We start from the raw sequence: 228768 nt of genomic DNA on the forward strand, positions 1-228768 counted from the left end.
GCTGATGAGAAAACCGAACTGCAAACTCGCCTCGACGCCGAGCAGGTGGGCATCAAGCCGGTGAAAAACTATGCCGAAGCGTTCCGTTCGCCTCGGGTTCTGTTGCTGGCCGCGCAGTACTTCTGCTGGAGCATCGGCGTTTACGGCTTCGTGCTGTGGCTGCCGACCATCATCAAGAAAGGCATGCAGATGGACATGGTCGAGGCCGGCTGGCTGTCGGCGCTGCCCTACCTGGCGGCCGTCATCGGCATGGTCATCGTGTCCTGGGCCTCGGACAAACTGCAGAAACGCAAACTGTTCGTCTGGCCGCCGCTGCTGCTGGCCGCCGTGGCGTTCTACGCCTCGTATGCGCTGGGCACCGAGCATTTCTGGTGGTCCTACTCGCTGCTGGTGATCGCCGGCGCCTGCATGTACGCGCCTTACGGGCCGTTCTTCGCCATCGTGCCGGAGATCCTGCCCGCCAACGTGGCCGGTGGTGCCATGGCCTTGATCAACAGCCTGGGCGCGCTGGGGTCTTTCGCAGGTTCGTACCTGGTCGGCTACCTCAACGGCGCGACCGGCACATTGAGCGCTTCTTATCTGTTCATGAGCGGCTCGCTGCTGGTGTCGGTGCTGTTGACCCTGATGCTCAAGCCAGACAACACAGCAAAGCCGCTGCGCGATGAGCCCGAGGTTCGTCGCACACCCGCCCACCCTTGATTCGGGAAAGAGTTGAATGAGCAAGCACGTGGTTCTCTACAAGAAACTGTCGCCGGCGCTGATGCAGCGCTTGCAGGCCCACGCCGACGTCACGCTGATCGAAGACGTGAAGTCGGACGAGGGCATGGCGCGACTGCGCGACGCCCTGCCCCACGCCGACGGCCTGCTGGGCGCCAGCCTGAAACTGGACGCCGAACTGCTGGATCGCGCCGTGAAGCTGAAAGCCGTGTCCAGCGTCTCGGTGGGCGTCGATAACTACGACATCGACGATCTGACCCGTCGCGGCATCCTGCTGACGAACACGCCGGATGTGCTGACGCAGACCACTGCCGACACCGGTTTCGCGTTGATCATGGCCACCGCGCGGCGAGTTGTCGAGCTGGCGAGCATGGTCCGTGACGGTCACTGGACGCAGAACATCGGGCCTGAACATTTCGGCACCGATGTCCACGGCAAGACGCTGGGCATCGTTGGCATGGGTCGGATCGGTGAAGCCGTGGCGCAACGCGGCCATTTCGGTTTTGGCATGCCGGTGCTGTATCACAGCCACTCGCCCAAGCCAGACGTTGAAGCCCGGTTCGATGCGCAGTACCGCAGCCTGGAAGACCTGTTGCGCGAGTCGGACTTCGTCTGCCTGACCGTGCCATTGACGGCGCAGACCGAACGCCTGATCGGGGCCGAGCAATTGGCGCTGATGCGTCCGCAAGCGATCCTGATCAACATCGCCCGGGGCAAAGTCGTCGATGAGCAGGCGCTGATCACGGCGCTGCAGAACAGGCAGATCCGCGCGGCGGGCCTGGACGTCTTCGAACGCGAACCGATCCAGACCGATTCGCCGCTGCTGCAACTGGATAACGTCGTGGCGACCCCGCACATGGGCTCGGCCACCGACGAAACCCGTGAAGCGATGGCCCGCTGTGCCGTGGACAACATGATCAGCGCGCTGTCCGGGAACAAACCAAAGGATCTGGTCAACCCCTCGGCCTGGCATCCTCACTGACCGACTGACCCGACACGTGCCCGCGATGACTAGGGGTCAGATGCCTCGCTGCATCAGCCCCCTTTGGCATTTGCGGGCACGCGTGGGTTCAGCGAGCAGTGCTGCTGGCTGAACCACTCAAATCACGAACCGCGACACCATGGCCTTCAAGTCCACCGCCAGACGCGACAGTTCATGGCTGGCTGCGCTGGTCTGGTTGGCACCGGCGGCCGTCTGGGCAGCCAGGTCGCGAATGTTCACCAGATTGCGATCCACTTCCCGCGACACTTGCGCCTGCTCTTCCGAGGCGCTGGCGATCACCAGGTTGCGTTCGTTGATCTGCGAAATGGCCTCGGTGATCAACTCCAGCGCGTCGCCCGCCGAATTGGCCAGGTTCAGCGTGCTGCGAGTGCTGTCGGTGTTGCGCGACATCGACTGAACGGCATCGCCGGTGCGAGTCTGGATGCCCGCCACCATCTGTTCGATTTCAGTGGTCGATTGCGCGGTACGGTGCGCCAGCGCACGCACTTCGTCAGCCACCACCGCGAAGCCGCGCCCGGCCTCACCTGCCCGGGCCGCTTCGATCGCGGCGTTAAGGGCCAGCAAGTTGGTCTGCTCGGCGATGGAGCGGATCACGTCGAGCACCTTGCCGATGTCACGCCCCTGCTCCGCCAAACCTTCCACCAGACCGGTCGTGGCCTGGATCTGCTGGGTCATCTCCTGGATCGACCGGACCGTTTCCACCACCCGATCCCGGCCCTGACGCGCAGTCTGGTTGGATTGTTGCGACGCCTCGGAGGTCGACACCGCGTTACGCGCCACTTCCTCCACTGCGGCGGTCATCTCGTTGACCGCCGTGGCCGCCTGTTCGATTTCGTTGTTCTGCTGCTGCAATCCGCGGGACGACTCTTCAGTGACCGCGCTGAGTTCTTCGGCAGCCGAGGCCAGCTGCGTCGAGGAGCCGGAGATCAGCTCGATGGTCTTGCGCAGGTTCTGCTGCATGGTCGCCAGCGATTTCAACAGGTGCGCAGCTTCATCCTTGCCATCCACTTCGATAGGCCGGGTCAGGTCACCACCGGCAATTTCTTCGGCTGCACGAACCGCTCTGGCCAGCGGGTTAACGATACTTCGGGTCAACAACCAGGCAAGAATGACTGTGAGTAAAACGGCAATGACCGACACGCCAATGATGCCGACATTGGCACTGTCATATTGCTGTTTGGAAACAACCGCCGCCTCACTGGCGCCTTGTTTATTGATGGCGATCAACTGGTTGATCTGAACACCCATGAGGTCGGTGGCATCTTTCATCCGGGTGTTGATCAAGTTGCGCATTTCTTCGGTTTTTTCCTGGCGCGAGAGTTCCAGTACTTGCGCCTGCACCTCGAGGAACGTCGAAAGTGTGGCGTCAAATTGTCGATACACCGAAAGTTCTTCGCCCTCTGCCGGCAGCGCTGCATAGTTCTTTTTTGCGTCTTGTAACTTGCCGATCAATTCAGCGATGCGCCCCTCTGTTTCGCGCAACGAGGCCGGCTCACGGTTGACCAGCGTGCGGAACGACGTGATGCGCAAGCGCAGGCTGTTTTCCAGCATGGTGCCCAGGTAACCCACGCTGGGAAGCTGATTGGTCTCCATGTCGGTAGTGGCCTGGCGAATCAGCGCCATCCGGTTGATCGAAAAAAAGCCCAGGCCGATCACCAGTACCGCAATGAAGGCGAACCCCAGAAATGCGCGAGGCGCAATGTTCATGTTTCTTATCGACATGGAATATCTCTCTAAAAGATCCGGCTGAGTGCATCCATGCGTAAATCAAACACCAGAAACTTTATTCGTCTCTTTGGTAGATGACGGCTGCAATCTGACGCGATCAAGCGTTTCGACTGCACCTGAATATTCTATCGGCCAGACCTTTAGTTTTATTCAGCGTCTTGACTGTTATTTTTTAAAACACGTGTTTACTGGATCCAAAGTAATCACGTAAAACGTTTGCGTGTTAACGCCGCGTTACAGCCAAGCGCGTTAATATTTATGCCGAAATGCAGTAATGGCTCTAACTCGCACTTCTTGAAACGGTTTACCCAGATAATCTTTCGTAATGGCGCAGTGCCTTAGAACAGAATATCGATTCAGCAACGCGAATTTTCGTACAGAGGTAATAACGAAGTGAATCCAGATCAAGGAAATGTAAAATTTTTGAATCCGTAGGATTTTTTTCCCATTTCTGTCAGAAGTCAGTGCTACCTTTACCTGACTTGTGATCGTGCACCGGATACGAAGAACGGGACAGCCAAGCGGCACGCCGCTCAGGCCCCGCAAGAGGACGTTCTTCTACACAGCCGCGCCGACTCAGCGTCTTTCCTACCCTGCGGAGCTTCGGAAGTGCTCGATTGAACGAGGTGGGCCCCATGAATAAAGTCACGTTCCCAAACGCCTGCCAGCTGATGCGCTGGCATTTTCATCCTGTCGGCTTTGAAGCCAATATGGATGCGCCCAGCAGTATGGTTGCGCGCCTGTTCGACCGTGAAAGCGGCGAAACGGTGATCGCCATCGCTGGCATCCCCTGCGCGACGGTCATGAACGCGATGGACGTGGAGCGCATCATCGAAGCCATCGAGCTGGAACTGGAAACGTTCATCCCGTCACAGATCGAGTACCTGAACAGGGCCTGAGCCTGGCCCTGTCTTCAACGTCCTGCCCCGGCAGCCTGACACCGTGACGCATGCATTACGCTTCGCTCACTGAAACACCTCGCCGGTCCTCGAAGAATGCCTTGTCTGCGGCAATCCGCGCCGAGGCCTTGGCAATGCCTGCTTCTTCGTTGCCCACGGCATCGATGAACCAATAGCAATGGCGCACGGCGCGGGTGATCGCCACGTACGCCAGGCGCAGGACTTCATCTTTCTGAGCGTTGTCGAACGCCTCCAGATCGCCTTCCTTGCCCAGGCCGGCCAAGCCATACACCTGATTCTTCCAAGGCGACTGGGTCAGGTGCTGACAATCACCGAGCAGGAACACGGCGTCGGCCTGCAAGCCCTTGGCGCTGTGATAAGTCAATTGTTTGAGGCGACGTTCCTGCGGCGGCCGTGCGTAATCCGCGTCGGCCAGCGCCTGCAGGGCTTCAGGCAGTCGCGCCCGTTCACTGCCCTTGCGGTACAGCAGCAGCACCGAATCGCCCGCGTGATAATGCTCGCTCAGGCGATTCATCAACGCTTCATCGTCGCGATCGAGCACGGTCACCGGCAGCAACTCCTGCACTGCGCCGCTGGCCCTGGCTTTTTTGCCGCTGATGGCAGGCGCCGCGCGCACGATGTGCTCGGCGGCGTCGATGATGTGCTGATGGCTACGGAAGTTGTCACTGAGCATCACCCGCGTCGTTGCAGGTGAGGAAAACTCCTTGGCGAACTCCATGAAGAATTTGGGCGAGCTGCCGCGCCAGCCGTAGATCGACTGCCAGTCATCACCCACGCAGAGCAGTGAGGAACGCTGCGCGCCCCTGCCCGCCTGCAACGCCGTGCCGCGACTGCGCACCTCGCGCAGGCTCGCCCGGATCCAGGAGACAATCTGCGGCGAGACGTCCTGGAATTCGTCGATCATCAGGTGCGACAGAGGTCGCAAGCCGTCGTCGCTGACCAGCTTGAGGTTTTCCGGTGAGTTTTCCCCGAACAGCGAAAACATCCGGTTGTAGGTCATCATCGGCGGCGTCTGGTCCAGCAGATGGTCTTCGAACGCCTTCCAGAACAGACTCAGGCCTTCGAAGAAAAACCGGTCGGGATCCTGCTCCGAGAAGCTCATGCGTGAGACTGCATCAGGCACATCCAGGCCCAGGTTTTCGATGAAACTCGCCGCGGCCACGAAGCAGTCGAGCAAGGGCGCGGCGCTCAATTCGCCTTTTACCTTGTAATCGAAGCCGGGACCGGCCACGGCGGCGCCCGACAGCGACTGCATCATCCCGCGCGACGCTTCATAGTTCTCCAGCCAGATCACCGGCTTGCGGCAGAACGCCTGAAACAGCGTGCGCTTGATCACCCACTCGGCCCAGACCGGCAGCTTGGCGTCGGGACGCCGCAGGTGCTGATCCTCGCTCGGGTCGAAGCCGAGCACGATCCACGCATCGAGCTCGGCTGCGTAACCATGAACGTGGAACTTCAGCCCGCTGACTTCGACGGTCTGGCGCATGGGCTCGACGCCTTGAATCGGCCAGGCGCCCGCGCGGATCCACAGGTCTTCGATGACGTCGCAGAGTTCCTCATCGCGCCGGGAAGACAACCCCATGACCGTGATGCGCTTCTGCACATCCGGGTGATCGCGGTCCAGCGCCTTGAGCTGCAGCGAATGCCGGTACAGCGGCGCCATCACTTCACGAAAGCGCGAATTGGCCGCGTACAGGTCGCGGTAACACAGATTGAGCTGCTGGCGCTGGGCGTCGTTGATGCGCAAATCGAAGGGGTTGCTGTCGGCCAGGTCTTCCCCCGACGGATTGCCGAATAACGTGCCGCTCTGGCTGCTGAGGTTCTCGAACGCCTGCAACTGCTCGAAGCCCGGCAGGCTGCGCACCAGCGGCAGGATGCGCGAATGGAACGTGCGCACCACCTCGCGGGCCTGGCGCAGCGTCAGCTCATGCCCCCACAGTGCGAAGATATCAATGAGTTTGTTGATGAAATCCTTGCGCGACTCGCGGGTGAACGTCACCACCGTCATCGAATCCAGCTCGAAACCCAGATAGTGATGGAGCAACAACACCCGCAGCACCAGCGATGTCGATTTACCCGCACCGGCACCGGCGATGACGTACGTCGACGGCGTGTCGCTGAAGATCATCTTCCATTGCGCGGTGGTGGGCTGTGAATGCTCGGGCAGGCGTTGCGCCACGTCGGCCTTGATGCGCTTCTTCAGCTCGTTGCTCAGCGGCAGGCGCCAGTCATCGAACAGGTGATCGTCCACTTTCGGACCGCGATGCTCGGCCGGGCGCGTGTCCCGGATCACCAGCACCTGCCGACCTTCCTGCACGCCATCCAGATGCCCTTCGGCGTAACCCTCGTTCATGCCTTCGACATGGCCATTGAGGTAACCGTCGGCGTGGCCCTGTTTCCATGAAGGCACGTGCTGGGCCTGCAGGCGGTTCAAGCTGCGCCCCATGGCACGGGCGAGCAGACGTTTGAAGAACGGCAGGCGTTCGGGGGTGATCAGATCAGGGGGCAGATCGGCGGGCAGCGAATGGGGTGGCTCGGCAGGAAAATCGTGCGACACGCAGGCTCCGGGTTTCAGCATTTTGACGAAGGCGCCTATGGTCGCTGCATTTGCCGACAAGCTCCAGCGAAATGCTTTGCGGTCATGGGCTTAGCCGATCAAGGGCAGGTAAAGGCTCTAATCTGCAAGTGATAATCTATCTAGTATTTCGATCATAATCACGCAAAACTTACGCTTTTTATCGATGTTAAATTGATTGATCATGGCTCCATCGACTAACCAGCGGTGCCCAGCGAAACGGCCCGGCCCTGCTAATGGAGGAACTGATCATGCTGCAACTTCGACCTTTCACATCCCTGGGCGGCGCAGACCACGGCTGGCTGAACGCTCACCACCATTTCTCGTTCGCCAACTACTACGACCCAAGCCGCATGAGCTGGGGCCAGCTGCGGGTATGGAACGATGACGTGATCGAAGCCGGCACTGGCTTCCCCCGCCATCCGCACCGCGACATGGAAATCATCACTTACGTTCGTGAAGGTGCGATCACCCATGAAGACAGCCTGGGCAACCGCGGCCGGACTGAAGCCGGCGATGTGCAAGTGATGAGTGCCGGCACCGGCGTGGCCCACAGCGAGTACAACCTGGAGTCGAAGGAAACCCGCATTTTCCAGATCTGGATCATGCCGGACGAGGTCGGTGCTCCGCCTTCCTGGGGCGCCAAGCCGTTCCCCAAAGGCAACCGCGAAGGGTTCGTGACGCTGGCAAGCGGCAAGGCGGACGATGACATCGAACTGCGCATCCGTGCCAATGCCCGTCTGGTGGCGGCCAATCTGAAAGCCGGTGAGACGGCCGAGTACGCCATGGACGAGGGTCGTCGTGCGTATCTGGTGCCGGCTACCGGGATCATCGAAGTCAACGGCCTGCGCGCCGGAGCCCGCGATGGTGTGGCGGTGGAACAGGAACGCGTGTTGCGCGTCACCGCCATCGAGGACAGCGAAATCGTTCTGGTGGACGTGGCCTGATCCGACCACGACAGTGAGATAAGCAAAAGCCCCGACTTGCCAGGCAATCGGGGCTTTTTTGCGTTTCCGGCATTAGGCGACGGGTTCACTCCCAGACGCTACAACCCTGCAGCGGCGCGCTTGCTCGGGAAAGCGCGAGGGTATTTACCCTTGCAGGCGTTCAGCGGCCGGTTGGCGCCCGCTCGGATCACTTGGGCGCAATCGCCGCATCCACCAACACTTGCGCCTCGGCCACCAGACGCTTGAGGTGATCCTCGCCCTTGAAGCTCTCGGCGTAGATCTTGTAGATGTCCTCAGTCCCCGAAGGCCGCGCCGCGAACCAGCCGTTCTCGGTCATGACTTTCAAACCGCCGATCGCCTGATCATTGCCCGGCGCCTTGCTCAGGATGCTGGTGATTTTCTCGCCCGCCAGCTCCGTCGAAGTCACCTGCTCAGGCGACAGCTTGCTCAACAAAGCCTTCTGCTCGAAATTGGCCTTGGCTTCGACCCGGGTCGAGACAGGTTCGCCGAGTTCGTCGGTCAGCGCCTTGTACATCTCGCTTGGATCGCGGCCCTTGCGCGCCCGGATTTCAGCCGCCAGCAATGCCGGAATCAGACCGTCCTTGTCGGTGGTCCAGACGCTGCCGTCGCGACGCAGGAACGACGCGCCGGCGCTCTCTTCGCCGCCGAAGCCCAAGGTGCCTTCATACAAACCTTCGGCGAAGAACTTGAAGCCCACCGGCACTTCATACAAGCGGCGGCCCAGACGCTGGGTCACGCGGTCGATCATGCCGCTGCTGACCACGGTCTTGCCCACGGCTGCATCGGCTCGCCAGTCAGGACGGTTCTGGAACAGGTAGTCGATGGACACCGCCAGATAATTGTTCGGGGCCAGCAAGCCACCGGTCGGCGTGACGATGCCGTGGCGATCGTGATCCGGGTCGCAGGCGAAGGCGACCTGATAGCGATCCTTGAGTCCGATCAGGCTCTGCATCGCAAAGCTCGACGACGGGTCCATGCGGATCTTGCCGTCCCAGTCCACGCTCATGAAGCGGAAAGTCGGATCGACGAACGTGTTGACCACGTCCAGATTCAGGCCGTAATGCTCACCGATCGCCGACCAGTAACGCACGCCCGCGCCACCCAGTGGATCGACGCCCAGGCGCAGATTCGCGCCACGGATGGCGTCCATGTCGATGACGTTTTTCAGGTCCGCGACATAGGTGTTGAGGTAGTCATGGCGATGGGTCGTGTCGGCGCGCAGCGCCTTTTCGTGGCTCATGCGCGTCACGCCGACGATCTTCTCGGCGAGCAGTTCGTTGGCCTTGTTCTCGATCCACTTGGTGATGTGCGAGTCGGCCGGGCCGCCGTTGGTGGGGTTGTATTTGAAACCGCCGCTCTCTGGCGGGTTGTGCGACGGGGTGATGACGATGCCGTCAGCCAGGCCGGAATTGGGCGCAGTGCTGCGGCCTTTGTTGTAGCAGATGATCGCGTGTGAAACCGCAGGTGTCGGCGTGTACTCGTCATCCTGGGAGATCATCACGTTGACGCCATTGGCGGCCAGCACTTCCAGCGCGGTCGCCGCGGCGGGGGTCGACAACGCGTGAGTATCGGCGCCGAGAAACAGCGGGCCGTCGATGCCGTTGGCCTGGCGGTACAGGCAGATGGCCTGACTGATGGCCAGTACGTGCCATTCGTTGAAGCTCAGGTCGAAGGAGCTGCCACGGTGCCCGGAAGTGCCGAAGGAAACCCGCTGGGTCGCGACCGACGCATCCGGCTGACCGGTGTAATACGCCGTCACCAGGCGAGGAAGATCGACCAGCAATTCTGCAGGCGCCAGTTTGCCCGCGAATGGACTGATACTCATGCGAAACCTCCGTGGATGAAATAAAAGATGAATTGACAGAAAAAACAGACATCGGAAAACCGGCAAACACCGACCGCGCGGCAGTTTACTGGCAGTTGGACCGCCGTGCTCGGCTATCGATCCGTAACCGTTTGAGACAATTGAGCGGATGCCAGCTTACAGCGCCCACCAGGCGGGCAACAGCTGCCGGACCTTGCTTTCGGCGAAACGATCGTCGATCAGCACCACCACCCCGCTGTCCTCCTGACCGCGGATGACCCGGCCTGCGGCCTGCACCACTTTCTGCATGCCCGGGTACAGATAGGTGTAGTCGTATCCGGCGCCGAACAACAGGCTCATGCGCTGTTTCAGTTGCTCATTGACCGGGTTGATCTGCGCCAGCCCCAAGGTGGCGATGAACGCGCCGATCAACCGCGCGCCCGGCAGATCGATGCCTTCACCGAACGCTCCGCCCAGCACCGCGAAACCGATCCCCTGACTGTCCGGGGTAAAGCGCTCGAGAAAGGCGTGACGCTCGGCTTCGGCCATGCCGCGCGACTGCAGCCACACCGGCACCTGCGGATGGCTACTTTGCATCAGTTCGGCGACCTGTTGCAGGTAGTCGAAGCTGCTGAAGAACGCCAGGTAATTACCGGGCCGACGCTGAAACTGCTCGGCCATGAGCGCCACGATCGGCGCCAGCGACGCCTGCCGATGGGTGTAGCGCGTGGAGATGCGGCTGACAATCTGCACCTCCAGCTGCGCGCGCTGGAACGGCGATTCCACATCGATCCAGGCCGTGGTTTCAGGCAGTCCCAACAGATCGCGGTAAAAGTGCCGAGGGTTGAGGGTGGCGGAAAACAGCACCGTGCTGACGGCGGCGCTCAGCCGCGGGCGGACGAAACCGGCAGGCACCACGTTGCGCAGGCTCAGGCGCGACAGCGCGCGTTTGCTGCCGACGTCGCGCTTGCTGATATCAAACAGAAAATGCGCGTCGAACAGCTCGGCGATACGCCCGAACTGAATCGCGTCGAAGTAGAAACGCTGCAGCTCACCGCTGGCTGCGTGGGGATGATCGTTGAAATAGTCACCAAAGGCGGTCACGCACAGGCTCAGCGCATTGAGAAACCGGGTCGGCGCTTCGGGGTACGCCTGATACGGCGCGACCTGCTCTTTGTGCAGCGCATTCCACTCGCGATTGAGCCGTTGCAGCGCTTTTTTCAGGGGCTCCGGCGCCACCTGTCGCACTTGGTTCATGGCGTGCTGATCCAGGCTTGCGCTGTACATCTGCCGCGTGCGCTCGACCATGTTGTGCGCCTCGTCCACCAAAACCGCCACGCGCCATTGATTGAACTGACACAGCCCGAACAGTAAAGCGCTGAGGTCGAAGTAGTAGTTGTAATCGGCAATCACCACATCCGCCCAGCGTGCCAGCTCCTGACTCAAATAGTACGGGCACACCTCATGGCGCAAGGCGACCTGGCGCAGCCCTGCCTGATCCAGCCAGGGCTGAATCAGCGCATCGCTGCGCGCGGCAGGCAACCGATCGTAAAACCCCTTGGCCAGCGGGCAGGAATCACCGTTGCAGGCCTTGTCCGGGTACTCACACGCCTTGTCCCGCGCCACCAGTTCCAGCACTCGCAAGCCCAACTGCGGCGCGCTGCGTCCGATGACGTCCAGCGCATCCAGCGCCAGTTTGCGCCCCGGCGTCTTTGCCGTGAGGAAGAACACCTTGTCCAGTTTGCGTCTCGGCGCCGCCTTGAGCATCGGAAACACCGTGCCGATGGTCTTGCCGATGCCGGTCGGCGCCTGAGCCATCAGGCAACGCCCGGTACTCACGGCTTTATAGACCGACTCGGCGAGATGGCGCTGGCCATGACGGAAGCCTTGGTGGGGAAACGCCAGCGCGTTAAGCCCCTGGTCGCGTGCTTCACGGTGAGCCAGTTCCTGGCGCGCCCACGTCAGGAACAGGCTCGCCTGCTGCTCGAAAAAAGTCTGCAATTGCGGCGCGGTGAAGCGCTCGCGAATCAGGGTTTCCTGTTCGCTGATGATGTTGAAATAGACCAGCGCGACGTTGATCTCGGCCAGTTCAAGCTGCTGGCACAACAGCCACCCGTAGACTTTGGCCTGCGCCCAGTGCAATTGCCGATGGTTGGCAGGCAGGGCGTCGAGGTCGCCGCGGTAGGTCTTGATCTCTTCCAACTGGGTGAGCGTGGCGTCGTAGCCATCCGCCCTGCCCCGAACGGTCAACTCATGGAAGCAGCCGGACAACGCCACTTCGGCCTGATACGCCGGATTGCGCCGTGCCGCGACCGTACGATGCCCGGCAATGCCCTCCTGCGCCGTCGGCGAAGGGGTGAAGCGCAGGTCCAGATCGCCGGTCTTGGCGGTGAACTCGCAGAGCTCGCGCACCGCGATCCGGTAACCGGATGGCGGATCGAGGGCAACGGGCGACTGCGCGGGCGGCGCGGCATTGTCGGCGTCAGGTCGGATAGAGGTATCGGGAATCACGAAAGCGGCTGGCCGGAGCATGGCGGTACTGGACGGACGTACAGATAACAGCTGACACCGTGGCTGGCAAATGGAAATGGATCGATGGCGGCGCCAGGGTGGAAAAACACGCCGACCGCGACGCTGCCCGGATGTCGACACCACCCGACATCGCGCTAGGCCAGGCGCTCCTGAACCAGAGCGCCTTTGATCACGACCAGCATCGATTCGATGTCCTGACTCCAGTCCGCCGACCCGCTGATCCGCAGGCTCTGCTGATGCAGGCCGCGCACACTGAACAGCTCGCCCGGCGCGATGACAATACGCTGTTCGAGCAGGCGCTCGAAGACGCGACCCATGTCGACCCGGTGAAGGCTGTTCAGCCAGATCGTTGCGCCGCCTTGCGGTGCCTGAAAGCCGACGTCGTCGCCCAGGTAGTGCTCCACCATCGCCGACAACTCGCCAACGCGGGACTGCAGGCTCGAACGCAAGACCTCCAGGTGCCGATCCAGCTGACCCGTACTGTACAGTCGGGCGATCGCCTTCTGACGAATCGGCGGCAGGCGAAACGAACGCAGCAGCAATTGCTGATGCCACAGGGCTCGGGAATGTCGGCTGAGCAGGTAGCCGAACGGCGCCTCGAGGCCAATCACCTTGTCGAAGGCGCCAACGATCAGCAGGCGCTCAGGATCGATCAGGTCCCGCAGCGGCGGGTTCTGCCGGTCGAAACACAGCGCGCCGTGGGTGTCGTCCTCCAGCACCCAGACGCCATGAAGATTCAACACCTCGGCGAGCCGTGCACGCTGTTCGGCCGGCATCATGCGGCCGCGAACCGGGTCCATCTGCGAAGGCAGAATCACCATTCTGACCTGCTCGTGCTGCAACAACCCGCCGAGCTCCTCGGGATCAATGCCGCCGTGTGCGTCGCTGCAGACCTCGATCACACGGATGCCGAACGATTGCAGCGTGCGCAGGATATTCCAGCCGCACGGCGATTCGACCAGCACCGCGCTGTCCTGCAGCTGCAGCGCCTGGACGACAGTCTTGAGCACTGCGGTCTTGTCCGGCGCGACGAACACGTTATCCGGGTGCCAGCAATGCTCCGTGGAAGAGGTGTAGTGCGCGGCCAGCGCCGAGCGCAACTCGACGTCGCCGAACGGTTGAAAACGCGGGTCTGGCTGACAGGGATAGTGGCGCATCAGGTCGCGCTCCAGCCCCAGCAACGCGCCGTCCAGCGACTGCAACAGCGTCGGCTCGTCGGCGCCGAAAACAAACATGTCCGCACGCCGGGCGCTGGCGTGATAGCGCTGCAGCGCATCGTCGCCCTCGCAGGGAATGTCGTTGCACGGGTGAGGCAAGGCGAAATAACCGGACTTGGGGACCGAGCAGATACGCCCTTCTTTCTCCAGCAGCGAGTAGGCGTTCTGCACCGTCGAGATCGACACCCGCAGACGTCTGGCCAGCAGGCGCAGGGACGGCAGGCGCACCGCAGGTCCCGGCGGCGTTTCGTTGGTCAGCCTGAGCAGATAGCGGTACACCAGCTGATAGGCAAAATCGGTCTTGTTGTTATTCATCGCACACACCCCATCCTTGCGCCCGAGCGCAGGGTCATTGGAAAAATCACGGTTGCAGCACAGCGCCGAGGCAGAACCGGGACGCCGCAGGCATCAGCGGCCGGAGATCAGCTCCGAGACCGGATTGCCGGTCTGCGGGTCCACCGTCATCACGCGGTGTTTGTCAGGATCGCTGGCGCGCACCCGGGCGATGATCGAGCTGTCATCGGTGAAGTCCACGCGCCGTTTGCCGTACAGATTCTGCAGGCCCTTGAGGCTCAGTCCGCTGACCTCGACCAGCCACTGAACGACCTGATCCGGCGCCACCTGACCCGACAGCGCCTTGTGCAGTTCGCCGCGCGCCACCAGCATGCCCGGGTGACAACGGCGCAGGAATGGCTCCAACTGCGCGCCGGCATCGACGAACGGGGCGAACAGCAGGCACACCAACTGCGATTCGCTCAGGGCGAAGGCTTCCTGCGCGTACCCAGCGGCCAGTGCCCGGCGTTCTTCCAGCCTGGCCGGCGTATCGTAAGCGGCCAGGGCCTGCTCGATCAGGCGTCCGGGCATCTGCTTGCGGCGCATCATGGCGGCTGCCAGCTCCAGGTATTCGGCAATGCCTTCGCCATACTCACGGCCCTGCACGAACTCGGCCTTGAGCCCGCGCATGTGCGCCATGAGCAACGGGTTGGCACAATCGGACTCACTGAAGCTGAACGCCAGATCATCGAACCGGAAGCCCAGGAAATCCGTCAGCAGCGACCAGTGTTCGTCGACCTTGAAGCCCATCAGGTCGGCAACGGTCAGGAAGGCCGGCGTCACGGGCTTGTTCGGGTAACCCAGCGGGCGAACATAGCCACCCGAGCGGGACTGCTCGCCGTACAACTCGCGGTAGTACGCCCGCCCGACGTTGTCGATGGCGTTGAGGGCGGCACTGAAACCCAGCGTGTGCCAGTTCGCGACGGTCTGCCCGCTGCGCCTCGCCAGACGCATGATCCAGGTCGCGTATTGCTTCTGCTCTTTGAGCGAGTCACCGCTGAGCACGGCGTCCACGCCTTGACCCCAGGAGGCGGCCCGCCCCAGAAAATCGGCCATGCCCAAATAACAGCTGTTACAGAACGTGGTCCTCGCATCCCCGGCCGTCATGTGTCCGCCCAGCAGCATGTCCGAACGGTTCTGCTCGCGCCCGGCGCTGGAAAACGGCAGGTCCGGCTCGAAGGTCTGGACGTACTGTTGATCGACGACCAGCAGTTCCACCCGTGGATCATCATGAAGAAACAGCGCTGAGTAACAGCGATGAATGTTGTCCATGACCGCTGAGGTGATCCCCGCATGGCGCATGGTCGCAATGCGCAGTTTGAAGGTGGTGGGTGCCCTGCCCGCGATGCTCAGCTGCGCCGCACGCAGGAATGCAACGGTGTAGGCGCTGTCCTTGCCGCCGCTGAAGGCCACCAGCACGGTATAACTGCCGATGCGCTCCATGCCACCCGCCGCGACGATCAAACGTTGAATCAATAATTGCAGTCCGGTTCGCTCGGCCCGGTTGAAGTAATTCATCAGGCGTTGCAGAACTTGTTGATAGACATAGTTCATGGCCTGCTCATGCATGGAGCTCATAACGTCACTACCTGAATACAGCGTCAGCAAGATCATCACACTTAAGCGACCGATGGCCGCATTTAAAGGTGATCACATATCAGCGCCGGGATAACGGCGCGAAACATACCGTGTGGACATCAACAATTGATGGCGTATCGGTTCATCGAGCTGACGTCGGGCGAGACAGTGCCATGGGCCGCGCTGCACGGCCCGCGCCGGGACGTGAGCTTGCAATCGCCGACCCTGAAGGCGTTTGCACTGACGACACTTCGGCAAGCAGGCATGACCAAAAGCAATGAAGAAGCAATCATGAACTCGTTCCTTGAGCAATAATGATTGAACTATTATCGGTGTCTGAAAAACAATTACAAGGTACAGATCCGACAATGAATACCTGTCAGAAACATCACCGAACGTTTAATGATTAAACATCGCTGTTTATAATCGACAGGTCATTAACGGCCCGCACGGCACCGGCACTCGCGTTCACGTTTTAAACCTGAGTTTCGTGATCCACTGACCTTATAAACAAAAAGCCTTCCTGATTGCTCGGGAAGGCTTCGTCGAATACAGCGTGGCCCTGACAGACGGGGCGGGCACCAGACGCGGCGACCGACTCCTCAACGTCGACGCCTGGCCTGGGGCGTCGAACACTCTACACGCGCGGTGACTTGCGCTCAGGAAGGCTCTACTTCAACCACTACACGGCCACCGACCGGGCAACCATCCATCAAACGGTGTGCTTCCACCAACTGATCGAAGGGAAACACTTTGGTGATCTGCGGCACCAGTACACGGTCCGCGGTCAGCTGATTGATGTCGCGCAGCGCACGTTTGACTGCGTCCTCGTCCTGCTGAATCCCAAGCTCGGGCTTGCCGGTGAAGTTACCCACGCAATGCACGAAGAACTGAATGTTCTTCTGGAACGCCGCACACGCCGGGAATGGCGTCTGATTGCCGCCTTGCAGGCCATAGAGAATCAGGCTGCCGCGGGGCGCCAATACATCACCCAGCATCGACATCTGTGGACCGCCCAGACCATCGAGCACGATGTCGACGCCACGATTGTCGGTGTATTTGTTGATCGCCATGAGCAGGTCCTGCTCTTCGGTAACCACCACTTTGTCCGCGCCCATCTTCAACAGATATTCGCGGCACGACTCGGTCTTGGTCGCAGCAATGACCTTGATCCCGAGCGCCTTGCCCAGTTGCAGAAACGCAGGGCCGGCGCAATGGCTGGCGTCAGTGACCAGAGCAGTCTGCCCAGGCTTGGCGCGGGCCAGTTCGACGAACGCAAAGTACGCCACCAGTAACGGCGTGTAGTGAACGGCCGCTTCGTTAGGCGTCAGCACGTCCGGATAACGGGTGACGGAGGTGCGTGGCAGGACGATCAGCTCGCCATACACCGGGTGTACGTTAGGGTCGGCCGAAGGGAAGCTTGCGACCTTGTCGCCGACTTTCAGATCGGCAACACCTTCACCGACGGCAGTCACCACGCCGGCCATTTCGGCGCCCAGACCTGCAGGCAGCCGCGCTTGGGAAGAAGCCAGATTTTGTCGCCACAGCACGTCGTACCAGGTAACGCCGATCGCCTGGACGCGTACTTGCACCTCACCGGGTGCCGGCAACGCGACGGGCAGCTCTTCTACCTTGAGCACCTCGGCCGGGCCAAACTGATGAAAACGGATCGTGCGGGACATTTCGAACCTCGCCTTATGAACCTTGATGCCATGAACTCTATCCGGGCTCTGCCGGTAACACTATCAGTGGCTATTAATAGTCGACATGCCTGTCATCGATTCTGTTGCTGAAAGGCGGTCATTAGATAACCATCGAATGCTCACGTCTTCAAGGCGGACATTCTTGTTCGCTCGCCCGGACATTGCAACCCGAAGGGCCATTTCCGGATGAACGCTCATGCCTGTGGCGCGAAAAATGCCCGTGGCTACAGGCCTCTATCGCCTATCAGGCACTTATGAATTGGGCACAGGGCGTAGCGGAAGGTTTCATCGGTCATCATCGACGGGCGTGATGGCTAACACGTTTGTATGCTTGCAGATGAATTTAACGATGCGGACAATCGGTGTTTACCCTTAATATCCGAACCTGAGCCGAACACCTGGCTGGCCCCTGTTGGCCGCCCACGTATTGACCCATGTCCCCGAGACCCCCGTCATGAACCGCAACGACCTGCGTCGCGTCGACCTCAACCTGCTCATCGTGTTCGAAACCCTCATGCATGAACGCAGTGTCACGCGTGCCGCTGAGAAGCTGTTCCTCGGCCAGCCGGCCATCAGTGCTGCACTGTCTCGTCTGCGCGGACTGTTCGACGATCCTTTGTTCGTGCGCACCGGGCGCAGCATGGAGCCCACCGCGCGGGCCGTCGAAATTTTCGGCCTGCTTTCCCCCGCGCTGGATTCCATTTCCACGGCCGTGAGCCGCGCTGCTGATTTCGACCCGGCCACCAGCACCGCGGTGTTCCGTATCGGGCTGTCCGACGAGGTCGAATTCGCACTGCTGCCATCGCTCCTCAAGCGCCTGCGTTCCGAGGCGCCGGGCATCGTGCTGGTGGTGCGCCGGACCAATTACATCCTGATGCCGGCGCTGCTGTCCTCCGGCGAAATCTCCATCGGTGTCAGCTACACCGACGACCTGCCCGCCAACGCCAAGCGCAAAGTGCTGCGTCGCAGCAAACCGAAACTGCTGCGTGCCGACTCCATGCCCGGCGCCATCACGCTGGATGATTTCTGCGCGCGTCCCCACGCACTGGTGTCGTTTGCCGGTGACCTGGGCGGATTCATCGACGAGTACCTGGAGAAAATCGGCCGCAAGCGCCACGTCGTGCTTGCCGTGCCGCAATTCAACGGCCTGGCGACACTGATCGCCGGCACCGACATCGTCGCCACCGTCCCGGACTACGCCGCCGCGGTGCTCACCGCCGCAGGCGGCGTACGGGCCGAAGAACTGCCCATCGAGTCGCGCACGTTCGAGCTGCACATGGCCTGGCGCGGTTCCCAGGACAACGATCCAGGGGAACGATGGCTGCGTTCGCGAATCCAGATGTTCTTTGGTGACCCGGACAGCCTCGTCTAGAGCCTTTGCGCAGGTCAATATCATTCAGACTGATATTTACCTTCGTCGTATTCGATTCGTGCAATAAACCCCTCGAGAACAGAATCCGCCCATCTCAATAACATCGGCGGATTTTCCCATGGTTCAGTCACTTACTCCTTTGCGCTATCCCCTTGCCGCGCTGGCACTGGTGGTGATCAGTGCGTGCGGAAAAGGCCCGGAATCGGCCGCGCAGGCACCGGCTGCGGCCAAGGTCAACGTGGCCAAGGTTCTGGAGCAACCGGTCAACGAATGGGATGAGGTCACCGCGCGCCTGGAAGCGCCGGAAACCGTACAGGTGCGTCCACGTGTCTCCGGTCAGATCGATTCGGTCGCGTTCACCGACGGCGAGCTGGTGAAGAAGGGCGACCTGTTGTTCCAGATTGACCCGCGCCCGTTCGAAGCCGAAGTGCATCGCCTCGAAGCCCAACTGCAACAGGCCAAGGCAGCGTCGGTTCGCAGCAATAACGAAGCCCAGCGTGGCGAGCGCCTGCGCACCAACAACGCGATCTCCGCCGAACTCGCCGATTCGCGTACCACCACCGCGCAGGAATCCAAGGCTGCGGTCGCCGCGATCCAGGCACAACTGGATCTGGCCCGCCTGAACCTGAGCTTTACCCGCGTCGCGGCGCCGATCACCGGCCGTGTCAGCCGCGCCGAAATCACCGCCGGCAACATCGTCACCGCCGACCAGTCGATCCTCACAAGCGTGGTGTCCACCGACAAGGTCTACGCCTACTTCGACGCCGACGAGCGCGTGTTCCTCAAGTACAACCAACTGGCCCGCGACGGCAAACGCGGCGCGACCACGCCGGTGTACATGGGCCTGTCCAACGAGGCCGAGAACCCGCACCTGGGTCAGATGAACTTCGTCGACAACCAGGTCAACCCGCGCACCGGTACCATTCGTGGCCGCGCCGTATTCGACAACAGCAAGGGCGATTACACCCCGGGCCTTTATGCACGTCTGAAACTGGTCGGCAGCGGCACCTATTCCGCCACGCTGATCAAGGACGAAGCCGTCGGCACCGACCTGGGCAAGAAATTCGTGCTGGTGGTCGACAAGGACAACAAGGCGGTTTACCGCAGCGTTGACCTGGGGCCGAAGCTTGAAGGCCTGCGCATCGTGCGCAGCGGTCTGGCCAAGGACGACCGCATTGTCGTCAGCGGCCTGCAACGTGTTCGTCCGGGATCGCCGATCGACCCGCAGGACACCCCGATGGCCAGCCCTGAAACGCTCGCCGCGCTGCAACAACAACGCCAAGCACTTGAAGCCAGCAACCAACCTCAGGCCCAGAAGAAACTGGACGCCAAGGTTGCCGCTGCCGCTTCGCCACGCGGTTAAGGGACTCACTCGATGAATTTTTCCAAATTCTTTATCACGCGACCGATCTTCGCGGCAGTGCTGTCGCTGCTGATCCTGATCGCGGGCGCCATCTCGCTGTTTCAGTTACCGATCAGCGAATACCCGGAAGTCGTGCCGCCGACCGTGGTCGTGCGCGCCAACTTCCCCGGCGCCAACCCGAAAGTGATCGGCGAAACCGTGGCCGCGCCACTGGAACAGGCCATCACCGGTGTCGAGAACATGCTCTACATGTCCTCGCAAGCGACGGCTGACGGCAAGCTCACCCTGACCATCACCTTCGCGCTAGGCACCAACCTGGACACCGCGCAAGTGCAGGTGCAGAACCGCGTGACGCGGACCGAACCGAAGCTGCCGGAAGAAGTGACGCGCATCGGTATCACGGTCGACAAGGCGTCTCCGGACCTGACGATGGTGGTCCACCTGACCTCGCCGGATCAGCGATACGACATGCTCTACCTGTCCAACTACGCGGTGCTGAACATCAAGGACGAGCTGGCTCGCCTGAACGGTGTCGGCGACGTGCAGCTGTTTGGTATGGGTGACTACTCGCTGCGCGTCTGGCTGGACCCGAACAAGACCGCCTCGCGCAATATCACCGCGACCGATGTGGTCAACGCGATTCGTGAGCAGAACCGTCAGGTTGCGGCCGGACAACTGGGCGCACCGCCCTCCCCGAGCGCGACCAGCTTCCAGATGTCGATCAACACCCAGGGCCGTCTGGTTTCCGAGGAAGAGTTCGAGAACATCATCGTCCGCGCTGGCGAGAACGGCGAGATCACTCGCGTACGAGACATCGCCCGCGTCGAACTGGGTTCGAGCCAGTACGCATTGCGCTCGCTGCTCAATAATCAGCCGGCCGTCGCGATCCCGATCTTCCAGCGTCCTGGCTCCAACGCGATCGACATTTCCAACGAAGTGCGCAGCGAAATGGAGCTGCTGAAGAAAGACTTCCCGCAAGGCATGGACTACAGCATCGTCTATGACCCGACCATCTTCGTGCGCGGCTCGATCGAGGCGGTGGTTCACACCCTGTTCGAAGCGCTGATCCTGGTGGTGCTGGTGGTGATCCTGTTCCTGCAGACCTGGCGTGCGTCGATTATCCCGCTGGCCGCCGTGCCGGTGTCGCTGATCGGTACCTTCGCGGTCATGCACCTGTTCGGCTTCTCACTCAACGCGCTCTCGCTGTTCGGTCTGGTACTGGCGATCGGTATCGTCGTGGACGATGCGATCGTGGTGGTGGAGAACGTGGAGCGCAACATCGAACTGGGCCATCAGCCGATGGAAGCCACGCAGATCGCCATGCGCGAGGTGACCGGCCCGATCATCGCGACAGCGCTGGTGCTGTGTGCGGTGTTCGTGCCGGCGGCGTTCATTTCCGGCCTGACGGGGCAATTCTATAAACAGTTCGCCCTGACCATCGCGATCTCTACGGTGATCTCTGCGTTCAACTCGCTGACCCTGTCGCCTGCACTGGCAGCGGTGCTGCTGCGCGCTCACGATGCGCCGAAGGATGGCTTCTCGCGATTCCTCGACAAATTGCTCGGCGGCTGGCTGTTCCGTCCGTTCAACCGCTTCTTCGTCAAGGCCAGTAACGGCTACGTTGGCGCGGTCGGCCGGGTGATTCGTGTCAGTGGCGTCGCGCTGGTGGTCTACGCGGGCCTTATCGTCATGACCTGGCTGGGCTTCTCGACCACGCCGACCGGCTTCGTGCCGCAGCAGGACAAACAGTACCTGGTGGCCTTCGCGCAACTGCCGGATGCGGCGAGTCTTGATCGCACCGAAGACGTCATCAAGCGCATGTCCGACATCGCGCTCAAGCAACCGGGTGTCGAGAGCGCGGTGGCGTTCCCGGGCCTGTCGATCAACGGCTTCACCAACAGCCCGAACTCCGGCATCGTCTTCGTGACCCTCAAGCCGTTCGAGGACCGTAAACTGGCTAGTGAATCGGCGGGTGCCATCGCCGGTGAGCTGAACGGCAAATACGCCGGGATTCAGGAAGCCTACATGGCGATCTTCCCGCCGCCGCCGGTTCAGGGGCTGGGCACCATCGGTGGTTTCCGCCTGCAGATCGAAGACCGCGGCAACCTGGGTTATGACGAGCTGTACAAAGAAACGATGAACGTCATCGGCAAGAGCCGCAGCGTGCCGGAACTGGCTGCACTGTTCACCAGTTACACCGTGAACGTGCCGCAGGTCGATGCCGCCATCGACCGCGAGAAGGCCAAGACTCACGGCGTGGCCATCAGCGACATCTTCGACACCCTGCAGGTCTATCTGGGTTCGCTGTACGCCAACGACTTCAACCGCTTCGGCCGGACCTATCAGGTCAACGTTCAGGCTGAACAGCAGTTCCGTCAGGACGCCGAGCAGATCGGTCAGTTGAAGGTGCGCAACAATCTGGGCGAGATGATTCCGCTGGCGACGCTGCTCAAGGTCACCAACACCTCCGGCCCAGACCGCGTCATGCACTACAACGGCTTTATCACTGCCGAGATCAACGGCGCAGCAGGTCCGGGCTTCAGTTCGGGTCAGGCGCAGGCGGCGATGGAAAAACTGCTCAAGCAGGAACTGCCCAACGGCATGACCTACGAGTGGACTGACCTGACCTATCAACAGATCCTCTCGGGCAACACGGCATTGCTGGTCTTCCCGCTCTGCGTATTGCTGGCGTTCCTGGTACTGGCGGCGCTGTATGAAAGCTGGAGCCTGCCACTGGCGGTGATCCTGATCGTGCCCATGACGCTGTTGTCCGCTATCGCCGGTGTGATCATCGCGGGCAGCGACAACAACATCTTTACCCAGATCGGCCTGATCGTACTGGTGGGCCTGGCGTGCAAGAACGCGATCCTCATCGTCGAGTTCGCCAAGGATGAGCAGGAAAAAGGCAAGACCCCGCTGGAGGCTGTTCTGGAAGCCTGCCGCCTGCGTCTGCGGCCGATCCTGATGACCTCCTTCGCGTTCATCATGGGTGTGGTGCCCCTGGTGATCTCCAGCGGCGCCGGTGCCGAGATGCGTCACGCCATGGGTGTGGCGGTGTTCTCCGGGATGCTCGGCGTGACCTTCTTCGGTCTGCTGCTGACCCCCGTGTTCTATGTGCTGATTCGTAATTACGTTGGACGCAAAGAGGCGCGCAAGGCAGCCAAGGCTCAACGCGTTCAGACTATCGCTCCGGAGGCTCATTGATGAAGGCTGCAAAACTCTTCCTGCCGAGCCTGCTGGTCCTGGCGCTGGCGGCGTGCGCCGTCGGCCCTGACTACAAAAAGCCCGACACTGCGGCGGCCAACATTCAGGCCGCCACGCAGAGCACCTATGACCGCAGTCGCGTTGAAACCATCTGGTGGCAGCAGTTCGACGACCCGACGCTGAACGCGCTGGTCGCCCAGTCGCTGCAAGGCAACCGCGAATTGCGCGTGGCCTTCGCCCGCCTGAAAGCGGCCCGTGCCATCCGTGACGACATCAGCAACGACGCGATGCCGGTCGTCACCAGCCGCGCCAGCAGCGAGATCGGTCGCAGCCAGGTGCCCGGTCAGACCGAACACCGGATCAATCAGGAACGCTACGACCTGGGCCTGGACATGGCCTGGGAGATCGACCTGTTCGGCCGCATCCAGCGCGAACTGGAAGCCAGCGAAGCCGATCAGCAGGTGGCCGAGGCCAACCTCTATCAGCTGCAGGTCACGATGATCGCCGAGCTGGTGGACGCCTACGGTCAACTGCGCGGTGCGCAATTGCGCGAGCACATCGCCCGCGACAACCTGAAGAACCAGCAGGATTCGCGCAGCGTCACGGTGCAGTTGCGTGACGAAGGCGTGGGCAACGAAATCGACGTGGTGCGCGCCGACGCGCGTCTGGCGGCGGTCGAGGCCAGCATTCCACAACTGCAGGCCGAGCAGGTGCGCGAGCGCAATCGCATCGCCACGCTGCTGGGCGAGCGTGCGGACGCCATGAGCGTCAGCCTGGCTCCGGCCAAGCTGCCGGCGATCTCCAAGGCGCTGCCGATCGGCGACCCGACGAAGCTGCTGGAAAACCGTCCCGATGTGCTCAGCGCCGAACGGCAACTGGCGGCGCAGACCGCGCGGATTGGCGTGCAGACCGCTGACCTGTTCCCCCGTGTCAGCCTGAGCGGCTTCCTGGGCTTCACCGCCAGCCGGGGTTCGCAAATCGGTTCGAGCGCAGCGCAAGCCTGGGGCCTTGGCCCGAGCATCACTTGGGCGGCGTTTGACCTGGGCAGCGTGAAGGCGCGCATCCGAGGCGCCAACGCCGACGCTGAAGGCGCGCTGGCCAACTACGAACAGCAAGTGCTGCTGGCGCTGGAAGAAACCGAAAACGCGTTCAGCGACTATGACAAGCGTCAGCAGCGTCTGGTGTCGCTGGTGCGCCAAAGCGAATCGAGTCGCGCGGCGGCCAATCTGGCGAGCATCCAGTACAAGGAAGGCACGGCTGACTTCCTCGTGCTGCTGGACGCCGAGCGTGAACGGCTGGCGGCCGAGGACAGTCAGGCGCTGGCCGAGATCGATCTGTACCGTGGCATCGTTGCCATCTACAAAGCGCTCGGTGGCGGCTGGCAGCCTAACGCCTGATTCATCGACAGCACGCGGGGCGACTTACCGGTCGCCCCACAGGCCTCGGGCTCACAAGGTCCGGGGCTTTTTTTTGGTCGGCAACGGGGGCAAGGCCGGATACGGGCCCGCGTGCGAGTCAAGATTTCGCCCTGCGGCGTTTGACACTCGGCCATCACTCCCCGAAGCTGCTGACCACGCAAAAACGGAAATCGGTATGTCAAAAGCGTCTTCGCAGCGCACGCCCGCTCAACTGAGAACTCGCCGCCGCGTGCAGGCCGCCATCGCGCTCGCGGTGCTGCTGTTGCTGATCGGCGCGGCGTTGCTGGTTCGCAGCTGGCACGCGCCGCCCGCAGCGCCGGTGGTCAATCACAGTTATGCCGAAGCCCTCGAACTGGCCCATGCAGGAAAGGCCGGTGCTGCCCGCGTGCTGTATCAGCAATTCAGTCGCACGGATCTGTCGGACATTCGTCGCGCCGGTCTGCTCGTCGAACTGGTCAATTACCCCAGCACTCAGGCGCTGAAAATCCTGCGCGCCGACCTCAAGAGCCCTGCTCCACTGATCCGCCAGACGGCGATCGAAACGGTGGTGAGCATGCTGCCCGAGACGCAGCGCAGTCTGCTGATCGGCCCACTGCTCGACGATGCCGATCAAGGCGTGCGCTTCACTGCAGTCCGTGCCCTGCTGGGGCTGACGCCGGACGATCTGGGTCTGTATTACGGGGCGGTTCAGGAAGCGGCTCAGGAATATGAAAGTGCATTGGTCTCACAACCGCCCAGCGGACAGAGCCAACTTCAACTGTCGCGCCTGTATGTCAACAATGGGCAACCCGATAAGGCATTCGCCGCACTGGAACTGGGGCAGAAACTTGAGCCGAACACGATTCAGATAGGCCTTGCGCAAGTGCAGTTGCTCGATCAGCAAGGCCAGGCCGACCATTCTCGCCAATTGCTGGCGCGACTGCTCGACAGACACCCGCAATCTTCTTTATTGCAACATGCGCTGGGGCAATGGTTGTTGCATCACCAACAAAGCGAATACGCGCTGCTGGCATTGACCAAAGCCGTGGAACTTGAACCGGAGAATGCGGGATATCGCTACGATCTGGCGGTGGCACTGCATGACCTGCAGCAGCTGGAGCCCGCCCAGCGCCAGCTGGAGGACATTCTGCAACGCCAGCCGGCGAACCGACGCGCCCGGATCCTGTTGATTCATTACTGGAAGGAGAACGGTCAACTGCAGAAGGTTCAGGTGCTGCTGGCCGAACTGGAGCAGCAGAACCCCGACGATCCCGTGTTACAACAAGGGCTGTAATGTGCGCAACTCGCCGTGCAGAAACGCGGCACGATAGTTTCCAATATCAGCATAGTTTCAGAAATTACTTACAACACCTTTCTCCTGATACGCAGTTTTTTTGTCAGACCTGCATATCTCGCCGATGAAGTTTCATATAACAATTACCCTCCGGCTATTTTACAAGTGGAAAAAAACGTGCATTATTTACCCGTACCACTTAACTACCCCACCGTTGATGCGACGCCGACCCTGCGCTGTCACTCTTCACCGGTCGAGATGTCACATCCGGGGCAGTCACACAATGAGCGTTGGGCCGATACTTGCGTTTATGTTGCTTGCATTGGGCTGACAACAGCCAATTACCGCCGGAGTACTATATTTGTCCAGACTTGCCGAGTTTCGCGCAGCAGAAAAAGCCCTTCAGGAACAGCTTGCTCAGCTGGAAAGCCTGAAGAACGACGCCGGACTGAAAAAGGAGATCGAATTCGAGCAGAAGCTTCAGGCTCTGATGAGTTCCTACGACAAGAATCTGCGTGACATCATCGCCATCCTCGACCCCAATCCGACCGCGACTGCCGCCGCCCCGGCAGGCCCGAAACGTCGCCGCGCTCGCGTGGTCAAGGTCTATCAGAACCCGCACACGGGTGAGCTGATCGAGACCAAAGGTGGAAACCACCGTGGCCTGAAGGCTTGGAAGGAACAGTATGGCATCGAGGCCGTGGATTCCTGGTTGCGCCGTTGATTGATTGCCGGTGGCCCCTGCGGCAGTGCATGACAGCCCCTGCCAACGGGGCTGTTTGTTTATGAGCCATTATTCAGACAGTTCATTCGCCGTCGGTTGACGGGAAGTTTTCGCACAACACCCGCTTGCGGGAATGCTCAGCCGTTCAACTTCGTATAACCCTGCGATAAGTCCGCGATGCATTAACCCGCGAATTGTTATATCGCGTTGGAATAGCACAACGTGCATCTCCGACACACAAAATGAAGGCGGTGTTATCAATCAAAGATGCGGCCCGGGAGGTCGCAAATTTGACGATCCGCTGAAGGGTGCGATTCTTCACATATTTTTCACACCCTCTTCTACAGGATAAAGGCTGCTAAAGGATTAGCGCCCCATGCTCGCTTCGGCGGGCTTCTTTTTGCCTGTTGCTTTTGCCCCTACAATTGACGCATATCGTTCAGTCGCGACGGACTCAGGGCGTGATGCCCAGACGCAGGCTGTCGCGGATCTGCAGCACTTCATCCTTGTTGGCGGAATAACCCTCTGCCGAGCCCGCGTAAGACAGCGACCAGGCCATGTCCTTGCTGGCGGCAGCGACCAGCGTCTGGGACATCACGTGCACGCCGTTCTGGGTGATGGTGCAGGTGGTTTCCATGGCCGGCACCGCGCTGAGTGTGCTGTCCTTCATCTTCGTGCACACGCTTTGAAAACCACCCTGGGCGAAGTTGACCTGAACCGCCTTGCGCATCGCCAGCAACACGCCCTGAACATTGACCTCATGGCCAGGCTGCAAGCGGGTCTGGGTCAGCTCCACTACCATCGCCGGATCACCGTTGCTGTCGTTTTTCACGGCGCGCTGACGCATCTGCACTGAGGGATGATCAGGGTTCTGCTCCGGCGATGGCAGCGATTCGACTTCCCAGTCGCTTGGCCAGACGATCATTGCATCCGTGGCCCAGGCGCCGCCGGGCAATGCCCAGAGCAGACAAAAGACAGGAAGTAGAAACAAGCGAAACGCGGCAATCATGACCAGCACCTGAACGTCGAATGACAAAGTGTGAGCCACCCGGCAGGTGCCGACAAGGCCGGGACGCCGATGCGTGCGCATTCGGGTTTGGCTCATGGGCCGAGTACCCGTATCATTCGGCAACATTTACAGGACCTACCGGAGACATTCATGAGTCTGCACGAGCTGAACACCTTCCCCGGCGTCACCGCTGAGCCGGACGCCGCCACTGCACAATTCGTGTTCAACCACACCATGTTGCGGGTCAAGGACATCACCGCCTCGCTGGACTTCTACACCCGCGTACTGGGCTTCAGCCTGGTGGAAAAGCGTGACTTCCCGGAAGCCGAATTCAGCCTTTACTTCCTCGCGCTGGTCGACAAGGCGCAGATTCCGGCCGATGACGCCGCGCGCACGGTCTGGATGAAAGGCATTCCGGGCATTCTTGAACTCACTCATAACCACGGCACCGAAAAGGACGCGGCGTTCGCCTACCACAACGGCAACACCGACCCACGGGGCTTCGGCCACATCTGCATTTCGGTGCCGGACGTGCACGTCGCCTGCGCGCGCTTCGAAGCACTGGGCGTGGACTTTCAGAAACGCCTGACCGACGGCCGCATGAAAAGCCTGGCCTTCATCAAGGACCCGGACGGCTATTGGGTGGAGATCATTCAACCAACGCCGGTTGGCGGGGCGTAAGGGTCGAATCCCTGCCCGGTCCGGTTACTTCAAAGACCCGGACCGGCATCGGACTTGTGGGAGGCAGTCTTTCGTGAACAACCCGTTCACGAATCAATACCACCCAACCGGGGCTCAGGCCCTGAAAACAAAAAAACCTCATGATCGCTCATGAGGTTTTTTCGTTTACAGGCTGACTCAGGTGTACATCACGCCGGGGCGCTGGTACGGATCAGGTGATCGAAAGCGCTCAGCGACGCCTTGGCGCCCTCGCCCACAGCGATCACGATTTGCTTGTAAGGCACGGTCGTCACGTCACCGGCCGCGAAGATGCCGGGGATCGACGTCTCGCCGCGTTGATCGATGACGATTTCGCCGCGTGGCGTCAGCTCGATAGTGCCTTTGAGCCATTCGGTGTTCGGCAGCAGACCAATCTGCACGAAGATACCTTCCAGCTCGACGTTGATTTCTTCACCGGTGATGCGGTTCTTGTAACGCAGGCCGTTGACTTTCTGACCGTCGCCGGTCACTTCGCTGGTCAGGGCACTGGTCAGCACTGTCACGTTCGGCAGGCTGTGCAGTTTGCGCTGCAAGACCGCGTCGGCGCGCAACGAACTGTCGAACTCTAGCAAGGTCACGTGGGAAACGATACCGGCCAGGTCGATAGCAGCCTCGACACCCGAGTTACCGCCGCCGATGACCGCAACACGCTTGCCTTTGAACAGCGGGCCGTCGCAGTGAGGGCAATAGGCAACGCCTTTGTTGCGGTATTGCTGCTCGCCGGGAACGTTCATTTCACGCCAGCGCGCGCCGGTCGCCAGAATCACGGTCTTGCTCTTGAGCACGCCGCCGCTGGCGAATTTGACCTGGTGCAGCTCGCCGTCCTTGCCCGGGATCAACTGATCGCCGCGCTGCAGATTCATGATGTCGACGTCGTATTCCTTGACGTGTTCTTCAAGGGCGACAGCCAGTTTCGGGCCTTCGGTGTGCTGAACCGAGATGAAGTTCTCGATCGCCATGGTGTCCAGCACCTGACCGCCGAAACGCTCGGCTGCGACACCGGTGCGAATGCCTTTACGCGCCGCGTAGATAGCTGCGGCCGAACCGGCCGGGCCACCGCCGACGACGAGCACATCGAAGGCTTCTTTGGCGTTGAGTTTCTCTGCCTGACGATCGCCCGCATTGGTGTCGATCTTGGCGAGAATTTCCTCAAGGCCCATGCGGCCCTGACCGAACAGCTCGCCGTTCAGGTAAATGCTCGGCACCGACATGATCTGACGGTCAGTCACTTCCTGCTGGAACAGGCCGCCTTCGATCGCCACGTGTTGCACGTTCGGGTTGAGCACCGCCAGCAGGTTCAACGCCTGAACCACGTCAGGGCAGTTCTGGCAGGTCAGCGAGAAGTACGTCTCGAACTTGAACTCGCCGGTCAGCGCACGGGCCTGTTCAATCGTGTCCTCGCTGGCTTTGGAGGGATAGCCGCCCACTTGCAGCAGCGCCAGCACCAGCGAAGTGAATTCGTGACCCATTGGCAAACCGGCGAAACGCAGCTTGATGTCCTGGCCCGGGCTGTTCAGGGCGAAGGACGGCGTGCGAGCGTCGGCTCCATTGGTGTCCAGGGTGATCTTGTTGGAGCTGCTGACGATGTCATTGAGCAGCGACAGCATTTCCTGGGATTTCGCGCCGTCATCGAGGGACGCGACGATCTCGATCGGGCGAGTGATCCGCTCCAGGTACGATTTCAATTGAGCTTTAAGATTGGCGTCCAACATGATTCGGCTTCCTTTTCATCTTTGAATTCTGGAAAAAACAACGCCCGGGCGATGACCGCCCGGGCGTTTTTTGGGGGCGATGCGGTTTACGTGCTCAAGAGCTCATCGCTCCCGGTCCAGCCATGAGAGTCATGGGGACTTAGATCTTGCCGACCAGATCCAGGGATGGAGCCAGGGTCGCTTCGCCTTCTTGCCATTTGGCAGGGCAAACTTCGCCTGGGTGAGCAGCGACGTACTGAGCAGCCTTGATTTTGCGCAGCAGCTCGGAAGCGTCACGGCCAACGCCGCCGTCGTTCAGTTCAACGATTTTGATCTGACCTTCTGGGTTGATCACGAAAGTACCGCGGTCAGCCAGGCCAGCTTCTTCGATCAGCACGTCAAAGTTGCGGGAGATCGTCAGCGTCGGGTCGCCGATCATGGTGTACTGGATTTTGCCGATGGCTGGCGAAGTGTTGTGCCAGGCAGCGTGGGCAAAGTGGGTGTCGGTGGAAACGCTGTAGATTTCAACGCCCAGCTTCTGGAAAGCGTCGTAGTTGTCAGCCAGGTCTTCCAGCTCGGTTGGGCAAACGAAGGTGAAGTCAGCCGGGTAGAAGAACACCACAGACCATTTGCCTTTCAGGTCGGCGTCCGACACTTCTACGAAGTTGCCGTTCTTGTACGCAGTAGCTTTGAACGGTTTTACTTGGCTGTTGATAATAGGCATCGGGTGGAACTCCTTAGGGTTGTGGAATTTTGCGTTGCGAAATCGATGTGAAGGATATTACGCACAATCGGCAACGAGGGCTCATTGGCAAAGCTCATGCTGACGATTGGTTTTCACTATAAAAGCGCTCTATTAATAGAAGAAATCAGTGACGCTTCAACGTCATAGATTTCCGCTGCCCTGCACGGGCGCTCGATGACCTGCCAATGCAGGATCTGCAGCAATCGGCAGGCCAACGAACTCACCCTTGCGCGGCCGGTTCGATCAGGCTTCTGACGCGTTGCGCCAGCGCATCGATGGAAAAGGGTTTGGTGAGCATGTCCATGCCTTCATCGAGAAAATCCCCGCGAATTTCGGCGTTTGGCGCGTATCCGGTAATGAACAGGACGCGCAGACCAGGCCGATGCTGACGCGCGATCTCAGCCAGTTGCCGGCCGTTCAGCCCGGGCAGGCCGACGTCCGTCACCAACAGATCGATGCGCTGCGGCGACTGAATGAAGGGCAGCGCCGTGTGACTGTCGGACGCCACCTCGACCGTGTAGCCCAGATCCCTCAGCACATCGACCACGAGCATGCGGACGTCGGGCTCGTCTTCGACCACCAGCACGCGCTCGCCCTGGACCGCACGGGGCGGATCGACGCTGTCGTCGGCCACCGCCTGGCGCTCGACAGGCTGGAAGTGACACGGCAGGTACAGGTCGACCCGAGTGCCGCGGCCCTCGCTGCTGTCGATCAGCACCTGTCCCCCGGTCTGGTTGATGAAGCCGTAGACCATCGACAGGCCAAGTCCTGTGCCCTGCCCGATCGGTTTGGTGGTGAAGAACGGGTCGAAGGCCCGCGCGATGACTTCCCCGGACATACCGCAGCCGGTGTCCTGCACGCCCAGCCGCACATAATCGCCGGGGGCCAGAGAATCATGCAGCACAGCCACGTGGGCCAGCTCGGTCTGAATCAGCAGGCGTCCGCCGTCGGGCATCGCATCGCGGGCGTTGATCACCAGGTTCAGCAGCGCGTTCTCCAGCTGATGCTCATCGGTATTGGTCAGACGCAGGGCGCTGTTGAGGTCGACCTCCAGCTCGATGCTTTCACCAATGGTGCGCCGCAACAGCTCTTCCATGGACACGACCATGCGATTGACGTCCACCGGGCGCGGATTGAGCGACTGGCGCCGGGCGAATGCGAGCAGCCGGTGGGTCAAAGAGGCAGCGCGGTTGGCTGAACTCATGGCCGCATCGATGTAGCGATCGATCTCCGACACCCGCCCCGCCGCAACGCGCCGCTGGATCAGATCCAGCGCGCCCAGCACGCCGGTGAGCATGTTGTTGAAGTCGTGGGCGATGCCGCCGGTGAGCTGACCGATCGCGTCCATTTTCTGCGCGTGGCGCAGCGCCTCTTCGGCCTGGGCGCGCTCGCTGATCTCGATCTGCAGCCGCTGGTTGATGTCCGCCAGTTCGCGGGTGCGCTCGGCCACGCGCAGTTCAAGGCTTTCGTTCAGCTCGCGCAGTGCGTCCTCCGCCTTGACCTGGGCGGTGATGTCGGTGCTTGTCCCGAGCCAATAGGTGATGTTGCCGCTTTCGTCGCGAATGGGCAGCGCGCGGGAGAGAAACCAGCGGTACAGACCGTCCTTGCCACGCAACGGAAAGGTGTCTTCCCAGATCGAGCCCGTGGCGAAGCAGCGGCGCAGTCGGGACTCCACGCGTTGCAGATGATCCGGGTGATACAACGAGCGCCAGCCCAGCGCCATCATCGCCTCGTGAGAGGTGCCGGTGTAGCTGTACCAGCGCTGGTTGTACCAATAGATCCTGCCGCCCGGATCGGCGATCCAGGCCAACTGGCTCATGTTATCGGCCAGGCTGCGAAACTGCCGCTCACTCTCGTGCAGAGCTTCTGCTCTGGAGAACGCCTGGTCGTCAGGTCCAACGGGATTCAAAGGCATGGCTGCCGCAAAGCTCTTGCTGGTACTGGTCAAAAAGTGGGTCCGTCCCTGATTACGTTAGCTCGCCCGCCCCAATCCATGGGGCCGGACGCTTTTACATGAATGCCGCCCGGTGTCAGCGCGTGGCGGTACGCATGGTGACAAATTCCTCTGCCGCTGTCGGATGCACGCCGATGGTGTCGTCGAAAATCTGCTTGGTGGCGCCAGCCTTGAGGGCAATCGCCAGACTCTGGACGATCTCTCCTGCATCCGGGCCGACCATGTGGCAACCCAACACGCGATCGGACTGGGCGTCGACCACCAGCTTCATCAGCGTGCGCTCCTGATTGTCCGTCAGGGACAGCTTCATCGGGCGGAAGCGGCTCTCGAAAATCTGCACATCATGCCCGGCTTTTATCGCCTCGGCTTCGGTGAGACCCACCGTGCCGATATTCGGCAGGCTGAACACCGCCGTCGGAATGTGCCGATAGTCCACGGCGCGGTACTGCTCAGGCTTGAACAGCCGTCGCGCGACCGCCATGCCTTCGGCGAGCGCCACGGGCGTCAGTTGCACGCGGCCGATGATATCGCCCACCGCGATGATCGACGGTTCGCTGGTCTGATAGTGCTCGTTGACCTTGATGAAGCCTTTGTCGTCGAGCGCGACGTTGACCGTGTCCATGCCCAGATTGTCGAGCATCGGACGGCGCCCGGTCGCATAGAAGACGCAGTCGGTATTGAACGAGCTGCCATCGTTGAGCGTCAGCTCGAGGGTACCGTCGGCCAGCTTCTCGATGCGCTCGATCTGCGTGTTGAAGCGGATGTCCATGTGGTGCTTGGTCAGCTCCTGATGCAGGTGCGTGCGCACGCTGTCATCGAAGCCGCGCAGGAACAGCTCGCCACGGTACATCAGCGACACCTCGGCGCCGAGGCCATTGAAAATCGAGGCGAACTCCACGGCAATGTAACCGCCACCGACCACCACGACGCGCTTGGGCATCTGCTTGAGGAAGAACACTTCATTGGACGTGATGGCGTGCTCGCGGCCGGGGATCTCCGGTATCTGCGGCCAGCCGCCGGTGGCGATCATGATGTGCTCGGCGGTATGCACCTGGCCGTTGACCTCGACCGCGTGCGGCCCGCGCAGACGCGCATGCCCTTCCATCAAAGTCACGCCGCTGTTTTTGAGCAGGTCACGGTAAACACCGTTGAGACGGCTGATTTCCTGATTCTTGTTGGCAATCAGCGTCGGCCAGTCGAATTCGGCTTCGCCGCTGCTCCAGCCAAAACTTTTGGCCTGTTCGAATTCTTCGGAAAAATGCGCGCCGTAGACCATCAACTTCTTCGGCACACAGCCTACGTTGACGCAGGTGCCTCCCAGATAGCGGCTTTCGGCGACCGCCACGCGTGCACCAAAACCGGCGGAAAACCGTGCGGCGCGAACGCCTGCGGAACCGGCGCCGATCACGAAAAGGTCGAAGTCGTAGGTCATTTCTGTCTCCTTGGCAGGCCGCTAGCATAACCGCTCCAGCGCTCTCGGCAAGTTCTGTAGGACAGAAACGACAAAGCCACCCGAAGGTGGCTTTGTCTGACATACAGCTGCCGGAGACTTCCCGGCACAGTCGTGTTACTGGGTGGATTTACCCGTCTTGTAGAAGTGCTCGAAGCAGAAGTTGGTCGCTTCCACGTAGCCTTCAGCGCCACCGCAGTCGAAACGCTTGCCTTTGAATTTGTAGGCCAGCACATTGCCTTCGGCGGCCTGCTTCATGAGGGCGTCAGTGATCTGGATCTCGCCGCCTTTGCCTGGCTCGGTCTGTTCGATCTTCTCGAAGATGTCCGGGGTCAGGATGTAGCGACCGATGATCGCCAGGTTCGACGGTGCATCTTCAGGCTTTGGCTTCTCGACCATGTCGGTGACGCGGAACAGGCCGGGCTTGATTTCTTCACCGGCAATGACGCCGTACTTGTTGGTTTCGTTCGGGTCGACTTCCTGAATCGCCACGATCGAGCACTTGTACTGCTTGTGCAGCGCGACCATCTGGGCCAGCACGCCGTCACCGTCCAGGTTCACGCACAGGTCGTCCGCCAACACCACGGCGAAGGCCTCGTTACCAATCAACGGACGACCGCTAAGGATCGCGTGGCCCAGGCCTTTCATTTCGGTCTGACGGGTGTAGGAGAAGCTGCATTCGTCGATCAGGCGACGGATACCGACCAGGTATTTCTCTTTGTCGGTGCCTTTGATCTGGTGTTCGAGCTCGTAGCTGATGTCGAAGTGGTCTTCCAAGGCGCGTTTACCGCGACCGGTCACGATGGAGATTTCATTCAAACCCGCAGCAAGTGCTTCTTCCACGCCGTACTGGATCAGTGGCTTGTTGACAACTGCCAGCATCTCTTTGGGCATGGCTTTGGTCGCTGGCAAGAAGCGAGTGCCGTAACCGGCTGCAGGGAACAAGCATTTCTTGATCATATGAGTCCTTGATGAGGCTGGGGGTGTTGCGGCGCAGTCTAATGAGGCGGCGATGACCTTACAATGGCCGCCACTGGCCGTTCGCTGCCATGGTAGAGGAATAGTTGCGCAGATAGTTCCACACAATTGCCGAGAATACGATGGCAAGCCTGGGCGAACGGATCCCGTAGACCGGCGCGGCGCATGACCCGCTGATTATTCTTAGTCCCTCCGGTCACTCGTGCGTGGTGATCCTTCTCAGCGCAACGGCCATTCAGTGACCCACGAGAGCGTAGCCGCGTTAACGCCTGCGTGCAGGAAAACTGCGATTGCCCTTTACCCGCCGCGCTTTATCATAAGCGGCTGAATCACTTGTCGAGACGGATCGATGTCGGAAGTCAAAAGCGTAAACGGTTACCAGATCAAAAAACTGCAGGACGGCCAGTGGTGGCTGGTGGGGCACGATGAAGAGGCGGTCGCCGGGCCGTTCGCCAGCGAGAGCAGTGCCATCGAGGTCGCGGCGGTGTTCCAGGACACGCCAGCGCCGCGTCGCCGGGCGGACAAAAAAAACTGAGACCGCTGCCGGCCGCCTCGCAACGAGGCGGCCCCGGCACACCCCCAGAAAGCCTTTCGGTTAAAAATTCTTCGATGATGCCGGAACGATGGCACCGCGCCCAAGTCTGACAATTGCTGCCGCTATTCGGCCCCTCATTGTGAAGCACCTGAACATGACCAAGATTTTGTCCATCATTGCAGTACTGGGCCTGACAGGCTGTGCCACCGCACAAAACACTTACCTCAAGAACGGCCAGCAAGGCCTGAACATCGACTGCTCCGGCGAGGCGATGTCATGGGCCGCGTGCTACGAGAAGGCCGACGCATCCTGCGCCGGTACCGGCTACAACATCGTCAGCACGAACGGCACACCGCAGCCCAAAGATGACGACAAAACGCTGGGCGTCGACGTCGGCAACTACAAGACGCGCAGCGTGCTGGTGGTCTGCAAGTAACGCCATCGGCCAGCCCCGGCAGGCAGACGCCGACGGACTGGCCTCCTCAGAAGCCCCCAATCCCTCATTCGCCCGAGATACAGGCGGTGACCGCGTGCTGCACGTCTTTGGGGCGCAACGGATTATTGCCCATGCGCTCGAACAGCTTGATCGAACTGCCACTGGAGCGCGGTTCGATGTCGACGATCGCAGCCGGATCGCTGCTCATGAGCTTCTGCGGAACGATCACTCGCAACCCGGCGTGGCGGGGCTCGATCTGCGGAGGTTTGCGGCTGTCGGCGATGCGTCCGACGAAGCAGGATGCATAGTCCTTGGGACTCTTGCCCGACATGACGCTCATTGTCGCGGGAGTGTGCTCGATGTCGTTGACGGTCGCACAACCTGTCATCGCCAGAGCCAGAATAACAACCGCCAGTTTCATACAATCCCTCCAGTAAAGGTGCTTACGACAAGCCATGCTTGAATTAAATCCCGGCGCCTGTGACCTTTCCCCTGCGGCGCGGCAATAAAAACCGCAACGACGAGCAACGACCAGGCTTGCCGTGCTATCTTTTCGCGTTTTCGAGAATGCCCTGTCTCCGGAGACACCCATGAAATTCGTACACCAGCGCGAGCACCTCAACGAAGACGACATGGTCGTCATCGAGTGCTCCCAGCTCTGCAACATACGCCTGATGAGCGACGCGAATTTCCGCAGCTTCAAGAACGGCGGACGCCACACTTACCACGGCGGCGCATTCGATCGCTTCCCGGCCAAGATTGCCGTGCCGAGCACCGGCTTCTGGAACATCACCATCGATACCGCCGGGCGCAAGATGGACACTCACGGTGGTCGCAAAACCACTTTCACCCATTCGATCAAGATCGTCCGTCGCTCGTCTTCGCGCCTGAGCTGATGCGCCCATTGAACACCGGCCCACGTGAAAACCTTGTGTTCTCGCGCACGCCGTCAAGCTGTCGCCAAGGAGTCAACCGTGAATAGCCCTGCCCCCGTGATCAAATACGCCATCAGCTACAAGCTCAACGGTGAGCGCCGTTTCGAATTTGCCCTGTTGCAATCCCCTTCCGCCGACGAAGCCCTGGCCGCGCTGCAGAAAATGCACAGCGGCAGCGACGATGTGATCAGCGACGTCAAGGTCAGCAAAGCACTGTAATTCCGGTAGCGCCGCGATGATACAACGCAAAGGGATGACGCCCGCCACTTTCGACCTGTTTGCCGATGAGGCTGCGCAGCCGCCGGCAACGGAGCAGATCGGTCCGCAGTCGTGGGTGTTGCGTGGTTTTGCCCTGCCGCTGATGGTGCGACTGCTGCCAGCGCTGGAAGCCGTTCTGAACCAGGCGCCCTTTCGCCACATGGTCACGCCCGGTGGTTACACCATGTCGGTGGCACTGACCAGTTGCGGGCAATATGGCTGGACCACCGACCGCAGCGGCTATAAATACAGCCCCGTCGATCCAGCCACCGGCCAGCCGTGGCCGGACATCCCGGAGGTCTTCAGGGAGCTGGCGCGAGCGGCTGCCGAGGCCGGCGGTTTTCCCGGATTCGAGCCGGATGCCTGCCTGATCAACCGCTACATACCCGGCGCGAAGATGTCACTGCATCAGGACAAGGACGAGCGCGATCATGGCTGGCCGGTGGTGTCAGTGTCGCTCGGCATTCCCGCGATGTTCCTGTTCGGCGGCCATGCCCGCAGTGACGGCACGCAGCGCGTGCCGTTGTTTCATGGCGATGTGGTGGTCTGGGGCGGCGAAGATCGCCTGCGCTATCACGGGGTCATGCCCATCCGACAGGCCGAGCACCCGCAACTGGGCGAGCAACGCATCAACTTCACCTTCCGCAAGGCCCGCTGAAGGCGCACGCCGAAGTCGGCGGCGTCGACTCAACTGGCCAGCAGCTTCGCAGTCGCCCGGGTCTTGACCGGGCAGACCACGCGATGCAGGTTCAGCGCCGTATTGATGATGCCGATGTGGCTGAACGCCTGCGGGAAGTTGCCCAGCATGCGCCCGGCACGCGGGTCGTATTGTTCGGCAAGCAGGCCCACGTCGTTGCACAACCCGCACAAGCGGTCGAACAGCGCGCTCGCCTCCTCCTCGCGTCCCTGCAGCACGTACACGTCGGCCAGCCAGAACGAGCACACCAGAAATGTTCCTTCGCTGCCGGACACGCCGTCCGTGCTGCGCTCACTGTCATAACGCAGCAGCAAACCGTCCTGCATCAACGATTGCTCGATCTGCGCGACCGTGCCCGTCACCCGCGGATCGTCCACCGGCAAGAAACCGGTCAGTGCGATCTGCAGCAGGCTGGCGTCCAGTTCCTTGCCGCCGTAGGTCTGCACGAAGCTGCCCAGCGCCTCGTCATAGCCGTGGGCGCAGACGTCGGCATGAATCTGGTCGGCGATCTGCCGATAATGTCGTCCGCGCTCGCGCTCTTCCTGACTGTCGCTTTGCGCCAGGACGCCGGCGTTACGATCGAACGATACCCAGGCCATGACTTTCGAGTGCGTGAAGTGCCGAGGCTCGGAGCGAATTTCCCAGATACCGGCGTCGGGCCGGTGCCAGACCTTTTCCAGAAACGGCATGATCACTTTCTGGATCTGCGTGCTGCGCGGCAGACGCGGCAAACCGCTCTTCAGCGCCTGGGTCATTGCATCCGCCACTTCCCCATAGACATCCAGCTGCATCTGGGTGGCAGCGGCATTGCCAACGCGCACCGGCCGTGAGTGCTCGTACCCTGCCAGCCACGGCAACTGATATTCCGGCAGACGCCGCTCACCGCCCAGCCCGTACATGATCTGCACTTGCTCGGGGTTGCCGGCCACCGAACGCAACAGCCAGTTACGCCACGCGGTGGCCTCTTCGTAATAACCCAGATTCATGAACGCCAGCAGCGTCATGGTGGCATCGCGTAGCCAGCAGAAACGGTAATCCCAATTGCGCTCGCCGCCCAACTGTTCCGGCAGCGAGGTGGTCACCGCCGCGACGATCCCGCCAGTGGGCGCATAGGTCATCGCTTTGAGCGTGATCAACGAGCGCTTGACCTGTTCGGTCCAGGGACCAACGTCCGGGCAGCGATCGGAAAACGCCCGCCAGAAGGACTCGGTCTGCTGCAACGCGCGCTCGACGTCGAACGCTTCGCGCACCGGTTCGTGGGAGGCCTGCCAGGACAATGCAAAACCAAGGCGCTGGCCGGCCTGAACGGTAAACAGGCTTTCGGTGTGATGATCCAGCGGATGCAGTTCGGCGGGCGTGCGCAGCACCAACATGTCCGGTCCGGCGACGGCGGTCATGGTATGTGGATCGCGCTTCTCGACCCACGGCACGGTGCTGCCGTAGTCGAAACGGATGGCGAGGTCCATGGCGAAATCGACCCGGCCCTGCAGCCCGACGACGATGCGCACCACGCTGCTATCGACCTCCATCGGCATGAAATCGATGAGCAACGCCTTGCCGGTGTCGGTGGTGAACAGGGTTTCGAGGATCAGCGTGCCGTCACGGTAGCGCCGCCGCGACTGGCTTTTTGCATCGGTGGGCGCCAGTTTCCAGCGACCATTGTCGCTGTCGCCCAATAACGCGGCAAAACAGGCTGGGGCGTCGAAACGCGGGAAACACAACCAGTCCAGCGACCCGTCGCGGGCGACCAACGCGGCAGTCCGGCAGTTGCCGAGCAGCGCGTAATCTTCGATCAATACAGCCATGGGAACAGAATTCCTCCTGGTGTCTGAGAAGCCTGCAGGCGCACGGCACGCTGACGATCACTCGTGAAGACGCGAGGATCGGCTGGCCGGACGGCTGCAGGAAGGTGCCGCGCCAGTCAGCGCGGCAGAATGTAACGCTCGATGGCAGCCGCCAGGCCGTCCTCCGTGTTGCTGTCGGTGACGTAGTTGGCCTGCGTCTTGACGCCGACTTCTGCCTGACCCATCGCGATCGACAGCCCGGCACGCAGAAACATCGCGACGTCGTTGCCGGCGTCACCGATGGCCGCCGTGTGCGCCAGATCGACGCCCAGCGTCTGCGCCAGTGTTTCCAGCGCCGACCCCTTATTGGCGTCCAGCGCGGTCACGTCCAGGTAGTACGACTGCGAGCGCGCCGCCCTTGCAGCCTCGGCAATCAGCGGATTGAGCTGGACCTCAAGACGCTTGAGCAGCTCGAAGTCCTTGCTGGCGGCGACGATTTTGTCGATGCGATCAAGGTAGTCCTCGAAATGCTCGACCTGCACGAAGTCATAACCCAGCGTGTTGCGCTCATGCTCGACGTAATCCCCTTGCGGGTCGAGCAGCAGCCATTGGTCGTCGGCGAACACCCACACCGACACGTTCTCGCCGGCAAACAGCTCAAGGCTGGTTCGCGCCGCTTTCGGGTCGATGCGATGAGCCTTGAGCAAACTGCCGTCGGGCTTGATGATGTTGGCGCCGTTGAAGGCCACGGTCGGCACTTCGATGCCCAATGCCTCGATCTGCTGACGCATGGCCCGGGGCGGCCGGCTGCTGGCCACCGAGAAATGAATCCCGGCTGCCTGCAGCTTGCGCACCGCGTCGATGTTGGCCTGACTCAGGCTGTGATCGGGTCGCAGCAACGTGCCATCGATGTCGGACAGCATGAAACGGATGAGGGGTTGCGTGGCGTCACTCATCCCAGGCGTTGCCAGCTGTGGCCATCGCGGGCCAGCAGTTCATCCGCCGCCGCCGGGCCATCGTCACCGGCCTTGTAGAACTCCACTTGCGGATCCTTGGCCCAGGCATCGATGAAGGGCTGCACGGCACGCCAACCGTTCTCGATATTGTCGGCCCGCTGGAACAGGGTCTGATCGCCGGTCAGGCAGTCATAGATCAGGGTTTCGTACCCGGTCGATGGCTGCATCTCGAAGAAGTCCTTGTACGCGAAGCCCAGCTCGATGGTCTGCATGTCCAGGGTCGGCCCTGGCTTTTTCGCCTGCAGGTCGAACCACATGCCTTCATCGGGCTGGATCTGGATCTTCAGGAAGTTAGGCGCTACGCGGTCCACGTCGGTGTCCCGGAACTGCGCATAAGGCGCAGGCTTGAAGCAGATCGCAATTTCGGTGTCGCGCACGCTCATGCGCTTGCCGGTGCGCAGATAAAACGGCACACCGACCCATCGCCAGTTGTCGACCATGACTTTGAGCGCGACATAGGTTTCCGTGTTGCTGTCCGCCGCGACGCGGTCCTCTTCACGGTAACCCGGCACGCTCTTGTCGCCGATCGTGCTTTCGGTGTACTGCCCACGCACCGAGTTGGCCAGTGCTTCCATTTCCGACCACGGCCTGATCGCGCCGATGACCTTGGCCTTTTCACCGCGCACGGCGTCGGCTCCGAATGCCGCCGGCGGTTCCATGGCGACCATCGCCAGCAACTGGAACAGGTGATTGGGCACCATGTCCCGCAGCGCGCCGGTGGTTTCATAGAAACTGCCGCGCGTCTCGACGCCGACGGTTTCAGCGGCGGTGATCTGCACATGGTCGATGTAATGGTTGTTCCAGAACGATTCGAACAGGCCGTTGGAGAAACGGCTGACCAGAATGTTCTGCACCGTTTCCTTGCCCAGATAGTGATCGATCCGGTAGATCTGCTTCTCGCTCATGACCTTCAGCAAGCAGTTGTTCAGCGCCACGGCGCTGGGCAGGTCATGGCCAAACGGTTTCTCGATCACCACGCGACGGAAATGATCGTCGCCCTCGACCATCAGCCCCGAGGAGCCGAGACGCTTGGTCACTTCACTGAAAAAGCGCGGCGCGGTCGCCAGGTAGAACACGGCATTGCGCGTGCCGGTGCTTTTGATCTTGTCGTCGATGGCGCTGTAGGTCGCATCGTCGAGAAAATCACCTGTGATGTAGGTGATGCGCTTGGCCAGACTGCCCCACAGCGCCGGATCCAGTGGCTCTTCGCCGCCCTGGGCGACCTTGTTGGCCGCCTCCTGGCGAATGAAGTCTTCCAGCTTCCTGGCGAAGTCGGCATCGCTGACGGTGTTGTGGTCAACGCCGACGATGTGCAGGTCCTCGCCAACCAGTCCGTCACGGAACAGGTTGTAGAGGGCCGGCATCAGCAGTCGCTTGACCAGATCACCGTGCGCGCCGAACAGGAACAGCGTGGTCGCCGGAGCGACCGGGGCTTTCTGCTTGCTTCGGGATAAACCCATTATTTTGGTTCCTTATGACCACCAAATCCGAAACGCATGGCGGAGAGCATCTTGTCGCCGTACGTGCTTTGTTGACGGGAACGGAAGCGAGCGAACAACGAAGTGGACAGCACCGGAACCGGCACGGCCTGCTCCATCGCCGCTTCGATGGTCCAGCGGCCTTCACCACTATCGGCCACGGAACCGGAATAGGCATTGAGCTGAGGATCGGTCGCCAGTGCATCGGCGGTCAGGTCCAGCAGCCAGGACGACACCACGCTGCCGCGACGCCAGACTTCGGCGATATCGCCCAGGTTCAGGTCGAAACGCTGTTCGGCGGGCAGGTTGTCCGAGTTCTTGGTCTTGAGGATGTCGAAGCCCTCGGCGAAGGCCTGCATCATCCCGTACTCGATACCGTTATGGATCATCTTGACGAAGTGACCGGCGCCCGGCGGGCCGGCGTGGATGTAGCCCTGCTCGGCGCGAGGGTCGGCATCCTTGGCGCGGTCTTTGGTGCGCGGGATGTTGCCGATGCCCGGTGCCAGGGTCTTGAACAGCGGATCGAGGCGATCGACGACCTCGGTTTCGCCGCCGATCATCATGCAGTAGCCACGCTCCAGGCCCCAGACGCCGCCCGACGTGCCGACATCGACGTAATGCAGGCCTTTTTCCTTGAGCGCGATGGAGCGACGGACGTCGTCCTTATAGAACGTGTTGCCGCCGTCGATGATGACATCGTCCTCATCCAGCAGGTCGGCCAGCACATTGATGGTGTCTTCGGTTGGAGCGCCAGCAGGCAACATCACCCAGACGGCTCGAGGTTTTTCCAGTGCGGCGACCAGTGACTTGAGGTCATTGGCTGGCGTCGAACCTTCGTTGGCGAGCACGGTGCGAGACTGCTCATCGCGATCATAAACCACAGTGGTGTGGCCATTGAGCATCAGTCGACGTGCGATGTTGCCGCCCATGCGGCCTAGTCCAACAATCCCGAGTTGCATGTAGAGGTGCTCCTTAATCAAATACAGGGGTGCCTCATTTTATAGCCCAGTGCCGCATATAGGGTTAGTCCGGGGAGGCAAACGAAGGTTTCCCGGTGAAAATAGTTTCATGTACCGCCAGGCAGAGGTCTGCAAGACTGCCTTAAGACGCCGGTTTTCGCGATCAAGAAACGTTCGCGACAATTAAAAATAAAAAAGTTCCTTTTTTGCGCAAAAGAAATCAGAATTCCCGCCGATAGAGGTAGGAAGCAAGGACACAGTCGGGTAGGCAACGTCTCTGCTTGAACCTTACGAAGTTGAATCCCGCCATTTGCGAGGTGAGCAATGGGCACAGTACTACCGGCAAACGCACCACAAACTCTGTACGTCACTGTCCGTCGTGACGAGCTGCGCCAGCTCAAGGAAGAACGCGATCAGCTGCAGAAGAAAGTCACCCAATTGACCATGATGCTGCAACACGCTCAGTTGGTCAGCAGCGGCACTGCCCTGCAAGCCTGACTCTCCCTGCCACGTTCGTCCTGAGGCAAGCCCGATCCGCTGGCTTGCCGATGCATACCAAGTCCAGCATTTCCCCGCCAACGCAGCCCAGACCTCTGGACATTCGTCCGACCAGACACACTCTGTAACGTTCCCGCGCCTTGCACAATCCCTTCCCTGAGCTACTCGACACCCCTCTGACACACAGCTGACATAATTTTCACGTCCGCCGCACCATAATCGCGCCACTGTAAAACAGCTGATGGCACTTAGCCGCCATCAGACGATGCGACGCGGCGCCTTGCCGCTCGAGATTCACAGCTGGAGCGTCACATGACAACGATGCACCGGAGCGCCGCTGCTCCGAAAGGTTTTGACTGGACTGGCCTGATCTGGCTGTTCGTATTCTTCTGGTATTTTTCCGGAATCACGCAACTTCTCATTCAGCTGACCGGCATCACCGGTTTCGCGGGCTTTCGCCAGGCATTCGTGCTGAGCGCAATCTGGCTGGCGCCGATGCTGGTGTTCCCGAGACAGACCCGCGTAATGGCGGCCGTCATCGGCGTGATCCTCTGGGCCTGCTCGATGGCCAGCCTGGGTTACTTCTTCATCTATCAGCAAGAATTCTCCCAGAGCGTCATCTTCATCATGTTCGAATCGAACATCTCTGAAGCGGGCGAGTACATGACGCAATACTTCGCGTGGTGGATCGTCATGGCGTTCATCGCCCATACCGCGTTCGCGATCTTCCTGTGGACCCGCCTGCGCCCGGTGTACATGCCTCGCGGTCGCGCATGGGTCGTGGCGACCGCGTTGCTGGTCGCAATCGTCGGCTACCCGCTGGCCAAACAGATGTCGCGCCATGAGACCACGGCCGAAGGCCTCGAGGCGTTCGAATCACGCGTCGAGCCCGCCGTGCCGTGGCAGATGATCGTCGCCTATCACCGCTACACCCAACAACTGGACAGCATGCAAGACATGCTCACCAGCAGCAGCAACATCGCGCCGCTGAAGAACCTGAAAGATCAACAGGCCGGGCTGCCGACCACGCTGGTACTGGTCATCGGCGAGTCGACCAACCGTGGGCGCATGCATCTGTATGACTATCCGCGCCAGACCACGCCCAACCTGGACGCCATGAAAGATCAGTTGCAGGTGTTCGACAACGTGATCACGCCGCGGCCTTACACCATTGAAGCCTTGCAACAGGTGCTGACGTTCGCTGACGAAGAAAATCCCGACCTGTACCTGAAGACGCCTTCGATCGTCAGTGTGATGAAGCAGGCGGGTTACAAGACCTTCTGGATCACCAACCAGCAGACGATGACCAAACGCAACACCATGCTCACGACCTTCTCCGAGCAGGCCGACGAGCAGGTCTACCTGAACAACAACCGCAACCAGAATGCTCGCCAGTATGACGGCGACGTGCTTGAACCCTTCGCCAAGGCGCTGGGCGATGCCGCGCCGCGCAAGCTGATCGTCGTTCATCTGCTGGGCACGCACATGGCCTATCAGTACCGTTATCCGCAGTCGTTCGAGAAATTCACCGGCCGTGACGGCGTGCCTGCGGCCATCGATGACAGCAAGCTTGAGCTGTACAACAGTTACGACAACGCGGTGCTGTACAACGACTTCGTGGTTTCGAGCCTGATCAAGGAATACGGCAAGGCTGACCCCAATGGCTTCTTGCTGTACCTGTCCGATCATGGCGAGGATGTGTTCGATTCGGCGGGGCACGCCACATTGGGGCGCAACGAGAAGAAGCCGACGATTCCCATGTACACCGTGCCGTTCATTGCCTACGCCTCACCGAAGTGGCGTGAAACCCACGACTGGAATTTCGACAGCATTCACAGCCGTCCTTACTCCAGCTCCAACCTGATCCACACCTGGGCGCAACTGGCCGGCCTGAGCTTTGACGAGCTGGACACCACCAAGAGCCTGGTCAGCCTGGACTTCAAGGCGCGTCCGAGGCTGATCGGCGACCCGTATGCGCAAAAAGGGTTGAGCGACTTCGCAATCATGGAGAAAGTGGCGCGCCAACCCCAGACTCCGCCGCAAGTCGCGGCGCAGTAAACGCGTCTGAGTTGAACGAAAAAAAGGCCTGCATCGCGCAGGCCTTTTTTGTTTGTCCGTTTCGCCGCGGCTTACTGCTGGCGCAGCAACACCTTGGTAACGCGACGCTCCTGGACTTGCACCACCTCGATGTTCCAGCCCGCCCACTGCAGCTGATCGCCCGTTACCGGCAGGCGATCAAGCAGACTCATGACCAGACCGGCGAGGGTTTGATAGTCCTCTGTCGGGCGCGCCTTGAAGCCGATCCGCTCGCGCAGGTGATCCAGGTTCATCGCCGCATTGACCACCACGCCCCCGCCCTCTTCGGTCAGGTCCGGGCCCTCGACCTCGGAGGCGTCCGGCAATTCGCCGGCAATCGACTCGAGAATATCGGTCATGGTCAGGATCCCGGCAAAATCGCCAAACTCGTTGATCACGAAGGCGATGTGCGTCGACTGCGCGCGCATCTGCTCCAGCGCATTGAGGATCGAAAAGCTTTCCAGCAGGTTCAGGCTCGGCCGTGCCAGGTGCTCCAGATTCGGCTCGGTCCCGGACAGCAGCGCGTTGAGCATTTCCTTTTTATGCACGAAACCCAGAGGCTCCTCCACCCGCCCGCCACGGATCAGCGGCAGCCGCGAGTAAGAGGAACTCAGCAGTCGTTGCCGGATGGCCTGCGGATCATCATCCAGGTCGAGCATGTCGACATCGTTGCGCACGGTCATGGCGCTGCGAATCGGCCGCTGCGCCAACTGCAGCACGCCACTGATCATCACGCGCTCACGACGATCGAAGACCACTTCCCCGCTGTCGCCATCGAGCATGTCGGCAATCTCCTCGCCCACGTCTTCGGCATTCGGCTTGCGCCCGCCCAGCAGGCGAAGCACTGCGTGGGCCATGCGTTCACGACGCGGCAGATCGCCCTTGAGGCTGCGTTTGCGGCGCGATCGGGCAACCTGATTGAAGACCTCGATGAGGATCGAAAATCCGATGGCGGCGTACAGATAACCTTTAGGGATATGAAAGCCCAGGCCATCGGCGGTCAGGCTGAAGCCGATCATCATCAGGAAACCCAGGCAGAGCATGATGACGGTCGGGTGCGCGTTGACGAACGCCGTCAGCGGTTTGCTGGCGATGATCATGATGCCGATCGAGAAAATCACCGCGATCATCATCACGGCCAGTTCGTCGACCATCCCCACCGCCGTGATCACGGCGTCCAGCGAGAACACCGCATCGAGCACCACGATCTGCGCCACGATCGGCCAGAACAGCGCGTAGGTCGTGCTGCCGGAGTGCTGCGCCACATGCCCTTCCAGGCGCTCGTGCAGCTCCATCGTCGCCTTGAACAGCAGGAAGACGCCGCCGAACAGCATGATCAGATCGCGCCCCGAGAACGACTTGCCGAATATCTCGAACAACGGCTCGGTGAGGGTCACCATCCACGAGATACTCGCCAGCAGCCCCAGACGCATGATCAGCGCCAGGGACAGGCCAAGCACCCGCGCACGGTCACGCTGCTCGGGCGGCAACTTGTCGGCGAGAATTGCAATGAAGACGAGGTTGTCGATGCCCAGCACCAGCTCGAGCACGATCAAGGTCAGAAGGCCGAGCCAGGCGGTGGGATCCGCAAGCCATTCCATGGTCAGTTGCTCCTTCGCGGCAGGACAGAATCGAACGACGACGCAATCCCCGACACGCGCGGGTGCGAGTCGAGGCCGCGTTCGGACGGCACAGGCAAGATTAGATCAGGGGCGAGATGATCGGGGCAATGCGGGCGGGATTGGCAACCGGGAGGTTCCAGTGAAAGCGGCATGTGAATCCTGAAATGAATACGGGAGCCGATCCTACCTTGCGCGCCGAAATGCCTTACAGGACAGAACTGTTACAAATGTTTTGAACGACTGTTGCCCCAGCAACACCTGAACGAGGGGCGCGCCGCAGCGGGACGAGCGCGCAGGCCGCCCGGCACACATATGTCCGGGCAGCGCGGCAACTCAGAGGGCTTTCTGCCAGAACAGCGCCCGCCCCATCTGCGGGTCGAGCTGGTAATCGGAGAAACCCAGCTTGCGGTAAGCGCTCTTGGCGGCCTCGTTGCCCTCCAGCACTTCCAGCGTGATCTTGCAGCAACCGCGCTGGCGGGCGATCTCCTCCACTTTGGCGAGCATCTTCTGACTGATGCCCTGCCCTCGCACGGCGGCGATGACCACCACGTCGTGAACGTTGACCAGAGGCCGGCAGGCGAAGGTGGAAAAGCCTTCGAAACAGTTGACCAGGCCCACCGGCTCACCGGCAATGAACGCCAGCACGCTGAACGCGTGAGGCCGCTTGGCCAGTTCGATGGCCAGTTGCTCTCGGGTATCCAGAGACAGCGACTCGCCGCCACCCATGGCGTCTTCGGCATATTGGTTGAGCAGGAAACCGATCGCTTCGGCGTGGACCGGATTGCTATAGCTGGCTTGCAGTACCAGAACCTCGGGGGCTTGCATTGACTTCCTCTACCGCTGAAAGGTGACCAGGCGACCGGTACTTCGACCGGGACCGCCACGTGGCAGCGATTCTAACGCGGCGCGCACCAAAATATCCCGATACAGAAGTAGGAAATATCTCTATGCGCACGCGAAAAGATCGATCACGCACCGAGAAAAGGCGACGCCTGCACTTTCCCTCTCGCGGATGATCCAAAAAGTCCCGAAGCACCGAGGCTGTGACGCGCACCGTTTTGATTGTCGAACAATCCGACCAGCGGTCGTCCGCATCGGGAACCGCCGTTTCATGCGTCACGACAGCGCAATGCATGGCGAGCAGGATGATGTAGCGCAGTGGAAACTTTCCTACAAAAAGCCTCCCACCCCGCATGCCAGACATTTCCCTGAAAAAAAGTCGAAACTTCTACAACAGCCCTGGGTCATGTGATTAGAGCGCCTATGCTATTGCTTCAAGCCCGAGCAGAGGCCGCTTTCACCCTGTCCTTCATTATGCAGTCGGTAAATGGGTATCGATTTTGCGTAGGTCTTGTGTGCCTGGCCATAGGACATGGCCGATTACAACTCAAGTGCTGTACCAACACTGCGTATCGAATGGGAGAAAACGATGATTAGTGCCGCTGTCAAAACCCAGAAGGGAGAGAGTTTTAATCAGCCGGCCAGCGAGCTGACCCATCTGCCGGTCTTCGCAACGACGAGCGCACCTGTGCTGCAACTGCCCCCGGTTCAACCGGGCATGTCGATGATGAACAGGAAGAAGATCCTGTTCGTGACCTCGGAAATGGCCGACCTGGTGAAAACCGGCGGTCTGGGCGATGTTTCTGCCGCACTGCCGCGCGCCATGCGCCACCTGCACGATGTACGCGTGCTGATTCCCGGCTATCCACAGGTCATCAATAGCGGTAACCCGATTCACATCATCAGCGAACTCAGCGGCCATGCCGCCCTGCCGCCGTGCAAGATCGGCCGCATGGACATGAAAGACGGGCTGGTGATTTATGTGCTGATCTGCCCTGAACTGTATGAACGCGAAGGTACGCCTTACGGCGACAACCAAGGTCGCGATTGGTCCGACAACCACATCCGCTTTGCCCGACTGGGTCTGGCGGCAGCGGACTTCGCCGCAGGCGCGGTGAAAACCCAGTGGTGCCCGGAGCTGGTTCACGCCCACGACTGGCCAGCAGGCCTGGCGCCGGCGTACATGAAATGGCGCGGGCAGACCACGCCGTCGATTTTCACCATTCACAACCTCGCCTATCAGGGTTTCGTCAGCACGGCGTCGAGCCGCGAGCTGGGGATTCCCGATGAGGCGCTCGGCCCGGATGGCATGGAGTTTTACGGTCGCCTGTCGTTCATCAAGGCCGGCATGGCGTATGCCAGCCACATCACCACCGTGAGCGCCACCTACGCCAAGGAAATCACCACGCCAGACTTCGGTTGCGGTCTTGAGGGCTTCCTGCAAAGCAAGGCTGAAAAAGGCCAGTTGAGCGGGATCCCGAACGGCATCGACGAAAGCTGGGACGCCGCGACCGACGACCATCTGGTCTGCCGTTTCGCGCCTAACGAGTGGACGCGCAAAGAAATCAACGCCGATCACGTTCGCGAGCTGTTCGAACTGGAACCGTCGAGCGGACCGCTGTTCGCGGTGGTGTCCCGTCTGGTCTATCAAAAAGGCCTGGACCTGACCATCGGCGTTGCCGAGTACATCGTCAACAACGGCGGGCAGATCGCGATCATCGGTCGCGGCGAGCCTGAAGAAGAGGACGCGATGCGTGCGCTGGCAGCCCGTTTCCCCGGCCAGATCAGCGTGCGTGTGGGCTTCAACGAAACCGATGCGCGCCGTATGTTCGCCGGCAGCGACTTCCTGCTGATGCCTTCGCGCTATGAGCCGTGCGGCCTGAGCCAGATGTACGCCCAGCGTTTCGGCTCACTGCCGATCGCACGCCGCACCGGCGGTCTGGCCGACACCATCGAAGATGGCTGCACAGGCTTTCTGTTCGATGAGTCCACCGTTGAAAGCTACACCGAAGCCTTGACCCGCGCGTTCAGGGTTTTTGCCAACCCGCTGCTGCTGAACGCCATGCGTTGCCGCGCAATGGCCGCCCCGTTTGACTGGCATAAAGCCGTCGAACCTTACGCCGAGCTGTATCAGGATCTTCTGAAGAAAAACGTGGGTGCTGCGCTGCATTACTGATTGATGAACTGAAAAGGGGTAACGGATGCCTTCGCGCACGGATGAGAACTGGCGCCACGGCGCCGTCTTGCTGGATTCCGACCGCACCCGGTTCGCCCTGTGGGCACCGGATGCAAATGATGTCAGTGTCGAGAAAGAGGATGGGTCTGTACAGGCCCTCCTTGCGCAGGAAAACGGCTGGTTCGTCCTGGAAACACACGCCCCGGCCGGCACGCAATACCGCTACATCATCGACAACGACTTGCACGTACCTGACCCGGCCTCCCGGGCTCAAGTCAGCGACGTGCATGGCTTTAGCGTGGTCGTCGATCCCGCGGCTTTCAAGTGGCAGCACGCCGACTGGTGCGGACGCCCCTGGCATGAAGCAGTCATTTATGAACTGCACACCGGTGCGCTGGGCGGTTTTGCCGCCGTCGAACGGCATTTGCAACATCTGGTCGACACTGGCATCACCGCGATCGAATTGATGCCTATCGGCCAGTTTCCCGGCGATCGCAACTGGGGTTACGACGGCGTGTTGCCGTATGCGCCGCAGTCCTCCTACGGTACGCCGGAAGAGCTCAAGCACCTGATCGACACCGCCCATGGGCTTGGCCTGATGGTCATCCTCGATGTGGTCTACAACCACTTCGGGCCGGACGGTAACTACCTGGGCAGCTACGCCAAACACTTCTTCCGCAGCGACAAGAAGACGCCATGGGGCGACGCCATCGACTTCCGCCAGCGCGAAGTGCGTGACTTCTTCATCGACAACAGCCTGATGTGGTTGATGGAATATCGCTTCGACGGCTTGCGCTTCGACGCGGTCCACGCCATCGAAGACCCCAACTTTCTCGAAGAGCTTGCCGAGCGCGTGCACCAGCAGGTGCCCTCGCAGCGGCAGATCTGGCTGATGCTGGAGAACGAGTTCAACGAAGCCCGGCGCATGAAACAGGGCTACGACGCGCAGTGGAACGACGACGGCCACAATACGCTGCACGTATTGCTGACAGGCGAAACCGACGCGTACTACACCGATTTTGCCCAGCAGCCGACGCACAAATTGGCGCGTCTGCTCAGTGAAGGCTTTGTCTACCAGGGCGAGTCCACGCGCCATGGTCATGCCCGTGGCGAGCCCAGCGCGGACCTGCCGCCCAGTGCGTTCGTGCTGTTCCTGCAGAATCACGACCAGATCGGCAACCGTGCGCTGGGCGAACGTCTGGTGCAACTGGCACCGGCGCCCGCTCTGCGTGCCGCCACTGCCCTCTTGCTGCTGTCGCCGATGATTCCCCTGATGTTCATGGGTGATGAGTGGGCCGCCAGCGAACCGTTTCTGTTTTTCACCGATTTCCATGACGAACTGGCTGACGCGGTGCGCGAAGGACGTCGCGGTGAATTTGCCGATTTCGCCGCGTTTGCCGATCCGCAGCAACGCGAGCGCATTCCGGATCCGAACGCACTGGCAACCTTTGAAGCCTCCAAACCCGGCTTCGATGCGCTTTATCTGGAAACCGACACAGGTCAGGACCATCGCAACTGGCTTGCGCTTTATAAGGAATTGCTCAAGACCCGTCGGGAGGAAATCTTCCCGCGCCTGGAAGGTGCCGAGGCGCTGGGTGCTGACGTACTGGCCGACAAAGCGGTCAGCGCACGCTGGCGGATGGGCGATGACACCGAGCTGCGCATCGACCTGAACCTCAGCGAGCACCCGGTGGAGATCGAGCCCTACCACGCACAGCGCGTGCTGCACGAGTCCCATCCAAAATCGGCAGAACTTTCCCAACGCGGCAGCCTCAATCCATACACGGCCGTTGTCAGCCTGATATCGCGTGACGTTGTGGAGGAACAGGATGAGCAATGAGCAACTGGAGATGCTGGCGGCCGAGGCAGGATTGTCGGTCGACTGGAAGGATGCCAACGCACGACCGCAAAGGGTCAGCTCCGAAGTGTTACGCAAGGTCCTCGACGGACTGGGTTACCCCGCTGAAGACGATGCGCAGATCGCCTCGAGCCTCAAGCGACTGCAAGATCAGAGCCTGTCCGCCACACCGCCGCCTCTGCTGACGGTTGACCACGGCCGCAATCTGGACCTGTCGGCCTGGTTCAAACCGGAAACGCCTTTCGTTCTGAAGCTGGAAGACGGTTCGCGTCTCGACGCCAGACTCACTGCCAAAGCCGAGCTTCCGGGGCTGGCGACCGTCGGCTATCAGCAACTGGCCATCGATGGCCAGCACTTGACCATCGCGGTGGCACCCAAGACCTGTTACAGCACGGCAATGGCCGAAGACGTCAGCATCGCCCGCGACTGGGGGCTGACCGTTCAGCTGTACTACCTTCGCCGCGAAGGCGATGGCGGGTTTGGCGACACTCAGGCACTGGAGGCTTTCGCTCGCTCGGCAGGCGAACGTGGCGCCGCCGCGATCGCCATCAGCCCGGTGCACGCGATGTTCGCCAGCGACCCGAGTCGTTACAGCCCCTACTCGCCTTCGAGCCGGCTGTTCCTCAATGCGCTGTACGCGGCGCCCGGCGCGATCCTCGGTGAGCGCGCCGTGCGCACGGCAATCGAGGAAACCGGCCTTGCCGACGAGCTCAGGCGCCTTGAATCGCTGACACTGGTCGACTGGCCGGCTGCCGCAGCAGCCAAGTGGATTCTTTATCGCTCCCTCTACAGCGCGTTCATTGGCAGCGAGCACCCGCTGCACGAAGATTTCAACAGTTTCCGCCATGCCGGCGGCGAAGCGCTGGAGAATCATTGTCGCTTCGAGGCGCTGCGTGACGAGTCCAAAAAACTGGGCATCAGCGACAACTGGCATGAATGGCCGGACGCGTTCAAAAACCCGCGTAGCGCTGCAATCGACCAATTTGCCGCCGAACATGGCGAGCAGATCGGCTTTCACGCCTTCGCTCAATGGCTGGTCGCCCGAGGCCTTGAACGGGCGCAGACCGCCGCGCGCTCGAGCGGCATGAAAATCGGGCTGATCGGCGATCTGGCAGTCGGTGCCGATGGCGCAGGCAGCCAGGCCTGGAGCCGTCAGGATGAACTGCTGTCCGCCCTTACCGTTGGCGCGCCACCGGACATCCTCAATCGCTCCGGGCAAAGCTGGGGCATCTCGGCGTTCTCGCCCACGGGCCTGAAACGTAACGGCTTTCGTGCATTCATCGAAATGCTGCGGGCCAATTTCGCCCATGCCGGCGGGCTGCGCATCGACCACGTGATGGGCCTGCAGCGGTTGTGGGTGGTGCCGCTGGGCTCGCCGCCAAGCGAAGGCGCTTACCTCAACTATCCGCTGGACGACATGCTGCGCCTGCTGTGCCTGGAATCCTGGCGCCACAAGGCTGTGGTCCTCGGCGAAGACCTCGGCACGGTGCCCGAAGGCCTGCACGACAAATTGTCGGAACGGGAGATTCTGGGCATGCGCGTGCTGTTGTTCGAACAGGACAACGCTCAATTCAAACCGATCATCAAATGGTCGGACGACGCGCTGGCAACCACCAGTACGCATGATTTGCCGACGCTGACCGGCTGGCTCAGCGAGCTGGACATTGAATGGAATAAAACCTTGGGCCACATCGACGCAAACACCGAACAAGACTGGCGTGCAGCCCGCGAGCGCGAACGCCAGGGTTTACGTACCGCCCTGCGGCAGAACTACGGCATGCACGACAGCAGCGACAGCGACCTCATCGACGGCAGCATCCGCTACCTGGGCCACACACGCGCGCCGCTGGTGTTGCTGCCGATTGAAGATGCGCTGGGGATCGAGGAACAAGCCAACCTGCCGGGGACCATCGACAGCCACCCCAACTGGCGGCGACGCTTGCCGGGGGACAGCGCGGCGTTGCTCGACCATCCCGACGCCGCACGACGCCTGGAAATACTTGCGGCGGCACGTCAGCAGGCCCGGGAGCGTGACCAATGAGCGTTCTCAAGCCTCTGCGCGCGACCCAGCGCCTGCAATTCCACAAGGATTTCACTCTCGACGATGCCACCCGACTGGTGCCGTATTTCGCCCGGCTGGGGATCAGCCATATCTACGCTTCGCCACTGCTGAAAGCACGGGCGGGCTCCATGCACGGTTACGACGTCGTCGATCCGCGGGTGATCAATCCCGAACTGGGCGGCGAGCCGGCACTGCGTCGACTGGTGGCGGCCCTGCGCGAACATGGCATGGGCCTGATTCTGGATATCGTTTCCAACCACATGGCTGTCGGCGGCGCTGACAACCCGTGGTGGCTGGATTTGCTGGAATGGGGCCGTCGCAGTCCCTACGCGAAGTTTTTCGACATCCAGTGGAATTCCCCTGATCCGTTGCTCAAAGGGCAACTGCTGTTGCCGTTCCTGAGCACCGACTATGGCACCGTGTTGCAGAACGGTGATGTCGCCCTGCGACTCGACGCCGAGCATGGCAGCTTCCACGCCGAGCACTATCAGCATCATTTCCCGATCAATCCGGGCTCTTACGGGCCGCTGCTGAAGGCCGCCAAACGCCCTGAGCTGGAGCCACTGGCCGAGCGTTTCACGCAGCTCGATTCCCAGGCCGACGCCTACGAGCAGGCGCTGAACCTGAAAGCCGAACTGGCGGGACTGATCAAGGCCAATCCTGTCCTGACGCCTGCCATCGAGGCCGGATTCTCCCAGTTCGACGGACGCCAGCCAGAAGGCTTCGAGCGGCTTCACCGCCTGCTCGAACAGCAGGATTATCGCCTGGCGAGCTGGCGCACGGCAGGCGACGACATCAACTGGCGCCGGTTCTTCGACATCAACGAACTGGGCGGCCTCAAGGTCGAGCGCTCGCAGGTCTTCGAAGCCACCCACGGCAAGATTTTCGAGCTGATTTCCGAAGGGCTGGTGGACGGTCTGCGCATCGACCATATCGATGGCCTGGCCGACCCGCGTGGCTATTGCCGCAAGCTGCGGCGTCGGGTCGACAGCCTGCTGAAGCTGCGCCCGACCGGAACCGAGCTGAACCACCTGCCGATCTTCGTCGAAAAGATCCTCGGCCCCGACGAGCCGCTGCGTCAGGACTGGAACGTGGACGGCACCACCGGTTACGAGTTCATGAACCAGGTGTCGTTGCTGCAACACGATCCTCGTGGCGAAGCGGTGCTGGGTGAGCTGTGGAGCCGGGTCAGCGGTCGAACCGCCGACTTCAATGCCGAAGTGCTCGAGGCCCGGGATCTGGTGCTGCACGGCACGCTTGCCGGGGACTTCGAAAACCTTGCTCAGGCGCTGCTGCAAGTGGCGCGCAGCGACGTCATGAGCCGCGACCTGACGCTGGGGGCGATCCGTCGTGCGTTGCTGGCGCTGGTGAGTAACTTCCCGGTCTATCGCACCTACATCACGGCCTGCGGACGCTCCGACGAAGACGAGCGCTTCTTCCAGCAAGCCATGAGCGGTGCCCGCGAGTTACTCGGCGAAGGCGACTGGCCGGTGCTCGATTATCTGCAGCGCTGGCTCGGCGGAGAACGCCTGCGCGACTACCCGAGCGGCCCCCTGCGCGAGATGCGTCGCAAGGCCTGCAATCGCTTTCAGCAGTTGACTTCACCGGTCGCCGCCAAGTCGGTGGAAGACACCTCGTTCTATCGCTCGTCCGTGTTGCTGTCGCGTAACGATGTGGGCTTCCATCCGCAACATTTCAGTGCACCGGTCGAGGCTTTCCATCAGGTCTGCGTCGATCGCAGTGCAACCTTTCCAGACAACCTGCTGACCACGGCAACCCACGATCACAAGCGCGGCGAAGATACGCGCGCACGCCTGGCGGTGATCAGCGAGCATGCGCCGTGGTACGCCGAACAGGTCGAGCGCTGGCAGCAACTGTCCGCACCGCTCAAAGGGGGCGAGAGTCACATCAGCCCCGGCGACGAGCTGATGCTTTACCAGGCGATCCTGGGCAGTTGGCCGCTGGGGCTTGAGGGCGACAGTGCGTTCGAAGATTACGCAAAACGGCTCACGCAATGGCAGGAAAAAGCCCTGCGCGAAGCCAAGTTGCAGAGCAGCTGGAGCGCCCCGAACGAGGCGTATGAAACCGCGTGTCGCGAGTTCTTGCAGCAGCTGTTGCTGAGCCCGGAAGGGTTGGCGCTGCGTCAGTCGATCGGTGCCACGGCCAATCGAATTGCTCCGGCAGGTGCATTGAATAGTCTGGCGCAAACTTTGCTGCGAATGACTGCGCCCGGTGTGCCTGATCTGTATCAGGGTACCGAATTCTGGGACTTCAGCCTGGTGGATCCGGACAACCGTCGTCCGGTGGATTACCCCGCTCGCGAACGCGCGCTGAGCCAATCCACATCCCTCACCGAGTTGCTTGCCCAGTGGCAGGACGGCCGGATCAAACAGGCGTTGATTGCCCAGGTGCTCATGCTGCGCAATCAACATTCCTCACTGTTCAGCGAAGGCCGATATCAACCGCTTGAAGTGGTCGGCGAAAAGGCCGCCCACGTCGTCGCATTTGCCCGGGAAACGCAGGGCGTGCGGGCTATTGTTGTGGTTCCACGTTTGCCGGCTGAACTAATGGGCACCGCGCAAACTCCATTCATCAACGCAGCAAATTGGGGCGATACACGAATACTCCTGCCGTTCACTGATTCACATCCGGATTGGAAGGGACTTTTCTCACAAGCTACAGTCACATCCAGCAAGGAAATGTTGCTCAGTGCAGCGCTCAAGGAAATTTCTGTAAACCTGCTTATTCAAACCTTGTAATACCGGGAGTGTCGAGATGAGTGCCGACGAGAAAAGAATCAAAGAGCTTGCCCACCAGATCTGGGAAACGGAAGGCAAGCCGCATGGGCATGATGCCCGTCACTGGGAAATGGCCCGCAAACTGGCCGAAGCCGAAGCCAAGTCGCCGAAGAAGCCTGCGGCTGAAAAAGCGACCAAGGGCAAAGCCGCCAGCAAGCCTGCAGCAGCAAAACCGGCCGCCGCCAAAGCCGCCGCCAAGCCTGCTGAGAAACCGGCTGAAAAACCGGCGACCAAAGCGGCTGAAAAACCTGCCGCCAAGCCAGCAGCCAAGTCCGCTGCCAAGCCTGCGGCAAAACCGGCGGCCAAGGCACCTGCCAAACCGGCAGAAGGCAAGTCCGCTGCAAACGGTGCGGCACCCGCGGCCAAGCCAGCAAAACCTGCAGCCAAGAAGGCGCCGGCAGCCAAACCTCCGACGCCTTGAACCTTGCCTTCGGCAAGGCTTCCAACAGATGACACCTACCGCAGGGATCGCCTGAAAACGATCGTCTGAAACCTGCGGTAAACCACCCCCTGTATTGCGTAATGGCGCAGTCCCAGCCTGCGACAAAGGCTTTGTTCGCCCTCAGGAAATCATTCGAAACGTCAGGAATTCACATGAGCAAGCTAGAAAAGAACAGCACCAACCAGAATGAATCCAGCACGGCCGGCAGCCCTGAAGTCACTGCATCGCGCATTCGTGAGGGCCTGCCCTTCCCGCTCGGTGCCAACTGGGACGGCCTTGGGGTCAACTTTGCAATCTTCTCGGCCAATGCCACCAAAGTCGAACTGTGCCTGTTCGACTCCACCGGCGAGCACGAACTGGAGCGCATCGAGCTGCCCGAATACACCGATGAGATTTTCCACGGTTACCTGCCGGACGCTCATCCGGGCCTGATCTACGGCTACCGGGTCTATGGCCCGTATGATCCGAAAAACGGCCATCGCTTCAACCACAACAAGCTGTTGATCGACCCCTACGCCAAACAACTCGTAGGCGAACTGAAGTGGTCCGAAGCCCTGTTCGGCTACACCATCGGTCATCCCGATGACGACCTCAGCTTCGACGAGCGCGACAGCGCGCCCTTCGTGCCCAAGTGCAAAGTCATCGACCCGGCGTACACCTGGGGCCGTGACCAGCGCGTCAATGTGCCGTGGGAGAAAACCGTTTTCTACGAGACCCACACCCGCGGTTTCACCATGCGCCACCCTTCGGTGCCGGATGAGCTCAAAGGCACCTTCTCTGGCTTGATGGTCGACGACGTGATCCAGCACATCAAAGGCCTGGGCGTGTCCTCAGTCGAGCTGCTGCCGATCCATGCGTTCGTCAACGACCAGCACCTGCTGCAAAAAGGCATGACCAACTACTGGGGTTACAACACCATCGCCTTCTTCGCGCCGGACCCGCGTTTCCTGGCCCACGGCAAGATCGCCGAGTTCAAGGAAATGGTCGCGCACATGCACCATGCGGGCCTGGAGGTGATTCTCGACGTGGTCTACAACCACACCGCTGAAGGCAACGAGCGCGGCCCGACCCTGTCCATGCGCGGCATCGACAACGCCTCGTACTACCGCCTGATGCCGGACGACAAGCGCTACTACATTAACGACTCCGGCACCGGCAACACCCTGGACCTGAGCCACCCGTGCGTGCTGCAGATGGTCACCGACTCCCTGCGCTACTGGGCGAGCGAGATGCATGTCGACGGTTTCCGCTTTGACCTGGCGACGATCCTTGGTCGATACCACGATGGCTTTGACGAGCGGCACAGCTTCCTCGTGGCCTGCCGTCAGGACCCGGTGCTGCGTCAGGTCAAGCTCATTGCCGAGCCTTGGGACTGCGGCCCCGGTGGCTATCAGGTCGGGCATTTCGCGCCAGGCTGGGCCGAGTGGAACGACAAGTTCCGCGACACCGTGCGTGCGTTCTGGAAAGGCGACGAAGGCCAGCTGGCCGATCTTGCGAGCCGCTTGACCGCTTCCGGCAACATGTTCAACCAGCGCGGCCGCAGGCCTTATGCGTCGGTCAACTTCGTCACCGCCCACGATGGTTTTACCCTGCACGACCTGGTGTCGTACAACGACAAGCACAACGAAGCCAACGACGAGAACAATCAGGACGGCAGCAACGATAACCGCTCCTGGAACCATGGCGTCGAAGGCCCGACCGACGACCCGGAAATCAACGCGCTGCGCCTGCGCCAGATGCGCAACTTCTTCGCTACGCTGCTGTTTTCTCAAGGCACGCCGATGATCGTTGCCGGTGATGAGTTTGCCCGCACCCAAAACGGCAACAACAATGCCTATTGCCAGGACAGCGAAATCGGCTGGGTCAACTGGGACTGGGATGAGGACGGCAAAGCGCTGCATGACTTCGTGCAGAAGCTGATCAAGGTGCGGATGAAATACCCGATCCTGCGTCGCGGGCGTTTCCTGGTGGGCGAATACAACGAAGAGTTGGGGGTCAAGGACGTCACCTGGCTGTCGCCGAGCGGCGAGGAAATGACTATCGAGCAATGGGAAGACCCTAACGGCCGCTGCCTGGGCATGCTCATCGATGGCCGTGCGCAGGAAACCGGGATCCGTCGTCGCGGGGCTGATGCGACCATGCTGATGATGGTCAACTCACACCACGAAGGGGTGAATTTCAAGCTCCCTGAAGTGCCGGAAGGCGTTAACTGGACCTGCCTGATCGACACCAACCAGCCTGACGCAAGAGGCAAGGAGAAATTCGAGTTCGGCTCGGAATACACCGTCACTCCGCGCTCGCTGCTGCTGTTCGAGCTGCAGAAAGAAGACCAGGCGTAATCCCCTGAGAAGGCCCGCAGACGTTCCCGCGTCTGCGGGCTTTTTTATGTGCGCTTACCCGTGCGCACAGCGCGGCGGCCCCTCGCCGGTCGCAATCCAGCCTTCAACTAGATCACATCCTTCCCGGCGCGATCTTGCGCTTACAGCAACGCCGACAGTCTCACGTCCGCCGCCAGCACCCGATGCAGTTGGCCATTGCCGGCGAATATCGGCACCGACACCGTGATGCAGAAAGCGTCGGTCGCCGAAGAGCGGTACACCGGCGTGATGTAGCTGCCCAATTGCTCGGCCACCTCGCGGAACCATGGCCGCTGAGCCCAGTTGCGACCCTTGCAACTGGCGGCTTTCGGATCAATGTCCAGTCCGACGTTTTCGCTGATCTGTACGCCGTTTCTGTCAACCATGTAGAACAGCTCGAAACGCTGATCTCGCTGCAGAATCTCGCCCATGAATCGCTCGGCCGCGCCCGGATCCCCCTGCATCGCCGCCTCGCTGGCGAGCTTTTCGACGCTCGCCTGAATCGCCTTGTGCATCTGCAGCCGGAAGCCGCCCAGCCCGTTCAGCAGATGGTCGCCGCTGCTGCGCACCGCGTCGCTGTGGGTCAGCACCTGACCGGCATTGCCGAGCAGTTCAGCGGCCACGCCGGCGATGTTCTGCACGTCGCGGTTGATGGCGTGCACGGCGATGCCGATGTGTTCGGTGCCGGAAGCGATGTGGCCGACGCGCTGATCCAGCTGGTCCATCGCCGCCTGGGTGCTGCGCAGGTCTTCACCCATGCGCGTCATGCCTTCGCGACCATCGGCGACCGCCGCGTGCATGATGCGTCCGGCACTGCCGAGCTGGTCCATGTCGGCGCGAAAGCGTTCGATGATCTGGCTGACGCGGGTCGTGGATTCGGTGGTATGCCCCGCCAGACGCCGGACCTCGTCAGCGACGACGGCGAACCCGCGGCCGTGTTCGCCCGCCCTTGCCGCCTCGATTGCGGCGTTCAGGGCCAGCAGGTTGGTCTGCTGGGAGATGCTGGCGATCACGCCGAGCACCTGGCTGACCTCTTCGAGCTGCCCGAACAGCTGACCGATGACTTCTTCGAGCTTCTGCTCGCTGGTACCAATGGCGTCCACCTGCCCCAAGACCTGCTCGCCCGTCTGCTGACACTGACGCAAGGTCAGCGTGACCTCGCTGGACAATTTGGCCACCTGCGCAGCGCCGGGCACCAGTTCGGTGTCCAGCGAAGTACTCACCTGCTCGCTGGCGCTGGCGATCAACTCGGACGCCTGAGCGAGGGTCTGCCCACTCTGCTCGGTCGCCCGGGCGATGCGCGCAAGCTCCGGCGCGTGCGCGGCAATATCGACCGACGCGGCCAGGCTTTCTGCCAGACGCTGATGCAAAGTGGCAGTGAAGCCGTTCAGGCGCGTGCTCAGGGGTGTGTGCCCGGACAGCTGCACGGTCAGGTCAAGGTCATCGAACAGCAGGTTCAGGGCATCATCGTCATGAGCCCGGCGTTTGTTGGCGCGCAGTGAAAACATTCAGCATCCCTCCGTATGTGCCGATGCCACTGCAAGCACAATGCCATCAGTAAACGCATCACCAAGAACGCTGAGCAGTGCTGATTCCCCGGAGGCACCCTGAGGAAAGCCGCGAGACAGCGCCGCGCGGCGAGGAACGGGCCGTCAGAAAAATGCCCGTTTTCAAGCGAGGAATTGCTCGCAGGAGGTCGTTTTGGTGCGTACTGGAACCTCCAGGTGGCTGGGCGGTTTATTCCGCCAGCAACTGCGCGTAGCGGTGCAGATCGATGTTGCCGCCACTGATGATCACGCCCACTCGTTGTCCTTTCAATTGCGACGCCATCGCCCGCGCAGCGGCAAACCCCAGGCAGCCGGTGGGTTCGACCACCATCTTCATGCGCTCGGCGAAAAACCGCATGGCTTCGATCAGTTGCCCGTCACTGGTGGTGAGGATGTCATCGACGTCGCGCTTGATGATGGCGAAGGTGTAATTGCCCAGGTATTGCGTCTGGGCGCCGTCGGCGATGGTTTTCGGCGTGTCGATCTTGACGATGGTGCCAGCGCGTAAGGACTGCTGACCGTCATTGCCGGCTTCGGGTTCGACCCCATACAGCCTGCATGCGGGCGCCAGCGCGCGCGTCGCCAGCGCCGACCCGCTGAGCAGTCCACCGCCGCCCAGACAAACGAACAGGGCGTCGAGTGCGCCGACCTCTTCGAATAACTCCTTGGCCGCAGTGCCCTGGCCAGCGAGGATGTCAGGGTGATCGTAGGGTGGAATCAGCGTCAGCCCTTGCCGCTCGGCCAGCTCGCGGCCAATGGCTTCGCGGTCTTCGGTATAGCGGTCGTAGCTGATGATGGTTGCGCCGTACTCTCTGGTCGCGGCCACTTTCGCCGCCGGCGCGTCGTGGGGCATGACGATGGTCGCCGGTATGCCCAGCAGCCGGGCCGACAACGCGATGCCTTGCGCGTGATTGCCGGAGGAGAACGCAACGACGCCATGTTTGCGCTGCGTGGCGTCGAATGCCGAAAGCGCGTTGAACGCCCCGCGGAACTTGAACGCCCCCATGCGCTGAAAGTTTTCGCATTTGAAGAAGACTTCGGCGCCCAATTCGCGATTCACCGTGCGAGACGTCAGGACCGGCGTTTTGTGCGCGTGTCCCTGGATACGTCGAGCGGCGGTAAGCACATCTTCATAGGTTGGCAGCACCAGCGTTTGCATATTCACCCTCCAGGTTGAGTCCGTGCCTGATTCTGGCATATCGGGGACGCCAGTGGATGGGTCGCGATCCGACCTGGAACCCCGCGGCGATGACGTCGCTGCGACGTTCAATGACAGGTTTGAGGGTGCCCGCAGGTTCATTTGCGGACCAGTCGGTCAGCAAAGAGATCTAGCCGTTTGTCCTGCCTGATTTTTTTCCGGATTACAGCGGCACATGCCGCCAAGCCCCCGTAATCATTGACCTTGTAGTCACGATCGGACTTTCGTGTTCAAAAACTACATATTTTGTAGTGCGATGAAAATTTCACTACAAAACGGTTGACGAAGTGATTTTGCAACTGCATAGTTCAAGCGTCTCCCCGATCGGGAGAGCTGGCAAAAGTATTCCGGGCTCGTTCGACACAGCCGTCGAGCATCCCCTGGATGTGTGCTGCCCACAAGGCAGATTGATGAAGCGGAACCCGCAGGATCGACCCACCAGGGCCGGGTGCTGGCGAAACATCCTCATGACACTTGTGGTCGACCACGTCGCCCGTGTCCTCATGATGTCCGCCATTCCTCTTCCTGGTCTCGACCTCTGCGTTTCAGCCCCCATCGACAGCACATCCAAACGGCCCGGCACCGGCTCTGTGTACCGACGGACCTTGTTTGTCAGCGTGAGCAAAAGGACTGCGAATCGACCGAGGATTCGCCATTACGTTTGAACTAACCAGATAGATTGACGAGTGGTCAAAAAGGGGTATCCAACAATGAATCTGAACAATCAACCTACCATTGATCAATTGGCTCGACTGTTCGCGGCGCGTAAGGACTCCCTTGATAGCCATATTCTCTGGGTTTGTGAGAAAGGTGATGTCCATATGGACGGCCTGGGTGCCTGTACCGAAGAGCAAGAGTTCGCCGAGCAGCATCCGCACATGCGTGCACGGCTGAAGATGTACCGCAAGGGCCATGGTTATGTCGGCAAGAAGGCAGCGGCCGACAAGCAGTTCCTGGGGCAAGTGCTGGAGACGCTGAGCGCCGAATGGGGCGCAGCGCAGAAACAGCCGGACGTGCGCGTCATCGACAAGCTCTGCTGACCGACCGTGCCGCGGGGTCCGTTTCGCGGACGCCCGCGGCGCTCTTGCGCAGGGCCGCATCAACGCCTGCGGCCCCCCTTACCGGCGCCCTCCCATCCTGCCGCCTTCAATCGCCTTGAACTCGGCGTCCTCCCGCCCCTTCCAATGCATGCAGGCCACCTATGGGGCCTTTGCATCAATCCACGGAACATAAAACGCGCAATGCGTAAGAAGGTGCCGCAATGGATCTGGATCAGTTGGGTAAGCACATCAAGGCCGGCGAGGTTGAAGAACTGGACCTCATTTCCGTTGAAGGGGGGTCATACGTCATCCACGCCCGCATGAAGGGCACGTCTCATGCCATCAGCAGCCCCAAGGGCGGCGTCCTGCATGTGGCGTCGGTCGAGGAAGCGCGCAAGTGCCTGACGGCCGTTCCGGAGGTGCCGCTGTTCATCGTGCATCCGGTGGTCTACGACGAGATGGTGGGCCATGCCGCGACCGACCGCTACGTTTCCCGCGAGCCGATACCGTTTCGCTCCAGCCTCTGAGGCCGGTGGTGGACAGGCGCGATGCGGCATGATCGCGCCCGGTCTTCAGAACGCGAGCTTGTAACCGATCGCGATCAACATCGCCGCCAGGCACGGACGCAGCACGGCGTCGGGCACACGCCCGGCGAGGTGGCTGCCCATGTAGATGCCCGGCAGTGACCCCATCAGCAGGAAACCCAGCATCGACCAGTTCATGTTGCCCATGCTCGCGTGGCCCAGTCCCGCGATCAGGGTGAGTGGTACTGCGTGGGCGATTTCGGTGCCGACCAGGCGTCGGGTGTCGAGAAACGGGTACAAGATGAACAACGCCACCGTGCCCAGCGCGCCGGCACCAATGGACGTCAGCGCCACCATCACACCAAGGATTACCCCGGTCAGCACGGTCAAGCCGTTCAGGCTGCGGGCACTCAGGCGGTAGTGGTCACCCGCATGCCGCTGAGCGAAGGCCAGCAGACGCTTTTTGAAGAAGATCGCCAGCGCCGTCAGCAGCAGCACCACGCCGAGCGCTTGCTTGATCACCGTGTTCATTGAATCGGGAGCGGTGTGCAGCGTACTGAGAAACCAGAGCGTCAGCCCCGCCGCAGGCACACTGCCCAAGGTGAGCCAGCCCGTGATGCCCCAGTCGATGTTGTCATTCTTCTTGTGGACCAGGACCCCGCCGCTTTTGGTGATTGCCGCGTACAGCAAGTCCGTACCGACAGCGGTCGCCGGATTGATGCCGAACCACAACAGGATCGGCGTCATCAGCGAGCCGCCGCCGACACCCGTCATCCCTACGATGAAGCCGACCACCAGGCCTGCGACGACGAAACCTACATTGCCAAAATCCATTGTTCTGCCTGACCAACGTACATCCGAAAAACCGGCGGGCAGGATAGCTATTTTTCGTCTAACGACCTTGCGTTTTCTTCTAAAAACCTAGATCGAAACGATCTATGGTTATAACTGAAGGTCAACCAAGCGCGGGGTGCTAGCGCTTGGACGCCTCGCTGACCTCAACACGTGGCGAGCACGAACAGACGAGGAAACGGCAGCAGTACCGTCCCGTCAGCCAGCGCCGGATAGGCTTGACTGACCGCCTGCAGGTACGTCTCGAGGAATGCGCTCTGCTCGTCTTCGTCCAGCTGTTGAAGGTAAGGTCGCAGCGCCGACCCCTTGAACCACTCCACCACCGCCTCATGTCCGCCGGCAAGCGGGTGATGATAAGTCGTGCGCCAGACGTCGACCTCTGCGCAGTGAGGCTGCAACCATTCGAAGTAAGCGCGTGCCGGGTGACGGTCGGGATGCCTGACGCTGCCGATCTTGTCCGCCCACGGGCCGCTGCTGGCAATTTCGCGCGCCACGCGATGGGCCGGTTCTTCCAGATTGTCGGGGGTTTGCACCGCCAGCGTACCGCCCGGATTCAGCAGATTGACCAGCCGCGGATAAAGCTCGGCATGATCCGGCACCCACTGCAGCGAAGCATTGGCCAGGATCACATCAAAACGCTGATTGGGTCTCCACGTGGCGATGTCGGCCAGTTCGAAGCTCAATTCCGGCAGGCGCTGGCGTGCCTCCGTGAGCATGTCATCGGAGCTGTCGATGCCACGGATGGTCGCGCTTGCAAAGCGTTCGGCCAGCACTTGCGTGGAGTTACCCGGTCCACAGCCCAGGTCGACGGCGACGTTGACCTCGGTGGTGGGAATCGCAGCGACCAGATCACGGACCGGACGCGTGCGCTGCTGTTCGAACATTGAATACTGCCTGGCGGACCAGCTCATCGGGCATTCCTTCTCTGACTGGGAGGGGAGCGATAACGACAGGCATTGTGCAATGCAGCATGGATTCTGCCTACCATCTCCCCTGCCCTTTACTCACGCCGATCAGCGCATGACCCGACGCGTCATGTGTCCGCCTGCAAAGGGATAGGACACGTACAGGCCCGCCTCGACCTGCGCACGGTTGACCTGTGCATGACCTCGTACCTTTTCTGCCGCCGCCAACAAGCGCTGCGCATCAAGACGGCCGGCCGCCACGGCGTCGACGATCGCCTGGGCGAGGTCATCGAGTCCCGCCTCGCTGGACACCAGCAGCAGATGCGCACCGGCACGCAACGCTGCAACGGCCGTGTCGGCAAGGCTGTTGCCGCGCAGAATCGACACGGCGTCGAGGTCGTCGGAAATGATCAGGCCTTCGAAATTCAGTTGATCGCGCAACAGGCCGATCACCGCTTCCGAGGTGCTGGCGGACTGCAGCGGATCCAGCGCCGGAAATACCGCTGGCCCCGGCATGATGGCTTGCACGCCGGCGGCAATGACCTTGCGGAAGACCTCCAGTCCATCGGTGAGCGCTTCGAACGATCCGGGCACTGTCGCGCGAGCCACTGCAGGATCGTGCTCGGTTTGAGAGTGACCGGGAAAATGTTTCGCCGTGGCAATCACCCCGGCGCGCTGCACGCCGCGAATAAAGGCGCAGGCGATACGCGCCACCTGAGCAGCATCGGCGCCTAGATTGCGGTTGTGCAGCCAGGGATTGACCCCGGTGACGACATCAACCACAGGCGCCAGGAACAGATTGATCCCCATGACACGTGCCGAACTGGCCATCTCATAAGACCGCGCCTCGATCTCTTCGCAACTCAGATCCTTGAGCTGCTCGGCGGACGGCATGCCCGGCACCAGATGATGCAAACGCTGGATCCCGCCCAGTTCCTGGTCGACAGCGATCAGCACGGGACCGCCAGCACATGCGGCAGCGTCCTCGGCGATGCGCATGAAATGAGCCTGTGTTTCTGCGCGTCGTCGCTCGAAGCTCATGCGCCGCGCCAGGTATTCGTCGCGGGTTTCACCGAGCAAGATCGACACGCCGCCGCGCTGCAGATAACGGCGCACTGCATCGTCCAGTTCAAGTTCGGCAAACGCAGGCAACAGCACGGCATACGCGGCTTCTTGCAGTGGGTCAGACATTTATTCCTCCAAAGCGAACATGAGCGTGCTCGATGATGACCATGACAATCAACATAACGCTCGTTTATGCTCACTCTAAAGCGAATCAATCTTGGGTCAAGTCATAAATAACGATGACCGAGCAACACTGTGCACTTTCAGTGGAGGAATCGGTCAAGTGCGCTCGCCGCCTCTCGCTCAAGAGAACATCGCAAGCTCAGGCAGGTCGCGCTTGCAGCACGACGCGCAGACCGGGCTGTGCGTCTTCCATGCAGAGATCGAAGTCATGGGCACGAGCGACTGCCGCAACAATCGCCAGACCAAGTCCGGCACCGCTCACCAGTGGGTCGTGCTGGCCACGACAGAAGCGCCGCAGCACCCGCTCACGATCCTGGCTGGAAATCCCGGGCCCGTTGTCTTGAATCTCGATGCGCACGCGGCCCATCGCGAACCTCAGGCCCATCTGAACGTGGCCCCCTGACGCAGTGAACTTCAGGGCGTTGTCCAGCAGGTTCATCACCGCTTCCGCCAGCAGTTCGCGGTCGGCCACCAAGGCAGGCACCGGCTCGGCGCACAGGCTCAGGCGAATGCCCTCCTCCTCGGCCACGGCCTGATAATCCTCGAACAGCTCCTCCAGCAGCGGCGCGGGATTGAGCGTGGCCATGCGTGCAAGGCGCGCATTGCTGTCGATTTCGGCGATGCGCTGCAGCGCACGAAAACGGCCGAGCAGGACATCGGCGGCGTGCAGCGACTTTTCCACGTGAACCTGCAACTGCTCGTCCGGTGTCTCCGACCAGTCCTCCAGCGTGCGATGCAGATGCGCGCGCAGCTTGTTCAGCGGAGTGCGTAAATCGTGGGCCACGTTGTCGCCCACGCTTTTGACTTCCTCCAGCAGCAGGCCGATCTCACTCACCATGCGGTTGACCAGTGACGACAGCGCGTCCAGTTCGTCGCCCCGCCCGGACAGCGGCAGACGTTGCGACAGGTCACCGCTGGCAATGCGCTGACTGATGATCTGGACCGCACGAACCCGCCGTAATGGCCCCACGCCCAGCAGCACGCCGAGCACCAGACCGATCGCCAGAATCAACGCGGCGCTCCACCACAGTGAGTCAAAGATGATGTCGCGCAGGCCTGCCAGGGTCTTGGCGTTGTAGCCGACGAACAGAATCTGCTCATTGGGCAGGCGCTTGGCAACTGCTCTCGCGCCGTCTTCAAAGCCGGTTTCCAGCCAGTCATGGGGCTTGCCGTTGAGCATTACGCCTGGCGGCAACGAGAAAACCTTGCCGCGCAGATAGCGCCCTTGCGCGCTGAACAGACCGTACTGGATCACCCCACGCAGATCACCGGCCTGCAGGCGATCGATCTCGTCGGGCAAATCGTTGGCGTCGACATACAACAGGGCCCGGACTTGCCCGGTGACGATGGCGTCACCCTGGCGCACCATGTAGTCCGCCGCTTGCCAGTAGATCAGGCTGATCAACGACACGACCACGATGACCAGCACCGCGGCATACGTCACCGTCAAGCGGAACGTGGTGGTGCGCGACAGGCGCGGACGCACCTCGGCGCAGCGCGCGGCGGTCAGGTCGGAAAGGTCCGCGGACATAAGCATTCATTGGCCTGGCGCCCGCGCACTGCATGAACGCAGCGGCCAGCGCGCGACAAGCCGTCTCCATTCAGTCATCGTGTACGTTGCGACAGCAATTAGTGGGCCACTGGCCAGCAGTCAAGGGTTCGCAGCCGTTGTCACGAGCTTGAAACCGGAGCCGCGCAGCGTGGTGATGACCGGTGCACAGCCCAGGCTTTCCAGACGTTTGCGCAGCCGGGTCAGGTGCACGTCGATCAGCTTGGTGCCCGGATCAAAGTGATAGCCCCAGACGACCTCGAAGATCAGCGCACGGGTCACCAACGCATCCGGGTTACGCATCAGAAACTCCAGCAGGCGCAACTCGGTGGCCGGCAGCGCGATGGATCGTCCGGCGCACCGCAACTCGCGGCTCAGCAGGTCCAGCACCAGATCGGCGACCTGCAACACGGTCTCCCGCTCGGGAAGGTCGTTGTTGCGGCGCAGCAGCACCTCGATGCGCGTGGCCATCTCTTCGGACACGAACGGCTTGACCAGATAATCGTCACCGCCGGCACGCAGGCCGCGTATCCGGTCATCGACATCGCTCATGGCGCTGATCATGAGCACTGGCGTACGCACACCGGCAGCCCGCAGCGATGTGATGACACCCAGCCCGTCGAGCCCGGGCAACATGCGATCCAGGGTGATCGCATCGAACGCTCCGCTCAACGCTCGCTGCAAACCGAGGGCACCGTCGGCCACGCATTCGACCGTATAACCGACGCGGCGCAATTGTGCGGCGATTTCCTGAGAAGTATCGGGGTCGTCTTCGATGCACAAGACGTTTCGCATGGCAGCGTGAACCTTTTCACTCGAGTGCATCATGTTAACCCGTGCAAGCGAATGGTAAAGCCGGTGTTGCTCGACCGTGGGTTTTGGGCAAAAAAAACCGCCACAGAGGGAGGGCGGTTAAATAAAAGAGCATTGAAGCGATGAGAGTGACTTCAACTTTCTCGAGACTAATCAAGCGCACGCAGGTTCGACAGTTAATTTTATTTAACCATTCCCGATTGATATTGGCCCCTGCCAAACAAGACAGCCGTGATATAAAACGCCTCGACGCAGATCATTCAACGTTGCCCGCAACGTCTTATATCTATAAAGATTCTGCGCCTTCAGCCACTCGCTGAACTTTAGTCAGCCTGCCGTAATGCCCGGTTTTCTCATACTCGCCGCCACTTCGAGCGGATCGTATGGGTACGCCTGTGAGCCATATCTATACCAGGGGAATTAAAACGATGAGTTCAACACGTTGGAGCGCGGTCGCCTTGGCCGTTTCGGCCGCAGTGAGTCAAATGGCATGGGCGGAATCCGTTACCGATCAATCCGAATCCAAGGGTTTCATCGAAGATAGCAGCCTCAATGTTCTGGCGCGCAACTATTACTTCAATCGCAACCGCACCAATGGCGGTGTCGATAATCGCGACTGGACTCAGGGATTCATCGCCAACTACAGCTCCGGCTTCACTCAGGGCACTGTCGGCTTCGGCGTCGATGCCTACGGTTACTGGGGCATCAAGCTCGACGGCGAGAGCAAGTACTCGGGCACCGGCAACTTGCCCGTCAACGATGACGGCGACCCGCGCGACAGTTACGGTTCCGCCGGCGGCAGTATCAAGATGCGGATTTCAAAGACCGAATTACGCTACGGCAACATGCAACCGACTTCTCCGGTATTTGCCGTGGGCGGCAGCCGCCTGCTTCCGCAATCGGCCACCGGTTTCAATCTCAACAGCAGTGAGTTTGACGGACTGGATCTGGAAGCCGGTCGTTACACCAGCACCAACAGCGGCATTACCAGCAACCACGATCATGATATTTACGCCCTTTATGCAGGCGTGACCGCCGACAGCGTCAGTTTTGCCGGTGCCAAATATGCAATCACCCCGGCGCTGGGTGTCAGCTTCTACGGTTCGGAATTCAAGGACATCTGGAACCAGTATTACGTCAACGCCAACTACACGTTGCCACTGAGCGATGAACAATCGTTGCTGTTCGACGTTAACTTGTATCGCACTCTGGATGAAGGTCAGGCCAAGGCCGGCACGATCAATAACACCACGTATTCGGCGTCGGCCGCGTATTCATTCCTGAGTGCGCACACGTTGACGTTGTCGTATCAGAAAGTGCACGGCGACACCCCGTTCGACTACGCCAGTACCGGTGATAACGGCGGTGGTGAAGGCGGAGACTCGGTGTTCCTGGCCAACTCCGTTCAATGGTCGGACTTCAACGGTCCGGGTGAGAAATCCTGGGGCATCCGTTACGACCTGAACATGGCCACTTACGGCGTGCCGGGTCTGAGCTTCATGACCCGCTACCTGAACGGGTCTAACGTCGATGGCACCCACACCCCGTCCAACAGCCGCTACGTCGGGCTGTATGGCAGTGACGGCAAGCATCACGAAACGGATATCGAAGCCAAATACGTCGTCCAGACCGGTCCGGCCAAGGACCTCTCGTTCCGCATTCGCCAGGCCTTTCACAACGCCAACGCCGATCAGGGCGAAGGCGATCTGAGCGAATTCCGTTTGATCGTGGATTACCCGATCAGCATTCTGTAAATCGCTCGCGGCTGCTTCGCGGCAGCCGCTCTGCCCACCCCCTTCCCGCTGCGCCTCCCCTCGCATACCCGCTCTACGCTCGTTCAGCCCACTGTCCGATCGGCAGTTTTTTGCCACTCGCGCTTTTCATTTTCGTTGCGGCTGGTCAACATACGCAGCCTCCGAAAAAAACAATGACTGCAGCATCGATGCAAATGATTTCGGTTCTTGCTCAAGTGTACACTTGCAAGGAACGGAACAGTACTTTGACCCACTCCAGAACAACGGCGAAGTGCGCATTGAACGGACTGCGGAGCACCTGTGCCCGACACGATTACTCTTAACTATTCAGGATGAATGATGCGTCATTTAATGCCGACAGTTGCGTTGGCCCTTGCCCTCGCTGGCTGCAGTTCTACACCGAATAACCCGTCGCTGAATCTGGACACCCGCAAAAGCGCTTCCGAATACGCGCAGTGCGTGTTTCCCAAATGGCAACAGATCAAGCCAGATGCTTCCATGACCGAGAGCAAGGGGCATTACAAGTTGCTGGTGGTCAGCAAAGTCGCCTCCGATGAGATTTTGGAAATCTACAAAGGCAACCCCACGACTCGCGTCTTCCTTTACCAGCGGGCGCCGCTCTCGTCGGCATTCGGTCGCAACGCGCTGGAACAGGCCGCCCGCGACTGCCTGTAAAGCGCCCTTACCCTTCAGCCATGACGAGCGCTCGCGGACAGTGTCCACGGCACTCGTCCAGGTGAGAGCCTTTCTTTAGACGGCCTCGCGGCAATATGGCCGTAGCCCGGTCAGGCAATCGGCCTGAACTTTCAGTTTTCCGTTCGCCTCTGAAAACCAACACGTCGGCATCCGTACGCCTGCATCGCAGGTGACACGACGTCGTTTCAACCATTGAGGAGATCGTGAACATGAGCACTGAACTGAACGGCAAGAAGGTACTGATCATCACGGCCAACACCGGGATCGAGCGTGACGAGCTGCTCAAGCCTTTGCAAGCCTTGAAAGAAATGGGCGCAACCGTCACCCATGCCACGATCGAAGGCGGTGCCGCCCAGTTATTCCTGCACGACACCGACAAGGATTCACGTGTCACTTCCGACAGCAAGCTTGCCGGCCTGACCGCCAGCCAGTTCGATGCGCTGGTGATTCCCGGCGGCACCGTCAATGCCGACACCCTGCGCCAGGACAGCGATGCCCAGCGCCTGGTCAGTGAGTTCGCCAAGGCCGGCAAGACAGTCGCAGCCATCTGTCACGGCCCGTGGCTGTTGATCGATGCAGGCGTGATCGAGGGCAAGACCCTGACTTCATACCCGAGCGTGCGCACTGACCTGCTCAATGCCAAAGCAGCAGGCTGGGTCGACACCGAAGTCAAACAGTGCCCGGCCAACGGCTGGACTCTGATCACCTCACGCACGCCGGATGATCTGCCGGCCTTTAACGAAGCCATCGGCAAATCGCTCATCGCCGCATAACCGTCAGGCCTCGGGCCTGGTTGCACCGTAAGACAAAAGACGCCGCTCGATAGCGGCGTCTTTCATATGGCGAAACAGACACGCGCGGTTAGAGGTTCAGTCGCCTTCGCAAGCGAAAATACTTGCAACCATTTTTTCGCCGCGCAGGTCGACATTGAAAGGACGCCACGACCATCGCTGGTGCCGAGACGAGATCGATACATGATTGGAATCATTGTCCCTGCGCACAACGAAGAAGATTTTCTGGATGACTGCATCAAATCGCTGATCGCCGCCAGTGCTCATGAAGAGCTCGCGGGCGAGCCGGTCGAGATCTTGATCATGCTCGACGACTGCACCGATGACTCGGTCAGCGTGGCCCGATCCCATGGCGTGCTGACGCATCTGTGCGAGTACCGCAATGTCGGCATGACCCGTGCCGCGGGTGCGCGCTTGATGCTCGAACGCGGCGCCCGCTGGCTGGCGTTTACCGATGCCGACAGCGTCGTGCCTTATGCGTGGCTCGCCGAGCAGATGAGCCTGAAAGTCGACGCGGTGTGTGGCATCGTTCAGGTCAGCGACTGGTCGGAGCATCCCGAGCAAGTGCGCCTGCGCTACGACGCGCTGTATCGTCCCGTCGAGGACCACCGGCATATTCACGGCGCCAACCTGGGCGTGTGTGCCAAGGCTTATCAACGGGCAGGTGGCTTCAAAGCCCTGCCCGCTCATGAAGATGTGCACCTGGTCGAGGACCTGCAGCGTATCGGCGCGAGAATCGCGTGGACCGCGCGCAACAGCGTCGTCACCAGCGCGCGAAAAAACTACCGATGCAAGGAAGGTTTCGGCGATTACCTCAACTCGTTGGCGGCGCCCTCGTTAATGAGCTAACCCTGTCTATAGCGGGTACCGGGCGCTGACGTCCGGTGTTAGTTCTGCACCGCTCATTTACACCCAGCCGGAACGACTTTTCATGCAACCGATAAAAAACCGGGCCAATCCCGGCGACGACGACACACTGGGCGGCGGCATGCCCAGCGCCAGCGTTGCAATGCCCAAAACCGGCAACTGGTTCAAGCGCCTGCTGGCCTTCACTGGCCCCGGCTACATGGTCGCGGTCGGCTATATGGACCCCGGCAACTGGGCGACCGACATCGCCGGCGGTTCGCAATTCGGCTACATGCTGCTCTCGGTGATTCTGCTGTCCAACCTGATGGCCATTCTGTTGCAAGCGCTCTCGGCACGCCTCGGCATCGTCACCGGCTGGGACCTGGCGCGTGCGTGCCGCGAGCGCTACAGCCGGCCGGTCTGCATCGCGCTGTGGCTGGCCTGCGAGACCGCGATCATCGCCTGCGACCTGGCCGAAGTGATCGGCACCGCCATCGCCCTCAACCTGCTGTTCGGTATCCCGCTGGTCTGGGGCGCGGTGCTGTCGGCCATCGACGTGTTCTTGATTCTGCTGCTGATGGGTAAGGGTTTCCGTGCCCTCGAAGCCTTCGTCATCGCCCTGCTGCTGATCATTTTCGGCTGTTTCGCGATCCAGATGGTGCTGGCCCGCCCCGACCTTGCGGAGCTGTTCGCAGGCTTCATTCCGAAGGCCGAAGTGGTGACCAACCCGGCGGCGCTGTATCTGGCGATCGGCATTATCGGCGCCACCGTCATGCCGCATAACCTCTACCTGCACTCCTCCATCGTCCAGACCCGCGCCTACCCGCGCACCGACGAAGGCCGACGGATCGGCCTGCGCTGGGCGGTAACGGACAGCAGCATTGCATTGACCCTGGCGTTGTTCGTCAACGCGGCGATTCTGATCACCGCAGCAACCGTCTTCCACAAGGCCGGCAAAACCGATGTGGTGGAAATCGAGCAGGCGTATCACCTGTTGTCGCCCATGCTCGGCGTCGGCGTCGCCTCGATGCTGTTCGCCGTGGCCTTGCTGGCATCGGGGATCAACTCCACCGTGACCGCCACCCTTGCGGGCCAGATCGTCATGGAAGGTTTTCTGCGCATGAAGCTGCCGGGCTGGGTGCGTCGTCTGCTGACCCGAGGGCTGGCGATCATTCCGGTGATCGTGGTGACCAGCCTGTACGGCGCGCAGGGCACGGCCAAATTGCTGGTGCTCAGTCAGGTGATTCTGTCGATGCAACTGCCTTTCGCCATTGTCCCGCTGGTGCGGTTCGTCTCGGACCGGCAACTCATGGGCAGCTTCGTCACAGGCCGCGTGCTGACCATCACCGCGTGGGCGATTGCGCTGTTGATCATCGGGCTGAATGTCGTGCTGTTGACCAACACGTTCATGGATTGAGCGCCCGCCATCGCGACCGGCGCCCGTTGCTTCTGGTGCGAGCCGTCAGTGCGACGCGCCGTGATCATGGTCCATGTTCATCGTGTCCATCGCGGCGCGGGCCGGCGCCTTGACCGTCAGGGTTTCGCGGGCGCCCTTGGCGTCTTCGATGGTCAGGGTCAGCGGCACCTGATCGCCCTCTTTGATCTGCCCCACCAGCCCCATCAGCATCACGTGATAGCCGTCCGGGTCCAGCGAGACCGTCTTGCCCGCTGGCAGCGCGACCGAATCCACCGGGCCCATGCGCATGACGTCGTTGGTCATGTTCATCTCATGAATCTGCACGTCCGTGGCCGCTGGAGAACTGACACTCAGCAGCTTGCTGTCGGTGTCCGCGGTGAGGCGCATGAACGCGCCGGAGGAAGGCTGACCGGGCACCGACGTGCGCACCCAGGCGTCGTCGACGCGCGTCTGTGCCGATGCCGAAGCACCCGTAGCGGCAAGCAATGCAATGAACGCGGCCCAGGCCGTGTTGCGCAACAGAGGGGTCATCAGCAAACCTCCATGACAGTGAGCAGATCTTCCGCGCATTGTTTGGCGGAGAGTGAAGGCGACAGGCCCAGGCGCAGGTTACCGCGCGAATCGAAGACGAAGCTGGTGGCCGTGTGGGACATGGTGTAGGTGTCGCCGATGGGCACTTTCTCGTAGAACACGCCGAACTCCTTGGCCACGTGCTCGGTTTGCGCAAGCGTACCGCGCAATGCCACGAAGCCTGGGTCGAACTGCTTGACGTAAGCGTCAAGGATCTGCGGCGTGTCGCGCTCCGGATCGACTGTGATGAAGATGACCTGCAAGGTTTTGCCTTCCTCGCCCATGATCTTCTTGATCTGCGCTGCGCGGGCCAGAGCGGTCGGGCACACCGATGGACACTGGGTGAATCCGAAGAACACCATCGGCATCAGGCCGCGATAGCTGGACAGCGTCTTCACCTCGCCTTGCGTGTCGGTGAGCTTGAAGGTACGGCCCATGATCTTGTTGCTCAGGTCCTTGCCGTATTTGAAATCCAGCGCGGTGGTCGAGCCATCGCAACCGGCGAGCAGGCCCAGACCCAGCAGGCCCATCCCGGTGACCACCTGACGGCGGGTGAGTAAATCATTCATAAGACAAACTCTCGCAAACAATGGCCAGCATAGACGCCAGCCCTTTTCCATCCAGCCCGGAACATTGCCGACCCGCACACGGCGTAGCCGGGCAGCCCAAGGAGGATCGAGCGAAACAGCGGTGCCCGGCCTTCGCGCCGGGACATTGCGGGCCGCCCGCTCAGGGCGCCTGGGGCAGCAGCGCGGGAAAGAGATGTCGCGGGGGTTTGCGCAGCAGAGGGTCGTAACGCAGTTGCGGCCTGCGCCGTTGATTCGCCAGCCAGGTAAGACCTACGAAAAACACCAGCGATAGCGCCAGCGTGCCGGCGAATGCGCAGTCGGTCATCGACAGTTTCATCAACTGCGCATGATCGCCCATCTGCGCCATGTCCATCCGGGTGTCGCCAGCCACGGCGGACATGCCGGGGTGCTCGCTGCAGGCCACGTCCGCGCTGTTTTGCCCACTGAACTGGTTGAACGCCCGCAGCATCTGCCCATGGCTGAGGCTGCACACGAGCCCGCTGAACAGGATGGCGCCGTAGAGCATCCAGGCAATGAGCGATTGGTGGGTTCGGACGAATTTCATGGGGCGCGATTCTACCGCGTTGCGGGTCCGCGCACGCCCGGCCCTCTGACTGCCGGGTGCGACAAAACCGCACAGGCCTGGCACTGCGTTCGAGCACCACGTCCTGTCGCCCGACCCTGCACACGCAATCGGCGCGGATTCTTATTGAACCCCGGACCGCGATCAATGCCGAATTCGATGAACAGCCTGCGCACTACGCGTCAGCCCTGAAACGCCGGGAGAAACTCAGGCATGCGCGACGACGCAATCACCCTCGAAACCGCACTGGCGTCCTTTGCCCAGCGCCTCAACGCCGCCGCGCCGGACGCAGCACTGCGTGCCGCGATGATCCGCTGCATCGAGTCGGACCTGGATCGACTGCCACTGCCGGGCGCCGGCCGCACCCTCGCCCGCTGGCAGCAGCTGGCCGCAGTCGCAGGGATCGACCTGGCGTTGTTCAAGTTGTTCGAAGGCCACACCGACGCCCTGGCGATCCTCGCCGAGCTGAACGCTGCGCCGTTCTCCGGACACGGCATCTGGGGCGTCTGGGCCGCCGAGCCTCCGAATGCCCGCGTTCGGGTGAGCCAGCCGGACAACGGCCAGGTCCGCCTCGATGGCCGCAAGGCCTGGTGCTCCGGCGCTCAACAGATCGACTATGCGCTGCTCACTGCATGGGATGCACATGACCGGCCTTACCTGGTCGCCGTGCAGCTCGATCAGCCGGGCGTCAGCATCGACGCCCAGGCCTGGCAAGCCGTCGGCATGGCCAGTACCGCAAGCGTGGACGTTCACCTCGACAACGCCGTGGGACAGTGTGTCGGCGAGAGCGGCGATTACCTGGCGCGGCCGGGCTTCTGGCAAGGCGGCGCGGGCATTGCAGCGGGTTGGTACGGCGCCGCCGTGGCGCTGGCCAGATCGCTGCATCAATACCGTCGCCAGGGCCGCCCCGATCCCCACGCCGATGCGCACCTGGGCAGTGTCGACGCCGCCATGTTGGGCGCAGCGGCGGCCATGCGTGAATGCGCCGCCTGGATCGACGCTCACCCGCGCGAGGATGCGCGCTTGCCGGTTCAGCGTCTTCGGGCGCAGGTTGAAATGGCCGTCGAACAGGTCAGCCGTCATGTCGGTCGCGCCCTCGGTGCCACGCCATTCTGCCGCGATGCGCACTTCGCCCGGCTGGCGGCCGACCTGCCGGTGTTCATCAGACAAAGCCACGCCGAGCGTGATCTGGCCCAGTTGGGCCAATTGCTTGCCGCGCGGCAAGCCGAGGACTGGTCACTATGACTCAGCAATTGCCCTTCGGCGTCAGTGGCACGCCGCTCAGTGAGTGGCAAAACAGCGTGGCCCTGCGCGGCTGTCGGCCTGTCACGCGTGACGAACTGGTACCGCCGGGGTCTCGGCTGATCGTGCTGGCGCCCCATCCGGACGATGAAGTCCTGGCCTGCGGCGGGCTGCTGGCGGCCATGGCCGATCGCCAGGACGATGTGCAACTGATCGCCGTGACCGATGGCGAAGGCAGCCATCCCGGCTCCGCCCACTGGCCCGCGCCGAAACTGCGCAGTGCACGGCGCAAGGAAAGCGAGCAGGCCCTCGCCAGTCTGGGCTTGGACGTTTCCAGGCTGGTCTGGCAACGACTGGGCATGCCCGACGGCCAGGTCGAAGCGCACGCCGAAACACTGATTGCCCTGTTGACGGAAGATCTGCGCCCTGGCGACGTGCTGCTCAGCACCTGGCGCCACGACGGCCACTGTGATCATGAAGCCGTCGGCCACTGCGCCGCGCAAGCCGTGGCTAACACCGGCGCGACTCTGCTGGAGATTCCCGTGTGGGCCTGGCACTGGGCCGAACCTAATGACCCGCGCATTCCGTGGGAGCAGGCCCGCAAGCTGATGCTCAGCGACGCGCAACTGCAGCGCAAACGGCTGGCGATCACTGCGCATGCCAGTCAGTTGCACGATGATCCCAGCACCGGCGCTGCGCCGGTGCTGAGCCCCGCCACGCTGGAGCGCCTGCTGCAGCCTTTCGAACTGGTGTTTCTGTGAGCCTTCCTGCCGAGTACTTCGATGAATTGTTCGCCGACAACGACGACCCCTGGGCCTTCCGCACACGCTGGTATGAACAACGCAAACGTGACCTGACATTGGCCGCGCTGCCTCGCCAGCGCTATGCACGAGTATTCGAGCCGGGCTGCGCGAATGGCGAACTGAGTCTGCGTCTGGCCCAACGCAGCGACGCGCTTTTATGCATGGACATGAGCCTGCGGGCCGTGGAACTGGCAACGCAACGGCTGAGCCAGTATTCGCGCGCTCAGGTCATACAGGGTTGTCTGCCGCAGGATTGGCCGACCGGCCAGTTCGACCTGATCGTGGTCAGCGAATGGGCGTATTACCTGACCCCAGACGCCTTCGTCGCGGTCATCGAGCGCATGCGCGACAGCCTGACCGCTGACGGCGCGGTACTCGCCTGCCACTGGTTGCATACCATCGACGGCTGTCCGATGGATGGCTGGGGAGCCCATGGTTTGCTCGATTCGCACCTGTCACTGCAGCGCACCCTCAGGCACGAAGAAACGGATTTCCTGCTGGAGATGTGGAGCAAGCGCCCCGGCGGATTCGACCTGCACGAGCGTGTGATCTGAAGTGACCTGACACCCGCCCTTCCCCTCGTCAGAACCCCGTATCGGGCGCTACATGTCGAGCGGTCACTGCACCCGCGGTGGCGCCGGCAGATCAGGCTCAGGCAGTTGCCCCAGCCGCTGTTGCACGAACTCCCGCGCCTGACGGGTCAACTGATCAAGTTGACGGTCCCGCTGCTTCTCCGCGTCGACCATCGCACGCTTGCCGTTCTGCTTGAGCAGGTAGCTGTGAATCTGCCGCACTTCGAGCGAGTTGTAGATTGGCGCCACATCCAGCACTGCCAGCAGGCCGTCAGTCTGGTGGTCACGGGTATTGAGCAGCACCTGCGGGCCCCGCGCGCTCAGGACCTGAAAGCCCATTGCCTCGAACCAGCTGACCTTGCCGACAAAACAGGCCAGCTCCGCGTGGGGATAGCGTGCCGTCATCGCTGCCAGCATCGACCGGGCGATGCCTTGCCGACGCCGGCTGGCATGGACCGCCATATAGGCCACGGCGCACGCATCGGGATCATCCTGCACCGGCAAATACAGCAAAAACCCTGCAACGATGGAGGGATCCTCATCGTCCAGCGCGACAATCAGCTCCACCGGGAAACCTCGTGAGCCGTTCATGGCCTGCAGGTACTGATGCACCTCATGGCCGACGCCGTACTGGTACAACGGATACAACGGGTTGCTCGGCGCGATCGCGACCATGCTGATGTCCGTCACGTAGTCGATGACCATCTGCGTGATCTGACTCTCGATCGATTCCGGCGGACTGTTTTCAAGGCGGGTGATGATGGGCATGCGTTTCCTGACTCGGGTAAAGACGTGCGGCGCTGCGTTCGCAAGCGCCTGGCGTCCGTATCATACCTTGTTACGCCCATCACTCGACTGGCTGCCGGCGGGATGTCTGGCTTGGTTTTTGGGCTCACGCATGAGAGATACATCGAGCAGGCGTATCAGCGCAGGTCGACCCTCTCGAAGCGACCCGCCAGCACGCCGGAGGCGAATTATCGCTGCCTGTCCCCCTACTATTCGATGATACATCTCCAATTCTTTTCATCACTTTAACCCTGGATATCCAATTGATTTCACGAGAGCCGCACCTCTAGCGAGGGGCTCGGCACAAATAGGATTAGCTGTAGATACGCTGTTGACCTTGTTGAACCACGTCGCTGTTAAAGGTGAGGCGACGAAGTGGTGAGTGATCGGCCTGTTTCTTAATGCCCTACTGGTTCAGATTCTTGACCAGCAGCTCATCGACTACCTGCGAGATGCCACACAGTGCAGTGTGCAAACTCGGGCTCGGTGCAATACCTTAGCGGCGTGTAACCATAGGTGTTGCCACTGTTGAAGGGCGTTATTCCGTTTGTTGCCATACGCGTTTGCCACAGGTTTGAGAATACCTGTGATCGCCAGGTAAACCACACTGCTGAACTCTTTGCCGACGTGTTACATAAGTATGCGAAGCGCCTCCAGGCGGCACTGTCTTCTACCGTTGTCTTAGAAAGGACTATTAAATCATCAAGCTTTTTGGATATGACCTCTGATGCTTTGGCTGGGAAAAGCATCCCCATCTCTAGCACCTGCTTTCGTACCTGTGGCGCATCACACTGTTTCGAACCTTATTTCGATAAAAATTCCTTTGATACAAGAGTAGCGTACGCCTTTATGTGATCAACCTTCTGCCCTGCCATCTCCAATTCACTTAGCTGATTCACATCACAAGCGTTATAAATATCTGACAACTCTTCTAGTGCATCCTCCGCGTGAGCGCCGTCGCCTAAAAATCGTGGACTGTATTTTTGAGCCGTTACATACAACAACGTTTGCCATATGAATTTCATTATCAACGGCTCCTTTCTCATTGAAAACTCCGTCTCTTCAACTACATATGTAAAAGCCTGCTCAGGGCGGAGCCCTAGCTGATTGATCGCCTTATCAAACAAGCGAGCAATTATCACCTCGACATCTTGAATGGTGAGATCAGTCTTTTCCATGTCAATTCACCGTAAATACATTAAGCTGCACTTCTGGGTATTTTATCCGAAACTGCTCAACAATGGAAGTGCAACTGGGGCAGACTTCTTTTTCTGAAATCAAATTTATACTTCCTACTGCAGCTTTGTTATTACCCAATCGCTGAGCGACCGTTTCAAGTATTTTAAATTCTGTATCCATGTCCCGCAGATATCCCTCGGGCGTATCGACATACTTGGACGTCGCCCCTTTAGGTTTAAGAATCCAAGAATCTAAGTCACCTACAGGCTTTGGTAAAAATTCCCCGACACGCTCGTCGTACTGGCTAAAAGCTTTGAAAACCATGGTTTCCGGAGACAGCGATCCGATGTCAACTTCCGCGAATGCGGCATTTCCAGTGCTCCGAGGAAGATCGGTTCTTCTATCGCCTATCGCCGGTGTCAATCGCTACCTTATTTCAGGTGCCGACGTGTTAGATAAGTATACATAGCGGGTCCAGGCAGCACTGTCTTCAGCCGCTGCCTTAGAAATGACCAATAGATCATCAAGCTTTTTGGATATGGCTTCTGATGCTTTAGCTGCAAGAGCATCCCTAACGCTAGCAACTGCTTTAGCACCTGTGACGGCGCTAAATATCCTAATTGCCAACAGCGCTTGTTGCGCTTGGTTTTCTTCCTGCCAAACGAGCCTTTGCTTTTCTTGTTGTAGAGCGAGTAATCACTGTCCTGAGCGGCGAGGATGTCGAGCTTGTCGCCCGCCACCAGGTAAGCTTCGTCGCCTGCGGTGATGCGGCTTGAGATGACGGCCAGGTTCTGCCCGGCACTGACGGCGACGCTGCCGCCTGCGTTGATCTCGGTCCAGACCTGATGGACATGATCCTCCTGCACCGTCAGTTTCTTGCTCTTGGACAGGAAGTGATCTTCATCGGCGGCCGAGGCGATGGTGACGTTCTCGGTGGCTGCAATGGCGATATCGCGCTTGGCATCGATCTGGGTCGCGATGGCGTTGACGTCGCGACCGGCCTGCACTGACAGATCACGCCCTATGCTCACCGTCGCACTTATCTGGGTGACATCGCTGCTAGTGTGCTTGCGGTTCAGTACCAGGCTGTTGACCACCTGACTGCAGGCGGTGTTGACGTCACGTCCGGCGTTGAGCGGCAGGTCTCGCCGCTCTGCAGCGCGCTGCCGATGTTGTTGATGTCGCGGCCAGCAGAAATGCTCAAGTCATTGGCGGCTTCGATACGGGCGGCGTTGTCGGCGTAGTCCTTGAGCAGTTGGCCACGAGTGTCGCTTTCCAGTGAGGCGACGGTGCACTCTTTGGCACCTTCGCCACAGATAACAGACTCGTCATAAGATCAGTCACAATTAAATCCGTGTCACCATCTGTTAATTCCAGGCCCCCAATGGCCGTACCGCAGAAAATCCATAACTACTTCTTTAAATTCTGAAGAGGCATATTGACAAAGGCTTTCCGCTTGAAGCTTACGACATATATTTATTCCACTCCGGATGAATGCCGTCTTTATATCGCCATTTTTTGCCTGCCATGTAGGCATTCTCACCAAAATAACCGCGAATTTTCTCTCGAGTAGAACCCGAAACCATTTCAGTCACATCTGCTGTAGACTGTAGCCAGTAGATATCATTGGCGATTTGCTCAACTTGGTAGAAAGGAGCATTCTCAATTTTATCTCTGCCAAACATTTCCACATAAGGTCTACCATAAATGGACACATTTGGAATCTCTGGAAGGCGCATCATCAAATTAAACGGTGTATCCCATCCATCGCAGTTCATGCTTCTCATGTCCCCATACGCGACATTGCACACCACCGCCAGATCTTTGATGAAAGACAGATAATCATGCAAAATTTTGGGATTCCGCCGATAAGCGTTCGACAATAAAAAACCACCAAAATAAGACAGCAAATTATTTGCCCGATCCCACTGGAGCTGGTATTCACAATCTTTATTGGCCGACAAGACCACCCCACCAGCCCCACTTTTACTTTCCTGCCCGACGAGAACTCGTACAATGTCTTCCACGCACTCAATAATTTCGTCACCCGAAAACAGTCCGTAACGAATAGGCTTTAAATTAACGGGAGACTCGAAAATTGCCTCAATAACTCCAGCGGCAATATCACCCTCCGAGAAATCATCGGTTGTGCTAAGCGAAACGCTTATCCCTGCTACCAAATTGCTCACTTAACGCCCACCTGTTGAATTTGCACGCCGCGTTGACGTGCGTAGTTTAGCAAAGATGGGTTGATCGGCGTATCCCCCATCGGCGTGTAATAAAATCAATGCGTTGGCGACGAAAATCGTCCCAGCAGAAAAATTGGCCCCATTCGAGGATACTGAAGTTATATCCGGCTTGCTCGCTAGGTTGCTTTATAGAACTCCTCATACTCGCCAAAAAAAATCGCCGGAGTAAATTCCTTGGAGATTTATCGCATTGATTCCTTCAGCCCCAAGCGACATTCCCGCCGAATCATTGTAGGAAGCGCTGTCAGGTACTGTTTTTTTTGCGAAATCATTTACCTGACTGAACCCAACGGCGGCAGCGACAACTCCAGCTTCATTAGTAATATTTGACAGCAAGTTATCACTAAGGCGCCCACCATTGATCGCCGTCTCAACGACTGCTGATGTTATGCCTTGAGCAACCAAATGAACCGCAAAATCGCGAATACCCTCAAGCGTCGTTAAATCAAACCCTTTAGTCAGGCTGTTGAAAGGTTTGGTTGTTCCTCCTAACTTAGGGTCGATTACCCCTGTAGTAAACCCGGCAACCATCCCCGAAATAGCCGCATTTTTTAAAGCGTCGCTGCTAAGCGTCTCTTTTAAGGCCGCGCCTAAGTTGCCTTTATTGTTAATCAGGCTGACAGCGCCCGTACCGGCCATAGAGGTCAATGCGGCGGTGGCCATCGGATTGCCCCATCCTGCTTCGGTAAAGCTGGCCACAGCAGCCACGGCTTCAGCAGTGGTCGCTGCCGCCATGGTCGTTCCTGCACCCGCCTCAACTCCCGCCATCATCCCTACTGCGCCGCTTGCGGCACCCGCAGTCAAAACTGTCACGATGATGATCGCCAACATCGCGCCTTGGGCCCAGGCCCGAATGGCTGTATTTATAAGAGTCGTGCGTCTCTTTGATCAGCTTCCAGTCAACATCCCCCCGCTTCTCGGCCTCCTTCAGCCACGCCAGATCTGGATCCGCCTTGACCATCGCGTCAATTGCTTCACTGACGGTCTACTGATTGACCTGCTTCACATCAATGTGAAGGCCATCCACCGCCCTGATCGCGATGTTCCCTTAGCGATCAGTTCACTTTGACGCAGGGTTTCGTCCGTGCTGCCTCTACCCGACATGAAGTTCCACGAAAGGCTGGTATTGCTCTTCTCATGACTCTCCTGATGAAGATCTTTCACACCTTCAAAGGTGATTGCACCACCGCTATCGACTGTCAGGTCTTCGCCGCTGTGGAGCTTTGCCACCTGATAGTGCTGATCGCCTCCGCTAACCAGCATCATGTTGCCGCCAGAGGTGATCTCGCTGCCGATGTTGGTGACATGCGTCACCTCATCTCGCTTGGTTTTCTTCCTACCGAACGAGCCTTTGCTTTTCTTGTTGTAGAGCGAGTAATCACTATCCTGAGCGGCGAGGATGTCGAGCTTGTCGCCCGCCACCAGGTAGGCTTCGTCGCCTGCGGTGATGCGGCTTGAGATGACGGCCAGGTTCTGCCCGGCACTGACAGCGACGCTGCCGCCTGCGTTGATCTCGGTCGAGACCTGATGGACATGATCCTCCTGAATCGTCAGTTTCTTGCTCTTGGACAGGAAGTGATCTTCATTGGCCGCCGAGGCGATGGTGACGTTCTCGGAGGCTGCAATGGCGATATCGCGCTTGGCATCGATCTGGGTCGCGATGGCGTTGACCTCGCGACCCGATCTCTGGCGGAAGCGCTACTGAACCAGATCCTTGACTAACTGTTCATCGACGATCTGCGAGACCCCATCCAATGCTGTACGCAACAACTCGGGCTCGGTGCGATACCTTAGCGGCGTGTAGCCATAAGTGTTGCCACTATTAAACGGCGTTATGTATTCCGTTTTTTGCCATACGCGTTCGTCCCCCCGCTTGAGACTGCCTCTGACACTGATTGTCGGGTAAACCACACTACTAAACCCTTGGGTGAGCGCGAACCCCCAATTGTTGACCGTCAGCTGAAGCTCGGCATCGGCAGCTGTCTGCTCACTGACAATTTTGAAACGCCCGGTTGTCGCTAGTTTATCCGCGAAGTTCTTCCTGACTATTTCACCAAGGTCGATATTGGCGCTATTCATGCTGTAGACAATCGCCTCCACTGTCGACATGGAGGCCAAATCCCCGGCTTTCATCCCCGCCGCAAAACCAGCACCGGAAAGGGCCGCAGTGCCAACGCCGGAAGCCTTGAACGCAGCACCCGCTGCAACGCCGGCACCCGCACCCAACGCAGCACCCCATGCTTGCTCACGCCCCATGTAATTAATATCTTTTGTCGACCAGACTACAGGGAGAATCTTGATGGTGTGAATTTGCGACTGGTATTCGGGCTTGAATTTTTGATTGCTGCAGCCGGAGAGGACTACAAGTATCAATACTGCTAAAATCCTAAGAAACAACATCTGTTAATACTCCATGATCGATATCATACGGAAGGCCTCCACATCTTGTACCTTCTTCAAGGCATAACATAACACCCGCGAATATCAAAAAAGAAAAAACACTAATGCATATACGAAAAACGCAAAAATCGCGAGCCCACTTCTGACTACAGGATCTGCGCGAGAAGACTGACCTCCTGGGCCTATTGTGACCCACCCTCCTCTCAAATAATTATAAACTGCCTGCCCAAACCAAACTTGCGTAAGGAACATTGAGAAAAATCGATACCATTGACCATTGAACCTCACACAGCAAAAAACCAGAGAAATCGCAAGCAGAAAAATGCCCACCAGATGACAATGTTTCTTCAGGATTTTTAGCACTTAATTCCCTTTCGCTATGCCTGCAGCCGTTTGAGTAATTGTGTCCCATACACCCACAGTACCAAACGCATTAAATAATTGGCTTGCAGCTTGCTCTGACATACCTTCAGACACGGTAAACCTCTCACATATTGAACTCAAGGCAGTGCTGATAAACGTCGAAGGCAAATCTTTTTTAGGTAAAGCATGACCCACTTTTGGTTGAGGACGCCAGTAGGGGCAAATTTAAATGCGGATTGAAGCTGAAACTTGCAGGAAAGTCAAATGGCGTTCGAATAAACTATCCTACATCAAATGACATCGTCTCATGCGTTTCTTTAAGACTTTCCAGCCATGCCTTTGCATCCAATAACTAAACCTGTTTTTTCAGCAGCGCTTCAACCATAGTTTCATCATCGGCTTGAAAAACCACTTCTAGCTCATGCCCTTCGTTACCAATCCGATCAGATACGGAGTCACGCAAAATTCCCAAATATACATGTAGATCCGCTCTCGAAAATTTCAGCAAGGACTCATGCACAAGGACGATTTTGCGACATGGAAGCCAGCTGAAATCCCCCAAGCAGTCATATAAGGCATCCCAGTTAAATCCAAAATATCCGGGAAACCAAAGCAAATAATACAGCGCCCTCATCAGCTCATCAGCATCCCCAATACTCGGATCGATTCGCACATAGAAAACCTCTGCGGCGTCGTACGAGGAGGACGCTTTACAAACGTAAATTGCAACATTTTTTTCAGACCTCAATTTTTGATTGAAATGAAGGTTTTATAGTGATCAGCCGTGTAATACATTCCCCCCCCTTTCCAGACCAAGAAGGGTAACCAGTATTTCTTCGGTATGAAGGCTACATCGGCGCCGACGTTGAGTCTGGGCCGGTTCATCACTTCCATGGCACCGCTGCTAATGTGGCCGATTTCACCCAAGTCGCTGAACTGCTCCACGGGGAAGAAAACGCGGTCAATGCGGACGCAGGTTACACCGGTGTCGAGAAGCGGGAAGAGCACGAAAGTCGTGACGTGATCTGGCAAATCGCGGCTCGGCGCAGCACGTATTCCAAGCTGAACAAACGCAGCCTGTTGTACAAAGCCAAGCGCAAGATCGAGTACTGCCAAGCGCAGACACGCGCCAAGGTCGAGCATCCGTTTCGGGTCATCAAGCGTCATTTTGGCTACGTGAAAGTGCGCTTTCGTGGGCTGATGAAAAACACGGCCCAACTGACCGCGCTGTTCGCCCTGTCGAACCTGTGGATGGCTCGAAAACGACTGATGGGTTTGGGTGAGTTGCGCACTTAACACGGAAAACCGAGCGGAAAACGCTCTGCCGCACATTGCGTTAGGCCGTTTTCAGGGAATAGCGCTGCGAGCCTGGTGAATTACGGCCTGCCACCGCTGCGCGGCAGGTTGATCGGAGCATCCCTAAGCATATCTCATCTCAACTGCTCAGAGACCTCTTCCCAAACAAGATATGACGCAGCTCTTATTTTCTCAAGCTTAACAAATACTTAAACGGGCCTTCCCTCAAATCAAACCCAATATCTTCGACCAGGCGAATAGCTTCATCATATTCTTCGCTTGTAATCAAAATATCATACTCGCAAATATGATCACATAGCACCTCGAAGGCCAAGCTCTCCTCGTTATATACGATATAATCCAATGCACCGCTAAGAAGAACGGGATCCAAACGCCCTTCAAATCTTTTTCCGAACATAATAATACGATCTGCAAACATACTTACTACCTGATTGGCTTGTATGGTGGAATTGGGGCATCATCAGGAAAAGCAGTAACCACTTTCCCAGTAGCTGGCTGGTATATAACTCGCATTCGTACACCATCACGGCTTTCATAAGCTACCCATTTGGCAGCATCACCCTTAGCTGTGTAAATTCCGCCAGTCCCTGTTTGAGCATACCACTTAGTACTCGGTGATGTTGTGATATCGCCGATTGCATCAACAATTTTATCCCCTGACCAACTTTCAGGAAAAACAGTCTTTCCTTCTTGCCCCGGCCACATATGTCCACCGCTGCCAGGCTTTTCACCGTACAGGATGTGTTGCTTTGCCTCAGGAGAAAGAATGTCAACATAGTCCTTCTCAAGACCTTTCGAACCTGCCGTCAGTATATCGTCGGCACCTTCTCCAACCAACCCCGCCGCGCGCCGCTCGGCCATGTAGGCCATAATACCTTTGGCCGCAGAGCCGCCTAGGCTAGTCGCTGCCATCAGCAAAATATCTTTCTCACTCAACAGCGGCACAATTCCGCCACCAAGGATCGTGGTCATCTGCTGATAGACGTTCTGGTTCTGCCAGTTAGACGTACCGATAGAGCCAATTTCATTTTGATGCTGAAGTGCAGCCGCCGGGCCAAATTGGTTCGCCCACTCAACCGGGATAGCCCCAACATCATCCCCCGACGTTGCGTTCCCAAGTTTGCTGTTGAATAAGGTCGAATCCTTGTACTGCGCGGCCGTCGCCGAAAACGCGTAAACCGCGTCTCCTTTTGCAACGATCGGCGTTCCGTCCGACCAAGTCAGTTGGATCTTTTGATTCTTGAGCTGGGTGACCACCCCCTCAGCGACAGCCATATCGTCCAGCAAATGCTGTTTTTCAGGGTTAACATCTGCTCCGGTGTCGAGGATCGCCTTGAGCTGCGCGGCGGCGGTTGCATCAATATCGGCTCCTGCTTCGAGGTTGAGCAGCGCTTCCCACGAAATGCCAGAGTTACTCTTGCCCTGCTCATCCAGTTTGGCGGCTTCCGCCGCCAACATTTTCTTTTCAAAGGTATGAAGCTGGCGGTTGTACGATTGCGCGTTGCCAGCAATCTCCGAGCCTTTCGATATGTCTCCACCTACAGCGGCAGCGGCGAACAGGCCAACCAACTTAGACGCAGCGTTCACCATACGGTCATGATCGGTCGCATCGGCGCCTTTGAGAAACTCGCTTTTGTCTAGGTATTCAATTAACGCTTCGTTTGCACCCGCAGCGGCAGCGCCGGTTTTGAAATCTCCGCCCATAACCTCGGAGAGAAGTCCGCCGACGACAGCGTGTAGGGCAATTTTGTAGGCACCACTCTCTGGCAGGTCAAACTTCTTGCCAATGTCACCTACGCCATTGAATGCAGTCGCTTGCAGTACGGTGAACACACTCCCCATCATCGAATCTTTGAAAGTGCCAGTGCCCAACGCCTCATTGAGCGCACCGTTTACTGCGCCGCCTGCCAGTTGAATTGCGCTAAACCTGGCCAATGCCGCCGGATCCATAAGGCTCGGCACGACACTGGGCCCTGTTATTTTGCCGGTCGCGGAGTCCATGCTGGCGCCAAACCAGTTCGAACTCGCATAATTAATGAAGCCGGCTGTCAGTCCGGATACCGCCGCGCTTTGCAAGCTTCCTTTGCTGAAAGTGTCCTTGACGACCGCGCCAAGGTTGCCCTTGTTACTGATTGCACTGTTAGCTGTACTAACCTCCAGACTCACTACCACAGCGTTCGCCAAGCCAGCACTGAACGTACCCGCAGTAGCGCCAATTAACCCGGCGCCAGCACCGCCCGTGAAAGCAGCGAGCAAAATGGCCAGCGCCAACTGAGCTCCAGCACCCAGTCCTGAATGCGAGTATTTGAACGACTGGTGAATCTCTTTCACCATCCTCCAGTCGACATCCCCTCTCTTCTCGGCGTCCTTCAGCCAAGCCAAATCAGGGCTTGCAGTAACCATCGCATCGATGGCTTCACTGACGGTCTGCTGATTAACCCGCTTCACATCGATGTGCAGGCCATCCACCGCCTTGATCGCCAAGTTACCTTTGGCGATAAGCTCGCTCTGGCGGAGGGTTTCATCGGTGCGTCCCTTACCCGACATCGACGTCCAGGCGAGACTGCTGTTGCTCTTCTCATGACTTTCCTGATGAAGATCTTTCACACCTTCAAAAGTGATTGCACCACCACTATCGAGCGTCAGGTCTTTGCCACTGTCGAGCTTTGCCACCTGATAGTGCTGATCGCCTCCGCTGACCAGCATCATGTTGCCGCCGGAGGTGATTTCGCTGCCGATGTTGGTGACCTGCGTCACCTCATCTCGCTTGGTTTTCTTCCTACCGAACGAGCCTTTGCTTTTCTTGTTGTAGAGCGAGTAATCACTTTCCTGAGCGGCGAGGATGTCGAGCTTGTCGCCTGCCACCAGGTAAGCTTCGTCGCCTGCGGTGATGCGGCTTGAGATGACGGCCAGATTCTGCCCCGCGCTGACGGCGACGCTGCCGCCTGCGTTGATCTCGGTCGAGACCTGATGGACATGATCCTCCTGCACCGTCAGTTTCTTGCTCTTGGACAGGAAGTGATTTTCATCGGCGGCCGAGGCGATGGTGACGTTCTCGGTGGCTGCAATGGCGATATCGCGCTTGGCATCGATCTGGGTCGCGATGGCGTTGACGTCTCGACCGGCCTGCACTGACAGATCACGGCCTGCGCTGATGGTTGAGGTGGTCTGGGTGACATCGCTGCTGGTGTGCTTGCGGTTCAGTACCAGGCTGTTGACCATCTGGCTGGAAACGGTGTTGACGTCACGTCCGGCACTCAGGGTCAGGTCGCGCCCGCTCTGCAACGCGCTGCCAATATTGTTGATGTCTCGGCCTGCGGAAACGCTCAGGTCATTGGCCGCTTCGATGCGTGCAGCACTGTCTGCGTAGTCCTTGTGCAGTCGCCCGCGCGTACTGCTGTCGAGCGAGGTGATGGTGCGTTCGTTGGTGACGTCGCCTCCGATGGCAGTCACGGTGACGTCGCGACCGGCGATGATGCCGCCCGCCTTGTTGGTGATGTCGTTGCCTGCCAGTGCGTCCAGACGGTTGCCCGCCGAAATCAGGCCGCTGTTGACCAGATCCTGTCCCGCGGTGGCGGACAGGTTATTCGTGGCTTTAAGGGTGCCAACGTTGTCGAGGTTTTCGCCTGCGATCAGCGTGACGTCTTTACCGGCGATGAGCGCGCCATTGGGGGCCAGACGGCCGTCCGCCTGGGCCAGGTAGAGCACCGGCACCAACACTTTTTCGCCATTGACTTCGTGCTCTTCGAGCCAGACGATGTCGTGGGTCAGGGCTGCGACCTGCTGAGAGGTCAGCGACACGCCAACGGACAGATTCAGCGCGTCCTTGCTGGCGATGGCGTTGTTCATCAAGTACTTGAACTGATCCTCGTTGGAGGTCTGTCCATCGATGAAGGCCTGGCCGGTGCGAGCGGTGATGGCCTGCTGTACGAGGCGTTGTTCGTAGAGGCCGTCGCCGAGGCGCTTCTGCGCAAGGTCAGGGTCGTAGCCCAACGCCGAGAGCATGTAGTCCGAGCTCATGAACTGCTTGAGGTCGGTGAGCACGGGGTTGGTTTCGATGAGGTATTTGCCGGTGCTGGGTTTGGCAGCATAGCTCGGCAAGCCCTGAACACGTGTCAATCCTGGCGGGCTGTTATCGACATTGACTGTGCTGACGCTGGCGCTCACATCCGCATTCTGACGATCTGCAACGGTCAGCAACTGCCCGGACGTTATCGGTGCACTGGCATCAGCGACCAGTACGTCTCGGGATGAAATGCCCGGCAAGGCCTGGTCGCGCTGGGTCGCGGTAACAGTGGCGGTGCCTAAGCTCCAATTCTGTGTCGAAACGCCGGCCTGTGTACCGCCCTCTGCGCTGAGACGAAACAGCCCGTTCTGCCCGGCTGGCAGACTGAAACCTGGAAGGCTGGTCGGGTCGACCTGCTGCTGAGCCAGATCAGGGGGCAGCTGTGCGTTCAGTTGAACCACAAGCGTGGTGCCTGTACCGCTTGCGCGAGTGTCGGCGACTTTATTGGTACCCGCTGCAGACGCGTAGTCTTGGTGGATGACGCTGTTTTGCAAGTCTTTGGTGGCGGTGATGGAAACATTGCCGGCCGCCTGGATCACTGCACTGCGGCCTGCGCTGCCTGTGCCGTTTTTGGCGACTTCCACGTCGCTGACCAACGCCAGTGAGCTAAGCGCCGTCGGCAACTGCAACAGATTGGCCGGATCGTAGTGAGAGCTTGGGGTGTTGCCCCACGAATACCCAGAGAGCGTCCGGTTGGAAACGTTCTCGCCGGTGACGGCGTCCTTTACGGTCGTGACCTTGATCAGTCCCCCATCGTGGCCGGGCTCTCGTCCTGTCGCAAAAGTCACGACAGCCAGACGAATTTCCCCTGACGCTGCAACGTAATAGACCTTGGGGAAATCCGGGTTATCACGTTGGTTGTAGGCAACGACTTCCGGCATGAAGCGATTAACCGTACCGTCGGTCACCCTCCCCTGATAATAGGTGCGCGTTCGCTCGACCGTGCCGCTGACAGCCCCCAGGTTCTTGACGTTGTCCGCCTGAATGGAAATATTGCCGCCCGCACTGACGGTACTTTTACTGTTGAGAAAAGTGCTGCCGGTGAACGTGAAATCGCCCCCGGCGGTCAACAGAGAAGACGCAGTGGTATCGCTGTCCTCCCCGGCATCAAAGGTCTCCCGGGCGATGTAGTTGACTTCGTAGTGATCGCCGCTGCAATCGATGCACTGCACAGCGATGAAGCCTTTGACCAACGTGCGCCCGACGGAAAAATTCTGCGTGCCGTCCGAGCCTTCGGTACGGTTTTCGAACGCGGTGGCGTTGATCGAGAATGCCCCACCGCTCTCCATCGAACCGGAAATGTTCGAAACCTGATTGGCACGGGCCGTGCCATACCCGCCCACGGTGAGGTTGCGCAGGCTGTAGAAGTCGCCCTTGAGGTTGGTCAGCGTGGCAGTGTTCAGCTGCATGTCCGCGCCGCTGAAGATCAGCCCCTGGTTGCTTAGCGCAGGTGTGGTCACAGTAAGTGCCTGAGCCGCACCCAGCGTGCCGTAGTTCGCGAGACTGCCTGCGTTAACGATCAGGTTGGCGCCCGAGGTGATGCGCCCATAACCAGTGGCTGAACCTGAAATGTTGAGGTCAGTGCGTGCACCACCGGCAATGCTGGCAGCACTGCCCATGGTCAGCTGACTGGCGGTGAGAGCCAAGGTACCCAGGCTGCTCGCTCTCCCGTTGCCGCTGTAGCCGCCACCCAGGGTCAGGTTCAGCGCTCCGTCACTGGCGATGACACCCTCGTTGATCCAGTTCCCGCCGGTGCCGACAAACCCGCCCGATGCGAGCAATTGCCCCGTTGCCGTCTGCGTGAAGTGATTGACGTTGACGTTAAGGGTGCTGGCTTGAATGACGCCGTTGTTCGTCCAACTGTCAGCGTTAAGGGTCAGCGCACCGCGGCTGATGAAGCTGCCCCCGGCGCTCATGATGTTGGCCGTGGAAACACCGAAGTTGCCATTACCCACGTGCAATACAGTGCCGCCGCTGTTAAGCAGACTGCCCACACCGAAGTTCAAGTCAGTGTTGGCGGTTTCAAGAGCACCGTTGCGGTTGTCCAGCAAGCCGCCAATCTGGAAGTTAGTCGTGCCGCTGGAGCCCAGAGCCCGCAGTTTTCCGCTCTGGTTGTCGAGGCTGGCAGCGGTGATGTTGAGGGTGCTGTCGCTTTCGATGATGCCCAGGCGGTTGTTCAGGGCGCCGCTCAGGTTCAGGTCGATTTGTTGTCCAGCGATCTGGCCATCGTTGTCGCCGCTGTTGTCGAAATTGTTGCCGGTGACGTTGATTTTTTGCCTGGCGTACAGGCCGCCGTTGCGGTTGTCGAAGTTTCCGCTGCCGGTGTCGATCAGCGCGTCGCCGCTTTGCGCCGAAATGCGCCCACCGTAGTTGTCGATGCCGGCAAGTGCGCGAATGTCGAGGCGTTGCGCCTGGGTGATGCCGCCCTGACGATCGAGGTCGTAGCCGTTTTTCAGCACGCCGCTGATGCGCGCGGTGAAGGCATTTTGCAGGCTGGAAAGCACGCCGCCCCGGTTGTCGACGTTGTTGGCGGTGAGGTTGAGGTCGCCGCCTTGGGCGATGATCTTGCCGGCCTGGCTGTCGATGTCGCCACTGACGGTCAGGTTCAATGCGCCCTGGCTTTGCAGCGTGCCCTGGCTGTTGGCGAGGCTCGCGGCCTGGACCGTGAGACCGGCATTCTTGCTGTAGATCAGGCCGTCGTTGGCGTTCTGGATCGCGCCGCTGGCGGTCAGCAACAGTGCGTCATTGGCAGCAACGGTGCCGCGATTGCTGTTGTCCAGCCCGTCGGTGAACAGGGTCGTTGCCCGTTGGCTGGCCAGTTGGCCGCCTTGGTTGTTGATCTGCGCGGCGCGGCTGATCAGCAGGTCGCCCGCGCTGGCGAGCTTGCCGCTGGAGTTGGTCAGGCTGCCGAGCAGATCGAGCGTGATTCCCGCGTTACTGGCGATGCTGCCTGCGCTGTTGTCCAGATCGGTGCCGGTGAAACTCAGCGCTTGTTGCGCGTTGATCGCGCCGGCCGCATTGCCGAGTTGCGCAGCGTTGACACTCAAGGCGGCGCCGCTGTCGATCAGGCCGTCCTGGCCATTGTCCAGCAGGCCGCTGACGGTGTAAGTCTGCCCTGCTCCGCTGGACAGAATCCCGCCCCGGTTATCGACGCTGGCCGCGCTGATGTCGAGTGTCTTCTGGCTGACCAGCGCGCCGTTGCCCGCATTGAGCAAGGCGCCTGTAAGGTCGATACCGACGCTGCCATTGCGGCTCGACAGCGTACCGCCGTTGCGGTTGTCGAGGCTGCCGCCGCTGACGCTGAGCCCTTCCCAACCGGAGATCAAACCAAGCTGGTTGAGCAGCGATTCGGCGTTGAGGGTAAGTTGCTGGTTGCTGATCAGCTTGCCGCTGCTGTTGTCCAGCGTGCGCCCTGTAACGCTGAAGCGCTGGCTGCTGGAGATTTCGCCACCCGCGTTTTTCAGGTCACGCAGATGGCTGATGACCAGCGGATTCTGGGTGGTGATCAGGCCGTTGCTGTTGTCGAGGTCTGCACCGTTCAGGTCGAGGTTCAGCGCAGTGGCGCCCAGCAGTGTGCCACCGACGTTGTTGATGCCGGTCGCTTGCAGGTTCAAAGTCTGTGCAGCGTTGATCAGGCCGTCATTGCCGTTGTTCAACAGGCCGTCGACATCAAGGGTCAAGTCGCCACGACTGGTCAGGGTGCCTGCGCTGTTGTCCAGCGTGCCGCTGCGCGCATTGAGGCTGGCAGCGGCGATCATGCCTTTGACGTTGGTCAGCGCCTGTGCGACGCGCACGACCAGCGCCTGATTGCTCAGCAGTTTGCCGTCGCTGTTGTCGAGGCTATCGGCGTTGAACTCGAAACCCAGAGTGCTGGAGATTTCGCCGTTCTGGTTGTTCACGCCTGCGAGGTTTTTCAGCAGCAAGGCGCCGGGGGCGTTGATCAGGCCGTTCTGGTTGTTGAGCTGACCACGGTTCATATCCAGGGTCAGGCTGGCGTTGCTGAACAGCGTGCCGCCTTGCTGATCGAGCCCGCTGACGCTGGCCGTCAGCACCTTGTTGCTGCCGATGCTGCCACCGGTGTGGTTGCTGAGGTGTGCAGCGCTCAGCTCAAGGCTGTCGGCGCTGGTCACGCGCCCGTCGTGGCTGTTATCGAAATCACCGGTGTGAATCGCCACCGCACCCTTGCCGCTGATGCTGCCGTTTTGCGAGTTGTCCAGGCTGGCGCTGTTGAGGGTCAGGCTGCCATCGGTGATCAGCTTGCCGCCTCGGCTGCTGACGGCGCCGGAGCTGTCGATGCTTAATGCCCCGGCACTGGACAGACTCCCGCCGTCGTTGGTCAGCGAGCCGCTGCGAACACTGAGCCTTCCTTCGCTGCTGAGCAGGCCAAGGTTGTTCAGAACATCACCGCTTAGGCCCAGATCGACGTTTTGCAGGCTGAACAGGCTACCGCCGCTATTGTCCAGGCGGGCGCCGGTCAGGCTCAGGCCGGTCTTGCCAGTCAATACGCCGTTATTGCGGTTGGCGAGTCGGTCGACCGCCAAAGTCAGGTTTTTCTGGCTGTCCACCCGCCCCGCATCGCTGTTGTCGAGCTGCTGCGCCGTCACGCTGATCGTGTTGTGGCTGGATACCTCACCACCCCGGTTGTCGATGTTGGCGACGTTCAACGTCAGCAGGCCGTCGGCGCTGAGCAGACCGTTGTGGCTGTTGTCGAGCTGGGTGCCGGTCAGGCTCAGGCTTCCCAGCGCGATGAACTGACCGCCCTGTTGCTGCAGGCCGCCGATGTTGGCGACGAGGTCTTGTTTGCTGGCGATCTGTCCGAGGCTGTTGTCGACGTTCGCGGCGTTCAGCATGAGCTTGCCATCGGCAATCAGCGTGGCGTTGTGGTTGATCAGAGTGTCGTCGACGCTGAGGGTCATCTCGCCCCGGCTGCTCAGCAGGCCGTCGGTATTGTCGAGGCTCCCCACGCGAGCATCGATGGCCGCGGCGGAAATCGCGCCGTTGACGTTCGCCAACGCGTGGGCGACGCGCACCATCAAACTCTGATCGCTCAGCAGCTTGCCGTTGCTGTTGTCGAGGCTATCGGCATTGAATTCAAACCCAAGGGCGCTGGAGATTTCGCCGTTCTGGTTGTTCACACCCGCAAGGTTCTTCAGCAGCAAGGCGTCCGGCGCGTTGATCAGGCCATTCTGATTGTTGAGCTGGCCGTGGGTGAGGTCGAGGGTCAGCGTGCCGTTACTGAAGAGTTCGCCCGCTTGTTGGTCGAGACCGGTGACGCTGGCTGTCACAGCCTTGGCGGCGGCAATGCGACCGCCGTCCTGGTTGGTGACCTGCGCTGCGTTGAGGATCAGGCTGTCGGCGCTGGTGAGCTGGCCGTTGTGACTGTTGTCGAAAGCACCGGTGCTGACGACCGTCGCACCCTTGCCGGACATCGCGCCCTGATTGCGGTTGTCCAGGCTGGCACTGGTCAGCGCCAATGTGCCGTCGGTGCTGATCGAACCCTGCTGATTACTCACCGCACCCTGGGTGACGACTGATAAGGCACCTGCACTGGACACCTTGCCAGCGGTGTTGGTCAGCGTCCGGGCGGTGACGTCGAGCGTGCCTTCGCTACTGAGCAGGCCACTGCCGTTGTCGAGGTCAACGCTGAGGTTGACGGTGAGATCGGTCTGACCGGACAGCGTACCGCTGCTGTTATTCAGCAGCCCGCCGTCGAGGCGCAATGCGCTGCCCGCGTAGATCAGACCGTTATCCTGGTTGAAGACGTTGGCGATGTTCAGGCCCATCGTGCCGCCAGCCAACACTTTGCCGACGCGGCTGTTGTTCAGCTGGCTCGCTGTGATGCGCACATCGGCGCTGCTGGAGAGCTCGCCGCTGCGGTTGTCGATGTCGGAAACATCGAGGCTCAGCGCTTTTGTCGAACCCACCAGGCCGCCCGTGCGATTGTCGAGCTGGCTGCCCTTGAGGGTCAGATTGCCTTGGGCGACCACCTCGCCTTTCTGGTTGTTCAACGTGTTGATTATGGCGTTGAGGTCGCGTTTGCTGGAGATGCGGCCCTTGCTGTTGAGCGCCACTTCGGCGTTGACCAGCCCTGCCCCGCCTGCGCTGATCAAACCGCTCTGGTTATTCAGTGTGCCTTGAACGTTCAGGGCCAGATTGCCCCCGGCGGTGATCTGCCGACCGCTGTTGTCGAGGCTTTGGCTGGTCTTGGCGCTCAGGTCACGACTGGCAATCACGGTTCCGTTGTTGCGCAGGTTCTGCGCGCTCAGCGCCACGTCACCCCTCGCATTGCGGCTGTCGTCGGCATTCACCCCCGCTTCAACGATCGCGTTGTTGGTCAGCTGGCCGTTGCTGCTCAGGTTGATGCGATCGCGCGCGGCGATGTTCTGCTGGATGTTCAGGGCGTCGCGGGTCTGCAGGTCGACGCTGTTGCCGTACATCGCGCCCTGCACGTCGGCGGTGGCCGCCTTGACATTGACCGCGCCGTTGGCGGCGACTTGGGCCATGATCAGTTGGCCGTTGGTGTCGATCTGGATGTCGCCTGCGCTGGCGGCGAGGTTGCCGGCGAGTTTCACACCGACGCCGGCTTCGGTGCCCACCAGTCGAATCGCGCCAGCGTACATGCCGCCCAGCGCCGAGCTGTCGATGGCCAGTTGCGGCTTGGCGCTGCCATCGTCCGCCAGCGCGGTGGCGTTGAGGGTCTGGGCGTCGACGTCGTTGCGACCGGTGACGACGTTGAGCTTCTTGGCGTGCAGCTCGGCGTTGATTTTCGCGCTGCGGGTGATGATGTCGAACTGGTCGACGTTGTCGGCATTGAGGCCACCGCCGTCGATGGAGACGCTGCCGCTGTCGACGCGGAAATGGTCGAGTCGGCCGTTGTCCAGCACCGGCTTGCCGGTGGTCAAGGTCACCTGCGGCGTATTGATGAAGCCGCAGCCGTTGCAGCTGATGCCGTATGGGTTGGCGACGATGACGCGTGCAGTCTGCCCGGCCACTTCTGTGTAACCCTTGAGCTGCGTGGCGTTGGCACCGATCACTTCGTTGAGGATGGTGCTGGCGGCGCGGCCGTTGAGGTTCTGGTTACCGAGGATAATGCCGCCCAGTTGCGTACTCTGGGTACGGTCGGTGGCGTTGTTGAGGATGACGCCTTGGGTGCCGACGTTGTACTGCTGATACTGGTTGTGCGAGAGCCCGCTGGCGTTGGGCGCGGCAATATTGACGATGGGCACGCCGTTGCCCGCCTTGCCAACCGTGGTATTGGTGGTGCCACTCACGGCAATGCCGTCAGCTTGGGCCAGCAGCGGTTGCCAGAACATCGCCTGCACCAGAATCAGCGCGATGCCGCGCTTGGGCAGCCCGCAGAACGACGGTCGCTCGATCAGCGTCGCGGAGGGCTGGCGGGCCAGAAAGTTGAAGAAACGAACGTCCATGTCAGGTATCTCGGCGAAACGTTAGAGGAAAAAATCCAGGCGGAAATAGATCGGCGATTCGCGCTCGATCAGGCCGGCCGGACGCTCCAGAGAGTGGGCAAAGGTGGCGGTCGCCGCGACGTGCTGGCCACGGGCGAAAAATTCGAAAGAGTTGCTGGACATGCGCCCGTGCTCGTCGCCGTTGTAGCGATCGTTGCGGATCACGCCCTGGTCGTAACCGAGGGCAGTGCCATAGTCGCTGAATACTGGGCGCAGCCATTCAAGCGTCACCGGGAGGGTCAGGCGCAGCTCGTTGCGCCAGTAGCCGCCGCTGTCACCCGAGAGAAACTGATCCTTGTAGCCGCGCACCGATGCCGAGCCGCCCAGGCTCATGCGCTGAGGGCTGAACAGCACGTCCTCACTGCGCTGACCGGTGGCCAGGCTGGTGAAGGTCAGGCTCTCGCCGAACAGCTTGAACGGCTGCAGGTAGCTGACCGTCCCGGTGTACTTGCGGTAACGCGCATCCGCCTCGCCGGGGCCGGGATGGTCATTTTCCTGGGCATCGAAGGCGCTGATGCCCTGCTGCATGCCCAGGTCGACGTTGAGAAACGCCCCGCCGACGCGACGGCCGTGGTTAATGCCGTACTGCACTTCGCTGATGCGGTTGCTGCTCAGCGCCAGGCGGCTGTCTTCGATGTAGTTGTTGGTGCGCAGGTTGGACAGGCCGACGTTGAGCGAGGTTTTGCTCAGTGCATCGCGATAGATGACCCGCTCGGCGCGCAGCTGATGGGTCTGGCTGTCGCCGCTCTGTTTGAAGTTAAAGCCGTTGGCCTGCACCTGGGAGCGAAAATCGCTTTCGCTGTAGCTGTACGTGAAGTTCCACCAACCCCACGGCAGGTTGTAGGCCAGCGAGGCGTTATGCGAGGTGTGTGCCGAATCGGTCATCGCATCGTGGCCACCGCGCAAGCTCAGCTGGTCGGCCAGACCCAGCGGGCTGTCCCATTCAAACCCGGTATTCCACTGCTGTTCGCCGGTGCTGCGCTGGCCGTCGTTGTTGCGCGACAGGCTAGCGCGCCAGGGCTTTTGCGGTGTGTTCTTGACCAGCACGTCGCTGCCACCAACGGCTTGGCCCGGGGTCAGCTCCATTTGCGCCTGATTGGATGGCAGGCGGTTGAGCTGATCAACCATCTGCTCGATCTCGCGCAGGTTGACCAGTTGCCCTTCCTGCCCCGGAAACGCCATGGCCAGTTCGCGATCACTCAGGCCGCTGTTGGCATCGCTTTTGAGCGTCTCGAGGCGACCTTCAACGATCAGCACCTGCAGCTGCCCGTTCGACAGATCCTGTTGCGGCAGGTACGCGCGGCTGGTGACCAATCCCTTCTCGATGTACAGATCGGTGATGACTTTCAGCAGCTGATTGAGCTGCGAGACGCCAAGGCATTGGCCCAGATACGGCCGGGTCAAACGTTTGCGCTCGGACTCGGAGAGTGAGTCGGCGCCTTTGAGTTCGATGGTGGTGATGGTGAAGCAGCGGGTGTCGGCGGGTGCGCTGGGCTGCGCCGGCGCGGCTTGCCTGCCGGGCAGATCCTTGAGTTCTTCGAGGCGGCGTTGTTGCTCTTGCAGCAGGCGATCCTGCCGGTCGCGAATGAGATCTTGCTCCCCCGGAGTGGGCGCTGCCACTACGGAAAAAGACACGATGGTCAGCAGGCCAAACAGCGAAACCTTCGGAATGAAAACAACCACGGAGCGTCCTTGCGATGGCATAGTGATATCAAATAAGCGGTGCAATTTTAGGTAGCCATATCTTTGGCGTCAATTACTCGGCCCGCCGTATGCCGGGTTTGTTACAACTTTCAGAAAAATCCCGGCGCTTCCGGCATGGAAGGGATGGTGCAAGCGCCGGTCTGACTAACCGGCTGAAGCGGCCTGACCCAGCGGCCACCCTGATACCCCGCGACCATGGACTTCGACGATAGTCGCAATCGCGATAATGGATTAACCGGTTGGTCCATAATTATGGTTTCATTGCGCCCGCTTGCGAGCGCACCCGCGTGCGGCCTCGCCTTCACTGCCCTCGTCCCTGCGACGCCTTCTGCACTTCAGGTTGATTAATGAGCATTCCTTCGCGTTTTTCTGCTGAGCCCGGTTCCCGCCGCGGGCTCTCCGTGGCGCTTGTCGCCGGTTCGATGCTGGCCCTGGCCGCGTCTTCGCCATCGATGGCCGATGACTGGCAGGACCGGTCGACGATGACTGGCGATTGGGAAGGAAACCGCAGCAGGCTGGCGGCGCAGGGCGTGAAGATCACCGGCGACTACAGCGGCGAGACGGTCTACAACGCCCACGGCGGCAAACAGCGCGGCACGCGGTACTCACAGAACATCAAGCTGGGTGCACAGTTCGATCTGGGCAAGTTGTTCGATCTCGAAAGCGGCGGTCGCATCCAGCTGACCATCAACGACCGGCGCGGCAACGACGGCTCGGGCGATCTGGTGGGCAACCGCCTGCCGGTCCAGGAAAACTACGGCGGCCTTTATACCCGCCTGACCGAACTGAGCTACGAAAACACGCTGTTTACGCCGGCGCTCAACGTCAAGCTCGGCTACCTGGCCATGGGCAACGACCTGGGCGGCCTGACCAGCGGCATTCTGTGCAACTTCATGAACGCCGGTTTTTGCGGCCACCCGCTGGCAATGTCCGGCGGCAGCGGCTGGAGCAATTACCCGAATGCCCATCTGGGCGGCACGGCAAAATATCGCTTCACGCCCAACTTCGCCCTGCAAGTCGCTGCGTATAAAGTCGACGCGGCGAGCAATGGCGATTCCAGCCGGGCCTGGCACGTGACGCCCAAGGACAGCACCGGCAACATCCTGCCCATCGAGGCCATCTACAACGTGCTGGGCGAGATGCCCGGCGAATACCGCGTCGGGTACTACTACGACACCTCGGACGCGCCGCGCATCGGCACCAGCAAGCAAGTCGGCGGGCGCGAAGGCTCATATCTCCTGATGGATCAGGACATCTGGAACTCCACTGACGTGACCGGGCGCAACGTGCACATGTTCGCGCAGTTCTCCAACGCCAGTGCGGCCGCCGCGCCGTTTCGCCGCTGGTATTCGGCAGGTTTTGCGTTGAAAAAGCCGTTCGTGTCGCGTCCCAACGACACGGTCGCCATCGGCTACGGCCGCGCGGTGTTCAATTCGCGTAGCCGTGACGTGCAGGAAAGCGCCGCGCTCGCCAACGGGCAGGACTTTCCTGATCTCGCCAGCGGCGAAGGCCTGGTGGAAATGACGTACGGTGCGCAAGTGGCGCCGTGGCTGACGATCCGCCCTTCGCTGCAGTACATCATCGAACCCGGTGCGTTCTATGGCGAAGACATCGACAACACGCTGATCCTCGGCCTGCAAGTCAAAGCGACGCTGTAACCCGCTGCTGATTCGGTAGCCGTTCGCCTCGCCGGGCGGCTACGTGCTCTCCACTTCCCCAGCCGTCATCGTCGACCTGCCCCTTCACTGCATCCTTTGCCCGCGTGGATGGCCCGCCCGGGTCATTGCCCGGCACGCATGCGGATCGAGTGTGCTGTTCTCTCTCTCGTCCCGCCCTCTCCATCACGCCGCCATTCACGTCAATCGTTGCGGGCGTACGGCCCCCGCGCAGGCTGTCACGGCGGCCATCCCGCAGGCAATGTTTGCAAAATCCTCATGCAAAACTGCAACCTCCGCCGATTGTTTGGCTCAGACTATTTCGCTACCGGCAAAATCGCGCATCATGGGCGCGTCAGCTCAAGGGAGATTTCCATGCGTTTCAGAATATTCATCACGCCTCTTGCCGCCTTGTCGTGGGTGCTGCTGGTGACCGGGACGGCGGTTGCCAGCGAAGAAACGCAACTGATCCAGTCCATCAATACCTATCGCAGCCAGGCGCAGCCTTGCGCCAACCTGGCCTCGCAAGAGCTGCCGCCACTGACCACGGACCCACGCCTGAACCTGCCGGCCACCGGCACCGTGGACCTGCAACCGATGCTGGCGCGGGCGTCTTATCCGATGGTCACGGTGCAGGCGATCACCCTTTCCGGCCCGCGCGATGCGCAATCGGCGATGGCGGCGATTCAGGAAAGCTTCTGTCAGGTGGTGCTCAACCCGCAGTTTGTCGACATCGGCGTAAGCCGCGCCGACCGCGACTGGCGCATCGTCCTTGCGCGTCCACTGCTGGCGGGCGGTCTGGGTAATTCGCAGGCTGAAGGCCGCAAGATGCTCGATCTGATCAACGCCGCGCGCTCCGTGCCTCATCAATGCGGTGGTCAGCCTTATTCAGCGGCGTCCCCGCTGACCTGGAACGACAACCTCACCAGCGCAGCCGAGAGCCACTCCCGCTCGATGGCCAACAATAATTTCTTCGACCACAAAGGCCGCAACGGCGGCACTCCTGGCGACCGCGCGGAGCTGGCGGGTTATATCGGCCAGCAGATCGGCGAGAACATCGCCGCCGGCCAGGACAACGCGCGCAAAGTCGTCGACGGTTGGCTGGCCAGCCCCGGGCACTGCGCCAACCTGATGAACCCGCAATTCCGCGAACTCGGCGCCGCCTACGCCGTCGACCCGAAAAGCGACGCGGGCATTTATTGGACGGCGGTGTTCGGCGTGCAATGACGCCAGCCGAGGCGCCACAGACCGAGCCTTCGCGAGCAAGCTCACCCTACAGGTCTTGTGGCCCGTTGACGAATCCAGCCAGCGCCGCGCAACCCTGGTAGGAGCGCGCTTGCCCGCGAACAGGCCGGTACATTCGCTGAACATGCATCGGCTGAAACTCAGTCTTCGCGAGCAAGCTCACTCCTACAGATCTTTGGCCTGCCGCGATACCCGTCCGCGCCGCGCAACCCTGGTAGGAGCGCGCTTGCCCGCGAACAGGCCGGTACATTCGCTGAATAAGCATCGGCTGAAACTCAGTCTTCGCGAGCAAGCTCACTCCTACAGGTCTTTTGGCCTGCCGCGATACCGGTCCGCACCGCACAAACGTTGTAGGAGTGTGGCTTGCCCGCGATCGGCTGCGCAGCAGTCGTAAAACCAGTCACCTCGGTAAATCAGACACACCGCATGCACCGGACTTGCTGCCGGTTCCCGACAGATCGTCCGAGTGCGGCCCAGGGCAAGCGCGCTCCTACAGGCCTTGCGCCCGTTCGAAACCAGCCTAGAGACAAGCTCACGCCTACAGCCTCGTGGCCCGCCTGACCGTCACTTGGCCTTGCCATCTCTGGGTTTATAGAACTGGAACTTGCCGGTTTCGGCGGTCTTGATGTACTCGGACGCCCACGCCGGTTTGACGTTGCGGTCGTGAAAATACATCGCGCCGCGGGTCCGGTCGGTGAGTTGCTGATTGAGCGCCTTGCGGGCGATTTCTTTCGACGCGGCGTAGCGGTCGTCTTCCTGCACCTGATCGGAACGCCCATCGCACCACCATGAAAACTGGCAGGCCTTTTTCTCCACGCCCTGCTTCACCACGCCGCACACGGTGTCGGGATAGCCCTCATGGCCCAGGCGATTGAGGACCACGTTGGCGACCGCTTCCATGTCTGCATCGCTGCCGCCCTTGGCCTCCCAGTAAATGGTCCGCGACAGACACGTGAGGGCGTCATCCACGGACGCCACGCCGGCCGGATCGACGGCCTGGGCTTCGGATTTGGTGATGATCTGGTTTTGCGGCACCGCCGGCGTCGGGCCGTCCTTTTCGGCGGCTTTTTCTTCCAGCACCTGTGCTTTGCTGACCACCGCTTCCGGCGCAGGCGCTGCGTCGTCGGCGAGTGTCCCGGCCGCGAACAGCATCGCGATCAGGCCTGTCGAAAGAGAAATGAGGCGCATCGTCGAACCTTCTGCATGAGGCCGATCGATCCTGCACCCGGGTCACGTCTGTGCGGCCACGGAGGGCGCGCAGCCAGCGGTGAATCGGAACATCGCAAGCTGTCGTCGACACGATTGTTATGGGGACCGTTCGCAAGCGCATGTCACATCGGATGCGCTCGCCGACAGCAGCATAGTGGCGTTTTGGTTTTATGCAATCCCCTCCGAGCTCAGGACCAAAACCACTTGCCAAGTCGCCTTGCCGTTGCCGATATTGGCGACCAACCTGCGTCCCCCACATGAGCTCATCGATGCCGATCACGCGTCTGTCATCACTGGCCCTGTTGTTCGCGAGCGCCTTTTGCCGCGCCGACGATGCGCCATCGCTGCACGCCGCGCTGGCCCATGCGGCGCCCACGGCCAATCCTCAAGTGATCGAGCTGGCGCTGCAGGCGACGCAGTGTCATCAGACGCAGACCGGCACGCACCCCATGCGCCTGGCGGTGATCGATTATTCGTTGCCCTCCACCGAAGAGCGCTTGTGGGTATTCGATCTGGCGCAGCGTCGTTTGCTGTTTCACGAACGGGTTGCACACGGGCGCAACAGCGGCGAGAACATGGCCACGCGCTTTTCCAACGAACCCTCGAGTCTGGCGTCGAGCATCGGCCTGTACAGCACACGCGAACCCTACGTCGGCCGCAATGGCTACTCGTTGCGCATGGACGGCCTGGAAGCGGGTTTCAATGATCGGGCGTTCGAGCGCGACGTGGTGATCCACGGGGCGGACTACGTGAGCACTGCGTTCGCCCGCGAAAACGGGCGAATCGGCAGGAGCCATGGTTGCCCTGCCGTACCGAACAGCGTTGCCCGTCCTCTGATAGACGTCATGAAGGACGGTCAACTGGTGTTCATCTACTATCCCGACGCGCAGTGGCTGAAGACATCGACGCTGCTCCATTGCGCGCCCGGCCGGGCGACCGCTCAGCCCTGAGACACCCGCGTAAGGGACGGCACGATCTGCGCCTTGGTCGGCGACTCGGGGGTTTTCAACGCCGGTTCAATGCTCGGTTCAGGCTCGCCGTTGAGCGCCCGGTGCATCTTCTCGGTGTCCAGCGCCCCGACCCACCGGGCGATCGCCATGGTGCCGACGCCGTTACCGATCGTGTTGGTGATCGCCCGTGCCTCGGACATGAAGCGGTCCACGCCCAGCAGCAGAACCATGCCCGCGACCGGAATGGTGCCCAGCGATGCCAGCGTCGCTGCAAGGATGATGAACCCCGATCCGGTGACACCCGCCGAGCCTTTGGAGGTGAACATCAGCACCGCCAACACGATCAACTGATCCGTCAGGGTCAGCGGCGTGTTGGTCGCCTGGGCAATGAAGATCGCCGCAATGGTGTAGTAAATCGCCTGGCCGTCGGGGTTGAAGGTCAGGCCCGAGGGAATGATCATTCCGGCCACCGGCTTGGACACGCCGGCTTTTTCCATCTTGGAAATCATCTGCGGCAGCACCGATTCAGACGAGCTGGTGCCGAGCACGGTGAACAGCTCCTCCTTGATGAAGCGCAGGAATTTCCACAGGCTGAAGCCGCTGTAGCGACAGATCGGCCCGAGCACGACGATCACGAACAACGCGCAGGTCAAGTACACGCAGGCCATCAGCTTGCCCAGCGAAAACAGCGAGCCGAACCCGTATTTGCCGATGGTGAAGGCAATGGCGCCGAAGGCCCCGATGGGGGCCAGGCGCATGACCATGTTGACGATCCGAAACATCCCCTGCATGAGGCTGTCCAGCGCGTCGACGAAGACTTTGCCGCGCGGACCGACCTGCGCCAGCGCCACACCGAGCAGGATCGAAAACAACAGGATCTGCAGCACGTTGCCCTTGGCGAAGGCATCGACGATGGTGTCGGGAATGATGTTCATGATGAAGTCCATGAACGAGCTGTGCTTGGCCGCCGTGGTGTAAGTGGCCAGGCTGGAAGTGTCGAGCGTCGCGGCGTCGATGTTCATGCCGGCACCGGGTTTGAAGACATCGACCACCACCAGCCCCACGACCAGCGCCAGGGTCGACACCACCTCGAAATACAGCAGCGCGCGCAGCCCCACGCGCCCTAGTTCCTTCATGCTTTCCATACGCGCGATGCCCGACACCACGGTGAGGAAGATCACTGGCGCGAGGAGCATTTTGATCAGCTTGATGAATGCATCACCCAGCGGTTTGAGGGCAGTTGCGGTGTCCGGCACGAACACCCCGACGATGGCGCCGAGAATGACCGCGATGAGGACTTGAACGTAGAGCTTGGACAGGATGCTTTTCATGACAGGGCCCTGATTTCTTATTGTTGTCAGGAGGTGCCGCAGGGTCGGAATCGCGTAAACACGCCCGCCCGCGGCGATTTGCCGTGCTGTAACGGTTGGCGGCCCGAGACGCTCAGGCCGCCGGGCACTCAGCGATTGATCAGCGCCAGCACCGCGTCGGTGATCTGCCGCGTGGTCGCCGTGCCGCCCAGATCAGGCGTGTGCACGCCGCTTTCGGTGACGGCCTCGATCGCCGACATCAGTTGCTTGGCTGCGGCAGGCTGACCCAGATGTTCGAGCATCAGTGCAGCGGTCCAGAACGTCGCAACCGGGTTGGCGACGCCTTTGCCGGTGATGTCGAATGCGGAGCCGTGGATGGGCTCGAACATCGACGGAAATGTGCGCGATGGATTGAGATTGGCTGTCGGCGCAATGCCCAGGCTGCCGGACAACGCGGCAGCCAGGTCGGACAGGATGTCGGCATGCAGGTTGGTGGCGACGATCACATCCAGCGTGCCGGGTTTGAGCACCATGCGCGTGGTCACGGCGTCCACCAGTTCCTTGTCGATTTTCACGTCCGGAAAGTCTTTGGCGACTTCGTAGAAAATCTCGTCCCACAGCACCATGCCGTGGCGCTGGGCATTGGATTTGGTCACCATGGTCAGGTGTTTGCGCGGGCGGCTCTGCGCCAGCTCGAAGGCAAAACGATGGATGCGTTCGACGCCGGCACGGGTGAACACCGACACCTCGGTGGCCACCTCTTCAGGCAGCCCTCGGTGCACGCGGCCGCCGTTGCCTGAGTATTCGCCTTCGGAGTTTTCGCGCACCACCACCCAATCGATCTGCTCACCGTTGTGCAGCGGGCTCTTCACACCCGGCAGCACGCGCGCCGGACGCACATTGGCGTACTGGTCGAAGCCCTGGCAGATCGGCAGGCGCAGGCCCCACAGGGAAATATGGTCCGGCACGTTCAACGCGCCCACGGCGCCGAAGAAAATCGCGTCGAAACGCTTCAGTTCTTCCAGGCCGCCTTCGGGAATGTAATAGCCGTTTTTCAGGTAGTTGTCGGAGTTCCAGTCGAAGTGTTTGAAGTCCAGCTCGAAGCCGGACTTCTTCGACAGGGCTTGCAGCACTTCTACACCGGCGGCGATGACTTCCACGCCAATGCCGTCACCGGGAATCGCTGCGATTTTGTATGCGGTCATGATCCACTCCACTCTCAAACGTTTTTGTTATGCCGCCTGAACCGGGCTGTTCAAACGGGGTGTGAGCGGAGTATATGTAGTGAAACCAACGCAGTGAGTGACTCAGAATCACTACATCCATAACTTTGAGTTACGAATGAACCAGACCCTGGATCTGCAGTTTTTCTACCTTCTCGCCAAGCAGGGCAGCCTGGCCGCGACCGCGCGAGAACTGGGCGTGACGCCGCCAGCGGTGAGCAAGCGTCTGAGTGCGCTGGAAGCCCGACTGGGCATCCGCCTGGTCAACCGCACCACGCGCTCGATGAGCCTGACGGCCGAAGGCGAGCTGTATTTTTCCCATGCCGCGCGCATCCTCACGCAGATCGAAGAGGTCGAGCAGCTGGTCAGCAGCAGCCGCGCCACACCCAAGGGGCTGATTCGAGTCAACGCTTCGCTGGGCTTCGGGCGGCGTTACATCGGGCCGGCGCTGGCGGCGTTCTTTGCGCGCTATCCGGAGGTCGAGATTCAGCTGGAAATCAGCGATCACCCGCTGGACCTGAGCGCCCACGGTTTCGACCTGGGCATTCGCTTCGGCACGCTGCCGGATGCGGCCTTTCATGCGCGCAAGATCGCCTCCAACCGTCGCTTGCTGTGTGCTTCTCCGCTGTACCTGGAAAAACACGGTGTGCCCACGCGCCTGGCCGATCTGCAGGACCACAACTGCATTTTCCTGCGTCAGAACGAAACCCCGTACGGGGTGTGGAGCTTCACCAATGGCGGCAAGACCCACAACGTCAAGGTGCGCGGCGCACTGGGCTGCAATGACGGCGAAGTGGCGCTCAACTGGGCACTGGAAGGATTCGGCATTTTGCTGCGCGCTGAATGGGACATTGCCCGTTACGTGCGCAGCGGCCGCCTGCGCCTGGTGCTGGAAGACCAGACACCGACCCGCGCCGATGTCTATGCGGTCTATCCGCAGCAGCTTCATCTGTCGGCAAGGGTGCGCAGCCTGATCGATTTTCTGGTGGAGCGCTTCAAACACATCGACCACTTGGGAGAAGCCGCTTCGGAGATCGACTGAAGCATCATCAAGAGCATTCCTTCGACTCCCATGGAATAACCCCCCGCCCTCGTCGTCTCCCCTGTGAACGCTTTCAGCCAGGAGGAAACGCACATGCCACGTACCACTCGCCATTCGCTGCGCTGCGGGCTCGCCCTGCTGTTCATGGGCGCGATGTCCGCCGCCATGGCTCACGATGGCCACGAACACGCGGATGCCGCAGATCCGCTCAGCGCCGAGGCGCCCTTCGTCAGCGAAAACAATGCCGCCATGGACAGGATGATGGCGGGCATGGACGTCAAGCCCAGCGGCGACATCGACCACGACTTCGTCGCGATGATGACCGCACACCATCAGGGCGCCATCGACATGGCCCTGACCCTGCTCAAGTACGGCCACAACGAACAGCTCAAGCGCATCGCCCAGGAAATCATCGTCGATCAGCAGCAGGAGATCGCCGCGATGGCCCTGGCCGTCGGCCAGCCCCTGCCCCCCTCGGTGGCCTCCCCGACCCAGTCGCCCGCCGCCACCCAACCCTGATCATTCATCCCGGACCTCAGAAAGAAGGAATACCCCATGAGCCTTCCACGCTTGCCCCTGGCACTGCTGACCTGTGCCCTGTTGACTGCTTCGGTGTCCAGCTTCGCCGGGCAGATTCCCGGCAAGGCCTCGGCCAAAGACATTCCGGTCTCTCACAGCGACCGCGTCTACGCTGCCGAGCAATTCTCCAACACGGTATCGGTGACCAACCCGGTCGATAACAAGCTGTTGGGGGTGATCAGTCTGGGCGACCCGCAGCCCGGCAACCTCAGCCCGCTGTACAAAGGCGAGGTGCTGGTGCATGGACTGGGCTTCTCGCCAGACGACAAGACCCTGGCGGTGGTGTCGATCGGAACCAACTCAGTGTCCTTCATCGACACCGAAACCAACACCGTCAAGCACAAGACCTACGTCGGCCGAGCGCCCCACGAAGCGTTTTTCACGCCAGACGGCAAAGAAGTGTGGGTGACGGTGCGCGGTGAAGACTACGTGTCAGTGATCGATGCCAAGACCTTCGAGGAAAAAACCCGCATCAAGACACCCGCTGGTCCCGGCATGCAGATCTTCTCGCCGGACGGCAAATACGGCTATGTCTGCTCCTCATTCAACCCGGAGACCGTCGTGGTGTCGGTCGCCGACCACAAGATTGTCCGGCATGTGCAGCAGGTCAGCCCGTTCTGCCCGAACATCGCGGCATCCGCCGATGGCAAGCAGGTCTGGTTCACCCTCAAGAACGTCGGCAAGGCGCAGGTCTTCGACGCCAGGCCACCGTTCAAGCTGATCAAGACACTGGACATCGGCCCGATCGCCAACCACGTCAATCTGGTCAACAACGCCAACGGCTCGTTCGCCTACATCACCGTGGGCGGGCTGAATGAAGTGCAGGTGTACCGCACCGACACCTTCGAGAAGGTCGCGACGATTGCGGTGGGCAATCTGCCTCACGGCGTATGGCCCTCCGGCGATGGCAGCCGCGTTTACGTCGGGCTGGAAAACGCCGATGCGTTTGCGGTCATCGACACCCTGAGCAACAAGGTCATCGCCACCATCCCGATCGGCCAGGCGCCGCAGGCGATCGCCTACGTGCCCAACGCAGTGGAGAAAGGACCCGGCACCGACAACCTCAAGCCATTGGGCGTGGCCGGGCAAGCGGTGCATCTGAGCCTGAACGCCGTCAACAAAACCGCGGACAAGGCGCCTACCAGCGTCACGCTGTTCAATCAGGGCCTGACCCAAGTGCTGCAGGCGGCAGTGACCGGGCTTGAACCCAAACAGCCTTACACCCTGGCGCTGGCTGACAAGGCCGACGGCAGCGGCACGCTGGAGCCGTTGTCGGCCTTCATGACCAACCCGGCAGGTTCGGCCATCGTCAACGCTATTGGTCCGATCCGTCAGATCGTACAGAGCGATGCTCAGGATCAGCGCCGCTACCTGGTCGTAGTGGCGGGCAAACCGGATCAGCTCGGCACGCTGGTACAGGTTCAGGGGCAGTAATCGGCCTTTTCGCCACCGCCCCGAATCGGTTCAACGGGCGGCGGCGACCGCTCCGGGCAGGGGCGGCTGTTCTTCCGCAGGCCGGGCGGTGTAATGCAATTGATGAGGCAGCGCCTGGCCTTGGGCATCGAACAGATGGCAGCGAACGCCCGAGACCCCGATCGCCAGTGACTGCCCGGCCTTGACCGAAGACATGCCCTCGCCCTTGACCATCAGGTCACTGCCGTCGGCCGTCTGGGCATGAGTGAAGGTTTCCCCGCCCAGATGCTCGACCACCAGCGCTTTGACCGGAATCTGCGCATCGCCCAGCCCGCGCTCCGACAGATGTTCGGGGCGCAGGCCCAAGGTCAGCGCATCGCCCGCCTTGACCCCTTCGCCCTGCACCGGCACACGCAACTGCCCGCCACCGGGCAGCACCACCTCGACGCCATCTGCACTGACCGCCGTCGCCGACACCTGCAAGAAACTCATCTGCGGCGAGCCAATGAAGCCTGCGACGAACAGGTTGCGTGGATGGTGGTACAACTCCAGCGGCGAGCCGACCTGCTCGATGCAGCCCTTGTTGAGCACGACAATCTTGTCCGCCAGCGTCATCGCTTCGACCTGATCGTGGGTCACGTACACCATGGTCGCCTGCAGGTCGGCGTGCAGCCGGGCGATCTCGATGCGCATCTGCACCCGCAGTGACGCGTCGAGGTTGGACAGCGGCTCGTCGAACAGAAAGACTTCCGGCTCGTGAACGATGGCACGCCCGATGGCGACGCGCTGGCGCTGTCCGCCCGACAGCGCCTTGGGCTTGCGCTCGAGCAAGGGATCGAGCTGCAGGATGCGCGCGGCGTTGCGCACCTTGGCCTCGATCTGGTCCTTGGGGGTTTTCTGCATCTTCAGGCCGAAGGCGATGTTGTCGTAGACCGACATGTGCGGATAGAGCGCGTACGACTGGAAGACCATCGCCACGCCCCGGTCGGCAGGCTCGAGAAAGGTCACGTCTCGCGCACCGATCCGGATCTGCCCCTGCGTGATGCTTTCAAGACCGGCAATGCACCGCAGCAAAGTCGATTTGCCACACCCCGAAGGCCCGACGAAGACCACGAATTCGCGGCTTTCGATGCTCAGGTGGATGTCATGCAACACCTTGATGTCGCCGTAGGCTTTCTCGACGCCACTTAAACTGAGCTCAGTCAAAATCGTGTCCTCTGAAATTATTGTTGTTGTTTCAGACCTGCAACGTGCTGCGATGTGTAGGAGCGCGCTTGCCCGCGAAAGCGTCAGACCCGATGCATTCGTGTGTGGCGACCCGGGCAAGCGCGCTCCTGCGGGAATGTCTCGTGTGCACACTTGACAGCGAAATATTTCGTCCTACGATCATTTGTAATTCTAAAAATACAAATGTCAAGGAGCGCACCGAATGCGGGCTGCATACATCCATGGCATCCGCGACATCCGCATCGGCGACAAGCCGGTGCCGGTGCCGGCTGGCGACGAAGTGTTGCTGCGGGTCAGCGCTGTCGGGGTCTGCGGCAGTGATCTGCATTATTACAAGGAAGGTGCCATCGGTCATGCGCGCATCACCGAGCCTTTCATCGCCGGGCACGAATTTGCCGCCCGTGTGGTCGAGGACCATCCCGATCTGCAGCTCAAGGCCGGGCAACTGGTGGCCGTGGACCCGGCCAGGCCTTGCGGTCAGTGCGAGTGGTGCCAGCGCGGTCACGTTAATCTCTGCCCCCACGTGCAGTTCCTCGGTTCGCCGCCTCACACCCACGGCGCCATGACCGAATACATCGTGGTCTCGCCCAGTCAGATCTACCCCGTTCCCGATCACTTCACGCCGGTGCAGGCGGTCATGCTCGAACCCCTCGGCGTGGCGATTCATGCGATGGATCTTGCCGGTACGAAGAAGCTGTTCGAAACGGTGGCGATCATCGGCTGCGGCCCGATCGGCCTGTGCCTGCTGCAACTGGCGAAGATGATGTGCAAAAAGGCCGTCTACGCCATCGACCCGATCAATTACCGCACCGAGAAAGCCCGCCAGCTGGGCGCCGACGAAGTCGCCTCCGACCACGCCGCGATTGCCGAATGGACCCATGGCCGAGGCGTGGATCTGGTGCTGGAAGCGACCAACTCCCCCGAAGGTTTTCAGATCGCAGCGCAGTCTGCGCGCATCGGCGGCCGAGTGGTGCTGGTGGGCATTCCCGATGGCGATCAGTACGCGCCATTGAGCGCATCGCTGCTGCGCCGCAAAGGCCTGGACATTCGCCTGTCGCGGCGCATGGGCCACGTCTACGACCGGGCCATCGCCCTGGTCGCGCAGGGTCAGGTGGACGTCGACTGTCTGGTGACTCATCGCTTCGACCTGCAACAGGCGACTGACGCCTTTCGTTATCCGTCCGCTTTTCTCGACGGCGCGCTGAAGACCATCATCCTGCCCAACCCGGAATGAAACACCGCAATCGCTGACGCGCGTGAGCGCAGACAACGTCATCCTCACCAACAACAATAAAGAGGTCGCGTAATGAAGAAGCTGGTATGGAATGCCCTCGCCCTGTCGGTCGCACTGGGTGCAGGCGCGGCTCAGGCCTGGACCCTGGAAGAGGCCGCCGCGCCCTACAAGGGCACCGAGATCAAGGCGATTTTCCTCGACCGCCCCGGTTATGCCGCGGCGATCAAGCTGCTGCCGGAGTTCGAGAAGAAGACCGGCATCAAGGTTGCCTACGAAACCGTCCCCTACGAGAACAGCCGCGAGCGCCAGGTGCTGAGTTTCACCTCCGGTGAACAGCTTGACGTGGTCCTGACGGACGTGGTGTGGATCGGCGAGTTCGCCGGTAACGGCTGGCTGGAACCGGTCACCACGTTCACCAAGGATGCCAGGCTGGCGGACCCGGAGCTGAAGCTCGACGGCTTCTTCCCGATCCTGCTGGAGTCATTCGGCAGTTGGGACAAGCAGACCTACGGGCTGCCGTTCGATAACTACTCAGGCCTGCTGTTCTACAACAAGTGCATGCTCAAGGACGCCGGTTTCGACAAACCGCCAGCGACCTGGGACGAGCTGCTGAAGGTTTACGCGCCCAAACTCACCGACAAGTCCAAGGACCGCTACGCCTATGCGCTGCAGTCCAGGCGGGGCGAGACTCAGTCGGCGGACAGCTTCATGCGCTTCCTCTGGCCGTTCGGCGGCTCGCTGCTGGATGCCGGTTTCAAATCGAACCTCAATTCCAAGGCGTCTCAGCAAGGGCTGCAGTTCCGTCAGGACCTGATGAAGTTCATGCCGCCGGGCATCGTCGATTATGACCACAACGAAGCGGTCAACGCCCTGGCTCAGGGCAAGGTGGCGATGATCACCGAGTGGTCGGCGTTCTACAGCACGCTGGCCGATCCCGGAAAATCCAAGATCACCGACTGCCTGGCGGTGGCGACAGAGCCCAAAGGGCCGGCGGGCCTCAAGCCTGCACTGGGCGGGTTCTCCCTCGGCGTCAACGCGCACTCCGACGACAAACAGAAAGCGGCGGCGTGGCTGTTCATTCAGTGGGTCACCTCCGAGGCAATGGCCAGGCCTTACCTGGATGCAGGCGGCGTCAGTGGCCGGATGTCGGTGTACAAGGACGCGGACGTGCAGAAGAAATACCCGTTCGTGCAGCCGATGGTGACCTCCTGGGAAGGCGGCGTTCCGGACTACCGCCCACGCTTCCCGCAGTGGCCTGAAATCTCCGAAGTGGTCGGCGAGAACGGCACGGCGATCATGCTTGGTAAAACCAGTGTTCAGGACGGGGCCAAGGCCATCGGCACGAAAATGGAGGACATCCTGAAGAAAGCGGGCTACTACGACGGCAAGGCGAAACTGCTGAAATAACCGACACGACGCGCTCCTGATTCTGGCCGCAGGCCGTGGGAGCTTCCGGGGTGGCGCGAGACAAGGTGCAGCGCCATCCCGGCAGCTGCAACGCCTTCGGCAGAAACAGGCCTTCTGAGAATGTGCTATGTCCAATAACAAAAAACCGGTGTTCCCGACGCTCTGGAACAACACTCGCGCCGCCTTCTCGTTTTTGGCGCCCGCGACCGTCGCGCTGGCGTTGATCGGGATTTTTCCGACCGTGTTCGCGCTGGTCAATTCGTTTCGCCAGTACAACCTGGCCCGTCCCAAAGACGCCACGCCCTTCATCGGCTTCGACAATTACCTCAGCGTGCTCAACGATGCCTCGTTCTGGGCCGCGCTGGGTCGCACCGGTCTGTTTCTGTTGACCGTGGTGCCGATTCAAATGGCGCTCGGCCTGATCATCGCGTTGATGCTGCACAAGCCGGGGCTGTCAGGCTTCAAGCTGTTGGCGCGGATGAGCCTGGTGATTCCGCTGGCGACCGCGCCTGCGGTGGCCGGTCTGATCGGCCGGCTGATCTTCAACCGCGACTTCGGGGTGGCCAACGCGTTGCTCGCGATGCTCAACGCCGGACCCGTGGAATGGCTGGGCGACACCACCAATGCGTTCATCGCCGTGGCCCTGATGGACATCTGGCAATGGACACCGTTCTGCGCGCTGGTGCTGCTGGCCGGCCTGACCATGGTGCCCAACGAAATCGAAGAGGCCGCGCGCCTCGAAACCCGCAGTCGCTGGCAGATCGTACGTTACGTGCAACTGCCCTTCCTGCTGCCCAGCGCCACGGTCATCCTGATCCTGCGCACCGCCGACATCCTGAAAATGTTCGACACCGTGTTCACCATGACCCGCGGCGGCCCGGGCGCGGCGACCGAGCTGGTCAGCGTGTACATCCAGCGCATCGGCTTTCGGGTGTTCGATCAGGGCGTGGCCTCAGCGCAGGCGATCCTGCTGCTGATTCTGACCATTGTGCTGGCGCGCCTCTACATCAAATTCGTCTACCGGGAGATCTGAAATGGCCACCGTTCCCGCTGCAAAAATTCCGCTCGCGGCGAGTGCGCCGAGCCACGTGCGACCCCGCATGAAGGTCAACGCCTGGCACCTGGTCGGGCTGCTGGCGATCTTCCTGTTCGCAGTGTTTCCGTTCTACTGGATGGTCGCCACCAGCCTCAAGACCCAGGCTGAGGCGCTCGCTTCGCCGCCGATCTGGGCCTTCACGCCGCATCTGGATAACTACGTAAAAGTGTTGTTCGAGCGCGACGTGCTGCACAGCCTTGGTAATTCGCTGATCGTCGCGGTCTGCACCACCGTGCTTGCAGTGGGCCTCGGCACACCGGCCGCCTACGCGCTGGCGCGGTTCGAATTCAGGGGCAAGGAAGATCTGTGGTTCTGGTTCATCACCAACCGCATGCTCAGCCCGATCGTGGTCGCACTGCCGATCTTTCTCATGGCGCGCAGTCTGGGTCTGATCGACACGCATCTGGTGCTGATCCTGATTTACCTCACCTTCAACCTGCCGATCGTGGTGTGGATCTGCACCGATCAGTTTCGCGGCGTGCCGAAGGATCTGGACGAGGCCGCGCGATTGTCCGGGGCGTCACGCTTCACCATTTTCTGGCGCATTGCCCTGCCGCTGGCGATGCCGGGCGTTGCGGTGTCGGCGATTTTCTCGTTCATCTTCTCCTGGAACGAACTGCTCTACGCGCTGGTGCTCACGCGCAATGTCGCACGCACCGCACCGGTCACGGCGACCAGCTTCATGAGCGGATACGACTTGCCGTGGGGCGAGATCATGGCCACCGGTACGCTGATCGTGTTCCCGGTGATCATTTTCGCGTTGATGGTTTCCAGGCATCTGGTACAAGGTCTGACCATGGGCGCCGTGAAATAAGCGCCCCGCTTCCCAGGCCATGCCAAGGACACTGCCGTGCAGAATCGCTCTCCGGAATTGACCGCCGACACCGAAACGGTGAACGCGGAAGATCAACTGAACATCCGTATCGCCTGGTACTACTACGTCAACAACATGACCCAGCAACAGATCGCCGACCGCATGGGCATCACACGGGTGCGGGTGAACAAGGCGCTGGCGACCTGCCGTGAAACCGGCGTGGTGCAGATCCGTATCAATTCACCGCTGGCCTCGTGCATCGAGCTCGAGGAGCGGATACAGGAGCGGTTCGGCCTGCAGCGGGTGACGGTGGTGCCGTCGCCGGACGATCCGTCGAGCATCTTTCGCGTGCTGGGCGTCGGGGTTGCGCCGACGCTGGAGACGTACCTGGTTGACGGTTGCATCATCGCCGTCGGCTGGGGTCGCACGCTGCGGCAGGCCGTGCGCGAGCTGCAAGGTCGGTCGCTGCCGAACATGACGGTGCTGTCCTTGCTTGGCGGCCTGCATTACGGCTCGGCGAACAACACCGTCGAGATCGCCTCCAGCCTCGCCGGCCTGTTCGGCGGCTCCTATTACTACCTCGCCGCGCCGGTGTTCGCGCCATCCGAGCAATACCGCAACATGATCCTCGAAGAGGCCTCGGTGCAGGACGTGCTGGGCAAGGCGCGCCAGGCTGACCTGGCGTTGCTCACCGTCGGGGATCTGAGCGAGCGCTCGCTGATGCTGGAGCTCGGACTGGTCAATCCTGAAGACGCCCGTTCACTGCGCGCGGCGGGTGCGGTGGGTGATCTGCTCGGGCGCTGGCTCGACCGTGACGGCATTGAGGTCAACCATCCGCTCAATCGGCGGGCCATCTCGCTGGACCTGGAAGACCTGCGCAAAGTGCGCAAGGTCGTGCTGGTGTCCGGAGGCCCCTACAAGGCCGAGATCATTCGTGCGGTGCTGCTGCGCAATGTCGTCCATGAACTGGTGATCGATGAAAGCGCCGCCCGGCAACTGCTTGAACAGGACAACTGACCCGGAGCAACCATGGCCATCCACGACTTCAGCGGCAAACGCATTCTGGTGACCGGCGCCGGCAAAGGCATCGGCCGTGAAACCGTGCAATGGCTCAGCCGCTGCGGCGCCGAGGTGATTGCACTGGGTCGCAACGCGGCGGACCTTGCCTATTGCGATCAGACCCTGGTGGTGGACCTGGCCGACGTCGCGGCGACCCGGGCCGCCGTGACCGGCGCGCTGCCCATCGATCTGCTGGTCAACTGTGCCGGCGTGGTCGAGCTTGAGTCGTTTCTCGAGACGTCCGTGCAGACGTTCGATCACCTGATGGCCGTGAACACGCGTGCGCCGATGGTGGTGGCGCAAGTGGTCGCGCGGGACTTGATCGGCCGTGGCGTGCCCGGCGCCATCGTCAACGTCTCGAGCCTCGCTGCCGCCGTGGGTACGCGTGATCATCTGGCGTACTGCGCCTCCAAGGCGGCGCTGGATGCGATGACCCGGGTGATGGCCGTGGAGCTGGGGCCCCATGGGATTCGGGTCAACAGCGTCAATCCGGTGGTGACGCTCACGCCGATGGCCGACAAGGCCTGGAGCGATCCGGCCAAGGCGGCGTCGATGCTGTCGCGCATCCCGCTGGGCCGCTTCGTTCAACCCGGCGAGATCGCCGCGACCATCGCTTTCTTGCTCAGCGACGATGCCGGGATGATCAACGGCGTGACTTTGACGGTCGACGGCGGTTTCAGCGCCGGTTGAGCCTGGCCAGACGCGGATACAGATCGCGCAGCCGAGGATAGAGTTCGCTGTACAGCGCCAGCAGTTCCTGATGAAACCCGCGCAGCGCAGGGTTGGGCAGAAACTGCTCGCCGTGCTGGGTCATCACCTGCGCCGCGCTGGCGAAGTCCGCGTACCAACCAGCGCCCACCGCGGCGGCAATTCCGGCGCCCAGGCTGGAGGCTTCCTGGGTCGCGGCACGCAACACCGGTCGGTCCGTGATGTCGGCCATGATCTGGCACCACAGACGGCTTGCCGCGCCGCCGCCGATGGCGACAAACGTGTTCACCGGCTGGCCCGTGGCCTGAACCATCTGCCGGGTCGCCACGGCCTGCTCCAGGGCGATGCCTTCCAGCACTGCCCGATAGATCTGCGCCCGGCCGTGATCCGGCGACAGGCCCAACAGACACCCGCGTGCATCCTGATCCCAATAGGGGTTCATCACACCGTTCCAGTACGGCAACAGAATCAGTCCCTCACTGCCCGGCGCCACGCGCGACGCCTCGATTTCCAGCCGGATCAGGCTGTCCGGGTGCGCCACCACGTCGATCTCGAAGAACTGCTGGAGCAGGCTGTTGATCAGCAGCGTGCCCGAGCGCAACGACGTTTCCAGCACGTAGCCCTGCCGATCGATGGCGCACAGGGTGCGAAAGGCTGCGTCGACCATCGGCGTCTCGGCGTACACGCCGGAAACGATGGCCGTGCCCAGATTCAGGTACGCCGTACCAGGGCTGACGACGCCGATCCCCAGGCCGCCGGCCTGCCCGTCACCGCCACCGGCCACCACCCTTGTGCCGACGGGCAGACCGGTCAGCGCCGCTGCCTGCACAGTGACCTCACCCAGCACCGAGCCTGGCGCCGACGCCTTGGGAAAACACTCGCTGCTCAACGGCATCGGCAGCGCCTGAAGCACGTCGTCAGCCCACGCGTGCCGGTGAATGTCGAAGGCACCGAAGGGATCGGCGCTGGCCCAACTGGTGACGAATTGCCCGGTGAGCTTGCGCACCAGCCAGGCATGGGGCTCGTACACGTGACGAATGCGGCTGAACAGCTCGGGTTCGGCATCGGCCATCCACGCCAGGCTGTAAATCGCCGGCGCCCAGTCATGGGGCTTGCCGGTGATCGCATGCAGCCGCTCATGGCCTACACGCTCGCAAAGTGCCGCGACTTCATCTTTGCGGCGCTCATCGAGCCAGAGAATCGCGGGCCGTAACAGCCTGTCGTCGGCATCGGTGACCGCCACGGTCTCGCGTTGATTGACCACTGCAACCGCTGAAATCACCTTGCCCTCGAGCATCGGCAGCAAGACGTTCAAGGCCTGCTGCGTCGCCCGCCACCACGCTTCGGGGTCCTGTTCATAGGCGTTCGGCGCAGGCCGCGACAGGCACAACGGCGCCCGCGCCTGCGCCACCAACAGCCCGCGCACGTCCCAGGCAATGGCCTTGCACGTGGTCGTACTCAGATCGATTCCGATCACCAGCTTCTGCATGTGTACCCCGCTCCCTCGCCCGCTGCCCCCGCGGATCGAAGGGCAAGACTAGCTGAGGAATGATCGTCATGTCGCCGCGACGCCGATGATCGCCGGGTGACAGTCGCTGCAGTCCGGATGGCATCCCGCGAAGACCAGGCAATGCGCCGGATTGACAAGCGGGGCTGTGCTCGCCGAGTCTGTCGGACCCGTTGCAGGAGAGCACGATGGCGAGCAAAGAAGAGATCGCGGCGTTCATCGCCCGGGAGTTTCCGCAAACCCGGATTGTCGTGGACAAGGTCGGCGATCAGCGGGCCACGGTGTCGCAGACGGTGGGTGAAGCGGATCTGCGTCCCGGCGGCACGGTGTCCGGGCCGACCCTGATGGCCGTGGCGGATGTCGCGCTGTACGTGGCGGTGCTGGGCGTGATCGGCATCGTGCCGCTGACCGTCACCACCAGCCTGACGATCAATTTTCTGCGCAAGCCGCAGGCGGGTCGGCGGATCATTGCTGAATGCCAGTTGATGAAAGTCGGTAAAACCCTGGCCATCGGCGAGGTCTCGCTGTACTCCGAAGGCCTGCCGGAAGCGGTCGCGCATGTCGTCGGCACCTACGCCATTCCGCCCGTACACTTGCGCTGAAGCGCACCCGCCGCGAACCTCCGGCGCAGTGGGCACTCAAAACCCACGCAGCCTCCGAACGCTGCGGGCCGTCCAGCCTGGCTGGACACCGACACCCACACCTTCGATGGAACGCTTATGAAACGCTATCTCTGGCTCGGCCTTCTGGGCACACTTTCTCTGGGCGCGCAGGCGGCCACTCTCGATGTCCCGATCAATCTGGTGAGCGCTGACGGCGCGCCTCAGCTGATCGGCCAGATCACCATCAGTGAAACGGCGTACGGTCTGGAATTCACGCCTAAACTCACCTCGCTGCCTGCGGGCGTGCACGGTTTCCATGTTCACGAAAACGGCAGCTGCGACGCTGGCACCAAAGACGGCAAGAAAGGCGCGGCGCTGGCGGCAGGCGGGCATTTCGATCCGGCCAAGACCGGCAAGCATCTGGGCCCTTACGCCAACGGCCACCTGGGCGACCTGCCTGCTGTCTACGTCACCGCAGACGGCAATGCGACTTACCCGGTGCTCGCGCCGCGCCTGAAGAAGATCTCCGAGATCAAGGGCCACGCGCTGATGATCCACGCAGGCGGCGACAACCACTCTGACATGCCGATGCCTTTGGGCGGTGGCGGTGATCGGGTCGCCTGCGGCGTGATCTGATCCTTGTCGGTTGCACCAGAAACCGGTCATGCCCGCCAGGCACGACCGGTTTTTTTTTGCGTCAGAACGTCCAGCGGGCGTTGACGACTGCGTTTCGCGGCTCGCCATAACTGCCGGAGTTGAATGTGCCCAGGCCGTCGTAATACTTCTTGTCGAACAGGTTGTTGACGTTCAGCCCCACGCTCAGGTGTTCGTCCACCTTGTAATTCGCCAACAGGCCCACCACGCCGTAGGGCCGCTGATGGGCCTTGGTGTTGAAGTCTTCGTTGACCGCGTAGATATCGCTCTGCCAGGTCATGTTGCCGCCCACCGTGAGTTTGCTCAGCTCGCCCGGCAACCGATAGGCGGTGCCCAGCTTGAACAGGTTCATCGGCTGGTTGGTTTCCACCCGGTTGTCTTCCTTGTCATGGGACTCGCGGTAGGTGTAGCCGCCAATGACGTTCCAGCCTGGCAGGATCTCACCGGAAATCTCGGTCTCGATGCCGCGCGTGGTGGTGCCGCTGATGGCCCGGTAGATTTCCTGTGCGCCGCTGTCGTCCACCAGTTGCGGGGTGTTTTTCTGTTTCACTTCGAACAGCGCGACGCTGGCGTTGAGCGCGCCATCGAAGAATTCGCCTTTGAGGCCGATCTCGTAGTTATCGCCTTCGAGCGGCTCGAGCGATGTACCGCTGGCCGTTTTATAGAAGGTCTGCGGCAGGAAGATGTTGGTGTAACTGGCGTAGACCGAGTAGGTGTCGTTGAGGTCGTAAATCACACCGGCGTAGGGCGTCACGACACCGGTCTTTTTGGTGCGATCGCGAGCGGTGGCCTGGCCGGTGAAATCGTCGCTGCTGTCGTCGCGCTCGTTCCAGTTGCTGACCCGGGTACCCAGAATGATCGACAGCGAGTCGGTGGGTTTCAGACGCAGGGCGCCATACACGCCGTTCTGGCTCAGGCGCGTGAGGTTTTCCTCGATCTTGCGCAAATGCGGCTTGCCACCGGGGTTGCCGTCGTACTCGTAGATGTTGTCGACCGAAGGCGTAGCACGCTCGTAGGTCGGGTAGTTGAGGTGGGTGTAGGCCACGTTGCCGCCGAACACCAGCTCATGTTCACGCCCGCCCAGCTGAAACGGCCCGGTGACGTAGAGATCGGCATTGTCCTGGGTCTGATAGCTGTCCAGCCGGTTGACGAACATCGACACGCCTGCACCGGTTTCAAAATCCGGCGCGCCGGAACTGGCCGAGCCGACCACGCCATGGCGGTAAGCGTACTGATGACTGTACGCGGCCTTGAGGGTCCAGTCGTTGGCCAGCTTGTGCTCGAGCACCGTGCTGAAGTTGTAGTGGGTGTTGTCCAGGTAACTCCACTTCGCGCCGGGGTTGAACGAGCGGGAGAAATGGGTCGCCGTACCATTGCTGTTGAACAGCGGAATGTGGCCAAAGCTGACGCCGTCCGAGTCGTTGTTCTGATAGTCCAGGCTGAACCGCAGCAGGGTGTCCTCGCTCAGGTCCACATCGACCGCGCCGTACATCACGCGTTTTTCCGTGCTGTACCAGTCGACAAACGAGCGAGACGTTTCGTAGGCGCTGACCAGTCGCCCGCGAATGTTGCCGCTGTCGGTCAAGGGCCCGGACACATCCGCCTCGGCGCGGTACTTGTCCCACGCACCCGCCTCACCGTACACATACCCCTGGAAATCTTCGGTCGGGCGTTTGCGCACCAGGTTCAGCGTGGCCGAAGGCGTGCCTGCGCCACTGAGCAATCCGGTGGCGCCACGCACCACTTCGACGCGGTCGTAGATCGCCATGTCGGCCAGGGTGCTGGTGAACTGCTGGGATTCGTTGGCGGTCTGGGAAGGAATACCGTCGTATTCGAAGTTCTGGATCTGGAAGCCGCGGGAATAAAAGGTGTAGCGATCGCTGTCGCGATGGTTGCTGGACAGCCCCGGGGTGAACTTGACGACATCGTCCAGCGACGCCAGGTGGTGATCGGTCATGACCTGACGCGGGATAACGGTGACCGACTGCGGCGTCTCGCGCAGCGACAGACCCATTTTGGTCGCGGTGCTGGTCTGGCGAGGCGTGTAGGTGCCGCTGTATTCGGTGGTCTCGTCGATGCCAGTGCTGACCACACTCGTGGCGCCCAGCTGCATGGCCGACGACGTGTCAGCGCGGTACAGCACGTAAACGCCCTGCGCACCGGGCGCAGCGACCAGGCCCGAGCCCGCGAGCAGCGTGGCGAACCCCTGGTCGACGCTGTAGTTGCCGTTGAGCCCGGCGCTTTGCTTGCCATCGGTCAGCCCCGCCTGAAACGACAGCACGATGCCGGACTCGTTGGCGAAACGGCCGAGCACCGCACCCAAGGGCCCCGGCGCGATGACGTAGTTCTTCTGCACGCTGGCGGCCTGCGCATACGCCCCGCCGAGAAACACTGGTTCCAGCCAGGCCAGCGAAGCCCCGAGCAAAGCAAGTTTCAGCGTGTTTTGCGGCTTGAATGCACCCAGTGGGCCGTTCGGTTTGTTCGGGGTACGCATGCGCTCTCCTGAGGCCCCGGTCGGGGGCGTTGTAAGGGTTTCTCACAAGGAGTCGCGTGAGCAGGCGCAAATCGACAATGCCACTGCGAAAAAAACGGAAAAAATTTACGCCGGGGCGTTTTTCGCAATCAGACGCGTCCAGAACCCGGTGTAGCGCTCGGCCTTCACCGGCAGCGAACGGGTCACCGCGGACAGCGCCAGGTCGATGTTATCCAGCGGGAAACTGCCGGATATCCGCAAGTGGGCTACGTCAGGCGCGCAGCCCAGATAGCCGCTGCGATAACGCTGCAACTCGCCGATCAAACGGTCCAGGCGCCAGCCGTCGATCACAAGTCGACCATTGATCCAGGCATCGGCGGAGGGGTCGAGCGGGCGCGAATCGAACAGCGCCAGCGTGTTGAAACTGACGGCCTGCCCGCTGTCGATGACGCGCTGCTCGCGGCCGGCCGCCTGCGGCCGGACCGCAACGGCGTGCTCGAATACGCTTAATTGAGTGAAGCCTTCCATCTGCCTGACGCTGAACCGGGTGCCCAGCGCCTGCATCGCGCCCTGCGCGCTGCGCACGATGAAGGGCCGAGCATCCTTGGCGGTCGACACGAAGATCTCTCCTTCCCGCACAACGATCAACCGCGTCTGCGCGGTGTAGGCGATGTCCACGGCGCTGGCGGTGTTGAGCACCAGGGTGCTGCCGTCGTCGAGTTGCCAGGTCAATCGCTCGCCGGTGCCTGTTCGCAGATCGGCAAGTAACACCGGCGCCTGACGATAGCCCGCCCATCCCAGCGCGCCGATACCTGCGCCCAGCATCAGGCTCTTGAGCAACGCCCGGCGCCCGGTGCCGGCCACGCTGCGTCCTGCTCGATCCAGCACCTGATAACCCAACGCGCCCTTGGCATTGCCCAACTGGCTCTGCAACAGCCCCACACGCTGCCACGCCCATTGATGCAGCGGATGCTCGTCGTACCAGGCCTGCCACTGCCGTTGTAAGGTTGCGTCCCCTGGCGTTGCGCCCAGCCTGGCGAACCAGTGGGCAGCCAAACTCAGCGCCTCGTGTTCAGGGGACCGGCTCACTGTTCGTGCGCCAGCGCAAACAACAGGCAATGCTCGGTGGCGCGGGCGATGTATTTGGTAACCGAACTGACAGAAACGCCCATCTGCGCGGCGATCTCCTTGTAGCCCAACCCCTGCAATTGCGAGAGCAGAAAAGCCTCTTTCACCCGAGGTCCAAGACCTTCGAGCATGGCGTCCAGGGCATGCAGGGTTTCCAGCAGGATCAATCGCTCTTCCGGGGAAATCGCGTAGCGCTCAGGCTGCTCGGCCAGCACCTGCAAGTAGGCTTGCTCCACCGACGTGCGACGGAAGCTGTCGACCATCACCCGCTTGGCGATGGTCACCAGAAAGTGACGCGGCTCGATCAGATCGCAAGCAACCGGCGCCTTGCGCTCGGCCACCAGCACGCGCATGAAGGTGTCCTGCGCCATGTCCGCCGCCTGATGCGAGCAGCCCAGCCGGCCACGCAACCAGTTCACCAGCCAGCCGTGATGTGCACCGTACAACGCAGCGACGCCATGCGGGTCGTTGGAGCAAGAGAGAGGGACGGCCATGATGAGAATCGCGAACAAATGATAATGGTTCGCAATATAGTGTAATCGGATACATTCGGCAACGAACAGATCAGCGGTGCCTGCAGAACGGTGGGAGCGACCGGAGTGGCGCTCCTGTCACCTCCGACCAGTGTCCAGACGACACAAGCGCAGCGCCTGGACAGCTATTTCGCGAACGCATTTCCGCCGAAAGAAGCACGCGGCGACAGCGCACTCGTCCCAGTATCGGCGTAAATCCGTTCGCGGAAAGCCGTCCCGTCGACGCAGATGCCGGAGAGCCCGATGCCTCAGCCCCAGAGGGTACGTCCGAAGAACGTCAGCGCGCGATCCCACGCAAGCTGCGCCCAGACCGGGTCGTACTGGGTACCGGGAATACGCCCGTGGCCCACGGCGGTTTCATTGGCGAAGGCATGATGCGCCAGGTAGCGATGGAACTCGATGTCCACCCCACCGTCGCTGAGTTTCTCCTCCAGTTTGTCGACGTTTTCCGCCGGGAAGAACTCGTCCTGAGTGGCCCAATGCGCCTGAACCGGCACCTTGATGGCCTTGGGATCGAGGTATTCGAGCGGCGGCATGCCGTAGAACACGACGCCAGCGGTCAATTCCGGAATGAAATTCAGCGCCAGCAGCGTCAGCGCGCCGCCCATGCAGAACCCGGTGACGCCGACGTTCTGCGAGTGCCCTTTCAGGTATTGCACCGCGCCGCGAATGTCCTGGCTTGCTGCATCGCCGAAGTCCAGATTGCTCATCAAGTGATGGGCCTCTTCCTCTTCGACGGTCATCTCGCCGCGATACAGATCAGGCACCAGCGCCAGATAACCCGAGGCCGCCAGCCGATCGGCCACACCGCGGATCTGCTCGTTCAGCCCCCACCACTCCTGAATCACCACCACCGCCGGGGCGCCCTGGGTTTCTGCCGGACTGGCCAGGTAACCGCTGACCTCCTTCCCGTCCGGACGCTGGAAAGTGATCATCTTGCCTGCTGCCTGTGTCGTTGCCTGAGTCACGGTGCTCTCCCGAAAACGAATGATTGAATCTGTGCAGCGGCCGGAAAGCCGCTTGGGTGATCTGTTCTACTTCACTTGATGGAAGATGAAAAGCTCACCCCGGACAATTTCATGATGACCGCCATCAAAACGTGCCCGGATATCCGCCGCCGTCCAGTAACAGGTTCTGGCCGGTCATGAAGCCGGCGTGGGCGCTGCAAAGAAACGCGCAGAACGCCCCGAATTCCTCTGCCGTGCCGAAGCGTTGAGCGGGCACGGCGCCCCGACGCTGTTCGAGCACCGCATCCACGCTGACGCCTTTCTTGTCGGCGGCCAGGCTGATGTTTTTCTGCAGCCGCTCGGTGTCGAAAGGCCCCGGCAGCAGATTGTTGATGGTGACGTTGTTGCCGGCCAGTTGGGGCTGCCGCGCAAGCCCCGCGATGAAACCGGTCAGGCCACTGCGCGCACCGTTGGACAGTCCCAGCGTGTCGATGGGCGCCTTCACCGCGCCGGAGGTGATGTTGATCACCCGGCCAAACCCGCGCGAGGCCATGCCGTCGACGCAGGCCTTGATCAGTTCGATGGGCGTGAGCATGTTGGCGTCCAGCGCCCTGATCCAGTCGTCGCGCTGCCAGTCACGGAAATCGCCGGGCGGCGGCCCGCCGGCATTGTTGACCAGTATGTCGACCTGCGGACACGCCGCCAGCACCTGCTCGCGAACTTGCGGCTGGCTGATATCGCCGGTGACCGTGCGCACCTCGATGCCCGGCGCCAGCCTCCGCAGTTCAGCAGCCGCGGCCTGCAGCGCCTCATCGCCGCGCGCATTGATCACCAGATTGACGCCCTCTCTGGCCAGCGCCTTGGCGCATCCCAGCCCCAGCCCTTTGCTCGCCGCACACACGATGGCCCAACGGCCTGACAATCCAAGATCCATGAAAGACTCCCGTTTACTCGAAGTTGAAAGCACAGGGGTCAAACTTAGCATCTACGGGAACGGCTACAGCAAGGCACCGGCGAAAAACCGCAGGATCAGCCGTTTTGCAGGTCTGACAGGATCGCTGCAGCGTGACGGTCCTGGCCGGCGTTCTGCTGCTCGGCATCGCGCATCGCGCGCAATTGCTTCTTGAGGGTGTGCATCGAGGGGGCGTAGAGAAAGCCGAACGACACGCTGTTGCGACGGCCTTTGATCGCGTGATGCATGAGGTGGGCGTGATAGAGCCGCTTGAGGTAGCGGTTGCGTGGGCGTGGCCGAACGGGCCAGTGACGGTGCATGACGCCGTCATGAAACAGCACGTAAATCACGCCGAAGGCCGCCACGCCCGCCCCCACCCATTGCAGGGGATCGTGGCCGCTATTGCCGAGGACGATCAGGCCGACCGCAACCAGTCCAAGCACCAGCAGGTAGATATCGTTGGTCTCGAAGGCGCCCAGATGCGCTTCATGGTGGGAGCGATGCAGACACCAGCCCCAGCCGTGCATGACGTACTTGTGCGCAAGAAAACCCACACCTTCCATGGCAATCAGGGTGCAGAGAAATACCGTGAAGTTGAAAATCATAGGGTCGCGGGGCCGGCGGGTCGGGTCGTCGACGTGCAGCATACCGGGGCGCGCCGCAAAATCAAAAGCGGCCGACCAAACGGGCCACGTCTGCCAGGCATCGGGCGCAGCACAGCTGCCCGGACGAAGATTTCTCTCAGGACGTTTGCTTTCCTGACCAACCGATGTAAAAAATGGCCCATGCGTGAACGTCCCTGGCGCTCACTGTACTAATGCCAGCGGCCGCTAACGGCCCGTCGGCATCGCTTTCAAGGAATTCAGAATGGCTCCAAGACAAGTAATCAATGCTTCGGTCAGCCCAAAAGGCAGCCTGGAGACTTTGTCGCAACGTGAAGTACAACAGCTCAGCGCCGCCGGTTCAGGCAGCACCTACAACCTTTTCCGCCAGTGCGCCCTGGCCATCCTCAACACTGGCGCCCACGTCGATAACGCAAAAACCATCCTGGAAGCCTATCAGGACTTCGAAGTGCGCATTCATCAGCAGGATCGCGGCGTGCGCCTGGAATTGCTGAACGCGCCGGCGGACGCCTTCGTCGACGGCGAAATGATCGCCAGCACCCGGGAGATGCTGTTCAGTGCCCTGCGCGACATCGTCTACACCGAGAGCGAACTGGACAGCCAGCGCATCGACCTGAGCAGCTCGCAGGGCATCACCGACTACGTCTTTCACTTGCTGCGCAATGCCCGCACCCTGCGCCCCGGCGTCGAACCGAAAATGGTCGTGTGCTGGGGCGGTCACTCGATCAACACCGAAGAATACAAATACACCAAGAAAGTCGGCCACGAACTGGGCCTGCGCAAGCTGGACATCTGCACCGGCTGCGGCCCGGGCGTGATGAAAGGCCCGATGAAAGGCGCCACCATTGCCCACGCCAAGCAGCGCATCACTGCCGGCCGCTATCTGGGCCTGACCGAGCCGGGCATCATCGCCGCCGAAGCGCCGAACCCTATCGTCAACGAACTGGTGATCCTGCCGGACATCGAGAAGCGTCTCGAAGCGTTCGTTCGCGTCGGCCACGGCATCATCATCTTTCCCGGCGGCGCGGGCACCGCCGAAGAGTTCCTGTATCTGCTGGGTATCCTGATGCACCCGGACAACCAGGGCCTGCCATTCCCGGTCATCCTCACCGGGCCCAAGAGCACCGCGCCGTATCTGGAGCAGCTGCACGCCTTTGTCAGCGCGACGCTGGGCGAAGCGGCCCACAAGCACTACACCATCATCATCGACGACCCAGCCGAAGTCGCGCGTCAGATGACCGAAGGCCTGACCGCCGTGCGCCAGTTCCGTCGCGAGCGTGCCGATGCCTTCCACTTCAACTGGCTGCTGAAGATCGAAGAAAGCTTCCAGCGCCCGTTCGACCCGACCCACGCCAACATGTCCGCCCTGCAACTGCGCCGCGGCCTGCCGCCGCACGAGCTGGCGGCCAACCTGCGTCGCGCTTTTTCCGGGATTGTCGCCGGCAACGTCAAGGACAAGGGCATCCGCCTGATCGAAGAACACGGCCCGTATGAAATCCACGGCGATGCCGAAATCATGCAGCCGCTGGACAAGCTGCTGCAGGCCTTCGTCGAGCAGCACCGGATGAAGCTGCCAGGCGGCGCGGCGTACGTGCCGTGTTACCGCGTGGTGTCATAACGGCTGCCTCGATCTCCCTGAACAGGCGCGCGCTTGCCCGCGAGGACGGTCCATCCGCTGAAACAAAGGTGGCTGGTGGATTGCAATCGCGGGCAAGCGCGCCCCTACCGCTTCGCTTCCCACTGGACGATGGTGCTCCATGATTCACATTCGCCCCATGACCGCCGAGGACTTCGAGCGCTTCTGGCCGACTTTCCAGGCGGTGATCCAGGCGCAGGAAACCTACGCCTACGACCCCGACCTCACCCCTGAACAAGCCCTGCACCTGTGGCTGGAATATCCGCTGCACACGCTGATCGCCGAGGAAGATGGCGTGCTGCTCGGCAGCTATTACCTCAAGGCCAACGCTGCAGGCCCGGGCAGCCACGTGTGCAACTGCGGCTACATGGTCACCCCCGCCGCGCGCGGCCGGGGGGTGGCGCGCCTGATGTGCGAACACTCGCAACGCCTGGCACTGGACAGCGGCTTCAGCGCCATGCAGTTCAACTCGGTGGTTGCCACCAACGAGGTTGCCGTGGCGCTGTGGCAAAAGCTGGGTTTCGAGGTGGTCGGCCGCCTGCCCCGGGCTTATCGTCACGCAAAGCTCGGGCTGGTCGATTGCCTGGTGATGTACAAATGGCTCGCACCCATGCCCGAATCGCGCAAGGCCAAGAGTCCGCTGCTGATCGGCCGCAAGAACATCGAGTCGGTGGTGTCTCGCCCTCGACGCAAGCCCTCCGACGGACCTGCCTGATCCGTTGCAGAAAATCGGGAACCACACGCCCACCTGACGCCACTCACCCTGCAAAGCACTCACTTGCAGGGATGGCGTCAGCATGGCTTTACCCCCGGTGTCCTCCGCTCGGACCTCGAACGTCAGCAGCACCTCACTGAATCAGTCGGCCACGGAATCGGCCGGGCCGAGGCAGCGCAAAAACGTGCTGGCGCGCATGGCGAGTGCCAGCCGCTCGACGCTGCAGAAAACCCACAACTTCGCAGGCGGCCTGTTCAAGGCCAAACCCGGAGACGCCTCATCGATCCCCCGCAGCGCGTCCCCTGTCCCCACACCCACCTCGGCAGCGGCGGCAGGCAGCCTCGCACCTGCCACGCCCTCAGGCGCGCCTGTGGCCAGCTCGTCGGAAGCTGCGCCCGAAGCCCTTGAGATGACGCCTCGCCTGACCATGGCCCTGGAGAACCGCAAGCTGGTCTTCGGCGCCGCCGGCCAGAGCAATCGCACCGAGCAACTGCTCGAGGGCATTCTCAACAAACGCGACCAACGCTATCAGGGCCTCGCTCAGCTCAATCAAAGCCCGGAGAAAACCGAATACCTGCTGGTGGATGCCCAGGATCGACTGGTCCACGCCCATGCCAGCGACCTTGCGCTCTCGCTGTTCAAAACCAGTGAGAACCGGGCCAACAACGCCTTCAGCGTGACCATGCCGGGCGACGCCCATCGCGCGCAGATCACCGGCGTGCACAAGGACCGGCAGAACACGGCCTGGCGGATTCACGAGGACAAGCTGTACCAACTGCGACAAGGTGAATGGCACGAAAACCCGAAAGGGGCAACGCTGAAAAGCCTGCACAACAGCGGCGACGGCAGCCTGTTCGGACTCAATGACGAGGGACGGGTGTTCGCCATCGGTGATTTGAACAACGCGCTGAATTTCGCTCACTCCGTGACGTCTCTCGGCCGTTCGCCGCAGGGACAGCTGATGGCCCTCAGCGAGGACCCCCACGGCCGACAGCTACTTGAACTGCGCGACACATTCGGGCCGGGTCTGCACGACATGCATCACCTGATCGTGCCCACTGGCACGGGCAACGATGAGGCCATGAAGCCCAAATCGGTGGCCATCGCCGGGAGCCGTGTGCTGGCGACCACCGCCTCCGGCACGTTGCTGCAGGCTGACATGCCGTCGATGGACGAGCGCCAGCAGACGATGTTCGTGGCCGGTGAACTCAGGCTCACGTCAGCGCCGCCGTCGCCTGCACTCCAGGCGGCCTTCGGCAACCACACCGTCAGTGATTTCTTTCACGACGAGAACAACGTCCTGCACGCCAGAATCAAGGATCAGCAAGGGCTGGAGCACAGTGCGGCGTGGGACGACACGAAAGGCGACTTCGTCCCCGGCTGGAGCATGACGCCGCTGATCATGGATCGCCAGCGCGGCTTGCCGGCCCTGGCGCCTGCCGCTGACGCTCAGATCCAGCTGCCGCGCGGCAAGATCGCCCGGCATGAGGGCAACCTGCTGGTGCAAGACCCGCGCACCCGGGAATGGAAGAAAACCACCGAGAAAGACATCAAGGCACTGCAGGCCGGTCAGGATGGGTTCGCCTACCTGATCGATAAGGATGGCAAGCTCAAGCAGTTGAAAGTGGTGCCCCAGGCCGCCGCCCATGACATGGGCCGCGGCATCGATCTGGCCCTGCCGGGACGCGGCACCGAAGCCAAGGGCACGGTCATGCGCGGTGCCGAGCACCTGACGGCGGACAAACTCGCCGTGCAGAACGACCAGAATTTCATGACGCTGAGCGGCGGCGAACTGCGCCTGCACGACCAGAACGGCGAACGCACGCTGCTGCCGCAGCCACCCGGCGAGCGAGACATCCAGGCCATCAGCACCGGCGGCAAGCACTGGTTCGCCCTGCGCGACGGCGTGCTGTTCCAGCTGGACGGCGACCGCGCCAGTGCCCGAAAAATGCGGCCGGAGGGCGCCTGGCAAGCCGTCGCAGGGCCAGACACGACGCCGGCAGCGACCCTCGAGGATCTGCGGCCCAATCACGACGGACGCCTGCTGGCGAGTACCCCGCAGGGCGAGTTCGTCAAAACCGAGGATGGATGGGAAGCCGCCGCACCTGCCCCTGAGACACACCACGTCCCTCACGCAGACTTCGATCGACTGGCCGCCGCAGAGCCGGAAACCGTTCGCAAAGGTGCGCGCAAGTTGACCGTCAACGTGATGGGCAGCAACAACGTCGAGAGCATGCAGGTCCGCCAGTACGCGCCTGCTTCCCTCACCCAGAACTACCTGACCTCGCATCTTTCCCTGACCGGCGCGGCCAAGGTGCCGGGCGACAGCCTCCAGCACGCCTGGAAAGGCCGCGAGGGCCTGGCGCCGATCTATGCGGAAGAAACCGCGTTGCTGCAAGACCTCAACGCCCGTGCCGCAGCCGCAACAGGCGCGCCAGCCCAGCCGATGGCCGAGCGCATCGACGCCCTGGCGCCGCGCCTGATGTCGCCCGAATCCAGCGAGCTCGCCGAGTTGTTTGGCTGGTTTCAAACCAGCGTCACGGACGACCTGCACCGCACCCTTCGCGAACTGGCCGAGGATCAGCAGGCCTTGCTGAAAAACGGCGAGATCAATCCGACGTTCGAGGGCAAGCCGCGGGAAAACGACATGATGGCGCAGGTAGCCGGCGTGTTGCGCCACAGCGGCATCGATGACGAGCAACCGTTGGGGCAATTGCTGACCTCGCTGGAGAACGCGCATTTCACGCTGGAGCGGCGCAACACCGAAACCGCTCTGGATAATTCTCGCAAGCGAGGCGACAGTCAGGCGCTGCTGCGCGCCCGCCTGGCGCTGGACGTCAAGGTGTTGAGCGAGATCAGCGCGGCGCTCGACGGTTTCGCCGACGAACTCAAGCGGCCAGACGAGAACAATCTCGACACCCTCGCCACCGCGCTGGCCACGCTGCACAACGATGTCTACGAAGGCAGCTCGGTCAAGCGCTACACCGACGCCGGCTTTCGCGACCATGCTTCGCTGGAAGCCAGTTATGACGCCACCAAAAACCTGCTCAAACACCTGCGCAAGGAGAACCACCCGATCAAGCGCGGCGTGCTGCAAGGCCTGCAGTCCCCCGCCGGGCCCGACAACGCCGACATCACCCGGAAACTGACTCAGGCGCTGCGCGATCTCGAGCCACGGGAAAGCCTCAAGCTGAACCGCAACTATGGTGGCGGCATCACCAGTGGCGTCTCCGGCCCGGCCGGCGCGGCCTTTCTCGGGTTTCGCGGCAACATCGACCCGGAGCGCACTTACGGCCTGACCTTCACCCGCTTCGACCGCGGGTTGAAAGTGGCCCTGAGCCGGGAAGGCGCGATCAGCGGCACCGGCAGCTTCGGCTTTGGCGGCGGCAAGAGCGACACCGAGACCACGCCAGGTGACAGCCACGCCAATATTCAGTCCAACGCCGGCTGGTTCGCCGGCAGCCTGGACGGCAAATACAAGTATGCCAACAGCACCGCGCTGAGCTTCTTCGTTCGCGACGACGAACTCGAGGCGTTCATGGCCGACCTGATGCAGACGCCGCTGGCGAGCAGCAAGCGCGAGGTTCCGGGCAGCCTCAAGCCCATGGCGCTGATGGATCGCGGCGTTGAAAAGGAGGTGCGCACCACCGGCAAACACACGTTCGATCTCGATCTGGGCTTCAACATCGAATCACGCACCAACAAAGGCCAGACCGACGCCGAGCCGGTCGCAGGCTTCATGCGCTTCGGTGCCGGCCTGCTCGGCAGCCTGTCGTTGCTCAGTGCGGAGAAGGAAAGAACCACGGGGCGCGGCAGCGACGGGCTGAAAACCGACATCTACAGCAGCAACCGCGCGCGATTCCTCGAAAAGGGTTCGCTGACGGGCTACGCGCGGATGTTCAGCACAGTCTTTTCGTCGCGTCCCAACGACCTCTTCATCTCCGCCGGCGCGCCGCTGGGGGTCAGCGCGACGCTGGCGTTCGACAACAAGACCGGCAAGACCTACGACGTGCGCTTCAAGCAGGCTTTGCCGGTGCAGACCGCCGATCTAAAGGCCGTGAGCGAGGCGCTGGAAAAAGCCTTTCCGGCGCTGAGCAAAAACCCGGCGCCAGAGGGCAAGCGCCCTGAACAGGTATTGCAGGACCTCAAGCAGAAATACGACCCTGTCCTGGACGATGAGAACGACGCTCAATATGCCGCGCGCATGAGCCTGCGCCAGCTCGACCGGCAGAACACCGCCGCCAGCCAGGGCTCCAGCCTGATGACGTTGATGGACATGGTGGTCAAGCACAACAACGTCAACCGGGTCGATCAGGTGGCGCTGGCCAAACGCGGCATCGACAGCGTCAAGCGGATGCTGAGCCTGGACTGCAATGAAGGCAACGCCCAGCGCATTCACGAGATGATGAGCGCCGAGCCTCAGCTCAAAAGCCTGCTCGACGCGATGAAGGACACCAAAGGCACCACGCGCGCGGAGATCAAACTTGAGGTCCGCGACGACATCAAGCAGCTCATCGAAGAACGCGCCCTGAACGGAACGCTCAGCGACGACATGCTCAAAGGCCTACTCAGCGACAAGAACAACCTGCGCATCAAGAGCATCGCGATCTTCAAGACTGCGGCCAAGGAAGACTCGTTCGGCACGCCGTTTCCGTTCGTCAGCTACAAGAGCGGCAGCACCCTGAGCATCGAGCGCCTGATGGGCGAAGTCACCTTCGACTACGGCAAGCATCCCACCCAGCCGAAGAAAGCCACCGCAGACGGTGAGATCGCCGACCGTGGCGACCCCAGGCCCGCGCAGGAACTGGGTCAGACCGACAACGGCACCTTCAGGGCGCGCTGATGCATGACGGGCGCCGGCGATCGGCGCCCTTTCGACTTCAAATCCGGCAAGGACACTGCACATGACGACACCGAACCCACAGGCAGACGCCTTGATTCGCGCCCTGGGAAAACAACTGGGCACGGCCCTGCAACTGGATAACGGCGTCTGCGCCCTGTTCGACGACGGCCGCGAGGTGGTCATCATCGAGATCCCTGCCGCTGGCGACGTCGCGATCCTGCACTGCAAACTGGCGCTGCGACCTGATCCCGGGCTGTACGAGCGGTTGATGAGGCTCAACTTCGACAGCGGCGCAATGAGCGGCTGCTGGCTGGCGCTGGACGAGCAGCTGTCAGTGCGCCTGTGCACGCAGTTGCCCCTCAGGACGCTGGATGAAACGACGTTCGTGCATTGGGTGCAGGGCTTCGTCCTGCAGACGCGCGAGGTGCCCGGCCTGCTGCGCCAGCGCTCGGTGCCTGTTGGGCAAGCCGGTCTGGCGCGGCGAATCGGCTGAAGCGCTGTCCTGAAATCATGTGCCTGGCGCGAGAAACCGGCGCCCTGGACAGGCGCTGACGTTTTTGGCCCGTTGCAGGGCGTTTTCAAACTTGCCGGAATGCGTTCTCTCTACGATCCTCTACACACGGCCAGACTGGGCCGGTTGACAAAAAACGCGCCGGAGAGGCCAGCATGAAGACCGTTGCCGAGTTACTGAAGCTCAAAGATACGCACGAGGTCCATACCGTCCGTCCTGATCAGATGGTCATCGATGCGATCAAGTTGATGGCCGAGAAAAACATCGGCGCCGTCCCGGTGGTGCGCGATGGCAAAGTCGTGGGGATCGTCAGTGAGCGAGACTACGCGCGCAAGATGGAACTCAAGGGCCGCGCTTCGGTGGGCACGCCGATCAGCGACATCATGACCCACGATGTGAAAACCGTGGATTCGCACCACACGGTCGATCAATGCATGAACATCATGACCGACCGCCGTTTGCGACACTTGCCGGTGGTGGACGAGGGCCAGTTGACCGGCCTGCTGTCGATCGGTGACCTGGTCAAGGAGGCCATCGCCGAACAGGCCAGTCTGATCGAGAAGATGCAGGAGTACATTCGCGGCGAAAGCTACTGAATGAACGCCGGAGCCCAAAGGCTCCGGTGCTTGTTTCGCGGTATGTGCCTCACGGCTGTGCTCAACGCACCTTGAAGCGGTCGATCATCGCCACCAGCCGTTCGTTGGACGCCACCAGCGCGTCCACGCTGGTGTCGGTCTGTTGGCCGCAGCCCACCAGTTCGCCCACCATGTGCCGAATCGCAATCATGTTCTGATTGATTTCTTCGGTGACTGCGCTCTGCTGCTCGGCCGCCGTGGCGATGTGGGCGCTGAGGTCATGGATGCGCAGCACCGAGCCGGCCATGCCGTCCAGCCCCTCGTTGACCCGCGAGGTGCGGTCGGCCGTTGACTGGCAACTGACCTTGGTCTTCTCCATCGCGCCGACGGCGGTGCTCACGCCCTGCTCCAGCCGCGACAGCATTTCGTTGATCTCCGAAGTGCTCTGCTGAGTGCGACCCGCCAGTGCCCGGACCTCATCGGCCACCACCGCGAAGCCACGGCCCTGCTCGCCTGCGCGCGCCGCCTCGATCGCGGCGTTGAGGGCCAACAGGTTGGTTTGCTGAGCGATTCCGCCGATCACGCCGAGCACGTCAGTGATGCGCTTGGCGTCGACCTGCATTTCCTGCACGTATTGGGTCGCGTCTTCAACCTCGGCCACCAGGGCCAGCACGCTGACCGAGGCCTGATCCACGACGTCCCGCGAACGTTGTGCGGCGTCGTTTGCCGACTGGGTAAAGCTGGCCGTCTGCGTCGCGCTTTCTGCCACGCTGTCGGCGGTGGCGCTCATCTCATTGATCGCCGTCACCGCCTGATCGGTCTCGGAGGCATGACGATTGAGAATCTGGTTGATGTTGCGCGACTGCTCCTGCAATTGCGCCAGACCGGCGGAAATCTGCTCGGTGCCGCTGCGCACTTCGACGATCATCGTCTGCTGGAACGCGATGAATTTGTTGACCGACTGACCGACGGCGTCCAGCTCGTCTTCGCCCTTGATCGGGATGCGCCGGGTCAGATCCGCCTCACCCGACGACAACGCGTCGATGTTAGTGCGCAACACGGTCAGGCGCGCCAGCAGGCGATTGAAGGCGAAGCCCAGCACCGCGAGCAAGAGAATCACCAGCGGAATCTGCAGCCAGCCCAGTGTTTTCAACACCTCGCTGCTGCTGGCCGTCAGCATCGCCGTCGGCAACGAGGTTGCGATCAGCCAGGGCGTGCCCACCACCGGGCGCAGGAAGAAGGTCAGATCGCCCAGTTGCGGGTCCTGATATTCCCGGGAATACACCGCGTCGCCGGACACTTGCGTGAGGCCGTCCTGAATGGCTTTGGCAAACATCGACTGACCGGTGAAGGCAGAAATGTTCTTGAGGATGATTTCGCCGGGAATGCTGCCCTGATTGGTCAGGACCTTGCCATCGCGCTCGACGATCATCACCTGGCCCTGGATTTCTTTTTCCTTCTCCTGAATCAGGCCGTTGAAGAAGCCGAGGGTCACGTCGATGGTCGAGACGCCGTACAGCGAGCCGTCCTTGTAGATGCCCATCGCGCAGTTGGTGCGCGGCTGCGGACTGGCTTCGTCCTGATACGCGGCCGCCCAGGCGCATTTGCCCTTGGGCGCGTTCTGGCCGGCACGGTGCCACGGCTGCTCCCAGTAGTTGGGCGCAGGGTCGGAGTTCCAGAACGTGCTGACCACCAGTTGGCCGCTGCCGTCACGGTGATAGAACGTGCTGTGCTTGTTGCGGCCGGGCGTGCGTTTGTCGGGCATTGGCCAGACACCGCCGCCGAACACTTTGGCATCGCCGTACTGGTCGACCATGCCCGGCAATACCTTGTCGATGGCATCGCTGTCCAGCAGCGGCACCGCCTGGGTGATGCCACGGGACTGCGCCTCGACGCGGGCAAGGTCCGAGAGAATCCGCGTGCCGATCTGGTCGACCTGGCTGAGCACGACCTTTTCCTGCGACGCCCGCACTTTGGGCGTGACAAAGTGTTCGATGCCCTGCTCGGTAATGACCGCGATCACCAGGATCAAGGCCACGAAGATGACCGTATAGCGCGCCTGCACTGTTTTAAACATCGTTGACTCCATGGCCTGAAATTTGTTGTTGTTTTGCACAACGCCAAAAGAGGTATCGACCGCAGCGCAGGAACGATGAGGCGCGCCGATGAAAGGCATCGGCGCGGCAGGCAATGCCTACTGAACGGGCAGGAAATTGAGGAACAGCAGGCTCTGGGCGTAATTCAGGCCGATGCGCCGGTAACGTTCGTCCAGCATCTGGGTGAGCAGATCCAGGCGCGCGACGATCTTGCCGAACTCGGTGGCAAAGCTGAGGTTGCTGCCCTCCTCCGAGATCTCGTTGGAGAACAGCATCAGCTCGCCGTTGGCGTTCTGCCGCTGGCTCAGCAGCCACGTCGCCTTCTCGATATTGCGCGCTGCGTTGCTCACGAACGTCGGGTTGATCTGGTCGGTCATGAAGAATTCGAGCCGCCCGCCGTGGGCCGTCACTAGCATGCTGCCGATGGCATAGATGAAGGCGCCGACCCGGTCGCCGAGAAACTCCGGGCTCAGTGCATAGCTCAAGGCCGCCAGATCCCGGCGTTTGCCCAGTTGACCGAGTGGCTTCTGCTGCTCGATGGCTTCGCGCACATTGCGCTCGGCCGAGCGAGCGTCGACGAAGCCTGACTTGCGCCACTCCGCCGGATTGCGCAGGTACAGCTTGTTCATCAGCAGGTACAGACTTTCGAGGTTGTCATGCATGGCCAGTGTGGCCATGCGATCGACGCTGGTCTGAAAGAATTCCTGAGGACGCGCTTCCTGGAACTGGGTGGCGACGTCACGGCCGTCCTGACGGGTGCAGCCACCGATGCAGAGCATGAGCAGGCATGACGCAAGCAGCGCACGAGCAGCGCGTCGCGCAAGGAAATATCGGGAAACACAGACCATGTATCGCAAGCTTCAACTCTCTGGACGTCGCGTGGATCGCTGCGTCCCGGCCATGCATAGAGCCGCAAACCGGAAAAAAGTGCGACACGGGCCTGAAATGTCCTGCAACGGCTGCGGTCGGAGGACAGTCACACATTTGACGCAGCTCTCGGCTTTCACCAAGCTAGCCCTCTTCACTTGCTCTCAGGAACACCCCGCGTGATGACCACAAGCCTGCACTGGCGCCGCTTTCTGTTTTGCCTCGCTCCGCTGATCGCTCTGCTCGCTGCCTGCGATGGCGGCGCGCCCAAAACCAGACCGTCCGAAGTCACCACATATGTCAGCGTGGAGTGGGACAAGCTGCCGCCGGTCAATGATGTGGACCTGATGGCGGGCTACAACAGCTGGTTCTCGGCGTGCAAGCGGCTGGCCAAGGATCCGGTCTGGGGCAGCACCTGTGCGCTGGCCGGGCAAGTGCCGCAGAACCCGGCCGCGGTGCGCGAGTTCCTCAAGAATCAGTTGCAGGTCTACAGCCTGCGCTCCTCGGAACATGGCGCCAACGGCTTGATCACCGGCTATTACGAACCCATCTACAAGGGCAGCGAGCAGCGCAACGATCAGCACCCGGTCGCCATCTATGGCGTGCCCGATGACCTGATCATCGTCAATCTGGACAGCATTTATCCCGAGCTCAAGGGCAAGCGTCTGCGTGGCCGTCTCGACGGACGCATCCTGCGCCCTTATGACGACGCCGCAACGATCGGCGAAAAAGGCGTGAACGCGCCCGTGCTGGCCTGGCTGGAAAACCCCATTGACCTGCAGTTCCTGCAAATCCAGGGCTCCGGCCGGGTACAGCTTGAAAACGGCCGGCAACTGCGCATCGCCTACGCCGATCAGAATGGTCATCCGTACAAGCCTGTCGGCCGCTGGCTGGTCGAACAGGGCCAACTGACCAAGGACGAGGTGTCCATGGGGCGCATTCGCGACTGGGCGATTGCCCATCCCGAGCGCGTGCATGAACTGCTGGGCAGCAATCCCAGCTACGTGTTCTTCACCCAGCGTCCGGACAGCACCGAAGGCCCGCGCGGCTCGCTCAATGTGCCGCTGACGGCCGGCTACAGTGTCGCCATCGACCGCAAGGTCATTCCGCTGGGCAGCCTGCTGTGGTTGTCGTCCACCCGTCCCGATGGCTCGCCACTGGTACGTCCCGTGGCCGCGCAGGATACCGGCGGCGCGATTGCCGGCGAGGTGCGCGCGGACATGTTCTGGGGCACCGGCGATGCGGCCGGCGAACTGGCTGGCAACATGAAACAGCAAGGGCAGATCTGGATGCTCTGGCCCAAAGGCGCGCCGCTGCCCAACGCCAAAGCAAAGGAATGAGGTCATGAGTGCAGAGAGGGTCACCACCGCGCCATTGGCGCTGAGCGGCAAACGGGTCGAGCTGCTGCCGTTACGGGCAGAGCACGCCCCGCAGTTGCTGCAGGCCGCAGAAGATGGCGAGCTGTGGAACATGAAGGTGACGGTGATTCCCGGCCCGTCAACCGTTGAACAGTACATCGCCACCGCGTTGGCGGGGCGCGACGCTGGCACGGTCATGCCGTTCGCCATCGTGCACCGTGAAACGGGCCGTATCGTCGGCAGCACGCGCTTCTGGAAGATCGACCGTCAGCATCGCAAGCTGGAGATCGGCCACACCTGGCTGAGCCAGTCGATGCAGCGTTCGGGGTTGAACACCGAGATGAAGTTTCTGCTGCTGCGCCATGCGTTCGAGGAAATGAACTGCGTGCGCGTGCAATTCACCACCGACGAGCTCAACGAGAAGTCCCGTGCCGCCATCTTGCGAATCGGCGCCCGGCAAGAAGGCATCGTGCGCCACGAGCGGATCATGCCGGACGGGCGCAAGCGCAATTCGGTGCGGTTCAGCATCATCGACGATGAATGGCCGCAGGTTAAGGCGATGCTGCTGGAGAAGATGAGTCGTGCCAGCTGACTGAAGCAATCAAGCGTGCCGCTGTCGCCCTACTCGTCCTTGCCGTCATGGGGCGCCGGGAACAGCGTTTCCACCTTGTGCTTGCCGGGCGCACGGGTCGGCGCCATGGCGGCGGACTCCGCCAGGCGCGTGGCCATTTCCCAATGACGCGCTTCCTGCCCCTCGGGCTTGCCCTCGGTCTCCCAGATCATCTGGGCCAACTGACGAACCGTTTCTTCGTCGACATTCATGCGAATCCCCCATTTTTGCTTGCGCAGGACTTGGGCCGGCGCCAAGGCAGCACCGAAGCCACAGTCTGAAACAGTGCCCGCCAGGAACAGTACAAGCCGGTAACGAGGGTATATGACGGGCGTAAACAGGCCGGAGAACGCGAGCCGGCCGTTGAAGGATCGCATCGGATCCATCGGTGAGCGACGGCGAACCACGACAACCTCCTTTTAACCGCTGTTACGTTTGAGCAGCAGGCTGACCACCAGCCCGATTCCGGCCGCAGCACCCACGGCAGCCCAGGGATGGGTCTGGACATACGCCTTGCCCTGGTTGAGCACGCGCGTCACCACCGGGGTCTGGGTGTCATCGTAATCCACTGCCGTAGAGTTTGCGTTGGCCAGGAAGTCGGTCAGTCGCTGGCGCGCCTGTGCGGTGCGGTCCTCGTGCAGGGCGTCGCCGGCGGTCAGCAATTCATTGGTTTCGTTCAGAAAGGTGTTGAGCTGCTTTCGGGTCTTTTCGTAAAGATCTTCGCGCAGGGTTTCAGTGATATCGGTCATGGTGCGTACCCGCTCAAGGTTATCGAAACCGGTTGACCGGGACGCGAAACGATTCGTTCCGGCTATTTTGAAAAAACCCTCCGCAACGTGATGACAAAGCTCCCAACAGCCACGATCATTTCGATTCAGTTGTCCGAATACCGGTTTTCAATCTTCCCCAAACAAGGACCTGCATGGAATTCGTGCCCATTCTCGACTTGCCCGCCGCCCGGCAGGCGCAGGTTCGGCATCTGCGCAATCAGCCCGAGGTGCGCAGGTTCATGTACACCTCTCACGAAATCAGCGAAGCCGAACATGCCCGCTGGCTCGATCAGTTGAAGTCCAATTCGAGGCAGGCGGTGTTCGGGGTGATCAGCGATGACCAACTGATAGGCGTGGTGTCGCTCAGTGAGATCAACGCCTTGCAGCGCACTGCCGACTGGGCGTTTTATCTGGACGCGAGGGTGCAAGGCAAAGGCATTGGCAGTCAGGTCGAGTTCTGGCTGCTCGACTACGCATTCGGCCCTGCGCAGTTGGAAAAGCTCAACTGTGAGGTGCTCGAAGTCAATTCCGCGGTGATCAAGATGCACCAGCGATTCGGCTTCGTGCTCGAAGGTGTCAGGCGCCAGAACGCGATACATGAAGGCAAGCGCGTCGACGTGGTGTTGCTGGGCATCACTCAGGAAGAATGGCGCCAGCAGCGACCGAACCTGGTGCCCGTCATCGAGCGACTGGCGGGTAAAGGCAATCAATGAAGGCAACGCCCTGCACAAGATGGGCAGGTAACGGGAAGCGGCTCACGGCCTCGCTTCCCGATGTTTCATCACTGCACCGCGATAAAGACGTCAGGCAATGTTGAGCAGTCGCGCAGGCGGTTTTTCGTCAGCTTTGCAGTAGAGGTAGTCACGCCAGCTGCGGAACGCCTTCTGTTGCCTGTCGAACGCTTCCTGCCATTGCGGGCCGCCAACCAATTCAACCGAGATAGACATCATCTGCTCGGTGGCCTGGTCGAGTTCTTTCATGAGATCAAGGGCGTTGGGTGAATCAAAAATTTTAGCTCGCATAGAGTCCACTTCCTTTGGCTATCCCATTGAGTGGCCAACGTGCTGATAGTGCTCAGGTTCCGACGAGCGGTCGCTTGATATCAAGAGAAGGGAAAAAAGCGAGCAAAGCCGCGCCGTAGACACCGCGCCGCGCCTGCTTCAGTGCAGGCGGTCGGTCTGCATGAGTGTCACGGCGTCCGGTTGCCCGAGGTGCAGGTGCAGCTCGGCAAACGAAGCTTGCTGCACGATCACGGCAGACTTCCAGGCGGCACTTCCCATGCAGGAAATTGACACCATCTTCATCAGATCGATGGTCGAAGCGTCCAGTGCCAACAGGAGTTTGTGAGCGGTATAGCGAAAATCATCTGCGTTCTGCATGCGGAAAACCTTAGCTCAAAGCAATCGGTTATCGATTCCATCTATCTGTGAGCAGGGCTTGATCAGTTAATTCAAACGGACCGGATCGACGGTACCTCGCCCGGTCCTGCTTGCGCATGAAGTCGCTGGGTGTCACTCCATGACCACGGACAACACGTAGCTCTGCTTGTTGACGACCGTTCGGGTCAGCGTTGCACGTCCGCTGCCCACATCCAGATTGAGCGGCGAAGCCTTGATGATGGCCTCATCGAACGCATGCGGAATGGACCGTCCCAACGCCCTGACCGCCAGCCGCTTGGTCGCCCTGATCAATTCCCGTTTGGCCGCAGTGTCATCCGACGGCAGCATGACTTGCAGCGTCAGCTTGACCCGACGTGCAACACCCTCGCCGCCTTCGGCCGAATAGGAAATCCTGTTGTTATCGCCGGCGTCGGGTTTCACCGGCCGCTGTCCGCTTTTGCAGCCTTCCCCGCCGTCGTCGTAGCGAGTCCACTCGCCGGCTCGCAGCTGAGTGTCGTTGAGCACCGTGCACAGTTGCTCCAACGATTGCGGTTGCAGGGCGGCCATGCAGTTAATCGAACAACACAGTGCGACACATCCTGAAAGTAAACGAACCATCCTGATTCCCTCATTTGATTGTTGTTCTATAAAGCGATTGCCCGACTTGTGACTGCGAAGCCCGCGACCCCCCATCGGAAACTACCTTCTAGTAGGGTTGGCGTCAATGTACATCATGAGGCCTTCGCCCGTCGTCAGGTGCAAACGCAGCGCCAATGCCTCAGGCGCGCAGACGCCGGGCCGCCGAGACATACAGCCAGATGGCTGAAATCAGGAAATAGAACGCACCGAACGCTGCATACGGGGCGACTTCGAGGAGGCTATGCACGGCCGGTATTGAAGACTGCTTGATGAAAAATGCACCTGCCAGTGCTGACTGAGCGCCGCTGAGAATCATCAGCCACTGCGCGCCATAGACCTTCCAGCGACGCACCGCTGTCGCCAGTTGAAGCAGGCCGGACACGATGGCCCACACGCCAAAAACCCCCAGCACCGCGTTCATGCTGCTCGACAGGGCCAGGGCGATGGCGATCGTGGTGACCAGGCTGAGCAATGCATTGATCGCCTGGGTCGGGTTACGCCTCAAGCCGCCGTTACGGTGGGCGTCCAGCACGTTGGCCGCAGCATCCCAGGTGGGATAGAAGATCAACAGCACCGCGGCGATCAGAGGCATGGCCGCGCCGAGGGTGAAGGCAGCGCCCACCCAGACGAACGAGACCGCCGCCCGGATGAAGTAATAGGTCATCAGCCACTGGCTGCTGATGTCAGGGGTGTTTACGTGGGTCGTTCCAAGGGTCTGATTGTGCATCTTCGTTTACCGAATGAAGGTTTATTGTCGTGAGCCCGCAGGCGCCTGCCGGATCGTGCTATTTGAGGTCGATGACCACGTCGGGGGTGAATGAGCCAAGCGGGGTTTCGACCAGCGCGCCCAATCCGCCGGGGCCGCGAACGCTGGTTACGGTGGTCCACACGCCGACGCTGGCGGGCATGCCGCCACGGGCCGCGACGCTGATCGTCAGCGGCCCTTTCACCGCCTCGCCGTTGACCCGACCCTCCCAGTTGAAACTGATCGCCCCCTTGGCGGCGCTGACGTGATGTTCGGTGTGAACCACGACGCCGTTGGCATCGGTGAAGGTGATATCCAGCTCGGTCGGGCCATCGACCAGCACCTCGCCGGCATAGCTGCCATCTTCGCGGGGCAAGGCTTTGCTCGAGGGCACCAGCGCCGATCGACCGAGCCACGCGGCCGGATCGTAGGCCGAACCTTTCCCGAGTAGCTGCCTTAACAGCGCGCTGATCTCCTGAAGCGAAGACACCTGCGTCAATGCAGCCAGCTGTTGCACGGTTTCGCCGGGATCGGCCGGCGACAGCGGATCCTGATGCTGCAACTGAGTCACCAGTAATTTCAGAAACGCCTGACTGTCCAAGGGCGGCAGCCCCGCGCTGCCTGCGGGCAGAGCGCTGGACGGGCTCACAGGGCTCTGCAAAACATTGGGCTGGAGCATCGACGCAATCCTCATCGTTTAGTGATGACCTTTCGGACCACGAGGGCCGAACGGACTCAAACAAAATTACTACCTACTAGAAGGTAGTTTTTCAGGTCAAAAAAAACGGCCGCGCAGCGACCGCTTTCCTTGATCAGGCAATCATGAGTTTTTCGATCATCGGCTGGGTGATCAAACCGAACATTTCAGGATCACCATAGGCCCGTGCGGACAGCATCGCGCCATGTACCGTCGCCATGAAGCGCTCCGCTTCGCTGCGGACATCGCCGGACAACGACATGCTGCCTTGAGCCTGTCCGCGCTCGAACACAGAGGTGAGCCAAGCGGACAGCGCGCGGAAGTGCGCCCTGACCTCGACGACGATTTCTTGGGGCAGTACCGGGATCTGGGTTGCCAACAACGCGCAGACGCAATAGCCTTTCGCAGCATCCGCGATGCATCCCTGCCAGTAGCCCGTGTAGGCCCGAAGCTGATCCGCCGGCCCTGCGCTGACACGCTCGATATGGGCGATGCCGGCTTCTGCTTCTTGCCGATACTGACTGACCAGCGACCGGACGAGGTCGACCTTGGTGGGAAAATGATGATGAATGCTGGCCTTGCGGATGCCCACGGTTTCGGCGATGTCTGCATAGCTGAAGCCGCTGTATCCGCCCGCAATGATCAGCGAGCGAGCACAATTAAGAATTTCGTAGAAGGTGTTCGAGTGATTAGCCATGGGGCTAACCTACCTTTCAGTAGGTTTTGAGTCAAGTCCTGTGGCTGTCAAGACTGCCTTAAGAACCGGCGCCCAGCACGTACGTCCGGCGCAGTACTCGGGAAGACCGGGACCCTTTCCGCATGTCGCTCAAAACTAGCGGCTGATAAAACGCGTCAGTCGCAGGTTGTATGATAGCCTACCTTCTAGTAGGTTTATTTTAAGTTGTCGTTCGCCTTCCCAGACATCAGCCTGTATCCACCGAGATCCTCCATGAACAGTCCCGCCATCACCTACCCTTTCAAACCCTGGTTAGCTTATGCGCTGGCGGGCCTGGCATTCGCTGTCTTCAACGCCTCTGCCGCATCGACGGCACCGGGCGCAGACGGTCCCGGCCCTGAAGCACTGAAGCCGCTGCTGCTGACCATCAACGAGCGAATCGAAATCGCCGATCAAGTGGCGCTGACCAAATGGGACAGCGCGCAACCCGTCCAGGACGCGCAGCGAGAAGCCAGGGTGATCGCCGACGCCCGACAGCAGGCCGGCGGCTACAAGCTCGCAGCGGACGAAGCCGCCCAGCTACTTGCCGCCCAGATCGAGGCGAACAAGCTGGTCCAGTACGGTTTGCTGGCGGCATGGCACACCGCGGGGAAAGCCCCGGAAACGCCACGTCCGGATCTGAAGAACGATATCCGGCCGCGGCTGGACGCACTTCAGAACCGCCTGCTTCGGTCCTACGCGACATTCAGCCCGTTCAGAACCAGCGAGGCCTGCCCTGGCTGGCTGAGCCAGACGCTGCCTGGGCTGGCCAAGGATGAACTGCATAAACTGGCGCTGATCCGCGCGACGGGCGAGCTGTGCATCCGGCACGCCTCTCTGGCCGCTCCGCAGTCCTGACAGCTCACCTGTGGTTCTGAGGATCAGTGCGCGGCGTGTCGGTGCGCGGGTCTGCTTCATTGCCGGGCTGTCGGTCGACGTCGAGCGCACTGCACGTTGTGCCGTTAAACCGCCATGCTCGTCTGCGGGAATTGGGCCTGACGACAATGATCGTAGTGCCATTGGAAAATGCTGCCGACCAGCTTGGCGAAAATGACCAGGACGTCGATCGCTTCCTGCTTCTCCAGCCGATCGGCATCGGGATCAAGCACACAGAGCGACCCGAACAGACTGTTGTCGCGCAGAAAAATAGGAATGGAGATCGAGCTTTCAAAGCCGAACCGCTGTGAGGCGACGTTGCCCCGATGAACCGGACTCTGGCTCACGCAACCCACAACGAGATTGGAAGGCTCGGTCAGCAGATTGCTGCACATCGAGTGCTCAAGAGGAAATCGCTCACCGTCCTTGATGCCCAGGCATATCTCGTCATTGACGCTGCAGGCCACCCACTCCTTTTCGCAGAACTTGACGATGGCCGCAAAGCGCATGCCTGTGAGCCGCACGATGAGTTTCAGAATATTGGTGGTCGCCTCGATTTCGGCGATAGCATTGAGCTCCTCGACCGACAGCTGAGCATGTTGCTTTTTATCCACGGTGAGGACCTCGATCCATGACGCTGTCTCGGTTTCTTGACAGCTACCGACCGGGTATACCAGAAGCCAAATCGGGTAGCAATGCGCTATCAGATGAGCGTGCGCTGCCCCACTGCGTTACCGGGTAACAGAGGGCAGTGGCTCGACTGTCACGATCGCACGGCCTTCATTTATTGCGCTGCATCCACCCGATCAGCATGAAGATCAGGCCAGGGATCAACAGGCCCGGCGCCATGTAGGCGAACGTCTTCTCGATGAACAGGCCGCTGATGCCGAAACAGAATCCGCAAATCGCCAGCGGTATGCCGGTCACAAACAGCGGTTGCTTGAATGCCTTTTCCATACTTTCACCTGTTGATCTGGCGTGGGATGTGGGTGGTTGCAATAGTGATGCGATGATCAGGACCGCCGCGCCAGATCCACGGACGGCTTGAGGATCCAGAAATAATGCATGAAAAACCACGAGTCCTGCAAAAGTCACGCGCATGAAAAAGCCCAATCTGAAGAGATTGGGCTAAGTCATTGAATAATATGGTCGGGACGGAGTGATTCGAACACTCGACCCCTAGCACCCCATGCTAGTGCGCTACCGGACTGCGCTACGCCCCGACTAGGCGTGAATCTGTTGCGACTTCTTGCGAAAGCGTCGAGGAATATACCCTAAGCTTTTGAATGATGGAAGTATTTTGGTGAACAACGTCAGTGACGCAGCACGACCAGTACATCTTCCAGCTCCGCAATCATCTGCTTGATGAGTTGCTTGTACTGCAGGGAATCGTCCTTGACCTCATCGCTGGACATGCGCAGACGCGCGCCGCCAATGGTGAAGCCCTGATCGTAAAGCAGCGCGCGGATCTGCCGGATCATCAGCACATCCTGGCGCTGATAATACCGGCGATTCCCGCGACGCTTGACCGGGTTGAGCTGAGGAAATTCCTGTTCCCAATAACGCAGAACGTGCGGTTTTACCGCGCAGAGCTCGCTGACTTCACCGATGGTGAAGTAGCGTTTGCCGGGAATGGGCGGTAGCTCGTCGTTATGACTTGGTTCCAGCATAAGCCTCAACTCGGGCCTTCAGTTTCTGCCCTGGGCGAAAGGTGACCACACGGCGAGCCGTAATCGGAATTTCTTCCCCTGTCTTGGGATTTCGACCCGGTCGCTGGCGTTTATCTCGCAGGTCGAAATTGCCGAAACCGGACAATTTGACCTGCTCGTTATCTTCCAGAGCGTGCCTGATTTCCTCAAAGAACAGCTCAACCAGTTCCTTGGCTTCTCGTTTATTCAGGCCTAGCTCTTCGTACAGACGTTCGGCCATCTCAGCTTTCGTCAGAGCCCCCATACGCTACTTCCTTAACGTGGCGTTTAACCTTTCCTCAAGCGAGGTGAGAATTTGCTGCGTCGAAGCGTTTACCTCATCGTCAGTAAGAGTGCGCGATGGATGTTGCCAGGTCAAGCCAACTGCAAGGCTTTTTCTATGCGGATCAATGCCTTTACCCTGATAAACATCAAATAGCCTGAGGTCTGTCAGCCATTCCCCTGCATTTTCACGGATAACGTCCAGAACGGCGGTCGCCGCCACGTCACGATCGGCCAGCAAGGCCAGGTCGCGGCGCACTTCCGGGAAGCGCGACAGCTCACGGAATTTCGGCAGACGCCCTTCCGCTACTTCCGCCAGCACCAGTTCGAAAACGAACACCGGGCGATCCAGCCCGAGGGTTTTCGCCAGTTCCGGGTGCAACGCGCCGAGGTAACCGACTTCACGACCGTCGCGTTCGATACGCGCGGTCTGACCTGGATGCAGCGCTGGATGCTTGCCCGGTACGAAACGGAAATCATCCAGTGCGCCCGCGAAGCCGAGAACGGCTTCGACATCGGCCTTGACGTCGAAGAAATCGACTGCATCACGACCCTGCGCCCAACCTTCCGGCAGACGACTGCCGCAAATCACACCAGCCAGCATAGGCTCTTGTTGCAAACCTTCCAGCTGGCCGACGAAACGCAGGCCACTCTCGAACAGGCGTACGCGATCCTGCTGGCGATTGAGGTTGTGCTGCAAGGCTTTGACCAGCCCTGGCCACAGCGAAGAACGCATCGCCGCCATGTCGGCGGAAATCGGATTGGCAAGCAGCAATGGCTCGACACCCGGATTGAACAGCTCGAACCATTTCTGATCGATGAAGCTGTAAGTGATCGCTTCCTGATAGCCACGGGCAACCAGCAGACGACGCAGCGCAGGCAGATCGCCCTTCGCTTCGGTACGTGGCTGCGGAGCCAGACGTGCCTGTGGATAGCGGACCGGCAGGCGGTTGTAGCCGTAGAGGCGCGCCAGCTCTTCGATCAGGTCGACTTCCAGAGTGATGTCGAAACGATGACTAGGTACGTCGACACGCCATTGACCGCCCGCCTCGGCGGTCACAGTCAGACCCAGCGCGGTGAGCAGACGCTCGACCTCGGCAGTGTCCATTTTCATGCCGAGCATCTGCTCGATGCGATCGGCGCGCAGTATCACCGGCGCGACAGACGGCAGATGCTGCTCGCTGACCGCTTCAATGACCGGCCCCGCTTCGCCACCGGTGATTTCCAGCAACAGACCCGTGGCCCGCTCCATCGCTTCACGAGCCAGTTGCCAGTCAACGCCGCGCTCGTAACGATGCGATGCGTCAGTGTGCAGACCGTAGGAACGCGCCTTGCCGGCAACCGCGATGGTGTCGAAAAATGCGCTTTCAAGGAAAATGTCGCGAGTGCTGGCAGAAACGCCGCTGTGCTCGCCACCCATGACCCCGGCGATTGCCAGCGCACGCTGATGGTCAGCGATCACCAGTGTATCGGCGCGCAGGCTGACCTCCTGCCCATCGAGCAGTATCAGCTTCTCACCCTCTTGCGCCAGACGCACGCGGATGCCGCCGTTGATTTCGGCGAGATCGAAGGCGTGCAGCGGCTGCCCCAGTTCGAGCATCACGTAGTTGGTGATGTCGACAATGGCATCGATGCTGCGCACTTCCGAACGACGCAGGCGCTCGACCATCCACAGCGGCGTTGGCTTGCTCACGTCGACGTTACGGATCACACGACCCAGGTAACGCGGACAGGCATCCGGCGCCAGCACCTCGACCGGACGCACTTCATCGTGAGTCGCAGGAATGGTGGCCACTTGAGGACGTGTGACTTCGGCGTCGTACAGAGCGCCGACTTCGCGGGCCAGACCGGCAACCGACAGGCAGTCGCCGCGGTTAGGCGTAAGGTCGACCTCGATGCTGGCATCGTCCAGTTGCAGGAATTCACGGAAATCCTTGCCCACCGGCGCGTCAGCGGGCAGCTCCATCAAGCCGTCGTTGCCTTCGCCAACCTGCAGCTCGGCCTGGGAGCACAACATCCCGTTGGACTCGACGCCGCGCAGTTTGGCCTTCTTGATCTTGAAGTCGCCGGGCAGTTGCGCGCCAATCATCGCGAACGGAATCTTCAGGCCAGGACGCACATTGGGTGCGCCACAGACCACCTGATAAGTTTCGGCGCCATTGCTCACCTGACACACGCGCAGCTTGTCGGCGTCGGGGTGCTGCTCGGTGCTCAGCACTTCGCCCACGATCACACCGCTGAATTCACCGGCAGCCGGGGTCACACTGTCGACTTCCAGACCGGCCATTGACAGACGGGCCACCAGATCGTCGCGGGAGACTTGCGGGCTTACCCAGCCACGCAGCCATTGTTCACTGAATTTCATCCTGCTCTCCTAATAAGTTCGTTACGGGCGACCTAGCGAAATTGCGCGAGGAACCGCAAGTCGTTGTCGAAGAACAGGCGCAAGTCATTGACGCCGTAACGCAGCATGGCCAGACGCTCTGCGCCCATGCCGAAAGCGAAGCCCTGATACTCTTCCGGGTCGATGCCGGACATCCGAAGCACGTTCGGGTGAACCATGCCGCAACCCATCACTTCCAGCCAGCCGGTCTGCTTGCAGACACGGCAGCCTTTACCGCTGCACATCACGCATTCCATGTCGACTTCGGCGGATGGCTCGGTGAACGGGAAGTAGGAAGGACGGAAACGCACTGCCAGTTCTTTTTCAAAGAACACGCGCAGGAACTCTTCGATGGTGCCTTTCAGATCCGCGAAGTTGATATCGCGGTCCACCAACAGGCCTTCGACCTGATGGAACATCGGAGAGTGAGTGATATCGGAGTCGCTGCGATACACGCGTCCAGGACAGACAATGCGGATCGGCGGCGTGTTCGCTTCCATGGTGCGGACCTGAACCGGCGAGGTGTGGGTGCGCAGCAGCATGTTGGCGTTGAAATAGAAGGTGTCGTGCATCGACCGGGCCGGGTGATGGCCTGGGATGTTGAGCGCCTCGAAGTTGTGATAATCGTCCTCGACCTCCGGGCCTTCGGCAATGCCGTAGCCGATGTGGGTAAAGAACTGCTCGATTCGTTCCAGAGTCCGGGTGACCGGATGCAGGCCACCGGTGGTCTGTCCGCGACCAGGCAGGGTGACGTCAATCGACTCGGCGGCGAGCTTGGCGGCGAGATCCGCCTGCTCGAACGACGCCTTGCGCGCGTTGAGAACCTCTGTGACACGCTCCTTGGCAACGTTGATCAGCGCACCGACTTGCGGACGCTCTTCAGCGGGCAGATTCCCCAGGGTCTTCATCACCTGAGTCAATTCACCCTTCTTGCCGAGGTAGTGAACCCGGATTTGCTCCAGGGCGTTGATATCTTCGGCGCTTTGCACAGCCTCAAGTGCTTGAGAGACCAGCGCGTCCAGGTTTTCCATGTACAGACTCCAGATACGAAATAGGGGAAGAGCTTACAAGGCTCTTCCCCTATCTATGACGTTTAACACCGAACCCCGAGCGGGGTCCGGTGATTGCCGGGGACTTAGGCCAGAGTGGCTTTAGCTTTCTCGACAATCGCAGCAAACGCCGCTTTTTCGTTCACTGCCAGATCAGCCAGAACCTTACGGTCGATTTCGATCGACGCTTTTTTCAGGCCAGCGATGAAACGGCTGTAGGACAGACCGTTGATACGCGCACCAGCGTTGATACGAGCGATCCACAGAGCGCGGAACTGACGTTTTTTCTGACGACGGTCACGGTAGGCGTATTGGCCTGCCTTGATTACCGCTTGCTTGGCAACACGGAATACGCGTGAACGCGCGCCGTAGTAGCCTTTAGCAAGTTTCAGAATTTTTTTGTGACGTTTACGGGCAATGACGCCACGCTTTACACGAGCCATGAGTTACTTCCTCTATTCTTGATCAAAATTAACGAAGGCGCAGCATGCGCTCGACTTTTGCCACGTCGGACGGATGCAGCAGGCTGCTTCCGCGCAGTTGACGCTTACGCTTGGTCGACATTTTGGTCAGGATGTGGCTCTTGAAAGCGTGCTTGTGCTTGATGCCATTCGCGGTTTTCAGAAACCGCTTAGCTGCACCACTTTTAGTCTTCATCTTTGGCATGTTCGGATACTCCGCATTCAGTTGATAAACATAACCGCAAGGCCTGCCGTGCCCTGGTGGTTATTTCTTCTTTTTCGGGGCGATGACCATGATCAGCTGGCGTCCTTCCATCTTAGGATGCTGTTCGACCGAACCGTATTCGAGCAGGTCAGCTTCAACCCGCTTCAACAGCTCCATCCCCAGCTCCTGGTGGGCCATCTCACGACCGCGAAATCTCAAGGAAATCTTGGCCCTGTCCCCGTCACTCAGGAAACGTACCAGGTTGCGTAGTTTTACCTGGTAATCCCCTTCCTCCGTCCCTGGACGAAACTTGATTTCTTTAATCTGTACTTGCTTCTGGTTTTTCTTCGCCGCAGCTACCTGCTTCTTCTTCTCGAAGATGTGCTTGCCGTAGTCCATGACGCGACAGACAGGCGGTACTGCGTCGGCAGAAATTTCCACCAAATCGAGTTTGGCTTCTTCAGCGATACGAAGCGCTTCATCAATCGAGACGATGCCAATCTGCTCGCCGTCAGCGCCAATTAACCGAACCTCGCGTGCCGAGATATTCTCGTTGATCGGGGCTTTCGGTGCAGCTCGTTTATCTTGTCTCATTTCACGCTTAATAATAATTACTCCGAATCTTGGCGACCACGCCGGGAAACCGCTTGTGCGAGGAACTCCGAGAATTGGGCGACCGGCATGGAGCCGAGGTCTGCGCCTTCACGGGTACGCACAGCGACAGTTTGCGTTTCAACCTCCCGATCTCCGATGACGAGGAGATAGGGAACCTTGAGCAAAGTATGCTCGCGGATTTTAAAGCCGATCTTTTCATTTCTCAAGTCGGACTTGGCACGAAATCCGCTTTCGGCCAGTGTTTTTTCCACCTCAAGGGCAAAATCTGCCTGTTTATCAGTGATATTCATGATCACTGCCTGAGTTGGAGCCAGCCACGCAGGGAAAGCGCCTTCGTAGTGCTCGATCAGAATTCCGATGAAACGCTCGAAGGAACCCAGAATCGCGCGGTGCAGCATGACCGGATGCTTGCGTCCGTTGTCTTCCGAAACGAATTCTGCGCCCAGACGGATTGGCAGGTTGAAATCGAGCTGCAATGTACCGCATTGCCAGACACGACCCAAGCAATCCTTGAGAGAGAATTCGATTTTCGGACCGTAGAACGCACCCTCGCCCGGCTGCAGATCATAAGGCAGGCCGGCGCTGTCGAGCGCTGCCGCCAGGGCCGCTTCGGCGCGATCCCACAGATCGTCCGAGCCAACGCGCTTTTCAGGACGAGTCGAGAGCTTCATCTCGATGTCGTGGAAACCGAAATCCGCGTAGACATCCATGGTCAGCTTGATGAACGCTGCCGACTCCGCCTGCATCTGCTCTTCGGTGCAGAAAATGTGCGCGTCGTCCTGGGTAAATGCGCGTACACGCATGATGCCGTGCAGCGCGCCCGAAGGCTCATTGCGGTGACATGCGCCGAATTCAGCCAGACGCATCGGCAGCTCGCGGTAGCTTTTCAGGCCTTGGTTGAACACCTGCACGTGGCACGGGCAGTTCATCGGCTTGATCGCGTAGTCGCGGCTTTCCGATTCGGTGGTGAACATGTTCTCAGCGTAGTTGGCCCAGTGCCCGGACTTCTCCCACAGGGAGCGGTCGACGACCTGTGGAGTCTTGATCTCCAGATAGCCGTTTTCGCGCTGAGTCTTGCGCATGTACTGCTCGAGAACCTGATACAGGGTCCAGCCGTTGGGGTGCCAGAACACCATGCCAGGCGCTTCTTCCTGGGTGTGGAACAGGCCCAAGCGCTTGCCGATCTTGCGATGGTCGCGTTTCTCGGCTTCTTCGATGCGCTGTATGTAGGCGGCCAGCTGCTTCTTGTCAGCCCAGGCGGTGCCATAGACACGCTGCAGTTGCTCGTTCTTTGCGTCGCCGCGCCAGTACGCGCCGGACAGCTTGGTCAGTTTGAACGACTTGAGGAAACGCGTGTTCGGCACGTGCGGGCCGCGGCACATGTCGACGTATTCTTCGTGGTAGTAAAGGCCCATGGCCTTCTCGTTCGGCATGTCTTCGACCAGACGCAGCTTGTAGTCTTCGCCGCGGGCCTTGAACACTTCGATCACTTCCGCGCGCGGGGTGACCTTCTTGATGACGTCGTAATCCTTTTCGATCAGCTGCTGCATGCGCTGCTCGATCGCCGCCATGTCATCAGGCGTGAACGGGCGCTCGTAGGCAATATCGTAATAGAAGCCGTCATCGATGACCGGGCCGATGACCATCTTGGCCGTCGGGTACAACTGTTTGACCGCGTGACCGACCAGGTGCGCGCAGGAGTGACGAATGATCTCCAGGCCTTCCTGATCCTTCGGGGTGATGATCTGCAGGCTCGCGTCGGCATCAATGATGTCGCTGGCATCGACCAGTTGGCCGTTGACCTTGCCGGCGACGGTGGCCTTTGCCAGACCTGCGCCGATGGAAGCCGCGACTTCCGCTACGGAAACCGGGTGATCGAAAGAACGTTGACTGCCGTCGGGAAGAGTAATAGTTGGCATGGCGCCTCCTCTCCTAGTGGTGACCCCTACCAAAGGTCACGTGGGTTGGGATAGAGCCAGTACGCGATTCGGTGGTGTACCTGCCTCACAGTGGCAGGAGCCCAAGGGCCAACCTTTGACCGAACCAGAGTGACTGGAATTTAACGAAATCGACAGAACCAGCAGCATGAAAAAACTGCACTGCGAGCCGCGAGCGAATCGGCAGGACGCGCATCCTAGCACAGCCGCGCCGCGCGAGGTCAGATAAACGGTATTCGATGGCAGTGAAAGCCGCCGACCCGTTGCGTGGGAAATGTCCGCACACTGAACTGGCGTGGATCGGCGCCGTCAGATGAACCGAGGCCCGGCTCAAGGCCTGCCAAATTTGAAGGTCCATCGACAAAAAGGAACAAGCCATGAAGCTTCTACGTGTTGCCGCCCTCCTCGCGCCGCTGGCGTTGACCCTCCCGATCAGCGCTCACGCCGCCATGGACGCAAAGACTCAGAACACCTACATGAGTGAGTGCACTGCCGCAGCCACCCAGAACAACCCGGGTCTGGACGCCAGTGCCGTGAAAGCGCATTGCGAATGTGGGGCGCAGCAGATCAACAAGAACTTCTCGGACAAGGAAATCGCGTCGCTGAATGACAAAACGACGCCTCCGAGTACCGAAATGACCTCTCGCCTGCAGAAAGCCGTGGGTGAAAATTGCCTGAAGGGCAAAAAATAAAAAATTTACATTTCGTCAGGGTGGCCGTTTGAGCACCTGCCACAAGTGCCATCATTCGGCCGCTGAAGCCCACGTATTTCGTGGGCTTCAGCCAGACCCACCATCTCGGCCATACGAGAAATCCGCCATCGAAGTGAGCTCATGACAAATCATTTCGGCGTATATATTCAGTGCTGCGCCGCAAAGTTCTAATCGAAAAAGTCCAGCATTCACACAATTCGACTATGATAGCCCTCGTGTGCCCAGTTGGCCTGAGCAGCACAGCACTACTGAAAATTATGTTTCTGGAGATACACCATGTCTAATCGCCAAACCGGCACCGTAAAATGGTTCAACGATGAAAAAGGCTTCGGCTTTATCACTCCACAAGGTGGCGGTGACGACCTGTTCGTACACTTCAAGGCCATTGAGTCCGACGGTTTCAAAAGCCTGAAAGAAGGCCAGACTGTCTCCTTCGTGGCTGAGAAAGGCCAAAAGGGCATGCAAGCCGCTCAGGTTCGTCCGGAGTAATCCGAGCGTGCTGAAAAAACCCCGTCACTGACGGGGTTTTTTTATGCCTGTAACAACGCTCAACCGCAGTTGACCCGGTTGACGGTGCCTGCCTGATCGGTGTTCAGGTTCAGGCGTTCGGAACGGTATTCCAGCGTGACCATATCGTTGGGACCCAGCACGCGGGCCATTTGAGCACCCGCCTTGGCTCGGGCCTGATCCAGCAAGGCCGGGGATGCCGGTTTACCGACCGCGAACTGAGCGGCGGCTGCATCACAACGGGAATCACTGGCCGCGGCAGCGGTCGAGCCTTCGGCAGGCTGCGACGACGAATCGGATGTACTGCTGCAACCTGCCAGCAACGCCGCCATTAGTACCAGACCCGATGATGCGTATTTCCAGGGCATACAGCCTCCTTTAGTAAACGTGAACCAGCCTCTCTGCGACAGCGACCTGCCAGCTTTGTTTCGCCGACGTCGGCCAAAAGGGGCGCGGCGCGGCTCAAGGTTCAGGAGTCTGCCCCAGGCATCCTCGGATCGGGGCAAACAAATCGTCACAAAACGTTTGCTGCTTTACGCTGCGCGACGACCGCGTCAGTAGATGTCCACGTAATCGGAAACCGGGTTGGCCCAGTTGTCGCGCAACGCGTTGTATATCTGCGCGACCCACGCCGCGTCGCTCGCGGCGACCGGCCCTACGCACCCGGATCCCGCCGCCCAGGTTTCCAGGCGAAACAGCAGCCCGTCGAGGTCGGCTCCGCCCACGGCCTGCGAGGACATCCAGGCCAGGCCCTCGCGACTGACGCGCAGTTGGTTGTGCACGCGGTCGTCAGCAGCGGCGATCATGTTGCGAACGGCGTCATGGGTAAACGCCTGGGGGTTGGTCAGATCGATGGACACGGGAATTTTCCTGGCTTGATGAAGGACAATTCTGTCACGCGCCGTTCCCTCATGCCTAAGTAGCAGTGCGCAATGGGCGATGAAATGCTCTACTGCAACGCCTGTGCGAGACCGCTGAACAGGCTTCGCAGTCAGGTTTCGATATTTTCAGAGTGAACCAACGACATGGCCATCGTCTCCATTGATGCTGACATCAAGGCCAAATGGCCGCAGGGGCATTGCGCCCACAGCCCGGGCAGCGCGGAAGAGCTGGCGATCATCGCGATCGATCTGCTGGTCAAGGAACTGGGCACCGACGGTGCCCAGGGATTCATGAATCAGGTGTTTCTGCGCCACAAGGTCGACGCCCTGAGCGACGCCTGATGCCGATTACTTGAGCCGCCCCAGGCGCTGGGTCAGCAGGTCGAAGAAACCCTGTGCATCGCCGTTGCCGACCCAGAACACATTTTTGTTCTGACCCAGCGTGTCGTACCAGTCAGCAATGGTCTGGCCGAAACCCGGGCCCTCACGGCTGTCGATCACCAGGTTCACCGACCTGCCGCTGAACAGCTCCGGCTTGAGCAACCAGGCGATGACGCTGGCGTCGTGCACCGGCCCGCCGGGCAGCCCGTAATGGATCATGTCGGCCTTCACGTACTCGTTGAGGATGCTGCTCACCAGCTTGCCGGCCTGATTGTTCAACCCTTCAAGCTGGCGAATGCGCGGTTCGCTGGTGAGGATCTTGTGCGTCACGTCGAGCGGCACGTAGGTGAGCTTGACGCCACTGGCCAGCACGACCTTGGCCGCATCCGGATCGGCGTAAATGTTGAATTCGGCCACTGGCGTGATGTTGCCGCCGTTGAAGTGCGCGCCGCCCATCACCACCACCTCTTTGATCCCTTGGGTGATTTCCGGGGCCTGAACCAACGCCAGCGCCAGGTTGGTCTGCGGTCCGAGCATCGCGATCGTGATGCTATGGGGCGCCGCTTTGCTCAGCGTATCTACCAGGTATTGCACGGCGTTGCCTTTGGCCAGCGGTTTAGCCGGCTCGTGCACGTCGACGCCGGGCAAGCCTTCCTTGCCGTGAATGTTTTCCGCGTAAACCGGCGAACGCACCAGCGGTCTGCCGGCGCCTGCGTAAACCGGTACGTCTTCGCGCCCCGCCCACTCTCGCGCCAGCCGCGCATTGCGCGAGGTCTTGTCGATGCGCACGTTGCCCGCCACCGTGGTGATGGCGAGCACGTTCAATTCCTGCGGCGACGCCAGTGCCAGCAGCAGCGCCACCACGTCGTCGGCACCCGGATCGGTGTCGATGATCAGGTCGCGCTTTTCAGCCGCGTGCAGTGCTCCGGCAGATAAAAGGGTCAATAGTGCGGCACTCCTGAGCAATCCAGAAAAATAACGACGGCATGTGTGCATAGGAAACTCCCTGTTTCTCGTTTGAATCCGGTAGGTCAAAACACCACGCCGGCCACCAGCGCGATGTTGGTGTAGGGCTGGCATTCGCCCGTGCGAACGATTGCGCGAGCGTTGCGGCTGAGCTGTTTGAGCGCATCGTGGCTGAGCAGACGGCGCTCGCCGAGCTGGCCCGACGCAGTCAGCGCGTCCACCGACGCCAGCGCGGGCGGCTGCCTGACCAGCATTTCATCGGCGAGCACATGGTGTTCGACCTGCATCTCCGTCAGCACCGTGTCGAGCACGCTGAGGAAATCCGGGACGCCATGGGTCAGCGCCAGGTCGATCAGCTCCACGCCCGGCGGCACAGGCATGCCGGCGTCGACGATCATCAGAATGTCGCCATGCCCCAGTGACGCGACGACGCGAGACAGGGCGATATTGAGCAAGGGTGTCTTTTTCATAACGGCTGGCCTTATGGCGTGTAGGCGTGGACTTCGGATGCTGCTGGAATTGAAGGCTGCGCCCCCGAACGGGTGACAGACAACGCCGCAGCGATCTGTCCGAAGCGGATGGCTTCGGATTCGGATTTGCCTTCGGCCAGCGCCGCCGCAAAGCCGCCCACGAACGTGTCGCCGGCAGCCGTCGTGTCGACAGGCTTGACCTTCGGCGCCGGGAAGTGCTCGGAGCGCGCGCTGGTCGCAAACAACGCGCCCTGCTCGCCCAGTGTCACGATGACTTTGCTCACACCGGCGGCCAGCAGGGCCGAGGCGGCGGGATCTGCCGTCGCGACGCTGTCCACCGCAAGCCCCGTGAGCGCGGCAGCCTCACTCTCGTTGGGAATCAGGTAATCGATCCAGGCGTACCATTCGGCCGGCAACGGACCACTGGCCGGTGCCGGATTGAGGATCACGGTCTTGCCCAGTTCCCTGCCCCGCTTGAGGACGTGTCCTACCGTTTCCATCGGCACTTCCAACTGACAGACGATCACTTGGGCCTGATCCAGCAACCCGTCGAAGCTGTCGACGACCGAGGGCGTCACGTGCCCGTTGCCGCCTGCGACGATCACGATCGCGTTCTGACTGCTGTCATCGACAACGATCAGGGCCACACCGGTGGACTCACCGTCGACACGGGTCACGGCCTGGCAGTCGATGCCCTCGCGGATCAACGCTTCGCGCAGTTGCTCACCATAGGCATCGTCACCCACGCAGCCGATCATGGCGACGCTGGCGCCCAGCCTCGCGGCCGCCACGGCCTGATTCGCGCCCTTGCCACCGGGCACGGTCACGAACGACTGACCGGCGAGGGTCTCCCCTGCGCGCGGCAGACGTGGCGCGCGGGTGACCAGATCCATGTTCAGACTGCCTACTATCACTACTTTTGCTTGCATGACGTCTTTACTCTTCAATCCGGGCCAGCGCCCGGCTCAACGAAATTCGGTGAAGGCATTGATAGGTGGCGCGGTGGACTCACGCAACACGATACTCGGCGCGACGATTACCTGTTCGACCGGCGTGGAGCCCGGCGTCGAGATGCGCCTGAGCAGCAGTTCGGCCGCACGCTCGCCCAGTTGCAGAATCGACTGCCCGACGGTGGTCAGCGCCGGGTACACGTACTGGCTCATCTGAATATCGTCGAAACCGATCACTGACAGATCGGCCGGTACGCGGATATTTCGCTCGGCAGCCGCACGCAACACACCGATGCCGACCATGTCGTTGGCCGCGAAGATCGCCGTGGGTCGGTCGTCCGACAGCAATTTGCCTGCCGCCTGATAGCCGCTCGGCCCGGTGAAATCGCTTTCCACGATCCAGCGTTCAGGCACCTCGATCGCCGCTTCCTGCATGGCCCGCCGATAGCCTGCCAGACGCATCCGCGCCACGCTGGTCTCGGCCGGACCGCAGATGCAGGCGACATGCCGATGGCCCAGCGACAGCAGGTGCGATGTCGCCAGATACGCGCCCAGCTCATGATCGATGCGCACCAGATCCGCGGTGACGTTCTCAAGATCGCGGTCGACGATGACCATCGGCGTTCGGACCGTCGACAGCCCTTCGACCAGACTGTCGCCGCCGCCCACCGATGACACGATCAGGCCATCCACGCGCTTTTCCAGCAAGACCCGCAGGTAATTGCGCTGCTTGTCGGGGTTATCGTCGGAGTTACAGAGGATCACGCAGAAGCCGTTGCGCTCGCAGTAGTCCTCGATCCCCCGCGCCAGTTCGGCGAAATACGGGTTGATACCGTTGGGAATCAGCAGCCCGATGGTCGCCGTCGCCTTGGCCTTGAGCGAGCGGGCAACGGCGCTGGGGACGTAATTCAGCTGTTCGATGGCCGCTTCGACTTTCTTGCGCACCTCGTCACTTACTGGCCGGGTTCTGTTCAGAACATGGGACACCGTGGTGTAGGAAATGCCGGCAATGGCCGCTACATCCTTGATGGTGGCCATATCAGCCGCGCCGCCGCGCGCGGTTGCTGCGGTAGGTGTCGAGCACGACGGCGACGACGATCACTGCACCTGTGATGATGCGTTTGGTTGGCTCGGTGGCGCCAATCTGTGCGAGCCCCGCGGCCAGCACCGAAATGATCAGGACCCCGAAGAACGTGCTGATCACCGAACCGCGCCCGCCCATCAGGCTGGTGCCGCCGATGACCACCGCCGCAATGACTTGCAGCTCCAGCCCGGAACCTGCGTTGGGATCGGCCGCCTCCAGTCGGGATATCTGGAACAGCGCGGCAACACCGGCCAGCAGGCCCATCAGTGAAAAGACCAGAATTTTGTACGGCTTGGGATTGATGCCTGCCAGACGCACGGCTTCTTCGTTGGTGCCGATGCCGATCAGGTAGCGACCGAACACCGTGCGCGTCAGTACGGCCTGAGCCGCGAAGATGACGATCAGCGCAATCACGAACGACGGCGAGATGCCGAACGCGAACGGGTTGGACAGCCAGGCAAACGAGTCGCCGATGTACGCGGTGCGCGAGTCGGTCAGCTGATACGCCACGCCGCGAGCCATTTCCAGCACGCCGAGCGAGACGATGAATGAAGGAATCCGCCAGGCAACCGTGATCGAGCCGGTCAAGGTGCCCGCCGCAGTAGCGCAGGCCATGCCCAGCAATGCCGAGGGCAGCACGCCCCAGCCCCAGCCGAGCATCGCAACGCTGACCGCCGATGCAGCCAAAGCCAGCACCGACCCCACCGACAGGTCGATGCCGCCGATGATCAGAATAAAGGTCATGCCCACCGCCAGGACCATCAGATCGGGAATCTGGTTGGCCAGCGTGCTGAAGGTTTCGTAGGACAGGAAGTGATCGCTGAGCAGCGAGAACAGCACTATCATCGCCAGCAGTGCGCCTGCCAGACCCAGGTAGGTGCCCAGGCCGAAATAGTTACCGCTGCGCTTGCCTGGCGACGGCAATGCGGCTGAAGGAGTGGAGGTTTTCATCAGTCGATCCTGGGCGCGGCTTCGGAGAGCAGCGCATCACGTTTTTGATAGCCCGCGAAGGCAGCGGCAAGCAGTTCGTCCTGCGTCCAGCTGTCACGTTCGAAAGTGTCGATCAGGCGCCCGGCGGACAACACGCCGATGCGGTCGCAGATCAGCATCAGTTCGCGCAGGTCGCTGGACACCACGACCAGCGCCCGGCCCTGACGGGTCAGTTCGCCGAGCAAGGCGTAGATGTCGAATTTGGCGCCGACGTCGATGCCGCGGGTCGGCTCATCGAACAGCATCACCTGGCAGTCCCGCTCCAGCCAGCGGCCGATGACCACCTTCTGCTGATTGCCGCCCGACAATTCAGACACCAGCTGCGTCGGACTCGAACTGCGGATGCGCATCGCGTCCACCTGACGTCTGGCCAGCGCCATTTCGGCACCGCCATTGACCAGGCCAGCGCTCGAAATCGCCTCCATGTTGCCCAGCGCGATGTTGGCGCTGATCGATTGCGAGAGCAGCAGCCCTTCGCCCTTGCGGTCCTCAGTGATCAAGGCGATGCCATGGCTGACGGCGTCGACCGGGGAATTGACGCGCACGCGGCGCAGCGGGCTGCCGACTTCGATGGAGCCGCTGTCGGCTGCATCGGCGCCGTAGATCAGCCGCAGCAACTCGGTCCGACCCGCGCCGATCAGGCCGGAGATGCCGAAGATTTCCCCGGCGCGCACCTCGAACGACACGTCCCGGACCTTGTCGGCCCGACTCAGCCCCTTCACTGACAGGGCGACCTCGCCGATGGTGCGCTGGCCCAGATCGATGTGCTCGCCGAGCTCGCGCCCCACCATCAGCGTCACCAGCTGCTCGCTGTTGTAATGGGCCATTGCGTCGACGCACACCAGCTTGCCGTCACGCAGCACAGCAATGCGCTGCGCCACGCGGGCGAGTTCTTCCAGCCGATGGGAGATATAAATGATGGACACGCCACGTGCCTGCAGGCGAGTGATCTGCTCGAAGAGCATCTCCACCTCGCGTGCGGTCAGCATGGCGGTCGGCTCGTCGAGAATCAGGACGTGACAATCACCGATGAGGTTGCGGGCGATTTCGACCATTTGCTGATGACCGATCCCCAACTCGCCCACCAGGGTGTCAGGGTCGATGGCTTCCAGGCCGACCTGGGCCATGGCCTTGATCGAATCCTCACGCAATTGACGACGATTGATGAAACCGGCGCGACTGGGCAGGTTGTCGAGAAACAGGTTCTCGGCGACCGACAGCGTCGGCAGCAGATTCAATTCCTGCATGACCATGCGCACTCCGAGCTTTTCTGCCTGGGTGCGACTGGCGGGCTGATACGGCTGCCCTTGAAACTGCATCTGGCCGGTGGTCGGCGTGACCAGACCGCCAATGATTTTGGACAGGGTACTTTTGCCTGCGCCGTTCTCGCCGGTCAGGGCCAACACTTCCCCGCGCATCAGCGTCAGGTCGATGTCACCAAGCACAGGCTGGGCGTAGGTTTTGCCGATACCACTGACAGAGAGAACAGCGGCCTGAGCAGACGCTGACATAACGATCTCCACGCGCCTGCCCTCGCGGACAGGCGGTATTTACGGATAGATGAAGCCAGCCTGACTTACTGAGGCTTGGTAACCAGTTCGACCGGGGTTTCGATCACGCCGTCCTTGATGTCGAGCTTGTCGCCCTTGATCATCTTCAGCGCCGTATCGATGCCGAATACCGCCTGACGCGCAGCGAACTGATCGGCCGTTGCCAGCACCCGTCCATCCTTGAGCATCGGTTTGATGGCGTTGATGTTGTCGTAGCCTACGACCTGCACCTTGCCAGCCTTGCCGGCGGCGCGAACGGCCGAGACCGCACCCAGCGCCATGCTGTCATTACCGGCCAGCAGTGCTTTGAGGTTCGGGTATTCGTTGAGCATGGCGGAGGCGACCGCGTTGCCCTTGTCGATTTCCCAGTTACCCGACTGCGTGGAGACGATCTTCATCTGCGCGGCGTCCATCGCATCCTTGAAACCGGCGGTGCGTTGCTGCGCATTGGTGGTGGTCGGCACGCCTTCGATGATGCCCACCTGATCGCCCGCGGTCAGCTGCTTGGCCAGGTAATCGCCCACCAACTTCGCGCCCTTGCGGTTGTTCGGGCCTACGAACGGCACTTCGATGTTTTTGCTTTTGAGCACGTCGGCGTCGAGCTGGTTGTCAATGTTGACGACCTTGATGCCGGCGTCCATCGCCTTCTTGATCACCGATGCCAGCGCCTTGGAATCGGCGGGCGCGATGACCAGTGCATCGACCTTCTTGACGATCATCTGGTTGACGATGTCGATCTGCGCGGCAGTGTCGGACTCGTTCTTGATGCCGTTGGAGATCAGGTCGAAATCAGCGGAATGGTCTTTCTGATAGGCCTTGGCGCCGTCTTCCATGGTCAGGAAGAATTCGTTGGCCAACGATTTCATGACCAGCGCGACGGTCGGCTTTTTCGCGTCGTCAGCATAGGCGGATGAGAGCGGCAGGGTTACAGCGGAAGCGGTGAGCATGGCAACAGCAAGAAGACGTGCAGCGAATGGCAGCTTCATGGAATCACTCCGACATTATGATTATTGTATCGGCAGCGAATGCGCATCGAGCTGACCAGAGTCGACCCAATCGCAAACGTTTGCGTGAGTGAAACTATGAGAATCGTTGCAACGTTTGTCAACTGGGTCACGACGTTTTGTTGCACTTTCAGAAACGTACTACATAACTGTGGCCCGGCCGACAGTGTGCAGTCCCTGAAGCTTCGCTCAGCGCGTGGCCAGTTGGCCACGCTCTGCAGACCTGTGCCCTGCCCGCCCCAGAGGCATTGGCTTGGTGATCGTGAATGTGTGCGTGTACCCGGTATCAATGAGACGCGCGTGTCGGGCGTACGACGATTTCGTTCACGTCGACGTCTTCCGGCTGCTCGAGGGCGTAGCGCACCGCACGTCCGATCGCGTCCGGCTGCAACGCGATGGCCCGGTAACTGGCCATGGCCGAGATTGCCGTTGCATCGGTAATGGTCGACGCCAATTCGCTCTCGACCACCCCCGGATGAATGCACGTGACGCGGATGTCCGGGCGTTCCTGACGCAGACCATCGGAAATAGCCCGCACGGCGAACTTGGTCGCACAGTAAACGGCCGCTGTGGGTGAAACGGCCAGCGCGCCGATCGAGGCGATGTTGATCACATGCCCGGCGCCGCGCTCGACGAATTCGGGCAGCACCGCGGCAATGCCGTGCAGCACACCCTTTATGTTCACGTCGACCATGCTGTTCCACTCATCGGTTTTCATCGACGCCATGGGCGACAGCGGCATGATCCCGGCGTTGTTGATGATCACATCCACGCGGCCCCAACGCTCGCGCGCGGCGTCGGCAAACGCGGCCACATCGGCCTGGTCGGTCACGTCCAGACGGCGCCACTGGGCGTTTCCGCCAGCGGCGTTGATCTGTTCGGCGATGACTTCCAAGCGCTCGGTCCGGCGCGCACCCAGCATCAGGGTGGCGCCCGCCGTGCCGAGTTCGCGGGCAATGCCCTCGCCGATGCCGCTGGACGCTCCGGTGATCAGAATGACTTTATCAATGCTCATGTTCAGTACTCGTGCAGTGAATTTGACTGACACGTTAACCGCGGGGCATTGTCGCGATAAGACCCTTGAAACTGACCGAATTGGTTAGCAAGACTTACCAGTGAGACCTGCGATGGACATCGACCTCAACCTGCTGAAAGTATTCGAAGCCGTGGCCCAGCTGCATAATTTTCGTGCGGCCGCCGACCGTCTGGATGTCAGCCGTTCAGCCGTCAGTCAGGGCATTCGCAGGCTGGAGGACACGCTGGGCGTCTCCCTCGTCCAGCGCTCAACGCGCAATGTGCGGCTGACCGAAGCCGGAGAACAGCTGTATCGACAGACCGCTCAGGCATTGGCCGCTCTGACCGGCGCATTGGACACGGCGGCGATCAAGGGCCCGCCGAGAGGTCTGCTGCGCATTGCCGTGACCTCGATTGCCGAACGTTTTCTGGACGGCCCGCTGATCGCCGGTTTCGTGGAGGCGTACCCTGGCGTGACCCTGGATGTCACGGTGACCGATGAAGCATTCGATATCGTCGAGCGCGGCTTCGATGCGGGCGTGCGACTGGGAGAGGTGATCGAGCAAGACATGATCGCCGTGCCGGTGACCGATGAGCAGCGTGAGGTGGCGGTTGCGACGCCGGATTATCTGGCGCGCCATGGCACGCCGGTGCATCCCAGCGACCTGACCGCGCATCGCTGCATCGGCTGGCGCCCTGCCCCGGGGGTTGCGCCGTATCGCTGGGAGTTCAGTGAGCAAGGCCGCGCGTTCGATGTCGCCGTAGCGCCGCAAATCACCACCAACGACATGCTGCTGATGGTGCGCGCCGCGCTGGCGGGCGGCGGAATCACCTTCGGCATCGAAGACACCTTCCGCCCCTACATCGAGCGCGGCGAGTTGGTCACGGTGCTGGATGATTACCTGGCACCGTTCCCCGGATTTTTCCTGTATTACCCCAACCGCCACAATCTGGCGCCGAAACTGCGCGCGCTGATCGACCACGTCCGGGAATACAGAAACGCTCGTCTATGACGCCGTGGCCTGCAGGGCGTGAAGTTCCTGACGGCGTTCCTGACGCATCGCTTCAAGCTCCTTTGGCGTTTTGGCAAGGAAGCGCAGGGCGAAATCGTAAGGATTGGTGCCCTGCTCATCGACGGCGCGCAGGTACGCCGATTGCGCATGCTGAACGCGACGCTCTTCGACGAACAGACCGCCAGGATGACGGCTGAGACTGGCCAGTTCCCGCTGCAGCTGGGCGTTGCGATTGATGAAGATCTCGAGCGCCTTGGCTACGCGGTGATCCGTGAACGGCATGGTGTCACTCCTTGAAAATGGCAATCTGGATCCATTATCGGCAGGGCTCGCCATAAGTGAGGTGCAGTTCGTCGGCAAATACCAGTACAGCGCCGCCATCGTCCAGAAATCGGCGTCTTTGTCTCTCACTTTTCCCCGCTGTTCATTGCCTGCGGCTGAAATGAGTTGACAGACTTTATTATGCTAATTACCGTCACATTATGTCTCAGACCAATGTTCAGTTCTCCGTCGCGCTGCATGCGATGACCTCCCTCGGTGTGCTTTACGGCAAATCGATACGGTCAAGCGATCTTGCGGGCAGCATCAATGCTGACCCCAGTTTCGTGCGCCGCGTGATTTCCAAGCTGGCCAAGGCCGGTCTGGTGAGTACGACACGGGGCAAGTCCGGCGCGTGCACGCTTGCCCGCCTGCCGGCAGAGATCACCTTGCTCGACATCTACAACGCGAGTGAGGCGCCTAAAGCGTTTACGGTGCATTGCTACCCGGTCACCGAAGGCTGTCATGTCAGCAGGAACATTAAAGGGTGCCTGGGCGCCGTGCTACAACGCGCGCAGGACGCGTTCGAGTTGGGTTTGAAGCAGCAGACGCTGGCGGACGTGATCGATGCGGTAGAAAACGTGACGTGATTTTTTTTGCGCTAAATTGTTGTTTTTGAAAACACATTAATCAACGCTCAACGAGGTGGATCATGGCAAAGCTCGAAGGAAAAGTAGCACTCGTCACCGGCGCGTCCAAAGGCATCGGTGCAGCCATCGCCAAGGCACTCGCCGCCGAAGGCGCCGCAGTGGTGGTCACGTATGCCAGCAGCCAGTCGGCGGCGGAACAGGTGGTCGCCGCCATCAGGCAGGCCGGTGGCCGCGCCGCGTTGGTGGGCGGTGACGTCACCAAAGCGGCTGACGCCGAAAAGTTCGCCCAGACCGCCATTGATGAGTTCGGCCGGCTGGACATCCTGGTCAATAACTCCGGCGTGTATGCCTTTGGCGCTATCGAAGAGATCGCCGAAGAGGAGTTCCACCGTCAGTTCAACACCAACGTGCTGGGCCTGTTGCTGGTCACACAAGCGGCGTCCAGGCATCTGAGCGATGGCGCGAGCGTGATCAACATCAGTTCGAGCATCACCACGCTTCTGCCGCCGGCGACGGCGATTTACAGCGGCACCAAAGGCGCAGTGGACGCCATCAGCGGGGTACTGGCCAAAGAACTGGCGCCGAGAAAGATCCGGGTCAATGCAATCAAACCGGGCTATACCGAAACCGAAGGCACTCACAGCGGCGGCATCACCGGATCGGACATGGAGAAAAACCTGGTGGCCATGACGCCGCTGGGACGCGCCGGTCAGCCCGATGACATCGCCGACGTGGCGGTCTTCCTGGCGTCCGATGATTCGCGCTGGATCACCGGCGAGCACCTGACAGTCTCCGGCGGCCTGAGCTGAGGTCTGCGTAACCGTGCGGGCCAGGCAGCCCCGCCTGACCCGTCAACTTCCTTTCTTTCGACTGGACACTTATGGCACACGAATTCTACTGGATCAGCGGCAGCCCGAACGCGTGGCGGGCCAAGCTTGCGATGGACTTCAAAGGCGTCGAGTACGTCTCCAGACGTCTCGATTCCGGCAAGCAGGAAAACAAGACGCCAGCGTTCCTGGCGCTGAACCCGCGCGGCAAGGTGCCGGTGCTCAAGAGCGGTGACGTGGTGATTCAGGAGTCCATCGCGATCATGGCGTTCATCGAGCGCGAGCACCCGACTCCACCCTTGTTCGGCACGACCGCTGCAGAAACCGGGCTGATCTGGCAACGCATCTTCGAGTTCGTGAACTACACCCGCGACAGCATCGACGGGCTCGCCCGGGCGATCTTCAGCGGACAGGCTGGCAGCGCGCCTGACGCGGTTCGTGAGGCGGCGATAAACACCCACGGCTCACTGGCGTGGATGGAGTCGGCGCTTGCGCAGACGGATTATCTGGCGGGCGACGCCGTCAGCGCGGCAGATATCGCCGCACTGCCGAATCTGGAGTTGCTGGCACGCATTGGCAAGCGGGAAGAAGCCACCACGCTGGCGCTGGGTTTCGATGATCTAAACGGCACGTTCCCCGCCATCGCGGCATGGCTGACGCGCCTGCGCGCCATTCCCGGTTATGACGCTGCCTACCCGCCGCACTGGCGCACATGAGCCGCGACGCCGGGCGTCCTTCGCCCGGCGATCGCAGCGTCACTAACGCACCTGATCGGACTCGGGCAACGCGCGTTTGAGCGCCTGCGCATCGGGTTGCGCGCGACTCAGCCTGATGGGCACCGATTTCGCCGCTGGCACCTTGCTCCGCTCGGCATGGTGCCAAAGCGGCACCAGCGGATTGCACTCGGGATAATAGGCCGCCGCACAGCCTTGCGGAATGTCATAGGCAATGATCTGCATGGGCCCCGCTTCGCGACGGACTTCGGGCTCTATCGCCGTGCGCAACGTGACCCAGTCGCCTGCAGCAAAACCCAGCCGCACGATGTCGTTGCGGTTCATGAACACCACGCTGCGCGTGCCCTGCACGCCACGGAAGCGGTCGTCATAGCCATACACGGTCGTGTTGAATTGATCGTTGCTGCGCAGGGTCATCAACTGAATCACGTCACGTGCGCCCCGCAGAGAGACATCGTCGTCCTCGTCCAGACTGCGCGGCGAGATAAACCGCGCCCTGCCCGTTTCGGTCTTCCATTGGCGCTGGTTGACGGGAAGCGGCCGGTGAAACCCTCCCGGCGCCCACATGCGCGATTCCATGTCATGGAAAATCTCGGGATACACCTGGCTGATCGCCAGCCGGATCTTCGCGTAGTCCCGTCGCCAGTCCTCCCATGGGATCCGCTCGCTGCCGGACAGCGTCGCCTGGGCGATTCCCGCGATGATCGCGACTTCGGCACGCAGCTGCTCGCCGGCCGGTTCGCTTCTGCCCTGCCAGGCATGCACGCAACCGGTGCTGTCTTCGGTGCTGTACACCTGCGTGACGCCGTCCTGCACATCCTGCTCGATACGCCCCAGACATGGCAGCAGCCAGGCGTGTTGGCCGGGCAACAGGTGGCTGCGGTTGAGCTTGGTCGCGACCTGTACATTCAGCGTCAATTGCGACCAGGCCGGCTCGATGCGATCGGTATCAGGCACGGCGCGCAGAAAATTGCCACCCAGCCCGATGAAGCCTTTCACGCTGCCGTCCAGAATGCCCCCGCAGGTGTCCACGGTCGCTCGGCCCTTGTGCTGCGGAACCTTGAAGTTGAACAGCGATTCGATCTTTTCCACCGGCACTTTCGCCGGGTCTTCCGTGATGCCCACCGTGCGTTGGCCCTGCACGTTGGAATGGCCGCGCACCGGACAGATCCCGGCACCGGTCTTGCCCATGTTGCCGCGCATGAGCAGGAAATTGACCAGCATCTGCACGTTCTCCACGCCATGTCGATGCTGGGTCATGCCCATCCCGTAGATGACCATGACCCGCTCGTGCCGCGCGTACACCGTTGCGGCGGCTTCCAGCGCGCCACGACTGAGCCCCGAACGCGCTTCGAGTTCAGGCCAGCCGTGGCGATCGACCTCGGCGACGAACGCTGCGAAACCATCGGTGTGTTCGTTGATGAACCCATGATCGAGCAACGACGCTTGACCGTTGGCCAGCGCCGTCCGTTCCATTTCCAGCAGAGCCTTGGCCATGCCGGTGATCGCCGCCGTGTCGCCGCCGATGGCGACCTGGTGGTACTGAGTGCTGATGACGGTGGACTCAGGCCCGAGCATTTCCCGCACTGACTGCGGGTTGACGAAGCGCTCCAGCCCGCGTTCGCGAATCGGATTGAAGGTGATGATCGGCACCTGGCGCTTGCGTGCCTCCTGCAATGGATGAAGCATGCGCGGGCTGTTGCTGCCTACGTTCTGGCCGAAGAAAAAAATGCAGTCGGTGTGCTCGAAATCGGCCAGCGTGACCGTGCCCACCGGTACGCCAATGCTCTCCTGCAGGCCCACCGAGGTGCTCTCGTGGCACATGTTCGAACTGTCCGGCAGGTTATTGGTGCCGTAGGCGCGAGCGAACAACTGGTACATGAACGACGCTTCCAGCGAGGCCCGCCCGGACGCGTAGAACACCACTTCATCCGGCGTCAGCGCGCGCAACTGCTCGCCGATTTCGGCCCAGGCCTGCTCCCAGCTCGTGGTGCGATAGCGATCGGTGTCCGGGTCGTAGCGCAGCGGATGGGTCAGGCGACCATGCTGCTCCAGATCGTAATCACTCCACTGGCGTAATTCGCTGAGCGAATGCTGCTCGAAGAAGCCCGGCCCGGTGCGCAGCGAGGTCAGCTCCCAGGCCGTGGCTTTGGCGCCGTTCTCACAGAACTCCAGCGCATGGGGGTTACCGGGCTTGGCCCAGGCGCAGCTGACGCAGGCGAAGCCTTTGGGTTTGTTCTGCCGGACCAGCGCCAGCGGTGTCTTGAACAACGCCTGTTCGCGCCAGAGGATGTTCATCACCGAGAACGCCGAACCCCAGCCCCCGGAGGCTGAGGCATAAGGCCGATAACGGGCAGCTGGATGAATGAGCGGCATCAGACGACCTCACCGGAATAACGCCGGCCGAACGCGGCCGGGCTCATGAACGCGGCTCGTGAAGGGGGCAACCGTTGTGCGTCTGGCGAAACCCCGCGGACATCTCGTAAGAAGGTTTGCGCACACGCATGACACCGCCCAACGGACGATGCGCCTCCAGGCCGTGCCAGGGGCTGAAGGCCATGCCTTCATCGATATCACGTACGTTCTGCGCACTGAACGAGGGCTGCGGATCGACCTCGATGCGCGCCACGGTCACATAGGGGCTGAGCGCCTCGGGCCAGACCACCGAAGCATCTTCGATGGGCATTTTCTCAAGGTCGGTGGCGAGCTGGACACGCACTTCCCACGTGCCGCCGTGGGCCTGGAAATACTCGTGCACCGCCGCACGCAGGCCGTCAGGGTTATCCCCGAAATCCACGTGCTGATCGGTCAGCGCGGTCAGTGCAGGCGAGACCGGCACCACCGCCAGTTTGGCGAAATACGGGCCATACAGAAACGGCACGACGCTGTAGAACGACTCGCCGAGAATGTGGGTCTGCGGGTGGCCGCCCAGGCTTTTCAACGTGCCGCTCTCGCCGCCCATGGATTCGATGGTCGACTCCACACCCCGCAACAACGCCGACAATGCCTTTTTCAGGCCAGGCGCCTTGTCGGTGGTTTTCGCGAGCAGTTTCAGCGATTTCAAAAACGCCTTGGGCGTCGCGGACGTGAAGGCCTTGGCATTGATCATCACGAAATCCTGCGTGACCTCGCCCTCGGCGCCCGGCAAACGGGGCCCTTCGACGCCCACGATCTTGATCGCCAGACCTCTGGGGGTCGAGACCTTGTCATCGAGGATGTCGCCGGGATTGGTGGAAAAACGCAAGACGACGGGCATCGTCACAGGCTTGGCAAACGCGCCCTGAGCCAGCTCCGGCGCCAGATCGCCAAGCACGGTGATGCGCCCGCGCAGCAGGCCATGGGCCTTGGCATGCACGCTGCGAATGGCGTGGCCGCCGTCCTTGAAGGTGGTTTCCAGAATGCCGTGAAGGGTCTCGGCCAGCTCTCTGCTGGTTTCGGCTTCGTCATCGGGAATCTGTTCGAATGAGGGTTGAAAGCGCAGCGGCACGACAGCCGTACCAGGCACGGGCAGGTCACTCATTGGGGGCATCTCCACATGGGCATGTCACATCACGGATGGTGTCGGACCCACTTTGCGGCGCTGAACGCTCTGATCGGTGGTGTCATTCAGCTGACTGCTGGCACTTCGCAGTCGTTCAAATGCCCGCCCGGATCCGACGACAGACGGCTTGGCGCCACGCGGTCTGCCCCCACGGATGCTGTACGCCGCGAAACGCCCACGGCATGCGACTGGATACGAAAACGGCGATCACCCGGTGGCTGGGTGATCGCCGTTGTTGCGGCAACCGGGCTCAGAGAATCGGTTTGCCGCCTGTCACGCCATAGCGCGAGCCGGAAATGTAACTGGCTTCGTCAGAGGCCAGCAGCACATAGATCGGCGCGACTTCGACGGGTTGGCCCGGTCTGCCGAGCGGCGTCTGTTTGCCGAATTCCTTGACCTGATCATCCGGCATGGTCGACACGATCAACGGCGTCCAGATCGGACCGGGCGCAACGCTGTTCACCCGAATGCCGCGCTCGGCCACCATCTGCGCAAGACCCGCCGTGAAGTTGGCAATCGCGCCCTTGGTGGCCGCGTAGGGCACCAGCGTGGCGTTAGGCATGTCCGAATTGACCGAGCTGGTGTTGATGATCGAGCCGCCGGGCTTCATGTGCGGGAGCGCCGCCTTGCAGATCCTGAACATCGCGTGGACATTGACATCAAACGTTTTCACCCACTCCTCGTCGGAGATTTCCTCGAGGGTCTTGTGGGTCATCTGGAACGCCGCGTTATTGACCAGCACGTCAATGCGACCGAACTTGTTGACCGTGTCGCTGACAATGGCCGAGCACTGCTCCTTCTGCGCCAGATCACCGGGCAGCAGGATGCATTGCCGCCCGGCCTCTTCCACCCAGCGCGCGGTTTCCTTGGCGTCTTCGTGCTCGTCCAGGTAGGAAATCGCGACATCGGCACCCTCCCGCGCGAACGCAATGGCCACGGCGCGGCCAATGCCACTGTCAGCGCCGGTGATCAACGCGATTTTGTTGGCCAGCCTGCCCGAGCCCTTATAGCTGCTCTCACCGCAATCCGGGTACGGCTCCATCTTGCTCTGATCGCCAGGCACAGTTTGCTGCTGAGCTGCAAAAGGCGGTTTTGGATAATCGGTCATGTCTTTCTTCCTGTCTCGTCGTGGGTTGAAGAGACGAATTTCGTCCACTCACGGTATGTGTCAGGAAGAACGAGGCGGTCGTTCAACGAAATGTCCGGTTCGACGGATAGGCGGTGCGCGGCGTCGGGCCGAATATGCGCCGCTGTTCCACGGGCTGAAGGCGTCCGCAGCCGACAAATAGCGGCAATTAACGCGGTGCAGGCTTGCCCTTCGCAGCACGTGGCGGCAGTATCTTCGCCACCGCAGCCAGACTGGCTCTGGCTCACCGGAGAGATCGTTTTGGATCTTCAGCAGCGCAACAACGTCAACGTTCTCGGCCAGGGCCCCTCGACGCTGATTTTTTCTCACGGCTTTGGTTGCGATCAGAGCATGTGGGGCTACCTCTACGGGCACTTCACCTCACGATTCCGAGTGGTGATCTACGACCTGGTGGGCGCGGGAAAGTCTGATCTGGGCGCCTATGACCGAGACAAGTACGACTCGCTCGCCGGATACGCCCAGGACCTCAACGAAATCATCGACCAGTACGCCGTGGGCCCGGTCATCATCGTCGCGCATTCGGTCAGCGCCATGATCGCCGCGCTGGCCGATCGCTTGCGTCCGGGCCGTATCGCCGCACACGTGATGGTCGGGCCGTCACCCTGCTACATCGATTCGGGCGACTACGTCGGCGGTTTCCGGCGCGAAGACATCCATTCGCTGCTCGACACGCTGGACAGTAATTACCTGGGCTGGTCCAGCGCCATGGCGCCTGTGATCATGGGCGCGCCCGGCCAACCGGCGCTCAGCGAAGAGCTGACCAACAGTTTCTGCCGCACCGAACCGGACATCGCCCGGCAGTTCGCCCGCGTGACGTTCATGTCGGACAACCGCGACGACGTGGCCGGCCTCGACACGCCGACGCTGATTCTGCAATCGACCGAAGACCTCATCGCGCCGGTGGCGGTCGGCGAATACTTGCACGGGACGCTGACGGACAGCACGCTCTGCCTGGTCGCCAACGTCGGCCATTGCCCGCACATGAGCGCACCCGCTGCCTGCGCCGCGGCAATGGACAGTTTCCTGAAGCCGTGGGCTGGCGAACATGTCGACTGATCAGGTGCCCCTGCCGGACACCGCCGTCCTGTTCGACGGCGCCGCGTGCGGTCTGGTCGTGACCGCCGCAGACGGCCGCATTCTGCGCGCCAACCAGACCTTCTGCAGCTGGGTCGGCATGACCCCGGCAGCGCTCGACGGGCGTCGTTTTCAAAGTCTGCTGACCATGGGTGGCAAGATTTTTCACCAGACACACTGGGCCCCGCTGATGCAGATGCAGGGTTCGGTCGCCGAGGTCAAGCTCGAGCTGCTGCATCAGCTGGGCCATACCGTCACCATGCTGCTTAACGGCGTCAGGCGCGAACATGCTGGCAGCGTGTTTCATGAGCTGGCGCTGTTCGTCACGGCCGACCGCGATCAATTCGAGCGCGAGCTGATCGCCGCGCGCAAGCGCGCTGAAGAATTGCTGTGGGAGAAGACGGCCGCCGAAGCGGCGTTGCAGCAGGCCAAGGTGGAATTGAGCGTCGCCTACGAGCAATCGCAGCGCAGGGCATTGTTTGCAGAACAGATGGTCGCCATTGCCAGCCATGACCTGAAGAACCCGCTGACCGCGATAAAAATGGCCGCCGATCTGCTCGCGCGAGGTGAGCGTGACGCCCGCGGGGTCCGCTTGCTGGGGCATATCAGCCAGTCCTCCGAGCGCGCCCAGCGCATGATTGCCGACCTGCTCGACTTCGCGCTGGTCAGGGTCGGCCATGGCATCGGCATTCAGCAACGGCCGCTGGACCTGCATCAGGTGATCGGCAACAGCGTGAACGAACTGCGCGTGGCCTTCCCTCAAGCCAGCCTTGTGCACCATTGCCAAGGCATGGGCGACGCGGATTTCGATGCGGATCGGATCACACAGATCGTTGGTAATCTGATCGCCAACAGCGTGGCCTATGGCGATCTGGACCAGCCAGTGGTGATCGCTTCACGGGTAGAGGATGGCGTGGCTTCGGTGTCGGTGCACAACCGTGGCGCGAGCATCTCGCCCGTGTCGATGGCCAGCCTGTTCGAGCCGATGACCCGAGGCAGCGAGCGCGATGACGACGTACGCAGCGTCGGCCTGGGCCTGTTCATCGTCAAAGAAATCGCCAGGGCCCATGGCGGGGACGTCAGCGCGCAGTCCAGTGACACTGACGGCACCACCTTCTGCGTGAGTTTCCCCGCGCGCTGATGGCCTTTCAGCCCGGCGCTGTGACCACTAAGCCTGCTTTTGAGTCACCACATTGCGACCGACCGGATGCAGCCTCAACTCGTCTTTGAGGGACGCAATAAGCGTGGCGATGGCGCGGCTGGAACCCAGCGTGCTGGTGGGAATGCCAGACGCCAGCAAATCTGCATGACCACGATCGCGGTCGAAGATCTGAATCATCATCTGATCGTTCGCGTCGATGGTGCATTTGCATTTGGCAGGCAGAAAGCCGGATTCGACGATATGGCAAAGTTCAAGGGCAGAGATCATGGCAACATCCTTATTGATTTATGTTCTGTCGATTCCGCGTTGCGTGATCAATTCCACGAATTTCACCGGCAAGGGACGAATGGTGACCGGTTAGTCACCCTCGTCCTCCTCTGATTCGACGACCCGCTTGAGCAGATAGGTGTCCATGATCCAGCCATTGGCCTGGCGGGCTTGGGCGCGAACCCGATCGATCTGGTCGGCGACATCCTTGAGGCGCCCCGCGATGAGGATCTCCTCGGGCGTTCCGACGTACGCGCCCCAGAAGATATCGAGGTTCTGATCGAGCAGTGTGTGGTAAGCGTTGCCGGCGTCGAGCATGACCACCACGCTGTCGACATCCTTCGGAAAACCTTCAGCCAGACGCCGCCCGGTGGTAATGGCGATCGACCCGCCGATGCTGTTCAGCGTCACCTTATGCTGCGCCGCCAGTGCCTGGACGCTGGTGATGCCGGGAATGACCCGGTATTCGAGCGGCTGCCGACCGCTTTTGATGATCGCGTCGAGAATCCGCAGGGTGCTGTCGTACAGCGACGGGTCGCCCCACACCAGCAGCGCTCCGCACTGGCCCTCCTCCAGCTCATCGGCGATCAGCCGCTCGAAAGTCCGCTGCTTGTCGGCATTGAGCGCGTCGACGGCCGCCCGGTAATCGCTCCTCTCGCGATGGCGCTCCGCATTCACCGCCTCGACCACGCGATAACGTCGGTGAGTGATGTAACGCTCGCATAGGTCACGGCGCAGGCGATTCAGCGATCCTTTGTCGGGGCCTTTGTCCATGAAGAAGAACACGTCGACGCGGTTCAGCGCGTTCACCGCCTCAAGGGTGAGGTGTTCCGGATTTCCGGCGCCGATGCCGATGACGAGAATCTGTTTCATGAGCGGGTCCGCCCCGTGAGATGGGTGTCAGGTACGACCGTCAGCGTAGGCCGTCCCGGCTCGGACGGACAGCGGCGCAGAAAGCCGGAGCGCGGCTGGCGTGCTCCGGCCGGGGTGTCGCCGCGCGCCGTCAGGCCAGTTCGCGGCGCAACGTGCGCGCCGCCTCAACCATGTGCACCAGCGCCGCTTCGGTTTCTGCCCAGCCGCGGGTTTTCAGGCCGCAGTCCGGGTTGACCCACAAGCGTTCGGCTGGAATTCGGCGGGCGGCCTTGCGCAGCAGAGTGATCATCTCAGACGCATCGGGAACCCGTGGCGAGTGGATGTCGTAGACACCCGGACCGATCTCGTTGGGGTACGCGAAGGCTTCGAACGCGTCCAGCAGCTCCATGTCCGAGCGCGACGTCTCGATGGTGATCACGTCCGCGTCCATGGCGGCGATGGACTCGATCACGTCGTTGAATTCGCTGTAGCACATGTGCGTGTGGATCTGGGTGTGATCGCCGACACCGGACGCGCACAGGCGAAACACCTCGGTGGCCCAGTCCAGATAGGGTTGCCATTGCGCCCTGCGCAGCGGCAGGCCTTCACGGAACGCCGCTTCATCGATCTGCACGATCCGGATGCCGGCCGCTTCCAGATCCACCACTTCATCGCGGATCGCCAGCGCCAGTTGGCGCGCCTGCGTTTCGCGGCTCACGTCTTCACGCGGGAAGGACCACATCAGCATGGTCACCGGGCCGGTGAGCATGCCCTTCATCACCTTGTCGGTGAGGCCCTGCGCATACCGAATCCATTCCACGGTCATGGCCTGCGGACGGCTGAGATCGCCGACGATCACCGCCGGCTTCACGCAGCGCGAGCCATAGCTCTGCACCCAGCCAAAACGGGTAAAAGCATAGCCGTCGAGCTGCTCGGCGAAATACTCGACCATGTCGTTGCGCTCAGCCTCGCCGTGCACCAGCACATCCAGCCCCAGACGCTCCTGCACCTGGACGGCATGGCGAATTTCACTGTGCATCGCTTCGGTGTACTCGGCGTCAGTCAGCTTGCCCTGCTTCCAGGACTGCCGAGCGAGGCGAATGGCCGGCGTCTGCGGGAAAGAGCCGATGGTGGTGGTGGGAAATGCCGGCAATGCCAGCCGCGCGCGCTGCTGTTCGATCCGTCGAGCGAAAGGTGATTGACGCTGGCTGTCGCGGGCGCCGATGGCCGCCACCCGGTCTTGCACCGCAGGTTTGTGAATGCGCGGCGAGACGGCGCGGGCGGCCTGTATCGCGCGGCTCTGTGCAAGTGCCGTGCTGACGCCTGCCGCGTCAGGGTCATTGAGGGCCTCGGTCAGCACCGCCACTTCCTCGCATTTCTGGACGGCGAAGGCCAGCCAGCTTTTCAGCTCCGCGTCGAGCCCGTCCTCACGCTCCACATCCACCGGACTGTGCAACAACGAGCACGAGGGCGCGATCCACAGGCGATCGCCGAGGCGTTCATGGGCGTGGCGCAGTGTGAGCAGTAACTGTTCAAGATCGGCGCTCCAGACGTTGCGCCCGTTGACCACGCCCAGCGACAGCACCTTGTACGCCGGCAGACGGTCGAGAATGGTCGGGTATTGTTCGGGCGCTCGCACCAGATCGATGTGCAGACCGTCCACCGGTAATGTGGCGGCCAGGCCAAGGTTCTCTTCCAGACCACCGAAATAGGTGGCGATCAGTTTTTTCAGCGGGTCGCGCTGGATGATGTTGTAGGCACGCTCGAACGCATGCTTCCAGTCCTGCGGCAAGTCGAGCACCAGGATCGGCTCATCGATCTGCACCCAGTCCACGCCCAGATCAGCCAGCCGCTGGAAGATCTGCCCGTAAACCGGCAGCAGATGCTCCAGCAGGTCGAGCTTGTCGAAGTCGCCGCCCTTGGCCTTGCCCAGCCACAGATAAGTGAGCGGACCCAGAATCACCGGCTTGACGGTATGGCCCAAGGCGCGCGCTTCGGCGACCTCTTCGAACAACTGGTGCCAGCCCAGCTGGAACGACTGATCGGCACTGAATTCAGGTACCAGATAGTGATAGTTAGTGTCGAACCACTTGGTCATTTCCTGCGCATGAGCCCCGCCGCAGCAACTGTCGCTGACGCCGCGCGCCATGGCGAACAGCGTCTGCAGGGTGGCGGGCCCCTGCTCTGGGCGGAAGCGCTCGGGAACCACGCCGACCATCAGCGAGTGCGTCAGCACCTGGTCGTACCAGGCAAAGTCGCCTATCGGCAACAGTTCGATACCCGCCTGCTTCTGAATCTCCCAGTGCGTCTTGCGCAACGCACGGCCGACTTCGCGAAGCCCGGCTTCGTCCAGCTCGCCTTTCCAGAATGCTTCTTGCGCTTTCTTCAGTTCGCGATCGCGACCGATGCGGGGGAACCCCAGGGAATGGGCCAAGGCCATGACAGACAACTCCAATGCGTTTGAATGGCGCCATTGTCGATACCTGCCAATGCTGAGACAAACTCATTCTGATCGTGATGACCACGAATATTATTCATGATCATCACGTCGAGCGTCTTGCGTTTCAGCCCTCGAGTGTCATGACCATCTCGTGCCAGGCCATGCCGCCGTGGTCCGAAGGCGATGGCTTGACGTACTGATAGCCCATTCGCTGATACAGCGGAACGTGCCGCTCCTTGCACATCAGATGAATGCTGCTCTTGCCCAGCGCGTTCATGCGCGACACGAATTCGCCCATGAGCAGCGTTGCGTAACCCTTGCCCTGCTGAGCAGGATCGACCACCACCGACATGATCACCACGTTCGGCGCGTCGGCTGAATGACCGATCAATTCTTTGAAGTCTTCGTCGGACATCACCACATCGTGGGCGCAGCCGCTGTTGATGAAACCGACGATTGCGCCCGCGTCTTCCAGGATCAGGAAGCCCTGCGGGTATTGGGCGATCCGGGTCTGGATCTTCGCCAGCGTGGCCGCTTCGTCGCCTTCGTAGGCAGTGGATTCGATCTGATAGCAACGCGCTGCGTCAGACGCTACGGCGTCGCGAAAAGTGAGGGTGGACATGGATCTGTGAACCTTGTGAAGGGGCAGGACCGCCGGGGCGCGGCGGCGCCAGGGAATCCGCCTCGTGGAAAAAAGCCAGGCAGCGCCTGGCTTCGTCGATGCAGCGCCTGTGCCGCTCGCCTCAACTGGCCGAACGTGCGGCCGCACTGGCGCGGGCACTGTGCAGCTTCTTGTAGCTGTCGATCAGGCGCAGATGACGATCAAGTCCTTCCAGCTTCATGCTGGTCGGCGTCAGGCCGTAGAAGCGGACGCTGCCGTCCACCGAGCCAAGCACCGCGTCCACGCGGGCATCCCCGAACATGCGGCGCAGGTTGACCTGGTAGTCATCCAGTTCCAGCTCATCGTCCAGCTGGATCTCAAGCACCACATTCAGCGCCTGATAAAACAGCCCGCGCTCGACCGTGTTGTCGTTGTACTGCAAAAACATCTCCACCAGTTCCTTGGCATCGTCGAAGCGTTTCAACGCCAGGTGGATCAGCAGCTTGAGCTCCAGAATCGTCAATTGGCCCCACGCCGTGTTGTCGTCGAACTCGATGCCGATCAGCGTGGTGATGTCGGTGTAATCATCCAGCTCGCTGTCTTCCAGACGCTTGCCCAGCGCTCTGAGGGCGCGATTATCCAGGCTGTGCAGGTTGAGAATGTCGGCGCGGAATGCCAGCGCTTTGTTGGTGTTGTCCCAGATCAGGTCTTCGACCGGGTAGATCTCGGAATAATCAGGCACCAGAATCCGGCAGGCCGTGGCGCCCAAGTCCTCGTAGACGGCCATGTACGCCTCTTTGCCCATGTCTTCGAGAATGCCGAACAGCGTCGCCGCTTCCTCCTCGTTGGAGTGCTCGCCCTGCCCGGAGAAGTCCCATTCGACGAATTCGTAATCGCCTTTGGCGCTGAAAAAGCGCCACGACACGACGCCGCTGGAATCGATGAAATGCTCGACGAAGTTGTTCGGCTCGGTCACCGCATGGCTCTCGAACGTCGGCTGCGGCAGGTCGTTGAGGCCCTCGAAGCTGCGGCCCTGCAACAGCTCGGTCAGGCTGCGCTCCAGCGCCACTTCAAGGCTTGGGTGCGCGCCGAACGAGGCAAATACGCCGCCGGTGCGCGGGTTCATCAGGGTCACGCACATGACCGGGAACTCGCCGCCCAGCGACGCATCCTTCACCAGCACCGGGAAGCCCTGCTCCTCAAGCCCCTGAATGCCGGCGAGAATGCCCGGGTATTTCGCCAGCACGTCCTGCGGCACATCCGGCAACGCGAGCTCGCCCTCGAGAATCTCACGCTTGACCGCCCGCTCGAAGATTTCCGACAGGCACTGCACCTGCGCTTCGGCCAGCGTGTTACCGGCGCTCATGCCGTTGCTCAGGAACAGGTTTTCGATCAGGTTGGACGGGAAATAGACCGTTTCGCCGTCGGACTGACGCACGAACGGCAGCGCACAGATGCCGCGTTCGGTGTTGCCGGAGTTGGTGTCGTACAGATGCGAGCCGCGCAGTTCGCCGTCGGGGTTGTAAATCCCCAGGCAATAGTCATCGAGAAGGTCGGCGGGCAGTTCGTCCTTGCGGCCAGGCTTGAACCAGCGCTCGTTCGGGTAATGCACGAACGCCGCCTGCGCGATGTCCTCGCCCCAGAACTGATCGTTGTAGAAGAAGTTGCAATTGAGCCGCTCGATGAACTCGCCCAGCGCCGAGGCCAGCGCGCCTTCCTTGGTCGCGCCCTTGCCGTTGGTGAAACACATCGGCGAGTGCGCGTCACGGATGTGCAGCGACCACACGTTGGGCACGATATTGCGCCACGACGCGATCTCGATCTTCATGCCCAGGCGCGCAAGAATCCCCGACATGTCGGCAATGGTCTGCTCCAGCGGCAGGTCCTTGCCGGCAATGTAGGTGCGGGTCTGCGCGTCGGAATCGAGCATCAGCAAGGCCTGGGCGTCGGCGTCCAGGTTGTCGACTTCTTCGATGACGAACTCGGGACCTGTCTGCACCACTTTCTTGACCGTGCAACGGTCGATGGAGCGCAGGATGCCCTGACGGTCTTTCGCGGAGATATCAGCGGGCAGCTCGACCTGAATCTTGAAGATCTGGTTGTAGCGATTTTCCGGATCGACAATGTTGTTCTGCGACAGGCGAATATTGTCGGTGGGAATGTTGCGGGTCTCGCAGTACAACTTCACGAAGTAGGCAGCGCACAACGCGGAAGACGCGAGGAAATAGTCGAACGGACCCGGTGCGGAGCCATCGCCCTTGTAACGGATCGGCTGATCGGCGATGACGGTGAAATCATCGAACTTGGCTTCAAGTCGAAGATTGTCGAGAAAGTTAACTTTGATTTCCATGCGGAACTACCATAAGAGCGAGCGAAACGATGGCCGCCATTATCCTGTTTTTCCGCCGGAAGTCTTGCTTGCCGGGCAAATGGTCCGAATTTGCCGCGGCCTTCGCGCGGGCAGCTGCGACGTCGTTCGTTACGAAGCCGGTTCTCTGCACCGAATGGCCTGAGCGACCCTGGCAGCGATGTCGGCGCGACTGAACGGCTTGGCCAGGACCTCGAATCCATGCAGCTGCGCCGCCGTCTGCTGGGTGTAACCGGTGATGATCAGCACCGGCAACTCAGGAAGGCGGGTGCGCAACGTCATTGCCAGCTGCGCACCGTTCTGTTCGGCCATCAACTGGTCGGTCACCAGGATGTCGGGCCTGAGCCCCGCCTCGACCATGCGCAGCGCCACCGACGCCGAGCCTGCCTCGGTCACCTGATACCCCAGGTCGCGCAGCTGCAGCGCAGTGGTGTAGCGGACCAGTTCTTCATCGTCGACAAGCAGAACGTGAAAAGGCTGAGCGGCGACCGGGACCGGCTCGGTCTCGCAGGACCGTCCATCCTCCGAGCCGGCCTTCGACACCGGCAACCACACATCGACCTGAGTGCCGCTGCCCGGAGCCGATTGAATACTGAACCCGCCGCCCGATTGCAGCGCCAGCCCCTGCACCATCGACAACCCGAGACCGGTTCCTTTGCCGACGCCCTTGGTTGAATAAAACGGCTCCACGCAGCGCCGCAGCACGGCTTCGCTCATCCCGCAGCCGTCATCGGCGACGCTCAGCCGCACGTAGCTTCCCGCCGCCAGGCCGTGCGCCGAAGGCTCGGCGAACGCCTGGGCGCAGGCATTGATCCGCAGGCAGCCTTGTTCGTCGATGGCATCGCGCGCGTTAACCGCCAGATTGAGGATGCCCAACTCGAGCTGATGAGGATCGATGAAGACCTTGGGCAGCGCTGGCGGGATGTCCACCATGACGCGGATCATCGGCCCCAGCGAACGCTGGATCAGCTCGCGCATGTCGTTGACCAGCAGGTCCAGGGCCACGGCTTGCGGCTTCAGCGTCTGCCGACGGGCAAAAGTAAGCAGCCTGCCGACCAGAATTCGCGCACGATCAGCCGCCTGCAACGCAGCACCGATCAACCGGCTCGAACGCTCATTGGCTTCCGGCTGGCGCCGCAGCAGTTCGAGCGAAGTCATGATGGGCGTCAGCAGGTTATTGAAGTCATGGGCGATGCCGCCCCCAAGCTGCCCCACCATCTCGGTCTTGCGCGATTCGTGCAGCAGTGATAGCGCCGCCTCGCGCTCAGCGACAATCGTCGCCACCCGCTGCTCCAGACTTTCGTTGAGCTCCATCAACTGCAACTCGGCGCGCATCCGCGCACTGATGTCGACACAGACGAACAGCAGACCGCCGACGTTACGCTGATCATCTAGGAGCGGCGTGACGTGGGTCTGCACCCAGACCGCCGAGCCATTGGCGCGTACATGATGCTGAGTGAGCTCGAAAGGGACCTGTGATTTCAGAAACTCGTCCTGAAACAGAGCGCCGGTCTGCAGGGCGCTGCGGTTCTGGATATCGACGATCGAGCAGCCGAGCATGGCCTCGCGCGCCACGCCGACGATGTCGCAATAGCGATCGTTGACCTTCTGGAAAACACCCCGATGATCACAAAGTGCAATCCCCGCGCCCGCCTGTTCGAAGATGGCGCCCAACTGCGCGGAACTGGCGTGCAGTGCAGCCTCGGAACGCGCGTGGTTGATCCACAGCCAGCCCAGTTTGGCCGCTTCCTCGACCAGATGAATGTACGGCTCGCTCAAGATCCTGCCGCCCTCGAACTGGACGATAAATACCGCCGCCAGCCCGCCATGCCGAATCAGCGGAACAAAGATGGCCGTGTCGCCGCCCTGTTCTTCTTCGGCGTGGTTGGCGCGCGTCGATGCCCGGGCATCGTTTTCAGCCAGCACGGTCTCGCCTTGTTGCAGCAATCGAAGGGCGTCAGCAGTCAGCGTGTGTTGCCGCGACACCACGCTGACTGCGCCTCGACGAAATTCGCGGCGGATGTCGAGTACGCCCGGTTCATCGCTGACCTCACCGAAACACACGGTCGAAGCGCTGAGTTCGCGGCCCAGCCGGGTGACCAGATCGGCCTCGATCCGCTGAGGCTCACGAATCGAAGGCAGCTCACGCCCCAGTTCGACCAGCAACGCCTGACGTCGCTCGAACAGGACCCGCTCGGTGGTCTCGGTTACCACGCACAACACGCCGCCGACCGGACCGTCCTCGTCCTCATAGACGGCAGAATAGGAAACATCGAAATACACGGTCTCACCGCGACCGTGCCGCTCGATATAGAACGGTCGGTCCTTGGCGGAGAACGTCTGACCGGTGTCCCGCACGCCGCGCAGCAGCGGCTCCAGATCATCCCAAAGCTCGCGCCAGTTCTCGACTGCAGGCCGGCCGAGCGCGCGCGGGTGCTTGTCGCCGATGCTCGGCGCATACGCGTCGTTGTACAGCGCGACGAACTCCGGCCCCCAGAACAGAACGATCTGCGCCTGAACAGGAAGAATCGTGCCCATCAACGATTTCAGACTGGCAGACCATTCCTGCGGAGCGCCCAGAGGCGAACCGTCCATCTGGCCTGACTGAAGCAATGCGCCGACGTTTCCGCCGTTGGAGAGAAACCGCAGAGGGGCTGCGCTGAGCGCGGTCGTCGGTGGGTATTCCATGGTGCAAGCCTGACAAAAAATGGATCCGGTTTTTTCGCTGCCAAGTTAGAGCAACGTCCATGCGCGGATGTTCCTTGCCTGAGATCACCTCGTCAGCGTCAGTCGTCCCCTCGCCCAGGCCAGTGCTCTGCCAAGTCCGAAGACAAAAAAAGGGCCTGACCGGTAATGCCTGATCAGGCCGCGTGCATCACTCTTCTTCTTTCACCGTGGCCACTTCGTCGGCACGTACCTTCACGGTTTTGCCGCTGATGTCCTCGAATTCGTAAAAGCCATCCTTGCTCTTGGTCTTCGGCGCATCCTTGGTCACATACTGCGTACCGTTCTGCAGCGTCACGACCGTTGCGGTCGAGCATCCCGCCAACAATGCACAGCAGACAAACGCCACCGGCAGTCCCACCCCTTTGATGTTCATGCGCACTCCTGAGTTTTCCGTTGATTGCGAACCGTTCCGCCAACAAGTGATCAGATCGGTCCGTCCGATAATGGTTCGCTGCACAGATAATGGTGGGACAAATCAACGACTTGGCTATCATCTGGTTTTTGTCTGATCCAGTGTTGCGAAACGTCCCACAGTGAAATACTGTATGTACATACAGCAACAATAAGGGATCACGCTCGTGTCAGACCATGCCGCTTCCACGCCTGACCATTACCAACGTATGGGCATCCGCATTCAGAAAATCATCAACTCTCCCACTGCGCAGAGAGCACGCTCTGCGCTGATCTTCCGATTGGCCGATGAGCTGGAGGACGACTGGAATCAGTTGCTGGAGGAAATCGACGAGAACGACAACGTCACCCTCGCGTGGCGAGATGACGGCGGTGTCCAGGTGTTCTGGACCGTACCGCGAGAAGACTGAATACACCTGCGCTGATCGGCCGCTGATAGGAAGGCCGGCCTTCAGCGCAGCGCCTGCCTCTAACCCGATCCCCGTAGTTGGAAAACAATGCTCAGATTTTTCGTTTCGATCCTGCTTGCCCTTTCTTTCCTGCAAAACGCCTGCGCCGACGTCACCATCGGCACCTGGAATCTGGAACACCTCAGCGTACGACCCAACAAGGATTTCCAAAGCATCGCCAAAGTGGCGCAGAAAGCCGACTTCCTCGCCGTTCAGGAATTGATGAGCGAAGAGGCACTGCAGGCCCTTGCCAAAGAGCTGGGCAAACAAACCGGGAAACACTGGAGCGCGATGGCGTCCCACGCGGTCGGTCGATCTTCCTACAAGGAGATGTATGGATTCGTCTGGCGAGACGATGTCGTAGCTTATGAAGACGGCGCCGTCACCTACCTGGACCGCAACGACACCTTCGAGCGCGAGCCCTACTCGGCTCGGTTCAGATCGCTCAAGGATGGCAGTACTTTCGTGGTGGCGACCGTGCACATCCTGTACGGCAAGAGTCAGTCCGATCGGGCATCGGAAATCATTGCCCTGTCCAGCTACTGGAACTGGCTCAAGGAGACCTATGCCGGCAACTCGCAGATCATGTTGATGGGTGACTTCAATACGCCGCCCAACGCGCCTGCATGGAACAACCTCGACGCCAGCGCCCGGCCGCTGGTGCTCGAAGGCGCCAGCACGCTGTCGGCGACCGACGGAAAATTCGCCAATCTCTACGACAACATCTTCGTCAGCAAAACCACGGCGATCCGCGTCAACAGCGTGAAAGTGTTCGATTATCCGCAGTTCCTGGGCCTCACCCATGCCAAGGGTCGCGACAGCGTATCGGACCACGCGCCGATTTTCCTCAGCGCACACCTGGGCGGTGGCAGCGGCGCGGCAGCTGCATCGACCGTGGCGACACAAGCCCGGCCAGGCGTGGCGAACCCGATGAAACCGGCAGCCTCGACCGAAGCCACCCACCTGGCTTCGGCCATCCGCGGCAACCGCAAGACCATGGTTTATCACCGACCTGACTGCCCGTCGTACAACGCCGTGGCCGAGAAAAACCGTGTTGAGTTCAACAGCGCAGCGGCCGCCGAGGCTCAGCACTATCGGCTGGCCGGAAATTGCCATTGAGAGCGGCCTGACGCGCTCTGCCCGTCACCCCAAGAGGCGGCTGCAAGACAGCCGCCGTTGCGTGAACAAGCCCGACTATTTACGGGCCAGGTCGTGCTGGATGCAGCCGTCGTAATAGGTCTGCTTGACGGCAGCGGGCTTGAGCCTGGACGGACTCTTATACGTCTGCTCAGTGATGCCCACTGCCATCTTGCGCATCCAGGGCTGGGAGAACTTTCGCGTCTGCAGCTTTTTACGTGCGCTGTACAGCGTGGTCCCGGACAATTTGGATTGCTGCGCCGCCCCTGCCATTCCCGCGCCCCATTTACACACCTGCAGGTCGTTCTTGCTGATGTCTCTGGCCTGAGCAGGCATCGCCAACGCTGCAAGCAACGATGCTGTCAGGATCACACCCACTCTACGCATACACCCTCGTCCTGGAATCGCTTGAAAAAAGACAGGATTTTTCCAGAAATCGTCATGCAGGCGGGCCATCAATTTGCCTTTTTTTCCACTTACGGCTGTCCATTTCAAACCACTGCCATGATCGCGACAAATCCAGCGTTTAAACACCCAAAAGGATGACCTAGCAGGTCGAATTAAAAATCCGCGAAGCGCTCTCCATCCAAACAGATACAGGTCAACACCGCCCATCGGCAGGGGATTCAAAATGCCATCTAAGGTGTGTAATTCTCCCCCGGTCAGTCGCTTTGCAGCCCTCGCAGACGACTTTTCTCAGGCAGAGAACGTTTCTCGATCCGAGGCCTTGAAGTATCGCCAAGCCTGTATCGATCTCGAAATGAAGTGACAGCAGCGCCGATGCATGCGGCGATCAGGCTGTCAGGTACATAAAGGAAGTACTCAATTTCAGCGCGGCGCTCAGCACGCCACACGGGCCTACGACGATGAATGACTCTAAGGATTTTGAAATTCATTACCAGTTTCAAGGCGAACCGCGACATTTCTCACATCAGGCCAGCCATCTCTGTGAAAGCCAGGCCCTGCATTTCGCGACATTGCACGCGGGCGTGGGCACGCTGGACGGGCACATCTGTGCAGGGCCCGTAAGGCTTGCGATGTTGTATGCCGAAGGCCTTGGCGTGACCAAGGTGCAATGGAAACGCACCTGACCGGACGAAAGACCAAACAAACCGCATATCGAGTGGTCGGAATTTACAAGCAGCGCTCATCAAACCAGCAAAGCGAGGAAACCATGACCATAGATAACGCGCTCAAAAAGGAAGTCCTGACCCGATTGCTGCATGCCCACCCGACAGGTCTGGGCAAAGAGGTATTGGATAACTACCGAGGGGAAAACGCCGTTGCCGACACGCTTGAGCATTTGCAACAGGCCGGCCTGATTCATGACGGCAGTGTCGACAGCCCCGCCAAAGGCGAGCGCCTGTTGAAGTATCCGATCAAGCTGAGCTCTGCCGGCGTCGAGGCGGCCAAACAGCTGCAGTCCTGAATTTCACCCACAAAAAAACCGGCCCAGGCCGGTTTTTTAATGTCTTCAGCAATGTGCTGGTGTTCTCCCCAAGTGCTGCTGATCTGATCATCCTTGAGCCGGTCAGGTAGCAGCACTACAGGGGAACGGGAAGAAGACTACAAGCTAAGCGGAACCTTCGTCATCTCGGCAATTGTGACTTAATTAGTCCACGTACTGACGCTACACCGCCGGGTAATCGCCCGTACCATCCGGCCAGGGCGTGAGCAGCTCGAAGCCGCTGTCGGTCACCGCGACCATGTGCTCCCACTGCGCCGACAGCGACTGATCGCGCGTCAGAACAGTCCAGCCATCTTCCAGCACATGAGTGCCCGGTTTGCCGGCGTTGATCATCGGCTCGATGGTGAACACCATACCGGTCTTGAGCCTCAGGCCTTTGCCAGCGGCGCCATAGTGCAGCACTTGCGGCTCCTCGTGATACTTGCGGCCGATGCCATGCCCACAGTACTCGCGCACGACGCTGAAGCCTTCGCGGTACGCGACGGTCTGAATGGCGTTGCCGATATCCCCCAGCGTAGCGCCAGGCTTCACCGCGTGAATGCCTGCCAGGGTTGCTTCGTAGGTGGTTTCCACCAGACGCCGGGCCAGCGGGCTGACCTCTCCCACGTAATACATGCGGCTGGTGTCGCCGTACCAGCCATCCTTGATGACCGCCACATCGATATTGACGATGTCGCCTTCCTTGAGGATGTCGTCAGGCGACGGAATACCATGGCACACCACGGTGTTCGGCGAAATGCAAGTGGTCTTGGTGAACCCGTGATAACCGACGTTGGCCGGGATGACCTTGAGCTCATTGACAATGTAGTCATTGCAAATGTCATCCAGCGCCTCGGTACTGATGCCGGGCTTGACGTGGGGTGCGATCATCGCCAGAACGTCGGCCGCCAGCCGCCCCGCTATCCGCAGCCCGACCAGATCGGCTTCACTCTTTATGCTGATGCTCATTGGCAGACCGCTCCGACTCGAGACTCGACCGGGACCAGGTCGCTGGACTGCAGACTCAGGACCGCGCCGCCTGACGTCTCGGCCCGGATCAGCAACTGACAGATTTCGCTGTAGTTCAACCCGGGGTTCAGCTCGGCGAGCATGCCGACCCGCATCCAGTGCTCCGCCTGAGCATTGATCGAGCGGCTGAGCGCCGCGCTGGCGCAGCGAATGTTTGCGTGCATCTGTTCGGAAATTTTCACCAGTCCCATGTGCAGACCTCTCGATTTATATACGAATCATATATGTTTCGTATATTCAATCGCAAGCGTCGGTGGGATCGCCTTACGCGGCCGGCCGGCCACCGAATTCGGTCGCACATTCCGACAATGAAGCGGCCAACTGCGATATCGCGTCACGGTCGTTTTCGCTCAGCGCACGGTAGTGAGTGATGATCGCGCGCTCGGCATCGTTCAAAGTGTCCGTCGAAATGGGTGTTCGCTTTCCCGAAAGAACATACAGGACATCGACGCCCTTCTTGCCCAGAGCCGCCAGGTAATCGGAACGCGGAATGCGTTCGCCACTCTCGTACTTGCCTTGCGCGTTGGCTTCCACGCCACCGATAGCGCCAAACTCCTGTTGCGACAGCCCGAGGCTCTTACGCTCTTCCTTCAAGCGTGAACCGAGATCTTTCATAAACGTGCGCCTCGACGTTGACTATGTCTAAAGCAAGACCCCATTGGTCTGAGGGAGTTGCGCTGAACTCGACGTTTGTTCAAGCTTCCGGTTTCTCGGCCTCAGGAAATGCGGCATACGGCCGATGAATTCGGATGGAGAGCGTGCCATTTCAAACGGCACCCCGATTTCTGCAGTTCGGAGAACCAGACGTGATGACATTCTTGATGGGTTGGTGCGCCTTATCGGCAGTGGGCACCTTGATTGCGCTCAGCCTGATCCGCGCCGGCAAACGGCGTCAGCCTGAAGCCGACCAGATCGTACAGCCCCAGGTCGTCGTCGCAACGACGCGATACAAGCGCTGAATCACCCTCGTTGACCCACCATAGGCCTGCAGCAGAGAAATGACAGGATTCATTTCCCCGCCAAATGCGCGTGGTCGGCCGATTGACCGACTGGATCCGGAACAAACGCCATGTCGTGTGCAAAAGCGTTGAACTGACGCAGACCGGCGGCCAGGGCGAGAAAATCCTCGCGTTGCATCTCGTTACCCCAGACGCTGCTGAAAGTCGGCTCGGCCGCAGGCGTGGAAAATGCGGTGGCGGTAGTGGCTTGATGAATGGACATGTTCGATCCTCGCTCGCTGAATACTGTTTAAACATACAGTATTTTCAACGCTCTCCAAACGCAAGCCTCGATTCGACGAGTGGTCGTGTCGTGTCCGCCTGACGCCGTCGCACCCTCTTGCAGCATCAGGCAAGAAGCGAACAGTATCCGAATAACGCCTCCCACCAGCGCGGACTTAGTCTGCAACGGTCGATCGAGCGCCTCGTTGCGCTCCCTTCAAGGAGAGGCACGACCATGAAAACCATTATCGCGTTGTTCATTACCCTGATGCTGGCCGCCGTGAGCGCAACCGCGCTGGCAATGCCCTGCGGCCAGGTCACCCGATCTTCCACCGAAGCGCTGGACAGCCAGCACCTGATGCGCCTTCACGTTGCCGAGCAAACGCCCGGCGCGCTCAAGCGGCCTGGGAAACTCCACACGTTCGACAGTTAGGCGCTGGCCAGCTCGCGCAAACGGCTCAGGTCATCAGTCTTCAAGACGATGCCCTGTGCGAGCGACTGCTCGCGCTGCCGGTATCGACGATCACCCGGCAAGCGCTGCTGCCCTGCGTCGTGCATCTGCCGGATCAATGCTTCACTGCGCGCGGCGAAGGCCTGGCCACTGCCCTTGTCCGGGTCAATCACGATGATGGTCTGCCCGGTCCAGGGGGTCTGCGCCCCAGGCTTGCTGGACATGTCGAATTCATAAGAAAAGTTGCCGCCGGTCAGTGCCGCGCAGAGCAGCTCGACCATCATCGACAGCGCCGAGCCCTTGTAACCGCCGAAGGGCAACAGCGCGCCCCCGTCGAGAATGGCCTTGGGATCCTGGGTCGGCTGGCCGTCCCGGTCCACGCCCATTCCGGGTGGCAGCATGTGCCCCTCTCTGGCGGCGATTTGTACGTCGCCGTGGGCGATGGCGCTGGTGGCCATGTCGAACACGATCGGCTCGCCCTGCGCACGGGGCGCCGCGAAAGCAATCGGGTTGGTGCCGAAAAGAGGTTTTTGCGCGTCGTGAGGGACGACGCAGGTCATGCTGTTCACCACGCTCAACGCCACCAGTCCTTGCTGCGCGAAAGGCTCCACATCAGGCCACAGTGCCGCGAAGTGGTGCGAGTTGCGAATCGCCAGAATGGCAATCCCGGCGCTGCGGGCCTTCTCGATCAGCAGCGCCTTGGCCGCCTGCATGGCGGGCTGAGCAAAGCCCCCGGCTGCATCGACCCGCACGAACCCGGCGCCGACATCTTCGACGATCGGCACCGCCTGGCCGTCGACCCAGCCAGCGGCCAACGACGACAGGTAACCCTTGATGCGGAAGATCCCGTGGCTGTGCGAGCCGTCACGCTCGGCACTGGCGCAGTTCTCGGCAAGCACCGCCGCCACTTCGGCGCGGGTGCCGTGGCGCAGGAAAATCTGCGTCAGCAGCTCGGTCAGCGCCGCGAAGGAAATCGTCTGCGTGTCGTGGTTATCGTGCGGTGAAGACATCTGAAGCTCCGGTCTGATTATTGGAAGTGGAAGCCGAACAGAACGTGAACAAAGCGTCGGGAGAGTACTGCGCACGGCCGGACAGGTAAACTGCGCGGCGGGTTCGCAATGACGGGGTCAGCAGCAGGTCGATCGTCTGTCGGGCTCGCACACGCCTGCACCTGCAAGCGGCAGGCCAGCATCTGGTCTGGCCCGCGCCCGAGGCGTCAATGCGCCGTCACAGAGAAGCAGCGAGGGCGCCGCCTATGGCACCAGACGTTTCTGAAAGAACAGGCGCTGATGGCCCGGCGGATAATCGTTCAATTGGCCGAACGCCTGATAACCGAGCTTGCGGTAGAACGCCGGGGCCTGAAAATCGAAGGTGTCCAGCCAGACGCCGATGCAATCGCGTTCCCGCGCGAAGTTTTCCGCCAGCTCCATCAGTTCGCTGCCCGTGCGCTGCCCGCGTGCCTGTTCCGGCACCACCAGCAGCTCGATGAACAGCCAGCGGTAGAGGATGCGCCCGTGCAGCCCGCCAATCACGGCATCGGTGTGTTCATCGCGGACGAAGAACGCGAACTTTTCCGACTTGCCGTCGCCGGCCTTGGCCGCGTTATAGGCCCTGAGCGGCTCGAGGATTTCCAGACGTTCGTCTTCGCTTGGGTTGCTTTTGAATTCGATCCGCACACTCATGTGCTGCTTCCTGCTGCAGTGGGTTGGCCGGCAAGCGTGTCGGATAAGAACGGGGGAGTAAAGCGGGGGAAAAGCAGTACGGGAGCACCGGACGGCGCTCCCGCAGAGGGGCGTGATCAGTCTTTCTGGTCACGCAGGACGTTGCCGGAGGTGCCATCGATGCGGAACTCGTAGGTCACACTGTCAGCCTTGCGCCCTTCGCCTTCCCAATAGCCATTGTCGTCGGCTTCGATTTTGTAGATTTCGGTGTAACCCGCCGCCTTGGCTTTTTCGATCGCTTTTTCGATGGTGATCCAGCCTGCGCCAGGCTTGTCCGCCAAAGCGAACTGGGCAGTGGTCAGAGCGGCAGTGGCGAGGACGGCAGCGGCAAGTTTCTTGATCATTTTTGAACTCCATTTCCCGTTAAGGGCTTTCTTGAATGCGACGTTTTGGAGTTCGGCCGGCAAAAAATAGTTCAGACCGGCTTGTGTAACCGGGTACGTCGGTGCGCAGTTTCACCGCACCTCGGCACCCGGGGGCCTCAGTGCTTGACCTTGCGGCGCAGCACTCCATTGAGCACCACGACGATCACGGCCACGAAGATGGCGATGTACTGAAATGTTTTTTCGCTCAGCACGCCGATGGTCTGCAGATGCGACAGGCCGAGCATGATGACCAGCACGCTCAGGGCGATGATGATCGAATAAACGAGACGCTGTTTGTTGGTCATGGCGAAGTTCCTGAATCCGGTCGAGATCATTTGCGCGTTACAAATGCGGCCCTATGTTACGCGCTCCTGCAGCGACTGGCACGCCGCTGCATCGTCACGGCCTGCGGCGAAGCGTCTCGGTCGCTGATTCCTGTCACTTCGACGTGGTTTAATACGCGCACTTAATCAATAGCATGTGTGTGATCAGGTCTGTAGGACGCATCCGTTTTACGTGCGGGTTTTGTCTGCAGCGCCTCACCCAGAAAGGAGTCCCCAATGCCCCATGAAGGCAGCCTGTTACAGGCCGCAGTCGTGTTTCTGCTCGCCGCCGTCATCACCGTCCCCCTCGCCAAACGCCTGCAACTGGGGGCCGTGATCGGTTACCTGATTGCAGGCGTCGTCATCGGTCCGTCCGGCCTCGGTTTGATCGGTAACCCGGAAAGTGTCGCGCACATCTCTGAATTGGGCGTGGTGTTGCTGCTGTTCATCATCGGCCTGGAGCTGTCGCCCAAACGTCTGTGGGTCATGCGCAAATCGGTCTTTGGTGTCGGACTTGCGCAAGTGCTGCTGACCGGCGTCGTGATCGGCGCGGTCGCCCTGCTCGCCTTCCATCAACCGCTGAACAGCGCCGTGGTGCTGGGCCTGGGTCTGGCGCTGTCATCGACCGCGTTCGGCCTGCAAAGTCTGGCCGAGCGCAAAGAGCTCAACGCACCTCACGGCCGCCTGGCGTTCGCCATTCTGCTGTTCCAGGACATCGCTGCCATCCCGCTGATTGCGCTGGTGCCGATGCTGGCAGGCGGCGCTCACGATGCCAACTCCGGTGATTCGCTGCGTCATGGCCTGCAAGTGCTCGGCGGCATTGCAGTGGTCGTGGTGGGCGGACGCTACCTGCTGCGTCCGGTGTTCCGCATCGTTGCCAAGACCAAGTTGCAGGAAGTGTCGACCGCGACGGCCTTGCTGGTGGTGATCGGCACGGCCTGGCTGATGGATCTGGTCGGTGTGTCCATGGCGCTGGGGGCGTTTCTCGCCGGGCTGCTATTGGCTGATTCGGAATACCGGCATGAACTGGAATCGCAGATCGAACCGTTCAAGGGCCTGCTGCTCGGGCTGTTCTTCATCAGCGTCGGCATGGGCGCCAATGTCGGTTTGCTGATCAGCTCGCCGATCACCGTACTGGGCCTGACCCTGTTGCTGATCGCGCTGAAATTTCCGCTGTTGTACCTGGTCGGGCGCGCCGCCGGCGGCCTCACCGGACAGAGCGCGTTGCGCCTGGGCCTGGTCTTGGCGGCGGGCGGTGAGTTCGCGTTCGTGGTGTTCAATATCGGCCGCGATCAAGGACTTTTCGACGCCAGCCTGTACGACACGCTGGTGCTGACGATCACGTTGTCGATGGCGCTCACGCCGCTGCTGTTGCTGGTGCTCTCGCGCTGGCTGAAGCCTAAGCCGGTGGTCAAGGAAGTGCCCGAGGAATATCGCGAGATCGACTCTGACAATCCTCGCGTGGTGATCGCCGGCATGGGCCGGATGGGTCAGATCGTTGCGCGTATCCTGCGGGCGCAGAAGATTCCCTTCATCGCACTGGACACGTCGGTGGAAACCATCGAGTTCACGCGCAGCTTCGGCAACGTGCCAGTGTTCTACGGTGACCCGTTGCGCCCGGAAATTCTGCGTGCCGCCAAAGTCGATCAGGCCGAATATTTCGTCATCGCCACAGACGATCCGGACATCAACATCAAGACCGCCGAGTTGGTACGCAAGCTGTATCCGCACCTGAAGATCATCGCCCGGGCGCGTAACCGCCAGCACGTTCACCGGCTGCTGGATCTGGACGCTCAGGCGGTGCGGGAAACCTTCTATTCCAGCCTTGAGATGACTCGCCGCACTCTGATCGGCCTGGGCCTGACCGAGGCGCAGGCGGCGGCGCGGATCGAGCGCTTCAAGCGTCATGACGAACAGGTGCTCAACCGTCAGCACCTGATCTACGACGATGCGGCTAAGGTGATGCAAAGTGCGCTGGAGGCTCGCACCGAACTGGCCGAACTGTTCGAATCCGACCGCATGGACGAGCAGGCCGAAGAAGCCGCACGGAGCTGATCGGCGCCCTGCCCTCAGCGGCTGAGGGCGACGACGAACTCCAGAAACGCCCGCACCTTGGCGGGTGGCAAGTGCCGCGACGGGTACAGCGCATACAGCGCGAAGTGCTCGTCCGGCCAGTCGGGGAACAGCTCGATCAGGCGCCCTTCGGCGATCGCCGATTCCACCCCCAACGCCAACACCTGCGCCACCGCCTGCCCTTGCTCGCAGATGCGGTGCAGGCTGGCGACGTCGTTGACCATCAGACGCCCACGCCTGTTCAGAATCAATCGCTCCTTGGCGCGGTGGAATTCCCACACGAACGGTCGCCCGGTCTGTGGATCACGAAAATCCACGCACACATGGGCCGGGCTATCGAGATCGGTGGGATGACCGGGCCGGCCGTGCTTTTTCAGGTATGTCGGAGATGCGACAGTCAGCACGCGGGTTTTGAGCAACTGTCGGCCGATCAGCGACGAGGACGGCGGCTCGCCAAAGCGCACGGCAAGGTCCACGCCGTCGGCCACCAGGTCACCCAGTTGCTCGCGGGTCATCAGGTCCAGCTCCAGTTCCGGGTAGGTGGCCATGAAATCACCCACCGCAGGCGCCAGAATGAGCCTTGAAAAGTACGGATCGACGTTTACCCGCAAGCGTCCGCGCACTGCGCTGGCGCTGCCGGACGCCAATGAAGCGGCCTCCTCCAGCCCGGCCAGCAACGGCGCGATCTCTTCGTAGAGTCGACGGCCCTCATCGGTCAGCTTGACCGAGCGCGTCGTGCGGTCGAACAGGCGGATACCGAGCCGTCCCTCCAGCCTCGCAATCGCCCGACTGACACCAGATTGAGTCATGTCCAGCACCTCGGCGGCCTTGACGAAGCTGCCAGTATCGACCACTGCCGAGAGCACCCCCATGCCGCTGGCCAAACGTCCGTCGAATCCCATTGATGACTCCAGATCATTTATTCAATGCCGTCCATGCTATCGGAGAATCGGCCAGACAAGTGCACGCTGTGTGCCACGGCGACGCAGGGTCGCCCTCGCAGAGGAAACAGTCATGTACACCATCATGGGCGTCACCGGGCAAGTGGGCAGCGAAGTTGCGCGGCAATTGCTGAGCGCGGGCCAACCCGTTCGCGCCGTGGTCCGCAGCGCTGAAAAGGCCCGGCAGTGGGCGGACATGGGTTGCGACATCGCGATCGCCGACGTGGACGACGTCTCGTCCTTGACCGATGCCTTCCAGAACAGCGCCGCGGCGTTCGTGCTGCTGCCGCCCAATTTTTCGCCGTCGGAGGGGTTTGCGGAAACGCGGCGGATGATTGCCAACCTTCATGCAGCACTGAGCGTCTCGCGGCCTGGCAAGATCGTGTGCATCTCAACCATCGGTGCCCAGGCCACGCAACCCAATCTGCTCAATCAATTGCAGCTGCTGGAGCAGAGCCTGAGCACGCTGTCGCTGCCGGTAACCTTCCTGCGTCCGGGCTGGTTCATGGAAAACTGCCTGTGGGACATCGAACCTGCCGTGCGCACTGGCGTGATCCCCAGCTTTCTGCAACCACTGGACAGGGCCGTGCCGATGATTGCCACTGCGGACGTAGGCCATGTCGCTGCACAGTTGCTGCAAGAACACTGGGTGGGCAAACGCATCGTCGAGCTCGAAAGCCAGACGCCTGTGTCACCTGACCAGATCGCCGCGACTTTCACCGAGCTGCTCGGCAAACCGGTGACGATGCAAGCCGTGCCGCGAGACCAATGGCAGGCGCTGTTCGTCTCCCAAGGCATGAGCAACCCGCTGCCGCGCATGCAGATGCTGGACGGTTTCAATGAAGGCTGGATTCGCTTTGAAGGCGTGCCGCGCAAGGGCCGCGTCGGGCTGAAAAGCGTGCTCCAGGCACTGCTGGCGCGGCAGGGCCTGGATCGGTGAATGCCGTCAAGCGTGTTCGCTGTCCCAGAAGCGCTTGTACATACCCAGCTTGCGCTTCAGGGGTCGTGACAGGCGGGCCTCTTCCTTGCCCAGCTTGAAGGCCAGCAACTTGAGGCCGTTGCGCAGGAACGACGACGGCCACAGGTACCAGCGCCGCGCGCCGAGAAAATCCAGCTCCGACTTCACGTAACGAAAGCCCTCGCCTCTCGCACCGCCGAAATGGGCATGAATCCAGGATTCGCGGGCCTGAAAAACACCGATGTCGAAATACCGACGAAATTCTTCGCGCAGCGTGTAGTTGTGCGAATGGCGACAGACCGCCGCCCCCTGATACGCCACCTTCCAGTGCGACAGCAGCATCTTGGCCGCCACGTACATGTCTTCGGAGAGGATCACGTGGGGCGGAAACCCGCCCACCGCACGCAATGCATCGCGCCGATAGGCCGCGAAGGAGTTGGACATGAAGGGTGTCTTGATACCCAGCTCCGGGACATCGGCCAGGGTTTTGACGCGCGACACCGGCGGGTAGTTGAACCAGCGCGCATGACTGGCCAGAACCGTGGCGTCCAGATGCGGCAGTTGCCGGCCGCACACCGCGCCCACCAGCGGATCGTCGAACGGCTCGACGATGTTCTCGATGGCGCGCGGGTCTTCCAGATAAGCGTCCTGGGTCAGGTAGACGAAGACGTCATAGCGAGGATGAGTCTCGGCCATCATTTGCCGGGTGCCGCCGTGATTGAACTGCTTGCCGTCGATGCGAATGACATCGGCACAGCGCGCCTGGGCGAGTTCAAAGGTGCCATCCGATGAGCTGGAGTCCACGATGAGTGTGTCGAACTCGGCGGTCTGCACCGCCAGGGAATCGAGCAGACGCTCGAGTTCGCGGCGGCCGTTATAAGTGGGAATCACACAGGCAATGCGCAAGGACTGCATAACAATACTCCGGGGCAGATGCTCGACGCCCATTTGTCACGACACGCGTTTGAGGGTAGTTCACATTGGCACAGTTGGATCCAGCCGCTTGTCAGCCAAGCACCTCACTCAAAGGAATGAAATTGAGCAGGTCGCCCTGCGCAACCGTCGTGCCCTCGACGACCTCGATGAAGCCGTCCGCCCACGCGGCGCTGCGCAGGACGCCGGAGCTCTGGTTGCGATAAGCGACCAGCCGACCCTGTTCCAGGCGCCCGCGCAGATATTCACGGCGATTGCCCGGCTTGTCCCAAGCGAAACCGGCCGGCACCTTGAATTGCAGCGGTTTGACCTGGCGCACGCCCAACCGGCGCAGCAGGTAAGGCCGCGCCAGCAGCGCGAAGGTCACCAGCGTCGAAGCCGGATTACCGGGCAGGCCGATCACCGGAACGCCCCGGAAATGGCCGAATGTCAGCGGTTTGCCCGGCTTGATCGCCAGTTTCCAGAGGGAGATTTCGCCTTCTTCGCGTAACGCATGACCCAGGAAATCCGCCTCTCCGACCGAAACGCCTCCGGTGGAGAGAATCAGGTCGACAGCGTTCAGTGCGCCCAGCGCCGCCCGAGTCTTGCCCAGGTCGTCGGGAAGAATGCCCGCATCCACCACCTCGCAGCCCAGACGTACAAGCCAGCTGCACAGCAACACTCGATTGCTGTTGTAGATCTGCCCCGGGCCCAGAGGCTGGCCGGGCTCGATCAACTCATCGCCGGTGGAGAGCACCGCGACGCGTGCGCGGCGCACCACCTGCAACTGGCCGAAGCCCATCGTCGCGGCAAGGCCCAGTTCGATCGGACCCAGCATGCTGCCTGCTTCCAGAACCTTGTCGCCGACGGTGGTTTCCTGTCCCTTGGGGCGAATGTTCTGACCGACATTCAGCGGCTCGAGAAAACGCACGCGATCATCGCTCTGCACCTCGGCGTTCTCTTGCATCTCCACGCAGTCAGCGCCATCGGGCACTGGCGCGCCGGTAAAAATCCTGGCGCACGTGCCCGGCAGCAGAGGCTCGGGCGCCTGTCCGGCGAAAATCCGCTGGCTGACCGGCAGCGGCTCGCCGGTCCAGTCCGCCGCGCGCAAGGCATAGCCATCCATCGCGCTGTTCGGCCACGGCGGCAGATCGAGGGTCGAGATCAGATCATCGGCAAGAATCCGGCCCTGCGCCTGGGCCAGCGAGACGCTTTCACGCTCGCGGATCGGCGCCCCTTCGGCCAGGCGCATCAGCCGCTCCATGGCCTCTTCAACCGGCATCAGGCCGGGCATGTCAGGTTTGGTCATCGAGCATCACCCACGGGTCGCGCACGGCTCGGCTTTCTTCAGATGCGGCACGAAATTGCAGGGGCGGAAACTGTTGTTCAACTGGTCGGCCAGAATGCCATCCCAACCGGTCCGCACCGCATTGGTCGAGCCCGGCAGGCAGCAGACCAGCGTGCCATTGGCAAGGCCCGCCAGCGCGCGAGACTGGATGGTGGAGCTGCCGATGTCCGGCACGGAAATCTGCCGGAACAGCTCGCCGAAACCGTCCACTTGCTTGTCCAGCAGGCAGGCCACGGCTTCGGGCGTGCTGTCACGGCCGGTAAAGCCGGTGCCGCCGGTGATCAACACGACCTGCACCTGGTCGTCGGCAATCCAGGTCGCCACCTGGGCGCGAATCTTGTACAGGTCGTCCTTGAGCAGCACGCGCTCGATCAACCCGTGACCGGCAGCGGTCAGGCGGTCGACGAACATCTGTCCGGACGTATCGGTTTCGAACGTGCGGGTATCGCTGACCGTCAAAACGGCAATATTCAAAGGTACGAAAGGTGTGTCTGCCTTGGCGTTCATCGGCTAGGTCCGGTTGTAGAGGAAACAGTGCGGTGTTATATCACAGCACCCTATTTTTCCGCGCTGACCGAGTTCGTCATGACCCCTTTCGATGCCCTTGCTCCCTGTTCGATACTGCTGCTGGCCGGAGGTCAGGGACAACGCATGGGCGGGCTCGACAAGGGACTGATTCAGTGGCGCGGGGCGCCGTTGATCGAGCACCTGCATCGCCTCGTGCGGCCGTTGACCGACGACCTGATCATCTCCTGCAATCGCAATCGCGAGCAGTACGCGCCGTTTGCCGATCAACTGGTGCAGGACGATGAAGCCGGTTTTCCGGGGCCGTATGCGGGCATTCGTGCAGGGCTCGCCGCAGCGCGTCATGCCTATCTGCTGGTCATGCCGTGCGACACGCCGATGCTCGACCGTGCGCTGTTGGAAGGGTTGCTGCGTACAGCCATCGCCCACCCGACAAAACCGGTGATGGTGCGTCAGGGCGAGCAATGGGAGCCGCTGCTGTGCTGCATCCCGGTCAGTCACGTGGAGGTGTTCGAACGTCACTGGCAACAAGGCCAGCGCAGCCCGAGGCGGACCATGGCTGAACTGGGCGCGGTGGCGCTGCAGTGCGACGCCGGGGACCCTCGACTGGCGAACCTCAACACGCCGCAATTACTGACACAGATCACACCCTGACCGGCTCGGGCATGTTTCATGGAACTTTGCTGACGCGGCTTACGTCAGAAACATCACTACACAAAGAATCATCTCTTGGAGACACAGTAATGAAACAACGGACTATTCCTGCCGCCTTCCTGCTCGCATTGAGCCTCGCCGGTCTTGCTGGCTGCTCGTCGCCCACTGTGATCACCTTGAACGATGGCCGTGAAATTCAGGCGACCGACGCGCCTAAATACGATGAAGAATCCGGCTTCTATGAGTTCAAGCAACTGGACGGTAAAGAAACCCGTATCAACAAGGATCAGGTTCGTACCGTCAAAGAGCTGTGATTCCAGCTTGAAAAAAGACCCGCCATCGTGCGGGTCTTTTTTTGCCTGCGTTCCGAGCCGTGTCACCAGTCAAGGGTGATCCGGCTCTCGAAAACCCGCGCCTCGCCATTTACCGGATCGACGAAGCGCAACCCTTGCGCCAGCAGTTTCAGGGGGTTTGCGTAATCATCCACGGCGTCCTTGATCACGTCCGGGTAGAACGGGTCGTTGCAGATCCCGGCCCCCAACGCCGCCATGTGCACGCGCAACTGATGCTTTTTCCCGGTGACCGGAAACAGGCTGTAGCGCCACAGATCGCCATTGCGCTCGGCGACCTCGACGCGGGTTTCGGTGTTGCTCTGGCCTGGCCCTTCCTGCATGCGAAAAAACGGCTCGCCATCCACCAGGCGGCTTTTGTGCACCCGAGGGAATGTCAGGTGCGGTAACGCTTTGGCGATCGCTTCGTAGCGCTTTTCAATCTGGCGCGTGGGAAACAGCGACTGATACGCCGAGCGGGTCTGCTTGTTGGCAGAAAACAACACCAGCCCTGCGGTGTGCCGGTCAATGCGATGCAAAGGCACCAGATCGGGGTTGCCCAGCGTGCGGATCAGTCGCCGCAGCAGGGTCTGTTCGACGTATTCGCCAGCGGGCGTCACCGGCAGAAAATGCGGTTTGTCCGCCACTACCAGATGCTCATCGGCGTAGAGAATCGTCTCCTGCACAGGGATGGCTGTCTCGTTGGGCACTTCACGAAAATAGTGGATGCGCAAGCCTTCCCGGTAGGCCAGCTCCGCCGAAATCGGCTGACCATCGCCGTCCAGCACCCTGCCCCGCGCAATACGGTCCTGCCACTGCGCACGGCTGACGGCGCTGAAACGCTCGCACAGGCAATCGAGGACGGTCTGCCAAGGGCCAGGCGGCAAGTACAACGTGCTGGCCTGGCTGTTGGCGGCGTTGAAAAGCGGTTCGGACATGGAAGGCTCGAGCAAAAAGACGGACGTAACGGAGCCGGCATTATCGCTCGACCGGGTCTCGATGCGCGAGCGGCCATGCTTTCGCCCAAGGCCGAAGGCTCTGTTGCAGGGCTTTGCGCGCCGCGCGACGTTATGTCGCAGCGAGAAACAGCACCAGTCATCAGACAACTACATGACAGCAGTGGATGGGCAAAATGATTTGTTCTAAAATGTTGCTAAATCGGCAAGCAGGCGCGAAACCGAGCGAGTCACGGCGATGATCGTGATCGAAACCGAAAACGCCTGCCAGACCTGAAATCATAAAAAGAAAGCCCGTCCTAGACGGGCTTTTTTCGTTTTCAGCGTTTGTTCGGCGCAGTCACTGCGCGAACGCCGGAGTTCATACGTCGGCACTGAAGACTCGCTCCCGCACCGGTCTTCCACTGCCCACGACAGATTTTGTATTTCAACTTTGAGGTTACGCCATGCTGGTTCAACTGTTTCAATGGATCAAACGTCTCTCCACCGGCACCCCTGCCGAAAATGACGAAAACTACTCCCAATCGTTCTCCAACGAAGACAGCGATGTCGGTCGCTGGACATTCATGTCGGTGTTCATCATCTTCACCCTGAGCCTGTACATCGTGGCCGGCCTTGGCTACTACGCCAAAGTGCACGTCTGGGACGGCATGAGCGATGCGCAGAAAGAAGCGGTCGCCAAGGCAATGGTCGTCGACACTCAGTACCTCTGAGCCCCGCTTCACGTCTCGCTTTTCACTCGCCCGCAGGCTTCAGCTCCGGGCGAGAAACACCACCACCTGCCCGGCGTCGAATGGCCAGTCCAGCTCGGCGCCGGTGTCGGTGCGCCGCAACACCGGAATTCGCAGGCCGTATGTTTCGTTGAGCGACTCACTCTCGGCGATGTCGACCAGTTCCACCAACAGGCCGTGCTCCACCAGCGGCATCAATTCGGCCTCGGCCACTTCACACAAATGACAACCCAGGGTTCCGAACAGTTGGCATTCCGGCGGCATGGCGTGACCCTCTGAGCGCAGAATTTCAAGGGATGGAACGCCATTTTAGGCCCGCCCCGAAATACCGTCGAGCCTGAAGCGCCGTCTGGAAAAGTCGTTGGAGCGGTCCAGCACCGGTTTCTCGAAGCAGCGATAGCCGACCCATCCGTAACACAGCACCGCGACCATCATCACGGAGGCGAACAAGGCATTGTCGAGCAGGCTGTCGGGCCTGACGCCGATGAGCAGCCAGACCCGCCCGATGACCCCGAGCACCAGTAAGTGCGACAGGTAAACGGTGTAGGACATGTCCCCCACCGCAACCAGAAACGCGGGCATCCGCACGTGCCGCCTGCGCTCGAGCAACGCCAGCGAAAAGACCAATGTCCCGAACACCAGGCTGACCGCGAACATGCGCAGCATCCCTTGGTCGTCGAACAGCCGGTAATAGCCGATCAAGCCGATCCCGGGCAGCAGGGCGACGGCCAGTGCGGCACCGACAGCAGTGGTGGGAATGCGCGCACTGTGAGGGCTGTAGAACAGCAACGCCAGCGCGACGCCGGCAATGAACTCCAGCGCATAGGGATGCAGCATGATTTTCAGCGCGGAATTGTAATCCTGCCAGTTTTCGACGCTATTGAACGCCACCAGAATCAGCGCCCACGTGCTCAAAAACAGCGGCAACCAGCGCTCGCGAAAGCCCATCAGCACCGTGAACACCAGATAGAACCACAGCTCGAACAGCAACGACCACGCGACGATCACCAGCAGCACTTTGTCATTGGGCAGCAACAGGAACGACATCAGCATATTGGAAGCGCCGTGGCTGCTGTTGACCATTCCCGGCATCGCCAAAGCCGCCGCGAGGGTGATGAAGAAGTACAGCCAGTACGTGGGATAAATCCGCGAGACTCGATTGAAAAGAAACCGTTTGGACTCGGACAACTTCTGAAAGCGCCCGCGACTGACGATGACCATCACGAAACCGCTGATGATGAAGAACAGGTCGACGCCCAGTTGAAAGAAATCCAGCAGCGGCGGCAACAGAATGTCACCGCCGGAATATTTGTGCTCCACCGCCGTCATGTGGAACAGCACGACACCCAATACCGCCACGCCCCTCAAGCCCTGCAGGGAATAAATGCGCTCCATCGACCGCTCCTACTGCTGACCGACGCCCGATGGGCTCGACAAAATCAAGGATGATGCCCGCGTCGTCGGCCTGGCTGCCGAAAACACCCGGGCCAGACTCACCGCCCGCACGCGGGGTAAGCATAGCCAAGCACGGGCGCTGCGTCTCAGTCGTGACTGACCGCGCCGATTTTGTGGATCGACAGGTCCGCGCCGTAATATTCCTGCTCCTGCGTCAGACGCAGACCCAGGCACCGCTTGATGACGCCGTATACCAGAAAACCGCCAGCCAGCGCGATCACCACGCCCAGAGCGCTGCCGATCAACTGGCTGGCAAGGCTCACGCCGCCGATGCCGCCCAGTGCGGACTGACCAAAAATGCCACAGGCGATCCCGCCCCACACACCGCACAGCCCGTGCAATGGCCACACGCCCAGGACGTCGTCGAGTTTCCAGCGCACCTGCGCCGCTGTGAAGCTCCATACAAACAGCGCGCCGGCGATGATCCCCGTTGCCAGTGCGCCCACCGGATGCATGAGGTCAGACCCGGCGCACACCGCGACCAGCCCGGCCAGGGGCCCGTTGTGCAGGAAGCCTGGATCGTTGCGACCGACGATCAACGCCGCCACCGTGCCGCCCACCATCGCCATCAACGAGTTGACCGCCACCAGCCCGCTGACGCCATCCAGTGTCTGGGCGCTCATCACGTTAAAGCCGAACCAGCCAACGATGAGAATCCATGATCCCAGCGCCAGAAACGGAATGCTCGACGGCGGATAGGCCACCAGCCTGCCGTCGCGATAACGACCGTGGCGCGCACCCAGCAGCGTCACTGCGGCCAGCGCCAGCCACCCGCCCATTGCGTGCACGACCACCGAACCGGCGAAGTCATGGAAGCCGGCGCCGAAGTGCTCCTTGAGCCAGGCTTGCAGGCCAAAGTTGCCGTTCCAGACCATTCCCTCGAAGAACGGATACACGAACGCCACGATGAGCACGGTTGCGCACAGCTGCGGTGCGAAGCGGGCACGCTCGGCAATGCCGCCCGAGATAATGGCCGGGATCGCGGCGGCGAAGGTCAGCAGGAAGAAGAACTTCACCAGCCCGTAACCGTGGTCGTTTGCCAGCACCGCCGCGGGCTGCAGAAAACTGATGCCGTAGGAGATCCAGTAACCGATGAAGAAGTACGCCAGCGTCGACACGGCGAAATCACTGAGAATTTTCGACAGTGCATTGACCTGATTCTTTTGCCGCACGGTGCCGACTTCCAGGAAAGCGAAGCCAGCGTGCATGGCCAGTACCATGACTGCGCCGATCAAAATGAACAGGGTGTTGGAACCGTGGACCAGCGTGTCCACGGCGTTTTGCAAATTTTCCATCGAGGGGCAGGCCTGCAAATGAGGAAACGCTGTCCCGACAGTGTCACTTAAGCGTCCTTCGCTCAATTGCACCAATTGAAGGCACAGGACAATCCTGACGACCCGAATTGGCGCGCGAATCAAGACCAAAAGCGTCATTGCCGGGCACTTTTCCCGGTTTTATGGAGTGAGATCCAGGTTTCGGCGCATTCGCCGTGATGTGCGCTCTGCGTTGGAGCGCGCGGCCTTCCTGGCGCACCACTTCAAAGCAAAAGCTGTACCAGTGCTGGCGCGGCAATGTTGAGCGATTGGAATGAACCTTCAGGAATGAGCCATACTCGAAACCCCATATCGTCACCCCAACGGAGAACACCATGGCTCGCCCAACAGCAGAAAAAGCCCAGGACATTTTGATGGCAGACTTCCAGACTCTGGTCACTGACACGGAAAAGCTGCTGGCGCACACCGCTTCTCTGGCCGGCGAACAGGCCGATGAACTGCGCGATCAGATCCAGGAAAGTCTGCTGCGCGCCCGCGAAACCCTGAAAGTGACGGAAGAAACCCTGCGCCTGCGCGGCAAGGAAGCGGTCGTCGCCACTGAAGAATATGTACAGAGCAACCCATGGCAGTCGGTCGGGATCGCCGCCGGCGTCGGCTTTCTGCTGGGTCTGCTGGCCACGCGGCGCTGACGGTCATGACGTCGCAGACAGGTCCATCCGGGACCGATAACACGTCATCGCCGCGTCGACTTGGCGCGGCTTTCCTGGGACTGCTGCACAGTCACATCGAACTGTTCGGCATCGAATTGCAGGAGCAGAAAGCCCGGACGGTGAGCTTGTTGCTGTTCGCCGGACTTGCGCTGGTGTTCGCGCTGTTGCTGCTCATCGGCCTGTCCGCGCTGCTATTGATTCTGGTGTGGGACAGTTATCGCCTGACCGGCATCATTGGTCTGTGTGCGTTCTATACGCTGGCGGCGCTGTTCTGCGCGCTGCGACTCAAAGCGGCCATATTCGACGAGTCTTCACCCTTCCACTCGACGCTGGAAGAACTGGCCAACGACCGCGAGCGACTGATGCCATGAGTGTGCCCGAACTGCCTCAGACCCATAACCGTCGCGAGTTGCGCAAGGCGCTGATCCGCCTGCGCATGGAAATGCATCGCCAGGAAATCCGCCACGAGTCGGCGCAGCTCATGCGCCCTCTGCACCGCATGCGCGGGATGGCCACCGATCTGCCCGGATCGCTGGGCATCAAGCACGCCCCGTTGTGGGGAGTCGGCGCGGTTTCACTGCTGGGTTTTCTCACCGGCAAAGGCGCGCGCAGCAAGCGGACGGGTAGCGTGACACGGCTGATCAAACTCAGCGCCAGCCTGTTGCCTATCATCAGAATGGTGGTGCAGGGATCGCAACGCCGTCCCTGAGATGGCCATCTGGCTGCATTCTTGCAACAAATCGTAACCGCGCTCGCTCCCAATGGTTCACATTGGGCCGGCGCGGTTTTTTCTGCCTGCACGATAATGCCAATAACCACTAAGGAGGCCATGTGATCGATGGGCAACCGCTAGCTTGCTTTCAGCCGTTCATCGACACCGCGACGGGCCGCATTGCCGGTATTGAAGCATTGGGACGCCTGCGTCAGGCGGACGGCAGCCTGCAATCGGTGGGTCCGCTGTTCGCAGATCCGCGGCGCGCCGCCGCCGAACTGCGACGGCTCGACCGCCTGCTGCGCGACAATGCGCTGAGCCGCCTGCATGAGGCGCCCCATGACTGGTTTCTGAGCCTGAACATTTCGCCGCGCTGGATCAGTCGACTGCGCCCCGGCCAGCCGCTGCCAAGCCTCAAGCAGCTGCAGAGCCACGGCATCGCTGCGCAAAGAATCGTTTTCGAGATCACTGAACTGGGTGGCGACAGCCAGCGACTCAGCGACGTCGTGGCGCGTTATCGGGAGGCCGGCGCGCGTATTGCGATCGACGATTTTGGCGCCGGGTACTCGCAGCTTGACCGCGTGCTGGCGCTGCAACCGGACATCCTCAAACTCGACATGCGTCTGTTCCAGGCCGCCGCCCGCGGTGGCCCGAGCAGTGACGTGGTCAAGGCACTGGCGCAGATGGCCGAAAAGACCGGGTGCTGGATCATTGCCGAGGGCGTCGAGACCGAAGCCGAGCTGCACTTCGCCCTCGAATGCGGCTCGCGCTACGTGCAAGGGTTTCTGTTCGCCCAGGCACAGCTGGATTTTTTTGCGGCTGATGCCTTCGTCCCCCGCTTTGCCGAACTGCGGGACCGCTACGTGCTGCAGAAGGTCGTCGAGCGCGAGCGGCTGATGCAGCTGCGCAAGCACTTGAGTCAGTTGATGGCACGTTTGCAGGGCTGGGCCGAGGGTGACGCGCCGCTGGCAGAATTGCCGCCCATGCAGGAATTTCCCTGGCTGCTGCGCTTCTATCAATGCGACCGCCATGGCACCCAGCTCACGCCGAATCTGGAATGGCGCAATGGCGCGTGGGTAGCCGACAGCCGCTACATGGGCCACAACTGGTCGTGGCGTCCTTACTTCTACCACCTGCTCGCCGAAGGCTGGCATGAGCGACGCCTGACCTTGTCTAACACCTATCGCGACGCGACCAGCAACCAGTATTGCCTCACGGCCGGGCAATTCTTCGACAACGGCCAGCGCCTGCTGCTGATCGACGTCGACGCCGCGGGCCTCTGATCCTTCCGTCTCGCGCCATCTTGTGCTTGCAGCCGGATGGGCGAACCGGGAAGCTAGGCCGGTAATCACCCGACGGAGTACCGGCCTTGGATTGGCAAACCCTGCTCACCCGCGAGCGCCTAGGCAAAACCCTGCACAGCCCCGAAGAACTGGGGCGCAGCCCGTTTCACAAGGATCATGACCGGATCATCTTCTCCGGCGCCTTTCGCCGACTGGGCCGCAAGACCCAGGTCCATCCGGTGACCAGCAACGACCACATTCACACCCGCCTGACCCACTCACTGGAAGTGAGCTGCGTCGGTCGCTCGCTGGGCATGCGCGTCGGCGAAACCCTGCGCGGCGCCCTCCCCGACTGGTGCGACCCGAGCGATCTGGGCATGGTCGTGCAATCGGCCTGCCTGGCCCACGACATCGGCAATCCGCCGTTCGGCCACTCCGGGGAAGACGCCATCCGAAACTGGTTCAAGCAAGCGGCGGGCCGCGGCTGGCTGGACGCAATGAGCGACGTCGAGCGCGACGACTTCCTCAACTTCGAAGGCAACGCGCAAGGTTTCCGGGTACTGACGCAACTGGAATACCACCAGTTCGAAGGCGGTACACGCCTGACCTACGCCACCTTGGGGACGTATCTCAAGTACCCGTGGACCGCGCGTCACGCCGACTCGCTGGGCTATAAGAAGCACAAGTTCGGCTGCTATCAGAGCGAGCTGCCGATTCTTGAACAGATCGCGACCCGGCTGGGCCTGCCTCAACTGGAAGAACAGCGCTGGGCTCGCCACCCGCTGGTGTACCTGATGGAAGCGGCGGACGACATCTGTTACGCGCTGATCGACCTGGAAGACGGCCTGGAAATGGAGCTGCTCAACTACGCCGAGGTCGAATCCATTCTGCTCAGCCTGGTGGGCGACGATCTGCCGGAGACCTACCGTCAATTGGGTCCGGACGATTCGCGGCGGCGTAAACTCGCGATATTGCGCGGCAAGGCCATCGAACACCTGACCAACGCCGCCGCCCGCGCTTTCGTCGAGCAGCAGGACGCGTTGCTGGCCGGCACGCTGCAAGGCGATCTGGTGGAGCACATGCACGGCCCGGCCAAGCGCTGCGTGCTCAGTGCCAAAGACATGGCGCGCAAGAAAATCTTCCAGGACAAGCGCAAGACGCTGCACGAAATCGGCGCTTACACGACGCTGGAGATCCTCCTCAATGCGTTTTGTGGCGCGGCGCTGGAGCAATTCGGCGGGCACACACCCTCGTTCAAGAGCCGGCGCATCCTCGATCTGCTGGGCAACAATGCGCCTGATCCGTCCTGGCCGCTGCACACCTCGTTTTTGCGAGTCATCGACTTCATTGCCGGGATGACCGACAGCTACGCCAGTGAGATGGCGCGGGAAATGACCGGACGTTCGAGCCCGGTCTGACGCACGAGCCGCTCTGGAAAAGCCCGATTCCCACCGAGGAATCGGGCTTTTTATTTCAGCCAATCAGGAAAAGAAAACCCAAACTTCGGAATCTTCCTACGGCGCCATCAGAAACACCCTATCGCCGCCTACAGACCTCTCCCGAATAATCCGCGCCAGCCCGTGCGCTGGAACACTCCTTCCATTACCTGCCCGAGGCATCGGTTCACGCCATAAGCCCCTGCCGGATGCACTCCATTCGCCAAGATCTCGACCCGCCTGCCGCCTCGCCTGGAACCGCCCATGTTCAGACCCAATCTTCGTATTCTGCTGGTAGAGGACCATCCGTTTCAGCTGATCGCTCTGCAGATCCTGCTCAACAATCATGGCCTGTACCTGCTGACGCCGGCCCTTACCGCGATGGAAGCCATGACAGCGCTGGAACGAAGTCCGCAGCCTTATGACTTGCTGCTGTGCGATCAACGCCTGCCTGATATGAGTGGCATGGAATTGATTCAGGCCGCCAGCCAGCGCGGCTTGATTCAGCAAGCGGTGTTGCTGAGCGGCCTTGAATCCACTCAGTTGAGCGCCTTGGAATGCGCTGCCAGGGAAAAAGGCCTGCCGCTGCTCGGATGCCTGAACAAGCCTTTGAACACGCTGGAATTACGCCGGCTGCTTGCACTGCCGGTTCAGGATGACTGAATCGCCCCGGGTCAATTCGCAGGACAGAAAAGCGCGATTCTAAAGCGACGCGTTCAACGCCCACGTCAAACTTAGCCACAAATGTGGGACTATTCCCAAAGGAAATAAACAGGATTGAATTGATGCAGTTTTGTGACGTGTTTGATCTCGACTTTTCTAGCCGTTCGTGACCGTTTTAAGTATTGACGTACGCTAATACGCTAATTTTTGTAGGAACTTTCCTATATGTGGCGATCAGCATGATCTGTTCATGTGCGCTTTCAAACATCTGGGATAAGGTGCGCGCTTTCTTCGCCACTCGTTATGGATTGAATCATGAACTCGATTTTTATCATCGATGATCACCCGGTCATTCGGCTTGCCATCCGCATGCTGCTGGAGAATGAAAACTACGTGATCGTCGGTGAAACCGATAATGGCGTGGACGCCATGCAGATGGTCCGCGAATGCATGCCGGACCTCATCATCCTCGACATCAGCATTCCCAAGCTCGACGGGCTGGAGGTGCTGGCCCGCTTCAACGCCATGCACCTGCCCTCCAAGATTCTCGTGCTGACCGCTCAGGCGCCCAGCCTGTTCGCCATTCGCTGCATGCAATCCGGCGCGGCCGGGTATGTGTGCAAGCAGGAAGATTTGAGCGAACTTGTGAGTTCGGTCAAGGCGGTATTATCCGGCTACAATTACTTTCCAAGCCAGGCGCTTGCCGCGTCGCTCAAGAAAGATGGCGATCCCAACGAAATCGAACGTTTCAAACTGGTCAACGACCGCGAATTGATGGTATTGCAATTGTTTGCCCAGGGCCGAACGAACAAGGAAATAGCCAAAGGCATGTTCTTGAGTAACAAAACGGTGAGCACCTACAAAACCCGCTTGATGCAAAAACTGAAAGCCAAGACTCTGGTAGAACTTATCGAGATGGCAAAACGCAATTCGTTAGTGTGAGAGACAGGATGCCGAAGGCGATAAAGGACTATTGGATAGCGGCCGTACTTGTCTGCCTCTGCCTCGATACGCAGGCACAACAACCTGCCGCGGCTGAACGCTACACGTTGCTCAGCCGGTCCAACCCCGCGCACATGGACGTGACGCTGGACCGGGCCCAATGGCAATGGGTGCGTAATAAACGCGAACTGATTCTGGGCACCTCCGCGCCGGACTACCCGCCCTTCGACATGACCCTCACAGGCCACGACTATGAAGGTTTCACGGCCGATTACGCAGGGATCCTCGGGCGCGTGCTCGACCTGCCGATCAAGGTTCTGCGGTTTGCCAGCCGGGACGAGGCGATGGATGCGCTGGTCAACGGCGACATCGATCTGCTGGGCAGCGCCAATGGCTATGAAGCGCGAGCGAAGGATGTAAGGCTGTCCTCGCCCTATGCCGTGGACCAGCCGGTGCTGGTCACCCGCGCCGGGGAAGTCAGGCCGCTGAACGGCGACCTCAACGGCCTGCGTCTGAGCATGGTTTATCACTACCTGCCGCCCGACGAAATCGGCGCCCTGTATCCCAAAGCCCGTCTGCAGACCTTCCCCTCGTTCCAGAGCGCAATCAATGCCGTGGCGTTCAATCAGGCCGACGTCTTTCTGGGCGACACCATTTCCACCCATTACGTCATCAACAAGGGCTACCTGAACAACGTGCAGATGGCCAACTTCGGCAAGCACGAGGCAAACGGTTTCAGCTTTGCGGTTCAGGCGTCCAACACGATGCTGCTCGACATCGTCAATCTGGTGCTCAAGGGCATTCCGGTCGAAGAGCGGATTTCCATCTCCAAACGCTGGGGCGCCGGCAGCGACCTGATGCTGACCGATCAGAAGCTGCAGCTGAGCCAGCGCGAAGAACGCTGGATCGCCCAGCATCCGACGGTGCGCGTGGTGTTCAACGAGGCGTACGCGCCGCTGACGTTCTTCGATGCCAATGGCAACTTCAGTGGCGTGACGGCCGATCTGCTGGAGTTGATTCGCCTGCGCACCGGCCTGAACTTCAAGGTCACTCACGCCCAGGGCATGAGCGACATGGCCAATCAGTTGAGCCAGGGCCAGGCCGACCTGATCGGCGCCATGATTCCCAGCGACGAGCGCGAGAATCGCTTCAACTTCAGCCGGCCCTACATGGATAACGTCTTCGTGCTGGTCACGCGCAAAGAGCCGTCGGCGCCGTCCAATCTCGAGCAGCTGGACGGCAAGCGCGTCGCGCTGGCGCTGAGCAGTCCGATCCTGCCCTACCTCGCCCGCAGCTATCCGGGCATCTATCCGGTGGAAGTCGACAACCCCGCTCAAGCGTTGGACATGCTGGCCCACGGCCGTGCGGAAGGCGCGGTCACCTCCTTGTTCAGCGCCAGTTACTTCCTCTCATCGCGGGCTCTGAACGATACACTGCAGATGCGCGTGACCGTGGGCCAGGAGCCTGCGCGGATCGCGATGGCCACGTCACGCAACGCGACCGAACTGAGTTCGATCATCGACAAGGCGCTCTCCAGCATCGCGCCCGAAGACCTTGCCGCGATCAACAACCGCTGGCGCACTTACTCGCCGCCCGGAAGCGGCGCGTGGCACGACTATCAGTTGCTCATCTACCAGATCATCGTCGGCGCCAGCCTGCTGCTGCTCGGGTCTCTGGCCTGGAACGCGTGGATGCGGCGCCAGATAAAGCAACGCGAACGGGCCGAGCGCGCCCTGAATGACCAGTTCGAGTTCATGAGTGCACTGGTCAACGGCACGCCCCACCCGATCTATGTGCGCGATCGCGACGGCCTGTTGAAAATCTGCAACGACAGTTACCTGGCCGCGTTTGCGGCGCAACGCGACGAGGTCATCGGCAAAAGCATTCTGGACGGCGTGCTGAGCAACACCGAAGAAGCCCTCGGCTACGTCGAGGATTACAAGCGCGTGATGTCAGAAAACGAGCCGCTGATTCTCGATCGCTCCCTGCACATCCACGGCAAACACCTGACGATCTATCACTGGATCCTGCCGTTTCGCGATTCACTGGGCAAAGTGCAGGGCATCATCGGCGGCTGGATCGACATCAGCGAACGCCGCCAGTTGATCGAGCAACTGCAGACCGCGAAAGACCTGGCCGATGACGCGAACCGGGCCAAGAGCACGTTTCTGGCGACCATGAGCCACGAGATCCGCACGCCCATGAATGCCGTGATCGGCATGCTCGAACTGGCGCTCAAACGCGCGGACACCGGGCATCTCGATCGCCCCGCCATCGAGGTGGCCTACAGTTCTGCCAAGGACCTGCTGGAACTGATCGGCGACATCCTGGACATTGCCCGGATCGAATCCGGACGTCTGAGCCTCAGTCCTGAACGGGCCAATCTGCGCCAGTTGGTGGAATCAGTGATCCGCGTCTTCGACGGTCTGGCGCGACAGAAAAGCCTGACACTGGTGCTGGATCTGGACGCGCGGACCAACACCGACGTGCTGATCGACCCTTTGCGCTTCAAACAGATCCTCTCCAATCTGATCAGCAACGCCATCAAGTTCACCGAGCAGGGGCAGATCAGGATCAGCCTGCAAACCGCAGACGGCCGCACCGAGCAGCAAATGCGGCTGCAGGTGGTCATTCATGACAGCGGCATCGGCATCACTGAAGAAGACCAGCAGCGTCTGTTCGAACCCTTTGCGCAGGTGGACCACTCCGCGCAACTGGCCCGGACCGGCGCAGGTCTTGGTCTGGTGATCTGCCGCAGCCTGTGCGAGATGATGGGCGGCGCGCTGACCCTCAGCAGTCAGCCGGGCGACGGCACCCGCGTGGAAATGACGCTGGACCTCACCACCCTTGAGCCTCTCGCTGCCCAGGCGCTTTCCCGGGACAGCACGCCCGGCACCTCAACGCAGCTCAATATTCTGATTGTCGACGACCACCCCGCCAACCGCCTGCTGCTGTTCGAACAACTGTGCTTCCTCGGCCATCGTTGCGACATGGCGATTCAAGGCGCGGACGGCCTGGAACGCTGGCGTGCCGAACGCTTCGATCTGGTGATCGCGGACTGCAACATGCCGGTCATGAACGGCTACGACCTGACCCGGGCGATCCGCGAACTGGAACGCAGCGAGCCACGGCCGCCGTGCACGGTGCTGGGTTTCACCGCCAATGCGCAGCCGGAGGAAAAGCAACGCTGCCGTGACGCGGGCATGGACGACTGCCTGTTCAAACCCATCAGCCTCACTGCGCTGAACGATCGCTTGAGCAACGTAGCGCCGCTGCCCCCGCTGCCGCCGCTCGCCGAGACCGGGGAAACCGAGGTCTTTGACGCAATTAGCGTTGAGACCTTGACCGGTGGCCGTCAGGAAATGACTGACAGGTTGATCGGTCAACTGATCGAGAGCGCCCGTGAAGACCGCGCCGAACTGGCGGCACTGGTCCCCGCCGCACATCGCCAGCAGTTGCTGGATGTCGGCCACAAGATTCGTGGCGCAGCCCGGATCATCAGCGCAACCGACGTGATCACGTGCTGCCAGGCGCTGGAAGAGGCCTGCGAGGCCCACGGGAACGATGATGAAATCGGCGCCCGTCAACACGCCCTTGACCTTGCGATGCAGACACTGGAGCGCGCACTCATCGCCTACAAGGCGAAAGGCAACCCACTGGAAAAAGGCCCGCAGCAATGATCCTGACGCCCATGACCGAGCGCGACTTCGAAGCGTTTCTCTCACACTCGATTGCAGGCTATGCGCAAGACATGCAACACACGTATCACGTCCCCGCGTCCTTTGCGCTAGACAGCGCAACGCAGGCATTCAACGCCCTGCTCCCCGACGGCCTGCAGACGGAGGATCACCACCTGTTCCGGCTGGAGACGCTGACGGGACAGCGCGTCGGAACGGCCTGGTTCGGCGTGCAGATCGATGCACCGCTGCCGGCAAAAATGTTCATCTACGATCTGGAAATCCACCAGGCCTTTCAGCGCCAGGGCTTTGCAAGTCAGGCATTGCAGGCCATCGAGCGCTGGGCAGAGCAACGCGATATCCGGCGTCTGGAACTCAATGTGTTCGCCCACAACGAAGCGGCGCAGGGCCTGTATCGGCGTGCGGGAATGCAAGTCAGTGAAATGACGATGGGAAAGGATTTGCAGGGGGTGGCGTGCGCCGAATGAAGAACATTCAAAGGCCGGGCATTCAGGCCCGACGACGGGAGCAGGCCCATGGCCTGCTCCCGCGATGCCTCAGGCTGCCGGATTGATCGGCTTTTCCGGATACCAGGCGTCCAGCAACGGGCTGACTTCAACCTTGGTCAGTTCGCTGCGGGCCTTGAGCCAGCTTTCAACGGTGGCGCGCTGCTCTTCGGTGACCGAGCCACGCTCAGCCAGGCAAACCAGACCGTAGTCATCGCCGCCTACGTAATCCAGACCGTTGGCATCCATCGCTTCTTCCAGGAAGGCGTCGAGGAATGCGTCAATCGCCGCGTCGTCCAGGTCTTCCTTGAACTCCAAGTTCAGTTCAAAGCCCAGCTCCTGGAATTCATCCACGCAGAGTTTTTTGCGCAGACGGCGGGAACGGTTAGTCGCCATGGAAACAATCCTCAAAAGTAAATATCGGGCGGCACTTTACCAGCTTGGCCCGACAAAAGCCCGAAACCGCATCGCGGGCCGGACGACATACCGCAGAAAATCGCGTTTTAACGTGACAATCGGCTGACAACTGCAAAAAATAGCGGCGTTTGACGGCTGCACCCCGGCGCAAGTCACCAAAGCTTGGGGCATAATGCCGCTTTATCGAGGCGCACTGTGCCAGCCTGCCGGCGACACGGTTTTTTTTCAGCCTCCGTTTTTTTGTTGCGAGGGAATCCATCCCCTCTTCGTCTCCCTCTTTTCTGCAGTAGGGTTTACTGAATGATCAAGTCTTTGCGTCCGCTGTTTCTTGCCACCCTGCTTCTGCCGATTTCACTGTCCGTTTCTGCCGCCCCTATCAACACCGCGCTGCCGCCCAAGGTTCAGGAAGCCCTGAAGGCGAGCAAGCTGCAGAACGATGCGCTGTCGCTGGTCATGCTGCCGGTCAGCGGCCCGGGCACACCCACCGTTTTCAACGCTGACGTGTCGGTCAATCCGGCCTCGACGATGAAGCTGGTTACCACCTATGCCGCGCTGGAAATGCTCGGCCCCACCCATCAGTGGAAAACCGAGTTCTATACCGATGGCACGCTGAGCAATGGCGTCCTGCGCGGCAACCTGTATCTGAAAGGCGGCGGCGATCCGAAGCTGAACATGGAAAAGCTGTGGCTGCTGATGCGCGACCTGCGCGCCAACGGCGTTCAGCAAGTGACAGGCGATCTGGTGCTGGACCGTAGCCATTTCGTCCAGCCGCAGTTGCCGGTCTTCGATGACGATGGCAATGACAAGAACAAGCCGTTTCTGGTGCGCCCGGATTCGTTGATGGTCAACCTCAAAGCCCTGCGCTTCGTCACCCGAAACGACGGCGGCAAGATTCTGGTGTCGGTGGAGCCGCCGATTGCCGCGATTCACATCAACAATCAGGTCAAGGCGCTGTCCTCGAACAAGTGCACGGGCGATGTCCTCTATAACCCGGTCCCGGAAGCCGATGGCGGGATTACCGTGACCGTCTCCGGCCAGCTCGGCGACGGCTGCAACTCGCAGACGTATCTGTCGCTGCTCGATCACCCGACCTACACCGCAGGCGCAGTGCGTGCCATCTGGCAGGAGCTGGGCGGCACCATTCTGGGCAAGGACCGGCTTGATGTGGTGCCCGGCAGCGCGAAACTGCTGGCCAAGGCTTACTCGCCGGATCTGGCGGAAATCATCCGCGACATCAACAAATTCAGTAACAACACCATGGCGCAGCAACTGTTCCTGAGCCTGGGTTCGGAGTTCCGCAACGAAGCGGACGGTGATGACGCCAAGGCCGCGCAGCGCGTCGTGCGTCAGTGGCTGGCGAAGAAAGGCATCATTGCAACGCACCTGGTCATGGAGAACGGCTCCGGCCTGTCCCGTGCCGAACGCGTCAGCGCCCGGGAGATGGCACAGATGCTTCAGGCCGCCTGGAACAGCCCCTATCAGGCCGAGTTCATGAGCTCGCTGCCCTTGGCCGGCATGGACGGCACCATGCGCAAACGCCTGAAACGCACCGCGTTGCGTGGCGAAGCACACATCAAGACCGGCACACTGAACACCGTACGCGCGATTGCCGGTTTCAGCCGGGACAGCAACGGCAGCACCTGGGTCGTCGTCGCGATCCTCAACGATCCACGTCCATGGGGCGCCTCATCGGTACTCGATGAAGTGCTGGTGAGCATGTTCAACCAGCCAAAACTGGCGAACACCACCATTTCCCTGCAGCAATAATCCGCTGCGAACCTGCGCGCCGCCGTCACTCACGGCGCGCGCAGCCCTCGCCTCACCAGCTCTCGCCCAACCCCAGCAACCCCAGAATCTGCTTGCGCAAATCGACCAGATACGGGTCATCACGGTGCCGCGGATAAGGCCGTTCGATGGTCAGCTGGGCCTTGATCTTCGCAGGCCGGTCGCTGAACACGATCACCCGATTGGCCAGCAGCAAGGCCTCTTCAACGTCATGGGTCACCAGCAGCGCGGTATACCCCTGACGCTGCCAGAGATCGATCAGCTCCTGCTGCATGGCGATCCGCGTGAGGGAATCCAGCTTGCCCAAAGGCTCATCGAGAATCAGCAGTCTCGGCTCGTTGACCAAGGCTCGCGCCAGCGCCACGCGTTGCGCCATGCCGCCAGACAGCTGACGTGGATAGGCCCGGGCAAACTGGCTCAGACCCACTTTGGCCAGTGCCTCGTCGACCTTGCCCTTGGTGGTTTTCAGCAAGCCCTGTGCTTCGAGCCCCAGGGCGACGTTGTCCCAGACCCTGCGCCACGGGTACAGCGTAGGGTCCTGAAACACCACGACCCGACTCGGGTCCGGCCCGGTGATGTCTGCCCCGTCGGCGGCCAGGGTTCCGCTGTCCGCGGATTCCAGCCCCGCCACCAGTCGCAGCAACGTCGACTTGCCGCACCCGGAAGGCCCCAGCAGCGCGACGAATTCGCCCGGCTCGACGTTCAGCGAGACACGCTCGAGCACCGGCAACGTGTGCCCTTCGAGGGAAAACCCGTGGCTGAGGTTATCGATGCGCAGCGACAAACCCGGGCTGGCCCCAGCGTTCAATGCGCGTGCCGTACTCACCATTTCATTGCTCCTTGCTGCCAGGCCAATAGCCGGTCACGCACCAGAAACAGCGCTGAAATCAACCCTGAACAGGCCAGCGCCATGATCAACAACGCGGCATACATGTTGGCGTACGCCGCCCAACCCTGCGCCCATTGCAAATACCAGCCGATGCCGGATTTCACGCCCATCATTTCCGCGACCACCAAGGTCGAGAACGATGCGCCCAGGCCCATGAACAATCCGACGAAAACGTGCGGCAAGGCAGCGGGAATGGCGACCTTGAAAATCAGGAAACGCTGACTGGCGCCCAACGTACGGGCCACGTCGTAGTAGGCCTTGTCGACGCTGGACACACCGGACCACGTCAGAACGGTGACCGGAAACCAGGTCGCCAGGGCAATGAGAAAGACGCTCGCGCTCCAGCTGCTGGGGAACAGGAAAAAGCACAGCGGCAGCAACGCCGTCGACGGCACCGGTCCCAGAATCCGCAGCACCGGGTGAAGCCAGTAGCCGATGCTGCGCGACCAGCCGATGGCGACCCCGGCGATAAAGCCGGTGATTGCGCCCAGCGCCACGCCGCTGCCCAACAGGATGGCCGAGTGAAACAGGCTGTCGGCCAGTCGTGGCCAGTCTTCGACGTAGACGTCGAGCAATGCCTGGGGCGGCGCGAAGAATGGCACGGGCAACCAGGCGAGCTTGGCCGTGAGCAATTCCCAGAGGCTCAGCACCACGGGCAAGGCGATCAGCCACGGCCCAAGGTGTCGGGTCCGCGCCGACAGCCGTTGCGACCAGCGTGCGACGATGACCGCGAGCACGATCAGACCGGTCACCGCCAGACACACATTCGCCAGGCCCTGCGTCATCGGCCAGGTGCGCGTGGCGTTCGGCAGGTAAACGATCAGCAGCGCGGAGGCCAGCCAGAAGGCGGCGGCAACGAGCCCTTGCAGCCAGAGCCCGGACGTCGGGGATTCAGCCCGCGCCCGGATCGCGGACACCTCAACTGAAGACATCGGCGGTGATCTCCCCGGCAAAGGTGTTGGCATCGGTGCTCTGGCGAATCACCTCGACCGTCTTGAGGTCACGCACGTAGGTGGCGATCTCGGCGGTCAGCGCGGCGCCGACGGCGTGATGGCCGTGGGTGTGATCGTGAAGAATGGCGACCACTTCCTCGGTCGTGGTATTGAGCGCGTAGGCCTGGAAACCTTTGGCCACTTCCTCCGGGTGCTTCACCGAGTAATCGTGGGCTTCGAGGATCGCCTGGGTCAGCGCCGCCACCACGCGCTTGTCGTCGCGCGCCAGTTTGCCGGTCACGCCCACCACGCAGCAGCTCAGGTTGGCGTACTCCTCCACCAGATTCGTCGACAACTCGCGGGCCTTGCCGGCCTTGATCAAGCGATACATGAACGGGTCGCTGCCGCTGACCGCCTGAACCTCGCCACGCTCCAGCGCCGTGCCGAGCAAATCGGCCGGATAGAGCCGCCATTCGACATCGCGGGTCGGGTCGACGCCGTGCTTCTTCAGTAAAATGGAAAAGAAATTGCGGTCAGGGCTGGCCATGTCCGTGACACCAATGGCCTTGCCTTTGAGGTCTTCAAGCCTGCTCACGCCGCCATTCGCGGCGCTCAGCAGACGAAGGCAGCCGCCATGAGTGCCTGCCGTCAGCTTGACGTCGAAACCTTGTTCGAGGGCCTTGAGCCAGCGCAGCGCCATGCCGATTCCCGCATCCGCCTTGCCAGTGGCAATCGCCTCGAGCAGCACCTCGGTGGAGTTGCCGAAATTGACCAGTTCGACATCCAGATTGTGCTTCTTGAAAAATCCCTGACCGTGGGCGATGACCACCGGCGCCAGACACACTGCATTGAGGTTGATCGCCAGCTTCAACGCACGCGGCTGGTCGAGCCGGATGAATTCGCCGGTGCCGGCCGGCTCCGCTGACGCCTCTGCGCCATGCGCTGCATGATCGGCATGCTCGTCGATGGCCCAGACGCTGCGTGGCAGCGACAGCAGAAACGGTGATGCCAGTGCGGCGCTTGCCAGCCCCAGCACACGACGACGGCTCAGATGATCGAAAACGGCCATGGGTGTTCCCTTACCAGATGAATGAAATGGACGCGTCAATCTGGAAGGTTCTAATAACCAATTCTAAGGTTCCAGCGACTGCTTAAAACCTTATCACCCGATCTTTAATTACTTAAATTCATTTTTATTCTAAATGACTATGCAAACAGTCTATGTAACGCGGCAGTACCCGCGGCATGATGCGTAGTGTGGCCCATCGGCTTCGGAGGTTTCTGACAGCGATGTCATCCAGGCATGCGCCGGTGCGGCTAAGCTGGTGAATCAGAACAACCACTCGGGAATGTGAGACCCATGAGAACCCAGACTGGTAAACGAAAGCGCGACTCCCTGCTGATTCCAGGCCTGCTGGCGGCCGCACTGTTCGCCTCGGGCGTGTCTAGGGCGGACGATGCCAAACCTACGCGTGTGCGCGGCGCGATCACGGCGGTTGAAGGCGACCATTTGAAGGTCCACAGCAACCGTGGTGAGGATGTTCAGGTCAACCTCACGCCGGACACCCAGGTACGCGGCGTGACGCTGGCTCAGGTGTCGGAAATCAAGCCTGGCAGCTACATCGGCTCGGCCGCCGTGCCAATGCCGGATGGCACGTTGAAAGCGCTGGAGGTGCATGTCTTTCCCCCGGAAATGGCCGGCACCGGCGACGGCCATAGGGCGTTCGACCTTGCCAAGGACAGCACCATGACCAATGGGTCGGTGGGGGATCTGGTCACCAGCGAAGGCCGCACCATCACGGTCAATTACAAAGGTGGCCAGAAGAAGATTCTGATTCCGGATGACGTCCCGATCGTCAACCTCGTGCCGGGTGATCGCAACCTGCTCAAGCCTGGTGTGAAGATCGTGCTGCAGGCACAGAAAGGTGCAGACGACACCCTGACCGCGCTGTCGATTTCTGCCGGGGAAAATGGCGTGACGCCGCCGATGTAGGACCTGAAACCGTTGCGCGTGGTTCGCCAGTGATGCACCGTGCGGAGGCGCCTTTGCAGGGCGCCTCCGAACGGTCGGTCAACTGAGGCTGATCACAGACATGTCGCCAGCACTGCGCCGCGCTGGTCGACCACTTTGGCACCCGGTTTGGCGTAGAAATTGATGGTGGTTGAGCCGCCCTTCCCCAGCACGTCGGCGAAATACTCGCCTTCGGTGGTGTAAACGGTGAACTCGCCCGGCTTGCCCGTTTCCATGAACACGTCGGCGACATCCCCGAACAGCTGCACATTGGCCCAGGTGACCTTGATGCACTCAGCCACCGCCGCGGCCGGTTTCTGGCTCGCGTACACATGCGCAGGTCCCGCAGACCGCGTTTGATTCAAGCTCATGCAGCCGGCCAGCATCACCAGCGCAACCGCGCCCGCCCAATGTTTCATGACATTCCTTATCGCTGAAAAAACCGCGATCTTAGCAGCAAGCCCGAGGATTCCCTACCGCCACGGATCAACATGACGACCCTCGAAGCGTGGCTGCATGATGCTTGTCGTGCAGCCACCAGGCGAACCGTTGCAGGGTCAGTCATCCAGCCCCGCAGGCGGAGCGGCGGGCGCGTTTTTGCCGGCCTTGCCTGGCTTGCCAGCCGGCGCTGCCGCCTTGGGTTCGGCAACCGGCGCGCTTGGCGCGGCAGCCGCTTCTTTTTCAGCCATCGGCATCTGGTCGATGGTGCTGAAAATTTCCTTGGGATCGATCGAGCCTTTATGGTCGATCTTCGTTTCGCCGTCCTTGCCGACGAGAATCACCTGCGCCTGATCGCCCGGCCGCGCACCCAGCTTCAGATCACGAATCAGCGACATGGTCGCCTGTGCATCCATGTCCTTGCCGTTGCGCTGGCCGATCATGTTCACGACCGTATAGAGAACCATGTTGCGCTTGGCGAAGGCTTCTTTGTTGGCAGGTTCGTCGAGGCTTTTCTTGAGGCTCACCAGCGTCGGGTCGACCGAGCTGGAAGCGATGATGATCAACGGACGAGACTTGCCACGCTCCTGAGTCAATGGGGTATCACCGTCAGCGGCAAACAACGGGCCTGCAACGGCGAACAGAATGGCAAGGGTCAGCGACCGACTAAACATACACACCTCCTTTCGATTTCCATGCACTGATGATCGCGCATCGTGGCAAAAGGTCCAGCCGATAGCTTGAAAAATCAGGAATTTTTTTGTCGAGAGCCAGGTTTGGTGAGTGGAACGCGATGCCACGCGCCGGGAATCCGGGGAGGAGTGAAGGACGTGCCGGCCCATTCAGGACGGTAAACGGACACAAAAAAAGGGTGACCCTCTCGGATCACCCTTTTCGCACCGCCCAGCAGAGCGGATTTTATCTGGTAGGCGCGATTGGACTCGAACCAACGACCCCCACCATGTCAAGGTGGTGCTCTAACCAACTGAGCTACGTGCCTGCTGTGGGTCGGCATTCTACGGATATTCAAATGTGTGTCAACGTCTTTTTCGCGCCTTAAGCCTATGAATATGCGAATTTTTTACGAGGCGTCGCCGGACAAATGCCGCTGGTCGCCATGATGGCACGATGTTCGTGTCACAGATGACCAAGTTCAGGTAAGGACCACGACAAGGAGATCACCTGATGAACAAATCAATTGCGGCACTGGCGCTTGGCTGCGCCCTGACCTGCGCTTCATTCATGGCTGCCGCAGGTTCGACCGCTCCAGGCATGGGGCCGCCACCTTCGCAGACGGGTGTAGACCCTCGCCAGCAGGGTCAGGATCCAGCCCGACAAGGCACCGACATGGACAGCGGCTCGGGCGTAGGCATCCGCAGTGGCATGGGCACCTCGATGAGCAATGGGACAGGCAACGACAACGATGCCGATCTTCCGGGCGGCGACACCACTGGCGGCGGTTCGGCAGGCAGCTCGAAAGGTTCGGGCGGCAGCTCATCCAGTGCGGGCGGCGCAGGCGGCTGATCAATCCGAAGTTCCGCGCTGGCGGCGGATGATCCACAAAGGGCGCTCCACGAGCGCCCTTTGCCATATCCGCACGGTTATGACTCGACTGTTATTGCTCGACTGTTATTACCCGAGCCGTCATGCCGCACGTCACCTCGAGGCTTTGCTATATTCCGCGCCCACCAGAGGCGACGAGATGAACGCCTTGGAACGAATGCAGGCTGAAGGAGAGCAATACCGTGGGGATGAAGAAATCGGCGCTGGAACTCAAGCGCGACCTCAATACGATCGCCGGCAACCTCGAGCGTACGGCCGGGGAGATCAGTCGCCTGGCCGAGCGCGTCAAAGACGTTGACGTGGTGGCCGTGCTGCACCTGATGAACCAGCAGTACAAAGACGCCGATCGGCTGCGCGCTTACGTGGATGAGATCAAAGCTGGCCGGATTACTCGCGCCAGGTCCGAATAACGCCAGGATTGCCCGGGCATCGCAACTGAGCTGAAAAGGCCAGACGCCTCGGGCTCGCCCGTTGCAGCTGCATTGCTTGCAAACAAAAAAGGGTGACCCTTTCGGATCACCCTTTTTTGTTACCGCCCAGCAGAGCGGATTTATCTGGTAGGCGCGATTGGACTCGAACCAACGACCCCCACCATGTCAAGGTGGTGCTCTAACCAACTGAGCTACGTGCCTGCTGTGGGTCGGCATTCTACGGATATTGAAATCCGTGTCAACACGAATTCTCGCTAACCTCCTGAATATCCAAAGTTTTTAGACACCCATCGGTTTCTCTTCTGCGGGACGTGCGCTGCTGCCTGGCTGGTGGCCGATTTTCTTCTCAGGTACGATCGGCGGATTCGTAAAAAATATAGAACGGGAGTTTACAGGATGACGAACACTCCATATCCACAGTCCTATTACGCCGCGTCGGCCAATTCCGCACCTGCCCGCCCGGCGTTGCAAGGCGACGTCCAGACTGACGTGTGCATCATCGGCGCTGGCTACACCGGACTGTCCAGCGCCCTGTTTCTCCTGGAAAACGGATTCAACGTCACTGTGCTGGAAGCTGCAAAAGTCGGCTTCGGCGCTTCGGGCCGCAACGGCGGACAAATCGTCAACAGCTACAGCCGCGACATCGACGTGATCGAACGCACCGTCGGCGGCAAAGACGCGCAGCTCATGGGGCAAATGGCATTCGAGGGCGCAAGCATCATCCGCGAGCGCGTCTCCCGATACGGGATCAAGTGCGACCTCAAGGATGGTGGCGTTTTTGCCGCGCTGACGGCCAAGCAGATGGGCCATCTGAAATCACAGAAAAAGCTCTGGGAACGCTACGGCCACACGCAACTTGAGCTGATGGACCAGCGGCGCATACGCGAAGTGGTCGCATGCGATCAGTACATCGGCGGCATGCTCGACATGAGCGGCGGCCATATCCACCCGCTGAACCTGGCGTTGGGCGAAGCCGCCGCGGTCGAGTCGCTGGGTGGCGTCATTCACGAACAGTCGGCAGCCGTTCGTATCGAACGCGGCGCCAACCCTGTGGTGCACACCGCCCAGGGCTCGGTGCGGGCGAAGTTCATCATCGTCGCCGGCAACGCCTATCTGGGCAATCTGGTGCCGGAACTCGCGGCCAAATCGATGCCCTGCGGGACGCAAGTGATCACCACCGAGCCACTGAGCGAAGAACTGGCCAGCACCTTGCTGCCGCAGGATTACTGCGTCGAGGACTGCAACTATCTGCTTGATTACTATCGACTCTCAGGCGACAAGCGTCTGATCTTCGGTGGCGGCGTGGTGTACGGCGCGCGCGACCCGGCGAACATCGAGGCGATTATCCGGCCGAAGATGCTCAAGGCCTTCCCGCAGCTCAAAGACGTGAAGGTCGATTACGCCTGGACCGGCAACTTTTTGCTGACGCTGTCACGCCTGCCCCAGGTCGGCCGGCTGGGAGACAATATTTACTACTCTCAAGGCTGCAGCGGTCACGGCGTGACCTACACGCATCTGGCGGGCAAGGTGCTGGCCGAGGCGCTTCGGGGTCAGGCAGAACGTTTTGACGCGTTCGCCGGGCTGCCGCACTACCCGTTCCCCGGCGGACAATTGCTGCGCACACCGCTGACTGCGCTGGGCGCGTGGTACTACAGCCTGCGGGACAAACTGGGCTTCTGAACGAGAGCACCTTGCCGACAGCGCACCTCAGGCGCTGCCGTCGGCCAGTGTCACAGGGCTCAATGCGCGTTGTTGATCGCTTTGACTGCCTCACCCGCTGCCTGCTCCTGACCCGCCTGGGCCAGTTCGTTGGCGGACTTCAACCAGCGTTCCCGATCCACGGGCGCAGGCAGTTGACGCGGCCCCTGAACCAGCACCGCCCAATTGTCGGCGCTGTTCCAGTCGGACGTAAACTCCTCGAAACTGACCGTCAGACGCCCCAGCCCGGTGTAAATCAGCACCGTACGCTTGTTCTGGTTGTAGCCCACCAGCACGCCGTAGCGTTGCTCTTTCCACCACATCGACCCTTCCGAAAAGCGCACCATCACTGGATAACCCGCAGCGACCTGGGCCAGCAAATCGGGCAGTTGATGATCGACCGGATAGACCACGAAGCCGTATTCACGCGCCAGATCGAGCATGCTGCGCTCCAGCCGGTCCTCGGCCCCCGGCAGTTTCAGCGGCTTTTCCAGCAACCCCGGCGTGGTCTGTACGCCATGCACGGTCAGCATGCTGGCGAGCGCAAAAGGCCCGCTCTGATAATCCTTGCCCCGAAAGAACGGGACCGCATTGATCTCTACCCGGTCCGGCAAGCGTTTGTATTGCGCGGGATAACCCGGCTTCCAGTCAGTGGAGCTGGAGCAACCGCCAACGGTCAGTAACACCGCGAGCGCCAGCCATTTGCGTTTCCCTGCAGCGACATCCAACCGAGACAGTACCGACACGTTGTTCACTCACTCATCTGACACCGGGCAACCCGCGACCCGGCCTGGACGCCGATCATAGAGCCGCGCTGACCTTGGGTATAGCCTCAATGCGCAGTCCGCGCGCGCGCATAGAACAAAACGGTCATGGGTTTAATACCATCGGTCAATTTTCAGCAACAACCTACGTACTAGACTGTCGACTACAGAGAGACGAAGAGCAGAAGACCGGAGGAACCCATGAGCCTCGGAATGACCATTGTGATGTTGATCGCTGCCTGGCTCGCCGTTGCTGGCGCCATGTTGTGGGGTGTGATGCGGATTTCCCGCCGTCACCATCCGCACCACAGGCAACAGGCAGATACCGCCAAACCCGCCCGCGCGCTGGAGCGCAAGCACCGTCACGCCACGGCGCACTGACACTCGGCAGAAATAGCGGCAAAAAAAAACGGTCGGTGATGGAGTCCCCATCCCTACCGTTTTGCGTTGCTTCAGCTGTACCGGATGATCAGCCCTTCTGCGTCTCAGCCCCGGCCTCGGCCTCCAGGCGTTTCTGACGAGCGCGGCGTACCAGCATGTTCAGGCCCTCGATCAAGGCAGAGAACGCCATGGCGGTGTACACGTAGCCTTTCGGCACGTGGGCGCCGAAGCCTTCGGCGATCAGCGTCATACCGATCATGATCAGGAAGCCCAGGGCCAACATGACGACGGTCGGGTTATCGTTGATGAACTTCGCCAGCGGTTCCGACGCCACCAGCATCACCACCACCGCAGCAACGACGGCGATGATCATGATCGGCAAGTGTTCGGTCATGCCGACTGCAGTCACGATGCTGTCGATGGAGAAGACCAGGTCGAGCATCAGAATCTGGCCAATGGCGGCGGCCATCCCCAGGCTGACGGTGTTGGAGACGGCTTTCTCCTCCTCGCTCTTGATGTCCACGCTGTGATGGATCTCAGTCGTGGCTTTCCA

At 60.8% G+C, this 228768-nt stretch carries 208 protein-coding genes, 3 tRNA genes and 4 pseudogenes (2 of these 215 only partly in view); 94 read left to right on the forward strand and 121 right to left on the reverse strand.

What is annotated here, in order from left to right; all coding sequences use genetic code 11:
• Positions 1–699, forward strand: the 3' portion of a protein-coding gene (locus AAGQ88_RS15400; RefSeq protein WP_342652841.1) for an MFS transporter. It extends 618 nt beyond the left edge of the window; 699 of the gene's 1317 nt are visible here — the last part of the coding sequence; its start codon lies beyond the left edge, outside the window; the stop codon is at positions 697–699.
• Positions 700–715: 16 nt separating this feature from the next.
• Positions 716–1699, forward strand: coding sequence for a D-glycerate dehydrogenase (locus tag AAGQ88_RS15405; RefSeq protein WP_342652842.1), 984 nt, complete (start codon positions 716–718; stop codon positions 1697–1699).
• A 117-nt stretch (positions 1700–1816) separates the two neighbouring features.
• Here AAGQ88_RS15405 and AAGQ88_RS15410 read toward each other — a convergent pair whose 3' ends face one another.
• Positions 1817–3442: a methyl-accepting chemotaxis protein gene (locus tag AAGQ88_RS15410; protein WP_342652843.1), complete on the reverse strand. Its 1626-nt coding sequence runs from the start codon at positions 3440–3442 to the stop codon at positions 1817–1819.
• Positions 3443–4065: 623 nt separating this feature from the next.
• Here AAGQ88_RS15410 and AAGQ88_RS15415 point away from each other — a divergent pair.
• The gene (locus AAGQ88_RS15415; protein WP_285425346.1) at positions 4066–4347 is read left to right on the forward strand and encodes a DUF1652 domain-containing protein; all 282 of its coding nucleotides are present in this window, start codon (positions 4066–4068) and stop codon (positions 4345–4347) included.
• Positions 4348–4402: 55 nt separating this feature from the next.
• Here the strand turns inward: AAGQ88_RS15415 and AAGQ88_RS15420 are convergent, their stop codons facing one another.
• Complete coding sequence (locus AAGQ88_RS15420) at positions 4403–6946, reverse strand: UvrD-helicase domain-containing protein (protein WP_342652844.1); 2544 nt, start codon at positions 6944–6946, stop codon at positions 4403–4405.
• A gap of 248 nt (positions 6947–7194) precedes the next feature.
• On the opposite strand from AAGQ88_RS15420, the gene AAGQ88_RS15425 reads away from it, so the two are divergent.
• On the forward strand, positions 7195–7890 hold the full coding sequence (locus tag AAGQ88_RS15425) for a pirin family protein (protein ID WP_285425348.1): 696 nt from the start codon (positions 7195–7197) through the stop codon (positions 7888–7890).
• A 187-nt stretch (positions 7891–8077) separates the two neighbouring features.
• Here the strand turns inward: AAGQ88_RS15425 and pgm are convergent, their stop codons facing one another.
• The 4 genes from pgm to AAGQ88_RS15445 all read right to left on the reverse strand — a co-directional run bounded on the left by pgm (position 8078) and on the right by AAGQ88_RS15445 (position 15375).
• The gene (gene pgm / locus AAGQ88_RS15430; protein ID WP_342652845.1) at positions 8078–9736 is read right to left on the reverse strand and encodes a phosphoglucomutase (alpha-D-glucose-1,6-bisphosphate-dependent); all 1659 of its coding nucleotides are present in this window, start codon (positions 9734–9736) and stop codon (positions 8078–8080) included.
• Positions 9737–9892: 156 nt separating this feature from the next.
• Positions 9893–12133, reverse strand: coding sequence for an ATP-dependent DNA helicase (locus tag AAGQ88_RS15435; RefSeq protein WP_342655818.1), 2241 nt, complete (start codon positions 12131–12133; stop codon positions 9893–9895).
• Between the two features lie 248 nt (positions 12134–12381).
• Complete coding sequence (locus tag AAGQ88_RS15440; protein ID WP_342652846.1) at positions 12382–13779, reverse strand: PLP-dependent aminotransferase family protein; 1398 nt, start codon at positions 13777–13779, stop codon at positions 12382–12384.
• Positions 13780–13872: 93 nt separating this feature from the next.
• On the reverse strand, positions 13873–15375 hold the full coding sequence (locus AAGQ88_RS15445; protein WP_285425351.1) for a hypothetical protein: 1503 nt from the start codon (positions 15373–15375) through the stop codon (positions 13873–13875).
• Positions 15376–15504: 129 nt separating this feature from the next.
• On the opposite strand from AAGQ88_RS15445, the gene AAGQ88_RS15450 reads away from it, so the two are divergent.
• Positions 15505–15690 (forward strand): hypothetical protein, encoded by a 186-nt coding sequence (locus AAGQ88_RS15450; protein WP_342652847.1) that lies wholly within the window; start codon positions 15505–15507, stop codon positions 15688–15690.
• A gap of 344 nt (positions 15691–16034) precedes the next feature.
• Here the strand turns inward: AAGQ88_RS15450 and AAGQ88_RS15455 are convergent, their stop codons facing one another.
• Positions 16035–17057, reverse strand: a complete 1023-nt coding sequence (locus tag AAGQ88_RS15455; protein WP_285425352.1) for a zinc-dependent alcohol dehydrogenase family protein — start codon at positions 17055–17057, stop codon at positions 16035–16037.
• Positions 17058–17532: 475 nt separating this feature from the next.
• Between AAGQ88_RS15455 and AAGQ88_RS15460 the strand changes: the two genes are divergently transcribed.
• The 6 genes from AAGQ88_RS15460 (at position 17533) to AAGQ88_RS15485 (ending at position 26432) form a co-directional block, all read left to right on the forward strand.
• Entirely contained in the window at positions 17533–18450 is a 918-nt protein-coding gene (locus AAGQ88_RS15460; protein WP_093458941.1) for a LysR family transcriptional regulator, read from the forward strand.
• Positions 18451–18568: 118 nt separating this feature from the next.
• A complete protein-coding gene (gene mexE / locus AAGQ88_RS15465; RefSeq protein ID WP_285425365.1) occupies positions 18569–19813 on the forward strand; it encodes a multidrug efflux RND transporter periplasmic adaptor subunit MexE in 1245 nt (414 codons plus the stop codon).
• Between the two features lie 12 nt (positions 19814–19825).
• Positions 19826–23017, forward strand: coding sequence for an efflux RND transporter permease subunit (locus AAGQ88_RS15470; RefSeq protein ID WP_285425366.1), 3192 nt, complete (start codon positions 19826–19828; stop codon positions 23015–23017).
• Positions 23017–24414, forward strand: coding sequence for a TolC family protein (locus AAGQ88_RS15475; RefSeq protein ID WP_285425367.1), 1398 nt, complete (start codon positions 23017–23019; stop codon positions 24412–24414). Before AAGQ88_RS15470 ends, AAGQ88_RS15475 begins: the two co-directional genes overlap by 1 nt.
• 196 nt (positions 24415–24610) lie before the next feature.
• Positions 24611–25708 (forward strand): hypothetical protein, encoded by a 1098-nt coding sequence (locus AAGQ88_RS15480; RefSeq protein WP_342652848.1) that lies wholly within the window; start codon positions 24611–24613, stop codon positions 25706–25708.
• A 361-nt stretch (positions 25709–26069) separates the two neighbouring features.
• A complete protein-coding gene (locus AAGQ88_RS15485; RefSeq protein WP_285425369.1) occupies positions 26070–26432 on the forward strand; it encodes a histone-like nucleoid-structuring protein, MvaT/MvaU family in 363 nt (120 codons plus the stop codon).
• Positions 26433–26886: 454 nt separating this feature from the next.
• Here AAGQ88_RS15485 and AAGQ88_RS15490 read toward each other — a convergent pair whose 3' ends face one another.
• Positions 26887–27441 (reverse strand): DUF4946 domain-containing protein, encoded by a 555-nt coding sequence (locus tag AAGQ88_RS15490; protein WP_342655819.1) that lies wholly within the window; start codon positions 27439–27441, stop codon positions 26887–26889.
• 150 nt (positions 27442–27591) lie between these two features.
• Here AAGQ88_RS15490 and gloA point away from each other — a divergent pair, with 150 nt between their 5' ends.
• Entirely contained in the window at positions 27592–28122 is a 531-nt protein-coding gene (gloA, locus tag AAGQ88_RS15495; protein ID WP_285425370.1) for a lactoylglutathione lyase, read from the forward strand.
• A gap of 188 nt (positions 28123–28310) precedes the next feature.
• Here the strand turns inward: gloA and ahpF are convergent, their stop codons facing one another.
• The 5 genes and pseudogenes from ahpF to galU form a co-directional block, all read right to left on the reverse strand.
• A complete protein-coding gene (ahpF, locus tag AAGQ88_RS15500; protein ID WP_342652849.1) occupies positions 28311–29873 on the reverse strand; it encodes an alkyl hydroperoxide reductase subunit F in 1563 nt (520 codons plus the stop codon).
• Positions 29874–30012: 139 nt separating this feature from the next.
• Positions 30013–30576, reverse strand: coding sequence for an alkyl hydroperoxide reductase subunit C (gene ahpC, locus AAGQ88_RS15505; protein WP_017128507.1), 564 nt, complete (start codon positions 30574–30576; stop codon positions 30013–30015).
• A gap of 241 nt (positions 30577–30817) precedes the next feature.
• Positions 30818–32488 (reverse strand): annotated as a pseudogene (locus AAGQ88_RS15510) (ATP-binding protein); the annotation flags it as partial.
• 139 nt (positions 32489–32627) lie between these two features.
• Positions 32628–33983 (reverse strand): glutathione-disulfide reductase, encoded by a 1356-nt coding sequence (gene gorA / locus AAGQ88_RS15515; RefSeq protein WP_342652850.1) that lies wholly within the window; start codon positions 33981–33983, stop codon positions 32628–32630.
• Between the two features lie 135 nt (positions 33984–34118).
• Entirely contained in the window at positions 34119–34961 is an 843-nt protein-coding gene (galU, locus tag AAGQ88_RS15520; RefSeq protein ID WP_342652851.1) for a UTP--glucose-1-phosphate uridylyltransferase GalU, read from the reverse strand.
• Between the two features lie 367 nt (positions 34962–35328).
• Here galU and AAGQ88_RS15525 point away from each other — a divergent pair, with 367 nt between their 5' ends.
• A complete protein-coding gene (locus tag AAGQ88_RS15525; protein ID WP_285425373.1) occupies positions 35329–35514 on the forward strand; it encodes a hypothetical protein in 186 nt (61 codons plus the stop codon).
• A 154-nt stretch (positions 35515–35668) separates the two neighbouring features.
• Positions 35669–35950 (forward strand): hypothetical protein, encoded by a 282-nt coding sequence (locus AAGQ88_RS15530; protein ID WP_285425375.1) that lies wholly within the window; start codon positions 35669–35671, stop codon positions 35948–35950.
• A gap of 64 nt (positions 35951–36014) precedes the next feature.
• Here AAGQ88_RS15530 and AAGQ88_RS15535 read toward each other — a convergent pair whose 3' ends face one another.
• A complete protein-coding gene (locus AAGQ88_RS15535; protein ID WP_285425377.1) occupies positions 36015–36371 on the reverse strand; it encodes a hypothetical protein in 357 nt (118 codons plus the stop codon).
• A 169-nt stretch (positions 36372–36540) separates the two neighbouring features.
• On the opposite strand from AAGQ88_RS15535, the gene AAGQ88_RS15540 reads away from it, so the two are divergent.
• The 3 genes from AAGQ88_RS15540 to alkB all read left to right on the forward strand — a co-directional run bounded on the left by AAGQ88_RS15540 (position 36541) and on the right by alkB (position 37801).
• On the forward strand, positions 36541–36846 hold the full coding sequence (locus AAGQ88_RS15540) for a DUF1883 domain-containing protein (RefSeq protein ID WP_093458953.1): 306 nt from the start codon (positions 36541–36543) through the stop codon (positions 36844–36846).
• Positions 36847–36924: 78 nt separating this feature from the next.
• On the forward strand, positions 36925–37104 hold the full coding sequence (locus tag AAGQ88_RS15545; RefSeq protein WP_285425378.1) for a hypothetical protein: 180 nt from the start codon (positions 36925–36927) through the stop codon (positions 37102–37104).
• Positions 37105–37120: 16 nt separating this feature from the next.
• A complete protein-coding gene (gene alkB, locus AAGQ88_RS15550; protein WP_342652852.1) occupies positions 37121–37801 on the forward strand; it encodes a DNA oxidative demethylase AlkB in 681 nt (226 codons plus the stop codon).
• Between the two features lie 29 nt (positions 37802–37830).
• Here alkB and AAGQ88_RS15555 read toward each other — a convergent pair whose 3' ends face one another.
• The 4 genes from AAGQ88_RS15555 to gnd all read right to left on the reverse strand — a co-directional run bounded on the left by AAGQ88_RS15555 (position 37831) and on the right by gnd (position 43077).
• Entirely contained in the window at positions 37831–39645 is a 1815-nt protein-coding gene (locus tag AAGQ88_RS15555) for a glycoside hydrolase family 15 protein (protein ID WP_342652853.1), read from the reverse strand.
• A 116-nt stretch (positions 39646–39761) separates the two neighbouring features.
• Entirely contained in the window at positions 39762–40580 is an 819-nt protein-coding gene (locus tag AAGQ88_RS15560; RefSeq protein WP_342652854.1) for an HAD family hydrolase, read from the reverse strand.
• Positions 40577–42100: a glucose-6-phosphate dehydrogenase gene (gene zwf, locus AAGQ88_RS15565; RefSeq protein WP_285425382.1), complete on the reverse strand. Its 1524-nt coding sequence runs from the start codon at positions 42098–42100 to the stop codon at positions 40577–40579. The genes AAGQ88_RS15560 and zwf overlap by 4 nt, the downstream gene beginning before the upstream one ends.
• The gene (gene gnd, locus AAGQ88_RS15570) at positions 42100–43077 is read right to left on the reverse strand and encodes a phosphogluconate dehydrogenase (NAD(+)-dependent, decarboxylating) (protein WP_285425383.1); all 978 of its coding nucleotides are present in this window, start codon (positions 43075–43077) and stop codon (positions 42100–42102) included. The genes zwf and gnd overlap by 1 nt, the downstream gene beginning before the upstream one ends.
• A 324-nt stretch (positions 43078–43401) precedes the next feature.
• Here gnd and AAGQ88_RS15575 point away from each other — a divergent pair, with 324 nt between their 5' ends.
• Both AAGQ88_RS15575 and AAGQ88_RS15580 read left to right on the forward strand, forming a co-directional pair.
• On the forward strand, positions 43402–43575 hold the full coding sequence (locus AAGQ88_RS15575) for a DUF6026 family protein (RefSeq protein ID WP_093458959.1): 174 nt from the start codon (positions 43402–43404) through the stop codon (positions 43573–43575).
• A 312-nt stretch (positions 43576–43887) separates the two neighbouring features.
• Positions 43888–45633 carry a phosphoethanolamine transferase CptA gene (locus AAGQ88_RS15580; protein WP_342652855.1) on the forward strand — a complete coding sequence of 582 codons (1746 nt, stop codon included), beginning with the start codon at positions 43888–43890 and terminating at the stop codon, positions 45631–45633.
• Between the two features lie 71 nt (positions 45634–45704).
• Here the strand turns inward: AAGQ88_RS15580 and AAGQ88_RS15585 are convergent, their stop codons facing one another.
• Together AAGQ88_RS15585 and AAGQ88_RS15590 are read right to left on the reverse strand one after the other, a co-directional pair.
• On the reverse strand, positions 45705–47252 hold the full coding sequence (locus AAGQ88_RS15585; RefSeq protein WP_285425385.1) for a TerC family protein: 1548 nt from the start codon (positions 47250–47252) through the stop codon (positions 45705–45707).
• A gap of 354 nt (positions 47253–47606) precedes the next feature.
• Positions 47607–48098, reverse strand: coding sequence for a GNAT family N-acetyltransferase (locus tag AAGQ88_RS15590; RefSeq protein WP_342652856.1), 492 nt, complete (start codon positions 48096–48098; stop codon positions 47607–47609).
• Between the two features lie 604 nt (positions 48099–48702).
• Here AAGQ88_RS15590 and glgA point away from each other — a divergent pair.
• The 6 genes from glgA to glgX all read left to right on the forward strand — a co-directional run bounded on the left by glgA (position 48703) and on the right by glgX (position 59788).
• Positions 48703–50289 carry a glycogen synthase GlgA gene (gene glgA / locus AAGQ88_RS15595; RefSeq protein ID WP_342652857.1) on the forward strand — a complete coding sequence of 529 codons (1587 nt, stop codon included), beginning with the start codon at positions 48703–48705 and terminating at the stop codon, positions 50287–50289.
• Positions 50290–50314: 25 nt separating this feature from the next.
• A complete protein-coding gene (gene treZ / locus AAGQ88_RS15600) occupies positions 50315–52129 on the forward strand; it encodes a malto-oligosyltrehalose trehalohydrolase (RefSeq protein ID WP_285425388.1) in 1815 nt (604 codons plus the stop codon).
• Positions 52119–54188: a 4-alpha-glucanotransferase gene (gene malQ, locus AAGQ88_RS15605; protein WP_342652858.1), complete on the forward strand. Its 2070-nt coding sequence runs from the start codon at positions 52119–52121 to the stop codon at positions 54186–54188. The genes treZ and malQ overlap by 11 nt, the downstream gene beginning before the upstream one ends.
• The gene (locus tag AAGQ88_RS15610; protein ID WP_342652859.1) at positions 54185–56968 is read left to right on the forward strand and encodes a malto-oligosyltrehalose synthase; all 2784 of its coding nucleotides are present in this window, start codon (positions 54185–54187) and stop codon (positions 56966–56968) included. The genes malQ and AAGQ88_RS15610 overlap by 4 nt, the downstream gene beginning before the upstream one ends.
• Positions 56969–56984: 16 nt before the next feature.
• A complete protein-coding gene (locus AAGQ88_RS15615; protein WP_342652860.1) occupies positions 56985–57428 on the forward strand; it encodes a DUF2934 domain-containing protein in 444 nt (147 codons plus the stop codon).
• A 173-nt stretch (positions 57429–57601) separates the two neighbouring features.
• Positions 57602–59788, forward strand: a complete 2187-nt coding sequence (glgX, locus tag AAGQ88_RS15620) for a glycogen debranching protein GlgX (protein ID WP_342652861.1) — start codon at positions 57602–57604, stop codon at positions 59786–59788.
• Between the two features lie 140 nt (positions 59789–59928).
• Here glgX and AAGQ88_RS15625 read toward each other — a convergent pair whose 3' ends face one another.
• Together AAGQ88_RS15625 and AAGQ88_RS15630 are read right to left on the reverse strand one after the other, a co-directional pair.
• Positions 59929–61314 (reverse strand): methyl-accepting chemotaxis protein, encoded by a 1386-nt coding sequence (locus tag AAGQ88_RS15625; protein ID WP_285425394.1) that lies wholly within the window; start codon positions 61312–61314, stop codon positions 59929–59931.
• 229 nt (positions 61315–61543) lie between these two features.
• The gene (locus AAGQ88_RS15630) at positions 61544–62512 is read right to left on the reverse strand and encodes a threo-3-hydroxy-L-aspartate ammonia-lyase (protein WP_342652862.1); all 969 of its coding nucleotides are present in this window, start codon (positions 62510–62512) and stop codon (positions 61544–61546) included.
• A gap of 749 nt (positions 62513–63261) precedes the next feature.
• Here AAGQ88_RS15630 and AAGQ88_RS15635 point away from each other — a divergent pair.
• Both AAGQ88_RS15635 and AAGQ88_RS15640 read left to right on the forward strand, forming a co-directional pair.
• Positions 63262–63591 carry a hypothetical protein gene (locus tag AAGQ88_RS15635; protein WP_093458970.1) on the forward strand — a complete coding sequence of 110 codons (330 nt, stop codon included), beginning with the start codon at positions 63262–63264 and terminating at the stop codon, positions 63589–63591.
• A gap of 221 nt (positions 63592–63812) precedes the next feature.
• Positions 63813–64118: a DUF6482 family protein gene (locus tag AAGQ88_RS15640; protein WP_342652863.1), complete on the forward strand. Its 306-nt coding sequence runs from the start codon at positions 63813–63815 to the stop codon at positions 64116–64118.
• A 45-nt stretch (positions 64119–64163) separates the two neighbouring features.
• On the opposite strand, the gene AAGQ88_RS15645 is transcribed toward AAGQ88_RS15640, so the two are convergent.
• The 5 genes from AAGQ88_RS15645 to AAGQ88_RS15665 form a co-directional block, all read right to left on the reverse strand.
• On the reverse strand, positions 64164–64949 hold the full coding sequence (locus AAGQ88_RS15645; RefSeq protein WP_285425398.1) for a sulfite exporter TauE/SafE family protein: 786 nt from the start codon (positions 64947–64949) through the stop codon (positions 64164–64166).
• Positions 64950–65113: 164 nt separating this feature from the next.
• A complete protein-coding gene (tam, locus tag AAGQ88_RS15650; protein ID WP_342652864.1) occupies positions 65114–65878 on the reverse strand; it encodes a trans-aconitate 2-methyltransferase in 765 nt (254 codons plus the stop codon).
• A gap of 102 nt (positions 65879–65980) precedes the next feature.
• Positions 65981–67063: a glycoside hydrolase family 3 N-terminal domain-containing protein gene (locus AAGQ88_RS15655; RefSeq protein WP_342652865.1), complete on the reverse strand. Its 1083-nt coding sequence runs from the start codon at positions 67061–67063 to the stop codon at positions 65981–65983.
• Between the two features lie 196 nt (positions 67064–67259).
• Positions 67260–68651: a HAMP domain-containing sensor histidine kinase gene (locus AAGQ88_RS15660; RefSeq protein WP_342652866.1), complete on the reverse strand. Its 1392-nt coding sequence runs from the start codon at positions 68649–68651 to the stop codon at positions 67260–67262.
• A gap of 120 nt (positions 68652–68771) precedes the next feature.
• Positions 68772–69464, reverse strand: a complete 693-nt coding sequence (locus tag AAGQ88_RS15665; protein WP_342652867.1) for a response regulator transcription factor — start codon at positions 69462–69464, stop codon at positions 68772–68774.
• A gap of 446 nt (positions 69465–69910) precedes the next feature.
• Between AAGQ88_RS15665 and AAGQ88_RS15670 the strand changes: the two genes are divergently transcribed.
• From AAGQ88_RS15670 to AAGQ88_RS15690, 5 genes are all read left to right on the forward strand, one after another.
• Positions 69911–71236, forward strand: a complete 1326-nt coding sequence (locus AAGQ88_RS15670; protein WP_342652868.1) for an OprD family porin — start codon at positions 69911–69913, stop codon at positions 71234–71236.
• Between the two features lie 351 nt (positions 71237–71587).
• The gene (locus AAGQ88_RS15675) at positions 71588–71911 is read left to right on the forward strand and encodes a hypothetical protein (protein ID WP_342652869.1); all 324 of its coding nucleotides are present in this window, start codon (positions 71588–71590) and stop codon (positions 71909–71911) included.
• 230 nt (positions 71912–72141) lie between these two features.
• A complete protein-coding gene (locus tag AAGQ88_RS15680) occupies positions 72142–72705 on the forward strand; it encodes a type 1 glutamine amidotransferase domain-containing protein (protein ID WP_342652870.1) in 564 nt (187 codons plus the stop codon).
• 201 nt (positions 72706–72906) lie between these two features.
• The gene (locus AAGQ88_RS15685; protein WP_342652871.1) at positions 72907–73572 is read left to right on the forward strand and encodes a glycosyltransferase; all 666 of its coding nucleotides are present in this window, start codon (positions 72907–72909) and stop codon (positions 73570–73572) included.
• A 139-nt stretch (positions 73573–73711) separates the two neighbouring features.
• Positions 73712–74986 carry an Nramp family divalent metal transporter gene (locus AAGQ88_RS15690; protein ID WP_342655820.1) on the forward strand — a complete coding sequence of 425 codons (1275 nt, stop codon included), beginning with the start codon at positions 73712–73714 and terminating at the stop codon, positions 74984–74986.
• Between the two features lie 45 nt (positions 74987–75031).
• Here AAGQ88_RS15690 and AAGQ88_RS15695 read toward each other — a convergent pair whose 3' ends face one another.
• The 3 genes from AAGQ88_RS15695 to AAGQ88_RS15705 form a co-directional block, all read right to left on the reverse strand.
• Entirely contained in the window at positions 75032–75517 is a 486-nt protein-coding gene (locus AAGQ88_RS15695) for a copper chaperone PCu(A)C (RefSeq protein WP_342652872.1), read from the reverse strand.
• Entirely contained in the window at positions 75517–76125 is a 609-nt protein-coding gene (locus AAGQ88_RS15700) for an SCO family protein (RefSeq protein ID WP_342652873.1), read from the reverse strand. The genes AAGQ88_RS15695 and AAGQ88_RS15700 overlap by 1 nt, the downstream gene beginning before the upstream one ends.
• A gap of 160 nt (positions 76126–76285) precedes the next feature.
• The gene (locus AAGQ88_RS15705; protein WP_342652874.1) at positions 76286–76690 is read right to left on the reverse strand and encodes a DUF2946 family protein; all 405 of its coding nucleotides are present in this window, start codon (positions 76688–76690) and stop codon (positions 76286–76288) included.
• A 231-nt stretch (positions 76691–76921) separates the two neighbouring features.
• Between AAGQ88_RS15705 and AAGQ88_RS15710 the strand changes: the two genes are divergently transcribed.
• From AAGQ88_RS15710 to AAGQ88_RS15720, 3 genes are read left to right on the forward strand one after another with little or no spacing between them, the layout of a single operon-like run.
• Positions 76922–77953: an acyl-CoA dehydrogenase gene (locus AAGQ88_RS15710; RefSeq protein ID WP_342652875.1), complete on the forward strand. Its 1032-nt coding sequence runs from the start codon at positions 76922–76924 to the stop codon at positions 77951–77953.
• A complete protein-coding gene (locus AAGQ88_RS15715) occupies positions 77950–78711 on the forward strand; it encodes a PIG-L family deacetylase (protein ID WP_342652876.1) in 762 nt (253 codons plus the stop codon). The genes AAGQ88_RS15710 and AAGQ88_RS15715 overlap by 4 nt, the downstream gene beginning before the upstream one ends.
• Positions 78708–79307, forward strand: coding sequence for an SAM-dependent methyltransferase (locus AAGQ88_RS15720; protein WP_342652877.1), 600 nt, complete (start codon positions 78708–78710; stop codon positions 79305–79307). Before AAGQ88_RS15715 ends, AAGQ88_RS15720 begins: the two co-directional genes overlap by 4 nt.
• Positions 79308–79370: 63 nt before the next feature.
• On the opposite strand, the gene AAGQ88_RS15725 is transcribed toward AAGQ88_RS15720, so the two are convergent.
• The 8 genes and pseudogenes from AAGQ88_RS15725 to AAGQ88_RS15760 form a co-directional block, all read right to left on the reverse strand.
• On the reverse strand, positions 79371–80093 hold the full coding sequence (locus AAGQ88_RS15725; protein WP_342652878.1) for a GNAT family N-acetyltransferase: 723 nt from the start codon (positions 80091–80093) through the stop codon (positions 79371–79373).
• An 821-nt stretch (positions 80094–80914) separates the two neighbouring features.
• The gene (locus AAGQ88_RS15730; RefSeq protein ID WP_342652879.1) at positions 80915–81289 is read right to left on the reverse strand and encodes a hypothetical protein; all 375 of its coding nucleotides are present in this window, start codon (positions 81287–81289) and stop codon (positions 80915–80917) included.
• Position 81290: 1 nt separating this feature from the next.
• Positions 81291–81713 carry a deaminase domain-containing protein gene (locus AAGQ88_RS15735; protein ID WP_342652880.1) on the reverse strand — a complete coding sequence of 141 codons (423 nt, stop codon included), beginning with the start codon at positions 81711–81713 and terminating at the stop codon, positions 81291–81293.
• A gap of 8 nt (positions 81714–81721) precedes the next feature.
• Positions 81722–82387 carry a hemagglutinin repeat-containing protein gene (locus AAGQ88_RS15740; RefSeq protein WP_342652881.1) on the reverse strand — a complete coding sequence of 222 codons (666 nt, stop codon included), beginning with the start codon at positions 82385–82387 and terminating at the stop codon, positions 81722–81724.
• Positions 82388–82753: 366 nt separating this feature from the next.
• The gene (locus AAGQ88_RS15745) at positions 82754–83479 is read right to left on the reverse strand and encodes a hypothetical protein (RefSeq protein WP_342652882.1); all 726 of its coding nucleotides are present in this window, start codon (positions 83477–83479) and stop codon (positions 82754–82756) included.
• A gap of 198 nt (positions 83480–83677) precedes the next feature.
• Positions 83678–85225: pseudogene (locus AAGQ88_RS15750) on the reverse strand (DUF637 domain-containing protein); the annotation flags it as partial.
• A 12-nt stretch (positions 85226–85237) separates the two neighbouring features.
• Complete coding sequence (locus AAGQ88_RS15755) at positions 85238–85936, reverse strand: hypothetical protein (RefSeq protein ID WP_342655821.1); 699 nt, start codon at positions 85934–85936, stop codon at positions 85238–85240.
• A 718-nt stretch (positions 85937–86654) separates the two neighbouring features.
• Positions 86655–86975 (reverse strand): barstar family protein, encoded by a 321-nt coding sequence (locus AAGQ88_RS15760; protein WP_342652883.1) that lies wholly within the window; start codon positions 86973–86975, stop codon positions 86655–86657.
• A gap of 135 nt (positions 86976–87110) precedes the next feature.
• On the opposite strand from AAGQ88_RS15760, the pseudogene AAGQ88_RS15765 reads away from it, so the two are divergent.
• Positions 87111–87598, forward strand: a pseudogene (locus AAGQ88_RS15765) (IS5 family transposase); the annotation flags it as partial.
• A gap of 184 nt (positions 87599–87782) precedes the next feature.
• Here the strand turns inward: AAGQ88_RS15765 and AAGQ88_RS15770 are convergent.
• The 3 genes from AAGQ88_RS15770 to AAGQ88_RS15780 are packed head-to-tail and all read right to left on the reverse strand — an operon-like array spanning position 87783 to position 100807.
• Entirely contained in the window at positions 87783–88037 is a 255-nt protein-coding gene (locus AAGQ88_RS15770) for a MafI family immunity protein (protein ID WP_093458991.1), read from the reverse strand.
• Positions 88038–88042: 5 nt separating this feature from the next.
• Positions 88043–99112, reverse strand: coding sequence for a filamentous hemagglutinin N-terminal domain-containing protein (locus AAGQ88_RS15775; protein WP_342652884.1), 11070 nt, complete (start codon positions 99110–99112; stop codon positions 88043–88045).
• Positions 99113–99133: 21 nt separating this feature from the next.
• Positions 99134–100807, reverse strand: coding sequence for a ShlB/FhaC/HecB family hemolysin secretion/activation protein (locus tag AAGQ88_RS15780; protein ID WP_342655822.1), 1674 nt, complete (start codon positions 100805–100807; stop codon positions 99134–99136).
• A gap of 470 nt (positions 100808–101277) precedes the next feature.
• On the opposite strand from AAGQ88_RS15780, the gene AAGQ88_RS15785 reads away from it, so the two are divergent.
• Together AAGQ88_RS15785 and AAGQ88_RS15790 are read left to right on the forward strand one after the other, a co-directional pair.
• Positions 101278–102513 carry a carbohydrate porin gene (locus tag AAGQ88_RS15785; RefSeq protein ID WP_342655823.1) on the forward strand — a complete coding sequence of 412 codons (1236 nt, stop codon included), beginning with the start codon at positions 101278–101280 and terminating at the stop codon, positions 102511–102513.
• Positions 102514–102885: 372 nt separating this feature from the next.
• Positions 102886–103737, forward strand: a complete 852-nt coding sequence (locus AAGQ88_RS15790; RefSeq protein ID WP_342652885.1) for a CAP domain-containing protein — start codon at positions 102886–102888, stop codon at positions 103735–103737.
• 582 nt (positions 103738–104319) lie between these two features.
• On the opposite strand, the gene AAGQ88_RS15795 is transcribed toward AAGQ88_RS15790, so the two are convergent.
• The gene (locus AAGQ88_RS15795) at positions 104320–104943 is read right to left on the reverse strand and encodes a cell wall hydrolase (protein ID WP_342652886.1); all 624 of its coding nucleotides are present in this window, start codon (positions 104941–104943) and stop codon (positions 104320–104322) included.
• A 290-nt stretch (positions 104944–105233) separates the two neighbouring features.
• Here AAGQ88_RS15795 and AAGQ88_RS15800 point away from each other — a divergent pair, with 290 nt between their 5' ends.
• Positions 105234–105914 carry a murein L,D-transpeptidase catalytic domain family protein gene (locus AAGQ88_RS15800; RefSeq protein WP_342652887.1) on the forward strand — a complete coding sequence of 227 codons (681 nt, stop codon included), beginning with the start codon at positions 105234–105236 and terminating at the stop codon, positions 105912–105914.
• On the opposite strand, the gene AAGQ88_RS15805 is transcribed toward AAGQ88_RS15800, so the two are convergent.
• Positions 105905–107245 (reverse strand): dicarboxylate/amino acid:cation symporter, encoded by a 1341-nt coding sequence (locus tag AAGQ88_RS15805; RefSeq protein WP_342652888.1) that lies wholly within the window; start codon positions 107243–107245, stop codon positions 105905–105907. The two genes, AAGQ88_RS15800 and AAGQ88_RS15805, sit on opposite strands and share 10 nt — an antisense overlap.
• Positions 107246–107373: 128 nt before the next feature.
• Complete coding sequence (locus AAGQ88_RS15810; RefSeq protein WP_285424821.1) at positions 107374–108429, reverse strand: tartrate dehydrogenase; 1056 nt, start codon at positions 108427–108429, stop codon at positions 107374–107376.
• Positions 108430–108565: 136 nt separating this feature from the next.
• On the opposite strand from AAGQ88_RS15810, the gene AAGQ88_RS15815 reads away from it, so the two are divergent.
• The 3 genes from AAGQ88_RS15815 to AAGQ88_RS15825 all read left to right on the forward strand — a co-directional run bounded on the left by AAGQ88_RS15815 (position 108566) and on the right by AAGQ88_RS15825 (position 111502).
• Positions 108566–109489, forward strand: coding sequence for a LysR family transcriptional regulator (locus AAGQ88_RS15815; RefSeq protein WP_285424822.1), 924 nt, complete (start codon positions 108566–108568; stop codon positions 109487–109489).
• A gap of 93 nt (positions 109490–109582) precedes the next feature.
• Positions 109583–110008, forward strand: a complete 426-nt coding sequence (locus AAGQ88_RS15820; RefSeq protein ID WP_342652889.1) for a DUF305 domain-containing protein — start codon at positions 109583–109585, stop codon at positions 110006–110008.
• Positions 110009–110044: 36 nt separating this feature from the next.
• Positions 110045–111502 (forward strand): YncE family protein, encoded by a 1458-nt coding sequence (locus tag AAGQ88_RS15825; RefSeq protein WP_342652890.1) that lies wholly within the window; start codon positions 110045–110047, stop codon positions 111500–111502.
• Positions 111503–111532: 30 nt separating this feature from the next.
• Here AAGQ88_RS15825 and ugpC read toward each other — a convergent pair whose 3' ends face one another.
• Entirely contained in the window at positions 111533–112687 is a 1155-nt protein-coding gene (gene ugpC / locus AAGQ88_RS15830; RefSeq protein WP_342652891.1) for a sn-glycerol-3-phosphate ABC transporter ATP-binding protein UgpC, read from the reverse strand.
• A gap of 223 nt (positions 112688–112910) precedes the next feature.
• Here ugpC and AAGQ88_RS15835 point away from each other — a divergent pair, with 223 nt between their 5' ends.
• From AAGQ88_RS15835 to AAGQ88_RS15860, 6 genes are all read left to right on the forward strand, one after another.
• Complete coding sequence (locus AAGQ88_RS15835) at positions 112911–113942, forward strand: alcohol dehydrogenase catalytic domain-containing protein (RefSeq protein ID WP_342652892.1); 1032 nt, start codon at positions 112911–112913, stop codon at positions 113940–113942.
• Positions 113943–114014: 72 nt separating this feature from the next.
• Positions 114015–115349, forward strand: coding sequence for a sugar ABC transporter substrate-binding protein (locus AAGQ88_RS15840; RefSeq protein ID WP_285424827.1), 1335 nt, complete (start codon positions 114015–114017; stop codon positions 115347–115349).
• Between the two features lie 127 nt (positions 115350–115476).
• Positions 115477–116382 (forward strand): sugar ABC transporter permease, encoded by a 906-nt coding sequence (locus tag AAGQ88_RS15845; RefSeq protein ID WP_285424828.1) that lies wholly within the window; start codon positions 115477–115479, stop codon positions 116380–116382.
• A 1-nt stretch (position 116383) separates the two neighbouring features.
• Positions 116384–117259: a carbohydrate ABC transporter permease gene (locus tag AAGQ88_RS15850; RefSeq protein ID WP_342652893.1), complete on the forward strand. Its 876-nt coding sequence runs from the start codon at positions 116384–116386 to the stop codon at positions 117257–117259.
• A gap of 36 nt (positions 117260–117295) precedes the next feature.
• Positions 117296–118276: a sugar-binding transcriptional regulator gene (locus AAGQ88_RS15855; protein ID WP_342652894.1), complete on the forward strand. Its 981-nt coding sequence runs from the start codon at positions 117296–117298 to the stop codon at positions 118274–118276.
• A gap of 12 nt (positions 118277–118288) precedes the next feature.
• Positions 118289–119008, forward strand: coding sequence for an SDR family oxidoreductase (locus AAGQ88_RS15860; RefSeq protein WP_342652895.1), 720 nt, complete (start codon positions 118289–118291; stop codon positions 119006–119008).
• Here the strand turns inward: AAGQ88_RS15860 and AAGQ88_RS15865 are convergent.
• On the reverse strand, positions 118995–120515 hold the full coding sequence (locus tag AAGQ88_RS15865) for an FGGY family carbohydrate kinase (RefSeq protein ID WP_342652896.1): 1521 nt from the start codon (positions 120513–120515) through the stop codon (positions 118995–118997). The genes AAGQ88_RS15860 and AAGQ88_RS15865 overlap by 14 nt on opposite strands.
• A 206-nt stretch (positions 120516–120721) precedes the next feature.
• Here AAGQ88_RS15865 and AAGQ88_RS15870 point away from each other — a divergent pair, with 206 nt between their 5' ends.
• Together AAGQ88_RS15870 and sodC are read left to right on the forward strand one after the other, a co-directional pair.
• Positions 120722–121135, forward strand: a complete 414-nt coding sequence (locus AAGQ88_RS15870; RefSeq protein WP_342652897.1) for a PaaI family thioesterase — start codon at positions 120722–120724, stop codon at positions 121133–121135.
• A gap of 117 nt (positions 121136–121252) precedes the next feature.
• On the forward strand, positions 121253–121771 hold the full coding sequence (sodC, locus tag AAGQ88_RS15875) for a superoxide dismutase [Cu-Zn] SodC (protein WP_342652898.1): 519 nt from the start codon (positions 121253–121255) through the stop codon (positions 121769–121771).
• Positions 121772–121832: 61 nt separating this feature from the next.
• Here sodC and AAGQ88_RS15880 read toward each other — a convergent pair whose 3' ends face one another.
• The 6 genes from AAGQ88_RS15880 to AAGQ88_RS15905 all read right to left on the reverse strand — a co-directional run bounded on the left by AAGQ88_RS15880 (position 121833) and on the right by AAGQ88_RS15905 (position 128427).
• Positions 121833–124283: a TonB-dependent siderophore receptor gene (locus AAGQ88_RS15880; protein WP_342652899.1), complete on the reverse strand. Its 2451-nt coding sequence runs from the start codon at positions 124281–124283 to the stop codon at positions 121833–121835.
• 105 nt (positions 124284–124388) lie between these two features.
• The gene (locus tag AAGQ88_RS15885; RefSeq protein WP_342652900.1) at positions 124389–125318 is read right to left on the reverse strand and encodes a FecR domain-containing protein; all 930 of its coding nucleotides are present in this window, start codon (positions 125316–125318) and stop codon (positions 124389–124391) included.
• Between the two features lie 29 nt (positions 125319–125347).
• Positions 125348–125884, reverse strand: coding sequence for a sigma-70 family RNA polymerase sigma factor (locus AAGQ88_RS15890; protein WP_342652901.1), 537 nt, complete (start codon positions 125882–125884; stop codon positions 125348–125350).
• Positions 125885–126171: 287 nt separating this feature from the next.
• On the reverse strand, positions 126172–126858 hold the full coding sequence (locus AAGQ88_RS15895) for a dienelactone hydrolase family protein (RefSeq protein WP_342655824.1): 687 nt from the start codon (positions 126856–126858) through the stop codon (positions 126172–126174).
• Between the two features lie 157 nt (positions 126859–127015).
• Complete coding sequence (locus AAGQ88_RS15900) at positions 127016–127804, reverse strand: SDR family oxidoreductase (RefSeq protein ID WP_285424837.1); 789 nt, start codon at positions 127802–127804, stop codon at positions 127016–127018.
• A gap of 95 nt (positions 127805–127899) precedes the next feature.
• Positions 127900–128427, reverse strand: coding sequence for a beta-carotene hydroxylase (locus AAGQ88_RS15905; RefSeq protein WP_342655825.1), 528 nt, complete (start codon positions 128425–128427; stop codon positions 127900–127902).
• Positions 128428–128689: 262 nt separating this feature from the next.
• Here AAGQ88_RS15905 and ppnN point away from each other — a divergent pair, with 262 nt between their 5' ends.
• The 5 genes from ppnN (at position 128690) to AAGQ88_RS15930 (ending at position 136746) form a co-directional block, all read left to right on the forward strand.
• Positions 128690–130063 carry a nucleotide 5'-monophosphate nucleosidase PpnN gene (ppnN, locus tag AAGQ88_RS15910; RefSeq protein WP_093459011.1) on the forward strand — a complete coding sequence of 458 codons (1374 nt, stop codon included), beginning with the start codon at positions 128690–128692 and terminating at the stop codon, positions 130061–130063.
• Between the two features lie 139 nt (positions 130064–130202).
• Positions 130203–130796, forward strand: coding sequence for an N-acetyltransferase (locus AAGQ88_RS15915; protein ID WP_093459012.1), 594 nt, complete (start codon positions 130203–130205; stop codon positions 130794–130796).
• A gap of 82 nt (positions 130797–130878) precedes the next feature.
• The gene (locus AAGQ88_RS15920) at positions 130879–135639 is read left to right on the forward strand and encodes an AvrE-family type 3 secretion system effector (RefSeq protein WP_342652902.1); all 4761 of its coding nucleotides are present in this window, start codon (positions 130879–130881) and stop codon (positions 135637–135639) included.
• 61 nt (positions 135640–135700) lie between these two features.
• The gene (locus AAGQ88_RS15925) at positions 135701–136132 is read left to right on the forward strand and encodes a type III secretion system chaperone (protein ID WP_342652903.1); all 432 of its coding nucleotides are present in this window, start codon (positions 135701–135703) and stop codon (positions 136130–136132) included.
• Between the two features lie 173 nt (positions 136133–136305).
• Positions 136306–136746: a CBS domain-containing protein gene (locus AAGQ88_RS15930; RefSeq protein ID WP_342652904.1), complete on the forward strand. Its 441-nt coding sequence runs from the start codon at positions 136306–136308 to the stop codon at positions 136744–136746.
• A 61-nt stretch (positions 136747–136807) separates the two neighbouring features.
• Here AAGQ88_RS15930 and AAGQ88_RS15935 read toward each other — a convergent pair whose 3' ends face one another.
• Together AAGQ88_RS15935 and AAGQ88_RS15940 are read right to left on the reverse strand one after the other, a co-directional pair.
• Positions 136808–138802 (reverse strand): methyl-accepting chemotaxis protein, encoded by a 1995-nt coding sequence (locus AAGQ88_RS15935; RefSeq protein ID WP_342652905.1) that lies wholly within the window; start codon positions 138800–138802, stop codon positions 136808–136810.
• A 117-nt stretch (positions 138803–138919) separates the two neighbouring features.
• Positions 138920–139669, reverse strand: a complete 750-nt coding sequence (locus AAGQ88_RS15940) for a hypothetical protein (protein WP_285424968.1) — start codon at positions 139667–139669, stop codon at positions 138920–138922.
• Between the two features lie 201 nt (positions 139670–139870).
• On the opposite strand from AAGQ88_RS15940, the gene AAGQ88_RS15945 reads away from it, so the two are divergent.
• Both AAGQ88_RS15945 and AAGQ88_RS15950 read left to right on the forward strand, forming a co-directional pair.
• On the forward strand, positions 139871–141028 hold the full coding sequence (locus AAGQ88_RS15945) for an MltA domain-containing protein (protein WP_285424969.1): 1158 nt from the start codon (positions 139871–139873) through the stop codon (positions 141026–141028).
• A 4-nt stretch (positions 141029–141032) separates the two neighbouring features.
• Positions 141033–141638, forward strand: coding sequence for a GNAT family protein (locus AAGQ88_RS15950; protein ID WP_342652906.1), 606 nt, complete (start codon positions 141033–141035; stop codon positions 141636–141638).
• Positions 141639–141724: 86 nt separating this feature from the next.
• Here the strand turns inward: AAGQ88_RS15950 and AAGQ88_RS15955 are convergent.
• Together AAGQ88_RS15955 and AAGQ88_RS15960 are read right to left on the reverse strand one after the other, a co-directional pair.
• Positions 141725–141868, reverse strand: a pseudogene (locus AAGQ88_RS15955) (DUF2934 domain-containing protein); the annotation flags it as partial.
• A gap of 207 nt (positions 141869–142075) precedes the next feature.
• Positions 142076–142405 carry a hypothetical protein gene (locus AAGQ88_RS15960; protein ID WP_342652907.1) on the reverse strand — a complete coding sequence of 110 codons (330 nt, stop codon included), beginning with the start codon at positions 142403–142405 and terminating at the stop codon, positions 142076–142078.
• A gap of 173 nt (positions 142406–142578) precedes the next feature.
• Between AAGQ88_RS15960 and pseH the strand changes: the two genes are divergently transcribed.
• The gene (gene pseH, locus AAGQ88_RS15965; RefSeq protein ID WP_342652908.1) at positions 142579–143139 is read left to right on the forward strand and encodes a UDP-4-amino-4,6-dideoxy-N-acetyl-beta-L-altrosamine N-acetyltransferase; all 561 of its coding nucleotides are present in this window, start codon (positions 142579–142581) and stop codon (positions 143137–143139) included.
• Between the two features lie 90 nt (positions 143140–143229).
• Here the strand turns inward: pseH and AAGQ88_RS15970 are convergent, their stop codons facing one another.
• The 6 genes from AAGQ88_RS15970 to AAGQ88_RS15995 all read right to left on the reverse strand — a co-directional run bounded on the left by AAGQ88_RS15970 (position 143230) and on the right by AAGQ88_RS15995 (position 146583).
• Positions 143230–143448: a hypothetical protein gene (locus AAGQ88_RS15970; RefSeq protein ID WP_093459021.1), complete on the reverse strand. Its 219-nt coding sequence runs from the start codon at positions 143446–143448 to the stop codon at positions 143230–143232.
• Positions 143449–143586: 138 nt separating this feature from the next.
• Complete coding sequence (locus AAGQ88_RS15975) at positions 143587–143805, reverse strand: hypothetical protein (protein ID WP_285424846.1); 219 nt, start codon at positions 143803–143805, stop codon at positions 143587–143589.
• Positions 143806–143937: 132 nt separating this feature from the next.
• Positions 143938–144372, reverse strand: a complete 435-nt coding sequence (locus AAGQ88_RS15980) for a hypothetical protein (protein WP_285424847.1) — start codon at positions 144370–144372, stop codon at positions 143938–143940.
• Between the two features lie 211 nt (positions 144373–144583).
• Positions 144584–145171, reverse strand: a complete 588-nt coding sequence (locus AAGQ88_RS15985) for a DUF308 domain-containing protein (RefSeq protein ID WP_342652909.1) — start codon at positions 145169–145171, stop codon at positions 144584–144586.
• 58 nt (positions 145172–145229) lie between these two features.
• Positions 145230–145868 carry a flagellar hook capping FlgD N-terminal domain-containing protein gene (locus AAGQ88_RS15990; protein ID WP_342652910.1) on the reverse strand — a complete coding sequence of 213 codons (639 nt, stop codon included), beginning with the start codon at positions 145866–145868 and terminating at the stop codon, positions 145230–145232.
• Positions 145869–146001: 133 nt separating this feature from the next.
• A complete protein-coding gene (locus AAGQ88_RS15995; RefSeq protein ID WP_342652911.1) occupies positions 146002–146583 on the reverse strand; it encodes a TetR/AcrR family transcriptional regulator in 582 nt (193 codons plus the stop codon).
• A gap of 252 nt (positions 146584–146835) precedes the next feature.
• On the opposite strand from AAGQ88_RS15995, the gene AAGQ88_RS16000 reads away from it, so the two are divergent.
• Positions 146836–147459: a chorismate mutase gene (locus tag AAGQ88_RS16000; protein WP_342652912.1), complete on the forward strand. Its 624-nt coding sequence runs from the start codon at positions 146836–146838 to the stop codon at positions 147457–147459.
• Positions 147460–147563: 104 nt separating this feature from the next.
• Here AAGQ88_RS16000 and AAGQ88_RS16005 read toward each other — a convergent pair whose 3' ends face one another.
• From AAGQ88_RS16005 to thrS, 11 genes are all read right to left on the reverse strand, one after another.
• A complete protein-coding gene (locus tag AAGQ88_RS16005) occupies positions 147564–148091 on the reverse strand; it encodes a GAF domain-containing protein (protein WP_342652913.1) in 528 nt (175 codons plus the stop codon).
• A 166-nt stretch (positions 148092–148257) separates the two neighbouring features.
• On the reverse strand, positions 148258–148578 hold the full coding sequence (locus tag AAGQ88_RS16010; protein ID WP_342652914.1) for a hypothetical protein: 321 nt from the start codon (positions 148576–148578) through the stop codon (positions 148258–148260).
• A 45-nt stretch (positions 148579–148623) separates the two neighbouring features.
• Positions 148624–148700 (reverse strand) — tRNA-Pro (locus AAGQ88_RS16015).
• Between the two features lie 90 nt (positions 148701–148790).
• Positions 148791–149147 carry a MerR family transcriptional regulator gene (locus AAGQ88_RS16020; protein WP_093459042.1) on the reverse strand — a complete coding sequence of 119 codons (357 nt, stop codon included), beginning with the start codon at positions 149145–149147 and terminating at the stop codon, positions 148791–148793.
• Positions 149128–149430 (reverse strand): integration host factor subunit alpha, encoded by a 303-nt coding sequence (ihfA, locus tag AAGQ88_RS16025; protein WP_002553164.1) that lies wholly within the window; start codon positions 149428–149430, stop codon positions 149128–149130. The genes AAGQ88_RS16020 and ihfA overlap by 20 nt, the downstream gene beginning before the upstream one ends.
• Positions 149431–149433: 3 nt before the next feature.
• Positions 149434–151812: a phenylalanine--tRNA ligase subunit beta gene (gene pheT / locus AAGQ88_RS16030; protein ID WP_342652915.1), complete on the reverse strand. Its 2379-nt coding sequence runs from the start codon at positions 151810–151812 to the stop codon at positions 149434–149436.
• A 32-nt stretch (positions 151813–151844) separates the two neighbouring features.
• Positions 151845–152861, reverse strand: a complete 1017-nt coding sequence (gene pheS, locus AAGQ88_RS16035) for a phenylalanine--tRNA ligase subunit alpha (protein ID WP_285424855.1) — start codon at positions 152859–152861, stop codon at positions 151845–151847.
• Positions 152862–152965: 104 nt separating this feature from the next.
• Positions 152966–153322, reverse strand: a complete 357-nt coding sequence (rplT, locus tag AAGQ88_RS16040) for a 50S ribosomal protein L20 (protein WP_007905879.1) — start codon at positions 153320–153322, stop codon at positions 152966–152968.
• Positions 153323–153350: 28 nt separating this feature from the next.
• Positions 153351–153545 carry a 50S ribosomal protein L35 gene (gene rpmI, locus AAGQ88_RS16045; RefSeq protein ID WP_002553160.1) on the reverse strand — a complete coding sequence of 65 codons (195 nt, stop codon included), beginning with the start codon at positions 153543–153545 and terminating at the stop codon, positions 153351–153353.
• A gap of 60 nt (positions 153546–153605) precedes the next feature.
• A complete protein-coding gene (infC, locus tag AAGQ88_RS16050; protein ID WP_177182079.1) occupies positions 153606–154157 on the reverse strand; it encodes a translation initiation factor IF-3 in 552 nt (183 codons plus the stop codon).
• Positions 154157–156079: a threonine--tRNA ligase gene (gene thrS / locus AAGQ88_RS16055; RefSeq protein WP_093459046.1), complete on the reverse strand. Its 1923-nt coding sequence runs from the start codon at positions 156077–156079 to the stop codon at positions 154157–154159. Before thrS ends, infC begins: the two co-directional genes overlap by 1 nt.
• A gap of 395 nt (positions 156080–156474) precedes the next feature.
• Here thrS and AAGQ88_RS16060 point away from each other — a divergent pair, with 395 nt between their 5' ends.
• The gene (locus AAGQ88_RS16060) at positions 156475–156789 is read left to right on the forward strand and encodes a hypothetical protein (protein WP_342652916.1); all 315 of its coding nucleotides are present in this window, start codon (positions 156475–156477) and stop codon (positions 156787–156789) included.
• Between the two features lie 297 nt (positions 156790–157086).
• Positions 157087–157299, forward strand: a complete 213-nt coding sequence (locus AAGQ88_RS16065) for a cold-shock protein (RefSeq protein ID WP_003179963.1) — start codon at positions 157087–157089, stop codon at positions 157297–157299.
• A 59-nt stretch (positions 157300–157358) separates the two neighbouring features.
• Here AAGQ88_RS16065 and AAGQ88_RS16070 read toward each other — a convergent pair whose 3' ends face one another.
• Together AAGQ88_RS16070 and AAGQ88_RS16075 are read right to left on the reverse strand one after the other, a co-directional pair.
• Positions 157359–157685, reverse strand: a complete 327-nt coding sequence (locus AAGQ88_RS16070; RefSeq protein WP_342652917.1) for an I78 family peptidase inhibitor — start codon at positions 157683–157685, stop codon at positions 157359–157361.
• A 186-nt stretch (positions 157686–157871) separates the two neighbouring features.
• Positions 157872–158177, reverse strand: a complete 306-nt coding sequence (locus AAGQ88_RS16075) for a hypothetical protein (RefSeq protein WP_342652918.1) — start codon at positions 158175–158177, stop codon at positions 157872–157874.
• A 165-nt stretch (positions 158178–158342) separates the two neighbouring features.
• Between AAGQ88_RS16075 and AAGQ88_RS16080 the strand changes: the two genes are divergently transcribed.
• Positions 158343–158540 (forward strand): hypothetical protein, encoded by a 198-nt coding sequence (locus AAGQ88_RS16080; RefSeq protein WP_342652919.1) that lies wholly within the window; start codon positions 158343–158345, stop codon positions 158538–158540.
• 6 nt (positions 158541–158546) lie between these two features.
• Here the strand turns inward: AAGQ88_RS16080 and AAGQ88_RS16085 are convergent, their stop codons facing one another.
• The 8 genes from AAGQ88_RS16085 to AAGQ88_RS16120 all read right to left on the reverse strand — a co-directional run bounded on the left by AAGQ88_RS16085 (position 158547) and on the right by AAGQ88_RS16120 (position 166608).
• Positions 158547–159575, reverse strand: a complete 1029-nt coding sequence (locus AAGQ88_RS16085) for a nucleoside hydrolase (RefSeq protein WP_342652920.1) — start codon at positions 159573–159575, stop codon at positions 158547–158549.
• A gap of 35 nt (positions 159576–159610) precedes the next feature.
• The gene (gene rbsD, locus AAGQ88_RS16090; RefSeq protein WP_285424861.1) at positions 159611–160015 is read right to left on the reverse strand and encodes a D-ribose pyranase; all 405 of its coding nucleotides are present in this window, start codon (positions 160013–160015) and stop codon (positions 159611–159613) included.
• Between the two features lie 11 nt (positions 160016–160026).
• Positions 160027–160944, reverse strand: coding sequence for a ribokinase (gene rbsK, locus AAGQ88_RS16095; protein WP_342652921.1), 918 nt, complete (start codon positions 160942–160944; stop codon positions 160027–160029).
• Positions 160945–160980: 36 nt separating this feature from the next.
• Positions 160981–162003, reverse strand: coding sequence for a LacI family DNA-binding transcriptional regulator (locus tag AAGQ88_RS16100; RefSeq protein ID WP_342652922.1), 1023 nt, complete (start codon positions 162001–162003; stop codon positions 160981–160983).
• Between the two features lies 1 nt (position 162004).
• Positions 162005–163000 carry an ABC transporter permease gene (locus AAGQ88_RS16105; RefSeq protein ID WP_285424864.1) on the reverse strand — a complete coding sequence of 332 codons (996 nt, stop codon included), beginning with the start codon at positions 162998–163000 and terminating at the stop codon, positions 162005–162007.
• Entirely contained in the window at positions 163000–164550 is a 1551-nt protein-coding gene (locus tag AAGQ88_RS16110; RefSeq protein ID WP_342652923.1) for a sugar ABC transporter ATP-binding protein, read from the reverse strand. Before AAGQ88_RS16110 ends, AAGQ88_RS16105 begins: the two co-directional genes overlap by 1 nt.
• Before the next feature lie 65 nt (positions 164551–164615).
• Complete coding sequence (locus AAGQ88_RS16115) at positions 164616–165575, reverse strand: sugar ABC transporter substrate-binding protein (protein ID WP_285424866.1); 960 nt, start codon at positions 165573–165575, stop codon at positions 164616–164618.
• A 304-nt stretch (positions 165576–165879) separates the two neighbouring features.
• A complete protein-coding gene (locus AAGQ88_RS16120; protein ID WP_342652924.1) occupies positions 165880–166608 on the reverse strand; it encodes an SDR family oxidoreductase in 729 nt (242 codons plus the stop codon).
• A 112-nt stretch (positions 166609–166720) separates the two neighbouring features.
• On the opposite strand from AAGQ88_RS16120, the gene AAGQ88_RS16125 reads away from it, so the two are divergent.
• Entirely contained in the window at positions 166721–167620 is a 900-nt protein-coding gene (locus AAGQ88_RS16125) for a LysR family transcriptional regulator (protein WP_342652925.1), read from the forward strand.
• Here the strand turns inward: AAGQ88_RS16125 and AAGQ88_RS16130 are convergent.
• The gene (locus AAGQ88_RS16130) at positions 167615–167902 is read right to left on the reverse strand and encodes a DUF6388 family protein (protein WP_342652926.1); all 288 of its coding nucleotides are present in this window, start codon (positions 167900–167902) and stop codon (positions 167615–167617) included. The genes AAGQ88_RS16125 and AAGQ88_RS16130 overlap by 6 nt on opposite strands.
• A gap of 200 nt (positions 167903–168102) precedes the next feature.
• Between AAGQ88_RS16130 and AAGQ88_RS16135 the strand changes: the two genes are divergently transcribed.
• From AAGQ88_RS16135 to AAGQ88_RS16145, 3 genes are all read left to right on the forward strand, one after another.
• Positions 168103–168528, forward strand: a complete 426-nt coding sequence (locus tag AAGQ88_RS16135) for an Rrf2 family transcriptional regulator (RefSeq protein ID WP_342652927.1) — start codon at positions 168103–168105, stop codon at positions 168526–168528.
• Positions 168529–168590: 62 nt separating this feature from the next.
• Positions 168591–169337 (forward strand): glucose 1-dehydrogenase, encoded by a 747-nt coding sequence (locus AAGQ88_RS16140; protein WP_342652928.1) that lies wholly within the window; start codon positions 168591–168593, stop codon positions 169335–169337.
• A 71-nt stretch (positions 169338–169408) separates the two neighbouring features.
• Complete coding sequence (locus tag AAGQ88_RS16145; RefSeq protein WP_342652929.1) at positions 169409–170071, forward strand: glutathione S-transferase family protein; 663 nt, start codon at positions 169409–169411, stop codon at positions 170069–170071.
• A gap of 42 nt (positions 170072–170113) precedes the next feature.
• Here the strand turns inward: AAGQ88_RS16145 and AAGQ88_RS16150 are convergent, their stop codons facing one another.
• The 3 genes from AAGQ88_RS16150 to AAGQ88_RS16160 form a co-directional block, all read right to left on the reverse strand.
• A complete protein-coding gene (locus AAGQ88_RS16150) occupies positions 170114–172465 on the reverse strand; it encodes an FdhF/YdeP family oxidoreductase (RefSeq protein ID WP_342652930.1) in 2352 nt (783 codons plus the stop codon).
• A gap of 43 nt (positions 172466–172508) precedes the next feature.
• Positions 172509–173609 (reverse strand): catalase family protein, encoded by a 1101-nt coding sequence (locus AAGQ88_RS16155; protein ID WP_342652931.1) that lies wholly within the window; start codon positions 173607–173609, stop codon positions 172509–172511.
• A 271-nt stretch (positions 173610–173880) separates the two neighbouring features.
• Positions 173881–174738, reverse strand: coding sequence for an SDR family oxidoreductase (locus AAGQ88_RS16160; protein WP_342652932.1), 858 nt, complete (start codon positions 174736–174738; stop codon positions 173881–173883).
• A 279-nt stretch (positions 174739–175017) separates the two neighbouring features.
• Between AAGQ88_RS16160 and AAGQ88_RS16165 the strand changes: the two genes are divergently transcribed.
• Positions 175018–175833, forward strand: a complete 816-nt coding sequence (locus tag AAGQ88_RS16165; protein ID WP_342652933.1) for an alpha/beta hydrolase — start codon at positions 175018–175020, stop codon at positions 175831–175833.
• Positions 175823–176992: a PAS domain-containing sensor histidine kinase gene (locus tag AAGQ88_RS16170; protein ID WP_342652934.1), complete on the forward strand. Its 1170-nt coding sequence runs from the start codon at positions 175823–175825 to the stop codon at positions 176990–176992. Before AAGQ88_RS16165 ends, AAGQ88_RS16170 begins: the two co-directional genes overlap by 11 nt.
• A gap of 27 nt (positions 176993–177019) precedes the next feature.
• On the opposite strand, the gene AAGQ88_RS16175 is transcribed toward AAGQ88_RS16170, so the two are convergent.
• The 7 genes from AAGQ88_RS16175 to AAGQ88_RS16205 form a co-directional block, all read right to left on the reverse strand.
• Positions 177020–177280 (reverse strand): DUF1652 domain-containing protein, encoded by a 261-nt coding sequence (locus AAGQ88_RS16175; RefSeq protein ID WP_342652935.1) that lies wholly within the window; start codon positions 177278–177280, stop codon positions 177020–177022.
• Between the two features lie 90 nt (positions 177281–177370).
• Positions 177371–178153, reverse strand: coding sequence for a precorrin-6A synthase (deacetylating) (cobF, locus tag AAGQ88_RS16180; protein ID WP_342652936.1), 783 nt, complete (start codon positions 178151–178153; stop codon positions 177371–177373).
• Between the two features lie 130 nt (positions 178154–178283).
• Positions 178284–180572, reverse strand: coding sequence for a 5-methyltetrahydropteroyltriglutamate--homocysteine S-methyltransferase (gene metE / locus AAGQ88_RS16185; protein ID WP_342652937.1), 2289 nt, complete (start codon positions 180570–180572; stop codon positions 178284–178286).
• Between the two features lie 124 nt (positions 180573–180696).
• Complete coding sequence (locus AAGQ88_RS16190; protein ID WP_342652938.1) at positions 180697–181194, reverse strand: GNAT family N-acetyltransferase; 498 nt, start codon at positions 181192–181194, stop codon at positions 180697–180699.
• A 121-nt stretch (positions 181195–181315) separates the two neighbouring features.
• Positions 181316–183523 carry an OsmC domain/YcaO domain-containing protein gene (locus AAGQ88_RS16195; RefSeq protein ID WP_342652939.1) on the reverse strand — a complete coding sequence of 736 codons (2208 nt, stop codon included), beginning with the start codon at positions 183521–183523 and terminating at the stop codon, positions 181316–181318.
• Between the two features lie 129 nt (positions 183524–183652).
• The gene (locus tag AAGQ88_RS16200; protein WP_342652940.1) at positions 183653–186229 is read right to left on the reverse strand and encodes a PAS domain-containing protein; all 2577 of its coding nucleotides are present in this window, start codon (positions 186227–186229) and stop codon (positions 183653–183655) included.
• Positions 186230–186416: 187 nt separating this feature from the next.
• The gene (locus AAGQ88_RS16205) at positions 186417–186641 is read right to left on the reverse strand and encodes a YgdI/YgdR family lipoprotein (RefSeq protein WP_093459074.1); all 225 of its coding nucleotides are present in this window, start codon (positions 186639–186641) and stop codon (positions 186417–186419) included.
• 247 nt (positions 186642–186888) lie between these two features.
• On the opposite strand from AAGQ88_RS16205, the gene AAGQ88_RS16210 reads away from it, so the two are divergent.
• Together AAGQ88_RS16210 and AAGQ88_RS16215 are read left to right on the forward strand one after the other, a co-directional pair.
• Complete coding sequence (locus AAGQ88_RS16210) at positions 186889–187089, forward strand: DUF1654 domain-containing protein (protein ID WP_093459075.1); 201 nt, start codon at positions 186889–186891, stop codon at positions 187087–187089.
• Positions 187090–187176: 87 nt separating this feature from the next.
• Positions 187177–188247 carry an endonuclease/exonuclease/phosphatase family protein gene (locus tag AAGQ88_RS16215; protein ID WP_342652941.1) on the forward strand — a complete coding sequence of 357 codons (1071 nt, stop codon included), beginning with the start codon at positions 187177–187179 and terminating at the stop codon, positions 188245–188247.
• Between the two features lie 75 nt (positions 188248–188322).
• On the opposite strand, the gene AAGQ88_RS16220 is transcribed toward AAGQ88_RS16215, so the two are convergent.
• On the reverse strand, positions 188323–188652 hold the full coding sequence (locus tag AAGQ88_RS16220) for a hypothetical protein (RefSeq protein WP_342652942.1): 330 nt from the start codon (positions 188650–188652) through the stop codon (positions 188323–188325).
• A gap of 479 nt (positions 188653–189131) precedes the next feature.
• On the opposite strand from AAGQ88_RS16220, the gene AAGQ88_RS16225 reads away from it, so the two are divergent.
• Positions 189132–189356, forward strand: coding sequence for a DUF6555 family protein (locus tag AAGQ88_RS16225; protein WP_342652943.1), 225 nt, complete (start codon positions 189132–189134; stop codon positions 189354–189356).
• Between the two features lie 83 nt (positions 189357–189439).
• The gene (locus AAGQ88_RS16230; protein WP_285424887.1) at positions 189440–189694 is read left to right on the forward strand and encodes a hypothetical protein; all 255 of its coding nucleotides are present in this window, start codon (positions 189440–189442) and stop codon (positions 189692–189694) included.
• Between the two features lie 201 nt (positions 189695–189895).
• Here AAGQ88_RS16230 and map read toward each other — a convergent pair whose 3' ends face one another.
• The 3 genes from map to AAGQ88_RS16245 form a co-directional block, all read right to left on the reverse strand.
• Complete coding sequence (gene map / locus AAGQ88_RS16235) at positions 189896–190687, reverse strand: type I methionyl aminopeptidase (RefSeq protein ID WP_285424970.1); 792 nt, start codon at positions 190685–190687, stop codon at positions 189896–189898.
• On the reverse strand, positions 190678–190932 hold the full coding sequence (locus AAGQ88_RS16240; protein ID WP_342652944.1) for a ParD-like family protein: 255 nt from the start codon (positions 190930–190932) through the stop codon (positions 190678–190680). The genes map and AAGQ88_RS16240 overlap by 10 nt, the downstream gene beginning before the upstream one ends.
• Positions 190933–191005: 73 nt before the next feature.
• Positions 191006–191356 carry a helix-turn-helix transcriptional regulator gene (locus tag AAGQ88_RS16245; protein WP_285424888.1) on the reverse strand — a complete coding sequence of 117 codons (351 nt, stop codon included), beginning with the start codon at positions 191354–191356 and terminating at the stop codon, positions 191006–191008.
• Positions 191357–191547: 191 nt separating this feature from the next.
• Here AAGQ88_RS16245 and AAGQ88_RS16250 point away from each other — a divergent pair, with 191 nt between their 5' ends.
• The gene (locus AAGQ88_RS16250) at positions 191548–191700 is read left to right on the forward strand and encodes a hypothetical protein (protein WP_342652945.1); all 153 of its coding nucleotides are present in this window, start codon (positions 191548–191550) and stop codon (positions 191698–191700) included.
• A 49-nt stretch (positions 191701–191749) separates the two neighbouring features.
• Here the strand turns inward: AAGQ88_RS16250 and AAGQ88_RS16255 are convergent, their stop codons facing one another.
• Positions 191750–191962, reverse strand: a complete 213-nt coding sequence (locus AAGQ88_RS16255; RefSeq protein ID WP_342652946.1) for a hypothetical protein — start codon at positions 191960–191962, stop codon at positions 191750–191752.
• 234 nt (positions 191963–192196) lie between these two features.
• Here AAGQ88_RS16255 and AAGQ88_RS16260 point away from each other — a divergent pair, with 234 nt between their 5' ends.
• On the forward strand, positions 192197–192394 hold the full coding sequence (locus AAGQ88_RS16260; RefSeq protein WP_285424891.1) for a hypothetical protein: 198 nt from the start codon (positions 192197–192199) through the stop codon (positions 192392–192394).
• Here AAGQ88_RS16260 and AAGQ88_RS16265 read toward each other — a convergent pair.
• From AAGQ88_RS16265 to AAGQ88_RS16280, 4 genes are all read right to left on the reverse strand, one after another.
• Positions 192391–193422 carry an Ldh family oxidoreductase gene (locus AAGQ88_RS16265; protein ID WP_342652947.1) on the reverse strand — a complete coding sequence of 344 codons (1032 nt, stop codon included), beginning with the start codon at positions 193420–193422 and terminating at the stop codon, positions 192391–192393. The two genes, AAGQ88_RS16260 and AAGQ88_RS16265, sit on opposite strands and share 4 nt — an antisense overlap.
• Positions 193423–193665: 243 nt before the next feature.
• Positions 193666–194094, reverse strand: a complete 429-nt coding sequence (locus tag AAGQ88_RS16270; protein WP_285424893.1) for a GNAT family N-acetyltransferase — start codon at positions 194092–194094, stop codon at positions 193666–193668.
• Between the two features lie 116 nt (positions 194095–194210).
• Positions 194211–194477 carry a PepSY domain-containing protein gene (locus AAGQ88_RS16275; RefSeq protein WP_342652948.1) on the reverse strand — a complete coding sequence of 89 codons (267 nt, stop codon included), beginning with the start codon at positions 194475–194477 and terminating at the stop codon, positions 194211–194213.
• Positions 194478–194614: 137 nt separating this feature from the next.
• On the reverse strand, positions 194615–194803 hold the full coding sequence (locus tag AAGQ88_RS16280) for a hypothetical protein (protein ID WP_093459087.1): 189 nt from the start codon (positions 194801–194803) through the stop codon (positions 194615–194617).
• A gap of 255 nt (positions 194804–195058) precedes the next feature.
• Between AAGQ88_RS16280 and AAGQ88_RS16285 the strand changes: the two genes are divergently transcribed.
• On the forward strand, positions 195059–196876 hold the full coding sequence (locus AAGQ88_RS16285; RefSeq protein ID WP_342652949.1) for a monovalent cation:proton antiporter-2 (CPA2) family protein: 1818 nt from the start codon (positions 195059–195061) through the stop codon (positions 196874–196876).
• A gap of 14 nt (positions 196877–196890) precedes the next feature.
• Here the strand turns inward: AAGQ88_RS16285 and AAGQ88_RS16290 are convergent, their stop codons facing one another.
• Complete coding sequence (locus AAGQ88_RS16290) at positions 196891–197796, reverse strand: LysR family transcriptional regulator (protein WP_342652950.1); 906 nt, start codon at positions 197794–197796, stop codon at positions 196891–196893.
• 112 nt (positions 197797–197908) lie between these two features.
• On the opposite strand from AAGQ88_RS16290, the gene AAGQ88_RS16295 reads away from it, so the two are divergent.
• Positions 197909–198775: an NmrA family NAD(P)-binding protein gene (locus tag AAGQ88_RS16295; RefSeq protein WP_342652951.1), complete on the forward strand. Its 867-nt coding sequence runs from the start codon at positions 197909–197911 to the stop codon at positions 198773–198775.
• A gap of 6 nt (positions 198776–198781) precedes the next feature.
• Here the strand turns inward: AAGQ88_RS16295 and AAGQ88_RS16300 are convergent, their stop codons facing one another.
• From AAGQ88_RS16300 to moaB, 3 genes are all read right to left on the reverse strand, one after another.
• Positions 198782–199708: a glycosyltransferase gene (locus AAGQ88_RS16300; RefSeq protein WP_342652952.1), complete on the reverse strand. Its 927-nt coding sequence runs from the start codon at positions 199706–199708 to the stop codon at positions 198782–198784.
• Between the two features lie 91 nt (positions 199709–199799).
• On the reverse strand, positions 199800–201014 hold the full coding sequence (gene glp / locus AAGQ88_RS16305; protein ID WP_342652953.1) for a gephyrin-like molybdotransferase Glp: 1215 nt from the start codon (positions 201012–201014) through the stop codon (positions 199800–199802).
• Between the two features lie 6 nt (positions 201015–201020).
• Complete coding sequence (gene moaB / locus AAGQ88_RS16310) at positions 201021–201560, reverse strand: molybdenum cofactor biosynthesis protein B (RefSeq protein ID WP_093459092.1); 540 nt, start codon at positions 201558–201560, stop codon at positions 201021–201023.
• Between the two features lie 78 nt (positions 201561–201638).
• Between moaB and mobA the strand changes: the two genes are divergently transcribed.
• Together mobA and AAGQ88_RS16320 are read left to right on the forward strand one after the other, a co-directional pair.
• The gene (gene mobA / locus AAGQ88_RS16315) at positions 201639–202232 is read left to right on the forward strand and encodes a molybdenum cofactor guanylyltransferase MobA (RefSeq protein ID WP_342652954.1); all 594 of its coding nucleotides are present in this window, start codon (positions 201639–201641) and stop codon (positions 202230–202232) included.
• Between the two features lie 89 nt (positions 202233–202321).
• The gene (locus tag AAGQ88_RS16320) at positions 202322–202546 is read left to right on the forward strand and encodes a YgdI/YgdR family lipoprotein (protein WP_093459094.1); all 225 of its coding nucleotides are present in this window, start codon (positions 202322–202324) and stop codon (positions 202544–202546) included.
• A 62-nt stretch (positions 202547–202608) separates the two neighbouring features.
• Here the strand turns inward: AAGQ88_RS16320 and AAGQ88_RS16325 are convergent, their stop codons facing one another.
• Positions 202609–203499: a pseudouridine synthase gene (locus AAGQ88_RS16325; RefSeq protein WP_342652955.1), complete on the reverse strand. Its 891-nt coding sequence runs from the start codon at positions 203497–203499 to the stop codon at positions 202609–202611.
• A 464-nt stretch (positions 203500–203963) separates the two neighbouring features.
• Between AAGQ88_RS16325 and AAGQ88_RS16330 the strand changes: the two genes are divergently transcribed.
• On the forward strand, positions 203964–204230 hold the full coding sequence (locus AAGQ88_RS16330; RefSeq protein WP_093459096.1) for a hypothetical protein: 267 nt from the start codon (positions 203964–203966) through the stop codon (positions 204228–204230).
• Between the two features lie 39 nt (positions 204231–204269).
• Here the strand turns inward: AAGQ88_RS16330 and AAGQ88_RS16335 are convergent, their stop codons facing one another.
• From AAGQ88_RS16335 to AAGQ88_RS16345, 3 genes are all read right to left on the reverse strand, one after another.
• Positions 204270–204512, reverse strand: coding sequence for a glutaredoxin family protein (locus AAGQ88_RS16335; RefSeq protein ID WP_285424904.1), 243 nt, complete (start codon positions 204510–204512; stop codon positions 204270–204272).
• Positions 204513–204557: 45 nt separating this feature from the next.
• The gene (locus AAGQ88_RS16340) at positions 204558–205643 is read right to left on the reverse strand and encodes an acyltransferase (protein ID WP_342652956.1); all 1086 of its coding nucleotides are present in this window, start codon (positions 205641–205643) and stop codon (positions 204558–204560) included.
• Positions 205644–205789: 146 nt separating this feature from the next.
• Positions 205790–206998, reverse strand: a complete 1209-nt coding sequence (locus AAGQ88_RS16345; protein ID WP_342652957.1) for an ammonium transporter — start codon at positions 206996–206998, stop codon at positions 205790–205792.
• 353 nt (positions 206999–207351) lie between these two features.
• Between AAGQ88_RS16345 and AAGQ88_RS16350 the strand changes: the two genes are divergently transcribed.
• From AAGQ88_RS16350 to AAGQ88_RS16390, 9 genes are all read left to right on the forward strand, one after another.
• Positions 207352–207666, forward strand: a complete 315-nt coding sequence (locus AAGQ88_RS16350) for a YqjD family protein (RefSeq protein ID WP_093459100.1) — start codon at positions 207352–207354, stop codon at positions 207664–207666.
• 5 nt (positions 207667–207671) lie between these two features.
• Positions 207672–208058, forward strand: a complete 387-nt coding sequence (locus AAGQ88_RS16355; RefSeq protein WP_285424907.1) for a phage holin family protein — start codon at positions 207672–207674, stop codon at positions 208056–208058.
• Positions 208055–208396, forward strand: a complete 342-nt coding sequence (locus AAGQ88_RS16360; RefSeq protein ID WP_285424908.1) for a hypothetical protein — start codon at positions 208055–208057, stop codon at positions 208394–208396. The genes AAGQ88_RS16355 and AAGQ88_RS16360 overlap by 4 nt, the downstream gene beginning before the upstream one ends.
• A gap of 122 nt (positions 208397–208518) precedes the next feature.
• Positions 208519–209682 (forward strand): EAL domain-containing protein, encoded by a 1164-nt coding sequence (locus tag AAGQ88_RS16365; protein ID WP_342652958.1) that lies wholly within the window; start codon positions 208519–208521, stop codon positions 209680–209682.
• 86 nt (positions 209683–209768) lie between these two features.
• Positions 209769–211100: a deoxyguanosinetriphosphate triphosphohydrolase gene (locus tag AAGQ88_RS16370; RefSeq protein WP_093459104.1), complete on the forward strand. Its 1332-nt coding sequence runs from the start codon at positions 209769–209771 to the stop codon at positions 211098–211100.
• 282 nt (positions 211101–211382) lie between these two features.
• Positions 211383–211781 (forward strand): response regulator, encoded by a 399-nt coding sequence (locus AAGQ88_RS16375; protein WP_285424911.1) that lies wholly within the window; start codon positions 211383–211385, stop codon positions 211779–211781.
• A gap of 315 nt (positions 211782–212096) precedes the next feature.
• A complete protein-coding gene (locus AAGQ88_RS16380; RefSeq protein ID WP_093459106.1) occupies positions 212097–212723 on the forward strand; it encodes a response regulator transcription factor in 627 nt (208 codons plus the stop codon).
• Positions 212724–212857: 134 nt separating this feature from the next.
• The gene (locus AAGQ88_RS16385; RefSeq protein ID WP_342655826.1) at positions 212858–216403 is read left to right on the forward strand and encodes a transporter substrate-binding domain-containing protein; all 3546 of its coding nucleotides are present in this window, start codon (positions 212858–212860) and stop codon (positions 216401–216403) included.
• The gene (locus AAGQ88_RS16390; protein WP_342652959.1) at positions 216400–216888 is read left to right on the forward strand and encodes a GNAT family N-acetyltransferase; all 489 of its coding nucleotides are present in this window, start codon (positions 216400–216402) and stop codon (positions 216886–216888) included. The genes AAGQ88_RS16385 and AAGQ88_RS16390 overlap by 4 nt, the downstream gene beginning before the upstream one ends.
• A gap of 69 nt (positions 216889–216957) precedes the next feature.
• Here the strand turns inward: AAGQ88_RS16390 and AAGQ88_RS16395 are convergent, their stop codons facing one another.
• Positions 216958–217302 carry a YggL family protein gene (locus tag AAGQ88_RS16395; RefSeq protein WP_093459109.1) on the reverse strand — a complete coding sequence of 115 codons (345 nt, stop codon included), beginning with the start codon at positions 217300–217302 and terminating at the stop codon, positions 216958–216960.
• Positions 217303–217623: 321 nt separating this feature from the next.
• On the opposite strand from AAGQ88_RS16395, the gene dacB reads away from it, so the two are divergent.
• A complete protein-coding gene (gene dacB, locus AAGQ88_RS16400) occupies positions 217624–219090 on the forward strand; it encodes a D-alanyl-D-alanine carboxypeptidase/D-alanyl-D-alanine-endopeptidase (protein WP_342652960.1) in 1467 nt (488 codons plus the stop codon).
• A gap of 52 nt (positions 219091–219142) precedes the next feature.
• On the opposite strand, the gene AAGQ88_RS16405 is transcribed toward dacB, so the two are convergent.
• The 3 genes from AAGQ88_RS16405 to AAGQ88_RS16415 are packed head-to-tail and all read right to left on the reverse strand — an operon-like array spanning position 219143 to position 221998.
• Entirely contained in the window at positions 219143–219937 is a 795-nt protein-coding gene (locus tag AAGQ88_RS16405) for an ABC transporter ATP-binding protein (protein WP_342652961.1), read from the reverse strand.
• Positions 219931–220929 carry an ABC transporter permease subunit gene (locus AAGQ88_RS16410; protein ID WP_342652962.1) on the reverse strand — a complete coding sequence of 333 codons (999 nt, stop codon included), beginning with the start codon at positions 220927–220929 and terminating at the stop codon, positions 219931–219933. Before AAGQ88_RS16410 ends, AAGQ88_RS16405 begins: the two co-directional genes overlap by 7 nt.
• Entirely contained in the window at positions 220916–221998 is a 1083-nt protein-coding gene (locus AAGQ88_RS16415; protein ID WP_285424916.1) for an ABC transporter substrate-binding protein, read from the reverse strand. Before AAGQ88_RS16415 ends, AAGQ88_RS16410 begins: the two co-directional genes overlap by 14 nt.
• A 291-nt stretch (positions 221999–222289) precedes the next feature.
• Here AAGQ88_RS16415 and AAGQ88_RS16420 point away from each other — a divergent pair, with 291 nt between their 5' ends.
• A complete protein-coding gene (locus tag AAGQ88_RS16420) occupies positions 222290–222922 on the forward strand; it encodes a DUF5666 domain-containing protein (protein WP_342652963.1) in 633 nt (210 codons plus the stop codon).
• Positions 222923–223014: 92 nt separating this feature from the next.
• Here the strand turns inward: AAGQ88_RS16420 and AAGQ88_RS16425 are convergent, their stop codons facing one another.
• From AAGQ88_RS16425 to AAGQ88_RS16435, 3 genes are all read right to left on the reverse strand, one after another.
• Positions 223015–223359 (reverse strand): 2-oxoacid ferredoxin oxidoreductase, encoded by a 345-nt coding sequence (locus AAGQ88_RS16425; RefSeq protein WP_342652964.1) that lies wholly within the window; start codon positions 223357–223359, stop codon positions 223015–223017.
• 138 nt (positions 223360–223497) lie between these two features.
• Positions 223498–224052, reverse strand: a complete 555-nt coding sequence (locus AAGQ88_RS16430) for a DUF4174 domain-containing protein (protein ID WP_285424919.1) — start codon at positions 224050–224052, stop codon at positions 223498–223500.
• Positions 224053–224301: 249 nt separating this feature from the next.
• Positions 224302–224378, reverse strand: a tRNA-Val gene (locus tag AAGQ88_RS16435).
• A 185-nt stretch (positions 224379–224563) separates the two neighbouring features.
• Between AAGQ88_RS16435 and AAGQ88_RS16440 the strand changes: the two genes are divergently transcribed.
• Positions 224564–224902, forward strand: a complete 339-nt coding sequence (locus tag AAGQ88_RS16440) for a hypothetical protein (RefSeq protein ID WP_342652965.1) — start codon at positions 224564–224566, stop codon at positions 224900–224902.
• Between the two features lie 221 nt (positions 224903–225123).
• On the forward strand, positions 225124–225351 hold the full coding sequence (locus AAGQ88_RS16445; protein ID WP_093459117.1) for a hypothetical protein: 228 nt from the start codon (positions 225124–225126) through the stop codon (positions 225349–225351).
• 145 nt (positions 225352–225496) lie between these two features.
• Here the strand turns inward: AAGQ88_RS16445 and AAGQ88_RS16450 are convergent.
• Positions 225497–225573: transfer RNA gene (locus AAGQ88_RS16450), tRNA-Val, on the reverse strand.
• 195 nt (positions 225574–225768) lie between these two features.
• Between AAGQ88_RS16450 and AAGQ88_RS16455 the strand changes: the two genes are divergently transcribed.
• Complete coding sequence (locus AAGQ88_RS16455) at positions 225769–227052, forward strand: FAD-binding oxidoreductase (protein ID WP_342652966.1); 1284 nt, start codon at positions 225769–225771, stop codon at positions 227050–227052.
• Between the two features lie 59 nt (positions 227053–227111).
• On the opposite strand, the gene AAGQ88_RS16460 is transcribed toward AAGQ88_RS16455, so the two are convergent.
• A complete protein-coding gene (locus AAGQ88_RS16460) occupies positions 227112–227816 on the reverse strand; it encodes a cysteine peptidase family C39 domain-containing protein (protein WP_285424922.1) in 705 nt (234 codons plus the stop codon).
• A 219-nt stretch (positions 227817–228035) separates the two neighbouring features.
• Here AAGQ88_RS16460 and AAGQ88_RS16465 point away from each other — a divergent pair, with 219 nt between their 5' ends.
• Positions 228036–228215 carry a hypothetical protein gene (locus AAGQ88_RS16465; RefSeq protein ID WP_285424923.1) on the forward strand — a complete coding sequence of 60 codons (180 nt, stop codon included), beginning with the start codon at positions 228036–228038 and terminating at the stop codon, positions 228213–228215.
• An 88-nt stretch (positions 228216–228303) separates the two neighbouring features.
• On the opposite strand, the gene AAGQ88_RS16470 is transcribed toward AAGQ88_RS16465, so the two are convergent.
• A protein-coding gene (locus AAGQ88_RS16470; protein ID WP_342652967.1) for a TerC family protein crosses the window boundary here: on the reverse strand, positions 228304–228768 show its 3' portion. 306 nt of this gene lie beyond the right edge of the window; 465 of the gene's 771 nt are visible here — the last part of the coding sequence; its start codon lies beyond the right edge, outside the window; the stop codon is at positions 228304–228306.

It is taken from the genome of Pseudomonas sp. F3-2, from assembly GCF_038804275.1.
In the GTDB taxonomy this organism is placed as follows: Bacteria; Pseudomonadota; Gammaproteobacteria; order Pseudomonadales; family Pseudomonadaceae; genus Aquipseudomonas.

What these genes read in the sequence shown, in the direction of transcription:
- AAGQ88_RS15405 (WP_342652842.1), top strand. Translation starts at nt 716, where the DNA reads ATGAGCAAGCACGTGGTTCTCTACAAGAAACTGTCGCCGGCGCTGATG.
- AAGQ88_RS15410 (WP_342652843.1), bottom strand. Translation starts at nt 3,442, where the DNA reads ATGTCGATAAGAAACATGAACATTGCGCCTCGCGCATTTCTGGGGTTC.
- AAGQ88_RS15420 (WP_342652844.1), bottom strand. Translation starts at nt 6,946, where the DNA reads ATGCTGAAACCCGGAGCCTGCGTGTCGCACGATTTTCCTGCCGAGCCA.
- AAGQ88_RS15425 (WP_285425348.1), top strand. Translation starts at nt 7,195, where the DNA reads ATGCTGCAACTTCGACCTTTCACATCCCTGGGCGGCGCAGACCACGGC.
- pgm (WP_342652845.1), bottom strand. Translation starts at nt 9,736, where the DNA reads ATGAGTATCAGTCCATTCGCGGGCAAACTGGCGCCTGCAGAATTGCTG.
- AAGQ88_RS15440 (WP_342652846.1), bottom strand. Translation starts at nt 13,779, where the DNA reads ATGAATAACAACAAGACCGATTTTGCCTATCAGCTGGTGTACCGCTAT.
- AAGQ88_RS15445 (WP_285425351.1), bottom strand. Translation starts at nt 15,375, where the DNA reads ATGAGCTCCATGCATGAGCAGGCCATGAACTATGTCTATCAACAAGTT.
- AAGQ88_RS15450 (WP_342652847.1), top strand. Translation starts at nt 15,505, where the DNA reads ATGGCGTATCGGTTCATCGAGCTGACGTCGGGCGAGACAGTGCCATGG.
- AAGQ88_RS15455 (WP_285425352.1), bottom strand. Translation starts at nt 17,057, where the DNA reads ATGTCCCGCACGATCCGTTTTCATCAGTTTGGCCCGGCCGAGGTGCTC.
- AAGQ88_RS15460 (WP_093458941.1), top strand. Translation starts at nt 17,533, where the DNA reads ATGAACCGCAACGACCTGCGTCGCGTCGACCTCAACCTGCTCATCGTG.
- mexE (WP_285425365.1), top strand. Translation starts at nt 18,569, where the DNA reads ATGGTTCAGTCACTTACTCCTTTGCGCTATCCCCTTGCCGCGCTGGCA.
- AAGQ88_RS15470 (WP_285425366.1), top strand. Translation starts at nt 19,826, where the DNA reads ATGAATTTTTCCAAATTCTTTATCACGCGACCGATCTTCGCGGCAGTG.
- AAGQ88_RS15475 (WP_285425367.1), top strand. Translation starts at nt 23,017, where the DNA reads ATGAAGGCTGCAAAACTCTTCCTGCCGAGCCTGCTGGTCCTGGCGCTG.
- AAGQ88_RS15480 (WP_342652848.1), top strand. Translation starts at nt 24,611, where the DNA reads ATGTCAAAAGCGTCTTCGCAGCGCACGCCCGCTCAACTGAGAACTCGC.
- AAGQ88_RS15490 (WP_342655819.1), bottom strand. Translation starts at nt 27,441, where the DNA reads ATGATTGCCGCGTTTCGCTTGTTTCTACTTCCTGTCTTTTGTCTGCTC.
- gloA (WP_285425370.1), top strand. Translation starts at nt 27,592, where the DNA reads ATGAGTCTGCACGAGCTGAACACCTTCCCCGGCGTCACCGCTGAGCCG.
- ahpF (WP_342652849.1), bottom strand. Translation starts at nt 29,873, where the DNA reads ATGTTGGACGCCAATCTTAAAGCTCAATTGAAATCGTACCTGGAGCGG.
- ahpC (WP_017128507.1), bottom strand. Translation starts at nt 30,576, where the DNA reads ATGCCTATTATCAACAGCCAAGTAAAACCGTTCAAAGCTACTGCGTAC.
- gorA (WP_342652850.1), bottom strand. Translation starts at nt 33,983, where the DNA reads ATGACCTACGACTTCGACCTTTTCGTGATCGGCGCCGGTTCCGCAGGC.
- galU (WP_342652851.1), bottom strand. Translation starts at nt 34,961, where the DNA reads ATGATCAAGAAATGCTTGTTCCCTGCAGCCGGTTACGGCACTCGCTTC.
- AAGQ88_RS15525 (WP_285425373.1), top strand. Translation starts at nt 35,329, where the DNA reads ATGTCGGAAGTCAAAAGCGTAAACGGTTACCAGATCAAAAAACTGCAG.
- AAGQ88_RS15530 (WP_285425375.1), top strand. Translation starts at nt 35,669, where the DNA reads ATGACCAAGATTTTGTCCATCATTGCAGTACTGGGCCTGACAGGCTGT.
- AAGQ88_RS15535 (WP_285425377.1), bottom strand. Translation starts at nt 36,371, where the DNA reads ATGAAACTGGCGGTTGTTATTCTGGCTCTGGCGATGACAGGTTGTGCG.
- AAGQ88_RS15540 (WP_093458953.1), top strand. Translation starts at nt 36,541, where the DNA reads ATGAAATTCGTACACCAGCGCGAGCACCTCAACGAAGACGACATGGTC.
- alkB (WP_342652852.1), top strand. Translation starts at nt 37,121, where the DNA reads ATGATACAACGCAAAGGGATGACGCCCGCCACTTTCGACCTGTTTGCC.
- AAGQ88_RS15555 (WP_342652853.1), bottom strand. Translation starts at nt 39,645, where the DNA reads ATGGCTGTATTGATCGAAGATTACGCGCTGCTCGGCAACTGCCGGACT.
- AAGQ88_RS15560 (WP_342652854.1), bottom strand. Translation starts at nt 40,580, where the DNA reads ATGAGTGACGCCACGCAACCCCTCATCCGTTTCATGCTGTCCGACATC.
- zwf (WP_285425382.1), bottom strand. Translation starts at nt 42,100, where the DNA reads ATGGGTTTATCCCGAAGCAAGCAGAAAGCCCCGGTCGCTCCGGCGACC.
- gnd (WP_285425383.1), bottom strand. Translation starts at nt 43,077, where the DNA reads ATGCAACTCGGGATTGTTGGACTAGGCCGCATGGGCGGCAACATCGCA.
- AAGQ88_RS15575 (WP_093458959.1), top strand. Translation starts at nt 43,402, where the DNA reads ATGGGCACAGTACTACCGGCAAACGCACCACAAACTCTGTACGTCACT.
- AAGQ88_RS15580 (WP_342652855.1), top strand. Translation starts at nt 43,888, where the DNA reads ATGACAACGATGCACCGGAGCGCCGCTGCTCCGAAAGGTTTTGACTGG.
- AAGQ88_RS15585 (WP_285425385.1), bottom strand. Translation starts at nt 47,252, where the DNA reads ATGGAATGGCTTGCGGATCCCACCGCCTGGCTCGGCCTTCTGACCTTG.
- AAGQ88_RS15590 (WP_342652856.1), bottom strand. Translation starts at nt 48,098, where the DNA reads ATGCAAGCCCCCGAGGTTCTGGTACTGCAAGCCAGCTATAGCAATCCG.
- glgA (WP_342652857.1), top strand. Translation starts at nt 48,703, where the DNA reads ATGATTAGTGCCGCTGTCAAAACCCAGAAGGGAGAGAGTTTTAATCAG.
- treZ (WP_285425388.1), top strand. Translation starts at nt 50,315, where the DNA reads ATGCCTTCGCGCACGGATGAGAACTGGCGCCACGGCGCCGTCTTGCTG.
- malQ (WP_342652858.1), top strand. Translation starts at nt 52,119, where the DNA reads ATGAGCAATGAGCAACTGGAGATGCTGGCGGCCGAGGCAGGATTGTCG.
- AAGQ88_RS15610 (WP_342652859.1), top strand. Translation starts at nt 54,185, where the DNA reads ATGAGCGTTCTCAAGCCTCTGCGCGCGACCCAGCGCCTGCAATTCCAC.
- AAGQ88_RS15615 (WP_342652860.1), top strand. Translation starts at nt 56,985, where the DNA reads ATGAGTGCCGACGAGAAAAGAATCAAAGAGCTTGCCCACCAGATCTGG.
- glgX (WP_342652861.1), top strand. Translation starts at nt 57,602, where the DNA reads ATGAGCAAGCTAGAAAAGAACAGCACCAACCAGAATGAATCCAGCACG.
- AAGQ88_RS15625 (WP_285425394.1), bottom strand. Translation starts at nt 61,314, where the DNA reads ATGTTTTCACTGCGCGCCAACAAACGCCGGGCTCATGACGATGATGCC.
- AAGQ88_RS15630 (WP_342652862.1), bottom strand. Translation starts at nt 62,512, where the DNA reads ATGCAAACGCTGGTGCTGCCAACCTATGAAGATGTGCTTACCGCCGCT.
- AAGQ88_RS15635 (WP_093458970.1), top strand. Translation starts at nt 63,262, where the DNA reads ATGAATCTGAACAATCAACCTACCATTGATCAATTGGCTCGACTGTTC.
- AAGQ88_RS15640 (WP_342652863.1), top strand. Translation starts at nt 63,813, where the DNA reads ATGGATCTGGATCAGTTGGGTAAGCACATCAAGGCCGGCGAGGTTGAA.
- AAGQ88_RS15645 (WP_285425398.1), bottom strand. Translation starts at nt 64,949, where the DNA reads ATGGATTTTGGCAATGTAGGTTTCGTCGTCGCAGGCCTGGTGGTCGGC.
- tam (WP_342652864.1), bottom strand. Translation starts at nt 65,878, where the DNA reads ATGAGCTGGTCCGCCAGGCAGTATTCAATGTTCGAACAGCAGCGCACG.
- AAGQ88_RS15655 (WP_342652865.1), bottom strand. Translation starts at nt 67,063, where the DNA reads ATGTCTGACCCACTGCAAGAAGCCGCGTATGCCGTGCTGTTGCCTGCG.
- AAGQ88_RS15660 (WP_342652866.1), bottom strand. Translation starts at nt 68,651, where the DNA reads ATGTCCGCGGACCTTTCCGACCTGACCGCCGCGCGCTGCGCCGAGGTG.
- AAGQ88_RS15665 (WP_342652867.1), bottom strand. Translation starts at nt 69,464, where the DNA reads ATGCGAAACGTCTTGTGCATCGAAGACGACCCCGATACTTCTCAGGAA.
- AAGQ88_RS15670 (WP_342652868.1), top strand. Translation starts at nt 69,911, where the DNA reads ATGAGTTCAACACGTTGGAGCGCGGTCGCCTTGGCCGTTTCGGCCGCA.
- AAGQ88_RS15675 (WP_342652869.1), top strand. Translation starts at nt 71,588, where the DNA reads ATGCCGACAGTTGCGTTGGCCCTTGCCCTCGCTGGCTGCAGTTCTACA.
- AAGQ88_RS15680 (WP_342652870.1), top strand. Translation starts at nt 72,142, where the DNA reads ATGAGCACTGAACTGAACGGCAAGAAGGTACTGATCATCACGGCCAAC.
- AAGQ88_RS15685 (WP_342652871.1), top strand. Translation starts at nt 72,907, where the DNA reads ATGATTGGAATCATTGTCCCTGCGCACAACGAAGAAGATTTTCTGGAT.
- AAGQ88_RS15690 (WP_342655820.1), top strand. Translation starts at nt 73,712, where the DNA reads ATGCCCAGCGCCAGCGTTGCAATGCCCAAAACCGGCAACTGGTTCAAG.
- AAGQ88_RS15695 (WP_342652872.1), bottom strand. Translation starts at nt 75,517, where the DNA reads ATGACCCCTCTGTTGCGCAACACGGCCTGGGCCGCGTTCATTGCATTG.
- AAGQ88_RS15700 (WP_342652873.1), bottom strand. Translation starts at nt 76,125, where the DNA reads ATGAATGATTTACTCACCCGCCGTCAGGTGGTCACCGGGATGGGCCTG.
- AAGQ88_RS15705 (WP_342652874.1), bottom strand. Translation starts at nt 76,690, where the DNA reads ATGAAATTCGTCCGAACCCACCAATCGCTCATTGCCTGGATGCTCTAC.
- AAGQ88_RS15710 (WP_342652875.1), top strand. Translation starts at nt 76,922, where the DNA reads ATGCGCGACGACGCAATCACCCTCGAAACCGCACTGGCGTCCTTTGCC.
- AAGQ88_RS15715 (WP_342652876.1), top strand. Translation starts at nt 77,950, where the DNA reads ATGACTCAGCAATTGCCCTTCGGCGTCAGTGGCACGCCGCTCAGTGAG.
- AAGQ88_RS15725 (WP_342652878.1), bottom strand. Translation starts at nt 80,093, where the DNA reads ATGCCCATCATCACCCGCCTTGAAAACAGTCCGCCGGAATCGATCGAG.
- AAGQ88_RS15730 (WP_342652879.1), bottom strand. Translation starts at nt 81,289, where the DNA reads ATGGAAAAGACTGATCTCACCATTCAAGATGTCGAGGTGATAATTGCT.
- AAGQ88_RS15770 (WP_093458991.1), bottom strand. Translation starts at nt 88,037, where the DNA reads ATGTTTGCAGATCGTATTATTATGTTCGGAAAAAGATTTGAAGGGCGT.
- AAGQ88_RS15775 (WP_342652884.1), bottom strand. Translation starts at nt 99,112, where the DNA reads ATGGACGTTCGTTTCTTCAACTTTCTGGCCCGCCAGCCCTCCGCGACG.
- AAGQ88_RS15785 (WP_342655823.1), top strand. Translation starts at nt 101,278, where the DNA reads ATGCTGGCCCTGGCCGCGTCTTCGCCATCGATGGCCGATGACTGGCAG.
- AAGQ88_RS15790 (WP_342652885.1), top strand. Translation starts at nt 102,886, where the DNA reads ATGCGTTTCAGAATATTCATCACGCCTCTTGCCGCCTTGTCGTGGGTG.
- AAGQ88_RS15795 (WP_342652886.1), bottom strand. Translation starts at nt 104,943, where the DNA reads ATGCGCCTCATTTCTCTTTCGACAGGCCTGATCGCGATGCTGTTCGCG.
- AAGQ88_RS15800 (WP_342652887.1), top strand. Translation starts at nt 105,234, where the DNA reads ATGCCGATCACGCGTCTGTCATCACTGGCCCTGTTGTTCGCGAGCGCC.
- AAGQ88_RS15805 (WP_342652888.1), bottom strand. Translation starts at nt 107,245, where the DNA reads ATGAAAAGCATCCTGTCCAAGCTCTACGTTCAAGTCCTCATCGCGGTC.
- AAGQ88_RS15810 (WP_285424821.1), bottom strand. Translation starts at nt 108,429, where the DNA reads ATGACCGCATACAAAATCGCAGCGATTCCCGGTGACGGCATTGGCGTG.
- AAGQ88_RS15815 (WP_285424822.1), top strand. Translation starts at nt 108,566, where the DNA reads ATGAACCAGACCCTGGATCTGCAGTTTTTCTACCTTCTCGCCAAGCAG.
- AAGQ88_RS15820 (WP_342652889.1), top strand. Translation starts at nt 109,583, where the DNA reads ATGCCACGTACCACTCGCCATTCGCTGCGCTGCGGGCTCGCCCTGCTG.
- AAGQ88_RS15825 (WP_342652890.1), top strand. Translation starts at nt 110,045, where the DNA reads ATGAGCCTTCCACGCTTGCCCCTGGCACTGCTGACCTGTGCCCTGTTG.
- AAGQ88_RS15835 (WP_342652892.1), top strand. Translation starts at nt 112,911, where the DNA reads ATGCGGGCTGCATACATCCATGGCATCCGCGACATCCGCATCGGCGAC.
- AAGQ88_RS15840 (WP_285424827.1), top strand. Translation starts at nt 114,015, where the DNA reads ATGAAGAAGCTGGTATGGAATGCCCTCGCCCTGTCGGTCGCACTGGGT.
- AAGQ88_RS15845 (WP_285424828.1), top strand. Translation starts at nt 115,477, where the DNA reads ATGTCCAATAACAAAAAACCGGTGTTCCCGACGCTCTGGAACAACACT.
- AAGQ88_RS15850 (WP_342652893.1), top strand. Translation starts at nt 116,384, where the DNA reads ATGGCCACCGTTCCCGCTGCAAAAATTCCGCTCGCGGCGAGTGCGCCG.
- AAGQ88_RS15860 (WP_342652895.1), top strand. Translation starts at nt 118,289, where the DNA reads ATGGCCATCCACGACTTCAGCGGCAAACGCATTCTGGTGACCGGCGCC.
- AAGQ88_RS15865 (WP_342652896.1), bottom strand. Translation starts at nt 120,515, where the DNA reads ATGCAGAAGCTGGTGATCGGAATCGATCTGAGTACGACCACGTGCAAG.
- AAGQ88_RS15870 (WP_342652897.1), top strand. Translation starts at nt 120,722, where the DNA reads ATGGCGAGCAAAGAAGAGATCGCGGCGTTCATCGCCCGGGAGTTTCCG.
- sodC (WP_342652898.1), top strand. Translation starts at nt 121,253, where the DNA reads ATGAAACGCTATCTCTGGCTCGGCCTTCTGGGCACACTTTCTCTGGGC.
- AAGQ88_RS15880 (WP_342652899.1), bottom strand. Translation starts at nt 124,283, where the DNA reads ATGCGTACCCCGAACAAACCGAACGGCCCACTGGGTGCATTCAAGCCG.
- AAGQ88_RS15890 (WP_342652901.1), bottom strand. Translation starts at nt 125,884, where the DNA reads ATGGCCGTCCCTCTCTCTTGCTCCAACGACCCGCATGGCGTCGCTGCG.
- AAGQ88_RS15895 (WP_342655824.1), bottom strand. Translation starts at nt 126,858, where the DNA reads ATGATCACTTTCCAGCGTCCGGACGGGAAGGAGGTCAGCGGTTACCTG.
- AAGQ88_RS15900 (WP_285424837.1), bottom strand. Translation starts at nt 127,804, where the DNA reads ATGGATCTTGGATTGTCAGGCCGTTGGGCCATCGTGTGTGCGGCGAGC.
- AAGQ88_RS15905 (WP_342655825.1), bottom strand. Translation starts at nt 128,427, where the DNA reads ATGATTTTCAACTTCACGGTATTTCTCTGCACCCTGATTGCCATGGAA.
- ppnN (WP_093459011.1), top strand. Translation starts at nt 128,690, where the DNA reads ATGGCTCCAAGACAAGTAATCAATGCTTCGGTCAGCCCAAAAGGCAGC.
- AAGQ88_RS15915 (WP_093459012.1), top strand. Translation starts at nt 130,203, where the DNA reads ATGATTCACATTCGCCCCATGACCGCCGAGGACTTCGAGCGCTTCTGG.
- AAGQ88_RS15920 (WP_342652902.1), top strand. Translation starts at nt 130,879, where the DNA reads ATGGCTTTACCCCCGGTGTCCTCCGCTCGGACCTCGAACGTCAGCAGC.
- AAGQ88_RS15925 (WP_342652903.1), top strand. Translation starts at nt 135,701, where the DNA reads ATGACGACACCGAACCCACAGGCAGACGCCTTGATTCGCGCCCTGGGA.
- AAGQ88_RS15930 (WP_342652904.1), top strand. Translation starts at nt 136,306, where the DNA reads ATGAAGACCGTTGCCGAGTTACTGAAGCTCAAAGATACGCACGAGGTC.
- AAGQ88_RS15935 (WP_342652905.1), bottom strand. Translation starts at nt 138,802, where the DNA reads ATGTTTAAAACAGTGCAGGCGCGCTATACGGTCATCTTCGTGGCCTTG.
- AAGQ88_RS15940 (WP_285424968.1), bottom strand. Translation starts at nt 139,669, where the DNA reads ATGGTCTGTGTTTCCCGATATTTCCTTGCGCGACGCGCTGCTCGTGCG.
- AAGQ88_RS15945 (WP_285424969.1), top strand. Translation starts at nt 139,871, where the DNA reads ATGACCACAAGCCTGCACTGGCGCCGCTTTCTGTTTTGCCTCGCTCCG.
- AAGQ88_RS15950 (WP_342652906.1), top strand. Translation starts at nt 141,033, where the DNA reads ATGAGTGCAGAGAGGGTCACCACCGCGCCATTGGCGCTGAGCGGCAAA.
- AAGQ88_RS15960 (WP_342652907.1), bottom strand. Translation starts at nt 142,405, where the DNA reads ATGACCGATATCACTGAAACCCTGCGCGAAGATCTTTACGAAAAGACC.
- pseH (WP_342652908.1), top strand. Translation starts at nt 142,579, where the DNA reads ATGGAATTCGTGCCCATTCTCGACTTGCCCGCCGCCCGGCAGGCGCAG.
- AAGQ88_RS15970 (WP_093459021.1), bottom strand. Translation starts at nt 143,448, where the DNA reads ATGCGAGCTAAAATTTTTGATTCACCCAACGCCCTTGATCTCATGAAA.
- AAGQ88_RS15975 (WP_285424846.1), bottom strand. Translation starts at nt 143,805, where the DNA reads ATGCAGAACGCAGATGATTTTCGCTATACCGCTCACAAACTCCTGTTG.
- AAGQ88_RS15980 (WP_285424847.1), bottom strand. Translation starts at nt 144,372, where the DNA reads ATGGCCGCCCTGCAACCGCAATCGTTGGAGCAACTGTGCACGGTGCTC.
- AAGQ88_RS15985 (WP_342652909.1), bottom strand. Translation starts at nt 145,171, where the DNA reads ATGCACAATCAGACCCTTGGAACGACCCACGTAAACACCCCTGACATC.
- AAGQ88_RS15990 (WP_342652910.1), bottom strand. Translation starts at nt 145,868, where the DNA reads ATGCTCCAGCCCAATGTTTTGCAGAGCCCTGTGAGCCCGTCCAGCGCT.
- AAGQ88_RS15995 (WP_342652911.1), bottom strand. Translation starts at nt 146,583, where the DNA reads ATGGCTAATCACTCGAACACCTTCTACGAAATTCTTAATTGTGCTCGC.
- AAGQ88_RS16000 (WP_342652912.1), top strand. Translation starts at nt 146,836, where the DNA reads ATGAACAGTCCCGCCATCACCTACCCTTTCAAACCCTGGTTAGCTTAT.
- AAGQ88_RS16010 (WP_342652914.1), bottom strand. Translation starts at nt 148,578, where the DNA reads ATGCGCGTGACTTTTGCAGGACTCGTGGTTTTTCATGCATTATTTCTG.
- AAGQ88_RS16020 (WP_093459042.1), bottom strand. Translation starts at nt 149,147, where the DNA reads ATGCTGGAACCAAGTCATAACGACGAGCTACCGCCCATTCCCGGCAAA.
- ihfA (WP_002553164.1), bottom strand. Translation starts at nt 149,430, where the DNA reads ATGGGGGCTCTGACGAAAGCTGAGATGGCCGAACGTCTGTACGAAGAG.
- pheT (WP_342652915.1), bottom strand. Translation starts at nt 151,812, where the DNA reads ATGAAATTCAGTGAACAATGGCTGCGTGGCTGGGTAAGCCCGCAAGTC.
- pheS (WP_285424855.1), bottom strand. Translation starts at nt 152,861, where the DNA reads ATGGAAAACCTGGACGCGCTGGTCTCTCAAGCACTTGAGGCTGTGCAA.
- rplT (WP_007905879.1), bottom strand. Translation starts at nt 153,322, where the DNA reads ATGGCTCGTGTAAAGCGTGGCGTCATTGCCCGTAAACGTCACAAAAAA.
- rpmI (WP_002553160.1), bottom strand. Translation starts at nt 153,545, where the DNA reads ATGCCAAAGATGAAGACTAAAAGTGGTGCAGCTAAGCGGTTTCTGAAA.
- thrS (WP_093459046.1), bottom strand. Translation starts at nt 156,079, where the DNA reads ATGCCAACTATTACTCTTCCCGACGGCAGTCAACGTTCTTTCGATCAC.
- AAGQ88_RS16060 (WP_342652916.1), top strand. Translation starts at nt 156,475, where the DNA reads ATGAAGCTTCTACGTGTTGCCGCCCTCCTCGCGCCGCTGGCGTTGACC.
- AAGQ88_RS16065 (WP_003179963.1), top strand. Translation starts at nt 157,087, where the DNA reads ATGTCTAATCGCCAAACCGGCACCGTAAAATGGTTCAACGATGAAAAA.
- AAGQ88_RS16070 (WP_342652917.1), bottom strand. Translation starts at nt 157,685, where the DNA reads ATGCCCTGGAAATACGCATCATCGGGTCTGGTACTAATGGCGGCGTTG.
- AAGQ88_RS16080 (WP_342652919.1), top strand. Translation starts at nt 158,343, where the DNA reads ATGGCCATCGTCTCCATTGATGCTGACATCAAGGCCAAATGGCCGCAG.
- AAGQ88_RS16085 (WP_342652920.1), bottom strand. Translation starts at nt 159,575, where the DNA reads ATGCACACATGCCGTCGTTATTTTTCTGGATTGCTCAGGAGTGCCGCA.
- rbsD (WP_285424861.1), bottom strand. Translation starts at nt 160,015, where the DNA reads ATGAAAAAGACACCCTTGCTCAATATCGCCCTGTCTCGCGTCGTCGCG.
- rbsK (WP_342652921.1), bottom strand. Translation starts at nt 160,944, where the DNA reads ATGCAAGCAAAAGTAGTGATAGTAGGCAGTCTGAACATGGATCTGGTC.
- AAGQ88_RS16100 (WP_342652922.1), bottom strand. Translation starts at nt 162,003, where the DNA reads ATGGCCACCATCAAGGATGTAGCGGCCATTGCCGGCATTTCCTACACC.
- AAGQ88_RS16105 (WP_285424864.1), bottom strand. Translation starts at nt 163,000, where the DNA reads ATGAAAACCTCCACTCCTTCAGCCGCATTGCCGTCGCCAGGCAAGCGC.
- AAGQ88_RS16110 (WP_342652923.1), bottom strand. Translation starts at nt 164,550, where the DNA reads ATGTCAGCGTCTGCTCAGGCCGCTGTTCTCTCTGTCAGTGGTATCGGC.
- AAGQ88_RS16115 (WP_285424866.1), bottom strand. Translation starts at nt 165,575, where the DNA reads ATGAAGCTGCCATTCGCTGCACGTCTTCTTGCTGTTGCCATGCTCACC.
- AAGQ88_RS16120 (WP_342652924.1), bottom strand. Translation starts at nt 166,608, where the DNA reads ATGAGCATTGATAAAGTCATTCTGATCACCGGAGCGTCCAGCGGCATC.
- AAGQ88_RS16125 (WP_342652925.1), top strand. Translation starts at nt 166,721, where the DNA reads ATGGACATCGACCTCAACCTGCTGAAAGTATTCGAAGCCGTGGCCCAG.
- AAGQ88_RS16130 (WP_342652926.1), bottom strand. Translation starts at nt 167,902, where the DNA reads ATGCCGTTCACGGATCACCGCGTAGCCAAGGCGCTCGAGATCTTCATC.
- AAGQ88_RS16135 (WP_342652927.1), top strand. Translation starts at nt 168,103, where the DNA reads ATGTCTCAGACCAATGTTCAGTTCTCCGTCGCGCTGCATGCGATGACC.
- AAGQ88_RS16140 (WP_342652928.1), top strand. Translation starts at nt 168,591, where the DNA reads ATGGCAAAGCTCGAAGGAAAAGTAGCACTCGTCACCGGCGCGTCCAAA.
- AAGQ88_RS16145 (WP_342652929.1), top strand. Translation starts at nt 169,409, where the DNA reads ATGGCACACGAATTCTACTGGATCAGCGGCAGCCCGAACGCGTGGCGG.
- AAGQ88_RS16150 (WP_342652930.1), bottom strand. Translation starts at nt 172,465, where the DNA reads ATGCCGCTCATTCATCCAGCTGCCCGTTATCGGCCTTATGCCTCAGCC.
- AAGQ88_RS16155 (WP_342652931.1), bottom strand. Translation starts at nt 173,609, where the DNA reads ATGAGTGACCTGCCCGTGCCTGGTACGGCTGTCGTGCCGCTGCGCTTT.
- AAGQ88_RS16160 (WP_342652932.1), bottom strand. Translation starts at nt 174,738, where the DNA reads ATGACCGATTATCCAAAACCGCCTTTTGCAGCTCAGCAGCAAACTGTG.
- AAGQ88_RS16170 (WP_342652934.1), top strand. Translation starts at nt 175,823, where the DNA reads ATGTCGACTGATCAGGTGCCCCTGCCGGACACCGCCGTCCTGTTCGAC.
- AAGQ88_RS16175 (WP_342652935.1), bottom strand. Translation starts at nt 177,280, where the DNA reads ATGATCTCTGCCCTTGAACTTTGCCATATCGTCGAATCCGGCTTTCTG.
- cobF (WP_342652936.1), bottom strand. Translation starts at nt 178,153, where the DNA reads ATGAAACAGATTCTCGTCATCGGCATCGGCGCCGGAAATCCGGAACAC.
- metE (WP_342652937.1), bottom strand. Translation starts at nt 180,572, where the DNA reads ATGGCCTTGGCCCATTCCCTGGGGTTCCCCCGCATCGGTCGCGATCGC.
- AAGQ88_RS16190 (WP_342652938.1), bottom strand. Translation starts at nt 181,194, where the DNA reads ATGTCCACCCTCACTTTTCGCGACGCCGTAGCGTCTGACGCAGCGCGT.
- AAGQ88_RS16195 (WP_342652939.1), bottom strand. Translation starts at nt 183,523, where the DNA reads ATGGAAATCAAAGTTAACTTTCTCGACAATCTTCGACTTGAAGCCAAG.
- AAGQ88_RS16200 (WP_342652940.1), bottom strand. Translation starts at nt 186,229, where the DNA reads ATGGAATACCCACCGACGACCGCGCTCAGCGCAGCCCCTCTGCGGTTT.
- AAGQ88_RS16205 (WP_093459074.1), bottom strand. Translation starts at nt 186,641, where the DNA reads ATGAACATCAAAGGGGTGGGACTGCCGGTGGCGTTTGTCTGCTGTGCA.
- AAGQ88_RS16210 (WP_093459075.1), top strand. Translation starts at nt 186,889, where the DNA reads ATGGGCATCCGCATTCAGAAAATCATCAACTCTCCCACTGCGCAGAGA.
- AAGQ88_RS16215 (WP_342652941.1), top strand. Translation starts at nt 187,177, where the DNA reads ATGCTCAGATTTTTCGTTTCGATCCTGCTTGCCCTTTCTTTCCTGCAA.
- AAGQ88_RS16220 (WP_342652942.1), bottom strand. Translation starts at nt 188,652, where the DNA reads ATGCGTAGAGTGGGTGTGATCCTGACAGCATCGTTGCTTGCAGCGTTG.
- AAGQ88_RS16225 (WP_342652943.1), top strand. Translation starts at nt 189,132, where the DNA reads ATGAATGACTCTAAGGATTTTGAAATTCATTACCAGTTTCAAGGCGAA.
- AAGQ88_RS16230 (WP_285424887.1), top strand. Translation starts at nt 189,440, where the DNA reads ATGACCATAGATAACGCGCTCAAAAAGGAAGTCCTGACCCGATTGCTG.
- AAGQ88_RS16240 (WP_342652944.1), bottom strand. Translation starts at nt 190,932, where the DNA reads ATGGGACTGGTGAAAATTTCCGAACAGATGCACGCAAACATTCGCTGC.
- AAGQ88_RS16245 (WP_285424888.1), bottom strand. Translation starts at nt 191,356, where the DNA reads ATGAAAGATCTCGGTTCACGCTTGAAGGAAGAGCGTAAGAGCCTCGGG.
- AAGQ88_RS16255 (WP_342652946.1), bottom strand. Translation starts at nt 191,962, where the DNA reads ATGTCCATTCATCAAGCCACTACCGCCACCGCATTTTCCACGCCTGCG.
- AAGQ88_RS16260 (WP_285424891.1), top strand. Translation starts at nt 192,197, where the DNA reads ATGAAAACCATTATCGCGTTGTTCATTACCCTGATGCTGGCCGCCGTG.
- AAGQ88_RS16265 (WP_342652947.1), bottom strand. Translation starts at nt 193,422, where the DNA reads ATGTCTTCACCGCACGATAACCACGACACGCAGACGATTTCCTTCGCG.
- AAGQ88_RS16270 (WP_285424893.1), bottom strand. Translation starts at nt 194,094, where the DNA reads ATGAGTGTGCGGATCGAATTCAAAAGCAACCCAAGCGAAGACGAACGT.
- AAGQ88_RS16275 (WP_342652948.1), bottom strand. Translation starts at nt 194,477, where the DNA reads ATGATCAAGAAACTTGCCGCTGCCGTCCTCGCCACTGCCGCTCTGACC.
- AAGQ88_RS16280 (WP_093459087.1), bottom strand. Translation starts at nt 194,803, where the DNA reads ATGACCAACAAACAGCGTCTCGTTTATTCGATCATCATCGCCCTGAGC.
- AAGQ88_RS16285 (WP_342652949.1), top strand. Translation starts at nt 195,059, where the DNA reads ATGCCCCATGAAGGCAGCCTGTTACAGGCCGCAGTCGTGTTTCTGCTC.
- AAGQ88_RS16290 (WP_342652950.1), bottom strand. Translation starts at nt 197,796, where the DNA reads ATGGGATTCGACGGACGTTTGGCCAGCGGCATGGGGGTGCTCTCGGCA.
- AAGQ88_RS16295 (WP_342652951.1), top strand. Translation starts at nt 197,909, where the DNA reads ATGTACACCATCATGGGCGTCACCGGGCAAGTGGGCAGCGAAGTTGCG.
- AAGQ88_RS16300 (WP_342652952.1), bottom strand. Translation starts at nt 199,708, where the DNA reads ATGCAGTCCTTGCGCATTGCCTGTGTGATTCCCACTTATAACGGCCGC.
- glp (WP_342652953.1), bottom strand. Translation starts at nt 201,014, where the DNA reads ATGACCAAACCTGACATGCCCGGCCTGATGCCGGTTGAAGAGGCCATG.
- moaB (WP_093459092.1), bottom strand. Translation starts at nt 201,560, where the DNA reads ATGAACGCCAAGGCAGACACACCTTTCGTACCTTTGAATATTGCCGTT.
- mobA (WP_342652954.1), top strand. Translation starts at nt 201,639, where the DNA reads ATGACCCCTTTCGATGCCCTTGCTCCCTGTTCGATACTGCTGCTGGCC.
- AAGQ88_RS16320 (WP_093459094.1), top strand. Translation starts at nt 202,322, where the DNA reads ATGAAACAACGGACTATTCCTGCCGCCTTCCTGCTCGCATTGAGCCTC.
- AAGQ88_RS16325 (WP_342652955.1), bottom strand. Translation starts at nt 203,499, where the DNA reads ATGTCCGAACCGCTTTTCAACGCCGCCAACAGCCAGGCCAGCACGTTG.
- AAGQ88_RS16330 (WP_093459096.1), top strand. Translation starts at nt 203,964, where the DNA reads ATGCTGGTTCAACTGTTTCAATGGATCAAACGTCTCTCCACCGGCACC.
- AAGQ88_RS16335 (WP_285424904.1), bottom strand. Translation starts at nt 204,512, where the DNA reads ATGCCGCCGGAATGCCAACTGTTCGGAACCCTGGGTTGTCATTTGTGT.
- AAGQ88_RS16340 (WP_342652956.1), bottom strand. Translation starts at nt 205,643, where the DNA reads ATGGAGCGCATTTATTCCCTGCAGGGCTTGAGGGGCGTGGCGGTATTG.
- AAGQ88_RS16345 (WP_342652957.1), bottom strand. Translation starts at nt 206,998, where the DNA reads ATGGAAAATTTGCAAAACGCCGTGGACACGCTGGTCCACGGTTCCAAC.
- AAGQ88_RS16350 (WP_093459100.1), top strand. Translation starts at nt 207,352, where the DNA reads ATGGCTCGCCCAACAGCAGAAAAAGCCCAGGACATTTTGATGGCAGAC.
- AAGQ88_RS16355 (WP_285424907.1), top strand. Translation starts at nt 207,672, where the DNA reads ATGACGTCGCAGACAGGTCCATCCGGGACCGATAACACGTCATCGCCG.
- AAGQ88_RS16360 (WP_285424908.1), top strand. Translation starts at nt 208,055, where the DNA reads ATGAGTGTGCCCGAACTGCCTCAGACCCATAACCGTCGCGAGTTGCGC.
- AAGQ88_RS16375 (WP_285424911.1), top strand. Translation starts at nt 211,383, where the DNA reads ATGTTCAGACCCAATCTTCGTATTCTGCTGGTAGAGGACCATCCGTTT.
- AAGQ88_RS16380 (WP_093459106.1), top strand. Translation starts at nt 212,097, where the DNA reads ATGAACTCGATTTTTATCATCGATGATCACCCGGTCATTCGGCTTGCC.
- AAGQ88_RS16385 (WP_342655826.1), top strand. Translation starts at nt 212,858, where the DNA reads ATGGACGTGACGCTGGACCGGGCCCAATGGCAATGGGTGCGTAATAAA.
- AAGQ88_RS16390 (WP_342652959.1), top strand. Translation starts at nt 216,400, where the DNA reads ATGATCCTGACGCCCATGACCGAGCGCGACTTCGAAGCGTTTCTCTCA.
- AAGQ88_RS16395 (WP_093459109.1), bottom strand. Translation starts at nt 217,302, where the DNA reads ATGGCGACTAACCGTTCCCGCCGTCTGCGCAAAAAACTCTGCGTGGAT.
- dacB (WP_342652960.1), top strand. Translation starts at nt 217,624, where the DNA reads ATGATCAAGTCTTTGCGTCCGCTGTTTCTTGCCACCCTGCTTCTGCCG.
- AAGQ88_RS16405 (WP_342652961.1), bottom strand. Translation starts at nt 219,937, where the DNA reads ATGGTGAGTACGGCACGCGCATTGAACGCTGGGGCCAGCCCGGGTTTG.
- AAGQ88_RS16410 (WP_342652962.1), bottom strand. Translation starts at nt 220,929, where the DNA reads ATGTCTTCAGTTGAGGTGTCCGCGATCCGGGCGCGGGCTGAATCCCCG.
- AAGQ88_RS16415 (WP_285424916.1), bottom strand. Translation starts at nt 221,998, where the DNA reads ATGGCCGTTTTCGATCATCTGAGCCGTCGTCGTGTGCTGGGGCTGGCA.
- AAGQ88_RS16420 (WP_342652963.1), top strand. Translation starts at nt 222,290, where the DNA reads ATGAGAACCCAGACTGGTAAACGAAAGCGCGACTCCCTGCTGATTCCA.
- AAGQ88_RS16425 (WP_342652964.1), bottom strand. Translation starts at nt 223,359, where the DNA reads ATGAAACATTGGGCGGGCGCGGTTGCGCTGGTGATGCTGGCCGGCTGC.
- AAGQ88_RS16430 (WP_285424919.1), bottom strand. Translation starts at nt 224,052, where the DNA reads ATGTTTAGTCGGTCGCTGACCCTTGCCATTCTGTTCGCCGTTGCAGGC.
- AAGQ88_RS16440 (WP_342652965.1), top strand. Translation starts at nt 224,564, where the DNA reads ATGAACAAATCAATTGCGGCACTGGCGCTTGGCTGCGCCCTGACCTGC.
- AAGQ88_RS16455 (WP_342652966.1), top strand. Translation starts at nt 225,769, where the DNA reads ATGACGAACACTCCATATCCACAGTCCTATTACGCCGCGTCGGCCAAT.
- AAGQ88_RS16465 (WP_285424923.1), top strand. Translation starts at nt 228,036, where the DNA reads ATGAGCCTCGGAATGACCATTGTGATGTTGATCGCTGCCTGGCTCGCC.